The sequence below is a fragment of the Arthrobacter ruber genome, from assembly GCF_002954225.1.
GTDB lineage: Bacteria > Actinomycetota > Actinomycetes > Actinomycetales > Micrococcaceae > Arthrobacter_D > Arthrobacter_D ruber.
This window is the reverse complement of sequence record NZ_PPTH01000018.1, coordinates 57672-287490: the sequence shown is the minus strand read 5'-3', so window position 1 is coordinate 287490 and position 229819 is coordinate 57672. Positions and strand designations below refer to the sequence as shown.

223 protein-coding genes and 1 pseudogene (2 of these 224 only partly in view) are annotated in these 229819 nt (G+C 69.3%); 135 read left to right on the top strand and 89 right to left on the bottom strand.

Annotated elements, in window-relative coordinates; genetic code table 11:
- The 26 genes from rplB to CI785_RS15070 form a co-directional block, all read left to right on the top strand.
- Window positions 1–206 carry the end of a 50S ribosomal protein L2 gene (rplB, locus tag CI785_RS15195; protein WP_055768070.1) on the top strand. 634 nt of this gene lie to the left of the window's left edge, so only the last 206 of its 840 coding nucleotides appear in the window; its start codon lies beyond the left edge, outside the window; the stop codon is at window positions 204–206.
- A gap of 12 nt (window positions 207–218) precedes the next feature.
- A complete protein-coding gene (rpsS, locus tag CI785_RS15190) occupies window positions 219–500 on the top strand; it encodes a 30S ribosomal protein S19 (protein ID WP_026549122.1) in 282 nt (93 codons plus the stop codon).
- Window positions 501–537: 37 nt separating this feature from the next.
- A complete protein-coding gene (rplV, locus tag CI785_RS15185; protein ID WP_105032923.1) occupies window positions 538–903 on the top strand; it encodes a 50S ribosomal protein L22 in 366 nt (121 codons plus the stop codon).
- The gene (rpsC, locus tag CI785_RS15180; protein ID WP_104118808.1) at window positions 904–1749 is read left to right on the top strand and encodes a 30S ribosomal protein S3; all 846 of its coding nucleotides are present in this window, start codon (window positions 904–906) and stop codon (window positions 1747–1749) included.
- Complete coding sequence (gene rplP / locus CI785_RS15175) at window positions 1750–2166, top strand: 50S ribosomal protein L16 (RefSeq protein WP_049829176.1); 417 nt, start codon at window positions 1750–1752, stop codon at window positions 2164–2166.
- Window positions 2167–2168: 2 nt separating this feature from the next.
- Window positions 2169–2510, top strand: coding sequence for a 50S ribosomal protein L29 (gene rpmC, locus CI785_RS15170; RefSeq protein WP_104050955.1), 342 nt, complete (start codon window positions 2169–2171; stop codon window positions 2508–2510).
- Entirely contained in the window at window positions 2507–2818 is a 312-nt protein-coding gene (gene rpsQ, locus CI785_RS15165; RefSeq protein WP_105032922.1) for a 30S ribosomal protein S17, read from the top strand. The genes rpmC and rpsQ overlap by 4 nt, the downstream gene beginning before the upstream one ends.
- 345 nt (window positions 2819–3163) lie before the next feature.
- Window positions 3164–3532, top strand: coding sequence for a 50S ribosomal protein L14 (gene rplN / locus CI785_RS15160; protein WP_049829173.1), 369 nt, complete (start codon window positions 3164–3166; stop codon window positions 3530–3532).
- Between the two features lie 3 nt (window positions 3533–3535).
- Window positions 3536–3910: a 50S ribosomal protein L24 gene (rplX, locus tag CI785_RS15155; protein WP_105032921.1), complete on the top strand. Its 375-nt coding sequence runs from the start codon at window positions 3536–3538 to the stop codon at window positions 3908–3910.
- Window positions 3910–4485: a 50S ribosomal protein L5 gene (rplE, locus tag CI785_RS15150; RefSeq protein ID WP_104118812.1), complete on the top strand. Its 576-nt coding sequence runs from the start codon at window positions 3910–3912 to the stop codon at window positions 4483–4485. Before rplX ends, rplE begins: the two co-directional genes overlap by 1 nt.
- Before the next feature lie 87 nt (window positions 4486–4572).
- On the top strand, window positions 4573–4971 hold the full coding sequence (gene rpsH, locus CI785_RS15145; RefSeq protein ID WP_043440638.1) for a 30S ribosomal protein S8: 399 nt from the start codon (window positions 4573–4575) through the stop codon (window positions 4969–4971).
- Window positions 4972–4989: 18 nt separating this feature from the next.
- On the top strand, window positions 4990–5526 hold the full coding sequence (gene rplF / locus CI785_RS15140; protein ID WP_105032920.1) for a 50S ribosomal protein L6: 537 nt from the start codon (window positions 4990–4992) through the stop codon (window positions 5524–5526).
- 2 nt (window positions 5527–5528) lie between these two features.
- Entirely contained in the window at window positions 5529–5912 is a 384-nt protein-coding gene (rplR, locus tag CI785_RS15135) for a 50S ribosomal protein L18 (protein ID WP_105032919.1), read from the top strand.
- A complete protein-coding gene (rpsE, locus tag CI785_RS15130; protein WP_420808253.1) occupies window positions 5909–6655 on the top strand; it encodes a 30S ribosomal protein S5 in 747 nt (248 codons plus the stop codon). Before rplR ends, rpsE begins: the two co-directional genes overlap by 4 nt.
- The gene (gene rpmD, locus CI785_RS15125; protein ID WP_105032917.1) at window positions 6655–6873 is read left to right on the top strand and encodes a 50S ribosomal protein L30; all 219 of its coding nucleotides are present in this window, start codon (window positions 6655–6657) and stop codon (window positions 6871–6873) included. Before rpsE ends, rpmD begins: the two co-directional genes overlap by 1 nt.
- Window positions 6873–7370 carry a 50S ribosomal protein L15 gene (gene rplO / locus CI785_RS15120; RefSeq protein WP_105032916.1) on the top strand — a complete coding sequence of 166 codons (498 nt, stop codon included), beginning with the start codon at window positions 6873–6875 and terminating at the stop codon, window positions 7368–7370. The genes rpmD and rplO overlap by 1 nt, the downstream gene beginning before the upstream one ends.
- Before the next feature lie 223 nt (window positions 7371–7593).
- Window positions 7594–8904 (top strand): preprotein translocase subunit SecY, encoded by a 1311-nt coding sequence (secY, locus tag CI785_RS15115; RefSeq protein WP_105032915.1) that lies wholly within the window; start codon window positions 7594–7596, stop codon window positions 8902–8904.
- Between the two features lie 5 nt (window positions 8905–8909).
- Window positions 8910–9473, top strand: coding sequence for an adenylate kinase (locus CI785_RS15110; protein WP_105032914.1), 564 nt, complete (start codon window positions 8910–8912; stop codon window positions 9471–9473).
- A gap of 5 nt (window positions 9474–9478) precedes the next feature.
- A complete protein-coding gene (gene map, locus CI785_RS15105; protein ID WP_105032913.1) occupies window positions 9479–10309 on the top strand; it encodes a type I methionyl aminopeptidase in 831 nt (276 codons plus the stop codon).
- Window positions 10310–10598: 289 nt separating this feature from the next.
- Window positions 10599–10820 carry a translation initiation factor IF-1 gene (gene infA / locus CI785_RS15100; RefSeq protein WP_019481515.1) on the top strand — a complete coding sequence of 74 codons (222 nt, stop codon included), beginning with the start codon at window positions 10599–10601 and terminating at the stop codon, window positions 10818–10820.
- A 21-nt stretch (window positions 10821–10841) separates the two neighbouring features.
- A complete protein-coding gene (rpmJ, locus tag CI785_RS15095; RefSeq protein ID WP_043440658.1) occupies window positions 10842–10955 on the top strand; it encodes a 50S ribosomal protein L36 in 114 nt (37 codons plus the stop codon).
- 164 nt (window positions 10956–11119) lie between these two features.
- Window positions 11120–11497 (top strand): 30S ribosomal protein S13, encoded by a 378-nt coding sequence (gene rpsM, locus CI785_RS15090; RefSeq protein ID WP_104179298.1) that lies wholly within the window; start codon window positions 11120–11122, stop codon window positions 11495–11497.
- Between the two features lie 215 nt (window positions 11498–11712).
- Window positions 11713–12114 carry a 30S ribosomal protein S11 gene (gene rpsK, locus CI785_RS15085; protein WP_026531448.1) on the top strand — a complete coding sequence of 134 codons (402 nt, stop codon included), beginning with the start codon at window positions 11713–11715 and terminating at the stop codon, window positions 12112–12114.
- Window positions 12115–12264: 150 nt separating this feature from the next.
- Window positions 12265–13275, top strand: a complete 1011-nt coding sequence (locus tag CI785_RS15080) for a DNA-directed RNA polymerase subunit alpha (protein ID WP_105032912.1) — start codon at window positions 12265–12267, stop codon at window positions 13273–13275.
- A gap of 66 nt (window positions 13276–13341) precedes the next feature.
- Window positions 13342–13956, top strand: a complete 615-nt coding sequence (rplQ, locus tag CI785_RS15075; RefSeq protein WP_105032911.1) for a 50S ribosomal protein L17 — start codon at window positions 13342–13344, stop codon at window positions 13954–13956.
- A 22-nt stretch (window positions 13957–13978) separates the two neighbouring features.
- Window positions 13979–14974 (top strand): tRNA pseudouridine synthase A, encoded by a 996-nt coding sequence (locus CI785_RS15070; protein ID WP_105032910.1) that lies wholly within the window; start codon window positions 13979–13981, stop codon window positions 14972–14974.
- Window positions 14975–15033: 59 nt separating this feature from the next.
- On the opposite strand, the gene CI785_RS15065 is transcribed toward CI785_RS15070, so the two are convergent.
- Together CI785_RS15065 and CI785_RS15060 are read right to left on the bottom strand one after the other, a co-directional pair.
- Window positions 15034–15672 carry a prepilin peptidase gene (locus tag CI785_RS15065; protein ID WP_105032909.1) on the bottom strand — a complete coding sequence of 213 codons (639 nt, stop codon included), beginning with the start codon at window positions 15670–15672 and terminating at the stop codon, window positions 15034–15036.
- A complete protein-coding gene (locus CI785_RS15060; protein ID WP_157940292.1) occupies window positions 15673–17355 on the bottom strand; it encodes a sensor histidine kinase in 1683 nt (560 codons plus the stop codon). It abuts the gene before it with no gap.
- A 197-nt stretch (window positions 17356–17552) separates the two neighbouring features.
- Here CI785_RS15060 and CI785_RS15055 point away from each other — a divergent pair, with 197 nt between their 5' ends.
- Window positions 17553–18335: a response regulator transcription factor gene (locus tag CI785_RS15055; RefSeq protein ID WP_105032907.1), complete on the top strand. Its 783-nt coding sequence runs from the start codon at window positions 17553–17555 to the stop codon at window positions 18333–18335.
- A 14-nt stretch (window positions 18336–18349) separates the two neighbouring features.
- Here the strand turns inward: CI785_RS15055 and CI785_RS15050 are convergent, their stop codons facing one another.
- The 9 genes from CI785_RS15050 to CI785_RS15010 form a co-directional block, all read right to left on the bottom strand.
- Entirely contained in the window at window positions 18350–18727 is a 378-nt protein-coding gene (locus CI785_RS15050; RefSeq protein ID WP_157940291.1) for an Hpt domain-containing protein, read from the bottom strand.
- Between the two features lie 125 nt (window positions 18728–18852).
- Window positions 18853–19734 (bottom strand): type II secretion system F family protein, encoded by an 882-nt coding sequence (locus CI785_RS15045; RefSeq protein WP_105032905.1) that lies wholly within the window; start codon window positions 19732–19734, stop codon window positions 18853–18855.
- A gap of 13 nt (window positions 19735–19747) precedes the next feature.
- Window positions 19748–20683, bottom strand: coding sequence for a type II secretion system F family protein (locus CI785_RS15040; RefSeq protein WP_105032904.1), 936 nt, complete (start codon window positions 20681–20683; stop codon window positions 19748–19750).
- A 4-nt stretch (window positions 20684–20687) separates the two neighbouring features.
- Window positions 20688–22127 carry a TadA family conjugal transfer-associated ATPase gene (locus CI785_RS15035; protein WP_105032903.1) on the bottom strand — a complete coding sequence of 480 codons (1440 nt, stop codon included), beginning with the start codon at window positions 22125–22127 and terminating at the stop codon, window positions 20688–20690.
- Entirely contained in the window at window positions 22124–23320 is a 1197-nt protein-coding gene (locus tag CI785_RS15030) for a CpaE/TadZ family protein (protein WP_105032902.1), read from the bottom strand. The genes CI785_RS15035 and CI785_RS15030 overlap by 4 nt, the downstream gene beginning before the upstream one ends.
- Entirely contained in the window at window positions 23317–24081 is a 765-nt protein-coding gene (cpaB, locus tag CI785_RS15025; RefSeq protein ID WP_105032901.1) for a Flp pilus assembly protein CpaB, read from the bottom strand. The genes CI785_RS15030 and cpaB overlap by 4 nt, the downstream gene beginning before the upstream one ends.
- Window positions 24078–25109 (bottom strand): pilus assembly protein TadG-related protein, encoded by a 1032-nt coding sequence (locus tag CI785_RS15020; RefSeq protein ID WP_240615225.1) that lies wholly within the window; start codon window positions 25107–25109, stop codon window positions 24078–24080. Before CI785_RS15020 ends, cpaB begins: the two co-directional genes overlap by 4 nt.
- Complete coding sequence (locus tag CI785_RS15015) at window positions 25097–25486, bottom strand: TadE/TadG family type IV pilus assembly protein (protein ID WP_105033227.1); 390 nt, start codon at window positions 25484–25486, stop codon at window positions 25097–25099. The genes CI785_RS15020 and CI785_RS15015 overlap by 13 nt, the downstream gene beginning before the upstream one ends.
- Window positions 25487–25563: 77 nt before the next feature.
- Window positions 25564–25797 (bottom strand): Flp family type IVb pilin, encoded by a 234-nt coding sequence (locus CI785_RS15010; protein ID WP_338064921.1) that lies wholly within the window; start codon window positions 25795–25797, stop codon window positions 25564–25566.
- 257 nt (window positions 25798–26054) lie between these two features.
- Here CI785_RS15010 and CI785_RS15005 point away from each other — a divergent pair, with 257 nt between their 5' ends.
- The 4 genes from CI785_RS15005 to glmM all read left to right on the top strand — a co-directional run bounded on the left by CI785_RS15005 (window position 26055) and on the right by glmM (window position 31068).
- The gene (locus tag CI785_RS15005; protein ID WP_105032899.1) at window positions 26055–28187 is read left to right on the top strand and encodes a putative bifunctional diguanylate cyclase/phosphodiesterase; all 2133 of its coding nucleotides are present in this window, start codon (window positions 26055–26057) and stop codon (window positions 28185–28187) included.
- Between the two features lie 281 nt (window positions 28188–28468).
- Window positions 28469–28912: a 50S ribosomal protein L13 gene (gene rplM / locus CI785_RS15000; RefSeq protein ID WP_105032898.1), complete on the top strand. Its 444-nt coding sequence runs from the start codon at window positions 28469–28471 to the stop codon at window positions 28910–28912.
- Window positions 28913–28952: 40 nt separating this feature from the next.
- The gene (gene rpsI / locus CI785_RS14995) at window positions 28953–29450 is read left to right on the top strand and encodes a 30S ribosomal protein S9 (RefSeq protein WP_105032897.1); all 498 of its coding nucleotides are present in this window, start codon (window positions 28953–28955) and stop codon (window positions 29448–29450) included.
- Window positions 29451–29709: 259 nt separating this feature from the next.
- On the top strand, window positions 29710–31068 hold the full coding sequence (gene glmM / locus CI785_RS14990) for a phosphoglucosamine mutase (protein WP_105032896.1): 1359 nt from the start codon (window positions 29710–29712) through the stop codon (window positions 31066–31068).
- Window positions 31069–31115: 47 nt separating this feature from the next.
- On the opposite strand, the gene CI785_RS14985 is transcribed toward glmM, so the two are convergent.
- Together CI785_RS14985 and nirD are read right to left on the bottom strand one after the other, a co-directional pair.
- Window positions 31116–31928: a sirohydrochlorin chelatase gene (locus CI785_RS14985; RefSeq protein WP_420808252.1), complete on the bottom strand. Its 813-nt coding sequence runs from the start codon at window positions 31926–31928 to the stop codon at window positions 31116–31118.
- An 18-nt stretch (window positions 31929–31946) separates the two neighbouring features.
- Window positions 31947–32309, bottom strand: a complete 363-nt coding sequence (gene nirD, locus CI785_RS14980) for a nitrite reductase small subunit NirD (RefSeq protein WP_105032894.1) — start codon at window positions 32307–32309, stop codon at window positions 31947–31949.
- A 224-nt stretch (window positions 32310–32533) separates the two neighbouring features.
- On the opposite strand from nirD, the gene nirB reads away from it, so the two are divergent.
- From nirB to CI785_RS17210, 4 genes are read left to right on the top strand one after another with little or no spacing between them, the layout of a single operon-like run.
- Window positions 32534–35212 (top strand): nitrite reductase large subunit NirB, encoded by a 2679-nt coding sequence (gene nirB, locus CI785_RS14975; protein ID WP_105032893.1) that lies wholly within the window; start codon window positions 32534–32536, stop codon window positions 35210–35212.
- 3 nt (window positions 35213–35215) lie between these two features.
- Complete coding sequence (gene cobA / locus CI785_RS14970; protein ID WP_105032892.1) at window positions 35216–36256, top strand: uroporphyrinogen-III C-methyltransferase; 1041 nt, start codon at window positions 35216–35218, stop codon at window positions 36254–36256.
- Entirely contained in the window at window positions 36253–37374 is a 1122-nt protein-coding gene (locus CI785_RS14965; protein ID WP_105032891.1) for a uroporphyrinogen-III synthase, read from the top strand. The genes cobA and CI785_RS14965 overlap by 4 nt, the downstream gene beginning before the upstream one ends.
- 59 nt (window positions 37375–37433) lie before the next feature.
- The gene (locus CI785_RS17210; RefSeq protein ID WP_157940290.1) at window positions 37434–37622 is read left to right on the top strand and encodes a hypothetical protein; all 189 of its coding nucleotides are present in this window, start codon (window positions 37434–37436) and stop codon (window positions 37620–37622) included.
- Here the strand turns inward: CI785_RS17210 and CI785_RS14960 are convergent.
- The 3 genes from CI785_RS14960 to CI785_RS14950 are packed head-to-tail and all read right to left on the bottom strand — an operon-like array spanning window position 37600 to window position 42737.
- A complete protein-coding gene (locus CI785_RS14960; RefSeq protein WP_240615224.1) occupies window positions 37600–39168 on the bottom strand; it encodes an FAD-dependent oxidoreductase in 1569 nt (522 codons plus the stop codon). The two genes, CI785_RS17210 and CI785_RS14960, sit on opposite strands and share 23 nt — an antisense overlap.
- Complete coding sequence (locus CI785_RS14955; protein ID WP_105032890.1) at window positions 39165–41321, bottom strand: molybdopterin oxidoreductase family protein; 2157 nt, start codon at window positions 41319–41321, stop codon at window positions 39165–39167. Before CI785_RS14955 ends, CI785_RS14960 begins: the two co-directional genes overlap by 4 nt.
- Before the next feature lie 3 nt (window positions 41322–41324).
- Window positions 41325–42737 (bottom strand): MFS transporter, encoded by a 1413-nt coding sequence (locus CI785_RS14950; protein ID WP_105032889.1) that lies wholly within the window; start codon window positions 42735–42737, stop codon window positions 41325–41327.
- A 307-nt stretch (window positions 42738–43044) separates the two neighbouring features.
- On the opposite strand from CI785_RS14950, the gene CI785_RS14945 reads away from it, so the two are divergent.
- Window positions 43045–43764 carry an SDR family NAD(P)-dependent oxidoreductase gene (locus CI785_RS14945; RefSeq protein WP_240615223.1) on the top strand — a complete coding sequence of 240 codons (720 nt, stop codon included), beginning with the start codon at window positions 43045–43047 and terminating at the stop codon, window positions 43762–43764.
- An 11-nt stretch (window positions 43765–43775) separates the two neighbouring features.
- On the opposite strand, the gene CI785_RS14940 is transcribed toward CI785_RS14945, so the two are convergent.
- Both CI785_RS14940 and coaA read right to left on the bottom strand, forming a co-directional pair.
- The gene (locus CI785_RS14940) at window positions 43776–44702 is read right to left on the bottom strand and encodes a M15 family metallopeptidase (RefSeq protein WP_105032887.1); all 927 of its coding nucleotides are present in this window, start codon (window positions 44700–44702) and stop codon (window positions 43776–43778) included.
- Window positions 44703–44704: 2 nt separating this feature from the next.
- The gene (gene coaA, locus CI785_RS14935) at window positions 44705–45682 is read right to left on the bottom strand and encodes a type I pantothenate kinase (protein ID WP_105032886.1); all 978 of its coding nucleotides are present in this window, start codon (window positions 45680–45682) and stop codon (window positions 44705–44707) included.
- 60 nt (window positions 45683–45742) lie between these two features.
- On the opposite strand from coaA, the gene glmS reads away from it, so the two are divergent.
- The 7 genes from glmS to CI785_RS14900 all read left to right on the top strand — a co-directional run bounded on the left by glmS (window position 45743) and on the right by CI785_RS14900 (window position 57995).
- On the top strand, window positions 45743–47683 hold the full coding sequence (gene glmS, locus CI785_RS14930) for a glutamine--fructose-6-phosphate transaminase (isomerizing) (RefSeq protein ID WP_105032885.1): 1941 nt from the start codon (window positions 45743–45745) through the stop codon (window positions 47681–47683).
- Between the two features lie 54 nt (window positions 47684–47737).
- Window positions 47738–48109, top strand: coding sequence for a holo-ACP synthase (locus CI785_RS14925; RefSeq protein WP_105032884.1), 372 nt, complete (start codon window positions 47738–47740; stop codon window positions 48107–48109).
- Window positions 48110–48153: 44 nt separating this feature from the next.
- Window positions 48154–49713: an NAD(P)H-hydrate epimerase gene (locus CI785_RS14920; protein WP_105032883.1), complete on the top strand. Its 1560-nt coding sequence runs from the start codon at window positions 48154–48156 to the stop codon at window positions 49711–49713.
- 143 nt (window positions 49714–49856) lie between these two features.
- Entirely contained in the window at window positions 49857–52043 is a 2187-nt protein-coding gene (glgX, locus tag CI785_RS14915) for a glycogen debranching protein GlgX (RefSeq protein WP_105032882.1), read from the top strand.
- Between the two features lie 54 nt (window positions 52044–52097).
- The gene (gene treY / locus CI785_RS14910) at window positions 52098–54413 is read left to right on the top strand and encodes a malto-oligosyltrehalose synthase (RefSeq protein WP_105032881.1); all 2316 of its coding nucleotides are present in this window, start codon (window positions 52098–52100) and stop codon (window positions 54411–54413) included.
- Window positions 54410–56161: a malto-oligosyltrehalose trehalohydrolase gene (gene treZ / locus CI785_RS14905; protein ID WP_105032880.1), complete on the top strand. Its 1752-nt coding sequence runs from the start codon at window positions 54410–54412 to the stop codon at window positions 56159–56161. Before treY ends, treZ begins: the two co-directional genes overlap by 4 nt.
- A gap of 628 nt (window positions 56162–56789) precedes the next feature.
- The gene (locus CI785_RS14900; protein ID WP_105032879.1) at window positions 56790–57995 is read left to right on the top strand and encodes a GGDEF domain-containing protein; all 1206 of its coding nucleotides are present in this window, start codon (window positions 56790–56792) and stop codon (window positions 57993–57995) included.
- Window positions 57996–58119: 124 nt separating this feature from the next.
- Here CI785_RS14900 and CI785_RS17590 read toward each other — a convergent pair whose 3' ends face one another.
- Window positions 58120–59982 carry an HNH endonuclease signature motif containing protein gene (locus CI785_RS17590; RefSeq protein ID WP_105032878.1) on the bottom strand — a complete coding sequence of 621 codons (1863 nt, stop codon included), beginning with the start codon at window positions 59980–59982 and terminating at the stop codon, window positions 58120–58122.
- A gap of 306 nt (window positions 59983–60288) precedes the next feature.
- Between CI785_RS17590 and CI785_RS17205 the strand changes: the two genes are divergently transcribed.
- The 4 genes from CI785_RS17205 to CI785_RS14880 all read left to right on the top strand — a co-directional run bounded on the left by CI785_RS17205 (window position 60289) and on the right by CI785_RS14880 (window position 63058).
- Window positions 60289–60432 carry a hypothetical protein gene (locus tag CI785_RS17205; RefSeq protein ID WP_157940289.1) on the top strand — a complete coding sequence of 48 codons (144 nt, stop codon included), beginning with the start codon at window positions 60289–60291 and terminating at the stop codon, window positions 60430–60432.
- Window positions 60432–60941 (top strand): GNAT family N-acetyltransferase, encoded by a 510-nt coding sequence (locus CI785_RS14890; protein ID WP_105032877.1) that lies wholly within the window; start codon window positions 60432–60434, stop codon window positions 60939–60941. Before CI785_RS17205 ends, CI785_RS14890 begins: the two co-directional genes overlap by 1 nt.
- Window positions 60942–61303: 362 nt before the next feature.
- Window positions 61304–62029: a hemerythrin domain-containing protein gene (locus tag CI785_RS14885; protein WP_105032876.1), complete on the top strand. Its 726-nt coding sequence runs from the start codon at window positions 61304–61306 to the stop codon at window positions 62027–62029.
- Between the two features lie 228 nt (window positions 62030–62257).
- Window positions 62258–63058: an aldolase/citrate lyase family protein gene (locus CI785_RS14880; RefSeq protein ID WP_105032875.1), complete on the top strand. Its 801-nt coding sequence runs from the start codon at window positions 62258–62260 to the stop codon at window positions 63056–63058.
- Here CI785_RS14880 and CI785_RS14875 read toward each other — a convergent pair.
- Window positions 63016–64383: a family 4 glycosyl hydrolase gene (locus tag CI785_RS14875; RefSeq protein WP_105032874.1), complete on the bottom strand. Its 1368-nt coding sequence runs from the start codon at window positions 64381–64383 to the stop codon at window positions 63016–63018. The two genes, CI785_RS14880 and CI785_RS14875, sit on opposite strands and share 43 nt — an antisense overlap.
- A gap of 100 nt (window positions 64384–64483) precedes the next feature.
- Here CI785_RS14875 and CI785_RS14870 point away from each other — a divergent pair, with 100 nt between their 5' ends.
- Window positions 64484–65656 carry a carbohydrate kinase family protein gene (locus CI785_RS14870; RefSeq protein WP_105032873.1) on the top strand — a complete coding sequence of 391 codons (1173 nt, stop codon included), beginning with the start codon at window positions 64484–64486 and terminating at the stop codon, window positions 65654–65656.
- 44 nt (window positions 65657–65700) lie between these two features.
- On the opposite strand, the gene CI785_RS14865 is transcribed toward CI785_RS14870, so the two are convergent.
- Window positions 65701–66279: a GIY-YIG nuclease family protein gene (locus tag CI785_RS14865; protein ID WP_420808251.1), complete on the bottom strand. Its 579-nt coding sequence runs from the start codon at window positions 66277–66279 to the stop codon at window positions 65701–65703.
- A gap of 65 nt (window positions 66280–66344) precedes the next feature.
- On the opposite strand from CI785_RS14865, the gene alr reads away from it, so the two are divergent.
- From alr to tsaD, 5 genes are read left to right on the top strand one after another with little or no spacing between them, the layout of a single operon-like run.
- On the top strand, window positions 66345–67517 hold the full coding sequence (gene alr / locus CI785_RS14860) for an alanine racemase (RefSeq protein WP_105032872.1): 1173 nt from the start codon (window positions 66345–66347) through the stop codon (window positions 67515–67517).
- A complete protein-coding gene (gene tsaE / locus CI785_RS14855) occupies window positions 67501–68046 on the top strand; it encodes a tRNA (adenosine(37)-N6)-threonylcarbamoyltransferase complex ATPase subunit type 1 TsaE (RefSeq protein ID WP_105032871.1) in 546 nt (181 codons plus the stop codon). Before alr ends, tsaE begins: the two co-directional genes overlap by 17 nt.
- A gap of 9 nt (window positions 68047–68055) precedes the next feature.
- Window positions 68056–68730, top strand: coding sequence for a tRNA (adenosine(37)-N6)-threonylcarbamoyltransferase complex dimerization subunit type 1 TsaB (tsaB, locus tag CI785_RS14850; RefSeq protein WP_105032870.1), 675 nt, complete (start codon window positions 68056–68058; stop codon window positions 68728–68730).
- The gene (gene rimI / locus CI785_RS14845) at window positions 68727–69191 is read left to right on the top strand and encodes a ribosomal protein S18-alanine N-acetyltransferase (protein WP_105032869.1); all 465 of its coding nucleotides are present in this window, start codon (window positions 68727–68729) and stop codon (window positions 69189–69191) included. Before tsaB ends, rimI begins: the two co-directional genes overlap by 4 nt.
- A complete protein-coding gene (tsaD, locus tag CI785_RS14840; protein WP_105032868.1) occupies window positions 69188–70288 on the top strand; it encodes a tRNA (adenosine(37)-N6)-threonylcarbamoyltransferase complex transferase subunit TsaD in 1101 nt (366 codons plus the stop codon). The genes rimI and tsaD overlap by 4 nt, the downstream gene beginning before the upstream one ends.
- A gap of 205 nt (window positions 70289–70493) precedes the next feature.
- Here tsaD and CI785_RS14835 read toward each other — a convergent pair whose 3' ends face one another.
- From CI785_RS14835 to CI785_RS14795, 9 genes are all read right to left on the bottom strand, one after another.
- Window positions 70494–71387 (bottom strand): SRPBCC family protein, encoded by an 894-nt coding sequence (locus CI785_RS14835; RefSeq protein ID WP_105033223.1) that lies wholly within the window; start codon window positions 71385–71387, stop codon window positions 70494–70496.
- Between the two features lie 100 nt (window positions 71388–71487).
- A complete protein-coding gene (locus CI785_RS14830; RefSeq protein ID WP_105032867.1) occupies window positions 71488–71877 on the bottom strand; it encodes a nuclear transport factor 2 family protein in 390 nt (129 codons plus the stop codon).
- Window positions 71878–71886: 9 nt separating this feature from the next.
- Window positions 71887–72813, bottom strand: coding sequence for a sugar phosphate isomerase/epimerase family protein (locus CI785_RS14825; protein WP_105032866.1), 927 nt, complete (start codon window positions 72811–72813; stop codon window positions 71887–71889).
- On the bottom strand, window positions 72774–73928 hold the full coding sequence (locus tag CI785_RS14820) for a dihydrodipicolinate synthase family protein (RefSeq protein ID WP_105032865.1): 1155 nt from the start codon (window positions 73926–73928) through the stop codon (window positions 72774–72776). The genes CI785_RS14825 and CI785_RS14820 overlap by 40 nt, the downstream gene beginning before the upstream one ends.
- Window positions 73925–75112 carry a Gfo/Idh/MocA family protein gene (locus tag CI785_RS14815; protein WP_105032864.1) on the bottom strand — a complete coding sequence of 396 codons (1188 nt, stop codon included), beginning with the start codon at window positions 75110–75112 and terminating at the stop codon, window positions 73925–73927. The genes CI785_RS14820 and CI785_RS14815 overlap by 4 nt, the downstream gene beginning before the upstream one ends.
- A 107-nt stretch (window positions 75113–75219) precedes the next feature.
- Window positions 75220–75504, bottom strand: coding sequence for a hypothetical protein (locus CI785_RS14810; RefSeq protein ID WP_157940288.1), 285 nt, complete (start codon window positions 75502–75504; stop codon window positions 75220–75222).
- Window positions 75505–75658: 154 nt separating this feature from the next.
- Complete coding sequence (locus tag CI785_RS17200) at window positions 75659–75955, bottom strand: hypothetical protein (RefSeq protein WP_157940287.1); 297 nt, start codon at window positions 75953–75955, stop codon at window positions 75659–75661.
- 65 nt (window positions 75956–76020) lie between these two features.
- Window positions 76021–76311 carry a hypothetical protein gene (locus CI785_RS14800; RefSeq protein WP_105032861.1) on the bottom strand — a complete coding sequence of 97 codons (291 nt, stop codon included), beginning with the start codon at window positions 76309–76311 and terminating at the stop codon, window positions 76021–76023.
- Entirely contained in the window at window positions 76308–77036 is a 729-nt protein-coding gene (locus CI785_RS14795; protein ID WP_105032860.1) for a GAF and ANTAR domain-containing protein, read from the bottom strand. The genes CI785_RS14800 and CI785_RS14795 overlap by 4 nt, the downstream gene beginning before the upstream one ends.
- A 444-nt stretch (window positions 77037–77480) precedes the next feature.
- Between CI785_RS14795 and CI785_RS14790 the strand changes: the two genes are divergently transcribed.
- Window positions 77481–77705 (top strand): hypothetical protein, encoded by a 225-nt coding sequence (locus CI785_RS14790; protein WP_157940286.1) that lies wholly within the window; start codon window positions 77481–77483, stop codon window positions 77703–77705.
- Window position 77706: 1 nt separating this feature from the next.
- Here the strand turns inward: CI785_RS14790 and CI785_RS14785 are convergent, their stop codons facing one another.
- Window positions 77707–78765, bottom strand: a complete 1059-nt coding sequence (locus CI785_RS14785) for a LacI family DNA-binding transcriptional regulator (RefSeq protein WP_105032858.1) — start codon at window positions 78763–78765, stop codon at window positions 77707–77709.
- Window positions 78766–78939: 174 nt separating this feature from the next.
- On the opposite strand from CI785_RS14785, the gene CI785_RS14780 reads away from it, so the two are divergent.
- Window positions 78940–80073, top strand: a complete 1134-nt coding sequence (locus tag CI785_RS14780) for a Gfo/Idh/MocA family protein (protein WP_105032857.1) — start codon at window positions 78940–78942, stop codon at window positions 80071–80073.
- Entirely contained in the window at window positions 80070–81008 is a 939-nt protein-coding gene (locus tag CI785_RS14775; RefSeq protein WP_105032856.1) for a DUF6807 family protein, read from the top strand. Before CI785_RS14780 ends, CI785_RS14775 begins: the two co-directional genes overlap by 4 nt.
- A 40-nt stretch (window positions 81009–81048) precedes the next feature.
- On the opposite strand, the gene ptsP is transcribed toward CI785_RS14775, so the two are convergent.
- Entirely contained in the window at window positions 81049–82734 is a 1686-nt protein-coding gene (ptsP, locus tag CI785_RS14770; protein ID WP_105032855.1) for a phosphoenolpyruvate--protein phosphotransferase, read from the bottom strand.
- 116 nt (window positions 82735–82850) lie between these two features.
- On the opposite strand from ptsP, the gene CI785_RS14765 reads away from it, so the two are divergent.
- The 5 genes from CI785_RS14765 to CI785_RS14745 all read left to right on the top strand — a co-directional run bounded on the left by CI785_RS14765 (window position 82851) and on the right by CI785_RS14745 (window position 90067).
- Window positions 82851–83579 (top strand): TetR/AcrR family transcriptional regulator, encoded by a 729-nt coding sequence (locus CI785_RS14765; protein WP_105032854.1) that lies wholly within the window; start codon window positions 82851–82853, stop codon window positions 83577–83579.
- Between the two features lie 135 nt (window positions 83580–83714).
- The gene (locus CI785_RS14760; protein WP_420808264.1) at window positions 83715–85631 is read left to right on the top strand and encodes a PTS mannitol transporter subunit IICBA; all 1917 of its coding nucleotides are present in this window, start codon (window positions 83715–83717) and stop codon (window positions 85629–85631) included.
- The gene (locus tag CI785_RS14755; protein ID WP_105032852.1) at window positions 85631–86788 is read left to right on the top strand and encodes a mannitol-1-phosphate 5-dehydrogenase; all 1158 of its coding nucleotides are present in this window, start codon (window positions 85631–85633) and stop codon (window positions 86786–86788) included. Before CI785_RS14760 ends, CI785_RS14755 begins: the two co-directional genes overlap by 1 nt.
- Window positions 86789–86928: 140 nt before the next feature.
- Window positions 86929–89502, top strand: coding sequence for a rhamnogalacturonan lyase (locus CI785_RS14750; protein ID WP_105032851.1), 2574 nt, complete (start codon window positions 86929–86931; stop codon window positions 89500–89502).
- 103 nt (window positions 89503–89605) lie between these two features.
- Window positions 89606–90067 (top strand): BLUF domain-containing protein, encoded by a 462-nt coding sequence (locus CI785_RS14745; protein WP_240615222.1) that lies wholly within the window; start codon window positions 89606–89608, stop codon window positions 90065–90067.
- Window positions 90068–90152: 85 nt separating this feature from the next.
- Here the strand turns inward: CI785_RS14745 and CI785_RS14740 are convergent, their stop codons facing one another.
- On the bottom strand, window positions 90153–91136 hold the full coding sequence (locus CI785_RS14740; RefSeq protein ID WP_105032850.1) for an acetylxylan esterase: 984 nt from the start codon (window positions 91134–91136) through the stop codon (window positions 90153–90155).
- 161 nt (window positions 91137–91297) lie between these two features.
- Between CI785_RS14740 and CI785_RS14735 the strand changes: the two genes are divergently transcribed.
- The 6 genes from CI785_RS14735 (at window position 91298) to CI785_RS14715 (ending at window position 97569) form a co-directional block, all read left to right on the top strand.
- Entirely contained in the window at window positions 91298–92590 is a 1293-nt protein-coding gene (locus CI785_RS14735) for an ABC transporter substrate-binding protein (protein WP_105032849.1), read from the top strand.
- 20 nt (window positions 92591–92610) lie between these two features.
- Entirely contained in the window at window positions 92611–93597 is a 987-nt protein-coding gene (locus tag CI785_RS17375; protein ID WP_240615221.1) for a carbohydrate ABC transporter permease, read from the top strand.
- Between the two features lie 5 nt (window positions 93598–93602).
- Complete coding sequence (locus tag CI785_RS17370; RefSeq protein WP_420808263.1) at window positions 93603–94511, top strand: carbohydrate ABC transporter permease; 909 nt, start codon at window positions 93603–93605, stop codon at window positions 94509–94511.
- Window positions 94508–95149, top strand: coding sequence for a hypothetical protein (locus CI785_RS14725; RefSeq protein WP_105032848.1), 642 nt, complete (start codon window positions 94508–94510; stop codon window positions 95147–95149). Before CI785_RS17370 ends, CI785_RS14725 begins: the two co-directional genes overlap by 4 nt.
- A gap of 45 nt (window positions 95150–95194) precedes the next feature.
- Window positions 95195–97171 (top strand): beta-galactosidase, encoded by a 1977-nt coding sequence (locus tag CI785_RS14720; RefSeq protein ID WP_105032847.1) that lies wholly within the window; start codon window positions 95195–95197, stop codon window positions 97169–97171.
- A gap of 158 nt (window positions 97172–97329) precedes the next feature.
- Window positions 97330–97569, top strand: a complete 240-nt coding sequence (locus tag CI785_RS14715) for a hypothetical protein (protein ID WP_105032846.1) — start codon at window positions 97330–97332, stop codon at window positions 97567–97569.
- Window positions 97570–97687: 118 nt separating this feature from the next.
- Here the strand turns inward: CI785_RS14715 and CI785_RS14710 are convergent, their stop codons facing one another.
- Window positions 97688–98827 carry a glutamate--cysteine ligase gene (locus CI785_RS14710; protein ID WP_105032845.1) on the bottom strand — a complete coding sequence of 380 codons (1140 nt, stop codon included), beginning with the start codon at window positions 98825–98827 and terminating at the stop codon, window positions 97688–97690.
- Between the two features lie 162 nt (window positions 98828–98989).
- On the opposite strand from CI785_RS14710, the gene CI785_RS14705 reads away from it, so the two are divergent.
- Entirely contained in the window at window positions 98990–99808 is an 819-nt protein-coding gene (locus CI785_RS14705) for a shikimate 5-dehydrogenase (protein ID WP_105032844.1), read from the top strand.
- 79 nt (window positions 99809–99887) lie between these two features.
- Here CI785_RS14705 and CI785_RS14700 read toward each other — a convergent pair whose 3' ends face one another.
- The 6 genes from CI785_RS14700 to CI785_RS14675 form a co-directional block, all read right to left on the bottom strand.
- Window positions 99888–101876, bottom strand: a complete 1989-nt coding sequence (locus tag CI785_RS14700) for an alpha-amylase family protein (RefSeq protein ID WP_105032843.1) — start codon at window positions 101874–101876, stop codon at window positions 99888–99890.
- A 159-nt stretch (window positions 101877–102035) separates the two neighbouring features.
- Window positions 102036–103370 (bottom strand): ABC transporter substrate-binding protein, encoded by a 1335-nt coding sequence (locus tag CI785_RS14695; RefSeq protein ID WP_105032842.1) that lies wholly within the window; start codon window positions 103368–103370, stop codon window positions 102036–102038.
- 77 nt (window positions 103371–103447) lie between these two features.
- A complete protein-coding gene (locus tag CI785_RS14690; RefSeq protein WP_105033220.1) occupies window positions 103448–104281 on the bottom strand; it encodes an ABC transporter permease subunit in 834 nt (277 codons plus the stop codon).
- A 95-nt stretch (window positions 104282–104376) separates the two neighbouring features.
- Entirely contained in the window at window positions 104377–105315 is a 939-nt protein-coding gene (locus CI785_RS14685) for a carbohydrate ABC transporter permease (protein WP_105032841.1), read from the bottom strand.
- A complete protein-coding gene (locus CI785_RS14680) occupies window positions 105293–107359 on the bottom strand; it encodes a beta-galactosidase (protein ID WP_105032840.1) in 2067 nt (688 codons plus the stop codon). The genes CI785_RS14685 and CI785_RS14680 overlap by 23 nt, the downstream gene beginning before the upstream one ends.
- A 200-nt stretch (window positions 107360–107559) precedes the next feature.
- Entirely contained in the window at window positions 107560–109350 is a 1791-nt protein-coding gene (locus CI785_RS14675; RefSeq protein WP_170068245.1) for an ABC transporter ATP-binding protein, read from the bottom strand.
- A gap of 89 nt (window positions 109351–109439) precedes the next feature.
- Between CI785_RS14675 and CI785_RS14670 the strand changes: the two genes are divergently transcribed.
- Window positions 109440–109997, top strand: coding sequence for a TetR/AcrR family transcriptional regulator (locus CI785_RS14670; protein WP_205753644.1), 558 nt, complete (start codon window positions 109440–109442; stop codon window positions 109995–109997).
- Here CI785_RS14670 and CI785_RS14665 read toward each other — a convergent pair.
- Together CI785_RS14665 and CI785_RS14660 are read right to left on the bottom strand one after the other, a co-directional pair.
- Window positions 109994–110647, bottom strand: coding sequence for a maleylpyruvate isomerase family mycothiol-dependent enzyme (locus CI785_RS14665; protein ID WP_105032838.1), 654 nt, complete (start codon window positions 110645–110647; stop codon window positions 109994–109996). The genes CI785_RS14670 and CI785_RS14665 overlap by 4 nt on opposite strands.
- A 3-nt stretch (window positions 110648–110650) precedes the next feature.
- A complete protein-coding gene (locus tag CI785_RS14660; RefSeq protein ID WP_105032837.1) occupies window positions 110651–111097 on the bottom strand; it encodes a VOC family protein in 447 nt (148 codons plus the stop codon).
- A gap of 171 nt (window positions 111098–111268) precedes the next feature.
- Here CI785_RS14660 and CI785_RS14655 point away from each other — a divergent pair, with 171 nt between their 5' ends.
- Together CI785_RS14655 and CI785_RS14650 are read left to right on the top strand one after the other, a co-directional pair.
- Complete coding sequence (locus CI785_RS14655; protein WP_105032836.1) at window positions 111269–112723, top strand: APC family permease; 1455 nt, start codon at window positions 111269–111271, stop codon at window positions 112721–112723.
- Window positions 112724–112755: 32 nt separating this feature from the next.
- A complete protein-coding gene (locus tag CI785_RS14650; RefSeq protein WP_105032835.1) occupies window positions 112756–113592 on the top strand; it encodes a PhzF family phenazine biosynthesis protein in 837 nt (278 codons plus the stop codon).
- A gap of 33 nt (window positions 113593–113625) precedes the next feature.
- On the opposite strand, the gene ybaK is transcribed toward CI785_RS14650, so the two are convergent.
- Window positions 113626–114120: a Cys-tRNA(Pro) deacylase gene (ybaK, locus tag CI785_RS14645; RefSeq protein WP_105032834.1), complete on the bottom strand. Its 495-nt coding sequence runs from the start codon at window positions 114118–114120 to the stop codon at window positions 113626–113628.
- Between the two features lie 18 nt (window positions 114121–114138).
- Window positions 114139–114468 (bottom strand): hypothetical protein, encoded by a 330-nt coding sequence (locus CI785_RS14640; RefSeq protein WP_157940285.1) that lies wholly within the window; start codon window positions 114466–114468, stop codon window positions 114139–114141.
- A gap of 410 nt (window positions 114469–114878) precedes the next feature.
- Between CI785_RS14640 and CI785_RS14635 the strand changes: the two genes are divergently transcribed.
- A complete protein-coding gene (locus CI785_RS14635; protein WP_105032832.1) occupies window positions 114879–115895 on the top strand; it encodes a LacI family DNA-binding transcriptional regulator in 1017 nt (338 codons plus the stop codon).
- A 43-nt stretch (window positions 115896–115938) separates the two neighbouring features.
- Window positions 115939–116232: a DUF503 domain-containing protein gene (locus tag CI785_RS14630; RefSeq protein WP_105032831.1), complete on the top strand. Its 294-nt coding sequence runs from the start codon at window positions 115939–115941 to the stop codon at window positions 116230–116232.
- A 15-nt stretch (window positions 116233–116247) separates the two neighbouring features.
- Here CI785_RS14630 and CI785_RS14625 read toward each other — a convergent pair whose 3' ends face one another.
- The 6 genes from CI785_RS14625 to CI785_RS14600 all read right to left on the bottom strand — a co-directional run bounded on the left by CI785_RS14625 (window position 116248) and on the right by CI785_RS14600 (window position 122066).
- A complete protein-coding gene (locus CI785_RS14625; RefSeq protein ID WP_105032830.1) occupies window positions 116248–116970 on the bottom strand; it encodes an HAD family hydrolase in 723 nt (240 codons plus the stop codon).
- Window positions 116971–117093: 123 nt separating this feature from the next.
- Window positions 117094–118308, bottom strand: a complete 1215-nt coding sequence (locus tag CI785_RS14620; RefSeq protein ID WP_105032829.1) for a class I SAM-dependent methyltransferase — start codon at window positions 118306–118308, stop codon at window positions 117094–117096.
- Between the two features lie 9 nt (window positions 118309–118317).
- On the bottom strand, window positions 118318–119076 hold the full coding sequence (locus CI785_RS14615; protein WP_105032828.1) for an iron ABC transporter ATP-binding protein: 759 nt from the start codon (window positions 119074–119076) through the stop codon (window positions 118318–118320).
- A complete protein-coding gene (locus tag CI785_RS14610) occupies window positions 119073–120029 on the bottom strand; it encodes an iron chelate uptake ABC transporter family permease subunit (protein WP_105033219.1) in 957 nt (318 codons plus the stop codon). The genes CI785_RS14615 and CI785_RS14610 overlap by 4 nt, the downstream gene beginning before the upstream one ends.
- Window positions 120030–120075: 46 nt before the next feature.
- Entirely contained in the window at window positions 120076–121089 is a 1014-nt protein-coding gene (locus tag CI785_RS14605; RefSeq protein WP_105032827.1) for an ABC transporter permease, read from the bottom strand.
- A gap of 32 nt (window positions 121090–121121) precedes the next feature.
- The gene (locus CI785_RS14600; RefSeq protein ID WP_105032826.1) at window positions 121122–122066 is read right to left on the bottom strand and encodes a siderophore ABC transporter substrate-binding protein; all 945 of its coding nucleotides are present in this window, start codon (window positions 122064–122066) and stop codon (window positions 121122–121124) included.
- 323 nt (window positions 122067–122389) lie between these two features.
- Between CI785_RS14600 and groES the strand changes: the two genes are divergently transcribed.
- The 3 genes from groES to CI785_RS14585 all read left to right on the top strand — a co-directional run bounded on the left by groES (window position 122390) and on the right by CI785_RS14585 (window position 125518).
- Window positions 122390–122686 (top strand): co-chaperone GroES, encoded by a 297-nt coding sequence (gene groES, locus CI785_RS14595; RefSeq protein WP_105032825.1) that lies wholly within the window; start codon window positions 122390–122392, stop codon window positions 122684–122686.
- A 68-nt stretch (window positions 122687–122754) separates the two neighbouring features.
- The gene (gene groL / locus CI785_RS14590) at window positions 122755–124371 is read left to right on the top strand and encodes a chaperonin GroEL (protein WP_105032824.1); all 1617 of its coding nucleotides are present in this window, start codon (window positions 122755–122757) and stop codon (window positions 124369–124371) included.
- Window positions 124372–124657: 286 nt separating this feature from the next.
- The gene (locus tag CI785_RS14585; RefSeq protein ID WP_105033218.1) at window positions 124658–125518 is read left to right on the top strand and encodes a VanW family protein; all 861 of its coding nucleotides are present in this window, start codon (window positions 124658–124660) and stop codon (window positions 125516–125518) included.
- Between the two features lie 194 nt (window positions 125519–125712).
- Here the strand turns inward: CI785_RS14585 and CI785_RS14580 are convergent, their stop codons facing one another.
- Complete coding sequence (locus tag CI785_RS14580; protein WP_105032823.1) at window positions 125713–127347, bottom strand: ribonuclease J; 1635 nt, start codon at window positions 127345–127347, stop codon at window positions 125713–125715.
- Window positions 127348–127768: 421 nt separating this feature from the next.
- Here CI785_RS14580 and guaB point away from each other — a divergent pair, with 421 nt between their 5' ends.
- Both guaB and CI785_RS14570 read left to right on the top strand, forming a co-directional pair.
- On the top strand, window positions 127769–129295 hold the full coding sequence (gene guaB / locus CI785_RS14575; RefSeq protein WP_105032822.1) for an IMP dehydrogenase: 1527 nt from the start codon (window positions 127769–127771) through the stop codon (window positions 129293–129295).
- A 111-nt stretch (window positions 129296–129406) separates the two neighbouring features.
- Entirely contained in the window at window positions 129407–131236 is a 1830-nt protein-coding gene (locus tag CI785_RS14570) for an ABC transporter ATP-binding protein (RefSeq protein ID WP_105032821.1), read from the top strand.
- A gap of 150 nt (window positions 131237–131386) precedes the next feature.
- On the opposite strand, the gene CI785_RS14565 is transcribed toward CI785_RS14570, so the two are convergent.
- Together CI785_RS14565 and CI785_RS17670 are read right to left on the bottom strand one after the other, a co-directional pair.
- Complete coding sequence (locus CI785_RS14565; protein WP_157940284.1) at window positions 131387–132037, bottom strand: hypothetical protein; 651 nt, start codon at window positions 132035–132037, stop codon at window positions 131387–131389.
- A 192-nt stretch (window positions 132038–132229) separates the two neighbouring features.
- Window positions 132230–132364, bottom strand: coding sequence for a hypothetical protein (locus tag CI785_RS17670; RefSeq protein ID WP_276308034.1), 135 nt, complete (start codon window positions 132362–132364; stop codon window positions 132230–132232).
- A 113-nt stretch (window positions 132365–132477) separates the two neighbouring features.
- Between CI785_RS17670 and CI785_RS14560 the strand changes: the two genes are divergently transcribed.
- From CI785_RS14560 to CI785_RS14550, 3 genes are all read left to right on the top strand, one after another.
- The gene (locus CI785_RS14560; RefSeq protein ID WP_105032819.1) at window positions 132478–132972 is read left to right on the top strand and encodes an FBP domain-containing protein; all 495 of its coding nucleotides are present in this window, start codon (window positions 132478–132480) and stop codon (window positions 132970–132972) included.
- A 115-nt stretch (window positions 132973–133087) separates the two neighbouring features.
- Entirely contained in the window at window positions 133088–134227 is a 1140-nt protein-coding gene (locus tag CI785_RS14555) for a GuaB3 family IMP dehydrogenase-related protein (protein WP_105032818.1), read from the top strand.
- Window positions 134228–134251: 24 nt separating this feature from the next.
- Window positions 134252–134734, top strand: coding sequence for a PTS sugar transporter subunit IIA (locus tag CI785_RS14550; RefSeq protein WP_420808262.1), 483 nt, complete (start codon window positions 134252–134254; stop codon window positions 134732–134734).
- A 19-nt stretch (window positions 134735–134753) separates the two neighbouring features.
- Here CI785_RS14550 and CI785_RS14545 read toward each other — a convergent pair whose 3' ends face one another.
- A complete protein-coding gene (locus CI785_RS14545) occupies window positions 134754–136460 on the bottom strand; it encodes an ABC transporter ATP-binding protein (RefSeq protein WP_105032816.1) in 1707 nt (568 codons plus the stop codon).
- Window positions 136461–136491: 31 nt separating this feature from the next.
- The gene (locus CI785_RS14540) at window positions 136492–138213 is read right to left on the bottom strand and encodes an ABC transporter transmembrane domain-containing protein (RefSeq protein WP_105032815.1); all 1722 of its coding nucleotides are present in this window, start codon (window positions 138211–138213) and stop codon (window positions 136492–136494) included.
- Between the two features lie 131 nt (window positions 138214–138344).
- Here CI785_RS14540 and CI785_RS14535 point away from each other — a divergent pair, with 131 nt between their 5' ends.
- The 4 genes from CI785_RS14535 to CI785_RS14520 all read left to right on the top strand — a co-directional run bounded on the left by CI785_RS14535 (window position 138345) and on the right by CI785_RS14520 (window position 145616).
- Window positions 138345–139253 (top strand): SURF1 family protein, encoded by a 909-nt coding sequence (locus CI785_RS14535; RefSeq protein ID WP_240615219.1) that lies wholly within the window; start codon window positions 138345–138347, stop codon window positions 139251–139253.
- Complete coding sequence (locus CI785_RS14530) at window positions 139246–139749, top strand: DUF3817 domain-containing protein (protein WP_105033217.1); 504 nt, start codon at window positions 139246–139248, stop codon at window positions 139747–139749. Before CI785_RS14535 ends, CI785_RS14530 begins: the two co-directional genes overlap by 8 nt.
- Before the next feature lie 98 nt (window positions 139750–139847).
- Window positions 139848–141434, top strand: a complete 1587-nt coding sequence (gene guaA / locus CI785_RS14525) for a glutamine-hydrolyzing GMP synthase (RefSeq protein WP_105032813.1) — start codon at window positions 139848–139850, stop codon at window positions 141432–141434.
- 93 nt (window positions 141435–141527) lie between these two features.
- Window positions 141528–145616, top strand: a complete 4089-nt coding sequence (locus CI785_RS14520; RefSeq protein WP_108724254.1) for a DUF4011 domain-containing protein — start codon at window positions 141528–141530, stop codon at window positions 145614–145616.
- 38 nt (window positions 145617–145654) lie between these two features.
- On the opposite strand, the gene CI785_RS14515 is transcribed toward CI785_RS14520, so the two are convergent.
- From CI785_RS14515 to CI785_RS14505, 3 genes are all read right to left on the bottom strand, one after another.
- Window positions 145655–146326, bottom strand: coding sequence for an RcpC/CpaB family pilus assembly protein (locus CI785_RS14515; RefSeq protein ID WP_105032812.1), 672 nt, complete (start codon window positions 146324–146326; stop codon window positions 145655–145657).
- 178 nt (window positions 146327–146504) lie between these two features.
- Window positions 146505–146831, bottom strand: a complete 327-nt coding sequence (locus CI785_RS14510; protein WP_105032811.1) for an FmdB family zinc ribbon protein — start codon at window positions 146829–146831, stop codon at window positions 146505–146507.
- Between the two features lie 84 nt (window positions 146832–146915).
- Window positions 146916–147593: a 5-formyltetrahydrofolate cyclo-ligase gene (locus CI785_RS14505; protein ID WP_157940283.1), complete on the bottom strand. Its 678-nt coding sequence runs from the start codon at window positions 147591–147593 to the stop codon at window positions 146916–146918.
- Window positions 147594–147650: 57 nt separating this feature from the next.
- On the opposite strand from CI785_RS14505, the gene galU reads away from it, so the two are divergent.
- The 4 genes from galU (at window position 147651) to CI785_RS14485 (ending at window position 151602) form a co-directional block, all read left to right on the top strand.
- Entirely contained in the window at window positions 147651–148553 is a 903-nt protein-coding gene (galU, locus tag CI785_RS14500; RefSeq protein WP_105033215.1) for a UTP--glucose-1-phosphate uridylyltransferase GalU, read from the top strand.
- A gap of 16 nt (window positions 148554–148569) precedes the next feature.
- On the top strand, window positions 148570–149199 hold the full coding sequence (locus tag CI785_RS14495) for a GNAT family N-acetyltransferase (RefSeq protein WP_105032809.1): 630 nt from the start codon (window positions 148570–148572) through the stop codon (window positions 149197–149199).
- 255 nt (window positions 149200–149454) lie between these two features.
- The gene (locus tag CI785_RS14490; protein ID WP_170068244.1) at window positions 149455–150252 is read left to right on the top strand and encodes a hypothetical protein; all 798 of its coding nucleotides are present in this window, start codon (window positions 149455–149457) and stop codon (window positions 150250–150252) included.
- Window positions 150253–150315: 63 nt separating this feature from the next.
- Complete coding sequence (locus tag CI785_RS14485; RefSeq protein WP_105032807.1) at window positions 150316–151602, top strand: phosphotransferase; 1287 nt, start codon at window positions 150316–150318, stop codon at window positions 151600–151602.
- A gap of 63 nt (window positions 151603–151665) precedes the next feature.
- Here the strand turns inward: CI785_RS14485 and CI785_RS14480 are convergent, their stop codons facing one another.
- Entirely contained in the window at window positions 151666–152541 is an 876-nt protein-coding gene (locus CI785_RS14480) for an alanyl-tRNA editing protein (protein WP_105032806.1), read from the bottom strand.
- Window positions 152542–152596: 55 nt separating this feature from the next.
- Window positions 152597–153079: an Lrp/AsnC family transcriptional regulator gene (locus CI785_RS14475; RefSeq protein ID WP_205753643.1), complete on the bottom strand. Its 483-nt coding sequence runs from the start codon at window positions 153077–153079 to the stop codon at window positions 152597–152599.
- Between the two features lie 161 nt (window positions 153080–153240).
- Here CI785_RS14475 and CI785_RS14470 point away from each other — a divergent pair, with 161 nt between their 5' ends.
- The 9 genes from CI785_RS14470 (at window position 153241) to CI785_RS14430 (ending at window position 161960) form a co-directional block, all read left to right on the top strand.
- Window positions 153241–154482 carry an MFS transporter gene (locus tag CI785_RS14470; RefSeq protein ID WP_105032804.1) on the top strand — a complete coding sequence of 414 codons (1242 nt, stop codon included), beginning with the start codon at window positions 153241–153243 and terminating at the stop codon, window positions 154480–154482.
- Between the two features lie 70 nt (window positions 154483–154552).
- Complete coding sequence (locus tag CI785_RS14465) at window positions 154553–155521, top strand: N-acetylglucosamine kinase (protein WP_105032803.1); 969 nt, start codon at window positions 154553–154555, stop codon at window positions 155519–155521.
- Between the two features lie 256 nt (window positions 155522–155777).
- A complete protein-coding gene (locus CI785_RS14460; protein WP_105033214.1) occupies window positions 155778–156896 on the top strand; it encodes an ABC transporter ATP-binding protein in 1119 nt (372 codons plus the stop codon).
- Window positions 156897–156898: 2 nt separating this feature from the next.
- Window positions 156899–157588: an ABC transporter permease gene (locus tag CI785_RS14455; protein ID WP_105032802.1), complete on the top strand. Its 690-nt coding sequence runs from the start codon at window positions 156899–156901 to the stop codon at window positions 157586–157588.
- On the top strand, window positions 157588–158334 hold the full coding sequence (locus CI785_RS14450; RefSeq protein ID WP_105032801.1) for an ABC transporter permease: 747 nt from the start codon (window positions 157588–157590) through the stop codon (window positions 158332–158334). The genes CI785_RS14455 and CI785_RS14450 overlap by 1 nt, the downstream gene beginning before the upstream one ends.
- On the top strand, window positions 158331–159299 hold the full coding sequence (locus tag CI785_RS14445; RefSeq protein WP_105032800.1) for an ABC transporter substrate-binding protein: 969 nt from the start codon (window positions 158331–158333) through the stop codon (window positions 159297–159299). The genes CI785_RS14450 and CI785_RS14445 overlap by 4 nt, the downstream gene beginning before the upstream one ends.
- Before the next feature lie 100 nt (window positions 159300–159399).
- On the top strand, window positions 159400–160617 hold the full coding sequence (locus tag CI785_RS14440; RefSeq protein WP_105032799.1) for a pyridoxal phosphate-dependent aminotransferase: 1218 nt from the start codon (window positions 159400–159402) through the stop codon (window positions 160615–160617).
- 31 nt (window positions 160618–160648) lie between these two features.
- Entirely contained in the window at window positions 160649–161497 is an 849-nt protein-coding gene (locus tag CI785_RS14435) for a PPK2 family polyphosphate kinase (RefSeq protein ID WP_105032798.1), read from the top strand.
- Window positions 161498–161588: 91 nt separating this feature from the next.
- On the top strand, window positions 161589–161960 hold the full coding sequence (locus CI785_RS14430) for a VOC family protein (protein ID WP_105032797.1): 372 nt from the start codon (window positions 161589–161591) through the stop codon (window positions 161958–161960).
- Between the two features lie 17 nt (window positions 161961–161977).
- On the opposite strand, the gene CI785_RS14425 is transcribed toward CI785_RS14430, so the two are convergent.
- The 3 genes from CI785_RS14425 to xseA are packed head-to-tail and all read right to left on the bottom strand — an operon-like array spanning window position 161978 to window position 164198.
- Complete coding sequence (locus tag CI785_RS14425; RefSeq protein WP_240615217.1) at window positions 161978–162643, bottom strand: class I SAM-dependent DNA methyltransferase; 666 nt, start codon at window positions 162641–162643, stop codon at window positions 161978–161980.
- Between the two features lie 5 nt (window positions 162644–162648).
- Window positions 162649–162885, bottom strand: a complete 237-nt coding sequence (locus CI785_RS14420; protein ID WP_105032795.1) for an exodeoxyribonuclease VII small subunit — start codon at window positions 162883–162885, stop codon at window positions 162649–162651.
- Complete coding sequence (gene xseA, locus CI785_RS14415) at window positions 162882–164198, bottom strand: exodeoxyribonuclease VII large subunit (RefSeq protein WP_105032794.1); 1317 nt, start codon at window positions 164196–164198, stop codon at window positions 162882–162884. The genes CI785_RS14420 and xseA overlap by 4 nt, the downstream gene beginning before the upstream one ends.
- A 201-nt stretch (window positions 164199–164399) precedes the next feature.
- Here xseA and CI785_RS14410 point away from each other — a divergent pair, with 201 nt between their 5' ends.
- Window positions 164400–165242, top strand: a complete 843-nt coding sequence (locus CI785_RS14410) for a hypothetical protein (RefSeq protein ID WP_105032793.1) — start codon at window positions 164400–164402, stop codon at window positions 165240–165242.
- Between the two features lie 61 nt (window positions 165243–165303).
- Window positions 165304–166401 (top strand): 4-hydroxy-3-methylbut-2-enyl diphosphate reductase, encoded by a 1098-nt coding sequence (locus tag CI785_RS14405; RefSeq protein WP_105032792.1) that lies wholly within the window; start codon window positions 165304–165306, stop codon window positions 166399–166401.
- Window positions 166402–166526: 125 nt separating this feature from the next.
- Here the strand turns inward: CI785_RS14405 and CI785_RS14400 are convergent, their stop codons facing one another.
- Window positions 166527–167867, bottom strand: a complete 1341-nt coding sequence (locus CI785_RS14400; protein WP_205753642.1) for a DNA recombination protein RmuC — start codon at window positions 167865–167867, stop codon at window positions 166527–166529.
- A gap of 83 nt (window positions 167868–167950) precedes the next feature.
- Between CI785_RS14400 and ychF the strand changes: the two genes are divergently transcribed.
- From ychF to CI785_RS14370, 6 genes and pseudogenes are all read left to right on the top strand, one after another.
- Window positions 167951–169036 carry a redox-regulated ATPase YchF gene (gene ychF, locus CI785_RS14395; RefSeq protein WP_105032791.1) on the top strand — a complete coding sequence of 362 codons (1086 nt, stop codon included), beginning with the start codon at window positions 167951–167953 and terminating at the stop codon, window positions 169034–169036.
- 318 nt (window positions 169037–169354) lie between these two features.
- A complete protein-coding gene (locus tag CI785_RS14390; RefSeq protein WP_105032790.1) occupies window positions 169355–169636 on the top strand; it encodes a pyrophosphorylase in 282 nt (93 codons plus the stop codon).
- Window positions 169637–169917: 281 nt separating this feature from the next.
- Window positions 169918–170091, top strand: a pseudogene (locus CI785_RS14385) (transposase); the annotation flags it as partial.
- Between the two features lie 80 nt (window positions 170092–170171).
- Complete coding sequence (locus CI785_RS14380) at window positions 170172–171713, top strand: hypothetical protein (protein ID WP_157940282.1); 1542 nt, start codon at window positions 170172–170174, stop codon at window positions 171711–171713.
- 128 nt (window positions 171714–171841) lie between these two features.
- Complete coding sequence (locus tag CI785_RS14375) at window positions 171842–172273, top strand: hypothetical protein (RefSeq protein ID WP_105032788.1); 432 nt, start codon at window positions 171842–171844, stop codon at window positions 172271–172273.
- A gap of 1342 nt (window positions 172274–173615) precedes the next feature.
- Window positions 173616–175061, top strand: coding sequence for a hypothetical protein (locus tag CI785_RS14370; protein ID WP_240615216.1), 1446 nt, complete (start codon window positions 173616–173618; stop codon window positions 175059–175061).
- A gap of 42 nt (window positions 175062–175103) precedes the next feature.
- On the opposite strand, the gene CI785_RS14365 is transcribed toward CI785_RS14370, so the two are convergent.
- On the bottom strand, window positions 175104–175418 hold the full coding sequence (locus CI785_RS14365; protein WP_105032786.1) for a hypothetical protein: 315 nt from the start codon (window positions 175416–175418) through the stop codon (window positions 175104–175106).
- Between the two features lie 385 nt (window positions 175419–175803).
- Here CI785_RS14365 and CI785_RS14360 point away from each other — a divergent pair, with 385 nt between their 5' ends.
- The 3 genes from CI785_RS14360 (at window position 175804) to CI785_RS14350 (ending at window position 180272) form a co-directional block, all read left to right on the top strand.
- On the top strand, window positions 175804–177600 hold the full coding sequence (locus tag CI785_RS14360; protein ID WP_105032785.1) for an ABC transporter family substrate-binding protein: 1797 nt from the start codon (window positions 175804–175806) through the stop codon (window positions 177598–177600).
- Window positions 177601–177702: 102 nt separating this feature from the next.
- Window positions 177703–179244, top strand: coding sequence for an ABC transporter permease (locus CI785_RS14355; RefSeq protein ID WP_105032784.1), 1542 nt, complete (start codon window positions 177703–177705; stop codon window positions 179242–179244).
- Entirely contained in the window at window positions 179241–180272 is a 1032-nt protein-coding gene (locus tag CI785_RS14350; protein WP_105032783.1) for an ABC transporter permease, read from the top strand. Before CI785_RS14355 ends, CI785_RS14350 begins: the two co-directional genes overlap by 4 nt.
- A gap of 5 nt (window positions 180273–180277) precedes the next feature.
- On the opposite strand, the gene CI785_RS14345 is transcribed toward CI785_RS14350, so the two are convergent.
- Window positions 180278–180901, bottom strand: coding sequence for a PH domain-containing protein (locus CI785_RS14345; RefSeq protein WP_105032782.1), 624 nt, complete (start codon window positions 180899–180901; stop codon window positions 180278–180280).
- A gap of 89 nt (window positions 180902–180990) precedes the next feature.
- Between CI785_RS14345 and CI785_RS14340 the strand changes: the two genes are divergently transcribed.
- The 7 genes from CI785_RS14340 to CI785_RS17195 all read left to right on the top strand — a co-directional run bounded on the left by CI785_RS14340 (window position 180991) and on the right by CI785_RS17195 (window position 191401).
- A complete protein-coding gene (locus CI785_RS14340; protein WP_105032781.1) occupies window positions 180991–182820 on the top strand; it encodes an ABC transporter ATP-binding protein in 1830 nt (609 codons plus the stop codon).
- Window positions 182821–183182: 362 nt separating this feature from the next.
- A complete protein-coding gene (locus tag CI785_RS14335; RefSeq protein WP_105032780.1) occupies window positions 183183–184829 on the top strand; it encodes a peptide ABC transporter substrate-binding protein in 1647 nt (548 codons plus the stop codon).
- A 136-nt stretch (window positions 184830–184965) separates the two neighbouring features.
- Window positions 184966–185892, top strand: a complete 927-nt coding sequence (locus CI785_RS14330) for an ABC transporter permease (RefSeq protein WP_105032779.1) — start codon at window positions 184966–184968, stop codon at window positions 185890–185892.
- Window positions 185885–186904, top strand: a complete 1020-nt coding sequence (locus CI785_RS14325) for an ABC transporter permease (protein ID WP_105032778.1) — start codon at window positions 185885–185887, stop codon at window positions 186902–186904. Before CI785_RS14330 ends, CI785_RS14325 begins: the two co-directional genes overlap by 8 nt.
- Entirely contained in the window at window positions 186901–188646 is a 1746-nt protein-coding gene (locus CI785_RS14320) for an ABC transporter ATP-binding protein (protein ID WP_105032777.1), read from the top strand. Before CI785_RS14325 ends, CI785_RS14320 begins: the two co-directional genes overlap by 4 nt.
- A 226-nt stretch (window positions 188647–188872) precedes the next feature.
- Window positions 188873–190789: a translational GTPase TypA gene (gene typA, locus CI785_RS14315; protein WP_105032776.1), complete on the top strand. Its 1917-nt coding sequence runs from the start codon at window positions 188873–188875 to the stop codon at window positions 190787–190789.
- A gap of 12 nt (window positions 190790–190801) precedes the next feature.
- The gene (locus CI785_RS17195) at window positions 190802–191401 is read left to right on the top strand and encodes a hypothetical protein (protein WP_157940281.1); all 600 of its coding nucleotides are present in this window, start codon (window positions 190802–190804) and stop codon (window positions 191399–191401) included.
- A 31-nt stretch (window positions 191402–191432) separates the two neighbouring features.
- On the opposite strand, the gene CI785_RS14305 is transcribed toward CI785_RS17195, so the two are convergent.
- The 5 genes from CI785_RS14305 to aztB form a co-directional block, all read right to left on the bottom strand.
- A complete protein-coding gene (locus CI785_RS14305) occupies window positions 191433–191927 on the bottom strand; it encodes an ArsR/SmtB family transcription factor (RefSeq protein WP_105032774.1) in 495 nt (164 codons plus the stop codon).
- A gap of 155 nt (window positions 191928–192082) precedes the next feature.
- Entirely contained in the window at window positions 192083–193339 is a 1257-nt protein-coding gene (gene aztD / locus CI785_RS14300; RefSeq protein ID WP_240615215.1) for a zinc metallochaperone AztD, read from the bottom strand.
- Between the two features lie 23 nt (window positions 193340–193362).
- Complete coding sequence (gene aztC / locus CI785_RS14295; protein ID WP_105032773.1) at window positions 193363–194280, bottom strand: zinc ABC transporter substrate-binding protein AztC; 918 nt, start codon at window positions 194278–194280, stop codon at window positions 193363–193365.
- Window positions 194277–195542 carry an ABC transporter gene (locus CI785_RS14290; RefSeq protein ID WP_105032772.1) on the bottom strand — a complete coding sequence of 422 codons (1266 nt, stop codon included), beginning with the start codon at window positions 195540–195542 and terminating at the stop codon, window positions 194277–194279. Before CI785_RS14290 ends, aztC begins: the two co-directional genes overlap by 4 nt.
- The gene (gene aztB, locus CI785_RS14285) at window positions 195529–196428 is read right to left on the bottom strand and encodes a zinc ABC transporter permease AztB (protein ID WP_105032771.1); all 900 of its coding nucleotides are present in this window, start codon (window positions 196426–196428) and stop codon (window positions 195529–195531) included. Before aztB ends, CI785_RS14290 begins: the two co-directional genes overlap by 14 nt.
- 53 nt (window positions 196429–196481) lie before the next feature.
- On the opposite strand from aztB, the gene aztA reads away from it, so the two are divergent.
- Window positions 196482–197249, top strand: coding sequence for a zinc ABC transporter ATP-binding protein AztA (gene aztA / locus CI785_RS14280; protein ID WP_105032770.1), 768 nt, complete (start codon window positions 196482–196484; stop codon window positions 197247–197249).
- Between the two features lie 130 nt (window positions 197250–197379).
- Here aztA and CI785_RS14270 read toward each other — a convergent pair whose 3' ends face one another.
- Window positions 197380–197607 (bottom strand): putative acetyltransferase, encoded by a 228-nt coding sequence (locus CI785_RS14270; protein ID WP_105032769.1) that lies wholly within the window; start codon window positions 197605–197607, stop codon window positions 197380–197382.
- A 144-nt stretch (window positions 197608–197751) separates the two neighbouring features.
- On the opposite strand from CI785_RS14270, the gene fdxA reads away from it, so the two are divergent.
- The 3 genes from fdxA (at window position 197752) to CI785_RS14255 (ending at window position 200692) form a co-directional block, all read left to right on the top strand.
- The gene (gene fdxA / locus CI785_RS14265) at window positions 197752–198078 is read left to right on the top strand and encodes a ferredoxin (RefSeq protein WP_105032768.1); all 327 of its coding nucleotides are present in this window, start codon (window positions 197752–197754) and stop codon (window positions 198076–198078) included.
- The gene (dapC, locus tag CI785_RS14260; RefSeq protein WP_105032767.1) at window positions 198079–199233 is read left to right on the top strand and encodes a succinyldiaminopimelate transaminase; all 1155 of its coding nucleotides are present in this window, start codon (window positions 198079–198081) and stop codon (window positions 199231–199233) included.
- 175 nt (window positions 199234–199408) lie between these two features.
- The gene (locus tag CI785_RS14255) at window positions 199409–200692 is read left to right on the top strand and encodes a citrate synthase (RefSeq protein WP_105032766.1); all 1284 of its coding nucleotides are present in this window, start codon (window positions 199409–199411) and stop codon (window positions 200690–200692) included.
- A 71-nt stretch (window positions 200693–200763) separates the two neighbouring features.
- Here CI785_RS14255 and galE read toward each other — a convergent pair whose 3' ends face one another.
- A complete protein-coding gene (gene galE, locus CI785_RS14250; protein WP_105032765.1) occupies window positions 200764–201789 on the bottom strand; it encodes a UDP-glucose 4-epimerase GalE in 1026 nt (341 codons plus the stop codon).
- A gap of 126 nt (window positions 201790–201915) precedes the next feature.
- On the opposite strand from galE, the gene CI785_RS14245 reads away from it, so the two are divergent.
- Window positions 201916–202527 carry a hypothetical protein gene (locus tag CI785_RS14245; RefSeq protein ID WP_105032764.1) on the top strand — a complete coding sequence of 204 codons (612 nt, stop codon included), beginning with the start codon at window positions 201916–201918 and terminating at the stop codon, window positions 202525–202527.
- 38 nt (window positions 202528–202565) lie between these two features.
- Here the strand turns inward: CI785_RS14245 and CI785_RS14240 are convergent, their stop codons facing one another.
- Together CI785_RS14240 and dapD are read right to left on the bottom strand one after the other, a co-directional pair.
- Window positions 202566–203444, bottom strand: coding sequence for a hypothetical protein (locus tag CI785_RS14240; RefSeq protein WP_240615214.1), 879 nt, complete (start codon window positions 203442–203444; stop codon window positions 202566–202568).
- A gap of 3 nt (window positions 203445–203447) precedes the next feature.
- Window positions 203448–204419: a 2,3,4,5-tetrahydropyridine-2,6-dicarboxylate N-succinyltransferase gene (gene dapD, locus CI785_RS14235; protein ID WP_105032763.1), complete on the bottom strand. Its 972-nt coding sequence runs from the start codon at window positions 204417–204419 to the stop codon at window positions 203448–203450.
- A gap of 33 nt (window positions 204420–204452) precedes the next feature.
- Between dapD and dapE the strand changes: the two genes are divergently transcribed.
- Window positions 204453–205544, top strand: coding sequence for a succinyl-diaminopimelate desuccinylase (gene dapE, locus CI785_RS14230; protein ID WP_105032762.1), 1092 nt, complete (start codon window positions 204453–204455; stop codon window positions 205542–205544).
- Between the two features lie 143 nt (window positions 205545–205687).
- Here the strand turns inward: dapE and CI785_RS14225 are convergent, their stop codons facing one another.
- The 4 genes from CI785_RS14225 to CI785_RS14210 form a co-directional block, all read right to left on the bottom strand.
- Entirely contained in the window at window positions 205688–206557 is an 870-nt protein-coding gene (locus CI785_RS14225) for an amino acid ABC transporter permease (protein ID WP_105032761.1), read from the bottom strand.
- A complete protein-coding gene (locus CI785_RS14220; protein ID WP_105032760.1) occupies window positions 206554–207231 on the bottom strand; it encodes an amino acid ABC transporter permease in 678 nt (225 codons plus the stop codon). The genes CI785_RS14225 and CI785_RS14220 overlap by 4 nt, the downstream gene beginning before the upstream one ends.
- 79 nt (window positions 207232–207310) lie before the next feature.
- Window positions 207311–208156, bottom strand: coding sequence for a glutamate ABC transporter substrate-binding protein (locus CI785_RS14215; protein WP_105032759.1), 846 nt, complete (start codon window positions 208154–208156; stop codon window positions 207311–207313).
- A gap of 56 nt (window positions 208157–208212) precedes the next feature.
- A complete protein-coding gene (locus tag CI785_RS14210; protein WP_105032758.1) occupies window positions 208213–208989 on the bottom strand; it encodes an amino acid ABC transporter ATP-binding protein in 777 nt (258 codons plus the stop codon).
- A 116-nt stretch (window positions 208990–209105) separates the two neighbouring features.
- On the opposite strand from CI785_RS14210, the gene CI785_RS14205 reads away from it, so the two are divergent.
- From CI785_RS14205 to CI785_RS14185, 5 genes are all read left to right on the top strand, one after another.
- Complete coding sequence (locus CI785_RS14205) at window positions 209106–209996, top strand: LOG family protein (protein ID WP_105032757.1); 891 nt, start codon at window positions 209106–209108, stop codon at window positions 209994–209996.
- Window positions 209997–210036: 40 nt separating this feature from the next.
- Window positions 210037–210441 carry a DivIVA domain-containing protein gene (locus CI785_RS14200; RefSeq protein ID WP_105032756.1) on the top strand — a complete coding sequence of 135 codons (405 nt, stop codon included), beginning with the start codon at window positions 210037–210039 and terminating at the stop codon, window positions 210439–210441.
- Window positions 210438–211040: a DNA-3-methyladenine glycosylase I gene (locus CI785_RS14195; protein WP_105032755.1), complete on the top strand. Its 603-nt coding sequence runs from the start codon at window positions 210438–210440 to the stop codon at window positions 211038–211040. Before CI785_RS14200 ends, CI785_RS14195 begins: the two co-directional genes overlap by 4 nt.
- Window positions 211037–212254 (top strand): hypothetical protein, encoded by a 1218-nt coding sequence (locus tag CI785_RS14190; protein ID WP_157940280.1) that lies wholly within the window; start codon window positions 211037–211039, stop codon window positions 212252–212254. Before CI785_RS14195 ends, CI785_RS14190 begins: the two co-directional genes overlap by 4 nt.
- A 163-nt stretch (window positions 212255–212417) precedes the next feature.
- Window positions 212418–212585 carry a DUF3117 domain-containing protein gene (locus tag CI785_RS14185; protein WP_104117134.1) on the top strand — a complete coding sequence of 56 codons (168 nt, stop codon included), beginning with the start codon at window positions 212418–212420 and terminating at the stop codon, window positions 212583–212585.
- A 43-nt stretch (window positions 212586–212628) separates the two neighbouring features.
- On the opposite strand, the gene CI785_RS14180 is transcribed toward CI785_RS14185, so the two are convergent.
- Window positions 212629–213267, bottom strand: coding sequence for an O-methyltransferase (locus CI785_RS14180; protein WP_105032753.1), 639 nt, complete (start codon window positions 213265–213267; stop codon window positions 212629–212631).
- A 308-nt stretch (window positions 213268–213575) separates the two neighbouring features.
- Here CI785_RS14180 and sigE point away from each other — a divergent pair, with 308 nt between their 5' ends.
- From sigE to CI785_RS14165, 3 genes are all read left to right on the top strand, one after another.
- The gene (gene sigE / locus CI785_RS14175) at window positions 213576–214220 is read left to right on the top strand and encodes an RNA polymerase sigma factor SigE (protein ID WP_105033211.1); all 645 of its coding nucleotides are present in this window, start codon (window positions 213576–213578) and stop codon (window positions 214218–214220) included.
- Between the two features lie 5 nt (window positions 214221–214225).
- Window positions 214226–215218 (top strand): anti-sigma factor family protein, encoded by a 993-nt coding sequence (locus CI785_RS14170; protein ID WP_105032752.1) that lies wholly within the window; start codon window positions 214226–214228, stop codon window positions 215216–215218.
- A gap of 110 nt (window positions 215219–215328) precedes the next feature.
- Window positions 215329–215733 carry a sec-independent translocase gene (locus CI785_RS14165; RefSeq protein WP_105032751.1) on the top strand — a complete coding sequence of 135 codons (405 nt, stop codon included), beginning with the start codon at window positions 215329–215331 and terminating at the stop codon, window positions 215731–215733.
- A gap of 104 nt (window positions 215734–215837) precedes the next feature.
- Here the strand turns inward: CI785_RS14165 and CI785_RS14160 are convergent, their stop codons facing one another.
- The 3 genes from CI785_RS14160 to CI785_RS14150 are packed head-to-tail and all read right to left on the bottom strand — an operon-like array spanning window position 215838 to window position 218840.
- On the bottom strand, window positions 215838–216956 hold the full coding sequence (locus tag CI785_RS14160) for an Mrp/NBP35 family ATP-binding protein (RefSeq protein ID WP_105033209.1): 1119 nt from the start codon (window positions 216954–216956) through the stop codon (window positions 215838–215840).
- 8 nt (window positions 216957–216964) lie between these two features.
- Window positions 216965–217564 (bottom strand): DUF1003 domain-containing protein, encoded by a 600-nt coding sequence (locus CI785_RS14155; RefSeq protein WP_105033210.1) that lies wholly within the window; start codon window positions 217562–217564, stop codon window positions 216965–216967.
- A complete protein-coding gene (locus CI785_RS14150) occupies window positions 217557–218840 on the bottom strand; it encodes a magnesium transporter MgtE N-terminal domain-containing protein (RefSeq protein WP_105032750.1) in 1284 nt (427 codons plus the stop codon). The genes CI785_RS14155 and CI785_RS14150 overlap by 8 nt, the downstream gene beginning before the upstream one ends.
- A gap of 134 nt (window positions 218841–218974) precedes the next feature.
- On the opposite strand from CI785_RS14150, the gene CI785_RS14145 reads away from it, so the two are divergent.
- A complete protein-coding gene (locus CI785_RS14145) occupies window positions 218975–219892 on the top strand; it encodes a YflT domain-containing protein (RefSeq protein WP_240615213.1) in 918 nt (305 codons plus the stop codon).
- A 111-nt stretch (window positions 219893–220003) separates the two neighbouring features.
- Here CI785_RS14145 and CI785_RS14140 read toward each other — a convergent pair whose 3' ends face one another.
- Window positions 220004–221584, bottom strand: a complete 1581-nt coding sequence (locus CI785_RS14140) for an aminopeptidase P family protein (RefSeq protein ID WP_240615212.1) — start codon at window positions 221582–221584, stop codon at window positions 220004–220006.
- Between CI785_RS14140 and CI785_RS17190 the strand changes: the two genes are divergently transcribed.
- Both CI785_RS17190 and CI785_RS14135 read left to right on the top strand, forming a co-directional pair.
- The gene (locus CI785_RS17190) at window positions 221577–221771 is read left to right on the top strand and encodes a hypothetical protein (protein ID WP_157940279.1); all 195 of its coding nucleotides are present in this window, start codon (window positions 221577–221579) and stop codon (window positions 221769–221771) included. The two genes, CI785_RS14140 and CI785_RS17190, sit on opposite strands and share 8 nt — an antisense overlap.
- A gap of 82 nt (window positions 221772–221853) precedes the next feature.
- Entirely contained in the window at window positions 221854–222696 is an 843-nt protein-coding gene (locus tag CI785_RS14135) for a PHP domain-containing protein (RefSeq protein ID WP_105032748.1), read from the top strand.
- 17 nt (window positions 222697–222713) lie between these two features.
- Here CI785_RS14135 and CI785_RS14130 read toward each other — a convergent pair whose 3' ends face one another.
- The 3 genes from CI785_RS14130 to CI785_RS14120 form a co-directional block, all read right to left on the bottom strand.
- Window positions 222714–223583, bottom strand: coding sequence for a DNA-methyltransferase (locus CI785_RS14130; RefSeq protein ID WP_240615211.1), 870 nt, complete (start codon window positions 223581–223583; stop codon window positions 222714–222716).
- Between the two features lie 6 nt (window positions 223584–223589).
- Window positions 223590–225287, bottom strand: a complete 1698-nt coding sequence (locus CI785_RS14125; protein ID WP_105033206.1) for a DEAD/DEAH box helicase — start codon at window positions 225285–225287, stop codon at window positions 223590–223592.
- 265 nt (window positions 225288–225552) lie between these two features.
- A complete protein-coding gene (locus CI785_RS14120; RefSeq protein ID WP_420808249.1) occupies window positions 225553–227103 on the bottom strand; it encodes an RNB domain-containing ribonuclease in 1551 nt (516 codons plus the stop codon).
- 140 nt (window positions 227104–227243) lie between these two features.
- On the opposite strand from CI785_RS14120, the gene CI785_RS14115 reads away from it, so the two are divergent.
- On the top strand, window positions 227244–227966 hold the full coding sequence (locus tag CI785_RS14115) for a ferritin-like fold-containing protein (RefSeq protein ID WP_105032746.1): 723 nt from the start codon (window positions 227244–227246) through the stop codon (window positions 227964–227966).
- Window positions 227967–228055: 89 nt separating this feature from the next.
- On the opposite strand, the gene CI785_RS14110 is transcribed toward CI785_RS14115, so the two are convergent.
- The gene (locus CI785_RS14110) at window positions 228056–228280 is read right to left on the bottom strand and encodes a DUF3107 domain-containing protein (RefSeq protein ID WP_105032745.1); all 225 of its coding nucleotides are present in this window, start codon (window positions 228278–228280) and stop codon (window positions 228056–228058) included.
- A gap of 48 nt (window positions 228281–228328) precedes the next feature.
- Window positions 228329–228949 carry a TetR/AcrR family transcriptional regulator gene (locus tag CI785_RS14105; RefSeq protein WP_105032744.1) on the bottom strand — a complete coding sequence of 207 codons (621 nt, stop codon included), beginning with the start codon at window positions 228947–228949 and terminating at the stop codon, window positions 228329–228331.
- A 120-nt stretch (window positions 228950–229069) separates the two neighbouring features.
- Between CI785_RS14105 and moeB the strand changes: the two genes are divergently transcribed.
- A protein-coding gene (gene moeB / locus CI785_RS14100; protein ID WP_105032743.1) for a molybdopterin-synthase adenylyltransferase MoeB crosses the window boundary here: on the top strand, window positions 229070–229819 show its 5' portion. Its footprint extends 492 nt past the window's final position; only the first 750 of its 1242 coding nucleotides appear in the window; the start codon lies at window positions 229070–229072; the stop codon falls past the right edge of the window.

The window sequence follows — 229819 nt, the reverse complement described above, 5'->3', positions numbered from 1 at the left end:
ACCGCTGGAAGGGCATCCGCCCGACCGTCCGCGGTGTCGCCATGAACCCGGTCGACCACCCGCACGGTGGTGGCGAGGGCAAGACCTCCGGTGGACGCCACCCGGTCAACCCGAACGGTAAGGCCGAAGGCCGTACCCGTCGCCCCAACAAAGAGAGCGACTCACTCATCGTGCGTCGCCGTCGTTCCGGCAAGAACAAGCGATAGGAGCCTGGAGACATGCCACGCAGCCTGAAGAAAGGCCCCTTCGTCGATCAGCACCTTTACGTAAAGGTCGCTCGCGAGAACGAATCGGGCACGAAGAACGTCATCAAGACGTGGTCCCGCCGCTCCATGATCGTCCCCGACATGCTCGGGCACACGATCGCGGTGCATGACGGACGCAAGCACATCCCGGTGTTCGTCACCGAGTCGATGGTCGGGCACAAGCTCGGCGAATTCGCTCCCACGCGGACCTTCCGCGGCCATGTTAAGGACGACCGCAAGGGCAAGCGCCGCTAGGCGCTGCTCTTACGGCTAAGACGAGAGAAGGAAAGCAATGGAAGCCAAGGCTATTGCGCGTCATATCCGCGTAACGCCTATGAAGGCCCGGCGCGTCGTCAACCTTGTTCGTGGTAAGCAGGCGAATGAGGCTCTGGCTATTCTGAAGTTTGCCCCACAGGTTGCTTCGGAGCCGGTATTCAAGGTGGTCCAGTCGGCCATGGCCAACGCCCGGGTCCTCGCGGACCGCGACGGCGTGGCCTTCGACGAGGACAACCTCATCATCAGCGAAGCATTCGTCGATGAAGGCCCCACGATGAAGCGGTTCCGTCCGCGTGCCCAGGGCCGCGCGTTCCGCATCAACAAGCGGACCAGCCACATCACGGTTGTCGTCGCTACCCCTCAGAAAGTGGAGGTCCGCTAAGTGGGACAGAAAGTAAACCCGCACGGGTTCCGACTCGGCATCACCACCGACCACCGGTCACACTGGTTCGCCGACAGCAACAAGCCGGGCCAGCGCTACCGTGACTTCGTCCGCGAAGACATCAAGATCCGCCAGCTCATGTCGACCGGCATGGACCGCGCCGGCATCGCGAAGGTCGAGATCGAGCGCACCCGTGACCGTGTCCGCGTGGACATCCACACGGCACGTCCCGGCATCGTCATCGGCCGCCGTGGAGCAGAGGCGGACCGCATCCGCGGCGAGCTCGAGAAGCTCACCGGCAAGCAGGTCCAGCTGAACATCCTCGAGGTCAAGAACCCCGAGATCGAGGCACAGCTCGTGGCCCAGGGCATCGCCGAGCAGCTTTCCTCCCGCGTGGCGTTCCGCCGTGCGATGAAGAAGGCCATGCAGTCCGCACAGCGTGCCGGCGCCAAGGGCATTCGTGTCCAGTGCTCCGGTCGTCTGGGCGGCGCAGAAATGAGCCGTTCGGAGTTCTACCGCGAGGGACGCGTTCCCCTGCACACGCTCCGTGCCAACATCGACTACGGCTTCTTCGAGGCGAAGACCACCTTCGGCCGCATCGGCGTGAAGGTCTGGATCTACAAGGGTGACGTCACGGCGAAGGAACTCGCAGCCCAGGCTGCAGCAGCTCCTTCTCGTGGCCGCGGTGGAGACCGTCCGGGCCGTGGCCCTGCCGGCGCCGACCGCGGTGGCGACCGTGGTGGAGACCGCCGTCGTCGTGCTCCCGAGCGCTCCGAGGGCCAGGGTGCCTCGGCACCCGCCGAAACCGCCGCAGCACCCGCTGCGACTGAAGGAGGACAGGCTTAAATGCTTATCCCGCGTCGCGTCAAATTCCGCAAGCAGCACCACCCGGGTCGTTCCGGCGCTGCTACCGGCGGTACCGAGGTCAGCTTCGGCGAGTGGGGTATCCAGGCGCTGAGCCCGGCATACGTCACCAACCGCCAGATCGAGTCCGCTCGTATCGCCATGACCCGCCACATCAAGCGTGGCGGCAAGGTCTGGATCAACATCTATCCGGACCGCCCGTTGACCAAGAAGCCTGCCGAGACCCGCATGGGTTCCGGTAAGGGTTCGCCCGAGTGGTGGGTGGCCAACGTCAAGCCGGGACGTGTTCTGTTCGAACTGTCCGGTGTTTCCGAAGAGGTAGCCCGCGAAGCCCTGCGCCTCGCGATCCACAAGCTGCCGTTGAAGGCACGCATCGTGCGTCGTGAGGGTGGTGAATAGTTATGGCTCTGGGTTCAAAGGAACTGGCAACAGACCAGCTGGACGGCTTCGACAAGGACCGTCTGGTGGAAGAACTGCGCAAGGCCAAGGAGGAGCTGTTCAACCTCCGTTTCCAGTCGGCCACGGGCCAGCTCGAAAGCCACGGGCGCCTTCGTTCGGTCAAGCGCGACATCGCCCGCATCTACACGGTGCTGCGTGAGCGTGAACTGGGTATCCGCCCCGAGGTCGTCGCTCCCGTCGAGGAAGCGAAGCCCGCCAAGGAGGAGAAGCCCAAGAAAGCCAAGAAGGCCTCCAAGGACGCACCGTCCGTGGACACCGAGGCTTCTGAGGAGGACGCCAAATGAGTGAGCAGCAGAGCGAAGCGACAGTAGGAACCGAGAAGGCCGCCCACGGCGCCGACTCGCGCGGCTACCGCAAGGTACGTCGTGGCTACGTCGTCTCGGACAAGATGGAGAAGACGATCGTCGTCGAGGTCGAGGACCGCGTGAAGCACGCCCTGTACGGCAAGGTGCTCCGCCGCAGCTCCAAGGTCAAGGCGCACGACGAGCAGAACATCGCCGGCATCGGCGACATGGTCCTGATCAGCGAGACCCGGCCGCTGTCCGCCACCAAGCGGTGGCGCCTGGTCGAGGTCATCGAGAAGGCCAAGTAGCACCCGAGCAGTACCCGGTCCGGCAGTGCCGGCCCTCCCCGAGAATGCCCCGGACACGATTTCGTGTCCGGGGCATTCTCGCGATACTATAAGAATCTTGTCTGTCTGGTGGGCTGGCGCATGCCCTGACGAAGCCTCCTTCGCAGGGCCTTCCCAGGGTTTCCTGCACACCGGGCAAATAGGCAAAAGCCCGATAATCTTGTTCACCACGAATCCGCCGTGCAGAAGATCCACGCACAGCCGCGCGCCCAGGCGTGCACGTGCTGAGTACCAGTATTACGGGGCCCACCCATATCCGTTCCGCAAGGCTCGACGAGAGAACCGGCGCGACGACAGGAGTAACAAGTGATTCAGCAGGAGTCGCGGCTAAAGGTCGCCGACAACACGGGTGCCAAGGAAATCTTGACCATCCGCGTTCTCGGAGGATCCGGGCGCCGCTACGCAGGCATCGGCGACGTCATCGTCGCCACCGTGAAGGACGCGATCCCCGGCGGCAACGTCAAGAAGGGCGACGTCGTCAAGGCGGTCATCGTCCGCACCAAGAAGGAACGCCGCCGCGCGGACGGTTCCTACATCAAGTTCGACGAGAACGCAGCAGTGATCCTGAAGAACGACGGCGACCCCCGCGGTACCCGTATTTTCGGCCCTGTCGGTCGCGAGCTCCGCGACAAGCGTTTCATGAAGATCATCTCGCTGGCGCCGGAGGTGCTGTAGTCCATGGCACAGAAGACAAAGCTCAAGATCAAGAAGGGTGACCTCGTGCAGGTCATCACCGGAGCCAAGCAGGAGCGCGGCGGAGACCGCGGCAAGCAGGGCAAGGTACTGAAGGTCTACCCGGACACCAACCGTGTCCTCGTGGAAGGCATCAACCGGATCACCAAGCACACCAAGGTCGGGCAGTCGCAGCGCGGCACCACGACCGGTGGCATCGAGGTCGTCGAGGCCCCTGTGCACATCAGCAACGTCGCGGTCGTCGACCCCGAGACCAAGAAGCCGACCCGCGTCGGATTCCGCACCGAGACCGTCGAGCGTGACGGTCGCGAGCGCGTCGTCCGCATCCGCGTGGCCAAGTCATCAGGGAAGGATCTGTAATGACTGTCGAAACCACAGAAACCAAGGTTCTTCCCCGCCTCAAGGCGCGCTACGCGTCCGAGATCAAGGCCACCCTGCAGGAAGAGTTCAACTACGCCAATGTGAACCAGGTCCCGCGCCTGGTCAAGGTCGTCGTGAACATGGGTGTCGGTGACGCCGCCAAGGACTCCAAGCTGATCGACGGCGCCGTCAAGGACCTCACCGCGATCACGGGCCAGAAGCCCCAGGTCACGAAGGCCCGCAAGTCCATCGCGCAGTTCAAGCTCCGCGAAGGAATGCCCATCGGTGCGCACGCCACCCTCCGTGGCGACCGCATGTGGGAATTCACGGACCGCCTCATCTCCCTGGCCCTGCCCCGTATCCGTGACTTCCGCGGCCTCAACGGCAAGCAGTTCGACGGCAACGGCAACTACACCTTCGGCCTCACGGAGCAGTCCATGTTCCACGAGATCGACCAGGACCGTATCGACCGCGTCCGAGGCATGGACATCACCGTCGTCACCACCGCCAAGACCGACGCCGAGGGCCGCGCGCTCCTCAAGGCGCTTGGCTTCCCCTTCAAATCCGAAGATTAATCTAACTACGTCTCAGGTCCACTCCAGCCGGCACCCCGTGTGCCGATCGGAGCACGGAAACCGTTTCGAGGAAGGGCAAGAGCCCACATGACAATGACAGATCCTGTCGCAGACATGCTCACGCGTCTGCGCAATGCGAACTCGGCTTACCACGACTCCGTGTCCATGCCGTATAGCAAGCTCAAGGCCCGCGTCGCGGACATCCTCAAGGCCGAAGGCTACATCGCCGGCTGGAAGGAAGAGGAGGCGGAGGTCGGCAAGAAGCTGACCATCGACCTCAAGTTCGGTCCGGACCGCCAGCGTTCCATCGCCGGTATCCGCCGTATCTCCAAGCCGGGACTGCGCGTGTACGCGAAGTCCACGAACCTGCCGCACGTGCTCGGCGGACTCGGTATCGCCATCCTGTCCACGTCCTCCGGTCTGCTCACGGACCGCCAGGCATCCAAGAAGGGTGTGGGTGGGGAAGTCCTCGCCTACGTCTGGTAACGGGAAAGGGAAAGAATAATGTCACGTATTGGACGTCTCCCCATCGCCGTTCCCGCCGGTGTCGAGGTCAGCATCAACGGTAGCGAGGTCTCCGTCAAGGGCTCGAAGGGCGAGCTGAGCCACACGGTTCCCAGCCCCATCGAGGTCACCCTGGACGAGGGCACCCTGACCGTCTCACGCCCCAACGACGAGCGCGAGGCGCGTTCGCTCCACGGGCTCACCCGCACGCTGATCTCCAACATGATCGTCGGAGTCACCGAGGGCTACAAGAAGAACCTCGAGATCGTGGGCACGGGTTACCGTGTGCAGGCCAAGGGCAGCGACCTCGAATTCGCTCTGGGGTACAGCCACCCGGTCGCCGTCAAGGCTCCCGAGGGCATCACCCTGACCGTCGACAGCCCCACCAAGCTCTCGGTCGCAGGCATCAACAAGCAGCAGGTCGGCGAGGTCGCTGCAACCATCCGCAAGCTGCGCAGGCCCGACCCCTACAAGGGCAAGGGCATCCGCTACGCAGGCGAGATCATCCGCCGCAAGGTCGGAAAGGCTGGTAAGTAACCATGGGTCTGAGCATCAACAAGAAGCGCAGCTCGAAGAGCAAGTCCGCCTCGCGTGGACGCCGCCACCTCCGGGTACGCAAGCGCGTCTCCGGCACGGCCGTCCGTCCCCGCCTGGTCGTCAACCGTTCGGCCCGCCACGTCTTCGTGCAGGTCGTCGACGACACCAAGGGCGTGACCGTGGCATCAGCCTCCACCCTCGAAGCGGACCTCCGTGTGTTCGACGGTGACAAGACCGCCAAGGCCAAGCGCGTTGGCGAACTCGTTGCACAGCGTGCCATGGCCGCCGGCGTCGAAGCGGTCGTCTTCGACCGCGGCGGCAACAAGTACCACGGTCGCGTAGCAGCAATCGCAGACGGCGCACGTGAAGGTGGGCTGGCACTGTGACCGAGGAGATCAAGGCAAAGGAAGCCCCATTGAATACGGCTACAGAGCAGCCCGCGGCCGAGGCGACAACAGCCGCAGGCACGACGGACACCGCGTCGGCTGACGCGAACCGTGGCCGCGGCGGCAACGCCCGCGGCGGCGAGCGTGGCGGCAACTCCCGTGGCGGCGAGCGTGGCGGCCGTGGTGGCCGTGACGGGCGCGACGGCGGCCGCAACGACGACAAGGACAAGTTCATCGAACGCGTCGTCACCATCAACCGTGTCGCCAAGGTCGTCAAGGGCGGCCGCCGCTTCAGCTTCACCGCCCTCGTGGTGGTAGGCGACGGCAACGGCATGGTCGGCGTCGGCTACGGCAAGGCGAAGGAAGTTCCCTCCGCCATCCAGAAGGCCGTCGAGGAAGCCAAGAAGACGATGTTCCGCGTCCCGCGCATCGGTGGCACCGTCCCGCACCTGGTGCAGGGTGAGGCAGCTGCCGGCGTCGTCCTGCTCCGTCCCGCCTCCCCGGGTACCGGCGTCATCGCCGGTGGTCCGGTGCGTGCGGTCCTGGAGTGCGTCGGCATCCACGACGTCCTGTCGAAGTCGCTCGGTTCCGCGAACGCCATCAACATCGTTCACGCGACCGTTGACGCGCTGAAGCGCCTCGAGGAGCCCCAGGCAGTGGCTGCCCGCCGTGGCCTGCCCCTCGACGAGGTCGCATCCCACCAGATGCTGCGCGCGATCGCAGCTCAGAAGGCAGGTGCGTGATGACCGCGATCACCCCGAAGAACGTGCTCGTCAGCTCGGCACGGCTCGAGATCACCCAGATCAAGTCCGCCATCGGCGGCAAGCAGAACCAGCGTGACACGCTGCGGTCACTCGGCCTCAAGCGGATCGGCCACACCGTGGTCCGTGAAGCCGATGCCGTCACCGTCGGCATGATCAACACGGTTCCGCACCTCTTGAAGGTTGAGGAGGCCAACTAATGGCAGAGAACAACATCGCGGCTCCGGCCGCCACCGAGGCCAAGGTCGAGCGCGTCCACGCGCTCAAGGTCCACCACCTCCGCCCCGCACCGGGTGCCAAGACGGCGAAGACCCGTGTGGGTCGTGGTGAGGGTTCGAAGGGTAAGACCGCCGGCCGCGGTACCAAGGGAACTGCAGCCCGCTACCAGGTGAAGGCAGGATTTGCCGGCGGCCAGCTGCCGCTGCACATGCGCCTTCCCAAGCTGCGCGGCTTCAAGAACCCGTTCCGCGTCGAGTTCCAGGTTGTGAACCTGGACAAGCTCTCCGAGCTGTACCCCGCTGGCGGCGACGTCACCGTGGACAGCCTCGTGGCGAACGGCGCCGTCCGCAAGAACCAGCCCGTGAAAGTGCTGGGGACCGGCGACATCACCGTGGCCGTCAACGTGGCCGTCGACGCCTTCTCCGCCTCCGCTGCGGAAAAGATCATCGCGGCCGGCGGGACGATCACCGAGCTGTAGGTCGCCGGCCGCCCCGCTCCCGGTTCCCAGGGGAGGGGCGGCTGTGATCGACGGCACTTTGGAACTAGACTCTTGGTGGGCTGGACTCGATCAGCCCACCAGGGGTCTTTTTTCGGCTCCAGCCACCCCGCCATCCGCCGGTTCTCTCGCACCGGTGACCAACCGTTAGACTCGGTTGTTGTGTACGGTCCGCCTCAGGACCAAAAGACCTTCAGGAGGACGCTTGCTTAGCGCTATTGGCCGGGCATTCCGGACGCCAGACTTGCGGCGCAAGCTGTTGTTCACGCTGGGAATCATCACGATCTTCCGCCTCGGGGCCTTCATCCCCGCCCCGGGCGTCGACTACGGCAACGTCCAGCAGTGCCTCCAGCTCGGCAACACCGAGGGCGGCCTCTACCAGTTCGTCAACCTGTTCAGCGGCGGTGCCCTGCTTCAGGTGTCCATCTTCGCGCTGGGCATCATGCCGTACATCACCGCGAGCATCATCACCCAGCTCCTCCGGGTCGTCATTCCCCGCTTCCAGGAACTGCACCAGGAAGGCGCCCAGGGGCAGTCCACGCTGACCCAGTACACGCGCTACCTGACCATCGCCCTCGGCCTGCTGAATGCCACGACGCTGGTGTCGCTGGCCCGCTCCGGCGCGCTGCTGGGTGACTGCCCGGTGCCCCTGATCCCGGACGACTCGCTGATCACCGTCATCCTCCTGATCATCACCCTGACCGCGGGAACCGGCCTCATCATGTGGATGGGCGAGCTCATCACCGAGCGGGGTGTCGGTAACGGCATGTCCCTCCTCATCTTCACGGCTATCGCCGCCGGCTTCCCGACCTCGCTGGGCGAGATCCTCCGCACCCAGGGCGCCACCGTCTTCGCGTTCGTCCTCGCGATGGGTGTCGTCGTCGTCGCCCTCGTGATCTTCGTGGAGCAGTCGCAGCGCCGCATCCCCGTGCAGTACGCCAAGCGCATGGTGGGACGCCGCACCCTCGGCGGCAGCAGCACCTACATCCCGATCAAGGTCAACATGGCCGGCGTCATCCCCGTGATCTTCGCGTCCTCGATGCTGTACCTGCCGAGCCTCATCGCGCAGTTCAACACCCCGCAGGACGGCACCGCCCCTGCCGGGTGGGTCAACTGGATCACGACGTACCTGACCAGCGGGGACCACCCCCTCTACATGGCCATGTACTTCCTGCTGATCGTGTTCTTCACCTACTTCTACGTGGCCATCACGTTCAACCCGGACGAGGTGTCCGAGAACATGAAGAAGTACGGCGGCTTCATCCCGGGCATCCGCGCCGGCCGCCCCACGGCGGAGTACCTCCAGTACGTGCTCTCCCGCATCACGCTGCCCGGCGCCATCTACCTCGGGCTCGTTGCCCTGATCCCGCTGATCGCCCTCGTGGCGATCGGCGCCAACCAGAACTTCCCGTTCGGCGGCACCTCGATCCTCATCATGGTGGGCGTGGGCCTGGAGACCGTGAAGCAGATCGACGCCCAGCTCCAGCAGCGTCACTACGAAGGGTTGTTGCGTTGACCAGAATGCTGATCATCGGTCCTCCCGGTTCGGGCAAGGGAACCCAGGCCGCGCGTATCTCCGAGCGCCTCGGCGTCGTGGCGATCTCCACCGGCGACATCTTCCGCGACAACGTCAAGCGCGAGACGCCCCTCGGCGTCGAAGCCAAGGCGTACATGGACGCCGGTGACTTCGTGCCGGACAGCGTCACCAACAGCATGGTGCGCGACCGCCTGGCGGCCGACGACGTCCAGGAGGGCTTCTTGCTCGACGGCTACCCCCGCACCGCGGCGCAGGTCACCGAGCTCGATGACATCCTCCGGGAGAACGACCTCGAGCTCGACGTCGTCCTGCAGCTGACCGCGGACGACGAGGAGCTCGTGAAGCGGCTCCTCGGGCGGGCGACGCTGGACGGCCGTTCCGACGACACCGAGAAGGTCATCCGCCACAGGCTGGGCCTCTACCACGACCAGACCGAGCCCGTGGTCTCGCGCTACGACGAGCGCGGGATCGTGACGAAGGTGGACGGGATCGGCACGATCGACGGCGTGACCGAGCGCGTCATGGCAGCACTAACCGTCCCGAGCTAGGACCCATCATGTTCCGCCAGCCCAAGGTCGAGTACAAGACCACCCGCCAGATGCTCGTGATGCGCGAGGCCGGTCTCGTGCTGTCCCGGGCACTCGACGAGACCGTCGCCGCCGCGACGGTGGGTGTCACGACCGCAGAGCTGAACGAGGTGTTCGAGGGCGTCCTCCGGGAGGAGGGTGCGACGTCGAACTTCCTCGGCTACCACGGCTTCCCTGCCAGCATCTGCACCTCCGTCAACCACGAGGTGGTGCACGGCATCCCGGGGCGCTACGTCCTGCAGGACGGGGACATCATCTCGATCGACGGCGGCGCCGTGGTTCGGGGATGGCACTCCGATTCCGCGCGCACGGTGATCGTCGGCTCGCCGCGACCCGAGGACGTCCGGCTCTCCGACGTCACCGAGGAGGCGATGTGGCGCGGGATCGCCGCCCTCGCCCCGGCCCGCTTCGTGGGTGACATCGGCACGGCCATCGACGACTACGTCTCCTCGGTCCCCGGACCGCCCCTCGGCATCCTCGAGGACTACGTGGGTCACGGCATCGGTACGGAGATGCACCAGGCACCGGACGTCCTCAACTACCGCAGCACCCACCGCGGGCCGAAGGTCAGGCCGGGCCTGTGCCTCGCGATCGAGCCGATGCTCGTGCAGGGCGGACTCGAGACAGCAGTCCTCGCGGACGACTGGACGGTCATCACCACGGACGGCAAACGTGCGTCCCAATGGGAGCACAGCGTCGCGGTGCATGATGGTGGCATCTGGGTGCTGTCCGCGCCGGACGGGGGAGCGTCCCGCCTCGAACCGCTCGGCGTGACGCCGGCTCCCCTGGAGGGCTGATCCGGGACAGACCCTCGCAGGTCGGGTCCCACCGACGAAGGCCCCGCACTCCGATGCGGGGCCTCTCCCGTCCCCGGCCCCGGGGACGGACGGCGTAACGGAAGACACCGCCGATTTCATCTCTGGGAAGCCGTAGCGTAGAGTTGTCTGTTGGTTGTCTCTGCTTTCCGTGCCCAATCGGCCCCGGAGACTGTCCCGCAGGACGAGCTCCGGCTCCCCGCGGGCCGGGCGACCACAACCCTGAACCCGTCCGCCGTGCAACTGGTGGGCATAGACGTTAGCGGAGGATATGGCCAAGAAAGACGGTGTCATTGAGATTGAAGGCACTGTGAACGAGGCGCTGCCCAACGCGATGTTCCGCGTTGAGTTGGCCAACGGTCACATTGTTCTCGCCCACATCTCGGGAAAGATGCGCCAGCACTACATTCGGATCCTTCCTGAGGACCGGGTCGTAGTGGAACTCAGCCCGTACGACCTCACCCGGGGCCGTATCGTCTACCGCTACAAATAAGAATCAACTCGAAGGAAAACCATGAAGGTCAACCCGAGCGTGAAGCGGATCTGCGAGAAGTGCCAGGTGGTCCGCCGCAAAGGCAACGTTCTCGTCATCTGCGAGAACCCGCGCCACAAGCAGCGCCAGGGCTGAGAACCTCTTCCAGAGGCTCTTCCCACGCGTAGAAGTACATTCGACGGCAGAACAGCGTCCCCCCTGGGGACGTACACCCCCGGCTCGGAGGCCGGGGACCGGAACATCGGTTCCGGGGACGTTCTGCTCCACACCTCCGGCAACACCAAAGGAGCACCGCCACTATGGCACGTCTCGCTGGCGTAGACATCCCCCGCGAAAAGCGGGTAGTCATCGCGCTTACCTATATCTACGGCGTGGGCAAGACCCGTGCAGAGAAGACGATCGTGGACACGGGGATCTCCCCGAACACGCGCGTCAAGGACCTCAGCGACGCAGAGCTGGTCCAGCTCCGCGACTACATCGAGGGCAACTTCAAGGTCGAGGGTGACCTCCGCCGTGAGGTCGCAGCCGACATCCGCCGCAAGGTCGAGATCGGCAGCTACGAAGGCATCCGGCACCGCCGCGGCCTTCCCGTACGTGGACAGCGTACGAAGACGAACGCCCGTACCCGCAAGGGTCCGAAGCGCACGGTCGCAGGCAAGAAGAAGGTCGGGCGCTAGTCCCTAGCCGCTCCCTCAGCCAGCTCGCAGAGCTCGCTGACTCAGGGAACCCGGCGGCCAGGGGCCCAATCCGCTCGCTGATGTGACTCGCTAGCGCTCGTCACGTCGGGGACTCCGGCCAGGTGCCGCATCATCGGCTTCTGCCCGGCCCACTCCGCCGGTCCACCCGGCTCGTCCGATCACATGCTTTACCCAATACCTTCGTAGGAGAAGTAATGCCCCCCAAGACTCGTGGAGCGGTTCGTAAGCCGCGTCGCAAGGACAAGAAGAACATCGCGCTCGGTCAGGCGCACATCAAGAGCACCTTCAACAACACCATCGTGTCCATCACGGACCCCAGCGGAGCAGTCATCTCCTGGGCTTCCGCCGGTGAGGTCGGTTTCAAGGGTTCACGCAAGTCCACCCCGTTCGCTGCGCAGATGGCCGCCGAGGCCGCCGCGAAGCGTGCGCAGGAGCACGGCGTCAAGAAGGTCGACGTCTTCGTGAAGGGTCCGGGCTCCGGACGCGAGACCGCGATCCGCTCGCTGCAGGCCACGGGCCTCGAGGTCGGATCGATCTCCGACGTCACCCCGAGCGCGCACAACGGCTGCCGCCCGCCCAAGCGCCGCCGCGTCTAATCGGCTTCCCGGTCACCGTACCGCCCTGCAGGGACCTCGTGTCCCGGCAGGGCGGTTCGGTGCCGTTCCGGTAGTTTCCCAGCCGAATGACCCGCAGTCCCGCCCATATCGAAGCGTCATATAGCGGATGCTTCCCGAAAGGATATGTAAGTGCTCATTGCACAGCGCCCCACCCTGACTGAAGAAGTAGTCGCCGACAACCGCTCGCGGTTCGTCATCGAGCCCCTCGAGCCCGGCTTCGGCTACACCCTCGGCAACTCGCTCCGCCGTACGCTCCTGTCCTCCATCCCGGGTGCTGCTGTCACGAGCATCCGTATCGACGGAGTGCTGCACGAATTCACCACGGTCCCCGGGGTGAAGGAGGATGTCACCGAGATCATCCTGAACATCAAGAACCTCGCCGTCTCCTCGGAGCACGACGAGCCCGTCGTCGCCTACCTGCGCAAGCAGGGTCCCGGCGTCGTCACGGCCGCCGACATCGCGCCCCCCGCCGGCGTCGAGTTCCACAACCCCGACCTCCACATCGCGACCCTCAACTCGAAGGGCAAGTTCGAGCTCGAACTGACCATCGAGCGCGGCCGCGGCTACGTGTCGGCCTCGCAGAACAAGTCCGGCGATTCCGAGATCGGCCGCATCCCGGTCGACTCGATCTACTCGCCGGTCCTGAAGGTCACCTTCCGCGTGGAGGCCACCCGTGTGGAGCAGCGCACCGACTTCGACAAGCTCATCGTCGACGTCGAGACGAAGGACGCCATCGCCCCGCGCGACGCCGTCGCATCCGCCGGAACCACCCTCGTGGAGCTGTTCGGCCTCGCCCGCGAGCTGAACACCGCCGCCGAGGGCATCGAGATCGGTCCCTCGCCCACCGACGCGGCACTGGCTGCCGACATGGCCCTGCCGATCGAGGACCTCGAACTGACGGTCCGCTCGTACAACTGCCTCAAGCGTGAGGGCATCCACTCCGTGGGTGAACTCGTTGCACGCTCCGAGGCCGATCTCATGGACATCCGCAACTTCGGTGCGAAGTCCATCGACGAGGTCAAGGCGAAGCTCGTGGAGCTCGGTCTGTCCCTGAAGGATTCCCCTCCAGGCTTCGACCTCGCCGCGCGCGCTGCCGCCATCGAAGAGGACGACGTCGCCTACGGCGACGAAGAGCTCTAAAACGCTACCTGTCCACCCGCCGCGCCCCCGTTGCGGCGGGCGGACACCTAATGAGGAGAAAGAACCATGCCCACACCCACCAAGGGCCCACGTCTCGGAGGCGGTCCGGCGCACGAACGCCTGATGCTCGCCAACCTGGCCGCCTCACTGTTCGAGCACAAGCGCATCACCACCACGGTGACCAAGGCCAAGCGCCTTCGCCCCTACGCCGAGCGTCTGGTCACCTTCGCCAAGAAGGGTGACCTCGCCTCGCGTCGTCGCGTTCTCGGCGTCATCAGCAGCAAGAGCATCGTCCACGAACTCTTCACGGAGATCGCCCCCGCGGTCGCCAACCGTGAGGGTGGTTACACCCGCATCACGAAGATCGGCAACCGCAAGGGCGACAACGCTCCCATGGCCGTCATCGAACTGGTGCTGGAGCCCATGTCGGCCAAGCAGTCCGTCGTCGCCGAGGCCGAGCAGGCCAAGGCTCCCGCTGCTGCCGCGCCCGTCGCCGCAGCGCCCGTGGAGGAGTCGCCGGAGTCCGCAGAGTCGGTCGACTCCGCCGAGTCGGCCGAGTCCGCAGAATCCGCGGCGTCTGCCGAAGAGGTAGCAGCTGAGGAGACCACGGTCGACGCCGAAGCAGGTGCCGCTGACGAGGTCGTCGTCGTCGAGGGCGCCGTCGAGGACGAGAAGAAGTAATTCTTCCCCTCGCGATGCACCCATGATCACCCAGGAGCCCGCCGTCCCCCCGAGGGACGGCGGGCTTCTGCGTGTGCGGCTGGACATCGCCTACGACGGTGCCGTGTTCTCGGGCTGGGCCCTCCAGCCCGGGCTGACCACCGTCCAGGGCGTCCTCGAGGGCGCACTCTTCACTCTTCTGCGGCGGCCCGTGCGGCTGACGGTGGGCGGGCGGACCGATGCCGGTGTCCACGCACGCGGTCAGGTGGCCCACGTCGATCTCACGTCCGCGGAGTGGGAGGCGATGGCGCGCGGACGCGACGTCGACCCGGCCGATGCCTTCCGGCGGCGCCTCACCGGCACGATCAACCGTGAACTGACCGACGGCGTCACGGGACGGGGCCGCTCCGTCAGGAACTCCGTGCCGGCCGTCGTCGTCCGCTCCGCCGTACCGGCGCCCGCAGGCTTCGATGCGCGGTTCTCCGCGCTCTGGCGCCGCTACAGCTACGCCATCGCGGACACCACCGCCGGGCAGGATCCGCTCGGCAGGCACACGACGCTCTGGTACCCGGCAGCCCTCGACGTCACGTTGCTGAACGAGGGGGCTGCGCACCTGCTGGGCATGCAGGACTTCGCGGCTTTCTGCAAGCCCCGGGAGGGTGCCACCACCATCCGCGAACTGCAGCGCTACGAGTTCGCCCGCGGGCACGACGGCGTCATCATCGCCACTGTGCAGGCAGACGCGTTCTGCCACAACATGGTGCGCGCACTCATCGGATCGACGCTGCGGGTGGGGTCAGGGGAAGTGCCGCCGTCGTGGCTCGCCGCGCGGCTGGCCGCCCGGAAGAAGGACGCGCGGTCCATCCTCGCGGCCCCGCACCCTCTCGTGCTCGAGGAGATCGCGTATCCCGGGAACGAGGAGCTCGCCGGGCGGGCGGAGCTCACACGGGCCCGGCGCAACGCGGGGCACCTGGGCACTGCGCCTGCCGACTCCTCGGACAGCGCGGTCGACTCCTCCGATGATCCGGTCGGTTCCTGACCGGGCTTCCCGGGTGCTCGTCGACGTTCTCTCGTTCCGTACCGCACCCGCTGTCGGCGTCAGCCCAGCAGGACGAAGCTCGCGAACGCGGCGAGTAGCATGCCCGGGCCGAACGGGAAGGTCGACCCCCGCGATCCGGCTCGCAGCAGGAGGATCCCGATCCCGGCCAGGCCGCCGAGGAGGAATCCGCCCAGCAGCGTCCCCATCCACGCGGCGGACCCGGCCCAGCCGCCGAACAGACCGAGGACGGCGGCGAGCTTCACGTCACCCATGCCCATGCCCGCCGGGGAGATGAGCGCGAGCAGGAAGTACACGGCGAACAGGCTCGCTGCTCCCGCTGTCGCACCGAGCAGGCCGCCCCACGCGCCGCCGGCAGCCGCCGCGACGAGCAGTAGCCCGGCCGTCACTGCCGCGAACCGGACCAGGACCCTGTTGGGCAGCAGCTTGGACCGCAGGTCGATGGCGGCGAGCACGACCCCGAACGCGGCGAGCACCGCCACCAGTGGTCGGTCCCACCACTCACCGGTCACCGCGGCACCCGCGCCTGCCAGGACGCCAGCGAGCACCGCGAGTGGCAACCGCCAGGACGTCGGCAGGACGGTGCGCTGATCCCGGCCGGCCAGGGCGAACAGGGCATAGCCGATCCCGGCGGCAGCTGCACCGGTGACGAGGAAGCCGATCACGGGCTCGGGGACCACCTAGACGGACTCCCCGATGGAATCCTGTGCTGCCCGGCCCACTTCGCCGTTGGCGGGCAGCGTCACCGTGAAGCGGCTGCCCTTGCCGGGGGAACTCACGCAGGAGATGGTCCCTCCGTGGCTCTCGACGATGGACTTGGTGATCGCGAGTCCCAGTCCGGCGCCGTCGATGTCGGCGTGACGTGCCGCAGGCGTGCGGTAGAAGCGTGAGAACACCTGACGGGCCTCCTGCTCCGTCATGCCCATGCCCCGGTCCTCAACGTGCAGGCTGATCGCGGACTCGGACTCCTCCGCGTGGATGTTCACCACGCCGCCGTCGGGGGAGTACTTGATGGCGTTGGAGAGCAGGTTGTCGAGGACCTGGGAGATCCGCAGGGGATCGATGAGCGTCCAGAGGGGCGTCTGGGCGTCGGTCTTCAGCTTGACGCCGTTCTTCTGGGCGCGGAGCCGGTTGGACCGGACGCTCATCTCGATCAGGGCCGCGAGGTCCACGGGCCGTGGATGGACCCGCACGCGATCGCCCGCCGTCGACAGCAGGTCGGCGACCAGATGCAGCACGCGCTCGGCGTTGCGTCCTGCGACGTCCACATAGCCCCGGAGGTGAGCCGGCAGCGGGTGGTCGTCCTCCAGCACCAGCTCGAGGTATCCGAGCACGGACGTCAGCGGGGCGTGGAACTCGTGCGAGATGTTCGAGATGAAGGCGTCCTTGGCGGAGACGGCCTCGACCAGCTCCGTGACGTCGCTGCAGACGATCAGCGCACCGGCGATGCCGCCGTCGGCGTTCTTGATGGGCCGTGCCGCGGTGGAGAGGGCGCGCTGAGCGTCGCCGTCGCCCACCCAGATGAGCTGGTCGGCGAAGGTCTCGCCGGTGAGTGCGCGGTAGATCGGCTGCCTGTCCACGCCCAGCGGCGTCACCCGATCGGCATCGAAGAGCAGTGCGCCGCTGTCCTCGTGGCCGGCCGCGAGTCGATCGAACAGTTCCTGCTGGTGGTTGGTCATCGTGGTGTTGCCGTGGGCGTCGACGGCGGTCAGTCCGACGTCGACCGTGTTGAGGATCGCGGTGAGGACGCGTTCGCGGTCGATGGCGGCACGCAGCAGGTCGTTGAGTTCGCGATCCTTGCGCTCGATCTCGATGTCGCGGGCCCGCGCACTGGAGCCCATCACGCGGATGGTGACGGCGATGCACAGCATCACGATCGGCAGGAGCAAGGGAGCCAGGTAGGACTCGCGCCGGGCAGGATCGAAGGAGCCCAGCAGCGGCCAGGCCGTGACGAGCAGCGAGCCGGCAGCCGTGAAGCCCAGCGACACCCAGGTGGGCAGGGAGGAGCGCATCAGCCACAGGACGGGGAAGATGACGAGGACGCCGAGCGCCGGCTGTGTCTCGAGGGCACCGGCCCGGACGAGGGCGATGGCGACGAAGTCGAGGACGGGGACGATCAGCAGGCTGCCGCGCGGCAGCTCGCGCCACGGAACGACGACGCACAGTGCCAGCAGCACCAGGATCATCGAGAAGCCGAGTTCGAAGGTGGGGTTGGACATGAGACCCGGCCGGAGGAGTGGCGCCGTGAGAGCGATGACGACCACGATCAGGGTCAGGGGGATCTGACAGAGCACCACCGAGCGGCTGATGCTCACCTTCGCGGCGACCGCGCGCAACCGCGCGGCACCGGCATCCCTAGGCACGCACTATCCGGGGAAAGGGGAAATACGGCATTCTGAATGACTTTCCGACGCTGAGACCTACGTACTGACTCCCATTATGTCGTTCCTCCCGCGTTTTGGAATGCAGGGGGAGCCAAATAGCCGATACAGATGTGCACAATGGGGTTCATGAGAAGTGGAACAGAGTGCAGCACAGGTCAGACGGGAGCGGGGGCTCGATGAGCGATCCGGGAGTGGCAGTCGTCATCGAGGACGATTCCGATGTTCGGAATCTCGTGGCGGCCGTCCTGAAGCAGTCGGGATTCGACGTGCACATCGCGCCGAACGGGCGTGCGGGCGTCGAACTGGTCAGGACCCACGAGGCAGCGGTCGTCACCCTCGATGTCGGGCTGCCCGACATCGACGGGTACGAGGTGCTGCGCCGCATCCGGGATTTCAGCACCTGCTACGTGGTGATGCTGACCTCGCGCGGCGACGAACTGGACACCCTCACGGCCCTGCAGTCCGGCGCCGACGACTATCTCACCAAGCCGTTCCGCCCCCGGGAGCTCCGCGCCCGGGTCGCGGCGATGCTGCGCCGGCCGCGGGTCGCCGCGGAGCCGGTGCCCGCCGTGCAGCCGGCCGCTTCGACGCCCTTGCCGGAAGCTCCCGCTGTGGTGCCTTCGCCGTCGCCCGTGGTGGAGCACAACGGCCTGGCCCTCAATGCGGATGCCCGCACCGTGGTGCTCGACGGACGTGACCTGCCCCTGACGCGGAGCGAGTTCGACCTCCTCAACGAGATGCTCAAGAGCAACGGCTCCGTGAGGACCAAGGCCGATCTCGTGCGGGTGGTGCGCGGTGAGTACTACGGCGAGGACACCTACATCAGCGACTCCGACGAGCGGGCCATCGAGGTGCACATCGGCAACCTGCGCCGGAAGCTCGAGGAGGACCCGAAGAACCCGCGGTGGCTGCAGACCGTGCGCGGCGTGGGCTACCGGCTCACGCCCGGCCGTTCCTGAAGGGCGTCGGACGGCTAGACGGACGCCAGGTAGCGGGACTGGATTTCGAGGATGGTGTCCAGCCCGCAGCGCTCGATCGCGGGGAGGATGTCACGCGCCGTGTCCAGCTCGAAGGCCGTCACTGCCACCTCGAACTCGGCAGCCATGGCCGAGAGTCGGGCGGCACCGACCATCGCGGATGAATTGCGGAGGCTCAGGGCGGCATCGAGGGCGGCAGAGACGTCGCGGTCGCCGATCGCGGTGGTGAGGCGGAGGTAGCGCCCCTCGAACCCGGCGATGTAGTCACGGGCGAACGCCTTGGCGGGTGAGGGGTCGTTCAGCTGCCGCTCGAGGTGGGCGAGCACGGTGAGGTCCACCAGTGGCAGGTCCTGCTGGGAATCGATCGAAGGCACCATCTCAGGCTACGTGTGTGATCTGACGGTTTGCCGTGAAGCCGCTCACCCTGTGCGAGAAATGCGCTTATGCTTGGCGGTCCTGCTAGGTGGCAGATACTCAGAAAGTAGGCCGGGGTTACCACTCACTGGCTGGCGAACGTATCGATGGCGTTGAGCGCAGCAGGGCCGAGGATGACGATGAACAGGACGGGGAAGATGAACACCAGCAGCGGGAAGAGGACTGCGACGGGCAGCTTCATCGCCTTCTCCTCGGCGCGCTGTCTGCGCTTCACACGCATGACCTTCGCCTGTGTCCGGAGGACCCCGGAGAGTGCGATGCCGTAGGCGTCGGCCTGGACGATGGCCTTCACGAAGCTGCGCAGTTCCGGGATGGTGCTGCGGTCCGCTAGGGCCAGATACGCCTCACGCCTGCTGCGTCCCACCTGCATGTCCTGCAGGGTCCGCACGAGTTCTTCCGCCAGGGGGCCCTTCCCCGTTTCACCGGCCCGCTGCATGGCACTCTCGAAGCCCAGCCCGGCCTCGACGGAGATCAGCATCTGGTCGAGGGTGTTGGCCAGTTCCAGCGCCATCGCCTTCTGGCGCTCCTGGCCCTTGCTGTAGAGGAGCAGGTCGGGCACGAAGTAGCCGAGGACCGTGATGAAGACCGCGAGCAGGACGAAGACCTTGCTCGGGTCGGACTGCAGCAGGAGCAGGCCGGCCAGAGCGCCTGCGAGGCCGAGGAGGGGCTTGGCCGTGAGGACCTTCGCCAGCGGCATGGAGGCCGGGCGTCCCGCCAGTGAGAGCAGGTGATCGAGCTTCGCCACGTAGGCGTGAGCGGTAAGGCGCCGTCCGAGCTGGAGCAGGGGGTTCTGGCGGTCCGCGGCAACTGGGGTAAGTCCCCTGCCCTGGTTCAGGTTGCCCTGCACGGTGCGGCGTACCTTGACGTCGGAGGTGAGTAGTGCCCAGGTGAAGTAGCCGATTGGTACCGAGGTCAGCAGGAGTGAGGCGAGCAGGATCAGGTCCACGGGTCGGTCTCCTTCAGAATTTCAGGTCGATGATCTTGCGCAGCCAGAGTCCGCCGATCGTCATCATGACGGCAGCACTCCCGAGCATGACCCATCCCAGCGGCTTGGTGAACAGCGGATCCACGTACCCGGGACTGACGACCGTGAGGATCAGCGCGATGCCGAAGGGCAGGGCGGCGAGGATGTAGGCGGAGAACTTCCCCTCGGCCGCTAGCGCCTTGATCTGGCCCTTGATCTCGGTGCGCTCGCGGATCGTATGGCCCACCTGATCGAGGACATCGGCGAGATCTCCGCCCACCTCGCGGTTGATCTGGATGGCCTGGGCGATCCACGCGAAATCCTCGTTCTGCATGCGCTCCGAGGTGTCCATGAGGGAGGCGAGGAGGTCCTTGCCGAGGCTCGTCTCGGCGACGATCCTGCGCATCTCCTCCGACGTCGGGCTGTCGGCCTCGGTCGCAGCGGCGTCGATCGCACGGAGGATGCTGTGGCCCGCCCGCAAGCCGCCGGTGAGTAGCTGCAGGGTGTCGCCGAGCTGCGCGTCGAAGCGGCGACGTCGTCGTCCGGTCAGGAACGAGACCACGAGGTGCGCAGCCGCCGGAGACAGCAGGAGCAGGAGGATGCCGACGGCGGGCGCGAGCAGCACCCAGCCGAGCAGGAGACCGGTGACGCCCGCGAGGATGATGAGCAGGTACACCTCGGCCTGGCTCAACTTCACGCCCGCGGTCTCCAGGACCTGCTGGTTCAGGAACCGCATCGGCCGACGCTGCAGGTAGCGGTCCATCGCCCGTCCGACGACTCCCGCGAAGCGCGAGAGCTGCGAGTCCGGCTGGTCCACCGGCGGACGGCGGCGATCCAGCGGCACGGGCGACTGGAGGGGCCGAAGTGCGATGAGGGCGAGCACGATGGCGCCGATCACCAGGGCGAGCCCGGCAAGGAGCAGGACGGTCATGCGGCTATCGTCCGCGCGCGGGAACGGACCCGAAGACGGCGGGGGATACCGTGATCCCCATGTCCTCGAACCGTTCCATGAAGCGGGGTCGGATGCCCGTGGGTACGGGTCTGCCGAGGAAACGGCCCTTGCTGTCCACGCCCGCTGAGTAGTCGAAGACGAAGGCGTCCTGCAGTGTGACGACGTCGCCCTCCATACCCTGCACCTCCGTGACGTGCGTGATGCGCCGGCTTCCGTCCCGGAGCCGCGAGATCTGGACCACGAGATGGACTGCGGATGCCAGCTGCTCGCGGATGGCGCGCAGCGGCAGGTCCATCCCGGCCATGAGGACGAGCGTCTCGAGGCGGGCGACCGCGTCACGCGGTGAGTTGGCATGCACGGTGGAGAGGGAGCCGTCGTGGCCGGTGTTCATGGCCTGGAGCATGTCCAGGGACTCACCGCCACGCACCTCGCCGATCACGATGCGGTCGGGCCGCATCCGGAGGGAGTTGCGGACGAGGTCGCGGATGGTCACGGCCCCCTTGCCCTCGGTGTTCGGCGGACGGCTCTCGAGGCGCACCACGTGCTGCTGCTGGATCTGCAGCTCGACGGCGTCCTCGATGGTGACGATGCGGTCGCCCTCGGGCAGGAAGGAGGACAGCACGTTGAGCAGGGTGGTCTTCCCGGTGCCCGTGCCGCCCGAGACGATGATGTTGAGCTTGGCCTTGACGCAGGCATCGAGCAGTTCGGCCATCTCGGGCGTCAGCGTCCCGAAATCGATGAGGTTCTGCACCGTGAGCGGGACCTTGCTGAACTTGCGGATGGTCAGCGAGGAACCGTTGACCGCGAGCGGCGGGATGACGGCGTTGACGCGGGAGCCGTCCTCGAGGCGGGCATCCACGAAGGGGGAGGACTCGTCGATGCGGCGGCCGACCTTGGAGACGATGCGCTCGATCACGCGCCGGAGGTGCTCCTCCGAGCTGAACCGGGAGTCGCTGAGTCTCAGCTTGCCCTGCTGCTCGACGTAAATCTGGTCCATCCGGTTCACCATGATCTCGGTGACGGACGCGTCGTCGAGGAGCCGCTGGAGCGGGCCGAAGCCGAGGACGTCGTCGGCCACGTCCTGGATGAGGCGCCGTCGCTCGTCGGGGCTGAGGGGCACCTGCTCGGCGTCGATGATCTGGCTGAGCTCCTCGCGGGCGATCGCCTTGAGGTCCTCCTCGGTGATCGACGTGTCGCTGGCGCGGACGCCCATCCGCTCGAAGAGGGCGGAGGCGGCGCGCTGCTTGAGGCCGGCGAAGACGTCCACCTTCGCCGTCCCGGGCTTCTCGGGAGCCTCGCGGACGACGGCGGGGGCAAGTGTCGCAGGGCGTGGCTCCTCTGCGGGCGAGGCGGAGGGTTCCGCGTCGACGACGGCAGGCGCGGCCGCCAGGCCGGCGGCCTGGATGCGGGCGGAGAGCTTCATCGGACCACCACGCGGCGGTGCACCTTGCGCTGCGACTTGGCGCGCCATGCGTGGTCGAACCGCTGCACGAGGTCGGTGAGGCTCTTCGTCGCAGGGTCGCGGACCTTGTCCTGCAGCAGGGGGACGCCCCGGTTCGTCGCCAGCGTCAGTGCCCGGGAACGGGGGATGGAGACGTCGACGGGCGCGGCGAGGGTCGCCTCGATGTCCTGGACCGAGAGCCCGGTCTTGGTGTCCGCGAAGTTGAGGACCACGTGGCGGGTCTCCGGCATGAGGTTGAGCTTGTTGAGGACGTCGAGCCCGGTGCGGAGCCCTCGGACGCTGGGCACGTCCATGCCGGTGACCCATACGGCGTCCGTGCACTGCTCGAGGGCTGCGAGACTCGGCTCGATGAGTCCAGGGCCTGTGTCGACGACGACGTACCGGAACTCGAGGGCGAGCTGCTGGATCAGACGGGTCACCTGCTCGGAGCTGATGCGGTCGGCGTCGGCCGGGTTGCGCGGGCCGCACAGGGCGTAGATCCCCGACGAGTGAGCGGTCAGGAAGGCCTTGAGGACCATGGAGTCCTGTGTGGCGGCACCGGACACGGCGTCGAGCACCGAGTACTCGGGGTTCAGGTACAAGCCGGTGCCCACATCACCGAACTGGAGGTCCAGGTCCACGATGACGACGCTCAGCGGTGCGATCTTCCCCAGGCCGACGGCCAGGTTGGTGGCGATGGTGGTCTTGCCCACGCCGCCCTTGGGGGAGAAGACCCCGATGACCAATCCGCTCTGCTTCTCGTGCGGGAGCTGGGCATCGGTCCGCTGGCGCGTGGCGAACGCCTGGCAGGCCCGTTCGAGCTGGGCGCGGATGCTCGCGACGTCGGCCAGTGGCGTGAGGATGTCCCGGACGCCGGCCCGCATGGCCTGCAGGGCGATCTCGGGGTGGTCCTCGTGCACGAGGACCACGCTCACCTCGGGGAACTTCACGTCCACGATGATGGCGAGGCGCAGCGCGTCCTCGATGGCGATGCCCGGGCCGAAGATGAGCACCTCGGGGCGTTCCAGCGCCAGCTGGTCGAGGATGGCGTCCGAGTCGCCGGCCAGGACGGTCGAGGGCAGGCTCTTCACGTGACCCTGGAGACCGCCTGCGACGGCGTGGCGGACCTTCTGCTCGAAGTCTGAGCTGGGCGTGATCAGGACGAATCTGCTCATCGGTACAGTTCCTTGTTCTCGATGACGGGGGAGTCGCCCTCGATGGTGGCGTCCGTTTCCTTGCTGAGCCACAGCGTGGCGTTCTGGTTGGCATGCACGATCTTCGTGGCCTGGGCGGTGTCGACGGCGACCGTGAGCATGAGGGATCCGCTCGGGAGCGCCTCGGCCTCGGCTCGTGCCTGCTCCTCGGGGTCGGCGGCCGGGTCGGCGGCGACGGCGGTAGGGGCGCGCTGCACGGAGGTCACCAGGATCCTGTGGAGGGCGAGCTTCGTCGTCGGGACGTCCGCGGACTCCTCGAGGCCGCCGGACTCCAGCGAGATGAACATGCCGACGGTGTCACCCGGCGCGATCTTGCCTCCCACCGCGCGGTCGGGCTCGATGGTGAAGGACACCTCCTGCAGGCCCTCCGGTACCTCGACGCTGCCGGTCAGAGAGGCTTCGCTCGGGTCCACGAGCCGTTCCGAGAGCAGCTGTTCGCCGGGCATCAGTTCCACCGCGGTGACCTTGTCGGCCGAGGAGTCGAGGTCCTTCAGTGCGGACGCTCCCACGGCTGTGGCAGGCAGGCTCTGTGTGGTGAGGAAGGGCATGAGTTCCTCGGTGGTCGTTCCGGCGGGGACGGTGGTCGCGACGACGAGCACGTCGACCGGGTCGAGCCCCTCGACCGCCCGTGCTTCGGCGCCCTGCGCGTAGCCGTAGAGCATCATCGCCCCGACGAGGGCGAGCACGACGGCGGCGACGCCGGCCAGGAGACGGGATTTCATGGTGTTGCTTCCTCGAGGGTGAGACGGACGACAGCGCCCATATCCGGGTTGTAGGGGCCGAGCGTGTAGGCGGAGTCCAAACCGACCATCTTGACGAACTTGCCGATGATGCCGATGCATTGCGTGGAACTGCACTTGTAGCCGGCGTAGTAGTTGTCACGGAAGGAGTCGGGGAAGGTGGAATTGCCTTCCTGCTTGAACTTCCAGCCGTGGACTTCGAATGCAGCAAAACCGATGAGCTGATAGATCGCGTTGTTGCCGCTGTCGCTGACACTGCGGTAGATGGGGAACAGGCCGACGGGCGCTTCACCCGCTTCGATCTTCGTCCGCCATTCCTGCAGCAGGGGGACGCAGTCATGGGGCGCTCCGGTGTTGCCGGTGTTACTGCCCGAGGCACTGTGTGCGATGTCGACGAATGCCTCGCACTTACCGGGGACCTGGTTCAGGCTGCCGAAACCCCCTGGCGGGCCGCCAGCACACGCGGGAGTGGCGTCAGACTTCTTCCGGAACTCCACGACCTGCCAACCCGGTCCATCCTTCAGCTCACACTCGGAGAATGTGATGGGAAAGGGCGCGGGGCCGGAGGTAGGGCTTCCCCACGTAGCGGTCGAGGATGCCGTCACCTCGCTGGAACTGATGCCGAGTACGTTGGCGAAGAGCAGCGAGATGCGGTTGGGTGCCTGGCCGTCCTGAAGTGCTCCGGTGGTGACGGTGACCTTGCGGGCCGTCTTATCGACGATAACGTTCTTCACGTTGCTCTTCGTGTCGAGGGCGTTGCTGTTGGCAAGACTGCGGGCGATGGGGGCTGTCGGGAGACAATCGATATCATCCAAGTCCCGAGCGCATTCCTGCGCTATCGCGAGAGCGCCCGCGTCTGCACCGTTCTGCAGCTGCGCTTTCTCGGAGACGACCATGCCAATATCAACGGCAAGAGCAGCGAAACCTAGAAGGATTACCATGAGGAGGGCGACGAGGACGCTTACTGCTCCATGCTCAGCGCGTGCTTCGGGTTCCTTTAACCACCGCACAGCATGACTCCCTTGCCTGTCATATTAAAGGGACCAGCAATACCCGTGAGTGTGCTCAGCGAATAGCTGACCGTTACGGATGCAGTGCTACCCGCAGGGCAGGGATCAGCGGCGGTTGATCCAGGAACCGTGATTGCAATATTTGAAGCAGTAAGCTCGGGCCTCAAAACTCCTGCCGTAACGGCGGCCGTCTTCGCTCTCGATGTGTCTTCAGAAATCACCATGACGCGAACGCTCTCCCGGGCGGCGCCGGTTAGCACTGCCTGAGTGTTGAATGCGCGTCCGAACTCCATGATGCCTAGGAGGATAAGGATGAGGACGGGTAAAAGCAGAGCGAACTCTACCGCCGCGGCGCCTCGCTCTCGCGATGATCCCATAGTCATAGCTTTCGAATGAGGGTGCTTGAGCCGTCAAGACCTCTACGAGACGGCTCAAGCACCCTATGTAGAAACTCTTAGCTGCAGGTGCCCTGGCCTCCGGAAGCGGCTGCGGCGTACGTCTTGCCCTGAACTTGGCAAGCTACCTTATTGAACGTTGTGGAGAGTCCGCCGCTCAGAAAGGTGACGGCGACGATGATGGCGACCGCGAGGAAAGCGACCATGATGCCGTACTCGACAGCGGTGGCGCCGTCCTCCTTGCGGACCAGACGGGGGAGGAGGTGCATGCGGGTGTTGGACATGAGGAACATGGGGAACTCCTGGGTGACGGGGTGTCTCCGGCCCAGCGCCGGATGTGCTCAAAAACTAGCGCCTCGGCAAGCCGCTATACCGACAAATCCCTGATCCTGCGCCAAGCCTGCCCTGCCTGCAGTTTTCCTGCGCCAACGCTGCGTTCGACCGACGTACGAACGCAGGTCGAAGCGAGGACAACGCTGCAAGACACCGGTTCTGCCAAGGAACTCGACGCACCCGTTGAGACGAGTTGCACCCCACCTACACTGGCGGAATGGTCTCTCCTTCCACGCCGAACGATGCTGCCTCAGAGTTCGAGCACGTGCGCCTGCTCGCCGCGCTGGTGGAAGCGTCGGACGATGCGATCAACGGTGCCGACCTGGACGGGATCATCACCAGTTGGAACGCGGGCGCCGAGAAGATCTACGGGTATACGGCCGAGGAAGCCATCGGCCGCAGCGTCGGAATGCTGACGCCCACCGGAGCCATGGACGTCGAAGGCACCCTGCGCTCCGGGCTGGCCGGCGGAAAACCGATCATCGGGCAGGCAGTCGTCGCGCGGCACCGGGACGGCTCGCTCATCGAGCTGTCCCTCACCCTTTCTCCGGTCCTCGACGACGACGGCCGAGTGATCGGCTCCTCCGCAGTGGCACGTGACATCACCGAGGCCCAGCGGAAACGGACCGCCGCTGAACACGAACGGGATCGACTGGCCTTCGCGCAGGAGTTGGCGCACGTCGGGTCCGTGGAACTGAACATGCTGACCGGACACCGGTGGTGGTCGGACGAGTACTTCCGTATTCACGGCCTCCCGATCATCCCGGACCCGACCGAGGAGCTGTGGCTCTCGGTGCTGCACCCCGAGGACCGCGAGCGGGTGCGGCAGGTCTGGCACGACCTCGAGTCGGGCGGGCCACCCTTCAAGCTGGTTCACCGGATCCTGCGGCCGAGCGGAGAAGTGCGCTGGGTCCACACGAGCGCCGCCGCCGAACACCGGGACGGTGTCCTGGTCCGGCTCCTCGAGACCGTCGTCGACATCACCGAGCGGAAGCTCGCCGAGGAAGCCCTCGAACGTCAGGCGTTCCAGGACCCGTTGACTGGCCTGGCGAACCGGGCGCTCCTGACGAACCGCATCGAGCGCGTGCTGGAGGAGGCCCGACAGAACGGTACCCAGGTGGGCGTGCTGTTCCTCGACGTCAACCGGTTTAAGGTGGTCAACGACGGGCTGGGGCATGCTGCAGGTGACAGCCTCCTCATCCAGCTCGCCGCCCGTCTTCGCAGCGCCGTGCGTCCCACCGACACGCTCGCTCGCTTCGCCGGCGACGAGTTCGTCATCGTCTGCAGCGGCGTGGGCCCGGGGGAGGTCCACGACCTCGCCCGGCGGATCGCGGCCGAGGTCCAGGTTCCGTTCGACCTGCTCGGCCATGAGTTGTTCGTCAGCGTGAGCATCGGCATCGCGCTGTCCTCGAGTGCGGACACCGCGGAAGCACTGCTCCATCAGGCGGACACGGCGATGTACTCCGCGAAGGACACCGGTCGCATCGACGGCGTCGTCTTCGAGAGCTCGATGCATCGCCGCGCCGGAGCTCGGCTCGACATCGGATCGCAGCTACCGCGTGCGATCGAGCGCGACGAGCTCGAGGTGTACTACCAGCCGATCGTCGACGTCGTCAGGCAGGTGCCCCTGGCCTTCGAGGCTCTCCTTCGATGGAGGCACCCCAGACACGGGCTGGTATCCCCCTGCGACTTCATCCCGGTCGCCGAGGAGACCGGGCTCATCGTGTCCATCGGCAGGTGGGTGCTGGTCAACGCACTCGCCCAGACGCAGCACTGGCGGTCACAGGTGCCGGGAGCTTCCGGGCTGCGCATCGCCGTCAACCTCTCGGCACGTCAACTGCAGGATCCTTGTCTCTTCGACACGGTGGCTGACGCGATCACGGAGGCCGGTATCGATCCGTCGGCCGTGGAGCTCGAGATCACGGAGTCAGCGCTGCTGAAGAACGTGGAATGCTCGATGGTCACGCTCACACGGCTTCGCGCGCTGGGCGTAGGGCTGTCGATCGACGACTTCGGCACCGGATACTCGTCGCTGAGCTACCTCAGCCGGCTCCCCGTCACCAGCCTGAAGATCGATCGCTCCTTCGTGGACGGTCTGGGAGGCGGTGACCTCCACGCACGACCCATCGTCGCCGCGATCACCATGATGGCCTCGGCGCTCGGCCTCGATGTCATCGCCGAGGGAGTGGAGACGCAGGGTCAGCTCCGCGAGCTCGAGCGGCTCGAGATCGGTGCGGCGCAGGGCTTCCTCTGGGCTCGACCCATGCATGTGGGGGACGCCGGTACGTGGCTCACAGGGGGCAAGAGCCGTCCGGATGCAGGCCGGACGCAGCCGGCAGCCGCCGGCTGATCGCCGACTGATCGCCGCCGCCGCCCTGTTTTGACCCGGCCCGGTACGGCACGCTATTCTTGGTAGTCGTTGTGCGTATCCCAGCTCGATACGTCTGCGCCCCACGGAGCGGTTCAGTTGCAGAACCACCTGGCCCGGGGGCGGAGCCGAGATTTACGGGATGACTGGTCGTATTTCAGCCCTCACCTGAAGTTCCGGTAGCGCATGAATAAGCTGAGCCCGCGGGTACGGAGATCTCCGGAATCGTGGGCGACACCGAAATAGAAACGAAGGCCATAACCGTGCGTACGTACACCCCGAAGCCAGGCGACATCACCCGCCAGTGGCACGTAATCGATGCAACCGACGTCGTCCTCGGCCGTCTTGCCAGCCAGACCGCAATCCTGCTCCGCGGAAAGCACAAGCCGACCTTCGCTCCCCACATGGACATGGGCGATTTCGTCATCATCATCAACGCTGAAAAAGTAGCCCTCACCGGCTCCAAGCTCGAGCAGAAGCGGGCATACCGCCACTCGGGTTACCCGGGCGGCCTCAAGTCCACCAGCTACGTGGAACTCCTGGACAAGAACCCGGAGCGCGCAGTCGAGAAGGCCATCCGTGGCATGCTCCCCAAGAACTCGCTCGCCGCCCAGCAGATCGGCAAGCTGAAGGTCTACCGCGGCGCCGAGCACCCCCACGCTGCGCAGCAGCCCACCACGTACGAAATCACTCAGGTCGCCCAGTAGTCCTGGCCACCAGTACTAAGAAATCACTTCAAGGAGAACCGTGGCTGAGAACACTGAAGAGCTGAACGACCCTACTGAGGAGCTCACGAGCTACACCTCAGAGTCCACCGAAGGTGGCGAGACCGCCGTCAAGGAGCGTCCCGCGCTTACCGTCGGCGGCGGAGCCGTCGGACGCCGCAAGGAAGCTGTCGCCCGCGTGCGCCTCGTCCCCGGCACCGGCAAGTGGATCGTCAACGGGCGCGAGCTCGCCGACTACTTCCCGAACAAGCTGCACCAGCAGGAAGTCAACGACCCGTTCAAGCTCCTCGAGCTCGACGGCGCCTATGACGTCATCGCCCGCATCCACGGTGGTGGACCCTCCGGCCAGGCCGGTGCCCTCCGCCTCGGTGTTGCGCGCACGCTGAACGAGATCGACCGCGAGAACAACCGCCCCGCCCTCAAGAAGGCAGGCTTCCTGACCCGTGACGCCCGCGTCATCGAGCGCAAGAAGGCCGGTCTCAAGAAGGCACGCAAGGCGCCTCAGTACTCCAAGCGGTAACTGCCGCTTACCCCGGAGAAGATCGCCGGCGCGATCTTCTCCGGGTCCCCTCAGCGGCATCTGCCGCTCGGCTCCACGCGCTGTGGGGCCTCGCGGCAGGATTCGGCGCCTGGCTCCATGTTCCAAAGCATGGGCCGGGTCTCAGTCTTTCGTCACAGGGGACACGCGCAGAAGCCCGTCCGGGCTCCCGGACGGGCTTCTTGCTTTAACCTGTAGGAGGCCCACCCGGTCTCAGGCTTTCCACTTAGGATGATCAACGATGAGCAAGTTATTCGGCACCGACGGCGTGCGTGGCCTGGCCAACGGCCTGATCACGGCAGAACTGTCCCTCCAGCTGGCCCAGGCCGCAGCCGTCGTCCTCGGCCACAACGCCGTCGAGGGCGGGCGCCGCCCCACCGCCGTCATCGCCCGCGACCCCCGCATCAGCGGCGAGTTCATCGCGGCCGCTGTCGAAGCGGGCCTCGCCAGTTCCGGCATCGACGTCTACGACGCCGGCGTGCTGCCCACGCCGGCCGCGGCCTTCCTCGTCGCCGATCTCGACGCCGACTTCGGCGTCATGATCTCCGCCTCCCACAACCCGGCACCGGACAACGGCATCAAGTTCCTTGCCCGGGGCGGCAACAAGCTCAGCGACGCACTCGAGGACGCCATCGAGGACGAGATGGCCAGTGTGGTGCGCCGCCCGGTGGCCGGCGACGTGGGACGCATCAAGCGCTTCGCCGACGCCGAGGACCGCTACGTGGTCCACCTGCTCCAGACGCTGCCCAACCGGCTCGAAGGGCTGACGATCGTCCTCGACTGCGCACACGGCGCAGCCAGCGGCTGCTCGCCCGAGGTGTTCCGGAACGCCGGCGCGGAGATCGTGGTCATCGGTGCCGATCCCGACGGCGTGAACATCAACGACGGCTACGGCTCCACCCACCTGGAGAAGCTGCAGGCCGCGGTCCTCGAGTACGGGGCCGACCTCGGCGTCGCCCACGACGGCGACGCGGACCGCTGCCTCGCCGTGGACCACGAGGGCACCGTGGTGGACGGCGACCAGATCATGGCCGTCATGGCCCTGGCCATGAGGGATGCGGGAAAGCTCAAGGACGACACGCTCGTGGCCACCGTGATGAGCAACCTCGGACTGAAGATCGCCCTGCGTGAAGCGGGCATCAACCTCAAGGAGACCGCTGTCGGGGACCGCTACGTCCTCGAGGGCATGCGCGACGGTGACTTCAGCCTCGGCGGCGAGCAGTCCGGTCACGTCATCTTCGGTGAGTACGCGACCACGGGCGACGGCGTTCTCACCGGCCTCCAGCTCGCCGCCCGCATCGTCGCGACCGGCAAGAGCCTCAAGGAACTGGCCGCCGTCATGACGAAGCTCCCGCAGGTGCTCATCAACGTCCGGGGCGTGGATCGCAGCGCCGCCAGCACGGATGAGGGTGTCCAGCACGCCGTCCGTGAGGCCGAAGCCGTCCTGGGCGAGACCGGGAGGGTGCTGCTGCGTCCCTCCGGCACCGAACCCGTGGTGCGCGTGATGGTCGAGGCCGCCGATACCGCGACGGCCCAGCGCATCGCCGAAGAGCTCGCCGCGACGGTCCAGGAGCGGCTGTCGCTCGAGCCGGCGGTCTGACCCGAGGGTCACGCCGACCCCGGGGCCCACTGCTCCACCCGGAGCCGTCAGCCCACCAGGGAAACGCCACTGCGCACGCACGACGAGACCAGGGCCCGGCACGGCCGGTCGCAGTCGCCCGCACCGTGGGAAGACCCGGCGAGCAGGCGCCCGACGGCGTCGTCGTACCGTGACAGGGCGATCTCCGCGATCACCGGACTCGGGAGCAGCGGAGCAGTCACGACGTCGGCGCGGGCCTTCGCGAGCTGGTCGTGGAAGTAGCCGGGAGCCAGCAGGTAGGATGCCACCGCGACCGGCGCCTGCATCGAGCCTGCTCGCTCGGCCGTCACGGCGTCAGGGACGGACGGGACCGCCTTCGAGCCGAACCCTGCGCGTACCCGGCCGGTCCTGAGCCCGGTGAGCGCAGCCCGAACCTCGGCGACGTCCTCCGCGGCACAGGCGTCGGAGGACCCCGCGGCGGCCAGCACCACGGCGTCCGTGTCGGCCACCCCTGCCTCGGTCAGCCGCTGCTGCAGTACCCGGGCCAGGCGCGGATCCGGGCCCAACGGAAGAGCTGACACCGTGCCGGGCCTGCCCGCCGCCGCCCGGGCGATGTCCACCTTGACGTGGTAGCCGACGGAGAGCAGCAGCGGCACGATGACGGCCGGACGACCTGCCGGAAGGGAGGCGACCACGTCCACGAGGTCCGGCTCCTGCACGTCCACATAGGCCTCGAGGACCTCCACATCCGGACGGAGCCCACGGATCCGTGCGCGCACCGCGTCGATCTCACGCCGACCCTGTGCGTTGTCGGTGCCGTGGGAACAGGCGATGAGGACGGGGAGGGCGCCCGGCGCAGGGTTCGCGGTCATGGCAGCCATTGAAGCACCGTGCACGGCTCAGGCGGCAATACAGACCTCGACGACGCCGTCGACGCACCGCACCGGATAGGCACCGAGCCCCTCGCCTCCTGACAGGCACGCTCCGCTCGCAAGGTCGTAGACCTCCTTGTGGAGGGGCGAGGCGATCGTCGCCAGTGACCCCCGCGACCCGACGATCCCCCGAGCCATCACGGCAGCCCGCGTCCGCGGATCGATGTTGCCCACGGCGTGCACCTGATCCCCGGGCAGCCGGAACAGGGCGATCTGCTCCCGGCCCACCAGCGCGGCCTCGCCCCAGCACTCCTCGAGGTCGTCGAGGCGGCAGACGGCCGCCCACCTCGTGCTCGAGGGGGCAGGACGCTGCAGGATGAGCTCGGTCATGGCGTTCTCCTCGGTGGCGGATGAGTTCCTTCAACGCTAGGCCGTCGATATGTCGTCGACGTCCCGGCGCTGTTGCCCCCCGGTAACGACCACCTCACGGTGGACGCTCCGGCCGGTGAGCCCGAAGTTAACCTCGCGACACATCGGCGACACATGCGGGAAATTGGCCCTTCGTACCGTGGAGGGACGAGCGGGAGCTCCCCGGTCCGGACGGAAGGCACTCCATGAGCGAGACCCGATCAGCCCGGCACGCCGAGACGGGTGCCGCGTCGCAACCGCGGCGCGTCGTCGTCGTCGGCGGTGGGCCTGCTGCCCATCGGTTCGTCGAGGCACTGTGGCGGCGCGGCATGGACGGGCTGCACATCACCGTCCTGGCCGAGGAGACCCACGCCCCCTACGACCGCGTCGCGCTGAGCACCGCGCTGACCGGCGAGGTGGACCTCGGCCTCGGGGAGCCGCTGATGTGGCGGGAGCCGGCGATCCGGCTCGTGACAGGGGAGCGGGCTGTCCGCCTCGACCTCGCGGCACGGTGCGTCGAAGGGGCGTCCGGTGAGAAGTACGCCTACGACGACGTCGTGCTGGCCACGGGATCGGACGCCGTGCGCCTGCCCCTGCCGGGTGCTGAGCACGCCGCGGTCTACCGGACCCTCGACGACGTGCAGTGGCTGCGCTCCGAGACGTCCCGGCTCGCGGCAGGCCTCGGCAGGGAACCCCACGCAGTCGTCATCGGCGGCGGGCTCCTCGGCCTCGAAGCCGCCGGCGGGCTCCAGCAGCTCGGCGCCGCGTCCACCGTGGTCAACCGAGCCGGCTGGCTCATGAATGCACAACTGGACCAGGGCGGCGGCCAGGCTCTCGGCAGGCTGATCAGTGCCAAGGGGCTGGGGATCCACTGCGGAGGAGCGCCCGTCGCCATTCAGACGGACGACGACGGCGGCGTCACGGGCGTGGCCCTGGGTGACGGGACCGTCCTCCCGGCCGACCTCGTGGTGTTCGCCGTCGGCATCCGGCCGCGCGACGAGCTCGCCCGTGCCGCAGGGCTCGAGATTGCGCCCCGCGGCGGTGTGGTGATCAGCGCGGCCTGCGAGACATCGATGCCCGGCGTGTGGGCGATCGGGGAGGTGGCGAGCTACGACGGCGTCAGCATGGGCCTGGTGGCTCCGGCGAATGCCATGGCCGAGGTCTGCGCGGACGGCATCCTCGGAGGGGTCTCGACCTTCCCCGGCTTCGACACCGCCACCAAGCTCAAGCTCTCGGGCGTCGAGGTCGCGAGTTTCGGGGACGCGCTCGCGGAGACCGAGGGCAGCCTCGAGATCGTCTACGCCGACCCCGCCCGGGGGCTCTACCAGAAACTCGTGGTCACCGACGACGCGAGGACGCTCCTCGGCGGCATCTTCGTGGGCGACGCCGCGCCGTACTCCGCCCTGCGGCCACTGCTGGGCCGTGAACTGCCCGCGGAACCCGGCGCCTACCTATCGTCGGCCGGCGGAGGCGACGCCCCGCCGTCGGAACTGCCCGACGACGTCATCCTCTGCTCCTGCAACAACGTGACGGCCGGCGCCTGCCGGTCCGCGGTCCACGGATTGGGCACGGATGGCTCCGAGGGGGAGCCGGCGCTCGACATGCCCTCCCTGAAGGCCTGCTCGCGCGCCGGGACCCAGTGCGGCTCGTGCGTCCCGATGCTGAAGAAGCTGCTCGACAGCGAACTCACGAAGGCTGGACGCACCGTTCCCAAGGGGATCTGCGAGCACTTCGCGATGTCACGGCCCGAACTGTTCGAGGCCATCCAGGCCCTCGACCTCGCATCCTTCCAGGAGATCCTGCTGCGCTTCGGGGCCTCGGAGGAGGCGAAGGCCGGACACGGCTGCGACATCTGCAAACCGGCGATCGGCTCCATTCTCGCCACCCAGCGGGGGGAGTACGTGCTCGACGGCGGACGGGGGACCCTGCAGGACACGAACGACCGCGCGCTCGCGAACATGCAGCGCAATGGCACCTACTCCGTGGTGCCCCGCATCCCCGGCGGCGAGATCACCCCGCAGAAGCTGGCGGTCATCGCGCAGGTCGCCGAGCAGTTCGGCCTCTACGTGAAACTGACGGGCGCACTGCGGATCGACCTCTTCGGCGCCCGGCTGGAGCAGCTGCCCGAGATCTGGAAGATCCTCGTGGAGGCCGGGTTCGAGTCCGGGCAGGCCTACGGCAAGGCGCTGCGGAACGTGAAGTCCTGCGTGGGGTCGACCTGGTGCCGGTTCGGGGTGCAGGACTCCGTGGCGATGGCGATCGACCTCGAGCTGCGGTACCGCGGGCTGCGGGCGCCGCACAAGTTCAAGATGGGCGTGTCGGGGTGTGCCCGCGAGTGTGCCGAGGCCCGGAGCAAGGACGTCGGCGTGATCGCCACCGATCAGGGCTGGAACCTCTATGTCGGAGGGAACGGGGGCTTCCAGCCCGCGCACGCCCAACTCCTCGCACAGGACCTCGACGGGCCGACCCTCATCCGGTACATCGACCGCTACCTCATGTACTACATCCGCACCGCCGACCGGATGCAGCGGACCGCGCGGTGGATGGACGACCTCGAGGGGGGCCTCGACCACGTGCGCGACGTCGTCATCGATGATTCCCTCGGGATCGCCGCGGACCTCGAGGCCGCGATGGCCCGCCACGTCGAGCACTACGAGGACGAGTGGGCCGCCACCCTCAAGGACCCGGACAGGCTCCGCCGCTTCCGGTCCTTCGTCAACGCCCCGGACGCCGCCGACCAGTCGATCGTGCTCGTCGAGGAGCGCGGCCAGCGCCGCCCCGCCACGCAGGAGGAGATCGACGCGGGAGCCGCCCGCGTGGGCCTGGGAGCAGTGATCCCCGTGCGCGTCCCGACGGGACCGGCACCAGGAAGCCTGGAGGACTGAACCGTGCACCTCGACATCGACCTGACCGGACGCCGCGTGGTGGTCCTCGGACACCCCGGCGCGTCGCGGCGCGTCGTCGCCCGGTATCGCGCCTCGGGAGCCGACGTGGATCGCTTCGACACGCTCCCCTCGGCCAGCAGCGCGCTGGACGGCGCCACCCTCGTGGTCAGGGTGGCGGGCACGGGCACGCCGAGCCCCGGGGACGACGCCGATACGGTCCTGCGGCAGCGGTGCCGGGACGCCGGTGCACTCCTGATCCGGGAAGCGGCCGCATCCGACTCCGGTCACGTGAGCCTGGTCGGCGGCGGCCCCGGGGCCCGGGGACTCCTGACCCTGGATGCGGCCGCCGCGCTGAGGGACGCCGATGTGGTCCTCTACGACCGGCTCGGTCCCACGGACTCGCTGGCCGAGATCGCACCGTCGGCGGAGCTCGTCGACGTCGGGAAGCTGCCCGGCCACCACCGCGTGCCGCAGGCGGGCATCAACGCACTGCTGGTGCAGCACGCCCGCGCCGGACGGCACGTCGTCCGGCTGAAGGGCGGCGACCCCTTCGTGTTCGGACGCGGGAGCGAGGAGCTCGCCGCGTGCCTCGAGGCACGCGTGCCCTGCACGGTGCTGCCGGGCATCAGCTCGTCGATCGCCGTCCCGGCGGCCGCCGGCATCCCGGTCACGCACCGGGGGGTCAGCCACCTGTTCACGGTGGTGTCCGGGCATGCGCCCCTGACCGACGAGGAGCACCTCCACCTCGCGGGCCTCGGCGGGACCATCGTGGTCCTCATGGGCGTCTCCACACTGCCACAGCTCGTCGCAGGTCTCGGCCGGGCGGGGATGCGCCCCGACATGCCGGTCGCCGTCGTCGAGCGCGGGTACAGCGCATCGCAGCGGACGACGTCGGGGACCCTGGCGACGATCGTCACGGACGCCGGCACCGCACGCTGCCAGTCGCCCGCGGTCCTGGTCATCGGCGAGGTGGTACGCGTGGGGCTCGAGCTGCAGGGCAGCGCCGCACACCTCGCGCGACTCACCGAGTCGCTCGCATCATGAGTGAGACCATCCGTCCCGACGGAGCAGGCGGTCAGCTGGCGGGCTTCCGCATCGGCGTGACATCGGACCGCCGGTCGGGTGACCTGATCGACGCGCTCGAGCGGCGAGGGGCGTCGGTGTTCCACGCGCCGGCGCTGAAGATCGCCCCGATCGCCGAGGACGTGGCCCTCCTCGCGGACACGGCCGCCATGGTGTCCGCCCGACCGGATCTCTTCGTCATCACCACCGCGTACGGGATGCGCCGCTGGTTCGAGGCCGCCGATGCCGCGGGGCTGGGCGACGACCTCCTCGATGTGCTCGGGAGCGGCAGGATCCACGTCCGTGGTCCGAAGGCCAGGGGAGCGGTGCGGGCGGCCGGCCTGGACGACGTCGGCATCAGTTCCGACGAGACGACGGCGACCCTCGTGGACCAGCTCCTGCAGGAGGACCTCGCGGGCCTCACCGTCGGCGTCCAGTTGCACGCGTACGCGGACGAACACCAGCTCGAACGGCTCCGGGACGCGGGCGCCACGCTGCTCACCGTCACGCCCTACCGGTGGATCAAACCGGAGGGCTCGGAACGGCTGCCCCGCCTCATCGAGGCGGTGTGCGCGGGGCAGCTCGACTGTGTCACGTTCACCAGCGCGCCCGCGGTGGACGCCCTGTTCAGCACCGCCGCGGAGCAGGGCATGCAGGAGGATCTCGTCCAGCGGTTCCGGCAGGGCGTCCTCGCCGCCGCCGTGGGACCGGTGACGGCCCAGCCCCTGCTCGACGCCGGCATCACGCCGCTCGTCCCCGAACGCTTCCGCATGGGCGCCCTGATCCGGCTCGTCTGCGACCACCTTGCCGAGCACCACGTGGAGCAGCTCCGCACACGCTCGGGCCACGTCGAGGTGCGCGGCCGATCGGTCCGGGTGGACGACGTCCAGGTGGACCTCGCACCCGCCCAGCTGGTGCTCTTCAAGGCCCTGCTGTCGGCGCGCGGGGCGGTCCTCAGCCGCGAGGCACTGACCAGCCTCCTCGCCCCGGCCGGTGCAGGCCATGCACTGGACATGAGCGTGAACCGCCTGCGGAAGTCGCTGCCGGACCCGGCCCTGGTCGAGACGGTCGTCAAACGCGGGTACCGGCTGCACGTCTGACGCCCGCAGCGCCGGGTTCCTGCGACTCCGGCCCTGTGGGGATTCTGCAGGGGGTGCAGGTGTCGGACGCAGCGGGCGTGCCCGTCCGCGCGGTCCTCAGCATGGCGCACGGGGTTCCGAGCGGCAACCGGCGTCATGGCATGGTTGCCGCGTCCCACGGGCGGCCGGGCGGCAACCGGCGTCGCACCGGCGCTGCGGCGTCGTGGCCCTCGGACGATGTCCGCGTCATGACGCCACCGGCGCTGTGAAGTGCTCTTCGATGACGGTGCGGATGTCCTCGTGGCACCCGCCGCATCCGGTTCCCGCCCGGGTGGACGAGGAGACGTCCCGCACGGAGGCGCAGCCCGCGGCCACGGACTCCTGCACCGTGCCGCGGGTGATCCCCGCGCAGCGGCACAGGGTGGCGGCCGGTCCGGGAGGCGATGCGGCCAGCAGTCCTTCGGCGCTGTCGAGGCGCAGCAGGCTGGAGCGGTCCGCGGGGAGCTCGCTGCCGCGCTCGAACAGAAGCACCAGTTCGGCACCCGTGCGCGGCATGCCCACGCAGACGAGTCCGGTGAGCACGCCGTCGCGGGTGACCATCTTCGCGTAGCGTCCGTGTCCCGGGTCGGCCCACTCCGCCACGGTGAGTCCGGGCTCCACCGTCCAGGGGTCGGCGTCCGTCTCGCCCGCGACGACGGCGTCGACGCCCCGGGCCTTCAGCACGATGACGGGCTCGCGCCGTCCGACGGGCTCGATGTGCCTGTTCCGCGCGCTGCCGGCCCCGGTACCGTTCCCCGACAGCTCCGCGACCAGCGCGGCACCGAGCTCGTCCGCCTGCTGCCAGCCCGGGCCGATGAGGCCCTGCGGCGCGGTGGGGCCGGCGCACACCGTGCAGGAACTGCGGAGGCAGCACACCTCCGCGCAGTCGCCGATCGCCCAGATGTCGTCCGTGCCGACGGCGCGCAGCGTATGGTCCACGAGGACACCGTCCGCGACGGCGAGGCCGCAGCCCTCGGCGAGCTCCGTGCGCGGGCGCACGCCGCAGGCGAGCACGAGCGCACCGCCGTCGACCCGCGCGCCCCCCTCCAGCCTGACGCCCGCGAACCGTCCGTCCTCCAGATCGATCCCTGCCGAGACACCGGCCACGACCGTGATGCCGGCTTCCCGCAGTGCTGTCGCCAGGACCCGTGAGCCTACCCCGAGGAGCCGTTCCATGGGGGAACGGCCGGTGTGGACGAGGGTCACCCGCCCGCCCTCCTCCGCGGCTGCGAGGGCGGCCTCGATGCCGAGGATGCCGCCGCCCAGCACCACGATCCGCTGCCGCGCGGCGAGCGCGGAGGCGACCGCACGGGCGTCGGAGAGGTCGCGGAGGAAGCTGACACCGGGCGGGAGGAGCGCGTCGTCGGACTCCTCCCGCCCGGCGGGTGTCTCCAACCCGTCCAGGCGCGGGCGGACGGGCCGCGACCCGGTCGCGAGGACCAGGCGGTCGTAGTTTATGGCCGCGCCGTCGTCCAGCAGCACGCGCCGGAAGGGCCGATCCACCCGGACGACGCGGGCGCCCAGGCGCACGTCGATGCCCGCGGCCCGGAGCGCGGGGGCGTCCGCGAGCCGGATGGCGGCTTCCCGGGTGCGGCCGACGGCGAGATCGGCCACGAGCACCCGGTTGTAGGCGGCGTCGGGCTCCTGCCCGATGATCGTCAGCGCGACCAGTCCCGCGGCGACGAGCGGTTCGAGGTGCTCGACGAGCCGTGCCGCGACGGGTCCGAAGCCGACGACGACGACGCGGGACGGCAGGGAGGAAGCAGGGCCGTTCATGCGACGACCTCCAGTCCGACGGCGCGCACCGGGTCGGCGGGGACCAGTCGTGCCACGCTGACGGCCGTCGTCTTGAACTCCGGCATGCCCGACACCGGATCGGTGGTGCTCCCCGTCAGGCGGTTCGCGGAGCCGGCATCGGCGAAGTGGAAGGCCAGGAAGACCGTGTCCTGCCGGATGTCGGGGGTGAGATCCGCCAGTGCGCGCGCCTCGCCCTGGCGACTCGTCACGACGACGGGGTCGCCCTGGGTTATGCCGAGGTCCTGTGCGGTCGACGGATGGATCTGGAGTCGCGCGGACGGCTGTGCCGCGAGCAGCGCCGGAACGCGGCGGGTCTGCGTACCGGACTGGTAGTGCTCGAGGAGCCGGCCCGTGGCCAGGAGCAGCGGCGCCGGTCCGCGGGCCGCGGCGGCGTCGGCCGGCGGGACGACGGGGACCAGCACGGCCCGCCCGCCGGCGTGGGCGAAGGCGTCGAGGAACAGCCGCGGCGTGCCCGTGCTGCCCGCCGGGTACGGCCAGTACGCCGGGGCACCGCCGTCGAGCACGCGGTAGTCGAGTCCCGAATAGTCCGCGATGCCACCGGCGCTCGCCCGGGTGAGCTCGTCGAACATGGTCGACGGGTCCTCGCTGAACAGGGAGGGTGCGTCCAGCAGCCGCGCGAGTTCCTGCATGATCCAGAGCTCGCTGCGGGCGCCGGGGGGCGGTTCGACGGCCGGGCGCCGGCGCAGGACCCTGCCCTCCAGGTTCGTCACCGTGCCTTCCTCCTCCGCCCACTGCAGGACCGGCAGGACCACGTCCGCCAGCGCGGCGGTCTCCGACAGGAAGAAGTCCGACACGACGAGGAGGTCGAGGGAGCGCAGGCCGTCGATGACGGAGGCGGCGTCGGGCGCGGAGACGGCGACATTGGCCCCGTGCACGAACAGGCAGCGCGTGCCGCCCGGCTTCCCGAGCGTGCCGAGGAGCTCGACGGCGGGGAGGCCGGGCCCGGGGATCGACTCCTCCGGGACGCCCCAGACGGCGGCGACGTGGGCGCGGGCCACGGGGTCGGTGATCTTCCGGTATCCGGGCAGCTGATCGGACTTCTGTCCGTGCTCCCGGCCACCCTGTCCGTTGCCCTGGCCCGTCAGCGTCCCGTAGCCGCTGTGCGCTGTGCCCGGCAGCCCGAGGAGCAGCGAGAGGTTGATCGCGGCGGTCGTGGTGTCGGTGCCGTCGGCGTGCTGCTCGATCCCGCGCCCCGTCAGGATGTAGGCCCCGGGTCCGCCGTCCGCTCCGCGCCGGGCGCCCTCGGCGAGGAGCCTCGCCACCGCGCGCAGGGAGGCCGCGGGAACCCCCGTGATGCCCTGCACGCGTTCGGGCCACCACCGCGCGAGGCCGCGCGCGACGTCGTCGGACCCTGTGGTGCGCGCCTCCAGGAAGCGCCGGTCCTCTAGGCCCTCCGCCACCACGACGTGGGCGAGGCCCAGGAGGAGGGCGAGGTCCGTGCCCGGCGTGTGCTGGAGGTGGACGCCCCGGCCCTGGTCGGTGAGCCGGGCGGTGGCGGAGCGCCGGGGGTCGACGACCACCAGCCCGCCCGCGGCCTGTGCCCCCCGCAGGTGCTGGATGAAGGGCGGCATGGTGTCCGCCGCGTTGGAGCCGAGGAGCAGGACCACGGAGGCGGCGCCGAGGTCCTCGAGGGGGAAGGGGAGTCCCCGGTCGACGCCGAACGCCCGGTTGCCGGCGGCCGCGGCGGAGGACATGCAGAACCGGCCGTTGTAGTCGATCCGCGAGGTGCGCAGTGCGAGGCGGGCGAACTTGCCGAGCGTGTAGGCCTTCTCGTTGGTGAGCCCGCCGCCCCCGAACACGGCGACGGCGTCCCGGCCGTGCCGGGCCTGGATGCTCCGGACGCGGTCGCTGACGAGGCGCAGGACGGTGTCCCAGGAGGTCTCCCGCAGGACGCCGCCGGCATCGCGGACCAGCGGCGCGGTGAGACGGTCCGGGTGATCGAGCAGCTCGGCTGCGGACCAGCCCTTGCGGCACAGCCCGCCCTTGTTGGTGGGGAAGTCGCGGGCATCGACGCGGGCGCCGCCGTCGTGCGAGCCTGCGGTGACCGTCATGGCGCACTGGAGGGCGCAGTAGGGGCAGTGCGTGGGCTGTCCGGTCCCTGCCTGCTGCATCGGTCAGACCTTGCCGAGTGTCGAGGAGCGGCGGAGGTAGAAGAACCAGGTGACGGCGAGCATCAGGACGTACCCGCCGACGAAGCCGTAGAACGCTCCGTCGTAACTGCCGGAGGCGCCCTTCGAGGCGTTGAGGACCTGCGGGATGAGGAAGCCGCCGTAGGCGCCGACTGCCGAGATGAGTCCGAGGGCGGCGGCGGACTTGCGGGCGGTGCTCACCGATTCGCGGAGCTCGGAGCCCGCTGCGGCTCCCCGCCGGGCGAAGATGACCGGGATCATGCGGTAGGTCGCTCCGTTGCCCGCACCGGCCGCCGCGAAGAGGACGAGGAAGAGGCCGAGGAAGAGCCAGAAGTTCGCCAGGGGGAGCGTCCAGACGACGGAGAGGGCGATCGCGGCCATCACCGCGAAGGCGCAGACGGTGATCACCGCTCCGCCGAAGCGGTCGGCGAGGCGTCCGCCGAAGGGCCGGGCGAGGGATCCGACCAGGGGACCGAGGAATGCGAGGGACAACGTGGCAGGTCCCATGGCGATCGTCGAGAAGGCGGGGAAGGAGTCGACGATCAGTTTGGGGAAAACACCGGCGAATCCGATGAAGGACCCGAACGTGCCGATGTAGAGCAGCGCCATGATCCACAGGTGCGGTTCCCGGACGGCCGCGAGCGACCCCGCGAGATCACTCCTGGCGCTCGACAGGTTGTCCATGAACCTCCAGGCACCGAAGGCGGCGGCGAGGATCAGGGGCACCCAGATCCAGCCGGCGAGGGGAAGGTCCAGTGTCGCCGCAGCGCCGAGGGCGATGACGATGGGCACCACCAGCTGCGCGACGGCGGCGCCGAGGTTGCCGCCCGCCGCGTTCAGGCCGAGTGCCCATCCCTTCTCGCGGGCGGGGTAGAAGAAGGTGATGTTCGCCATCGAGCTCGCGAAGTTGCCGCCGCCGAATCCTGCGAGCGCCGCCACGGTGAGCATCACCCCGAAGGGGGTCTCCGGGTTCGAGACGCACAGCCCGAGACCGATGGTGGGGATCAGCAGGAGCAGGGCGGAGACGATGGTCCAGTTCCTGCCGCCCAGCCTCGGCACCATGAACGTGTAGGGGATGCGCAGTGTCGCCCCGACGAGGGACGGCATGGAGATCAGCCAGAAGATCTGCGAGGTGGAGAAGGTGAAGCCCGCCGCCGGCAGGTACACCACGACGATCGACCACAGCTGCCAGACCACGAATCCGAGGAACTCGCAGGCGATCGACCACTGCAGGTTGCGCCGGGCGATGGGCCTGCCGACGCTGTTCCACTGGTCGGTGTCCTCGGCGTCCCAGTTGTCGATCCAGCGGCCGGGGCGGTGGGCGAGGGGCGGTGCGCTCGGGGCAGGTGCGGGAGCCGCTGTCGCCAGAGCGGGGGATGCTGCTTCGTCGATGCTCACGGGAGTCCTCCAGGGGCCGGTGTGGCTGCTTTCCCCCGACGCTAGTGAGCGCGCGTTTCCGTCCGCGGCGTCCTGCGTAAACGTCCCGTGACGTTCACCTATCGGTGCCCGGACGGCGCGGTGAGGTCGGCTTCGCGTCGCGGGTGGCGGGAATCCGGCAGGAGTACTGTGTTGCGGACTCTCCGGTGGCGGACGATGCTGGGCGCAGGGTGCCCACGCGAGGGCCCGAGGCGGGCATCCGACGGCGGGGTGGGCGACGCTCGGAGGATGCCCGGTCCCAGGAGGAGGGAAGAGCATGAGGATACTGATGACGGGTTCGACCGACGGTCTCGGGCGAACGGCGGTGGAGACCCTCCTGGCGACAGGACACGACGTCGTGGCGCACGCCCGCACCGCGGATCGTGCGGCTGCCCTCGACGCGCTGACGGCACGGGGAGCAGGTCTCGTGGTGGGCGACTTCGAGGACCGGGAGGCCGTGGTGCGGATCGCGGCCGAACTGACCGAGCAGGATCCGCTGGACGCCATCATCCACAATGCCGGCGTCCATACCGGTCGCGCCGTGATGCCGGTCAACGTGATCGCGCCGTACCTCCTGACGGCGCTGATCGACGGCCCGCGCCGGCACATCTATCTCAGCAGCGGCTCGCACTACGGCGGACACCCGGTGCTCGACGGCGTGGACTGGCGCGGGACCACGGCCGGTTCCTACGGCGACAGCAAACTCTTCGTCACCACGCTCGTCGCAGCCCTCGCACGGCTGCGTCCGGATCTGCTGGTCCACGCCGTCGACCCCGGATGGGTGCCCACCCGGATGGGCGGGCCGAATGCGCCCGACGACCTCGACCTCGGCCACGAGACCCAGATCTGGCTGGCGACGAGCGATGATCCCGGGGTGCTCGCGAGCGGCGGGTACTGGTATCACCGGCAACGGCGCGAGCCCCACGGGGCCGTGCATGACGAGCACTTCCAGGACCGTCTGCTCCGGACCCTGGCAGGGGAGACCGGGGTGGCCCTGCCCGGCAGGTGAAGGGATGCCGGTCAGTACGAGGGTGCTGCGGAAAGCCCGAAGTGCTCCTCGAGCGTCTGCGTGCCGGCTGCCTTCATGGCGAGTGAGACGTCCTTGCCGACGTACCGGAAGTGCCAGGACTCCGCGGAGAAGCCCGTGATCTCGTGGTAGCCCAGCGGGTACCGGAGGATGAATCCGTAGTCGGCGGCCCTGGCGGCCGCCCACTGGGCCGCAGGGGTGTCGCGGAAGCACAGGACCAGCGTGCACGCGCCGTCGGCCTGCCCGACGTCGAACGCGAGGCCCGTCTGGTGCTCGGAGTAGCCGGGCCGCGCCGAGACGGTGTCGGCTCCTGCCGCGTCGCCGTACTGGGCCACCCACGAGGCGTACGTGGATTCCTGGTTCGCATAGGAACGGTAGCCGCTGACGAGAGTCAGGCCGACGCCGTCCGCTGCGGCCGCCGCGAACATCTCCTCGACGGCTGTGGAGACGTCGGGGCGCAGCAGCGCGTTGTCGGTGGCTGTCGCGACGCCGGGTCGGCGCAGCTCGGCGGGTGCGAAGTCCAGGGGCACGAGGGGGCGGCGCTTGTTGACCACGACGTCGACGGCACGGGGATCGGCGTGCGCACCGGTGGCCGGGGGAGTCGCCTCCGGGCTCGCTGCCGCCCCCGAGGTGCTGGGAGCGGATGCCGGTTCGCGCTGGAGTGGAGCGGGAAGCCCGCCGGGCGTCGGCCCAGCGGCGGGATCCGATGTAGCACCCGGCCCTGACTCCGGGGTCGCTTCCGGGGCGCCCGCCGACGCCGCGGCCGTGCCGGTCAGCCCCGCCGCGGTCGGGGCAGGGCCGGGAATGCCCGCCGACGACGCGGCCGTGCCGGTCGGGCCCGCCGCGGTCGGGGCAGGGCCGGAGCACGCCGACAATGCCACCACGAGGAGCGCGCTCGCCGCGAACGTCGTGACGCGCATGATCAGGTCTTCCGGAGCAGCATGCGACGCACGGAGTGGTCGGCGTCCTTGGTGAGGACCAGCTGGGCGCGGCCGCGGGTGGGGAGCACGTTGGTCACCAGGTTGGGCTCGTTGATGCGCTCCCAGATGCCACGGGCGGTGCGCCGCGCCTCCTCGTCGCTGAGGTTGGCGTACCGGTGGAAGTAGGACTCCGGATCGGCGAACGCACTCGAGCGGAGCGACTGGAAACGGTCGATGTACCACTGCTCGATGTGCGTGGTCTTCGCGTCCACGTAGATGGAGAAGTCGAAGAAGTCGCTGACGGCCAGTCCCGTGATGCCGTCCGTCCGCGGACGCGCGGGTGCAAGGACATTGAGGCCCTCGACGATCAGGACGTCCGGGCGTCGCACCACGACCTCCCGGCCGGGCACGATGTCGTACGTGAGGTGCGAGTACCACGGCGCCCGGACCTCGGCGGCGCCGCTCTTGACCTCGCTGACGAAACGCAGCAGGCGCCGGCGGTCGTAGGACTCGGGGAATCCCTTGCGCTGCATGAGGCCGCGCCGTTCGAGTTCCGCGTTGGGGTAGAGGAATCCGTCGGTGGTGACCAGTTCCACGTCCGGGGTGTCCGGCCAGCGCCGCAGGAGCTCGCGCAGCACCCTCGCCGTCGTCGACTTGCCCACCGCCACCGAACCGGCGACGCCGATCACGAAGGGCGTCCTGGCGGTGGTCTCCCCGAGGAAGGTGTTCGTCGCGGCGTGGAGCTGTCCCGCGGCGGCGGTGTAGAGGTTCAGCAGGCGGGAGAGGGGAAGGTACACCTCGCGCACCTCGTCCAGGTTCAGGGCGTCCCCGAGGCCTCGCAGGCGCTGCACGTCCTCGACGTTCAGCGGACTCGTGATCTCGTTCGCCAGGCGGGACCACATCTGCCGGTCCAGTTCGACGAAGGGTGTGGCGGATTCGGCACTGGTGGCCTGCTGCGTCCCCGTGCTCGTGTCACTCACCTCATGATTCTGCCCGGTGGCTTGCGCATTAACAAACGCGGCCACCGGTACTCTGGTGACATGTGTGGAATTGTGGGTTATGTAGGCCGGGACCACGGCCAGGGATCGTCGGCGCTTGACTCAGTCGCCCCGGCGTACGAACACGAATCGTCCGAGGCGCAGCACGGCGCCCTGGACGTCGTCATGGAGGGCCTCCGGCGCCTCGAGTACCGCGGGTACGACTCAGCGGGTGTCGCCGTCATCACCCCGGCCGGCATCCAGTCGCGGAAGAAGGCCGGCAAGCTGAGCAACCTCGTCGAGGAGCTCGCCGCCGATCCCCTGCCGCGCTCGCTGACGGGCATCGGCCATACCCGGTGGGCGACGCACGGCGGGCCGACCGACCGGAACGCCCATCCTCACCTCGCTGACGACGGCCGACTGGCCCTGATCCACAACGGCATCATCGAGAACTACGCCGAGCTGAAGGCCGAGCTGACGGGTGAGGGCCTCACCTTCATCTCCGACACCGACACGGAGGTCGCCGCAGGCCTCGTCGGCTACCTCTACCGGGGGCTCGTCGAGAGCGGCGCGGAGGGCGACCTCCTCACGCTCGCCCTGCAGCAGGCCTGCCAGCGCCTGGAAGGTGCCTTCACGCTCCTCGCCATGCACCAGGACCAGCCCGGCGTCGTCGCCGCGGGCCGCCGCAACTCCCCGCTGGTCGTCGGTCTCGGCGACGGCGAGAACTTCCTCGGCTCCGACGTCTCCGGCTTCATCGACTTCACCCGCCGCGCCGTGGAGCTCGGCCAGGACCAGATCGTCACGATCACACCCGACGACGTCGTCATCACCGACTTCTTCGGCGCACCCGCCGAGGGCACCGAGTTCCACGTCAGCTGGGACGCCGCCGCGGCCGAGAAGGGTGGCTTCGACTCCTTCATGGAGAAGGAGATCCACGACCAGCCGGACGCCGTGGCCCAGACCCTGCTCGGGCGCTCGGACGCCTCGGGCAACCTCGTGCTCGACGAGCTGCGCATCGACGAGTCCATCCTGCGCTCCGTCGACAAGATCGTGGTGCTCGCCTGCGGCACCTCCGCCTATGCCGGGCAGGTGGCCAAGTACGCGATCGAGCACTGGTGCCGCATCCCCACCGAGGTGGAGCTGTCCCACGAGTTCCGCTACCGGGACCCGATCGTGAACGAGAAGACCCTCGTGGTCGCCATCTCGCAGTCCGGGGAGACCATGGACACGCTCATGGCCGTTCGGTACGCCCGGGAGCAGGGCGCCAAGGTCGTGGCGATCTGCAACACCAACGGGTCCACGATCCCGCGCGAATCGGATGCCGTGCTCTACACGCACGCCGGCCCCGAGATCGCCGTCGCCTCGACGAAGGCGTTCCTCGCCCAGATCACCGCGGCGTACCTGCTGGGCCTGTATCTGGCGCAGCTGCGCGGCAACAAGTACCGCGACGAGATCTCGGACGTGCTGAACGACCTCTCGGCGATCCCCGCCAAGATCCAGGCCATCCTCGACGACGCCGACAAGGTCAAGCAGCTCGGCGCCGACATGTCCAACGCGAAGTCGGTGCTCTTCCTCGGCCGTCACGTCGGCTTCCCCGTCGCGATGGAGGGTGCGCTCAAGCTCAAGGAGCTCGCCTACATCCACGCCGAGGGCTTCGCCGCCGGTGAGCTGAAGCACGGCCCGATCGCCCTGATCGAGGAGGGCCAGCCCGTGGTGGTGGTCATGCCGTCCCCCCGGGGCCGGGACTCGCTCCACTCCAAGGTGGTCTCGAACGTCCAGGAGATCCGTGCGCGTGGCGCCATCACGATCGTGATCGCCGAGGAGGGCGACACCTCCGTCGAGGCGTACTCGGAGCACGTGTTCTACGTGCCCACGTCCCCGACGCTCCTCGCACCGCTGCTGACCACCGTGCCGCTGCAGATCTTCGCGCTCGCCCTCGCCAGCGCCAAGGGCTACGACGTCGACCAGCCGCGCAACCTGGCGAAGTCGGTCACGGTTGAGTAGTACCCGCCGGGTGCCGTCGCGCAGCTGCGCGGCGGCACCCCGCGGGGGCGCGGCGTGATCGTCGGTATCGGTGTCGACGTCGTCGACATCGAACGCTTCCGGCAGCAGCTGGAACGCACCCCCGCCCTGGTGGAGCGGCTCTTCGTCCCCTCCGAACGCCACCTGAACACGCGGTCGCTCGCCGCCCGTTTCGCGGCCAAGGAGGCGATCGCGAAGGCGATCGGTGCCCCCGTGGGCATGAACTGGCAGCATTGCACCATCGAGGTGGACGAGGCGGGCGCGCCCTCCATCGTCGTCGACGGGACGGTGGCCGATGCCGCGCGGGCGCGCGGCGTCGAGACCTGGCACCTGTCCATCAGTCACGACGGCGGGCTTGCCACGGCGATGGTCGTAGCGGAAGGCCGGGGACCGTCCGGCAACGGATAGTAACCATACTGATTATTCGCTGGCTTACCGCTAGGCTGGACCATATGCTCCCAGCCTTCTCCGGTGGTGACGTCCGCGCTGCGGAGGCACCCCTCATCGACGCCGGGCTGGGTGATGCCCTGATGCAGAAGGCTGCCCACGGCCTGTTCGGCGTCGTTCTCGGCCTGCTGCGCGACGCCGGGCGCGGCATCTACGGAGCCACCGCCGTCGTCCTCGCAGGCAGCGGCAACAACGGCGCGGACGCGTTGTACGCGGGCGAGCGGCTGCTGCGCCGGGGCGTCGGAGTCACCGCCGTCCTGACGTCCGAGCGGACCCACACCGCATCGCTCGACGCCTTCGTGGCCGCCGGCGGCACGAGCGTGAGGCTCGACGACGCAACCCTCCCCGGACTCGTGGCCCACGCGGCATCCTCGGACATCCTGATCGACGGCATCCTCGGAACCGGGGCCAGCGGGGGCCTGCGGGGCACCGTGGCATCCTTCGTCCAGCACTTCGACGAGACCGCCGGTCCCCGGAGCCGGCGCTCCACGCTCGTCGTGGCCTGCGACCTGCCGAGCGGCATCGGCGTGGACAGCGGGCTCGTCGAGGGCCCGGTGCTCCATGCGGACGCGACCGTGACCTTCGGGGCTGCGAAGCCCGGCCTGCTGATCGGTGATGGCGCCGTGGCGGCCGGTGAGCTCGACGTCGTCGACATCGGCCTGGACCTCTCGCCCTTCACGCCCGCGGCGCGCACCCTGCTCGACGCCGATGCCGCGGCGCTGCTGCGGCTCCCGGGCGCGCGGGATCACAAGTACTCGCGCGGGGTGCTGGGCGTGGCGGCCGGATCCGCGCGCTATCCCGGTGCCGCGGTGCTCGCCGTCGGCGCCGCACTGGCGACCGGCGTCGGCATGGTGCGTTACCTCGGTCCCACCGAGGTCGCCGCCCTCATCCATGCGCGCAACCCCGAGGTGGTCGCCTCCGACGGCTCCGTCCCCGATGCGCGCTCACAGGCATGGCTCGTGGGTCCGGGCGCCGTGGACGACGACGACCAGCGCCGGCGCGCCGTCGACGCCCTGACGTCCGGCCTGCCCGTCGTCGTCGATGCCGGTGCCCTCACCGAGGTGCCCGAGCGTGTGGGTCCCCAGGTCATCCTCACACCCCATGCGGGCGAGCTCCGCCAGGTGCTCGCCGCCCGCGGGGTGGACGTCGAGCGATCGGTGATCGAGGCAGAGCCCGCGCACTACGCGCTGCGCGCGGCGGAGCTGACCGGCGCCACGGTCCTGCTCAAGGGGTTCACCACCGTCGTCGCCGCGCCCTCCGGCATCCTCTTCGCCCAGACCGATGCCACACCGTGGCTCGCCACGGCCGGAGCGGGGGACACGCTCGCCGGGATCATCGGGGCCCTCGCCGCGACCCTGGCGGAGGACGACGGGGCCGCAAGGCGGGTGGGTGTCGCCCAGGAGGACCTCTGGGCCGCGGTGGCCGCGGCCGGGGCCCTGATCCACGGCAGGGCCGGCGTGCTGGCGGCCCGGCACGGGCCCGTCGTCGTCTCCGGTCTCCCCGCCCACATCGGCGCGGTGATGGCAGGCCTGGTCGAGGAGCGTCGCCTGGCCGTGGCGACGTGAGGAGCACGCGACGCAATTAACCTGACCGACAGCTGAATGCGCTATGTATGGAACAAGCGGCCGGGGCACCAGGACCCCGATGCCGGCGAGCACCACCCGAGGACGCCTCGACGGCGTCCACGGAAGAGAATCAAGGAGAACTGATGGAACTATGGCCCGGCGATGCGTATCCCCTGGGAGCCACCTACGACGGCACGGGGACGAACTTCGCGCTCTACAGCGAGATCGCGGACTCCGTTGTCCTGTGCCTCTTCGACGACGACGGCGTTGAGACCTGCATCGAACTGAAGGAGGTCGACGGCTACGTCTGGCACGGCTACCTTCCCCATGTGACCCCCGGACAGAAGTACGGCTACCGTGTCCACGGCCCGAACAACCCGGCTGAGGGACACCGCTGCAACCCGAACAAGCTCCTCCTCGACCCCTACGCGAAGGCCATCTCCGGTGACCTCGACTGGGACCAGGCGCTGTTCGGCTACAACTTCGGCGATCCGGACTCGGTCAACAACGAGGACTCCGCGGCGCACATGATGCTCGCCGTCGTCGTCAACCCCTTCTTCAACTGGGACGGCGACCGCATGCCGCGGACGCCGTACCACCAGTCCGTGATCTACGAGGCACACGTCAAGGGCCTTACCCAGCTGCACCCCGACGTCCCCGAGGAGCAGCGCGGCACCTACGCGGGCGTCGCGCACCCGTCGGTGATCGCGCACCTGCAGAAGCTCGGCGTCACGGCGATCGAGCTGATGCCCGTGCACCAGTTCGTCAACGACAGCACCCTGCAGGAGAAGGGCCTCTCGAACTACTGGGGCTACAACACCATCGGGTTCTTCGCCCCGCACAACAAGTACAACTCCACGGGTGACCAGGGCGAGCAGGTCCAGGAGTTCAAGGCCATGGTGCGCGAGCTGCACCTCGCAGGCATCGAGGTCATCCTCGACGTCGTGTACAACCACACGGCCGAGGGCAACCACATGGGCCCCACCATCTCGATGCGCGGTATCGACAACGCGTCCTACTACCGCCTGGTGGAGGACGACAAGCAGTACTACATGGACACCACGGGCACCGGCAACTCGCTGAACGTCGGTAACCCGCACTCCCTGCAGCTGCTCATGGACTCCCTGCGCTACTGGGTCACAGAGATGCACGTCGACGGGTTCCGCTTCGACCTCGCCTCCGCGCTCGCCCGCGAGTTCTACGAGGTGGACCGCCTCTCGGCGTTCTTCGAACTCGTGCAGCAGGACCCCATCGTCTCCCAGGTCAAGCTCATCGCCGAGCCATGGGACGTCGGACCCGGCGGTTACCAGGTGGGCAACTTCCCGCCGCAGTGGACGGAATGGAACGGCAAGTACCGCGACACCGTCCGCGACTTCTGGCGCGGCGAGCCCTCCAGCATCGGCGAGTTCGCCTCGCGCCTGACCGGCTCGGCCGACCTCTACGAGCACAGCATGCGGCGCCCTGTTGCATCGATCAACTTCGTCACCGCCCACGACGGCTTCACCCTGCGGGACCTCGTGTCCTACAACGAGAAGCACAACGAGGCCAACGGCGAGGACAACAACGACGGCGAATCGCACAACCGCTCCTGGAACGGCGGCATCGAGGGACCCACCGACGATCCGGACGTCCTCGCGATCCGCGTGCGCCAGCAGCGCAACTTCATCGCCACGCTGCTGCTCTCGCAGGGTGTCCCCATGCTGCTCCACGGCGACGAGCTCGGCCGCACGCAGGACGGCAACAACAACACCTACTGCCAGGATTCAGAGCTCAGCTGGGTGCACTGGGACAAGATGGACCAGCCGCTGCTCGAATTCACCGCAGCGGTGAACCGCCTGCGCTCGGAGCACCCCACGTTCCGCCGTCGCCGGTTCTTCGACGGGCGCCCCGTGCGCCGCGGCGAGGGCGAGGCGCTGCCGGACATCGTCTGGCTGGACACCTCCGGCGAGCTCATGGCTCCCGAGGACTGGGACAGCGGGTTCGGGCGCTCGATCGGGGTCTTCCTCAACGGGCAGGGCATCCAGGGCCGTGACGCCCGCGGGCAGCGCATCGTGGACGCCAACTTCCTGCTGTACTTCAACGCGCACGATGAGGCCGTGGACTTCACGGTGCCGTCGGACGAGTACGGCACGTCGTGGGACGAGGTGATCGATACTGCCGGAAGGTACGCCGACACCGCGGCGATCCCGGCCGGAGTGACCCTCTCGGTCGAGGGCAAGTCCATGGTCGTCCTGCGGGCACACTCCGAGGTCGAGGACCTGGACCACTCGGTCGCGGCGTCCCTGGCGATCCTCGCCAACGAGGTCACCGCCAAGACCGGCACCCCCTAAGCACCACCCGCACAGCCCCATCCGCTCCAGTCCATGTCCCAGGAGGACCCCCACGTGTTGACACCGAAATCCACCTACCGGCTGCAGATCCGGAGCGAGTTCGACCTGCAGCGGGCCGCGGCCCTGGTGCCCTACCTGCACGACCTCGGGGTGGACTGGGTGTACCTGTCGCCGATCCTGACGGCGGAGAAGGGGTCCGGTCACGGCTACGACGTGACCGACCCCGCCACCGTCGATCCCGACCGCGGTGGCCCGGACGGCCTCGCCGCTCTCAGCGAGGCCGCCCGGGCGGCGGGCATGGGGGTGCTCGTCGACATCGTGCCGAACCACATGGGCATCGAGACGCCCGCCGACAACGCCTGGTGGTGGCAGCTTCTGAAGGAGGGCCGCACCTCGCGCATGGCGGATGCGTTCGACGTCGACTGGGAAGCCGGGAACGGGCGCGTCCGCGTGCCCGTTCTCGGTGACGGCGACGACGAACTGGCCCAGCTCGAGGTGGTCGACGGCGAGCTGCGCTACTACGACAACCGGTACCCGATCGCCGAGGGGACGGCGCACCCCGGGGACACGGGTGCCGAGGTGCACGCCCGCCAGCACTACGAACTCGTCAACTGGCGTCGCGCCGACAGCGAGCTGAACTACCGGCGTTTCTTCGCCGTGAACACCCTCGCGGGCCTGCGCGTCGAGGTCCCCTGGGTGTTCGAGGAGAGTCACAGCGAGGTCAAGCGCTGGTTCGACGAGGGACTCGTGGACGGCCTGCGGATCGACCACCCGGACGGCCTCGCCGATCCCAAGGGCTACCTCGAGGATCTCCGCTCCCTCACCGGCGGCGCCTACGTGCTCGTGGAGAAGATCCTCGAGCCGGGTGAGAAGATGCCGGAGGACTGGGCCACCCAGGGGACCACGGGCTACGACGCGCTCGCGGACATCGACCGGCTCTTCACCGACCCTGCCGGGGAGCACGCCCTCACGGCGTCGGTCCCCGTGGACCCTTTCCACGAGATGATCCACGGCACCAAGCGCGGCATCGCGGACGGCATCCTGCGCTCGGAGGTGCTGCGGATCGCGCGGCTCGTCCCCGCCGACGCCGGGCTCGACGCCGGCGTCGCAGCGGATGCGATCGCCGAATTGCTGACCTGCTTCCCGGTGTACCGCAGCTACCTGCCCGGTGGCGCGGAGTACCTCGCCGAGGCGGTACGGGACGCCCAGGTGCGTCGGCCGGACCTGGCGGACACCATCACCGCGCTCCACCCGCTCCTCAACCCGTTCCTGGACGGGGGCCCGGGAGAGCTGACGGAGCTCGCGCAGCGGTTCCAGCAGACCTCCGGCATGGTCATGGCGAAGGGCGTCGAGGACACGGCGTTCTACCGGTACTCGCGGCTCGTCTCCCTCAACGAGGTGGGCGCAGACCCGGGCATCTTCGCGATCGATCCGCTGGAACTGCACCGGCGACTGCTCGAGCGTCAGACGGACAGCCCGCTGGCCATGACCACCCTCAGCACCCACGACACCAAGCGCAGCGAGGACACCCGGACGCGCATCTCGGTGCTGTCCGAGATCGCCGAGGAGTGGACGGGCATCCTTGGGCAGCTCGAGGAGTTGGCGCCCATCAAGGACCCCACCTTCGCGCCGCTGCTCTGGCAGTCCCTCATCGGTGCGTGGCCGTTGAGCAGGGAACGTGCCCACGCGTACGCCGAGAAGGCGTCGCGCGAGGCGGACCTCAGCACCCACTGGACCGCACCGGACGAGGAGTTCGAACGCGGCATGCATGCCGCCGTCGACGCCGCGTTCGACGACGACGCCGTCACCAGCATCATCTCCGACCTCGTGGAGCGCATCCAGGCAGCCGGCTGGTCGAACTCCATCGCACTGAAGCTGCTGCAGCTGACCATGCCGGGCGTACCCGACGTGTACCAGGGCACCGAATTCTGGGACACGTCCCTCGTGGACCCGGACAACCGGCGCGAGGTCGATTACGACGCACGCCGGCAGGTGCTGACCGACCTGAACTTCGGGGCGCTGCCCCAGCTCGGGGCGGATGCGCACGCCAAGCTGCTCGTGGTCTCACGTGCCCTCAAGCTGCGCCGCGACCGGCCCGAGCTGTTCTCCGGCTACACCGCCGTGGCTGCGACCGGTGAGGCCGCCGACCACGTCTTCGGCTTCGACCGCGGGGGCGCCATCACGCTCGTCACCCGCCTGCCGTACGGACTCGCAGAACGCGGGGGTTGGGGCGACACCACGTTCGAACTGCCGGCCGGTAGCTACACGTGTGCACTCACCGGCACCGCGGTGACCGGAGGCACGGTGCGTGCAGCCGACATCTTCTCCACCTACCCCGCAGCCCTACTCGTCCAGGAGGACGCCTCATGAGTTCCATCTTCGACGTCTGGGCACCCCGCGCCGAGTCCCTGATCCTCGTCGCGGACGGCACGCAGTACGCGATGACCGAGGGCGAAGGCGGATGGTGGCATCCCACCGATCCGCCGTCGTCGTCGGATGTCTCCTACGGCTACCTCGTCAACGGGTCGGACACCCCGGTGCCCGACCCGCGGTCGCGCCGGCAGCCCGAGGGCGTGCACAAGCTGTCCCGCACCTTCGATCCGGCAGCGCACGCCTGGCAGGACGAGTCCTGGCAGTCTCCCGGCCTGACCGGTGGGGTCGTCTACGAGATGCACCTCGGCACCTTCACCCCCGAGGGGACGCTGGACGCGGCGATCGGCAAGCTCGACTACCTCGTGGACCTCGGCGTGCAGTTCGTGGAGCTGCTGCCGGTCAACGCGTTCAACGGCACCCACAACTGGGGCTACGACGGGGTGCTCTGGTACGCCGTCCAGGAGACGTACGGTGGGCCGGCTGCGTACCAGCGCTTCGTCGACGCGGCACACCAGAAGGGTCTCGGGGTGATCCAGGACGTCGTCCACAACCACCTGGGTCCGAGCGGCAACTATCTCGGCCTCTTCGGCCCGTACCTCACCGAGGGCATGTCGAACACCTGGGGTGATTCCCTGAACCTCGACGGACCGCAGTCGGACGAGGTACGCGACTACGTGATCGAGAACCTGCTGATGTGGTTCCGCGACTACCACGTCGACGGACTCCGGCTCGACGCCGTGCACGCACTCCACGACGAGCGTGCAGTGCACATCCTCGAGGAGTTCGCGACGCGGACCGACGAGTGCGCCGCGGAACTCGGCAAACCGCTGTTCCTCATCGCCGAATCGGACCTCAACAACCCGCGCCTCATCCAGAGCCGTGACGCCGGTGGGTACGGCCTCGCCGGGCAGTGGAGCGACGACTTCCACCACGCGGTCCACGTGAACCTCACACGTGAGACCGAGGGGTACTACCTCGACTTCGACTCCGTCGGTGCGCTCGCGAAGGTCCTCGAGAAGGGGTTCTTCCACAACGGCACCTATTCGTCGTTCCGGGAACGGCACCACGGCCGGGAGATCGACCCGTCGCGGGTGTCGCCCCTGCAACTCGTCGTCGCGGCCCAGAACCACGACCAGATCGGCAACCGCGCAGCCGGTGACCGCATCAGCGCCACCCTGAACCCGGCGCAGCTCGCGCAGGCCGCGGTTCTGACCATCCTCGGTCCCTTCACCCCCATGCTCTTCATGGGGGAGGAGTACGGCGCTTCGACGCCGTGGCCTTTCTTCACGTCGCATCCCGAGCCGGAGCTCGGGAAGGCGACGGCGGAGGGGCGCCTGAAGGAGTTCGAGCGTATGGGGTGGCGTCCCGAGGACGTCCCCAACCCGCAGGACCCGGAGACGTTCGCGTCGGCGAAGCTGGACTGGTCCGAGGCGGAGCAGGGGCACCACGCCGAGCTGCTCTCCACCTACCGGGAACTCATCCGGCTGCGCCGGTCGCACCCTGAACTGCGGGATGCCGACTTCGGCAGTATCTCCGTGGACTTCGACGAGGAGAACCGCTGGATCGTGCTGCATCGCGGTAGCACCGACGTCATCCTGAACCTGAGTGATGCCATGGTGACCGTGCCGGTCCGCGGCGCCGACGCCGAAGTCCTGCTGGCCACGGTGGACGGTGTGGGCCTGCTCGCCGACACGGTCCAGCTCCCGCCCCATGCGTCGCTCGTCCTCAAGCCGGCGGTGGCGTAGGGCAGGAGCGGCTTCTGTCCTGCACCTCGCGCGTCGTCAGGCGGGCGGCGGTGAAGGCTGTGCGTCCGTGCTCCGTGTCGTTGGTCCTCAGGCGAGTAGGACTGGACCAGCTTTCCGTCCAGCATGGTGCTCGTCCTGAGCTGGGGTGCCGGGTAGTTGGGCCTTCCGTCCTGCATCGCGCCCGTCCTCATCCGGGTGGCGTAGGCCTGGATCGGCCTTCGTCGTGCACGGTGCTCGTCCTCAGGCACACGGTGTCGGACTGGACCGGCCATGGTCCTGCATGCTGCTCGGGCTCGGGCTCGGGCTGAGGCTGGGGTCGGGACCGGGACGCTGGAGCAGCCGAGTCTTCCGTCCGGCGCGAGGCTCGTCCACAGGCGGGCTGCGGCGTAGGGCAGCGGGGGTGGATCCCGTCCCGCAGGTCCCTTCTACCCTGCGCAGGACGGAGGCCTGGGGCAGGACTGTGCAAGGGTTCCGACAGGACTGGCGCCGGAGGAGCAACCCGCTCGTTCCCCTCGGCCATACTGGGCCGAATGCCCTTCCCTGAGGAGATGAGGTCCCGCCGCCGAAGGCGGCTGGACCCGAACGTATCAGGAGCGGGACCCGGCAAGAACGAGGTGGCGACAACGGCATGACCCTGGACATCACGACACTGCGAATAGCGTTCGGCGCCATCGCCATCACCCTCCTCGTCCTGTTCTATACGGTCTCGTTCCGCCAGACCCGCTCGGCCTACAGTGCCTGGTGGTGCGCGGCCATCGGGTTCTTCTTCACTGGGACTTCCGCGTTCCTGCTGGACGGCACGGTCCATCAGGTATGGGCCAACCCACTGGGAAATACCCTGCTGGTCATGGGTACGGTCAGCGTCTGGGCGGGAGCGCGAACGCTGCGCACGAGCAGGCCGGCGTGGCTCCAACTGGCGGCAGCGCCGCTGCTGACGCTGTTTGCGTCGTTCCTGGGCGATCCGGCCACCGACACATGGTCCGGCGGCGCCGTGTTGCTCGGGATGATGTCGCTGACCATAGGCCTCGCGTCCTGGGAACTATGGCGTCTACCAAGCAGCTACAGCAAGGTGCAGGCTCCTCTGGCGATGGCCTCCGGGTTCCTCGCGGTCCTCTATCTCGCACGGTGTATCGCATTCGTGGTGGGTGGTCAGAACGGGTACCTCTTCACCACTTTCTTCGGCTCCGGGATCACGACTCTGGTCACCATGCTCCTGCTCGTCGTCGTGTCGTTCAGTGCTGCGGCGCTGAGCGCGGAGCAGATCGCCACCGATCTGCGGGCACGCGCGGATCGGGATGCGCTGACAGGCCTGCTCAACCGATCGGGCTTCCTCGACGTCGCCGTTACCCAGGCGGACCGTCTGGAGCGCACGGGCCGTCCGGGGACGCTGATCCTCGCTGACCTCGACTACTTCAAGTCCGTCAACGACACCCACGGACATGCCGCCGGAGACGCGGTTCTGAAAGCCTTCGCCGAGGCATGCACGGAGACGGTGAGGTCCACCGACCTCGTGGGGCGCTACGGCGGTGAGGAGTTCATCTTCCTGTTGCCGGGCGCCTCGGTGGGCAGGAGCGAGGACATCACCCGGGATGTAAGCATGGCTCTCCGGGGTTACTCGACTCCCGGGGGTTTCGAGTTGCCGACCGTCAGCTACGGGATCGTTGCGATCGAGGCCGTCGACTACGACCTCGACGCCGCCATAGCTGCTGCCGATCGCGCGCTGTATGCAGCGAAGGCCAGCGGTCGGGACCGCTCGATGCGGGCGATCGGGCCCGCCCTTGAGAAGGAGCGGGGCTCCTCGACGGACACCCCTGACGATTCAGTGAGCGTCTGAGTACGCGTTCACCGTCGGTCGTCGCGTCGCGTCGCGTCGCGTCGCGTCGCGTCGCGTCGGTCGTCGGTCGTCGCGTCGCGTCGGTCGTCTCGACATTGCGCCGTCCGCCGTGGACCGTCGAGAGTCAGCACAGTAGCTCCCTGTGCTCGTTGCGACGTGGCACCCGCCGGGGATCGACATAGGCCGGGGGAGTGAACCACGGGATGCCGTTCCTCACGTCGATGGTCCAGTTTCCCTGCTCGACGAGCCGGTGGTGGAAAGAACAGAGCAGGCACCCGTTCGAGATGTCTGTTCGTCCACCGTCCATCCAGGGCGTGACGTGGTGCGCTTCGGTCCAGACCGCCGGGATGGTGCAGGAGGGGAAGGCACAACCCTTGTCCCGTGCAACCAAGGCCCGTCGCTGAGCCACCCCGAAAAGACGACGTGCGCGGCCGACATCGAGGATCTCGCCGTGACCACCCAGGACGATCGGGATGATGTCCGCATTGCAGGCCATCTTCCTGACCACCCGCGCACTGATGGGACCACCGAAGACGCTATGGCCCGCCCCAGGGCCGACGGCCGATCGGTGCCAGGTTTCGCCGGTCGAGGAGCGTGACTCTCCCACATGCTCGCGCCCGACATCAACGGTGCTGGGGTATCCGATGGTTTCGGGTGGGGCGCCCACATCGCGCGAGGGGCTGTGCCCTCCGGGCCATGTACCCGGGTTGTCGGGGTAGCCGATGGTTTCAGCCAGGGCACTGGCGTTGCGCGACCGGCTGTCCACTCCTGGCTCGCCGGGGGTCTCGTTCCTCCGACCGTGCTCGCCGTAGGTGCTTCCCGCCCAGTGGTGAACTCGTTGCTGCACCTGTCCGACGAGAGACCGGTAGTCGATGGTGACCATGACCTGAGGACGATGACCACCCGTCGCAGGCAGGGTATCGGTCGCGAGGGCGACCTGGCAGGCTCCCACGAGCCCGTCGAGCAGGAGTTGAGGACGCGTTCTCCTCTCGAACGAATCGGCGCCCGCGTCATGGGAGATTGTTCGCGCCTCCTGGACCGGCATGGGGACGGATCCCGGTCCAGCAGGGTCACCGGCCAGGATCTCGGTGGCGGGCGCGGGTGCAGAATCGGGTTCAGCACGGTCATGAGCCTCGGAACAACCCGAGTGAGGGCTTACGGCATCCTTGCCCTGCCCCTGGTGATCTGACCTCAATCGGGGATTGGCGGCGGTGTTCATCACCGTCACGAGGTACTCGAACTGCTCGTCATCAGCCGCTATCTCGAGCCGCTGCAACCCGCGTCGCCTCCCCCTGAGGAAGACGCCCTGCTGAGCTCGCAGCGTCTCCTCCGTGGGTTCGGCACCGTCCGGATCCAGTACAGACTCCCACCGACGCAGCACTGTTTGAAGTAGGTCGCCATCGGCTTCGATGGCCTGGGCTGTGAGATTGTCCTCCATGGCGCGCACTGCTGCCGGTGTGGCACTTGTGCGGACCCGATCCACACCATTGCTGATCTGCGTGGCTGCATATGCTCCGACCTCGCCGGCTCGGAATGCTGCTGCCAGCACCCCGTAGCGCGGCGGACACCGGTCGCCGGTCAGGGTCGGCTGTTCCGTGACGGCCAGTCCGAGTCGCACCCGCCGTCGGGCTTCGACCCTGGTGATACGAAGCCGAGCCCGGAGGAAGTCGGCGGTGTCCTTGAACTCGGCCTGCTCCCGTGGATCGGTGTCGCCGGCCGTCGAGACAGGGCTCGACCACGACAGCGGCGCTGAACTCTCCGCGACGTTCGTGATGTGCTGCCGTTCCGCGGCGGCCGCTCCCACAACCTGCAGGTACTCCACCGTGCGGGCGAGGGCCTCCACTGTTGCCAGCGACGCCACCAGTTCGGCCACCGGAAGGAGATCCGCCTCGGCGGCGAATCGCTGCCCCACCATGGTCAACCTCGGTGCGAGGGAGGTCAGGGAGTCCTGCATGCCGGCTGCGGGGTCCACGAGCGCGAGTGACATGACTCGACTTTATTAGGATCTATGTACTATTGATGCTCATCGAACGCTATGTGGACAACTCGTTGCCGGACGTTCCCTTCCCGGACAATCCGCTTCCTTGACCGGCTCAGCACCTCGGACCAAATCCCTGAGGGAATCGGGGAAGGCGACCATTGCACCGCACCACCGCACCTCCGGCGGCGCTCCAGGGCGTTGTTCTGCTTGAATCGTGCAGGAAGGACGAGGCGGCGGACGTTCCGACCCGACCGAGACTCTTCCACCTCTCGAAGACTCCGATTCCTTCAGGCCTCTGGCAGGGTGATGTGGATGGGTGCGGCATCGGATGGCCAGGTCTGTTCCTGGGACCTGGCCCGGCTGACGCACATCATCTCCCTGCCCGAGACGGTCAGGACGGAACACCTGGATCGGCTCCTCGACGGAGAGCCGGTCCGAGACCCGAAGGACACCTGATGCTGCGATTCCGAGAAGCCGCCCCGGACGATTGGCCGGGCATCTGGGCCATCATGAAGCCGGTTGCCCGAGCCGGCGAGACCTACTGCTGGGACACATCCATCGATGAGACCGCGGGACGGCAGGAATGGCTTCCCGGTACGTCCGGGTCCGATCCGACGCTCGTCGTCTTCGTGGCCGTGGAGGCGGGCACCGACCGTGTGGTGGGTACGGCACAATTGCACGCCAATCGGGGCGGCAACGGCGCACACGTCTCCAACGCATCCTTCCTCGTCGCCGCCGATGCCGGGGGCAGGGGTGTGGGCCGGGCACTCGCAGGACACGTGCTCGACGAAGCGCGAGCAGCGGGTTACACCGCGATGCAGTTCAACGCCGTCGTGGAGACGAACGAGCGGGCCGTCGCCCTGTGGATCTCACTCGGCTTCTCGATCATCGGGACCGTGCCCGGCGCATTCGTGCACCCGTCCGCGGGACCGACCGGCCTCCACATCATGCATCGGTTCCTCTGAGGCCGGCTCACCGCCGGAACATGGAAGGGGAAGGACGACGGCGGTCGTCCTCCTGCCCCGCCGATGACGACGCCGGTTCGGACGGGTGGGGCGACGGCGGACGCATCCGAATGCGGAAGGGGTGGGACGGCGGTGGCCGCCATCCTGCCCGGTGGACAACCCCGCCCGTTCAGGGTGGGTCCGAACAGCTGCGGGCGCGATCCGCCGGACCTGAGCCGGGGCGGGATCAGCGGTTGGTCCACGATCGTGCCGGAGGGCCACCCCGTCCGCCGACCCGAGCCGTTGTGCGACATGAACGCGAAAGTTAGCATGATGCCCGGGGAGGGTCCAGGTCTCACCCGATCTCCGTCAGGAGTAGTCCGATGACCGATTTCTTCACCATGCAGCCCGGCGAGACTGCTGCTCCGCTGCCGGACCGGCCGGTCCTGTGCACCGGGTCGGCGACGATGCGCCGCATCCACCGGTTCTTCCTGTGGGCGTACGACGAGGCGCCCGGCCTGGTGCGATCCGTGCAGCCGCACGATACCACCCGAGCAGAGTACGTCGGCGAGGTGCTCGGGAACTTCGACAAGCTGCTCCACCTCCACCACGAGGGCGAGGACGTGCTCATGTACCCGCAGTTGGCGGAGCGGGCACCGGCGTGCGCGTTGCACGTGGAGCAGATGCTCGAGCACCACCGGCAGGTCACACAGCGCCTCGAGGCCATCGAGCCCGTCCGCCTGCGCTGGATGACCACGGCGGACGCTGAGGCCGGGGACGACCTCGCCCAGCGCTATACGGACCTGTGCACCGTTCTTCAGGTGCACCTGCGCCGCGAAGTCACGGAGGTGATGCCGGTCGTGGACCGGGTGCTGACCGAGCGGGAGTTCAAGGGAGCCGGGCAGCACGGGATCAACCAGCTGGACAAGAACTTCCTGGTCGGCAACCTCGGGATGGTGCTGGCAACGAATCCGCCGGCGGACCAGAAGGATCTCCTCAGGGAGATCCCACCGCCGGTCCGCCTCGCCTACCGCCTCATCGGGCGCAGGATGTACCGGCGACAGTACTCCACGCTCTTCCCGGGACGCGCCATCCCTGAGACGCTCTAGCCCACTCGGTGAGCCGGGCGGTCGGGAACGGCCGAGCGCCCGACGGCGCGGCCAAGGAGGCCCCGGACATCAGGGCCTCGGTGGAGCCGATCATCCCTCCGCAGGTGACCACCCGCGGCCGCCACGCTCCGGTGCGGCCGCACCGCTGACGGGACAGGGCCGAAGCAGTCGGGCCGAAAGCGGACGGCGATCGCGCTCGAGGATGCACTTCCGGGACACAATGGGCGCATGAGTGCCACGACACCCGTCCCCGATCCACTCCTCGGCGTCTGGGCCACGCTCGGCGAACCGCGCCTGACCGCTGCGCTGGCAGGATCGGGCGTCGGCTGGGTAGGCCTCGACGCACAGCACGGGCACTTCGACGACCGCGCCCTCCGCGACACACTGGGTCACCGGACGGAGGGAGCGGCACCGATGCTCGTCCGCGTCGCCGTGAACGACGCCGCGCTGATCGGTCGGGCGCTCGACGCGGGAGCCGACGGCGTCGTCGTGCCCCTCGTGGACAGCGTTGCCGACGCCGAGGCAGCGGTGGCAGCAAGCCACTACCCACCCCATGGCGGACGCAGCTGGGGGCCGCTGCCGGGCAGCGATCCGGTCCACAGCCCCGGCTCCGACGGCGGCAGGCACGCGGTACCGCTGTGCGCCGTGATGATCGAGACCGCTGCCGCGCTCGCTGCGGTCGACGCGATCGCCGCCGTACCCGGCGTCGACATGATCTTCGTGGGCCCGTTCGACCTGTCGCTCGCACTGGGGACGGACGTCGACCACCTCCTCGCGTCGCACGGTAACGAGGACGCACCTCTCGCACGGATCACCCGCGCCTGCACGCATGCCGGGATCGCCGCCGGCGCCTACGCCGGCACCCCCGAGCGGGCGGTGCTGCTCGCTGCGGCCGGCTTCCGGTGGATCGCCGCCACCACCGACGCCGCACTGGTGACCCTCGGGGTCGAGGACGTGCGCCGGCGGGTGCGGTCCAGGCGATCGACTCACACCCAGGACGCCCGCAGCGCGGGGAACGCCTCCTCGTAGCCCGCGAGCGCCCTCGCGGCCGCGTGGAACGAGTCGACCAGCGGATGCCCCGCGAAGGCGCGCAGGGCGGCATCGCGGTCGTGGTGGACCGCCGCCTGGACCGTGTCCCGCTCCACGGCCTTGACCGCGGACATGAGTCCCAGCTGGTGCGACGTCAGGGGCGCCGCGGGCAGGGGACGGGCGCCGTTCACATCGACCGTGGACGGCACCTCCACGACGGCTTCTTCCGGCAGCCCGGGGAACGTCTGGCCATTGCGCACGTTGAGGATCAGCTCGGCACGCCGACCCGTGAGCAACGCCCGCATCACCTGCAGGGCCACCCGCTCGTAGCCGCCGCCGGCGAGGTCCGCCTCGTCGCGCTCCTCGTCCTCCGAGCGGGCCTCGGCGAGGTATCCCGATTCACGCTCGCGGCGCGCGGCCTCCCACGCGGCGAACGGGGCATCGGCGGCGAGGAGGCGCGGGTAGAGATCCCGCTGCTGGTCGCGGAGGATCTCCCCGCGCGTCCTGTCCGCACCGCCGATCGAGCGGAGGGCCTCCCGATGGAAGTAGTAGTAGAAGAGGTACTCGTTGGGCAGGGAGCCGAGCACCCGGAGAAGGTCGGGACCGAAGAGCCGTCCCTCCTCGAAGCCCGCGAGGCGCACCGGATCGTCGAGCAGTGCGGGGAGGCGGTCGGTCCCGCCGTCGTCGAGCCTGCGGAGCCACCCCAGGTGGTTGAGGCCCACGTAGTCGACGCCGGCGAGCGTACCGCGCAGGTCCACGCGTGCCGCCCGTGCCGCACGGGTGACGAGGCCCGACGCCGAATCGCAGATCCCGATGATCCGGTGTCCCAGGACGGCGGCGAGCGCCTCGGTGACCATCCCGGCAGGGTTCGTGAAGTTGACGAGCCAGGCGTCCGGCGCGACGGCGCGCATCGCCGTGGCGACACGCATCATGTCGGGGATGGAACGGAGGGCGTAGGAGATGCCGCCGGCACCGACGGTCTCCTGGCCGAGCAGCCCGGCGGACAGGGCGACGCGTTCGTCCAGGACCCGCCCCTCCGCCCCGCCGCTACGGACCGCCGCGAACACGATGTCGGCATCCTGCAGCGCATCCTCGAGCCTGTCCTCCACCCGCACCGACGGCGCGGGATGCTCCCCGTGCAGCGGCACGGCGTCGAGCACGCGGGCGATCGCGTGGGCCCGCTCGGGCCGGGCGTCCAGCAGGACGACGTCGGACACGAGCCCGGCGAAGGGACCGTCGGCGAGCGCACGGTAGACCAGCGGGACGCGGAAGCCCCCGCCGCCCACGATGACGAGGCGTGCGCCGGGTCCCACCGTCTCGGGCATGGTTCGTCCCACTTCCGTTTGCGCCGTGATCGGGCGTCCGACCGGTTCCTCGGCGACACAGCCGCTGCGCGACCGGCGCCTTGCACGTATTCTGCCGTACATGCTCCAACAGCACCGCTTCGATCCGCTGGCGGCCACCCGTAGCCCGGACGGGCCCGAATTCGACCTCCTCCTCGCCGGCCAGGTGTTCTTCGACATCATCTTCACGGGCCTCGAGCAGCTGCCGTCGCCGGGCACGGAGGTCTGGACCGAGGGGATGGGTTCCGGGCCGGGCGGGATCGCCAACCAGGCGATCGCCGCGAGCCGGCTGGGCCTGCGCACCACCCTCGCGGCTGCCTTCGGCGACGACGGGTACGGCCAGTTCAACTGGGACGTGCTGCAGGACCAGGAGCACGTGGACCTCTCGCGGTCGCGCGTGTTCGGGCGGTGGCACTCCCCGGTCACGGTCTCCCTCTCGGTGCATCAGGACCGCTCGATGATCACGCACGGGCACGCGTCTCCGCTACGGGCCTCCGAACTGATCGGTGCGCCGCCGTCGTGCCGCGCTGCCATCGTCAGCCTGGACCGCGAGGTGGAGCCCTGGGCCAAGGCTGCCGCGGCCAATGGCACCAAGCTGTTCGGCGACGTGGGCTGGGACCCTGCAGGGGAGTGGGCACCCGAGACTCTGGCCACGCTCGACCACTTCCACGCGTTCATGCCGAACGCCGCCGAGGCCATGGCCTACACCCGCACCGATGATCCGTGGGCCGCGCTGTACGCGCTCGCTGACCGCGTCCCCGTGGCCGTGGTGACGGTCGGGCAGCAGGGCGCCATGGCGATCGACTCGCAGACCGGTGAGGAGGAGTGGGTGCCGGCCCTGCCCGTGTCCGCCTACGACCCGACCGGGGCGGGCGACTGCTTCGGGGCGGCGTTCGTCATGGGCGACCTCGCGGGTTTCCCGCTCGCCGACCGCCTCCGCTTCGCGAATCTCTGCGCCTCACTCTCCGTCCAGCACGTGGGCGGTTCCCTGGCCGCACCCGGATGGGGCGACATCGCCGACTGGTGGCACTCGGTCAACGCGGGCCGTGACGGCATCCGGCGGCAGTGGGTGCGGCGGTACGCCTTTCTGGAGGACCTGGTGTCGGACGTCCCCACGGAGGCGGTGCGCCGGGCGACGGCCACGATCGCCCGCCACTCCGACGCGTCGCCCTCGTTCCGCCCGTCCGACGTCGGTGGGGACATGGACGGGACGGCCGAGGAGTCGGCGAGTGACCGGGAGAACTGCTCGCGCTGATGGGATGTCGCCGGGAACCGCCGGCGAGCCGGGGCTCCGGGCCGTCAACCGCGTAGCGCAGCAGCCTCTCCGAGCCAGCGGGCGTACAGCGCCCAGGGGTCTCCGACGCCCGCGGCGAGCCGCCCGACGTGCTGCTCGAGCTCCGGCGCCGCCTCGAACCACTCGGAGCGGTCGAGGCGCGAGTCCGCGAACTGCTCGTGCCGACGTCGCTCGACGAGCCGGTCACCGCGTTCGAACGCGAGGACCTCGTCGTGCCAGATCCTGGCCAGCCGCTGCCGCGGGTTCGCCGTCGTCCCGATCTTGATGCGGTCCCGGAACCGGAGGTAGTAGACGACGTCGACGCGCGGCGGCGGCAGGCCGTCGTCGAGGACGTCCCCGACCCGCCACTCGCATGCGGCGCACACCCAGCCGGAGGGATACCGCACACCCACCCGTGAGCCGCACGCCGCGCATGGCGCCGGCAGCAGGTCGGTGACGCCCCAGGAGCCCTCCGCCCACTCGGCGACCACCGCCACGTGCGCCGGACACAGCGGGAAGGGACTTTCGCCGGTCTCCCTGCCGCACGTCTGCCCGTCGTCGTCGGGCAGCACGCACCCCGGACCGGCGGGCAGGGAATCGAACACGGCTTCGATTGTTCCCCCTTCCCCGGGCACAGGCAAGCGATGATGACGGCGACCAAGCTGGCAGAATGGGACGGGTGACTTCCTCCGAACGCGCTGCAGAGATCGACCTCGACGCCCTGCGGCACAACATCCGGCACCTGCGCGACGTCGCGCACCCCGCCCGGGTCATGGCCGTGGTGAAGGCCGACGCCTACGGCCACGGCGCCGTCCCCGTGGCCCGGGCCGCGCTGGAGGCGGGAGCCGCCTGGCTCGGCGTCGCCCACATCGCCGAGGGCGTCGCCCTGCGGAAAGCGGGCATCGAGGCTCCCATCCTCGCGTGGCTGCACACCGCGGGCACCGACTTCACCGCCGGCGTCGAGCACGGACTGGACCTCGGGATCTCCGGGTGGGAACTCGACCACGTGGTCGCGGCGGCCCGCGAACTGGAGCGCCCCGCCATCGTGCACCTGAAGATCGACACCGGCCTCGGCCGGAACGGGTGTCCACCGGAGCAGTGGGACTCGCTGCTCAGCCGTGCCGTCGCCCACCAGGAGGAGGGGCTGATCCGCGTCGTCGGGATCTTCTCCCACCTCGCGGTCGCGGACGAGCCCGCACGGCCCGAGACCGACCTGCAGGTGCAGGCGTTCCGCGAGGCCGTCGCCGCCGCGGAGAACGCCGGGATCGACGTCGAGGTCCGGCACCTCGCCAACACCCCTGCCACGTTCTCGCGGCCCGACTGCCACTTCGACCTCGTACGCGTGGGCCTCGGCATCTACGGCCTCTCGCCCTTCTCCGACCAGGGCTCCGCCGACCTCGGCCTGCGGCCCGTCATGACCTTCAGCACCACCGTGTCGAACTGCAAGGAGGTGCCCGCCGGACAGGGCGTCTCCTACGGCTACGCCTACCGCACGCAGAAGCCCACCACGCTCGGACTCATCCCCGTCGGCTACGGCGACGGAGTGCCGCGCATCGCCACCGGAGCGCCTGTCCTCGTCGGGGGCCGCATCTACCCGGTGGTGGGGCGCATCGCGATGGACCAGCTCGTCATCGACTTCGGCACCACGGGCCTCGTCGGCTCACCGGAGAGCCCGCTCGGCAAGCGCGCGGTGCTCTTCGGCGGCACCGATGCACCCCCTGTGGAGGACTGGGCGGCAGCGGCCCAGACGATCAACTACGAGGTGGTCACCCGGATCAGCGGCCGCGTGGAACGCGTGTACGTGGATGCAGCGCAGGAGGCGCGTGATGACCGTCCTGCCTGAGTGGACGGTGGTGCACGAGGTCGGATCGGCCGCCGAGCTGCAGGCCCTCGCCGCCGCTCTGGCCCCCCACCTGCGCGCGGCGGACCTGCTGGTCCTGTCCGGTGAGCTGGGTGCCGGCAAGACGACGTTCACGCAGGGGCTCGGGCGTGGTCTCGGCGTCACGGACCGCATCATCTCGCCGACCTTCGTGCTCGTCCGCCAGCATGCCGCCGGCGGCAGCGGGCCCGGCCTCGTCCACGTCGACGCCTACCGCCTGGACGGTGCGGCCGCCGTGGACGACCTCGACCTCGAGGCCGGCATGGCAGCGAACGTCACGGTCGTCGAATGGGGAGCAGGCCGTGTGGAGCACCTCAGCGACAGCTGGCTGCGCGTGGACATCCTCCGGCCGGTCGGCGTCCTGCAGACCGCCGCGACCGGCGGACCGGTCACCGCGTTCGACGACGACGGCGAGGACGAGGTGCGTACCGTCACCCTCGCGGGCTTCGGTCCGCGCTGGCACGCCCGGCAACCCCCGCTCCTGCTCGACTAGGCTGGACAGGTGCTCCTTCTCGCCCTCGACACCTCCGCCGCGGCCACCGTCGCGCTCCTGCGTGACGACGTCGTCGTCGGCCGGTTCGGCAGCGCGGACACCCGCTCCCACGCCGAGGTCCTCGCTCCCGCGGTGCAGGGCATCCTCGCGGATGCGGGCGTTCCGGGGGCGGACCTGGACGGTATCGTCGCCGGCGTCGGCCCCGGTCCCTTCACGGGGCTGCGCGCGGGACTGGTCACGGCCCGGACCCTCGGCTTCGTCTGGGACGTCCCGCTGTTCGGCGTCCTGAGCCTGGACGCCCTGGCCTTCGATGCCGTCGCCGGCGAGGCCGTCGAGGCCGGCAGCGCGTTCCTCGTCGGCACCGATGCGCGCCGCGGGGAGGTCTACTGGGCCGCCTACCGGGCAGCCGGGGACGCACTGCCCGAACTCCTCGACGGACCGCACGTCGGCACCGCGGCGAGCCTGCCGAAGGATCAGCCCCTCGCGGGACGCGCCGCGAGCCTGTACCCGGATGACCTGGACGGGCTCCCGGCCTTCACGACGTCGGACCCCGACGCGGCATCCCTCGCCCGCGTCGCCCGGCTGCGCCTCCTCGCGGGCGAGCCGCTCCTCGACACCGCGCCGCTGTACCTGCGCGAATCCGATGCCAAGGTGCCAGGGCCACGGAAGCGGGCGACGGCGTGAGCTTCACCCTGCGCAGCCTCACCTTCGAGGACATCGAGACCATCGGGCGGCTGGAGGACGAACTGTTCCCCACCGACGCCTGGCCGCTCGACATGTTCTACACCGAGTTCTTCCAGCCCGAGACGCGGCGGTACATCGTGGCCGAGGTGGACGGCGTCCCCGTGGGCTACGCCGGTGTCATGGTCATCGACACGACGGCGGACATCCAGACCATCGGCGTGCTGCCGCGCTTCGAGGGACAGGGGATCGGACGCGCCCTGCTCACCGAACTGCTCGACGAGGCACGGCGTCGCGGCGCGGAGACCGTGATGCTGGAGGTGCGCGCGGACAACCCGCGAGCGCAAGAGCTCTACTCGCGGTTCGGCTTCGTCAAGATCCACACCCGGAAGAGGTACTACCGCGACGGCGTGGACGCCTGGGTGATGCGACTCGTCCTGGCCGCGGACGGAGGAACACGATGATGCGCGGGGAACCGCTGGTGCTCGGCATCGAGTCCTCCTGCGACGAGACCGGTGTCGGGATCGTGCGCGGCACGCAACTGCTGACCAACACCGTGTCCTCCTCGATGGACGAGCACGTGCGCTTCGGCGGCGTCATCCCCGAGATCGCCTCGCGCGCTCACCTGGAGGCCTTCGTGCCCACCCTGCGCACGGCCCTCGACGACGCCGGCGTAACACTCGAGGACATCGATGCGATCGCCGTGACGGCCGGTCCGGGGCTGTCGGGCGCGCTCATGGTGGGGGTATCGGCCGCCAAGGCCCTCGCCGTCGCCACGGGGAAGCCGCTGTACGCCATCAACCATCTCGTGGCGCACGTCGGGGTCGGCATGCTCGGGGGTACCTTCGCCGACGGGCTCCCCGCGAACCTCGGTGCGCTCCTGGTGTCCGGCGGGCACACCGAGATCCTGCGGATCGGGAACATCGCGAGCGACGTCGAACTGCTGGGATCCACGATCGACGACGCCGCCGGCGAGGCCTACGACAAGACGGCCCGCATCCTCGGCCTGGGTTATCCGGGCGGTCCCGTCATCGACCGGCTGGCGCGAGAGGGGAATCCGAAGGCCATCCGGTTCCCCCGCGGCCTGTCCCAGCCGAAGTACATGGGCACGGCGGAGGAACCGGGCCCGCACCGGTACGACTGGTCCTTCAGCGGTCTCAAGACCGCCGTCGCCCGCAGCGTGGAGCAGTACGAGGCAGCGGGGATGGAGGTGCCCGTGGCGGACATCGCGGCCTCCTTCCAGGAGGCGGTGGTGGACATCATCACCTCGAAGGCCGTGCTCGCCTGCCGGGAGCACGGCATCACCGAACTCCTGCTCGGGGGAGGCGTGGCCGCGAATCGCCGGCTCCGCGAACTGACCGGAGAACGGTGCACAGCCGCGGGCATCACCCTGACGGTCCCGGCGCCGTCGCTCTGCACCGACAACGGAGCCATGGTCGCTGCGCTCGGCGCGCAGATCATTATGGAGGGTCGCGCCCCGAGCGGAGTGTCCTTCGGCACGAACCCCTCGTTGCCCGTCACGGAGATCGTGCTCGCGTCCGGTGAGGACGGCAGGGCCTAGTTCCCGCCGAGCGCAGGTACCGGCGCCGGGCGCGCTGTCCGGTCCTGCTTGCGGGAGCATGGCGGTCGCCGGCTGCTCGACCGTCGCCAAGCCCTCCAGCTCTTCGAGCGCTCGGGGCGGGGGACGTGTCAGGGATCCTGGAGACGGAACGACAGCGGGCCGGACTCCCTAGGGAGTCCGGCCCGCTGCATCACCTATGTGATGCCTAGAGAGTGCCCCGGCGGTCCGTCGGGTCACCGTCGACCAACGGGTCGTTCTCGAAGCCCTGACTCTCGGACGGGACGCCCGTTCCCGGGACGCCGTCCACGGCAGGTACGGGATCGACGTCGATGGCGTCCACCTCGTCCACGATCGGGGTGTTCTCGGGGACGAGGGGCGCAGCGTTCGTCGTGGTCACCGTGTCCACCGTGTCCACGGTGTCCACGGTGTCCACGGTGTCCACGGTGTCCACGGTGTCCACGGTCTCTACGGCGTCTACGGTCTCGTCCGACTCGTTCTTCTTGCTGACAGCCGCTGCGGCCACTCCGGCCACGGCAGCCGCCGCTGCCACTCCGACTCCGGCGGCCAACTTGCCCGACACGCCGGCCTTGCCGCTGTCACCGCGCGATTCCGCAGCGTCCTCGGCGGTGGGGGTGCCCGTGGTGCCCGTGCCCGCTACGGAACCGCGCCATGCGCCCGTCGCGTAGCTCTCGGACTCGATGAACTCCTTGAACTTCTGGAGGTCGGCCTTCGCCTGGTTCTCGACGACGTTCAGCTTGTCGCCGACCTTCTCGACGAGGCCCTCCGGCTCGTACTCGAGGACGAGGTTGACGCGCGTGATGCCTCCCAGGTCCTCGAAGGACACCGAGCCGGCGTTGGTCGCCCCCTCCGTGGCGGCCCAGGACACCTTGCGGTCAGGGACCTGCTCTAGGACCTTGGCCTCCCACTGCCGGCGGATCCCGCCGATCTCGGCAACCCATTCGAGCCGGTCGTCGCTGAGCTGGGTGATCTGCTTGATCCCGCCCATGAAGTGCGGGAACTCCTCGAACTGCGTCCACTGGTTGTACACGGTCGTCACTGGAAGATTCACTACAACGGTTTCTTCGACCTTCGTGCTCATCATGCCTCCCTGAGGGTTGGGGATACGGTCACTGATCGCATCATCAGCATGCTTAGCTTATGGTGCGGACCGGGCTGTGACCAGCACCGTCCCCGTGAAGTCAGGAGGGCAGGTCCCCGACGCTCGCATACCGGCGTCGCCAGTCGCGCCCCTCTTCCCCGCCGTACAGGGTCCAGTACTCGCGGCCCGAGGTGATGACGTCGTCGTCCACCGTCCAGATCGAGACGACACGGAAGATCCCGACGTCCTCCTGCGGGACCTGGACCTCCGAGACGACGACGTCCCCGGCGTCGTACACGTTCAGGACGTCGATGCTCCACCCGTTCGGGTGCTCGGAATTAACCGCCACCATGTTGTCCCTGCCGCGGATGATCTCGCGCGTGACGGGCCAGAAGACCTCGACGTCCTCGGCGAGCGTATGTCCCACGGCGTTCCAATCCCTGCTCCATACCGACTGCCAGTACCGGCGGACCACCTCTGTAGACTCCATGCGCCGATGCTACCGGCCGACGACGGCGCCCGGACCTCGGAGGTGGGCTGCCACGTTCGCCTCGAACCCCTCGATGGTGCGCGCGATCGCGGTGGCGGGCGCGGTGTCCCAGATCTCCTGGTTGAAGATCTCCACCTCGATGTCACCGGCATACCCGGTGGCCTCCACGGCGGCCGTGATGGCGCGGAAGTCGATGACCCCGTCCCCGGGGTAGTGGCGCGAGAGCAGCACGTCCGCAGCAAGGGGCGTCGCCCAGTCGCACACCTGGTAGCTCGCGATGCGGCCCTCCCGGCCGGCCCGGCCGATCTGCTCCGACAGTTCCGGATCCCACCACACGTGGAACGTGTCGACGACGACGCCCACCACCGAGGAGGGGAAGGGGGAGGCGAGGTCGAGCGCCTGCTTCAGTGTCGAGATGACGGCGCGGTCCGAGGCGTACATGGGGTGCAGCGGCTCGAGGGCCAGGGTCACTCCGGCCGCCTGTGCCTCCGGCGCGAGTTCGGCGAGGGCGTCCTGCACCATGGAGCGGGCGCCCACGAGATCCTTCGAGCCCTGCGGGATGCCGCCTGCCACCATCACGAGGACCGACGCCGAGCCTGAGGCTCCCGCGGCCGCGAGGGTGGCGGTCTCCTCGATGGCCCTGCGGTTGTCGTCCATCGCGGCCCTGCGAGCCCGGCCTTCGGGGACGGTGAAGAATCCGCCACGACACAGGCTGGAGAAGCGGAGCCCTGAGTCGGCGAGGAGCCGTGCGGCCCCGACGAGGGAGGCGGCCTGCACGGAGTCGCGCCACAGGCCGATGCTGGTGATGCCGGCGTCCGCCGTCGTCCTCAGCGCCTCCTCGAGCGTCGCGTACTTGATCGTGGCCTGGTTGATGGACAACCGTGGATCCGGCGTCGTCACGGGGTGACCCCGCAGGTGCCCAGCAGCGCGTGCCATCGGTCACGGGCCAGCTCGGGCTGTTCGAGGGCTCCGCACGCATTGGCGAGGCGGACGATCGCGGACAGGTGCGGCAGGCTGCGCGCGGCGTGCAGCCCGCCCACCATGGAGAAGCCGGCCTGGTGGCCGTTGAGCCAGCTGAGGAACGCCACACCCGTCTTGTAGTAGAACGTGGGTGCCGCGAAGATCTGGCGTGAGAGCGCCTCGGTCGGACCGAGGATCCGTTCGTAGGCCTCGCCGTCACCGGCGTCGAGGGCCTGGACCGCGGCGGAGGCGTGCGGGCCGAGGGCTGCGAAGGCTCCGAGCAGGGCATCCGAATAGCCCGAGGAGTCCCCACCGATGAGGGACACGTAGTTGAAGTCGTCTCCCGTGAACATGCGGGCGGGCTCGTTGAGCCGTGCGCGCACGGACCGCTCGGAGTCGGCGTCGAGCAGGCTCATCTTGACGCCGGCCACCTTGTCGGGGGAGTTGGCGATGATCTTCAGGAGCGTGGAGGATGCGACCTCCGTGTCCGCGGCCCCGAAGTAGGTCCCCAGCTCGGGATCGAAGGCGCTGCCGAGCCAGTGCAGGATCACGGGTGCCCCGGCGGCGGCCAGGACCTCCGAGTAGACACGCTCGTAGTCCTCCGCCGTCCGTGCGGCGCGGGCGAGGTGGCGGCTCGCCATCAGGACCACGGACGCGCCCGCATCCTCGGTGAAGTGGAGCTGCTCCTTGTAGGCATCGATGACGGCGTCGAGGGAGATGACGGACTCCCCGACGTGGTCGGTGTTGACGCCGGCCACCAGGGCGCCTCCGACGGTCCGCGCTTCTGCAGCACTGCGGGAGATCAGCTCGCGCGTCGCGGAGGCGTCGAGTCCCATGTTCCGCTGCGCGGTGTCCATGGCATCAGCGACGCCCAGTCCCCAGGACCACAGGTGGTGGCGGAAGGCGAGGGTCGCGTCCCAGTCCAGGTCGGCCGGCGCCCCGGGGACGTTCTCGGCCGTGGTGCGGGGGACCACATGCGCTGCAGCGTAGACCGTCCGGCTGGCCAGCGGGACGGCCGGCTTCGAGAACGACGGTGCAGGGTTGAGTTCGACGGCGGAGGTGGCCCCCGCCGCATCGACGAGGGTGATCATGCCAGCGAGTCCGCCTCCTCGCGGGGGAGGACGGTGGTGCGCACGTCCTCCAGCTCGAGGCGTCGCCCCGAGCGGGAGCTCTCGAGGCCCTGCTCCGCGAGGTACATGCCCCGTGCACCTGCGAGGAAGTCGTACGGGTGCGGCGCGTCCTCGAGCACGTGGCGCAGGAAGTCCTCCCACTGTGTCTTGAAGCCGTTCTCGAACACCTCGTTGGTGGGAACGTCCATCCAGTCGCCGTCGTAGTCGTGGGTGTCCTCGAGGTCGGGGTTCCACACAGGCTTGGGCGTGGCGTTGCGGGGCTGGATCTTGCAGCCGAACAGCCCGACGACGGCGGAGCCGTGGGTGCCGTCGACCTGGAACTGCACGAGCTCGTCGCGGTTCACACGGACCGTCCAGCTCGAGTTGAGCTGTGCGACGATGCCGCCCTCGAGCTCGAAGACGGCGTAGGCGGCGTCGTCGGCGGTCGCGCGGTAAGGATGACCCTGCTCGTCGACGCGCTCGTCGATGTGCGTCACGGCCCGCGCGTAGACGGACTCGACCCTGCCGAAGAGGTTCTCCAGCACGTAGCTCCAGTGCGGGAACATGTCGACGACGATCCCGCCGCCGTCCTCCGCGCGGTAGTTCCAGCTGGGGCGCTGCGCGTCCTGCCAGTCACCCTCGAAGACCCAGTAGCCGAACTCGCCGCGCACGGAGAGGATGCGGCCGAAGAACCCGGAATCCACGAGGCGCTTGAGCTTCTGCATGCCGGGGAGGTACAGCTTGTCGTGCACCACGCCGTTCTTGATCCCGGCCGCCTCGGCGAGGTTCGCCAGCTCCAGGGCATCGGCCGCGGTCTCGGCGGTGGGCTTCTCGGTGTAGATGGCCTTGCCTGCGGCAATGGCCTTCCGGATGGCGGCGGAGCGTGCCTTCGTCACCAGGAAGTCGGCGTAGACCTCCCAGGTCGGATCCGCCAGGACGCTGTCGAGGTCGGTGGAGTAGTGCTCGATCCCATGCTTCGCGGCGAGCTCGGCGAGCTTCGCCTCGTTGCGGCCCACCAGGATCGGTTCGACCTGCACGCGGGTCCCGTCGGAGAGGAGCACGCCGCCCTGGTCGCGGATCGCGAGGATGGAACGGACCAGATGCTGCCGGTAGCCCATGCGCCCGGAGACGCCGTTCATGATGATCCCGATTGTCTTCGTCGACATTGATGCTCCTAGATTCCGGCGGTACCGCTCGATTGGAAAGCGTTTACCGAGAGTGTAGGGGAAGAAGCAGGGAGGGGCAATAAGGGGGAGGCGGCAGCCTCCGGTGGTCAATTGCGGGGGAGCTCGCGGCGAGTGCACTGGTCCGGACGCACCCAGGCTTCGCGGGCTATCGAGAACTCGATCCACTGCGCCAGCACCGCTGCATCGGTCCACGCCATCGCGAATCCGCGCACGGTCTGCCGGGCGCCGTCCGGGTACTCGAGCTCGACCCACAGTGCCGGTGCCGGCGATGCCGACTCGGTGATCCCGCGGGTGGGTGCCTCGAGCTGGAGCGGTGGGACGAATCCATGGGTCGTCGGAGGCGCCCCGTGCCATCCGGCCACCCTACGCATGCGGGCACGCCCAAGGGGTGGCGCAGGATGCGGGCCGGGTCATCCCACCACTGTACGAGGGCGGCATGGCCCGGCGTCGGCAGGTCGGGACCGTGGGGTGGGCCCACCTCGTGGGGGGCCGGGCCGAGGTCCCACTCGACGCGCAGGGAACTCGTCAGGCGGCGTGGGACGCGAGCGGCTTCAGAGCCCGACGCCGGCAGTGCCCGGCATCGACCCACGCCTCCCGCGCCCTTGAATACTCGATCCACTGCGCCAGGACCGCCGTGTCCGTCCAGGCCATCGCGAAACCCTTCATGGTGCGCCGGGAGCCGTCGGGATAGTCGAGGTCGACCCACAGCGCGGGGGAGCGTTGCGGTTCGACGACACCGCTCGCAGGCGCGTCGAGCTGAAGAGGTGGGACGTACCTGTCGGCGCTGGGTGGGATGCCGTGCCATCCCGGTCGTTCTGCCATGCACCGAGGGTATGCAGCAGGTCCGACAACCTGACGTGCCGCCAGCGCTCGCCCTGCAGCCGGCGCTACCCTGCGCCGTCGGACGCTGCGTGGGCCTGGAGCAGTTCGTCGCTGAACGGCGCACGTCTCCTCGGCGGGAGGTCGTCGATCAGTTCGTTCACCGCCAGGGCGAGCACATCGCACTCGAGCGCGGGCATGGGCATGAGCCCGGCGAGATACGCCTCGACCTCGTACTCGTCCACATCGCCGCTCAGGGAGAAGTAGCGCAGCCACACCTCGCCCACGGAGAAGCCGGACTCCGCGATGGCGGCATTGGTCATCGCCCGCTGTTCCTCCGCATAGGGGAACGAGATCATGACGGTTCCGTTCGCTCCGACGCATCGTGGTCGCTCACGAGGTCCGCGGTGAGCCTGCGGAAGGGGACACCCCGGGTGCGTGCGCGGACGGTCAGGGCCGTGAGCGCCTCGGCCTCGCTCAGGCCCTCCCGCTCCATCAGGATCCCCTTGGCGATACCGACGAGGTCGCGTGAGCGCAGCGACTCCCGCAGCTCACTGCTGATCCGGGTCGATGTCTCCGACGTCTGGACGTGGCCGAGCAGTGCCGCGGCGGCAACGGCGATCCCTGCGAGGCGGGCACGGTCCGCATCGCCGAACGTCGCCGGCATCGTCGAGTAGATCTTCATGGCACCGATCGAGTCGCGTCCGCGCAGGAGGGGGACGCTGAAGCACGAGAGCACCCCGGCATCCGCCGCGGCGGCGCTCCACCGCGGGAAACGCTGGTCGGTGCTCGTGTCGTCGACCATCACCGGTCCGCGGGCGGACCACGCCGTCAGGCATGGCCCCTCACCCAGGCGGTACTGGAGGTCGTCGGCGAGGCGCACGAGGTCGTCCGTCGCTCCCACGCTGACCCGCTGTGCCTGGTGGATGAGGGAGACGCCCGCGCCGAAGGCATTCGGCGTCGTCTCCTGCGTGATCCGCGCCAGGAGGTCGACCGCGTGCTGCGCTGTTTCCTGCGTGAGTGCCAGGCCCCGGATTCGGCCGAGCGTCGTACCCAACTCGCTGGATGGGGGATATGGGTCCATCAGTAGCCTCGAACATCAAGCCAGATCTGATCCTGGCGCCACGGGCCTTCTGCTAGACCTCGATCGCGTTACCGACGATCCGCTGGACTCATCCTAGCCGTGCGGAAGCGCATCCCGCATGGACGTGGCAGGGCTGTTGCACCGGGCGCGTCATCGTGCAGCAGGTCGGGCAAGGGCGGCGTCCCGATCCGGCGACGCTCCACCTCCCACAAGATCTCACGCCGCGTGGAGGCAGGTGTTGCCGGCCGGTGCAGGTGGCGGAGGGCGACGGGCCGTTCATCGCGGCGTCGCCGGGATGTCGCGCATATTTCCGCCCGCGCGGGCGCAGGTCTGGTTACGATGGTCCCGACGAGGCCGCAGCCGCTCTGCCCCCTGGCACCAGCGGACGGCGGATGCGCCTGCGTCACGCCGCCGATCCGCGAAGTGTGAGGTTCCCTCAGCGCCATGACGAATGATGATTTGCAGAAGATCCGTGTTGCAGCGGCCGATAAGGAGGACGTCGAGTTCGAGCTCGACCGCGCCGAGCTGGTCCTGCAGGAGGCAGTCTCCGAAGCCCTCAGCCACGGTGAGGACATCAACGTCGTCGCCGAGGTCGCCGAGCTGCCGTTGGACGATGTCGTGAAGCTCGCTACCCAGGACGCCAGCCCGGACCCTGTCCTGCCCTTCTGACTCAGGCCTGCCGGCGCGGGGTACTCTCCCGCAGGATCGTCTTCATGGGGATTGTCCCCGGCCCGTCGCCCGCCTCCGTGCCGGCACCGCTGGAGGCGGAGCCCGTGGCGAGCCGGAGGGCGCGACGCCCCACATCCTCGAGCGGGATGCGCACCGTGGTCAGTGCCGGCGTGATGTCCTGGACCGTCGGGATGTCGTCGTAGCCCGCCACGCCGATCTCCTCCCCGGGCACGACTCCCGCATTGCGCAGGGCAGAGACGACGCCCACGGCCATGACGTCGTTGACGGCGAAGATCAGGTCCACGGCGAGTCCCGACGCCAGGAGTTCCTGAGCGCCGCGGTAGCCGCCGTCGCGCGTGAAGTCCGCCTGGATGATGCGTTCGGGCGTCAACAGGATGCCGTGTTCAGCCAGCCCCGCAGTGAAGCCGTCGAGCCTTTCCTCCGCGGTCCTGATCTCGGACGGTCCGGCGATGACCGCCACATCCCGGTAGCCGAGTTCGGCCAGGGACACCGCGAGGTCATGAGCGCCCCTGCGGTTGTCGAGGAGGACGGTCGCGAAGGGCGGCGCATCCTGGCTGATGAAGGCGGCCTTGCCCCCGGTGTCCTCGAAGGCTGTCAGTTCCGCGCGCAGCTCCTCCTGGAACGCCGACGCCGTCGGCCGCGAACCGGCGAGGATCATGACGCGCGGACGCTGCCCGCGCAGCGCTCTGACGGTCTCCAGTTCCCGCTGCGCGTTGCGGCCCGTCACGGCGATGGTGACCACGAGGTTCTCCTCGCTCGCCGCATCGATCACACCGGCGGCGATGCTGGAGAAATACGGATCCGCGATGTCCGCCACGAGGAGGGCGACCGTGGTGGTGCTTCCCTTCGCCACCGCCTGCGCGAAGAGGTTCGTCGTGTAGCCGAGCCGCTGCGCCGCTTCGACGACACGCTCCCGGTACGCCTCGTTGACCTTCCGGGCGCTCCCGTTGAGGGACCTCGACGCTGTCGCGAGCGACACGCCCGCCTCCCTCGCCACGTCGTGCAGCGTCGCAGGGCTCTTGCTGGCCGGTGCAGACATCGCTTCCACTCCTGACGGTGCGGGCAGCGGCCACCGGCCTTGCCCTGGACTTTCTTCGGAAAGGGCCATTCTCGCACGGGTCCGTCAGCGTCGAAGGAGTGGAACAAGGCTTCGGTAAGCGCTTTCTCTGCTACCGTTTCCTCCACTGCCTTCCCGTCCAGAGTCGGAGGAACCGTGTCCCAGTCCGCGTCACCCGCCGGGTCCGCTGCCGAGCCGGGGGAGCCGCTCCGGGCGGCGATCCTCGGTACCGGGAGCGTCGCGCATCTCCATGCAGCCGCGCTGCGGGATCTCCCCGGCGTCGAGCTGGTCGCAGCCGCGGATCCTACCGCGCAGCAGCTGGTGGCCTTCGCCGAGACCTACGGCATCCAGGGCCGCTACGCCGCGCTGGAGGATCTGCTCGCGGCGGAGAAGGTGGACGTCCTCCATATCTGCACCCCACCGGCCGGCCACGCGGAGCAGACCGTCGCGGCCTTCGCCCGGGGGGCGCACGTGGTCGTCGAGAAGCCGGCGGCCCTGAGCCTGGCCGAACTCGACCTCATGACGGATGCCGGCCGCACGGCAGGACGTGGTCTGGCCGTCGTCTTCCAGCAGCGCTCCGGCTCCGCCGCGGCCCACGTGAAGGGGCTGCTGGACTCCGGCGCGCTGGGTCGACCCCTGGCCGCGCTCTGCCAGACACACTGGTACCGCACGGCCGACTACTTCGCCGTGCCGTGGCGCGGCACCTGGGCGTCGGAGGGCGGCGGCACCACGCTCAGCCACGGCAGCCACCAGATCGACCTGCTCGCCTACCTGCTGGGCGGGTGGAGCGCCGTCCATGCCACGATGTGGCGCCTGCAGCACGACGTCGAGACCGAGGACCTCTCCCACGCATCCCTCGTCTTCGAGTCCGGCGCCGTCGCCTCGGTGGTCTCGACGGTGCTGGCGCCCCGGCAGTCGAGCCTTCTCCGCATCGATACGGAGAACGCAACGATCGAGCTCGAGCACCTGTACGGACACGGGCACGCGCACTGGAGGATCACCCCGGCCGAGCACGTCGACGCAGTGACCGCGGAGTCCTGGAGACTGCCCGACCGCGAGGTCCCGAGCGGGCACGATGCGCTCTTCGCCGAGGTCTATGCCTCGCTCCTCGGAGGACACGGGATGCCGCAGATCGTCGGCCACCCGGCGCGCGCACTCGAGATCGTCTCGGCGATGTACGCCTCGGCACGGGACGCCCGCTGGATTTCCCGGTCCGACCTCGCAGGACCCGGGATGCGAGGTTCCCTGGCGGGACCGATCATCGATGCCCGCCCCCGCCGATCCGCATGAGCGACCGGCATCCTCTGCTGACGCCCGACGGGCGGACGGCGGGCATCCTCCACGACGGCGCCGACGAGCCCGAGGGGCACGCACCGCGGCCCTTCCTGCATCCGGTCCTGACGCCGCGGGGACTGGCCGTGAGCGACTACCGCCCCGCCGACCACCTGTGGCACTGGGGGCTCGGTATCGCCGTCTCGAACATCGACGTCGCGGGCCAGGACCTGCCGGTCAACCTGTGGGGCGGCCCGACGTACCGCGAGGGGCACGGCTACGTGCACCTGCCGAACAACGGCTCCCAGCAGGTCCGTGCCGGCGAGCGACGGGAGGGCGGAGTCCTCCAGCACCTCGACTGGCGCGCGGCCGACGGTGCCGTCGTCCTGACCGAGGAGAGGAGCTGGATCTCCGGCTCCGTCCGGACGGCCGATGTGGAATGGACGGCGATCAGCGTCCGCAGCAGGTGGGTCAACACCGGCGACGGTCCGCTCGCGTTCGGCAGCCCGACGACGGCGGGACGGCCGAACGCCGGCTACGGTGGGTTCTTCCTCCGCCTCGCCCCGTCCTTCGACGGCGCCGAAATCGTCGCGCCACGCGCCGGCGATCCGCAGGGCAGCGCCGGGGCGACCGTCACCGAGGCCGACGCCATGGGCAGCACGCGACCCTGGCTCGGCATGAGGTCGGATGATGCGTCGGTACTCATGGTCCCGGCGGCGGACAATCCGGGGGAGGGGTCCCCGTGGTTCGTCCGGAGCAGCGGCACGCCCATGCTGTGTGCCGCCCCCTTCTTCCACCGGAAGCTGTACCTCGAGGCCGGAGGCACCCTGGACTGGGCATGGTCGCTCCTGGTCGCGGATGAAGCAGTCGGTGAGGACGCCTTCGCGGCGGCAGCATCCCCTGCGACGCGTGTTCGGCCTCCATCGGAGGTTCAGGCCCCGCCCGTGACCTGACCCGGAGGATGTCCCTCCACCGGGTCAGGTCCCGGATGCCCTACAGGCCGAGCGACTCGAGTGCGGGCAGTTCGGCCCGGGCGCGTGCCCTGGCCTCCGCAGCGGTCGGCGCGGCGACGGCGATCTCCGCGATCCGCTGCGCCTCGGCGAGTGTCACGCTGTTGAGCACGGCGCCCACCCCGGCGAGCGCGCGGGGCGTCATCGACAGGGTCGAGACGCCGAGGCCCACGAGGACGACGGCGAGTGCGGGGTCCGCCGCAGCCTCGCCGCACACGCCCACGGGCTTGGCGTGGCCTTCCGCGAGGGATCCCTCGACCGTCAGCCTGACCATCCGCAGGACCGCCGGCTGCCACGAGTTGTTGAGCGCGGCCAGGGACCCCAGTTGCCGGTCCGCGGCCATGGTGTACTGCGTGAGGTCGTTGGTGCCGAGGCTCGCGAACGACACGGCGCCGAGGATCGCCTCGGCCATGAGCGCTGCCGACGGCACCTCCACCATGACACCCGGGGTCTGCAGGCCCGCGTTGCTGCAGAGCTTCGCGAAGTCCGCGGCCTCCTCGGCGGTCGAGATCATCGGGGCCATGACCCACACGTCAGCGGTGGCCTGCGAAGCGGCGTCGGCGATGGCCTCGAGCTGGCGTTCGAGGACGCCCGGGGACGAGAGGTCGGTGCGATAGCCGCGCACGCCGAGGGCGGGGTTGGGCTCGGTCGTGTCGGTGAGGAAGGGCAACGGCTTGTCGGCGCCGGCGTCGAGCGTGCGCACCACCACCTTCTTGCCGGGGAAGGCGTCGAAGACGCCCTTGTAGGCCTCGACCTGCTCCTCGGCGGTGGGCTCCGTGTCACGGCCCAGGAAGCAGAACTCCGTGCGGAGCAGGCCCACGCCCTGCGCTCCGGCGTCGGCGGCCTTCACGGCATCCTTCGCGCCGCCCACATTGGCCAGGAGGGGGACCTCGTGCCCGTCGGAGGTGGCACCGACGCCGTCGAACGTCGTGAGCGCCGCAGCGGCCGCGCGGTAGGACTCCGCCGCCGCCTCCTCCTCGGCCCCCGGATCGAGCGCCACTGTGCCCGCGGCGCCATCCACGAAGACGAGGGTGCCACTGTTGATGTCGTCGACACCGGAGGCGGCGACGACGGCAGGCAGGCCCAGGGAGCGGGCGATGATCGCGGTGTGCGACTGCGGACCGCCGCCGGACGTGACGAGGGCGAGCACCATCGCCGGGTCGAGGGTGGCGGTGTCGGCCGGGGCGAGATCCTCGGCGACCAGGATGAAGGGGGTGTCCGACGACGGGATGCCGGGCGCGGGGAGTCCCCGCAGTTCAGCGACGATGCGGGAGCGGACATCGAGCACGTCGGCCGTCCGCTCGGCCATGTATCCGCCGAGGTTGTGCAGCATCTCGGCGACGGAGGCGCCAGCCTCCCATACGGCACGGGCAGGGGAGGTGCCGTTGTTGATGAGCTTCGTGGCCGACTTCAGCAGCATCGGATCGGCGGCCATGAGGGAGGTCGCCTGCAGGACGGCCTGGGCGTCCCCCCTGGCGATCCCGGCCCTCCGCTTGAGCTCCTCCTGGACGACCTTGGAGGCGGCCTTGAGGGCGGCGACGGCCTGCTCGGGCGCGTCGGGGGAGTCGTGGCGCTCACCGGCCGGCGGTTCGCCGACCGAGGCAGGCATGTGGCGCACCGGGCCGATCACGCGCCCGGGACTTACTCCGACTCCTGCGAAATTCACCATTGAACGTCCTCGCTTCCTTGCCGGTAGTCGTCTCGGTCTTCCATTGTGCCGCCTCCGGCAGGAAAATCGTGTGACTCAGTTCATATAACACCGCTATAGGTGCTACGGTAGCAGCCATGAAGAAGGTAGGCGAACCCCCGCCTAAGACACGGCTTCTCCGGGCCGCTGCGGCACTGCTCGCGGAGTCCAACGGCGAGCCCGTCTCGACGCGGCAGATCACCCAGGCTGCGCGCGTCACCGCACCCACCCTCTATCACCACTTCGGTGACAAGGAAGGCCTCTTCGATGCCGTCGTCGCCGAAGGCTTCTCCGAGTACCTCGACGCCGAGAGGAACCTTCCGACGTCGGGACAACCGGTGGAGGACCTCCGGATGCACTGGGACAACCACGTGCAGTTCGGCCTCGACCATCCGCACCTCTACCTGGTCATGTTCGGCAACATCCGCCCTGAGCACCGGCCATCGATGGTGGCCAGTGCGGAGGCCTTCCTCGAGGAGGTCCTGGTGCGGGCAGCCGCGGCGGCCCGCCTCGTGGTGACGCCGCGGGAGGCCGCGCGCAGCATCCTCGCCGCCAACATCGGCGTCACGCTCATGCTGATCGCGGAACCGGCGGCGAAGCGCAACCTCGAGCTCTCCGCGATGACGCGGGAGGCCGTGATCTCTGCGGTCGCCACGGATTCCGAGGCCGATCCCACCACGGACACGGAGGGATCACCCTCGGTGGTCGTGGCCGCGATAGCACTCAACGCCGCTCTGCAGTCCTCGCACCCCGACCAGCTCTCCAGTTCCGAACTGAAGCTCTTCCTCGAATGGCTCCAGCGCATCTCCAGCCGGTCGGGAAGCTGACGCTTCCCGGCAAGTCCACCCCTCCGCAATGTTGCGGAACGACGCTAAGGAAAGAATGTGGCAACTCAAGTAGAAGCGCGATCCGGCACCAGCGCCCGGGTCCGCGTGCAGAAATTCGGGACGTTCCTGTCCGGAATGATCATGCCCAACATCGGCGCCTTCATCGCGTGGGGGCTCATCACGGCGCTCTTCATCGAGAAGGGATGGCTCCCCGTACCGCAGCTCGGCGGCTTCGGTGAGACCGACGGCGTGGCCAACACCGGCCTCGTAGGTCCCATGATCACGTACCTGCTGCCCCTGCTGATCGCCTACACGGGCGGACGGATGGTCTACGACGTCCGCGGTGGCGTGGTCGGCTCGATCGCGACGATGGGTGTCATCGTCGGAGCCGGCATCCCCATGTTCATCGGCGCCATGATCATGGGTCCGCTCGGTGGCTGGACCATGAAGAAGATCGACGCGATCTGGGACGGCAAGATCCGGCCCGGTTTCGAGATGCTCGTCAACAACTTCTCCGCCGGGATCTGGGGCGCGCTGCTGGCGTTGCTCGGCTTCTACGGTGTCGCGCCGCTCGTGCAGGCCTTCAGCACCGCCGCGGGCAACGTGGTGCAGTTCCTGGTCAACAACGGCCTGCTGCCGCTGACCAGCATCTTCATCGAGCCCGCGAAGGTGCTCTTCCTCAACAACGCCATCAACCACGGCGTCTTGACTCCGCTGGGCGTCCAGCAGTCGCTGGAGCAGGGCAAGTCGATGCTCTTCCTGCTCGAAGCCAACCCGGGCCCGGGCCTCGGCATCCTGCTCGCCTACATGTTCTTCGGTCGCGGCGCCGCCAAGGCCTCGGCGTCCGGCGCCGCCATCATCCACTTCGTCGGCGGTATCCACGAGATCTACTTCCCCTACGTGCTGATGCGCCCGCTGCTGATCCTGGCCGCGATCGCCGGCGGCATGACCGGTATCGCAACCCTGAGCATCACCAATGCCGGCCTCGTCGCACCGGCCGCGCCGGGCTCCATCCTCGCGGTGCTCGCCCAGACAGCCCGTGACAGCTACTTCGGTGTCGGTCTGTCGGTCGTGCTCGCCACGGCCGTGTCCTTCCTCGTCGCCGCGGTCATCCTCAAGACCGGCAAGAACCAGGACGACGGCGATCTCGCCGCCGCTGCCTCCAAGATGGAGGGGCTGAAGGGCAAGAAGAGCTCCGTTGCCGGCAATTTCCGCTCCACGTCCGCAACGGACGGCCCCATCCGCAACATCGTCTTCGCCTGCGACGCCGGTATGGGATCCTCCGCCATGGGCGCCTCGGTGCTCCGCAACAAGATCAAGGCAGCAGGCTTTCCTGAGGTCAAGGTCAGCAACCTCGCCATCGCCAGCCTGAAGGACGACTACGACGTCGTCGTCACGCACCAGGACCTCGCCGCCCGCGCCGAGCCCCTGACGCAGAGCGCCACGCACGTCTCGGTCGACAACTTCATGAACAGCCCCCGCTACGACGAGATCGTCGAGCTGGTGCGCGCCAGCGCTGCAGCGGAGGGTGGGGTCGATCCGAAGAACCCGATGCCGGCCGCCGTAGCGGCCGACGCGGGCGCTGGGAGTGCGGAGGACGAAGGCAGCGGCAACGCCGGTTCCGATGTCCTCGCCCACCAGAGCGTGGTCCTCGACGGCAGGGCCACCACGCAGCAGGACGCCATCGACGAGGCAGGACGCCTGCTGGTGGACCGGGGCGCCGTCGATGTGAGCTACGTCGCCGCCATGCACGAGCGCGAGAGGTCGGTGCCCACCTACATGGGCAACTTCCTCGCCATCCCGCACGGCACCAACGCGGCGAAGGACCTGATCAAGCGCTCCGCGGTGTCGATCGTCCGCTACCCCGAGGGCATCGACTGGAACGGGAAGCAGGTGAAGTTCGTGGTCGGCGTCGCAGGCGTCAACAACGAGCACCTGTCCATCCTGTCAGCGATCGCCCGCGTCTTCTCGGACAAGGACCAGGTGGCCAAGCTCGACCAGGCGACCTCCGTGGACGAGGTCCTCGCCCTCTTCGGAAAGGTCAATGCGTAGTGAAGGCAGTACATTTCGGTGCCGGCAACATCGGACGCGGCTTCGTGGGGCTCCTGCTCCACGAGGCCGGGTACGAGGTGGTCTTCGCGGACGTCGCGGACGCCCTGATCGACCAGCTGGCCTCCACACCCAGCTATGACGTCCACGAGGTCGGTGAGGAGCCGGCCGTGAGGACGGTCGGAAACTACCGTGCCCTCAACTCGGCGTCGCACGAGGACGACGTCATCGCCGAGATCGCGACGGCGGAGATCGTCACCACGGCTGTGGGGCCGAACGTGCTGAAGTTCGTCGCACCCGTCATCGCCCGGGCCATCGCCCGACGCGAGGACGGCCTTCCGCCGCTGCAGGTCATGGCGTGCGAGAACGCCATCAACGCGACCGACATCCTGCGCGCCGAGGTCGAGCGGACGTACGACGGACCCTCCCTGGACCTCGCGTCCAGGGCCGTCTTCGCCAACACAGCCGTCGACCGCATCGTGCCCGACCAGGCCGCGGGCCAGGGACTGGACGTCACCGTCGAGACCTTCTTCGAGTGGGTCATCGACCGCACGCCCTTCAAGGGCGACGCGCCGAAGATCCCCGGAGCGACCTACGTCGACGACCTCGCGCCCTACATCGAGCGCAAGCTCTTCACCGTGAACACCGGTCACGCCGCGGCGGCCTACTTCGGCTATGCGGCCGGCGTCGACAAGATCGCGGACGCGATGGCGGACGAGGGCATCGCGGCGAAGGTCGGCGCCGTGCTCGACGAGACGAAGCGGCTGCTGGTCGCCAAGCACGGGTTCGACGACGCGGAGCAGGAGGCCTACGTGCAGAAGATCCTGCGGCGCTTCTCGAACCAGCACCTGCCGGACACCGTGGTGCGTGTCGGCAGGGCACCGCTGCGGAAGCTGAGCCGGAAGGAGAGGTTCGTGGGACCGGCCGCCGAGCTGGCCGAAGCGGGCATCCATCCGGCCGCACTGCTCGAGGCGATGCAGGCAGCGCTGTCCTTCTCGGCTCCGGACGACGCCGAGGTCGGCGCGCTGGCCGAGATCATGGCGACCCGGGAACCCGGCGAGGCGACGACGTCGATCACGGGCCTGGAACCGGAGCACCCGCTGTACGGGCCGGTGCGGGACCTGGTCGCACAGCACGCACCGGGGCACGGCCGGGTGTAGCCGACGCACCGAGGACGCGTCGCGGACTCATCGCGAAGAAGGGAGCAGCTCCGGCTGCTCCCTTCTCCGTTTCCCTTGACGAACCGGGTACCCCCTCATAGTTTGTTAAGGAAAGCGTTTTCCAAACGAAGGATTCAATGATGAGTTCGACTCAGAGAACAGCGGTCTCGGCATGCGTGGCGCTCGCCACGAGCACTCTCCTCACCGTGGGCGGTCTGGCCGTCCCTGCCATGGCCCAGGGGCCGGACCAGGGCCCGGCGCAGCGGGGGACGATCGGGGGAGTGCAGCTCGAGTACCTGGACCGCGGACTCGTCGCCGCAGCGACCCCCCAGGGCGTCTTCCTCAGCTGGCGACTGAAGGCCACGGAGGCGACGGGCGCGACCACCGACGGCCTCACCGGGACCGACTTCACGGTCTACCGTGACGGCGTAGCGATCGCCACCGTCACCGACAGCACCAACTACCTCGACGCGGCCGCGACGGGTGCCGCCGGAACGGGTGCGCGGTACAGCGTGGGAGCCGTCGTCGACGGGGTGGAGGTGGAGCGGAGCATCGAGGTCACACCCTGGGCGCAGGCGTCCAGGGACCTGCCGCTGGTGAAGCCCGCGGGCGGCGTGACACCGACCGGAGAGGCCTACACCTATTCGGCGAGCGACATGAGTGTCGGTGACGTCGACGGCGACGGGTCGTACGAGTACTTCGTGAAATGGGATCCGTCCAACGCGAAGGACGTCTCGCAGGTGGGCTACACGGGCAACACCTATATCGACACCTACACCGCCGAGGGGCGCCTGCTGAGCAGGATCGATCTCGGTGTGAACATCCGCTCGGGCGCGCACTACACCCAGTTCATGGTGTCGGACTTCGACGGCGACGGCCGGTCCGAGATGATGCTCAAGACCGCTCCGGGAACGAAGACCACGACCTACGGCCCGAGCGGCGAGATCCTCGACGAGAGGTACGTGACGCTGCCCGCGGCCGACGTCGCCGCAGGCACCGACAACGGCGACGACTACCGGCTCAGCGCGGCCGGCTACTACGAGCACGTCGTCGAGCTCTTCAAGGGGTGGCAGGATCATCCCGAGGTCGCCGCCGGCAACTGGCCCGCAACCCTCGAGGAGGCCTTCGGCACAGAGCAGCGCTACAAATACCCGCTGTCCGACGCCGACGCCCGCGCGATGGCGGACTACTTCATGGACGTCTACGCGCCTTCGCGTAGCGCCCGCAACAATCTCCGCGCCTTCGAGGGCTTCATCCTGAGCGGACCCGAGTACCTGACCGTGTTCGAGGGAGCCACGGGAGCGGAACTCGGGACCGTCCCCTACGAGCCGGGCCGCGGAGACGACGGGCTGCTCTGGGGCGACTACGCCATGTCGCGTATCGAGCCGGGCAACAGGGTGGACCGCTTCCTCGCCGGCGTCGCTTATCTCGACGGGGAGCACCCGTCCGCCGTCTTCGCCCGGGGCTACTACACCCGGGCCAACATCGTCGCCTACACCTGGGACGGCGAGCGGCTGACGCAGGACTGGACGGTCGATTCCGGGCACGTCCCCATGTCCAACCCGTTCAACGACGGCCCGCACGGTGGCACCGGCAGCAGCGAGGAGTTCGGTGCCCTGGCGGGGCAGGGCTTCCACTCGCTCAGCGCCGCCGACGTGGACGGCGACGGCCGCCAGGAGATCGTGTACGGCAGTGCCACGATCGACGACGACGGGTCCCTCCTCTACAGCTCCTTCGACACGCTCCCCGTCGGAAGCTCGGCACCGGGTACGGAGGCCAAGCTCGGCCACGGCGACGCCATCCACGTGACGGACATCGACCCCGACCGTCCCGGCCTCGAGATCTTCTCGGTCCACGAGGGTGCCACCGGCGCACCCTACGGATGGGCCATGAGGAACGCCGCCGACGGTAAGGTGCTCTTCGGCGGCTACACGGGCAGGGACACCGGCCGCGGCATGATCGGTGACGTCGATCCGACCGTGCGCGGGATCGAGAACTGGGCCGTGGGCCTGCGTTCGGCCTCCGGCGCCGTGCTGCCGGGCAGTGGCTACGGGACCAACATGAGCATTCGCTGGGCGGCGGACGGCACCACGCAGCTCGTGAACGGCGCCGGCGAGCAGACTCCCACCATCGACGATGCGAGGCGAGGGCGACTGCTGACGGCGACCGGCACCCGCACGAACAACGGCACCAAGGGCAACCCGTCGCTAGTGGCCGACGTCCTCGGCGACTGGCGGGAGGAGCTGCTGGTCCGCACCGCGGACAGCTCGGCCATCCGCATCTTCACCAGCACCGAGGTGACGGACCGGAAGCTCTACACCCTGATGCACGATCCCCAGTACCGCGCGGAGATCGCCCGCCAGAACACGTCCTACAACCAGCCCGCGTACCCGGGGTTCTATCTGGCCTCGGACACCGACTTCACGGACGTCCCGGTACCCTCCGCCTTCCTCCCGGGCGCACTCCCTGCCCTCCAGCGGCACTTCGAGCAGCTGGTGGCCTCCGGTGGTGTGTCCGGGCCGGCCGTGCAGCAGCTGCGGGCCTCGCTCGACCAGGCGCAGCGTGCCGTGGAGCGGGACCGGGCCGATCAGGCGGCCAGGGCCATGGGCAAGTTCGTGGAACGGCTCGCGCAGAAGAAGCCGGGCACGGTGACGGACGGCGCCCGGGCCGCACTCGACTACCAGGCGAGGGAGATCCTTACGGCGCTGCAGTGATCCGGCAGCCGGCAGGATCGCACGCGGACGGGCGTGCGGTCCTGCCGGCTTAGTGCGCGAGGAGCCGCGGGTCCGGGCCCCGCATCTTGGGTAGATTGAAGGGGTGAGCAACCTCCCCAACGATCTGCTGTCCATCGTCTACTCGAGCACCGCGGACCACCCGTTCACGGACGAGGAGCTGAGCTCGCTGCTGGACACCAGCAGGGAGAACAACGCCCGCACGCACCTGACGGGGATGCTGCTGTACCGTAGCGGGCGGTTTCTCCAGGTCCTCGAGGGTCCCGCCCAGCTGCTGCGCGAACGCATGTCGGTCATCGCCGCAGACCCCCGCCACCTGGACGTCCGGATCCTCCTGCAGGAGACCGTGGACGAACGGCAGTTCCCCGAGTGGACCATGGCCTTCGAACCGGCCGCCGATTCGCACCCGGACGACATCCCCGGGTACCGCGCCACGTTCTCCGACGTCATGGACGACGGCGAGGGTGACGGCGACCCGCAGCGCTCGCTCGCCGCCCTGCGCGAGCTGATCCGCTGGTTCCAGGACCGGGCGGGCCAGGGGCGGTGAATCCCGCCGGGACAGGACGGCAGAGCCTCGCCAGCCTGGTCGGAGCCTGCAGACCCGGGCCTGCAGGCTCCGTCCACCGCGGGACTCAGGTGCCGACGAGCTCCCGGATGAAGGCCAGGTGTTCGGCGTCCTGGAAGGCCCCGCCCTGCTCGTGACCGTTGTAGGGATACACCTTCATCCGCGCCGGCCCCGCATAGTGGTTGTGGGCTGCGAAGACGCACGACGGGGGGCACACGTCGTCCATGAGACCCACGGAGAACAGTGCGGGCATGGTGGTGCGGGATGCGAAGTTCACGCCGTCGAAGTAGCTGAGCGTCCTGAAGACGGCATCGACGTCGTTCCGCCGCGTGCCGAGGAATCGCGCGATCTCCGAGTACGGTGCCGTGTCGACGATCTCGGTGGCACGGCGCATGTGGGCCAGGAACGGCACATCGACGATGGCGCCGACCGGCGGCGTGCCGTTGACCCGCTGGGTGAGGGCCGCCGCGGCGAGGGTGATGCCTCCGCCCTGACTGCCGCCGGAGATGACCACCCGGGAAGGATCGACGCCCGGATGCGCCTGCGCGGCCTCGACGGCGTGGACGGCATCGATGAAGAGCCGGCGGTAGTAGTAGGTCTCCGGGCTTCCGATGCCGAGGGTCATGAAGCCTCCGTGGTGCGGACCACTGAGGGCGCCGTCGGCTGTGTCGCCCACGCGGTGCCCCGAGCCCTGCCCGCGGAGGTCCATGACGAAGTGCGCGTAGCCGGCGCTGGGCAGGGCTGTCCACTCACCGAGCAGGCCGCGTCCGCCTCCGTAGCCGATGAACGTGACGACGGCCGGCAGGGGGCCTGTGAGGTGCCGGGGCCTGAGCATCCAGGCCTTGATCGGGTGTCCGTCGTATCCGGCGAAGGTGACGTCCTCCGTCACCAGCTGGGAGTAGCCCGCGTCGACCTCCTGGAAGGAGGGGGCGATGACGTGCGCCCGCTGTGCGGACAGCGTCCGGTCCCAGAACGCGTCGTAGTCGGCAGGTTCGTTCCGCTCGGGGCGGTACTCGCGCAGTTCGGGCAGTGGAAGGTCGAAGTGAGTCACGCGTGGATCCTCTCAGGGCGGCGGTAGGGGAAAATGGAGCGCGGACCCGCCGGTGGCGACCGGGCTGTTGACCATTGATACGATTCAACCTACCCTTTGGGATAACGCTTTCCCAAGGGCGTCCCACGACGGCGACAAAGATGTTTTCCAGGAGGACAAAGATGTTCCGCATACTCTCACGGCGCACCCTGACGGGCGTTGCAGCCCTGGCCGCTACAGGGCTCGCCCTGACCGGTTGTGGCGGTGGCGGGAACGAACCCGCAGCCCTCGACACCGAAGAGCAGATCACGCTCAACTACACGTTCTGGGGCAACGACGACCGCGCCGCCCGCTACGACAAGGCCATCGAGGCGTTCGAGGCGAAGTTCCCGAACATCACGATCAACGACACGTTCACGGACTACCCCTCCTACTGGGAGAAGCGGCAGACCGAGGCGGCCGGCGGCGGGCTCCCCGACGTCATGCAGTTCGACTACACCTACCTGCGCCAGTACGGCGACAACGGCCTGCTCCTGAACCTCGAGGAGTACTTCGGCAACGGCATCACCACCGACGCCATCGAGGAGAGCCTGCTGGCCACCGGCAAGCTCGAGGACGGCACCTTCGCCATTCCCACGGGCTACAGCGCATGGTCCGTCTTCCAGAACCCCGGCCTGCTCGCAGATACCGGCGTCGAGCCCTATGCGGGCGGGACGAGCTGGGAGGAGTACAACACCTACATGGCGTCCGTCACCGACGCCACGGGCGGCACCGTCTACGGCGGCACCGACACCACGCAGCGGATCCAGGACCTGGAACTGAAGCTGCGCCAGGACGGCCGCCAGCTGTTCACCGAGGAGGGCGAGCTGAACTTCACGCAGGAGGAGCTCGCCGACCACTGGAAGGAAGGCGAGGCGAACCGCGACAAGGTCACCGTGCCGCAGAGCAAGCTCGAGGAGATCAGCCCCGTCTCCGGCTTCGGCGCCAACCTGACCACCAGCGAGATGAGCTGGAGCAACTTCCTCGGCGGTTACCTGGGTGACTCCGGTGCCGAGGAGATCACCATCGTCGCTCCTCCGACGAGCAACCCTGACGAGAAGGACCTCTACCGCAAGGTGGGACTCATGCAGGCGGCCTCCGCCTCGACCGAGCACCCCGAGGCGGCGGCGGCGTTCGTCGACTTCCTGATCAACAGCCCCGAGGTCGGCGGGATCTTCGGTGCCACCCTCGGCATCCCTGCATCCGAGACCCAGCTCGAGGGCGCCGATCTCCAGGGACCAGACAAGGCCGTCCAGGACTACCTCGACTCCATCTCCGACCGCCTGGGTGAGGCCCCGGCGGCACCCGTGGCCGGCTTCGGCGCGATCGAGCAGACCTTCTGGGACCTCGGCAAGTCGATCGGTCTCGGTACCGTGACCCCCGAGGAGGCGGCCAAGCAGTTCTTCGACGAAGCCGCCGTGACGCTCGGCAGCTGACCAGACGAAGGAGTTTGACCGTGACCACGGACTCGGCGCACGCGCCGTCAACACAACGCAGCGCTGAATCCGGCGCCCACCCGGCGGGCAGCCGCCGGGCGGGCGCGTCACGGCCCCGCCGTCCCCGTAACCGGGACTCGCTCGCGGGCTACGTCTTCCTCTCGCCCTGGCTGCTGGGCTTCATCGGCCTCACGCTCGGGCCCATGCTCGCCTCGCTGTACCTGGCGTTCACGGACTACAACCTCTTCACCGCCCCGGAATGGACCGGACTGGAGAACCTGGGGCGCATGGCCGAGGACGAGAAGTTCTGGGGATCGGTCAGGATCACCCTGATCTACGTCCTGGTGGGCACGCCCATCAAGCTGGCTGCCGCCCTCGCGGTGGCCATGCTCCTGAACTACAAGGCGAAGGGCACCGGCTTCTTCCGCTCGGCGTTCTACGCACCGAGCCTCATCGGAGCCAGTGTCAGCATCGCGATCGTCTGGCGGGCCATGTTCTCCACCGACGGTCCCGTGGACGGCACCCTGAACCTCTTCGGGATCAACCTCGGCGGCTGGATCGGCAACCCCTCGCTGATCATGCCCATGATGATCCTGCTGGCCGTCTGGCAGTTCGGCGCCCCCATGGTGATCTTCCTCGCCGGCCTCAAGGGCGTCCCGGCCGAGCTGTACGAGGCCGCGTCCGTCGACGGCGCCAGGGCCTGGCGCAAGTTCCTCAGCGTCACGGTGCCCATGCTCTCGCCGGTCATCTTCTTCAACCTGCTGCTCGAGATGATCAACGCGTTCCAGGTCTTCGCCTCGGCGTACATCATCGGGTCGGGGACAGGCGGACCCGGCGGCGCCACGAACTTCTACACCGTGTACCTCTACACGCGGGCGTTCGCCAACAACCAGATGGGCTACGCCTCGGCGATGGCCTGGGTGTTGCTGCTCGCCGTGGGCGTCCTCGCCCTCATCCTCTTCCGTACCTCCAGGAGCTGGGTCCACTACGCAGGAGACTCCAAGTGACCACCATCGAATCGAACCCCGCCGTTCCCGTCCCGCGGAACCCGGACGACCTGCGGCCCGGGCCGCGGCGCCGCCCCCTGCGACGGCACGTGCCCACCGCCCTCTGGATCGTGGCGATCGTCGCCCTGACGGCGATCGTGCTCTACCCGCTCCTGTGGATGTTCTCGGCCTCGCTGAAGCCCAACTCCGAGTTCGGCAGCAACCAGGGCTTCCTCCCCGAGAACCCGACCTTCGACAACTTCGTCAAGGTCATGCAGGGGATCGCAGGCATCCCCACCTGGAAGTTCTTCCTGAACTCGCTCCTGCTGGGCATCGGCGCGGTGATCGGCACGGTCATCTCCTCGTCCATGGCCGCGTACGCGTTCTCGAGGATCAACTTCCGGGGCAGCAAGATCCTCTTCGCAGCCATGATCGGAACCCTGCTCCTGCCGTTCCACGTGCTGATCATCCCGCAGTACGTCATCTTCCGGAACCTCGGCCTGATCGACACCTTCTGGCCGCTGCTGGCGGGCAAGTTCCTGGCCACCGAGGCGTTCTTCGTCTTCCTCATGGTGCAGTTCATCCGCAACCTGCCGCGGGAGCTCGACGAGGCGGCGCGCATCGACGGCTGCGGGCACGCTCGGATCTTCTTCTCGATCACGCTGCCGCTGATCAAGCCCGCCCTCATCACGTCGTCGATCTTCGCGTTCATCTGGAGCTGGAACGACTTCCTCGGCCCGCTCCTGTACCTGAACTCGCCGGACAAGTACCCGCTGCCGCTGGCCCTCCGCATCTTCAACGACCAGACGAGTACCTCGGACTACGGGGCGACCATCGCCATCTCCGTCCTGGCCCTGCTGCCGGTGATGCTGTTCTTCATCATCTTCCAGCGCTTCCTCGTCGACGGCGTGGCGACGCAGGGCCTCAAGGGATGAGCCCGCGCCGGCGCGGCGGGGCCGATCGCGGGAGGCAGTCCGCCGCCCGCGACGGCAGTACGCTGCGCTGGCCGGGCGCGACGGCGAGGTTCGCCCTGTTCGGGGAGGTCCTCTGGGTCGGTCTGCTCTGCTGCGTCGCCGGTCTCGGGCTCGTCACGCTCCCCGCGGCCCTTGCGGCCGGCTCGGCGCACCTGCACCGCTTCCTGCGGGCAGAGGACTCCAGCCTCCGACGGTTCACCACGGACTTCACGTCGGCGCTCCGGACGGGCTGGCTCGTCGGGCTCGGTGTGGCGGTCGCCGCGGCACTGATCCTGCTGGACATCGTCGTCGCCGGCTCCGGACTCCTGCCGGGCGGGCAGTTCGTCCTGGCGGCCGGCGTCGTCCTGCTGATCGGGCTGCTGGCATGCCTGGCGGGGACGACGGCACGCTGGCAGCTGACGCGCTCCTGGCGGGAGGCGGCCCGCCTGTGGCTGCGGGACGCGCAGCAGGACCCGAGCGGCGTCCTCTGGCTCGTCGTCGCCGTCGTGCTCACCGCGATGGTCGCCTGGCAGCTTCCGCCGCTCATCGTCCCGGGGATCGGCTGCCTGGTGTTCGCCGCGCTCGCGACGTCGGTGCGCGAGCGCCGCTCCCGCTCCTGAACGCGTTCCCCACCGACCCACCGACCGACCGACCCAGGAGATCCCGTGCACTACGGCGCCGACTACAACCCCGAGCAGTGGCCCGAGGAGGTCTGGCCGGAGGACGTGGCCCGCATGCGCGAGGCCGGTGTCACGATGGTGAGCCTCGGCATCTTCTCCTGGGCGCGCATCCAGCCGTCCGAGCACGAGTTCGACTTCGAGTGGCTGGACCGCATCATCGGGCTGCTGCACGACGGCGGTATCGCGGTGGACCTCGCCACCGCGACGGCGTCGCCTCCTCCCTGGGCCACCGTCGCCTATCCGGAGATGCTCGCGGCCGACGAGAACGGCACGCCCTACTGGCACGGCAGCCGCCAGCACTACGCCCCGTCCTCGCCCGCCTACCGGAAGCTGGCCGCGGCCCTCGTCACGAGGATCGCCGAGCGCTACGCGCAGCATCCGGCCGTGGTCCTGTGGCACGTCAACAACGAGTACGGCTGCCACCTGAACATCGACTACTCGGATGCGGCGCGCGACGCCTTCCGCTCGTGGCTGCAGAACAGGTACGGATCGGTCGAGGCGCTGAATGACGCGTGGGGCACCATGTTCTGGTCCCAGCGCTACGGATCCTTCGCCGAGGTCTTCCCGCCGCGGCACGCGCCCTACAGCCACAATCCGGGACAGCTGCTCGACTACCGCCGGTTCACCTCCGACATGCTGTTCGAGTGCTACCGGATGGAGCGGGACATCATCCGTGCGGCCGGTGCCCTGCAGCCGATCACCACGAACTTCATGGGGGCGTTCAAGCCCGTCAACTATGCGCAGTGGGCGGCGGAACTGGATGTGATCAGCGACGACCTCTACCCTGACCCGAACGATCCGGAGGGCTTCCGTGAGGGCGCGTTCCACGGCGACCTCATGCGCTCCCTCAAGCCCGGGACCCCCTGGCTCCTGATGGAGCAGGCGTCCAACGCCGTCAACTGGCGGCCCAGCAACGCCCCTAAGGCTCCCGGGCAACTCGCCGCGCAGAGCCTGCAGGCCGTGGCCCGCGGTGCGGACGGGATCCTCTTCTTCCAGTGGCGCCAGTCGCGCGCCGGCTCGGAGAAGTTCCATTCCGGGATGCTGCCGCACGCAGGGACGGAGACGCGGACCTGGCGGGAGGTCGTGGCGCTCGGCCGGACGTTGGGTGACCTTCCCGCACTCCCCGCGGACGACGGCTCCGCCCGGGTCGCGATCCTGCTCGACTGGGAGAACTGGTGGGCGATCGAGAACCCCGACCATCCCACCTCGCTGGACTACCTGTCGCTGGTGCGGGGCTGGTACGACGCCGCCCACCGCCTCCACGTACAGGTGGACCTCGTCCCGCCCACCGCCGACCTCTCCCGATACCGCGCGGTCATCGCCCCGCACCTCTACCTGCTGACGGAGCAGGCCGCAGCGAACCTGTCAGGGTTCGTCGACGGCGGAGGACACCTGCTCGTCACGGCGTTCACCGACGTCGTCGATACCAACGACCGCTTCCGGACCGGCGGGTTCGGCACTCAACTGCGCCGGCTCCTGGGCGTCGTCGTCGAGGACTTCGGCGCGCTGGTGGCCCCCGCATCATCGGGCCCGGGTCAGCAGCAGGTCCAGGTCAGCGGTGGGGGATTCGCCTTCCCTGGGTCTTTGCTGGCCGAGGAGGTGCAGGCTGTCGACGCCGAGGTGCTGGCCGGCTTCGACGGTGGGCGTCAGGACGGCATGCCTGGGCTGACGGCGCGCCGCCGCGGTGCAGGCTCGGCCTACTATCTGGCTACGGTGCCGGACGACGACGGTGCACGCCAGGTATTGCAGCACCTGTTCGGGGCGGCACAGGTGCAGCCGGTGCTGCCGGGCCTACCACCGACGGTCGAGGCTATCCGGCGCGGGCGGTTGCTCACGGTGATCAACTACGGGGACGAGGCCGTCGACGTCGAGGTTCAGGGCCTGGACGCCGTCGACGGCCGGGCCGTCAGCAAGGTCTCGCTGCAGCCCTTCGGCTACGCCCTGGTCCTCACCGACGCCTGAGCCCCGGATCCGCCGTCCTCGTCCCGCCGCCTGGTCACGGTCCTGCAGACGGAACCCCCGGTAGGAGACCGTTACACCGCCCTGCGGACACCTGCAAGACCGCGGACGAGTCCGCGCCGCGACGGCAGGACGGTCCCGGCAGGCCTACGCTCGGGTGCATGGACCAGCCCACCGAAGAACATCACCTGAAGGACCTCGGCAGCGCGGAGGGGATCGACCCGACCGACGTGGGCCAGATCCAGGACGGCCCACTCACCGCCGCTGACGAAGTGGACCTCATCTCCAACCAGGCCGTGCCCGATGGCGATCCGTCCGTGGAGACACTCGCCGGGAATCTCGGCCTCGAAGGCTCCGCGGACAACCCGACGCGGGACGACCACTTCACGGGCGGCTCCTGACCCGGGAGCGCCTGCGCGGGCTCCTGCACCTGGTCGGGCACGACGGCGCGGAGGTCGCCGTCGTCCTCCTCCGCGGCCCCGGGCCGGCGCCGGCCCTCTCGCCCCGAGGTGGTCGCGCCTACGCTCGCAGCTGCTGCACCATGTCGAGCACGACGGCGCGGAGGTCGCCGTCGTGCTCCTCCGCGATCCTGCGCTGGCGCTGGTACCCGGCGCCGCGCTGCAGGATGCCCTCGACGTCCGCGAGCTCGCTGCTGCAGCCGAGCTTCGCGGCGATCGGTTCGAGCCGGTTCAGGACCTCCACGAGGTGTTCCGTGACGAGCTGCTCGTTGCCCTTCGCGTCGAGGATGATGATGGCCTCCATGCCGTAGCGGGCTGCCCTCCACTTGTTCTCCTGGATGTGCCACGGCGGCATGGTGGGGATGCTGCCGCCGCCGTCGAGCGTGTCCGAGAACTCGTGGACGAGGCACTGGGTGAGTGCCGCGACGGCGCCGACGTCCTGCAGGGTCGAGAGCCCGTCGCAGACACGCATCTCCACGGTGCCGAGGTTCGCCACCGGGCGGATGTCCCAGCGGATCTCGCTGACGGTGTCGATGACGCCGGTGGTCGACATGTCCTGGACGTAGGACTCGTAGCCGGCCCAGTCGTCGAAGTGGAACGGCAGCCCGGCGGTGGGCAGCTGCTGGAACATGAGGGCCCGCTGCGAGGCGTACCCCGTGTCCTCGCCGCCCCAGAACGGGGACGAGGCGGAGAGTGCCTGGAAATGCGGGAAGTAGTTGGTCAGACCGTCCACCACGGGCAGCGCCTTGTCCCGGTGGTCGAGTCCCACGTGAACGTGCACCCCGTAGATGACCATCTGCCGCCCCCACCACTGCGTGCGGTCGATGAGCTTCGCATACCGGTCCTTGTCCGTGACCTGCTGGGCGCGCGGGGCGCTGAAGGGGTGCGAGCCCGCGCAGAAGAGCTCCACGCCCATGGGGTCCGTGACCTCCCGCACGGCGGCGAGGGAACGGGACAGGTCGGCCTTCGCATCAGCGACCGTGGTGCAGACACCGGTGACGAGTTCCACCGTGTTCAGCAGGAGCTCCTGCTTGATGTGCGGGTGCTCGTCGTCGTCCTGCAGCTCGGGGTGGTTCGCGCTGACACCGCGCAGTACCTCGTTCGCCACGGAGACGAGTTCGCCGTTGTAGCGGTCCACGAGGGCCAATTCCCACTCGACGCCGAGGGTGGACTGGGCCGACTGCGCGAAATCGATCTTCAAGGGCGTGCTCCTGGGACGGTGTGGGCGGTGGAATCCGTTGTATCTCGGCAGCGCGCCGTCGCGGGACCGAGGTCAAGTCTAATGAGGATGCACCGCCGATTGCATGATCGGTCGTCCTGGGTCACGTTGGCTGTTCGTGCCTCTCACGGGCACAATTGCCGGATGCCCATCCTGAACAAAGACATGACGCTCTGCATCTCCCTGGCCGCGCGCCCCAGCAACATCGGCACGCGCTTCCACAACTACCTGTACGGGGAACTGGGGCTGAACTACATCTACAAGGCCTTCACCACCACCGACCTGCCCTCGGCCATCGCCGGCCTGCGCGGCCTGGGGATCCGGGGCTGCGCCGTCTCCATGCCGTTCAAGGAGGACGTGATCGCCCTCGTGGACCACCTCGACCCGTCGGCGAAGGCCATCGACTCGGTCAACACCATCGTGAACGACGACGGCGTCCTCACCGCCTACAACACCGACTACCTCGCGGTGGAGCGGCTGCTGCGCGAGCACGCCGTGCCCACGACGCACTCGGTCCTCGTGCAGGGCTCCGGAGGCATGGCCAAGGCCGTGGTCGCGGCCCTGCGGGACTCGGGCTTCGAACGGGTGACGGTCGTGGCCCGCAATGAGCGCACGGGTCGGGCGCTCGCCGACCTGTACGGCTTCGGGTGGCAGCAGGAGGTGGGGGACACGACGGCGGACCTGATCCTCAACGTCACGCCGCTGGGCATGGCCGGCGCGGACGCCGACGTCCTCGCCTTCCCGCAGGCGGCGATCCACGCCGCGCAGGTGGTGTTCGACGTCGTCGCCTCGCCGTCCGAGACGCCGCTGATCCTGGCTGCCCGGGAGGCGGGCAAAGCCGTCATCACGGGTGCCGAGGTGGTGGCGCTCCAGGCCGAGGAGCAGTTCGTGCTCTACACCGGGGTGCGGCCCACGCCGGAGCAGGTACGCGCCGCGGGGGAGTTCTCCCGCCAGCAGGCCTAGCGGCACGACGGGGGAGTTCTCCGGCCGGCAGGCCTGGCGGCACCGCGGCGGGGGGAGCCACCGGCATCCCTTCGAACGCTTACAGGCGGTACCACCGCACGCCGTGCGGCTCGAGCGTCAGTCCCGGGCGGAGCAACTCGCGCTCGCCGGTGATGAGTTCCAGTGCCGACTCCGGCAGCCCGGACAGCGTCTCGGCCGTGATCTCCTGCGCCGTGTCGGCGAAGTTCGCGAACACGACGACGATGGACTCCCGGCTGTCCGACCGGCTGTCCGACCGGCTGTCGGGCCGGCCGGGGCGCTGGTAGCCGAGGACGTGCGGGTTGCGGGTGTGGAAGGGTACGAGCCGTCCGCCGGCGAATTCCGGGGTGTGCTTGCGGACCTGGATCAGGCGGGTGAGTCCGGTGAAGACCGCACCGGCGTGCGTGGTCGGGTCGTTGCGCTGCGCGTAGGCCTCGGCGGGGTAGACCGGGCGCCCCACCCAGCGGCTGTCGCCGGCCTTGGCAGGGTCGTCGAGGTAGGAGTAGTCGTTGAGCTGGCCCACCTCGTCGCCGAGGTAGAGCAGCGGGATCCCGCCGGTACTGAGGATGATCGAGTGCGCCAGGAGGATCCGCGCCACCGCCGCATCGGCTGCGGTGTCTGCAGCGCCATCTGCCGCGGCCGAGGTGTCGTCTCCTTGGTCGAGTCCCGGGATGGCTGCTGCTTCGAGGCCGGCCAGTGAGGCCGTGGTGCCGGAGATCCGGCAGTCGCCGGTGCGGGGGTTGTCCTGGAAGGGGACGCCGCGCGCGAAGCTTCCGGGGAAGCGGTCGACGTAGAAGGCGTTGAGGAACCGGCGGTGGTCGTACCCGTCGATGCCGAACTCCGCGGCGTCCTCGTCGGAGAACGTCCACCCGATGTCGTCGTGGCTGCGCACGTAGTTCACCCACGCGGTGCCCTCGGGGATGTCATGCCTGCGTTCGAGGGCCTGGGCGAGCAGGGACACCTCCCGGGTGGCCAGGGAGTTCCAGATCAGCGCCATCTGCAGGGGGTTGTAGCTGAGCTGGCACTCTCCGGGGTCGATGTACTGCACGACCTCGTCGGGGTGCACGATCGCCTCGGACTTGAACAGCAGCGACGGGGCGGCGAGCCGGCAGACGGCATTGAACGCCCGCAGCAGCAGGTGGGCCTCGGGCAGACTCTCACACGTGGTGCCCAGCTGCTTCCAGATGAACGCGACGGCGTCCATCCGAACGATGTCCACGCCCTGGTTCGCCAGGTACAGCATCTCGCCGGCCATGGCGCGGAACACCCGCGGGTTGCCGTAGTTGAGGTCCCACTGGAAGGAGTGGAACGTGGCCCAGATCCACCGGCCGTCCTCGAGCTGCACGAAGGAGCCCGGGTGGTCGTCGGGGAAGATCTCCCGCACCGTCCGCTCGTAGGCATCGGGCATGTCGCGATCGGGGTAGATCCAGTAGAAGTCCCGGTAGTCGGGATCGCCCGCCACGGCCCTGCGGGCCCACTCGTGCTCGTCGGAGGTGTGGTTGAAGATGAAGTCGACCACCAGGGCGATACCGCTCTCGCGCAGCTCCCGGGCGAGGTCCGCGAGCTCGTCCATGGTGCCGAGTGCGGGGTCCACGTTGCGGTAGCTGGAGACCGCATATCCGCCGTCGGAGTTCTCCTCCGGCGCCAGGAACAACGGCATCAGATGCAGGTACGTCAGCCCCAGCTCCCGGAAGTAGGGGATGCGTTCGCGAAGCCGTGCGAGGCTTCCCGCGTACAGGCCCACATAGCAGACACCCCCGAGCATCCGGTGGGAGGAGAACCAGTCGGATGTCATCGCCCGGTCCGCGTCGAGGGCCTTCAGATCTGCGGGCCGGTCCTGCCACGAGGTGGCCGCGTCCAGGACCACCTGCAGCAGTTCGTCGTCCGAGCCGGGTCCGTAGATCCTGTGGAAGAGCGACCGCAGGCGCGGGAACTCCGCGCCGAAGCGTGCCTGGAACGACTCCCAATCGGCGTCCGTAGTACTCTCCCGGCGTGCGGACTCGAGCGCTGCCCGAAATCGACCCTCGGGCAGGGTGTGCGGAGAACTCATCCGGCAAGCCTATTCCAGCGTGTCGAGCGTCCAAGGTCGTCGACGGTCCGGAGTCTGCGCCGGATGACGGCGCGGGCGGCCCGGGCCGGGATGCGCGAAGCGCCACGCCCCTTCCGGGACGCGGCGCTTCGTGGATACTGCTGCGGGAGCCGCCGGGGACTACTCCGAGACGGGGATGGACTGCGACTTCAGGGAGTCGATCGTCTTCTGCTGCCCGTTCTCGAGGGCGTCCATGAGGGTGCCGGAGCCGCCGATGGCTGCACCGAACCCGTCCGAGACGTCCGTGTAGGTCTGCGTCATCGTGGGGCCCCAGGTGAAGTTCGGGTCCACGTTCGAGGACGCGTCGGCGAAGACCTCGTAGATCTTCTGTCCGCCGTAGTAGTCGACGCCGCCGGCGAAGGCTTCGAGCTCGGTCGCGGACTTCGCTGCCGGGTAGATGCCGCCGAGTTCGTTGGCGAGCGCGAGGGCTTCGGGATCGGTGTTGAGCCACAGCGCGAACTTCGCGGCCTCGGCCGGGTGCTCGGAGCCCTTCAGGACCGCCGTGGACGAACCGCCCCAGTTACCGGCGGTCTCCCCGCCGTCCTCCCACTGCGGCATCGGGGCGACGGCCCACTTGCCGGCGGTGTCGGGAGCCCCGTCGGAGAGGGTGGTCGCGCCCCACACGGCGGACACCCAGGTCCACTGCTGGCCCTGGTTGAAAGACGCGTTCCACTCGTCCGAGAAGGACGGCAGCGTGGAGACGAGGTCCTTGGAGAGCAGGTCCTGCCAGTAGGTGGCGACCTCCTCGGACTCGGGGCTCGTCAGGTTGACGTCCCAGCTCTCGCCGTCGTTCGCGAACCACTGGCCGCCGTTCTGCCAGACCATGCCGGCGAACCAGTTGACGTCCTGCTTCGGGAAGTTGGTGATGTAGGAGCCCTGCGCCTTGATCTGCTCGGCTGCCGCGGCGTACTCCTCCCAGGTGGTGGGGACCTCGATGCCGGCGGCCTCGAAGAGGTCGGCGCGGTAGTACATGGCCATGGGGCCGCTGTCTTGGGGGACGGCGTAGACGGAGCCCTCCTCGCCGAAGGTCACCTGGCCCCAGGTCCAGTCGACGAACTTGTCCTGCGCGTCGGCGACGCCCTCGCACGCTGCGATGTTCTCCAGTCCGTCCTGGACACGGAAGTTCGGCAGCGCGTCGTACTCGATCTGGCCGAGGTCGGGTGCGTTGCCGGCCTGGATCTGGTTGAAGAAGTTCTGGTAGGTCCCCGAGTTGCCGTTGGGGCCGGTCTGCACCTCGACCTGGATCTCGGGGTTCTCGGCGTTCCACAGCTTGACGACCTCGTCCATGCCGGGGACCCACGTGGTGAAGTTCAGGGTGACAGGGCCCTCGGAGGCCTCGCAGGGAGCCGCTTCGGCTCCTGCCTCGGTGCTGTCTCCGCCGGCTGAACAGCCGGAGAGAGCCAGCGCAGAGATCATGGCAAAGGCCGCGGTGACTTTTCCGTAATGCGCGCGCATTGTCTTTCCTATCGGTGGTAGTGCGGTGCAGGGGCGGTCGCCCGTGCACCTGTGGTGCTGGTCGGGAGACTGGGGTGCTACTTGACGCCGCCTGCGCCGAGGCCGCTGCTCCAGAAACGCTGGAGTGCGAGGAAGGCGATGATCAGCGGGAGGATCGAGACGAGCGCGCCGACGATCACGAGGGAGCGCAGCTCGGGGATCTGGCTGATCTGGCTGTTCCAGGCGTACAGGCCCAGCGTCACGGGGAAGAGCACCTGGTCGCGGAGCATGATCAGGGGCAGGAAGAAGTTGTTCCAGATCGCCACGAACTGGAAGAGGAAGATCGTGACGAGGGCCGGCGCCATGAGGCGCGTGGACACCGTGAAGAACGTGCGGATCTCACCCGAGCCGTCCAGGCGGGCCGCTTCGAGCAGTTCGTTGGGCACGCTGGCTGCGGCGTAGATACGGGCCAGGTACACGCCGAACGGGCTGACGAGGCTCGGCAGGAACACGGCCCACATGGTGTTGGTCAGATCCACGCGGCTGAAGATGAGGAACAGGGGGAGAGCCAGCGCCGTGGCGGGCACGAGGACCCCGCTGAGCACGATGTTGAAGATCGCCTCGCGCCCCCGGAACTCGTACTTGGCGAGGGCGTACCCGCACATCGCCGCGATGATCGTGCCGATCAGGGCGCCGACACCCGCGTAGAGGGCGGAGTTGAGCAGCCAGCGGCCGAACAGCCCGTCGCCGTAGCTGAACAGGCGCCCGAGGTTGGCGAAGAAGGTCCCGGCGGAGTTGCCCGTGAACCACAGGGGAGCGGTGGACGTGATCTCGCCGCCCGTCTTGGTGGACGTGGTGAGCAGCCACCAGATGGGGGTCAGGAAGTACAGGGTGAAGACACCCATGATGAGCATCGCCGCACTGCGGGACATGATGCTCTGACGGGGACCGCGGGCATGCCTGCCGGCGCTGTCCGCCGTCGAACTCCCGCCACGATGGCGCTTGGACGCGGTGGCTGGGGCTGCCGTCACTGGGTTACCTTCCGCTGGGTGGACTTCAGGAAGACGAAGGAGAGGATGAAGGTGGCGAGTGCGAGGACCACCGAGAACGCCGCGGCGAGGTTGTAGTTCGGCACCGACGCCGTCGTGTAGACCGCGAGGTTCGGGGTGAACGTGCTGTTGATCGCCGAGCTGAAGCTGCGGAGCGTCTGGGGCTCGGCCAGGAGCTGGAGCGTGCCGATGATCGAGAACACCGCCGTCAGGATGATGGCCGGGATCACCAGGGGGATCTTGATGCGCCAGGCGATCTGGATGTTGCTGGCGCCGTCGAGCCGTGCCGCTTCGTAGATCTCCGTGGGGATCGCGAGCAGCGACGAGTAGATGATGAGCATGTTGTAGCCCACGTAGACCCAGGTGACGATGTTTGCGATCGCCCAGAGCACGAGGTTGCCGCCCAGCAGGTCGACGTTCGAGGTGACTGCGCCGAACGGCGAGAGCGACGGCGAGTACAGGAAACCCCACATGATGGCCGCGATGACGCCGGGGACGGCGTAGGGGGCGAAGAACGCGAGCCGGAAGAACTTCTTGCCCTTCAGCAGCGGCGAGTCGAGCAGCAGCGCGAACAGGAGGGCGAGGCCGAGCATGATCGGCACCTGCACCACGCCGAAGAGCAGCACGCGCCCCACCGATTCCCAGAACGCGGTGTTCTGGAAGACCTGCTCGTACTGGACGAAGCCCCCGAAGACCTGGCGGGGCCTGCCGAAGGTGCCCTCGCGCTCCACGGTGAGCAGCGACTGCACGACGGCGTAGACGATCGGGATCGCGTAGAAGGCGAGGAAGAGGATCGCGAACGGCGCGATGAACAGCGCCACGGCGCGGCGCTGCGCTCCCGACGAGCGGGTCCTCCTCGAGACCGGGGCGGCCTTGGGGGCCTCGGCCGGAGTGCTAAGAACTGACATGGCCTGCATCCTTTCGGCCCTGGGTCGAGCCGTCGGTGTCGGTGGTTGCTGGGGTGGTGCGCACGACGCGGACGGCGCCTGCGGGAACCACGACGACGTCGGCCACGGCCTCGGCGGTCAGCAGTTCCAGACCGCTGACCCGGTGCTTGCGGTCCTCGGTGGTGTGGTTGATGAGGAAGACGTACTCGCGCCCGTCGCCGCGGCGCGCCACGACCTCGAGGCCGGACTGCGCTTCGGGCACCTCCACGCCTGCGGTGACCGCCGCCCGGAGCAGCAGGTCCCTGAGTACGCCGCCGTCGAGCACGGTCCCGGCGTACCACGCCTCGCCCGCTCCGACGCGGTTGCGGGTCACGGCCGGTGTCCCGGTGTGGTGGCCGGTCGCGTAGCTGAGGACGGCCTCGGCCGAGGTGAGGCGCAGGGACTCGGACCAGAGCGTGGCGGGTGAGCCGTTGTCGAGGGTCAGGGGGTGCGCGGGATCGAGGGGGAAGAACTCCTCGGAACGGATGCCGAGGAGGTCACGGAAGGCTCCCGGGTAACCGCCGGGCCGGACCCTCTCGTTCTCGTCGACGATGCCGCTGAAGAACGTGATGAACGCGGAGCCGCCGTTCGTCACGAAGTCGCTGATGACCGCGGCGTGCTCGTCGCGCACGAGGTAGAGGTTCGGCACCACCACGAGCTTGTAGGCGGAGAGATCCGCGCCGGGAGCCACGATGTCCACCGTGACGCCGGCGTCCCACAGGGCCTTGTACGCGGCGTGGACCTGCTCGATGTAGCGCACGTCGCCCGACGGGTGCGACTCCTGGTCGTGCGCCCACCATGCCTCCCAGCTGAAGACGAGCGCGATGTCGGCGTGCACCGTGGTGCCCGCGACCTCTCGGAGTCTTCCGAGCGCGGCGCCGAGTTCGACGACGTCGCGCCAGATCTGCGAATCGGTGCCGGCGTGGGGGAGCATCGCGGAGTGGAACTTCTCGCTCCCTTGCAGCGACGCGCGCCACTGGAAGAAGCACAGGCCGTCCGCACCCCGCGCGAGGTGGGTCAGGGAGTTGCGGAGCATCTCCCCGGGACCCTTGGCGATGTTGCGGGGCTGCCAGTTCACGGCACCCGTGGAGTGTTCCATGAGCAGCCAGGGCAGTCCCTGAGCGAGCCCGCGGGTGGTGTCGGCGGCGAACGCGAGTTCCGCGTCCGGCGCGCCGAGACGGTGGTCGAGGTAGTGGTCGTTCGCGATGACGTCCATCTCCGGCGCCCAGGACCAGTAGTCCTGGTCGCGGATGTGCGCGGCGACCATGAAGTTGGTGGTCACCGGGACGGCGCTGTTGTGACGCAGGACCGACTCCTCGGCCGAGTAGTGCGCGAGCAGCTCGTCGGAGCTGAAGCGGTGGAAGTCGAGCGTCTGTGTGGGGTTCAGGGCCGAGAGGGTGAGCCGCGGGGGCAGCACCTGCTCCCACGCGGAGTACCGCTGGCTCCAGAAGGCGGTGCCCCAGGCGGCATTGAGTGCGTCGAGGGTCTCGTAGCGGGTCCGGAGCCAGCCCCGGAAGGCCTCGGCCGAGACGTCGCAGTAGCACAGGGAGTTGTGGCAGCCGAGCTCGTTGGAGACGTGCCACAGGCGCAGGGCCGGGTGGCTGCCGTAGCGGGCGGAGACCTGCTCCACCAGGGCCAGGGCGTGCCGCCGGTAGACGGGGGAGCTGGGGCAGAACGCCTGGCGGCCGCCGGGCCAGCGGGTGGTGCCGTCGGCGGTGCGGGGGAGCATCTCGGGGTGGGCCGTGGTGAGCCAGGCGGGGGTGGACGAGGTGCCGGTGCCGAGGTTCACGCCGATGCCATGTTCGGCGAGGAGGTCCATGACGGCGTCGAGGTCCTCGAACCGGAACACTCCCTCCTCCGGCTCGAGTTCCGCCCACCCGAAGATGTTGACGGCCACGAGGTTGACGCCGGCTTCCTTCATGAGACGGACGTCCTCACGCCAGACGGCGGCGTCCCACTGCTCGGGGTTGTAGTCACACCCGTAGACGAGCTCTCCGTTGCCGGACAGTCCTGCGACGGTGGTTGTGGGTGCCAAACCTGCTCCTCATGCTGCGGTACCTGGTCTCGGGCGATGCCGGAGAAGGACCGCGGCGCAGTTCTGTGAACGTTCCCAGAACCGGGCGGCGTACTCTCCATCGAGAATGTGTGAACGCTCCCAGAGTAATGCCGGCCACATTCGGTGTCAACGGCGACCGGAAGCGGCCAGGCTGATTCGGCGCGCCGGAGGCGGTGGACTCAGGCGCCGGTCCCGCCGGCAGACCGTCGGACACCGTCGGCGGACTGTCCGGGATGGTCCGAGGCGTCGTCGTGTATCCGGAGCGCGACGACGAGTTCGCGGTACAGTGCGTCCCGACCGAGCAGCGCCTCGTGGGTCCCGATGTCCCGGATCCGCCCGCCGTCCATGACCACGATCCTGTCGGCGTCGAGGACCGTGGAGAGGCGGTGTGCCACGGTGACGACCGCGGCGCGGGAGGCGACGTCGGTGATGCACCGCTGCAGCGCCTGCTCGGTCACGCCGTCCACCTGTGCGGTCGCCTCGTCGAGTATCAGGACGTCGGGTGTGCGCAGGACCGCGCGTGCGACGGCGACCCGCTGACGCTGGCCGCCCGACAGCTCGCCTGCCTGGAGCGAGGTGTCGAGCCCATGGGGCAGGGCGGCGACGACGTCGGTGAGGCGGACGGCCGCCAGCGCAGCCGCGACCTCCTCGTCCGAGGCGTCCGGGTGTGTGAAGGTGATGTTCTCGCGCACCGTGCCGGGCACGAGGGGCGTCTCCTGCTCCACGTAGGCGAGCCGCGCCCGCACCTGCTGCGGCGTCCACTGTGCGTACGGCCTCCCGTCGAGGACCATCCCGCCCGCCGAGGGTTCGAGGAAACGCAGCAGCAGGGAGAGCAGGGTGGTCTTGCCGGCGCCGGACGGGCCGACGATGGCGAGGTGACCCCGCCTCGGGATCCCGAGGGTGATGCCTGCGACAGCCTCGCCGGCGTCCGGGCCGTACCGCGCGCTGACGTCGTCGAACTCGAGGATGCAGGGGGTGCCCGCATCCGCCGGTGCCATCGGTCCGTCGGGAACGGTGGTCGGCTCCGGCTCGAACCTGTCCATCTGACCGATCCGCTCGGCGGCCGCGATACCGGACTGCAGAGCCGTGAGGTTCTGGGTCAGCTCCGTGAGCGGTCCCATCAGCCCGAACGCGTACAGCAGGAATGCGATCAGTGTCGAGACGGGCATGTCGCCCTGCGCCACCCGCCATGCACCGACGCCGAGGATGACGATGATCGCGAGTTGCAGTCCCGTCCACGCGATCGTCCAGACCCACGCCTGTGTCACCGCTGACCGCACCCCGAAGCGGGCGGCGGTGTCGATGTGGGAGCCGATGCTGTCGAGGATCCTGGTCTCCGCCCGGCTCGCCTTGACCGTGCGGATGGCACGGACGGCGCCCTCCAGCGTGGACCCGATATTTCCCACGGCCTCCTGGGCTCTCGCCTCGGCGACGGCGATGCGCGGCAGCAGCAGGACCATGAGGGCCGTGATCACGCCGACGGCCACCACCGTGATGCCGAGGAGAGGCGGGTCCAGCACGAGCATGAGCACGAGCGTCCCGACGAGCATCACGACGGCGTTGACGAGTCCCACGAGGCTGGCCGAGGCCTGGTGCAGAAGGCCGGTGTCGCTGGTGACCCGCGTGACCACCTCGCCGGACGGCGTTCGCGCCACCGACCCCACCCGCGCCCGCAGCACCGTGCCGACCAGCATCCGGCGGGCGGCGAGCACCACCTGTTCGCCCAGCCTCCCGAACAGGATCCACTGGGCGAACGAGACCACCGCCCCGGCGATCACGAGTGCGAGCAGCCACACCACCGGGCCCACCAGGGTGTCGGCCGTGTCGGCCGTAGCCAGTGAATCGAGCACCCACTTCGTGACCAGGGGAGTAGCGAGACCCGCAGCGCTGGCGAGCAGGCCCAGCAGGAGGCCGACGAGCAACGTGACGCGGTGCGGATACAGCAGGGTGAGCAGTATTCGGAGCCTCATGCTCCACAATGGAACATCGGTGTACCAGGCTGGTCAATATTCTGCAAAGTCGGCGACTACTCGAATCAGGATGGAGTAGTGTCGCTCGCGTGACCGCACCAGCAACCGGAGTACGCTCCCGCACCCGTCAGGCGATTGTCGCCGCGGCGGTGACGACGCTCGCCTCGGACCCGTCGGCGAGCCTGGCGGACGTGGCGGACGCGGCGGGCGTGGGCCGCACCACCCTGCACCGGTACTTCGCCGAACGCTCGGACCTGGTGGCCGGGGTCACGGAGGAATGCGGTCGGGCCGTCGCCGCGGCCCATGCCTGCGCCCGGCTCCTCGACGGCACCGGGCGGGAGGCACTTCTGCGACTGTGCCGGGAGTACTTCGACCTCGGCGACGTCCTGGCGCTCGTGTTCAACGGCGTCGTGGAGCTCGACGGCGCACTGTCCGACGACGAGGCCGGGCTGTCCGTGCGGGTCTGCGAGCGGGGGCACGACGACGGCAGCCTCGACCCGGGCCAGCCCGCCCTGTGGCTGGTGAACGTCCTGTGGTGCTCGCTCTACTCGGGGTGGGCCTGGATGCAGGAACACGGAAGCTCACGCCACGACGCCCTGGAACTGCTGCTCCGCACGCTCGACGGCGCCGTCCGACCGCGCGGCTAGCCCTCCGTCGCGATCCGCGCGCGCAGCAGGGGCATGCCCGGGCCGTCGAGTTCGTCGAGGTAGGCGGCCCGGCCGGCAAGGCACATCACGAGTGCGAGCAGCGTGCCCTTCACCTCCGGACCCTCGCCCGCGGTGAAGGAAGCGTCCGTCGCGACGAGCCGGAGGCCCGCGGCGTTCCGGCGACTCGGGACGGTGAAGTTCCTGGCCACGAAGAACTCCGCCACGGGGAGCAGCGCCTCGATGCCGGGCCGGGTCGGGATACCGAGCGGCCACCGGATGTCCTGGGCATGCACCACCACCTCACCGAGGTAGGCGGGGATGTCCGACGACGGCGCGATCGACAGGTCCATCACCTCCCGGAACCGCTCGAGCGTGCCGGCGGGTGAGGCGCCCCGGTGTTCGGCCAGGCGTCGCCGGTTGTGTACCCCCGGGCGGAAGCCGGCCAGCAGCATGCTCCTGATCCACCGCCCCCGGCCCACCGATGCTGCGGCCGAGAGGTGTGCGGTGACGTCCTCGACGTCCCACTCGCCGCACAGCGTGGGTGCCCGCCACTGCTCGGGTCGGAGGGCGGCGAGGTCCCGGGCGAGGGAGGCCCGTTCGGCGTGGGCCAGCTCCCACAGGGCATCGGTGCCGGTGGTGGTCCCGGGCATGCGTCAGGCCGGCTGCTGGTCGCCGTACTTGGCGCCGACGGCTTCCCAGTCGCCGGTCTGGGCGATGGGGTCCATCCACATCACTTCCCAGGTGTGTCCGTCGGGGTCGGCGAAGGAGCGCGAGCGCATGAAGCCGAGTTCCTGCGACCTGCCTTCGACGGCACCGGCCGCGACGGCCCGGCCCACGAGAGCATCGACGTCCTCGGGCGCGTCCACGCTGATGGCATTGATGACGGCGGAGGTGGCGTGGGCGTCGGCGACGGGCTTGTCCGTGAACTGCGCCCAGTGCTGGTGGGTCAGGATCATCAGGAAGATGGTGTCGCTGATGGCGACCGCACCGGCGTCGTCATTGGAGAAGTCCGGGTTCAGCGTCCAGCCGAAGCTGGTGTAGAAGGCCTTGGACCGTGCGAGGTCGCTGACGGGGAGGTTGATGAAGACGTTCGTGGCCATGGCCGTTCTCCTGTTCCTGGGTGGTGTTCCGGCAGCTGCTGCCGAACCTTGTACCTGTTGGACGCAGGCCCGCCTGAAGAATCATCGGTGCCCGACCTCTTCCTGTCCACCCCTTGCTAAGCGGGCCCAACAGGGCAACAGTAAGGGGGAAAACCCCAGGGGAGGCCGACCATGAGTACTTCTGCCGAACATGCGTCCGATGCACCGACCACCACCGGAGAACCGGAACTCAAGCGGGTCCTCGGGCCGAAGCTGCTCCTGCTGTTCATCGTGGGGGACATCCTCGGCGCCGGCGTCTACGCCGTGACCGGGACGATGGCCGGGACCGTGGGCGGGCTGGTCTGGCTGCCGTTCCTCCTGGCCTTCATCGTGGCGACGATGACCGCGTTCTCCTACCTCGAACTCGTGACGCAGTATCCGCAGGCGGCCGGAGCCGCCCTGTACACGCACAAGGCGTTCGGCATCCACTTCGTCACGTTCCTGGTGGCCTTCGCCGTCGTCTGTTCGGGCATCACGAGCGCCGCGACGTCGGCGAACGTGCTGGCGCAGAATTTCTTCGGGGGGCTCGAGGTCAACGGCTGGATGGCCGTGCCCGGTCAGGGCGTCATCACGGCCGTGGCCCTCGGGTTCATGCTCCTGCTGGCCGTGATCAACCTGCGCGGTGTGGGCGAGAGCGTGAAGTTCAACGTGGTGCTGACGCTCGTCGAGGTGGTCGCGCTGTGCATCGTGATCGGTGTCGGGTTCTTCGTGATGGCGCAGGGCAACGGCAACGTGGGCGAGATCTTCGTGTTCAACGACTACCAGGACAAGGGTCTCTTCCTCGCGGTGACCGCGGCGACCTCCATCGCGTTCTTCGCCATGGTGGGCTTCGAGGACTCCGTGAACATGGTGGAGGAGACCCAGAACCCCGAGCGCATCTTCCCGCGTACCATGCTGACCGGCCTGGGGATCGCCGTCGTCGTCTACATGCTGGTGGCCGTCTCGGTGGTCACGGTGCTCAGCCCCACCGAGCTCGAGGGCATCCGCGAGGCCGAGGGCGCGGCCCTGCTCGAGGTGGTCCACAAGGGCTCGCCCGACTTCCCGATCGACAGGATCTTCCCGTTCCTCGCCGTCTTCGCCGTGGCGAACACGGCACTGATCAACATGCTGATGGCCAGCCGCCTGATCTACGGGATGGCCCGGCAGGACGTCCTGCCCCGCCCGCTCGCGAAGGTGCTCCCCGTCCGCTGCACCCCCTGGGCCGGTATCGCCTTCTCCACGCTCCTGGCACTCGGCCTCATCCTCTACGTGACCAGCGACCCCGAGAGCAACATCGTCGCCAACCTCTCGGGCACCACGGCGTTCCTGCTCCTGTGCGTGTTCACCGTGGTGAACGTCGCCTGCGTGGTGCTGCGGCGCAAGCGGGACGTCAATCGCAAGGTGTTCTTCACCTCTCCCGGCCCGCTGCCCATCGTGGCCGCGCTCCTGTGCGCGTTCCTCGCCGGTCCCTGGGTCGGCCGCCCGGCGGTGCAGTACCAGATCGCCGGTGGACTCATGGCGATCGGCGTCGTCCTCTGGGTCGTCACCTGGCTCATCAACCGGCGGACCAACACGCGGGCGGGCGACCCGACGGCGATCGACGCCTGATCCTGATCCCTGCGGGCCGATAGCATCGCACCATGGAGATCCTCCGCTACGCGGCGTTCACGGACCGGCCCGACGGCGGCAATCCCGCGGGCGTGGTGCTCGACGCCGATGCCCTCACCCCCGCGCAGATGCAGGCCGTCGCCGCCGACCTCGGCTACGCGGAGAGCGCCTTCGTGTCGCATCGGTCGCCGGGAGCGGCGACTGTGCGCTACTTCGCACCGGAGGCGGAGATCCCGTTCTGCGGTCATGCGACGATCGCCACCGGCGTCGCGCTCGCCGGACGCGAGGGGCCGGGAGCGCTGGTCCTGTCCACGCCCGTGGGTCCGGTCGACCTCAGCACCGAGACAGTGGGCGACCGCATCGTCGCGTCCCTCGTGACCGTCGAGCCGTGGGTCGGGGAGATCGGCGTCGAGGTCCGGATCGAGCTCCTGCGGCACCTCCGGCTCACCGAGGAGGACCTCGCGGCCGACCTGCCGGTGATGCTGTCCTTCGCCGGGAACATCCATCCGATCGTGCCCGTGCGGACCGCGGCGGTCCTCCGGGGGCTCGACTACGACTACGACGGGTTGAAGACGCTGATGGCCGCACAGGGGTGGGGGGCCACGATCGCCGTCGTGCACCGGCTGGGGCCGCTCGTCTTCGAGGCGCGGAATCCGTTCCCGCCGGGCGGGGTGCGGGAGGATCCGGCGACGGGGTCGGCAGCGGCGTCGCTCGGCGCGTACCTCCGGGCGCGGGGCGAGGTGGCGCCGCCCGCCATGCTCACCGTGCATCAGGGGGCCGATGTCGGACGTCCCTCGCTCATCACGGTGGGTATCGCGCCGACCGGTGGCCTGACGGTCTCCGGCGGCGCGGTGCCGATCAGCGCATAGGACACCCGCCGGGTCGAGCGACGACGCCCGGAGTCAGGGTCCCGCGATCGGTGCCGTCATCGCGTCCGTCACGCGGACGAGGTCGGCCGGCGCCACCTCGATGTCCAGCCCGCGCCGGCCTCCGGACACGAAGACGGTCGGGTGGTGGAGCGCGGTCGCGTCGATGACCACGGGTGACGGTCGGCGCTGCCCCAGCGGGGAGATCCCGCCGAGGACGTACCCCGTCCGGCGCTGTGCGAGAGCGGGGTCGGCCATCGCCGCCTTCCGCCCGCCGAGGGCGGAGGCGAGGGCCTTGAGGTCCAGGGAACCGGTGACGGGCACGACGGCGGCCACGAGGGTGCCGTCGACGCTCGCCATGAGCGTCTTGAAGACCTGCGCGGGCGGGACGTCAAGGGCTGCCGCGGCCTCCAGCCCGTAGGACGGGGCGCCCGGCCGGTGCTCGTAGGGGCGGGCGGTGTAGGCGATACCGGCAGCCGAGAGCGCGGCAAGGGCCGGGGTCCCGGCGGCATCCGCGGCTCTCCTCACCATGTCCTGCTCCTCCAGGTCCTACGACGCCGTGGCGACGTCCCGGAGGAGCTCCGAGATGCGGGGGTCGGGGTGGCCCCAGGCCCCGGCGAAATCGCAGGACGAGATGAAGTCTGCCACCACGGGACCCGCCAGGATCACTCCTTCGAGGTAGTCCACCCCGTCCTGCTGCACGGGCTCCACCCCGTGGGCGACGAGCGTCTCGAGGAGCGATCCGGTGTCCGTTCCGGCCCCGGTGCGCAGGGAGCACCAGTACAGGTAGAGACCCTCGACCTCGTCGACGGTGGCGAGAGAACCGTCGTCGGTGACGGTGATGCATTCGCGGAGGAAGTCTTCGGTGTGCTGCGTCATGGTGATGATCCTTTGCAGGTGCTCGTAAGCGGGGCCGGTGAGGGATGGGGCCGGCGGGATCGACTCGCTCGGGGCGGTCGGTGCGGTGAGGATGCGCTGGTGGGCATCCACCGCGTCAGCGCGCGAAGGCGCCGCGGGGGGACGGATCGTCAGACGAGCGGGCGTACGCCGGGGCTCGGACACATCGGGTGGGTCGCTGGACCGCCTGCGAGCGGCTGCGGGGGAGAGGCTTCCTGGCCGTTCATGGTGCACGCCCCTTCCGGGGATGGTGCTCTGCTGTCGCGTACCCGGCGCGAGGGGCGGGGCAGCGATGAGAAGAACCGAAGGCAGCCGCCTTCTTCTAGACAACTGCCCCCACTCTACTCCTCCCCGGCGCGGATGGTGCGGGGCGGCTCGGCTACAGTACACGTATGCCCCCGACGCGTACCCGGAACCGCCGGGCGACCATCAACGACGTCGCCACCGCGGCCGGGCTCTCGCGGGGTACTGTGTCGCGGGTCGTCAACGGCGAACGCTACGTCTCGGACGAGGCGCGCACCGCCGTCGAGGAGGCCATCGCCCGCGTCGGCTACGTACGCAACTCGGCCGCACGGAACCTCGTCACGCAGGAATCCAGGGCGATCGCCCTGATCATCCACGAGCCGCACTCGCTCCTGTTCGAGGACCCGAACATCGGGTCGATCCTCCTCGGTGCCAACGCCGTCCTGTCGAAGGCCGACTACCAGCTGGTCTCCCTCATCATCGACTCGGACCGGGACAGCCGCAGGGTGGCGGACTACCTCCGGGGCGGGCTCGTGGACGGAGCGGTGATCGTCTCGGCCCGCGCGTCGGACCCGATCGCCTCCGCCGTGCGCGACATCGGGGTGCCCGCGGCCTTCGTCGGGCATCCGCCCGGGACGCCGGACCTGCCCTACGTGGCGATCGACAACGTGGCCGCGGCCCGCGCGATCACCCGCCGCCTCGTGGACACGGGCCGCCGGCGGATCGGCATGATCGCCAGTGCCATGGACCGCGACTCCGGTCATGACCGCTTCTCGGGTTTCCGCGACGCCATGGGCCCGCGCTTCGACGCCTCGCTGGTGGTCGAGTACCCGCTCTACACCTATGCGGCCGGGCTCGAGGGCATGCAGGAACTGCTGCGGCGCTGCCCGGAGATCGACGGCGTGTTCGCCGCATCCGACGCCGTCGCCGCCGGTGCCATGACCGCGCTCCAGGAGTCGGGGAGGAAGGTGCCCGACGACGTCGGGATCGTCGGGTTCGACGACAGCAGCTGGGCCCTGCGAACCAGGCCCCAGCTGTCCACCGTCAGGCAGCCCGCGGACCTGCTCGGCAGCACCGCCGCCGAACTGGTCCTGGCCCAGATCAGGGGCCTGCCGAGCCCGGTGCAGGTGCTCGAGACCGCGGTCGTCTGGCGCGACTCGGCCTGACCCGCCCGCAGGCCGGGCGGGCGCCCGAGATGAGGAGAACGCCATGTGGATCGGGTTCATCGAGTTCGACGTCCTGCTCGGCGACGTGCATTCGCTGAAGGGCAAGCGGTCGGTGGTGCGTCCGCTGGTGTCGGACCTGCACCGCAAGTTCGAGCTGTCCGTCGCCGAGGTGGGCCACCAGGACCTCCACCGGCGCGCCGTCGTCGGCGCGGGCCTGGTAGGTGGTGACCGGCGGCATGTCGTGGACGTGCTCGACCGCGCGGAGCGGTACGTCGCCGCGCGGCCGGAGATCGAACTGCTCAGCGCCCGGCGGCGGCTCCTCAGCAGCGAGGACTAGCGGCCGTCCTCCCGCTCAGGGATGGTCGGCGGAGGACGACGACGAGGCGAGCGCATGCAGCGCGCCGTCGTCGAACGCGTCGAGCAGGGCCCGGATGTCCTTGTAGACCTCCACCGCCCCGGCGTCACGCAGCTCGGCCTCACTGGTGCCGCCCGAGGCGAGTCCGATCGTCGGGATCTTCAGCTCGGAGGCCGCGAGGACGTCCCACACCGAGTCGCCGATGAAGACGGCGTTCTCCGCCTCCAGCCCGCCGGCGTCGAGCGCGGCCTGGAGGATGTCGGGGGAGGGCTTGCTGTTCTCGGCGTCGGAGGAGCTGGTGGCGGCGCTGATGGACGCGTCCGCGTCGATGATCCCCCGCAGGACGCCGAGCTCCTGTTCCGAGGCGGAGGATGCGAGGACCACCGTCAGGCCGTCGTCGGCGCACCGGCGCACGAGGTCGGCAGCGCCGGCGAACGCGCGGAGGCCCGGCCAGTAGCTCGAGAAGATGGCGCCGTGCGTGGCGTCGAGCTCGTCGTCCTGGTCGGCGTCGCGGTCGTCCCCGAGCAGGTGCTCCACGAGCTTGTCCCCGCCCATGCCGATGGCGCGGTGGATCTCCGCCGCGGGCACGTCGTGGCCGAACCGGCGGAACGCCTGCCACCACGCGAGGGTGTGCTGGTAGTTGGAGTCGACGAGCGTGCCGTCCACATCGAACAGCACCCCGTGCCGTCCGTTCGCCGATTCCGTGGTGCCGTCTGCCATGGTGTCCGCCTTTCCGCGTGTCTGGACTCGGTTCCCCATCGAGTCTAGGAACGGGGAGCGACGTCCGTGGCGGCGTTCGCGCGGTTGCGGCCGGCGGGTAAGTGTGGCCGTGGGCAGGACGGGCTAGACACCGGCCACGGGCTCGACGACGATCGCCACGCGCTCGTCGCCGATGCGGGTCAGCACCAGGGTGGCCTTCCTGCGGCCCTTGCCGGACCCGGTCAGCAGCTGCTTGCGCACCTCCTCGGGCGTCACGGCGGTGCCGCGCTTCTTGATGTCGAGCACGCCGATCCCCTCGGAGCGCACCCACGACCTCAGGGCCTTCACGTTGTAGGGACGGACCTCGAGCACCCGGTAGGCGCGGGCGAACGGGGTGTCCGTGTACGAGGGCGCGCAGATGTACGCGATCATCGGGTCCAGCAGGTGCCCGCCGAGCTGCGCGGCGAGGTCGGCGACGAGCTCGGCCCGGATGACGGCGCCGTCGGGCTCGTAGAGGTAGCCGCCCGGCGCGCCGACCGCCGCCGTCGGGCCCTCCCCGAAATTCGCCGCGGACACCAGCTCCGCGGCGCCCTGCGGACCGATGACGAGCGCCGCCCGGCGGACGCCCTCACGCCGGAGGGTGTTGAACCAGAGAGCCACCTCGGTGACGTCGCCGCCCACGGAGACCCACTGCGCCTCGCAGGTGGACGGGATCGCCGCGTGGGGCATGCCCGGGCCCATCTTCACGCCCACGGGTTTCCCGCCGTCGGCAAGGTGCTGGACGAAGGACAGGGGAGGGGAGAACGCCTCGGGGTCGAAGAGGCGGGAGGTGCCCGACGTCGTGGTCGTCCTCCGCGCGGGATCGAGCCAGACGCCGTCGTACGCCGCGGTGTCCACGGAGGAGGCGTCGGCGTTGACGACGCGCGCATTGCGGAAGGGCAGCAGGTTCATCGTCGCGGCCGCGGCTGTCGTCTCGTCGAGTTCGACGGCGGTGACGTCGCGCTCCAGGGTGGCCAGCGCCATGCTGTCGGCGCCGAGACCGCACCCGAGGTCGGCGACCCTCACGAGGCCGGCGTCGACGAAGCGCTGCGCGTGGCGTGCGGCGACCGTCAGGCGCGTGGCCTGCTCGAGGCCGGCCGCGGTGAAGACCATGCGCTCGGCGAACGCCCCGAACTTCGCGGAGGCCTTCGCTCGGAGCCGCGACTGCGTGAGCGCTGCGGCGACCACCTGCGCGGAGTGTCCCGCCTTGCGCAGCTGCCCGGTCAGGCGGAGGCTGTCGGCCTCGGTGTACGGCCCGAGGGAGTTCAGCAGCTCCCAGCCCTCGGGGGTCAGGATGTCCGCGATGTTCTCCGAAGCCATGCAGTCAGCCTAGGCGAAGTAGACACCGATCCTGTTGCCGCGGATCTGCTCCACCTGGATCTCGACGTCGTACACCCGGTGCAGCACCTCCGGCGTCATGATCTCTTCGGGTGTGCCCTGGTGGATGAGCGCGCCCTCGCGCATCGCGAGGATGGTGTCCGAGTAGCAGGAGGCGAAATTGATGTCGTGGATCACGAGGACCACGGTCTTCCCGAGGTCGTCGGCGAGCCGGCGGAGCAGGCGCATCATGTCCACGGAGTGCTTCATGTCCAGGTTGTTGAGCGGCTCATCGAGGAGGATGGTGCCGGTGTCCTGTGCCAGCACCATGGCGATGAACGCGCGCTGGCGCTGGCCGCCCGAGAGCTCGTCGACGAAGCGGTCGGCGAGGTCCGTGAGGTCGAGGTACTCGAGGGCCCGCTCGATGTGCTCGCGGTCCGCCGTCGTGGGGCGGCCGTTGTTGTGGGGGAACCGGCCGAATCCCACGAGGTCCCGGACGGAGAGCCGGACGGTCAGCTGGTTCTCCTGCCGCAGGATGGACAGGGTCCGGGCGAGGTCCTTGCCCGGTGTGGTGGCGACGTCCAGACCGTCCACCTCGACCCGGCCGGCATCCAGCGGCAGGAGCCGGCTCATCAGGGACAGCAGCGTGGACTTGCCGGCACCGTTCGGGCCGATGATCGACGTGACGCCGCCGCCGGGGATCGTGCACGTGACGTCGTCCACCACCGTGGCGGCGCCGTAGCGCTTGGTGGCGTGGCTGATGGTGATCACCGGATGCGGCCTTTCAGGAGGAGGACGAGGAAGACGAGGCCGCCGGTGAACTCGATGACGATGCTGAGGGCGGTGTCGAACGCGAAGACCTGCTCGAGGACGAGCTGCCCTCCCACGAGGGCCACCACCCCGAGGAGGACGGCGACGGGCAGCACGACGGCGTGCCGGAAGTGGTTGCACAGCTGGTACGCGAGGGCCGAGACGAGCAGGCCGAAGAACGTCGCGGGCCCCACCAGTGCCGTGGAGACGGCCACGAGCACGGAGCAGATCACGAGGACCAGGGTCACGGTGCGCCGGTAGTCGACGCCGAGGCCGACGGCGGTGTCGCGCCCGAGGGCCAGGACGTCGAGGCGGTGGCGCAGGCGCCAGGCGGGGATGCACAGGACGGTGACGGTGACGGCGGAGATCAGCAGCAGCATCGGATCCACGCGGTTGAAGCTCGCGAAGAACAGGTCCTGCAGGATGATGAACTCGCTCGGGTCCATGAGGCGCTGCAGCAGCGACGACACCCCGCGGAAGAAGACGCCGAACACGATCCCGACCAGCAGCAGCAGGTGCAGGCTGCGGCCGTGGCCCGTGAACAGCCACCGGTACAGCAGCCACGAGAAGCCGACCATGAGCGTGACCTCGACGGCGAAGCGGATCGGCGCGCCGAGGGTGAGCAGGGTGGAGGCGCCGAGCGCGAACGCCAGGACGGTCTGGATCAGGATGTAGAGCGCGTCCAGGCCCATGATGGACGGCGTGAGGATCCGGTTGCCGGTCACGGTCTGGAACAGCACGGTGGACACCCCGACGGCGACGGCGACCAGCACCATGGCCCCGATACGGTTCAGTCGCCGCGGCAGGACGTACGCGAGGTTGCCGTCGAGGTCCACGAGCAGGAACGCCGCGATGAGGGCGACGGCGGCGAGGCCGAGCACCACGAGCCACGCGGCGGGCGGAAGCGCTGTCATCGGCTTCCGGACCGACTGTACGACGGCGTCGGGCAGGGGACTGGTCCTAGCGCGCACCGGTGGTCCTCCTCACGAGCAGGGCGATGAACAGGGCGCTGCCGAGCACCGAGACGATCACGCCGACCGGGATCTCGTAGGGGAAGCGGATGACTCTGCCGAGGATGTCGCACGCCAGGACGAAGCCGGCGCCGAACAGGGCGATCCACGGGACGGCGCGGCGCACGTTGTCGCCGATCAGCAGGGACACGAGGTTGGGGACGATCAGGCCGAGGAAGGGGATGGCTCCCACGACCACCACGACGACGGCGCTGATCAGGCTCACCAGGACGAGGCCGAGGTTCATGGTGCGCCGGTAGTCCAGGCCGAGGTTCGTGGTGAACTCCTCGCCCATCCCGGCCACGGTGAACCGGTCGGCACACACGTAGCCGACGACGGCGAGCACGGCGACGATCCACAGCAGCTCGTAGCGGCCGCGGATCAGGCCCGAAAAGTCACCGATCATCCACGTGTTGAGCGTCTGCAGCAGGTCGAAGCGGTAGGCGAAGAACGTGGTCACGGCGGCGATGACCCCGCCGAGCATGATGCCCACGAGCGGGACGATCAGCGTGTTCCGCAGCGGGATCCGGCGCAGGACGGTCAGGAAGAGCGCGGTCCCGGCCAGGGCGAAGACGGCGGCGATCCCCATCTTCGCCACGAGCGGGGCGGCCGGCAGGAGGAGCGTCGCGACGAGGATCCCCGCGGTGGCGGACTCCACCGTGCCCACGGTGGACGGTTCCACGAACCGGTTGCGCGCCATCAGCTGCAGGATGAACCCGGAGATGCTGAGGGCCACGCCGGCCAGGATGATCGCGAGTGTCCGGGGGACCCGGCTCACGACGAACGTCTGCATCACGGTGGTGTCACCGCGCAGGAGATCGGCGGGGGAGATCTCGGAGACGCCCACGAAGAGGCTGACGAGGGCGAGCAGCAGCACGGCCCCGGCGGCCGACCAGAGGGCCGGCGACCGCGTGGGGCCGTGCTGCTGTGCCGGCCGCTGCGGCCGGAGGGGAAGTGCTGCCATGGGGGCGCCCGCCGCGGGAGCGGCGGAACGGATCAGGCCGCGACGGCCTCGTGGACGGCCGAGACCATGGCGTCGAGGTTGTTCAGGCCGTATCCGATCAGGTACCAGCTCGCCGAGTCGAGGTAGGTGACGTCGTCGTTCCTCGCTGCGTCGGTGCCGTTGACGAGCTCGTTGTCGAGGACGGCGGCTCCGGCGGCGCCGGCCTCACCGACGGCGGCATCGCGGTCGATGACGAACAGGTGCGCCGGGTTGATCTCGGCGATGTACTCGAAGGAGACGGCCTCGCCGTGCGTGCCCTCGCTCTTGACCTCGGAGGCGGGCTCGACGCCGAGCACGTCATGGATCAGGCCGAACCGGGAGCCGGCACCGTAGGCGGTGACCTCGCCGGCACTGGTCATCAGGACCAGGCCGTTGCCGGCGGACGCGGCAGCGTCCTTCGTCTCGGTGATCCTGGCGTCGAGCGAGGCCAGGCGGTCGGCCACCTCGTCCTCCGCACCGAAGATCCGTCCGAGCGACTCGGTGTGCCCGATGAAGCTCGCCATGGGATCGGCGGCGTCGACGCTCAGGTCGATGGTCGGGGCGATCTCCGCGAGCTCGTCGTAGGAATCGGCCACCCGGCCCGAGATGATGATCAGGTCCGGGGCGGCGGCCGCGATGGCCTCGAAGTCGGGCTCCTTCATGGAACCGATGTTCGTGATGTCGCCGCCCTCGTAGGCCGCGAGCTGCTCGGGCAGCGTCCCCTGGGGGACACCGGCGACGTCGACGCCGAGGGCGTCGAGTGTGTCGAGGGCGCCGAGGTCGAAGGTGAAGACCGTCTCGGGGTCCACCGGTACCTCGGTGGTCCCCTGCGCGTGCTCGACCGACACGGTCGCGGCCGCTTCGGCCTCGCCGGCAGCTTCGGAGGAACCGCCGCAGGCCGTCAGGGCGAGGGTGGCCGCAGCGGCTGCGGAAAGGACGGCGAGGCGCACGTGTGCCATGGGTGAACTCCGGGGGGAAGGGGCCTGCACAGGCCGTGAATCGAAGTAAGGAGATCCTTACCTAGTTCGAATCTAGCCGTAGTCCGTCGAATTACGCAACCGAAGCATGTCCTAATGCGTCCTACCGGGGCCCGCCGGGGAGGAGGAGTGTCAACGCTGGCACTCGCCTTGACCGAGTGCCAGCCCTTGCATACAGTCGGACTTGGCACTCGCTAACAGCGGGTGCTAATCCCGAGGGAAGCGTGCATCGGCACCGCGACGACGGTCCACGCCCAGCCCGACGGCCCCCTTTCCATTGGTATCGAACGCAAAGGAGAGCCCGAGTGTCGGTCTCTATTAAGCCCCTTGAGGATCGCATCGTTGTCCGCCCCCTCGAAGCCGAGCAGACCACTGCTTCCGGCCTCGTCATCCCGGACACCGCCAAGGAGAAGCCCCAGGAGGGTGAAGTCGTAGCAGTCGGACCGGGTCGCGTCGACGACAACGGCAACCGCGTCCCCGTCGACGTCGCCGAGGGCGACGTCGTCATCTACTCGAAGTACGGCGGAACCGAGGTCAAGCACGGCGGCACCGAGTACCTCGTGCTCTCCGCGCGCGACGTCCTCGCCATCGTCGTCAAGTAGTACCCCTGGAGAAGCCCCGGCCCGTAGCGGCCGGGGCTTTTCCTCGCCAAGCCTGAAAGGAACCAACAGTGGCAAAGCAGTTGGAATTCAACGACGCCGCCCGCCGTGCCCTCGAGGCCGGCGTGGACAAGCTCGCGAACACCGTCAAGGTGACGCTGGGCCCCCGCGGACGCAATGTCGTGCTCGACAAGAAGTGGGGCGCCCCCACCATCACGAACGACGGCGTCACGATCGCCCGTGAGGTCGAGCTCGACGACCCGTACGAGAACCTCGGCGCGCAGCTGGCCAAGGAGGTCGCCACCAAGACCAACGACGTCGCCGGTGACGGAACCACGACCGCCACGGTCCTGGCCCAGGCACTCGTAAAGGAGGGCCTCCGCAACGTGGCGGCCGGTGCGGCCCCCGGGCAGCTCAAGCACGGCATCGAGGTGGCGGTCGAGGCCGTCGCCAAGCGCCTGCTCGAGAACGCCCGCGAGGTCGTCGGCCAGCAGACCGCCAACGTGGCCTCCATCTCCGCGCAGAGCACCGAGGTCGGTGACCTCCTCGCCGAGGCGTTCGACAAGGTCGGCAAGGATGGTGTGATCACCATCGAGGAGTCCTCCACCACGCAGACCGAGCTCGTCCTCACCGAGGGCATGCAGTTCGACAAGGGCTACCTCTCGCCGTACTTCGTGACCGACCCCGAGCGCCAGGAAGCCGTCCTCGAGGACGCGCTCATCCTCATCAACTCGGGCAAGATCTCCTCGCTGCAGGAATTCCTGCCGCTGCTTGAGAAGGCGCTGCAGGCCGGCAAGCCGCTGTTCATCATCGCCGAGGACATCGAGGGCGAGGCGCTCTCCACCCTCGTGGTCAACAAGATCCGCGGCACCCTGAACGTCGTCGCCGTCAAGGCTCCCGGCTTCGGTGACCGCCGCAAGGCCATGATGCAGGACATCGCTACTCTCACGGGTGCGCAGGTCGTCTCGCCGGACCTCGGCCTCAAGCTGGACCAGGTGGGCCTCGAGGTGCTCGGGTCCGCCCGCCGCATCACCGTCACCAAGGATGCCACCACGATCGTGGACGGCACCGGCAGCGAGTCCGACGTCGCCGACCGCGTGGCGCAGATCCGCGCCGAGGTCGAGCGCACCGATTCCGACTGGGACCGCGAGAAGCTCCAGGAGCGCCTCGCGAAGCTCGCCGGCGGCATCGGCGTCATCAAGGTCGGCGCCGCCACCGAGGTGGAGCTCAAGGAGAAGAAGCACCGCATCGAGGACGCCGTGTCCTCCACGCGTGCCGCTCTCGAGGAGGGCATCGTGGCCGGCGGCGGTTCCGCGCTGGTCCACGCCGGCAAGGCGCTGGACACCGACTCCGACGTGCTGGCACTCGAGGGCGACGCAGCCACCGCCGTCGGCCTCGTCCGCCGGGCCCTCGCCCAGCCGCTGCGCTGGATCGCCGAGAACGCCGGACACGAGGGTTACGTGGTCGTCGCGAAGGTCTCGGATCTCGAGGACGGTCACGGCTTCAATGCCGCGACCGGGGAGTACGAGAACCTCGTGGACGCGGGCATCATCGACCCCGTGAAGGTGACGCGCTCCGCCCTGCGGAACGCCGCCTCCATCGCGGCGCTCGTGCTCACCACGGAGACCCTCGTGGTGGAGAAGCCCGAGGAGTCCGACGACGAGGGCGGCCACGGCCACTCGCACTAGGACGCACGGGCTCCCGCCCATCGCCTGACACAGCACCCCGGTTCCTCGGAGCCGGGGTGCTGCCGTGTCCGAGGGTGTCGAGGTGGTCGGGCTTCCTCCCCTTGCATGACCCCGGGACGTGGGAGTGTCCGGGTGTTCCCATCCCACCGGCAGCCGGAGTGGGAGGAAGCGACGTGCTCACGGGGCGGGCAGGTCCCGGCGCCCGACGGGTATCGGGGCTTCCTCGTGTATCGAACGCCGGCTGCTCGCGGCTATCATGGGCACGTAACGATCCCGGGGGGTGAACGTGACTCGACGACTGTTCGGCGAGATCTCGCCGCTGACCTACCGCCTCGCCAGTGAGCGCATGATCCTGATGCGGCACCTGCGCAACCTCCGGAACCGCGGCACGCTCGCCTCGACCCGCTCGGAGGAGTCCCTGCCGGTCACGGTGTACCGGCACAACTCGCTGATCCGACGCCGTCTGGGCGATGTCGAGACGGAACTGCAGGACAACAAGGCCGTCAGCCTCGGCCTCACCGCTCCGAAGATCGACGGCATCCTGATCGCCCCGGGCGAGTGTTTCTCCTTCTGGCACCTCGCGGGTCGATGCTCCGCGAAGGAGGGGTACAGGGAGGGCCTGACGATCAGCAACGGCAGGCCGGCCAGGGGCATGGGAGGCGGGATGTGCCAGTTCACCAATCTGCTGCACTGGATGGTGCTGCACAGCCCCCTCACCGTCGTCGAGCACCACCACCACAACGGCCTCGATCTCTTCCCCGACTACGACCGCCAGATCCCCTGGGGCACCGGCACGTCCATCGCCTTCAACTACCTCGACTACCGGGTGGAGAACAGGACCGACGTCACGTTCCAGTTCCGGACCTCGACGACGGACGAATACCTGCGTGGGGAGTTGCGGGCCGATCACGACCTGCCGACGAAGTTCCATATCCGCGAACGTGACGCCTACTTCTACGAGGAGGGCGACGACGTCTTCCGGCACAACAGGGTCTACCGGATCGAGCGGGACAAGCGGACGGGCCGGGAGATCTCGGAGGAGCTGATCCTCGAGAACGAGGGAAGGATCGCCTATGACCGCTCCCTCGTCCGGGCGGAGATCCTTCCCACCCGGCCGGCGCCCGCCGGGCGCGCTGCTACGCCCTGACGGGCAGGCTCGGAAGGCGAGCACCCGGGGTGTCGACGCGGTCGGGCTCCCTCCCATTGCATGACCCCGGGACATGGGAGTGTCCGGGTGTGCCCATCCCACCGGCAGCCGGAGTGGGAGGAAGCGGCATGCTCAGGGACGAGGAAGCCCCGGCGCCCGAAGGGGCACCGGGGCTATCCGGTGGGAACCGGGGATCAGGCGTCGACGACGATCGCGGTCACGACGGGCTGACGGTTGTAGAACCGGCGCATCCAGTTGGCCGTGGCCCGCTCGATGATCTCCTCCGGATCCTGGCGGCGACCGCCCTGACGGTTGGAGGCCGCGTCGCGGAGCGCCTTCTCGACGGCGGCGCCCGCCTTGTCGAGGTCCTCGTCGGAGCAGGAGAAGCCCTTGGTGAAGAACTCCGGCGCCTCGACGATGTCCCCGTTGTCCGGGTCGATGATCGCGAGGACGGTGACGACGCCCTCCTCCGCCAGGCGGCGGCGCTCCACGAGGTCCTCCTCGGTGATGCCACCGACACTGTCGCCGTCGACGAACACGAGGCCGGCCTCGACCTTGCCCGAGAGGGTGGCGCGTCCGCGGACGAGGTCCACGGTCACGCCGTCCTGCGCGATCACGACGTTGCGGGGATCGACGCCGGTGGCGACGGCGATCTCCGAGTTGGCACGCAGGTGGCGCCATTCGCCGTGGACGGGCATGACGTTGCGCGGCTTGACGATGTTGTAGCAGTAGGCGAGCTCGCCGGCGCTGGCATGGCCGGAGACGTGCACCTTGGCGTTGCCCTTGTGGACCACGTTGGCGCCGATCTCGGTCAGGGCATTGATGATGCCGTAGATCGCGTTCTCGTTGCCCGGGATGAGCGAGCTGGCCAGCAGGACGGTGTCGCCCTCGCTGATGCGGATGGCGTGGTCCTTGTTGGCCATGCGCGAGAGGGCCGCCATGGGCTCGCCCTGCGAGCCGGTGCAGATGAGGACCACCTTGTGGTCGTCGCTGCGCTCGAGCTTCTTGAAGTCCACGAGCAGGCCCTGCGGAATGTTGAGGTAGCCCAGATCCGCCGCGATCGTCATGTTGCGCACCATCGAGCGGCCCACGAACGCCACCTTGCGGCGGTGGGTGTGCGCGGTGTCGATGATCTGCTGGATGCGGTGGATGTGGCTCGCGAAGCTGGACACGATGATGCGGCGCGGTGCGGTGCGGAACACGGCGTCGATGGCCGGCGCCAGGTCCTTCTCCGAGGTGGTGAAGCCGGGGACGTCCGCGTTCGTGGAGTCGGTGAGGAACAGGTCCACGCCCTCCTCGCCGAGCCGCGCGAAGGCGGTGAGGTCGGTGATGCGACGGTCGAGGGGGAACTGGTCCATCTTGAAGTCACCCGTGTGCAGCACCATGCCGGCCGCGGTGCGGATGGCGACGGCGAGGCTGTCGGGGATGGAGTGGTTCACGGCGACGAACTCGAGGTCGAAGCCACCCATGGTCCGGCGGTCGCCCTCCTTGACCTGCACGGTCTTGGGGGTGATGCGGTGTTCCTTGAGCTTGGCCTCGATGAAGGCGAGCGTGAGCCTGGAACCGACCAGGGGGATGTCCGCGCGCTCCTTGAGGAGATACGGGACACCGCCGATGTGGTCCTCGTGGCCGTGGGTGAGGACGACGGCCACGACGTCGTCGAGGCGGTCGCGGATGTAGGAGAAGTCGGGAAGGATGACGTTGATGCCCGGCTGGTGTTCCTCGGGGAACAGGACGCCGCAGTCCACGATCAGCAGCTTGCCGTCGAACTCGAAGACGGTCATGTTTCTGCCGATCTCACCGATACCTCCGAGCGCGACGATGCGCATGGCCCCCTTGGCCAGTTCCCGTGGTGCTTTCAGTGCGGCAGGTCTCTTATTCACAGATCAGGTTTCTCTCATTCATGCGGCAGGCGGGGCGGCGGCCGTCCGACGGACGTCGTCGGGGCCGGCAGATCCGGCAATTCCGGTCCGGTGGTCCCCGGTGTCCCCGGGAACATGCTCCTCCAAGAGTACGTGGTTCGCGCGCGCCCCGGCGGATCGATCGGTCCTCGGGCGTCCGCGGTCCGGTGCTGCCCGGGAGGCGACGGAACGGTCGAGCGGGAATTTGCTCCGGCCCTGCCGGGCAGGGCTGTGAGCGTCATCACCGGAATAGGGCCACTGCTGCCATGGTTCTAGACTGGCAAGGCCCGCGGGCGCGACCCGCCGAAGGCCCCTACCCCCACCCGGTTCCACCGAAAGAGGCGCAGCAGTGAGCCAGCAGTCCGGCCAGAACGAGACCCACGACCCCTTCGGATTCATTGGCCTGACGTACGACGACGTCCTCCTGCTCCCCGGCCACACCGACGTGATCCCCTCGGAGGCCGATACGTCGTCGCGCATCTCCAAGCGCATCACCGTCAAGACCCCCTTGCTCTCCTCCGCCATGGACACCGTCACGGAGTCCCGCATGGCCATCGCCATGGCCCGCCAGGGCGGGCTCGGCGTCATCCACCGCAACCTGTCCGTCCAGGACCAGGCCGACCAGGTGGACCGCGTGAAGCGCAGCGAGTCCGGCATGATCACCAATCCGCTGACCATCGGCCCCGATGCCACCCTGCAGGAACTCGACGAGCTCTGCGGCCATTACCGCGTCTCCGGCCTGCCCGTGGTGGACCCGACCGGGCACCTGCTCGGCATCGTGACCAACCGCGACACGCGCTTCGTCCTCGAGCGCGAGTTCCCGCGGACACTCGTGCGTGACGTCATGACCAAGATGCCGCTCGTCACCGGGCACGTGGGCATCAGCGGCGACGACGCCATCAACCTCCTCGCGACCAACAAGATCGAGAAGCTCCCGCTCGTCGACGACGAGGAGATCCTCCGCGGCCTCATCACCGTCAAGGACTTCACGAAGGCCGAGCAGTACCCGCTCGCCACCAAGGACGACGACGGACGCCTGCGCGTCGGTGCGGCCATCGGCTTCTTCGGTGACGGGTGGGAGCGCGCCATGACCCTCGTCGAGGCCGGCGTCGACGCCCTCTTCGTCGACACCGCCAACGGCCACAGCGCCGGCGTGCTCGAGATGATCGCGCGCCTGAAGGCCGAGAAGTCCGCCGCGCACGTGGACATCATCGGCGGCCAGGCCGCCACCCGCGAGGGCGCCCAGGCCCTGATCGACGCGGGCGCCGACGGCATCAAGGTGGGCGTGGGCCCGGGCTCCATCTGCACCACGCGCGTGGTCGCGGGCGTGGGCGTGCCGCAGGTCACCGCCATCTACGAGTCGGCGAAGGCCGCCATCCCGGCCGGGGTCCCCGTGATCGCCGACGGCGGGCTGCAGTACTCGGGCGACATCGGCAAGGCCATCGTGGCCGGCGCCGACACGGTGATGCTCGGATCCCTCCTGGCCGGATCGGCCGAGGCCCCGGGCGAGCTGATCTTCGTGAACGGCAAGCAGTTCAAGACCTACCGCGGCATGGGATCCCTGGGTGCCATGCAGACGCGCGGCAAGAACACCTCCTACTCCAAGGATCGCTACTTCCAGGCCGACGTCTCGGGGGACGACAAGCTGATCCCCGAGGGCATCGAGGGGCGCGTCGCCTACCGCGGCCCGCTGGCCTCCGTGGCGTACCAGCTCGTCGGCGGCCTGCGCCAGACCATGTTCTACACCGGGGCGCGCACCATCCCGGAACTGAAGGCCAAGGGCAAGTTCGTCCGCATCACCGCCGCCGGACTGAAGGAATCGCACCCGCACGACATCCAGATGACGGTCGAGGCACCCAACTACGGCTCCAAGTAGGCGCGGTCCGCTTCCCGGCGAGCCGCCCGATGAACGCCTGCAGCCCCCGGTGACCGGCCGGAGCCTCCTGGCCGCCGATCCTCCCAGCTCAGCTCCGACGGCGGCTCCGGCATGAGCGGACTCCCGCAGCCCGAAGCCGCCGCGCGCCGCAAGCTCCGGCTCGGCCCGTATGCACGTGCCGTCGGGCAGGTCCTCGTGCTCAGCGCGAAGGCCTCGCCGGGCGCCGTCGCCATGAAGGTGGCCGGCTCGCTCATCTCCGCGGTGCTGCCCCTGGTCACCACCTACTTCGCGTCCCTGACCACGACGGCGCTGGCCGCGGCCTACGCGGGTGACCCGGACGCCGGACGCTCCGCGCTCGTCTACGTGATCGTCACGGCCGTCCTCGGGCTGCTGTGGGGTGCGTTCACGAGCGTGGACCGCTACATCCAGCAGGTCCTGAGTTTCCGCGTGGGGGCAATCGTGGGGGATCGCATGTACGAGCGGTTCCTGGCGCTGGAGTTCTGGCGGTACGACGACAAGGAGACGGTGGACCTGTACGACAGGGCCCGCCGGTTCTCCGACTCCTACGCGCGGGTCCTGGACCGCATCGCCGCCATCTTCACGCAGCTGGTCTCGGTGGTGCTCGCGATCGGCGCGCTGCTGCTCGTCAGCTGGTGGATCGCGCTGATCGTGCTCGTGGCCATCATCCCCAGCGTCTACCTGCAGTTCCGGCTCTCCCGCGAGCAGATGGCGCACTGGAACACCCAGGTGGACTCGCGGCGGCAGCGGCGCATGATCGAGACGAACCTGATGAAGCCGCAGCACATCGCCGAGATGCGCCTCTACGGGATCGTCCGCCACCTGATGGACCTGCGCTCCACCCTGCGCGACGCCGACGAGAAGCGGCGCCTGGACTTCCAGAAGCGGTACATCCCGAAGCAGCTCCTCGCGGACGCCCTGCAGTACGGCGCCGAACTGCTGGCCCTCGTGTGGATCGTGGGCCAGATCATCGCCCGCGCCCAGCCGGTGGGCCAGTTCCTGTACGTGCAGCAGATCGTCAGCCGGGCGCTCAGCACCGCCAACAACCTCGTCTCCTCGCTGAGCTCCATCGACGAGGACCTCGCGAACCTCAAGGACTACGAGCAGTTCATGGACTTCCCGCTCTCCACCGGCGCTCCCGGCCGGCTGGAAGCCGCTCCCGCCGTCGTCGAGCTCCGCGACATCCACTTCACGTACTCCGGCGGCGAGGAGGAGGTGCTCAGGGGCATCTCCATGTCCTTCGAGCGCGGAACGCACGTGGCCATCGTGGGCGAGAACGGCGCGGGGAAGTCCACCCTGATCCGCGTCCTCGCCGGCCTCTACCAGCCGGGCAGGGGAGAGGTGCTGCTCGACGGACGGGACCTGCGCGGCATCCGCATCGACGACTGGCACCAGCACCTGGCCGTCATGTCGCAGGACTTCCTGCGGTACGAGTTCGCGACGGCGGAGAACAACATCTACTTCGGCGACGTCCACCATCCGCGTGACGACGCACGCGTGCGGCGGGCGGCGCGGGATGCCGAGGCCGCGGACTTCATCGAGAAGATGCCCAACGGCTTCGAGAACTACGTCAGCAACTGGATGGAGGACCCGCGCGGCCGGAAGGGCAGCGGCCTCTCCGGCGGGCAGTGGCAGCGGCTCGCGATGGCCCGCAACTTCTACCGGGACGCGCCCTTCATCGTCATGGACGAGCCGACGTCGGCCATCGACGCGCTCGCCGAGCACCGCATCTTCACCCGGCTCTTCGCCGACCGCTCACGGACCATCATCGCGATCAGCCACCGGCTCGCCACCATCGAGAAGGCGGACGTCATCCACATGCTCGAGGACGGGCGCGTGGTGGAGTCGGGGACGCACCGGGAGCTGGTGGCGCTCCGCGGCCGCTACTACCGGATGTTCGAGAGCCAGCTGCCGGACACCTGAGCCCTGCCGGATCGTCGGCGCAGCCCGGATGCGGCGAGGGGGCCGAGGGCGGCCAGGCCAGGACGCGATCACGACGGCGGACCGCGGCGCACGGTTCACGGTGATGCGCGGCAGGGCACGTCCTGTGGCCAGGGCCCCCGGTGGATGCGATCAGCCGTCGGCCCCGGCGGGGAGGCCGAGCGCGGCGCGCAGCGCCCTGAACGCGTGCGCCTCGTCCGCGTACGGCATCACCTCGAGATCGTCCCCACCGGCGGGGGTGCGTGCGACCTCCCAGCCACGCTCGGCGGTGCGGCGCACGTTCGCCGTCCTGGACGGCACGTCGCTCGTGCGCCGCCGCAGCGACACCAGGGTGTCCTGACCGCCGGAGGAGAAGCCGGCGGAGGCGAGCTCGAGCGCCATCTGCGAGCAGTCCACCGACGCTTCGAGCGGGACACACAGCACGATGCTTCCCGGACGCGCGAAGAGGGCCGCCTTCCCGGCAGGAGACTCGACGAGGAACGTCACGGAAGTCTGCCGTGCGACGGCGACCGTGGCATCGATCCACAGGGTGGCACTGGTCAGGATCCGGGCCAGCGCCCTGGCAGGGCCACGAGGGGTGACCTCGTCCCCCTTCCGATCGAGGAGTTCCCGCACCGAGAGCGTCGAGAACCCCGCGCGCACCAGTTCCGAGGTGTCGGGAAGGTCGGCGAGCTTGAGCATCGACCGCGATGCCTCCTCGGACGGGCCACGGTTCAGAGCCAGCAGCGCGAGCAGCTCATGGGTCGTGAACTGCACTGCCGAAGCTGGTGGTGCTGCCGTCATCATGTTCCCTCGAGTCGTGGTCGGTCGTGGTCCGTCATGGTCCGGGTCAAGACTAACCAGACCCGGGGGCTCCGTTCGCAGAACCCCTGCCTCTCCGGAGGAGTGCCGGCAACGCCCGGCGGCCGGTACGGCTTTGCGGTGAGGCAGGTGTTCCTGCGAGGATGGCCCGGCACGAAGCACGAGGATCACGGATCAGGGACGGATGAGCATGCTGCGGACCTTCAGGGCCCGGACGGCCGCGGAGAGCGGGGCGGCCGTCATGGCCTGCTGTGTGCCCGCGCCCCGGCCGGCCTCCTCCATGAAGGGCAGTTCCTCCGCCTGACGCACGCCTGCACCCCGTGGTGCATGGCCCGCGGCACCCGCGCGGTCGGTCGCGCCCTAGGACGTGAGCCGGCAGAGCTCCCTTCCCTCCGATCCTCCGTCTGCCGAAAGCCCTTCCCATGCAACCGATCTCCATCAAGGACATCCGCTCCTCGTTCATCAACGCCACGCGGTCCGAGACCGTCAAGCTCACCCCACCGAAGAACCTCGACACCCTGGACTGGGAGAACCTCGACTTCCTCGGGTGGCGCGACGAGAAGATGCCGCTGCGCGGCTACCTGGTGGTGCCCGGTCGTCAGGGGCCGTCCGGCATCCTGCTCAGGGCTCCCGAGGGCGGTGCCCGCAAGAACCGCTCCGTCCTGTGCGAACTCTGCCGCGATGTGTACTCGAAGGAGGACGTCCTCCTGTGGGTGGCCCGCCGGTCCGGCCAGTCCGGACGCGACGGCAACACCGTCGGGACGCTGATCTGTGCCGACTTCATCTGCTCGTCGAACGTCCGCAGGGAACCGCCGGCCAGCGAGATCCACCCGGATCCGGCCGTCGTCGTCCGGCGCCAGGCGGGTGAACTCCGCGAGCGCACCGACAAGTTCATCGCCCGCGTCCAGCTGAGGTAGCGGCAACGGCCCGGGTACCAGGGGCGCTGCCGCCCCGGGTGCCCGGGGCCACACACCTGCACGCGGGGGCGCCCCGATGAGAGGCCGCGCGACGGCGCTGGGCTAACCTAGAGCAGTGACTTACGAGATCGAGATCGGCCGAGGCAAGCGCGGACGCAGGGCATATTCGCTGGACGACGTGGCGGTGGTGCCGTCCCGGCGGACCCGTGATCCGCTGGACGTCTCCGTCACCTGGCAGATCGACGCCTACCAGTTCGAGATGCCCGTCGTCGCAGCCCCCATGGATTCGGCCATGTCGCCCGCCACCGTCATCGCCATGGGCCGCCTCGGGGGCCTCGGCGTCCTCAACCTCGAGGGACTGTGGACCCGCTATGAGGACCCGCAGCCGGTCCTCGACGAGATCGCAGGCCTCAGCACCGAGAGTTTCAGCCCGGCAGCCACCCGCCGCATGCAGGAGCTCTACAGTGCGCCCATCCGGGCCGAACTCATCACGAGCCGCCTGGCCGAGATCCGCGAGGCCGGCGTGACGGTGGCAGGGTCCCTCACCCCGCAGCGCACCCAGCAGTTCTACAAGACCGTGCTCGCGGCCGGCGTCGACATCTTCGTCATCCGTGGCACCACGGTCTCCGCCGAGCACGTGTCCAAGAACGAGCAGCCCCTGGACCTGAAGACGTTCATCTACGAGCTCGACGTCCCCGTGATCGTCGGCGGCGCGGCCGGGTACACGCCCGCCCTCCACCTCATGCGCACCGGCGCGGCCGGTGTGCTCGTCGGCTTCGGCGGCGGCGCCACGACGACCACGCGCCGCGCGCTCGGCATCCACTCCCCGCTCGCCTCCGCCATCGCCGACGTGGCCGGCGCCCGCCGCGACTACATGGACGAGTCCGGCGGACGCTACGTGCATGTCATCGCCGACGGCGGCATGGGTGCCAGCGGCGACATCGTCAAGGCCATCGCGATGGGGGCCGACGCCGTCATGCTCGGCTCCGCGCTCGCCCGGGCCGAGGAGGCGCCCGGCAAGGGCTGGCACTGGGGCCAGGAGGCGCACCACCACGAACTGCCGCGCGGCGACAGGGTCGATATCGGCACCGTGGGTCCCCTCCAGGAAGTACTCTGGGGGCCCTCGCACCACACCGACGGCACATCCAACCTGATCGGCGCCCTGCGCCGGGCCATGGCGACCACCGGCTACTCGGATCTCAAGGAGTTCCAGCGCGTGGAAGTGGTCCTCTCGCCCTACGCCTCCACCGACTGATCCGAAAGGCATACCGTGAGCGACCTGTCCCGCGAGCTGCACGACGCCGAACTGACCACGCCCGACCTCGTGATCCTCGAGATGGAAGCGGCGTCGAAGGAGGACGCGGCGGCGCAGCTGGCAGGGCGCCTGCACGCAGCCGGGCGCATCTCCGACCTCCAGGCGTTCCTCGACCAGGTGAACTCCCGCGAGCACCAGATGGCCACGGGGCTGCCCGGCGGGGTGGGGCTGCCGCACGCGCGCAGCGAGTACGTGAACCAGACCTCGATCGCCGTCGGGGTCACGCGTTTCGGCCACAGCCTGGACTTCGGCGCCGTCGACGGCCCCGCCACGCTCGTGCTGCTCATGGCCACCCCGGCGCAGTCCTTCTCCGAGCACCTCGAGGTGCTCGCCACGATCGCCCGCAGTCTCTTCAAGGAGAACTTCCGTGAATCGCTGCGCCGCGCGCACGACGCCGAGGTGATCGCCGAGCTGATCAACTCCTCGCTGGTGTTCTTCGACCACTGACGCGGCGTGCCGTGCGCGGCTACTCGCTCCGCCAGGAGTGCCAGAGCGACGCGTAGGCGCCGTCCAGGGCGAGCAGCTCGTCGTGCGAGCCGAGCTCCGCGATCCGCCCCTCCTCCACCACGGCCACGCGGTCGGCGTCGTGCGCCGTGTGCAGCCGGTGTGCGATCGCGATGACGGTGCGCCCCTCGAGGACGGCATTGAGCGACCGCTCGAGGTCGCGCGCCGCTTGCGGGTCGATCAGGGACGTGGCCTCGTCCAGTACCAGGGTGTGCGGATCGGCGAGGATCAGGCGCGCCAGGGCCAGCTCCTGCGCCTGCGCGGGCGTGAGCTCGTGTGCGCCCGATCCCACCTCCGTGTCCATGCCCTCCGGGAGCTGCTTCACCCAGTCCAGGGCACCGACGCTGCGCAGGGCGTCCTCGAGCTCGCCGTCACCGGCGTCCGCGCGTCCGAGCCGCACGTTGTCCGACACGGATCCCACGAAGACGTGGTGCTCCTGCGTCACGAGGGCCACCTCGCGGCGCAGGTCGTCCAGCGGCCGGTCCACCAGGGGCACGCCGCCAACGGTGACGGAGCCCGACGTCGGCGGGTGGATGCCCGCGATCAGCCGCCCGAGGGTGGATTTGCCGGCACCGGAGGGACCGACGACGGCGAGGCGCTCGCCACGCACCAGGGTGAGGTCGACGCCGTGCAGAACATTGTGCCCGGGGCGGTACGCATAGGTCGCCGCGGACACCACGATGTCCTCGTTGGCCGGTTCCGCCGTGGTCGCCTCGCGGTCGGGCTCGACGTCCTTGATACCCACGATGCGGGCGAGCGACGCGGCCCCCACCTGGATCTCGTCGGTCCACATGATGAGCAGGTCCACGGGGTCGATCAGGCGCACGGCGAACAGGGCGACGGCGGCCACGGCTCCGGCCGTGACCACGCCCTGTCCCGCGAGCCAGCCGCCCCACAGCAGCACGGCGGCGGCCGGCAGCCAGAACGCGACGTCCGCCGCCGGGAACAGGACCGAGCGCAGCCACAGCGTGTACCGCTCGGCGGAGAAGCTCCTGCCGAGGGCGGCGTCGAGGTCGGCGCGACGCAGGGAGCCGAGGTCCAGGGCGTCCACGGTGCGTGCGCCCTCGATCGTCTCGGTGATCGTCCCGTTCACGACGGCGTAGGTCTCCCGCTCGCGCATGTAGCCGGCCGCGCTGCGCCGCAGGTACCAGCGCGTCACGGGCCACAGCAGCGGCAGGCCCACGAGGAGTGCGAGGGACAGGACCGGGGAGGTGACGACGGCGGCGCCGAGGGTCAGGACGATGGTCACCACCGACACGACGACCTGCGGCACGCCGAAGCGGACGGTGTGGGACACCGCGTCGATGTCGTTCGTGGTCCTGGCCACGAGGTCGCCCGTGCCCGCCTTCTCCACCGTGGACAGCGGGAGCGCCGTCACGTCCTTCATGAAGTCCTCGCGCAGCTCGGCGAACACGCGCTCGCCGAACACCATCCCCGACCGCACCGCGTAGCGGCGCAGCACGGACTGCACGGCGAGGAAACCGAGCATCCCGAGGGACACGGCGGCCACGAAGGACGGCGTGGTCCCCGCGGACACGGCGTCGATGAGGATGCCGAGCAGCAGCGGCCCGGCGAGGCCCGCGACGGCCGAGCCGACGTACAGCGCGATCACCGCGCCGAGGCCCCGCCGGTGGCGGCGGATCAGGCGCGTGGCTTCGTCGCGGACCATCCCGGGCCCGGCGACGGGGAGCTTTGCCGTGCTACTCACTGCGGATCACCACGTTCCGGTAGGCGGGATTGCTGGTCATGAGGTCTGTGTGGCTGCCCTGGGCGGCCACACGGCCCTCCTCGAGGAAGATCACGCGGTCCATGATGCGCAGCAGGAGCGGGCTCGCGGTGACGACGACGGTCGTCCTGCCGTCCTGGCGCCGTGCATCGCCGAGCCGGGCGGCGATGCGTTGCTCGGTGTGGGCGTCCACGGCACTGGTCGGCTCCACGAGGACGAGGTTCTCGGCGTCGGTGAGGAGGGCCCGGGCCAGGACGAGGCGCTGGCGCTGCCCGCCCGAGAAGCCCCTCCCGCGCTCGGTGACCTCGTGATCCAGCCCGCCGTCGAGCCCGGCGAGGATGTCCAGGGCGCTCGCGGCCTCGAGCGCCGCGAGCACGGCGTCGTCGTCGTGCCGGCCGTGCGGGTCGAGCTGCCCGCGGAGGGAGCCGCTGAACAGCTGTGGGCCGGCCTCGCTGACCACGATGCGCGCGCGGATGTCCGCCAGCGGCACGTGCCGCAGGTCCGCGGCGCCCCACCGGACCGTCGCCTCCTCGAGGACGGCGTCCTCGAACCGGCCGAGGCGCGTGACGGCGTCCGTGGACTCCGCGGGCTCCCGCGAGACCACGGCGGTGAGGAGCCCGGGCTCGATGACGACACCGGAGCGCTCGTCGACGAGGACAGCACCCGGCGGCGGTGCGGGCACCGGCGAAGCGCTCTCCGTGACGTTCGCATCGACCGAGAGCACCGCGATGATTTTCCGGGCGCCTACATGGGCACGGATGAAGCGGGCCACCGAATCGGCTGCCGCCCGGATGGGGGTCATGAGGAAGATCGAGAAGCCGTACAGGGCCACGAGCTCGCCCGGCGTGATGTCGCCCGAGAGGACCAGCGAGGCGCCCACCCAGGTGAAGACCACGCTGAACGACCCGGCGATGAACACCTGCGACGCCTCGAGGTCCGCGAGGGAACGGGCCACGCGGATGCCGGAGTCGCGCGTGACCGTCGACTTGTCGCGGTAGCGGTCCACGAAGATGTGCTCGCCGCCGATGCCGCGCAGCACGCGCAGGCCGGCCACGGTGTCCGCCCCGACGGCCGTCATCCTGCCGGACGCCTCGCGCTGCTCGCGCTGCCGCGCCTGCATGGGCCGCACGACGAACAGCAGGAGCCCGCAGCACACGGGGACCCCGACGAGCACGACGACCCCGAGCACGGGGGAGGTCTGCCAGATGAAGACGGTGACCACGAGCCAGGCCGCGGCCGCGCCGGCGAGCCGCGTGAGGACCTCGTACACCTCACCGAGGCGGAAGGCGTCGGACGCCGCGGTGGACACCACCTCGCCGGTCGAGAGCGCGGTGGGCAGGGCGTCGCCGGTCCTGCTGATCTTGTGCCCCACGAGGCGAACGGACCGGAACGCCGCCTGCATCCAGTTGCTGACGCCCGCGCGGTGCGTCGCGGTGTCCGAGACGGCCTGGACCACCATGAGTCCCAGCAGCGCACCCGCCCAGCCGAGCAGCGCCCGCGCATCGCCCCCGATGACGCCGTCGTCGATCGCCCTGCCGAGCACGAAGGGCATCACGGCCTGCGAGGCCATCCAGACGGTGCCGAGAAGGATCCCGGCGGTCAGGGTGGCCTTCTGGTGGCCGCCGAGCCACAGCAGGTACCGCGCGGGGGAGCGCAGGTCCGGCGGGCCGGTCAGGGAGTAGGGAAAGGAACGCACGAGGATTCATCCTAGACCGCATCCCGACGAAGTGATAGGGATTCACCAATCACTCTTCGGGTCGCTACAGCGCCCCCGTCCAGTCCGGGAGCCATTCGTTGTTCTACACGCGTACGAAGTACCGTTGAGGGGTGTTGAAGACCGCGCTCAAGCCTCGATGGATCCTCCTGCTGATCCTCGCGATGGCGCTCGCCGCGGTCTTCGTCCTCCTGAGCCAGTGGCAGCTGAACTCCTCCAGGGAGACTCCGCCGCCCGCACCGAGCACCACCGAGACCGTCCGTCCGCTGACCGGGGTGCTCGCCCCCCTCACGCCGCTCTACGCCTCGGGCGCCGACCAGATGGTCTCGCTCGACGGTGCCTTCCTGCCGGACACGCGGATGCTGGTGCAGAACCGCCTGCGCGACGACGTGGAGGGCTTCTGGGTGGTCCAGGGATTCGCGGTCGACGGTTCGGGCGGTGACGGCCCCGAGGCCGCTCCCGGCGGGGACGCCGTCATCCCGGTCGTGCTCGGCTGGGTGCCCGAGGCGGAGGACGCCGCGTCCGTCGCCGTGCAGCAGGGGGCCGCCGGCGTCGTCGGGCGCCTCCTGCCGCCCGAGGCCCCCGAGGTGCAGCAGCCCGTGGAGGGCGAGGTCCCCACACTCTCCACCGCCGAGCTCTCCAACCTGTGGGACGCGAGCATCTACGCGGCATTCGTCGTCGCCACCGAGGTGACGGCCGACGGCGCAGCCGTGCCGTTCGCGGCGGGCATGGAGCCGGTGGTCGTGGGCCCGCAGCCGCAGGACACACCGATCAACTGGCTCAACATCTTCTACGCCATCGAATGGGTGGTGTTCGCCGGGTTCGCGTTCTTCCTGTGGTGGCGCCTGGTCGCCGACGACCACCGCCGCATCCTCGAGGACGCCGAGGACGCCGAGGACGCCGCGGAGGAGGCCCGCGCCCACCCGTCCCCCGTCGCGCCCGGCGCCGAACCCACTCCCCATCCTGCGCCCGGGTCGACCCCCGGCACGTCCTCCAACGAAAGCGGTGCCCACCGTGACTGAGCCAGTACTCGACCCCACCGCCGGAACTGCCGGACGAGCCGGCGACGGACGCGCGCCGGCCGGGAAGCCGAAGCGGCGGTTCGGCGGGACGCACGCGCAGATCCGTTCGTCGCTGAGGTTCTACAAGGTCCTCGCCTACGCGACAGGAATCATGCTCCTGCTCGTCGTCGTCGAGATGGTGGCGAAGTACGGCTTCGGCTCCGAGATCGTCGCGGGCGGGGGAGCGGTCCTCCAGTTCCTGCCCGAGGTCGTCGCCGAGACGGCCGGCGGCGTCAACCTCTCCACGGCCGTGCTGATCGTGCACGGCTGGCTCTACGTGGTCTACCTCATCGCCGACTTCCGACTGTGGCAGCTCATGCGCTGGCCCTTCGGCCGCTTCGTCCTGATCGCGCTCGGCGGCGTGGTGCCGCTGCTGTCGTTCTTCGTGGAGAAGCGGGTCCACCGCCAGGCCGAGGAGGACCTCGCGGCGCATCCCGAGGCCGCACCGCGGTACTGAGCCGGACCCCGCGCAGAACAGCGCCCCGCCGCGGGTACGGGCGTTCCTGCCCGTCCCCTGATGTGCGGTGGCCGGGACGCGCGGACTATTGTTGATGGGTGACTACCCCCGAGAACGGCTCCGAACACCGTCCTGTCCTCGTCGTGGACTACGGCGCGCAGTACGCACAGCTGATCGCACGCCGCGTCCGCGAGGCCGACGTCTACTCCGAGATCGTCCCTCACACCCTCAGCACGCAGGAGATCCTCGCGAAGAACCCCGCGGCGATCATCCTCTCGGGAGGCCCGTCCAGCGTCTACGCCGAAGGCGCCCCCCGGGTCGACGCGGACCTGTTCGACGCCGGGGTGCCGGTGCTCGGCATCTGCTACGGCTTCCAGGCGATGGCGAACGCGCTCGGCGGGACGGTCGCGAAGACCGGGCTGCGTGAGTACGGCTCCACGGACGTGCAGTCCGACGGCGCATCGCGTTCCATCCTCGCCGGGACCCCCGAGCAGCAGAACGCCTGGATGAGCCACGGCGACAGCGTGCAGGCCGCCCCCGAGGGCTTCGACGTCCTGGCCAGCACGGCAGGCGCACCCGTCGCGGCTTTCGCGCACGAGGAGAAGGGCCTCTACGGCGTGCAGTGGCACCCGGAGGTCAAGCACTCCCGGCACGGGCAGGCCGTGATCGAGAACTTCCTCTTCCGGGGCGCTCGGCTCGACCCGAACTGGACCACGCGCAACATCCTCGAGGAGCAGGTGGAGCGCATCCGCGAGCAGATCGGCGACGCGCGCGTGATCTGCGGCCTCTCCGGCGGTGTTGACTCCGCCGTCGCCGCCGCGCTCGTGCAGCGTGCCGTCGGCGACCAGCTCACGTGTGTCTTCGTGGACCACGGTCTGCTGCGCGAGGGCGAGGCCGAGCAGGTGGAGCGCGACTTCGTCGCCGCCACGGGTGTGAAGCTCCATGTCGCGAACGAGCAGGAACGCTTCCTCGCCGCGCTCGCCGGCGTCTCCGACCCCGAGACCAAACGCAAGATCATCGGGCGCGAGTTCATCCGGGCCTTCGAGGAGGCCGAACGCGCCATCATGCGCGAGGCGGAGGCCGAGGGTGAGCCCATCCGGTTCCTCGTCCAGGGCACCCTCTACCCCGACGTCGTCGAATCCGGCGGCGGAGAGGGCGCCGCGAACATCAAGAGCCACCACAACGTGGGCGGCCTGCCGGAGGACCTGCAGTTCGAGCTCGTGGAGCCGCTCCGCACCCTCTTCAAGGACGAGGTGCGTGCCGTCGGCGCCCAGCTCGGCCTGCCCGCGGAGATCGTGGGACGCCAGCCGTTCCCCGGTCCGGGACTGGGCATCCGCATTGTCGGCGAGGTCACGGAGGAGCGCCTGGCGCTGCTGCGCCGGGCCGACGCCATCGCGCGCGCCGAACTCACCGCGGCCGGGCTCGACAACGAGGTCTGGCAGATGCCCGTGGTCCTCCTCGCCGACGTCCGCAGCGTGGGCGTCCAGGGGGACGGACGGACCTACGGGCACCCGATCGTCCTGCGGCCGGTGTCCAGCGAGGACGCCATGACCGCCGACTGGTCGCGCCTGCCCTACGACCTCCTGGCACGCATCTCCAACCGCATCACCAACGAGGTGGACGGCGTCAACCGCGTGGTGCTGGACGTGACGAGCAAGCCGCCGGGAACCATCGAATGGGAGTAGGCGGAGTGGGCGGTGGCGTCAGAACCACTTCCCCCCGCCCGGGCCGCGTTGCTATCCGCGGGGTCCGAACGCTTATCGGATAGCTTGGAAGACATGCCAATCTGGTCGAGATCAGCTCGTGACGAAGCAGGGAAGAAGGCGGCTGTGCCGGAGCAGGACCAGCGGGACACGGCGGGGTCGCCGGCGGATCGGCCGCAGGGCCGGCAGGGCGTCGGACCGGGCCGTCAGCGTCCGGCTCCGCCCGCCGATGCTCCCGACGAAGCCTCGGCCCAGGACTTCCTCGTGCCGTGGCTCGAAGGGCTCGGCCCCCAGGCCAGCGGCGACACGCTCCTGCACTTCCGGCCCTCGGCCGGCACGAGCATCGACCTGACCCACGCCCACCCCTCCGGGCTCGCGCAGCTCCTGGCTGGACGGCGCACGCGCTTGTCGACGCTCCTGCGCGACCCCGTCCAGTACAGCGCCGCCAAGGCCGCGGCGCGGGCACTGCGTGCGAAGATCTTCGAACTCGGCACCGAACGCGGGATCGACGTCGGCTACCTCACCGCCGGGACGGCGTCCTGGCGGTCGGTGGACGACTCCGGACGCTCCGAGACGCTGAACGCCCCGGTGCTGCTCACCGCCATCTCCCTGACGGTGCACGCCTCGCAGGACGACTACGAGCTGCAGATCACCGAGCAGGCGCGCATGAACCCCGCGCTGGTCCGCCACCTGAGGCAGCAGCAGGGCCTGGAGGTGGATCCCGTCCGTATCGCACGGCTGGCCTACGGCACCGCCCGCTTCGATCCGCACCCCGTCCTCGAGCGCATGCGGGTGCTGAGCGAGGGTGTCCGGGGCATGTCCGTCGAGCACCGCATCCTGGTGTCCACCTTCGCCGACCTCGCCGGGGTCAAGGGCGATCCCGCCCTGCGCCCCGACCACCCCGTCCTGGCCGCCCTTCTCGGGTCGGCCAGGGGGGACGCCGAAGCCGCGTCGGGACTCAAGGGTGCTGCGGACGGTCTGCTGTTCCCGGCGGCCGACGAGCGGGACCCGGCCGAGGAACTCCTCATCCTCGACGCCGACAGGGCCCAGCAGGACGTCCTCGACCTCGCGTCCGCGGGCGTCAGCGTCGTGGTCGCCACGCCGCCGGGGACCGGACAGACCCAGACCGCCCTGAACCTCGCGGCGCGGGCCGCCGCCGAGGGCAGGCGCGTGGTGGTCGCGGCGGAGCGCCGTGGCACGCTCAACGAGTTCGTACAGGACCTCGACGGGCTCAATCTGGGCTCGCTCGTCCTCCAGCTGGGCAGCCAGACCGGGCCCGCGCAGCTGCGCGAAGCGGTCATCCGGGCCCTCGTCCGCAACGAGAAGGCGGTCGAGCCCTCGCTCGAGACGCTCCATTCCACACTGGCCGGACACCGGCACCAGCTCGTGGAGCACGTGCGCAGCCTCCACAACGTCCGCAGCCGGTGGGACTGCTCGCCCTACCAGGCCATGCAGTCCCTTGCCGGCCTCACGGCCCTGGACCCGGCGCCGTCCACCACGGTGCGCCTGAAGCGCAGCGTCCTGGACTCCATCACCGACCGCAGGGAACTGACGGAGCGGCTCCAGCGAGCCGCCGACCTGGGGAGCTTCAGCAAGGCCTCGACCGAGAGCCCGTGGTACGGTGCGCAGCTGCTGAACCGCAAGGAGACGGAGCGCGCGCACGGTCTCGCCGAGCAGCTCGCAACCGAGATCCCCGAGCTGCGGGGCAAGGTGCAGCGCGTCGCCGAGCACTCGCACATCACGCTCGGCGGGACGTTCGGTGAGTGGGGCGAGCAGCTCGAACTCCTCGTCGCGGTGCGCGAGAGCCTGGACAAGTTCACGCCGGACATCTTCGACCGGCCCGTCACCGACCTCATCTCCGCCACAGCGCCGTCCTCGTGGCGGAAGGAGCGGGACATCGAGATGAGCTCGATGACGCGGTCCCGCCTGCGGCGTGTGGCCAAGGAGTACATCCGGCCGGGTGTGCACATCTCCGACCTGCACACCTCCCTCCGCGAGGTCCAGCAGCAGCGCACCCTGTGGACTCGTTATGCCCTGACCGAGCGCCACCCCTCCGTCCCGACGGGTCTGGCGGAGATCCACGCGTCCTACCGCGACGTGGACGCGCGGCTCACGGACCTGACGGCGATCCTCCGCCCCACCTCCGACCACCCGGACCTCGCGGCGCTGGAACTCGACGCTCTCGAGACCCTGCTCCGCGACCTCGCCGTGGACAAGGAGACCCTCGCGACACTGCCCGAGCGCACCCTGCTGCTCGACGAGATGCGCGAGCAGGGCCTGGGTGAACTGCTCGCGGACCTCGCTGAGCGCGAGGTCCCCGCCGAACGCGTGGGTTCGGAGCTCGAGCTCGCATGGTGGCAGTCCGCGCTCGAGGCCATGATCAGCGGCGACGACTACCTCGCCATGTCCGACGGCGACAGTCTGCGCACGCTCGAGGCGGAGTACCGCCTGGCCGACAACGCGCACATCGCCTCCGGGCCCGCCAGGATCCGGTGGACGCTGGGGGAGCGCTGGCGCGCCGCCGTGGAGAACCACCCCGGGGACGCCGCCCGCCTGCGTCAGGAGCTCAAGGACGGAACTCTGACCCTCGAGGTGTTCGCGGGACTCGACCATGAGCTCGTGGCTGCGCTCCTGCCGATCTGGGCCGTGAGCCCGCTGACCATCCGCGGCGCCGTACCCGAGGGCCACACCTTCGACACCGCGGTGATCCTGGACGGCGAGTCCATGTCGCTGCAGAGCGCCGTCCCGTGCATCGCCCGGTCCTCGCAGGTGGCGGTCTTCGGTGACGACCGCCTCGCCGGGCCGACCCGCTTCAGCATCGAGGTGCAGTCCGCGGACCGCGCATCCACCCTGGAGCCCCTGCCCAGCGCCTTCGACGCGCTGCGCAGTGTGCTGCCCGTACGCGGACTCACGGAGATCTACCGCGGCGTGGACCGGAGCCTCGACACCTACCTGAGCGAGTCCTTCTACGACGGCAAGCTCTCCCGCCTGCCGCAGGCCTCCGAGGTCACGGGCGCCGGGCGCGGCCTCGTGGTCGAGTACCTGCCCAATGGCACCGGCATGCCGAGCTCGGAGCACGACGGCGTCGAGAGTGTCGCGGTCGAGGTGAGCCGCGTCGTCGAGCTGGTCTTCGACCACATCCGACGCCGTCCGAGCTTCTCGCTCGCGGTCGTCACCGCCAGTGCCCGACACGCGGCGCGGGTAGGGGAGGCGATCCGCCTGCAGATGGCGGAGTTCCCCTGGGCAGCAGACTTCTTCACCCCGGGCAGGGAGGCGTTCCGCGTGGTCCCCGTCGAACGGGCAGGAGGACTGGTCCGCGACGACATCATCTTCTCGCTCGGCTACGGCCGCACGCCCCACGGGCGGACGCTCCACTCCTTCGGTCCGCTCTCGGGTCCCGACGGCCGCCGCAACTTCGTCATGGCGATGACGCGCGCACGGCGCTTCCAGCACGTGCTCACGTGCTTCCAGCCGTCGGACCTCGATCCCGACCGCCTGACCACGGGGGCGCTGGACTTCTTCGAGCTGCTGCAGCGCGAACTGGGCGGAACCCCCGGACACACGCCCGCCGCGGCCGGCGGAAACGAGGATCCCCTCGTCGCCGACCTCGTGGACCGCCTGCGCTTCCGCGGCGCCGAGGTCTGGGACCACTACGCAGGGGTCCTCGACATCGTCGCGGTACGGCCGGCGGACCTGCGCGCCGACGGCAGCGCCGCGGCAGCGCACGACGAGCGTCCCGCTCCACTGGCGATCGAGTCCGACGGGACCGGCCGCTACGGGGGCATGTCGGTGCGGGAGCGCAGCAGGCTCCGACCTCAGGTCCTCGAGCGCATGGGCTGGCGCTACATGCCGCTCTGGACCATCGAGGTCTTCACGGACCCCGACGGGTGCGCGGAGCGCGCCTCCGGCATCCTGGGCCTGCCGCCCCGGGATGCCGCCGACCAGCAACGCACACGGAAGGACGCCCCGAGGATGCGCGAGGACGAACAGCACCCCGGCAGCGGAACCGGTCCGGGTCGGGATTCCGTGGAGTCGGTGGAGTCGGCGGACTCCACGCCGATCGTCCCCACGACGGCGGGAGAGGACGACCCCCGTTCCTGGGGCGACGCCGAGGACGACCACGACGAGTGGCTCCAGGAGCAGCGGCCCCCCCACTGGGGGTGATGGCGGCCCGGTGCCGGGCGGCGCGATGCGCTGACCGTTCACTGCTTCGTCGTCAGCACGAGGTGGACGTCCCCCGAGCTGGAGGACCCGGCCAGGGCGGCGGCGTCATCGGCGCCCGCCGCCACGACGACGAGCCCGTCGTCGCCCGCCTCGCCGGGCCACGCGCTGCCGGTCCCGCCGGGTGCCGTCCAGAGGACGGCCACCGACCGGGCGAGGACCGTCGACTCGGCCGGGGCGTCGTAGCCGTTGCCCGTGCTGAGGACCACGTCGACGAGCTGGCCCGGTGCCAGGAGCTGGACGACCGCAGGATCGGCCGGCCGGAGCGGGACCGCGACGGTACCGGGACGGGTGCCGGTCAGCAGGCCGTCGCCCACCAGCGCCGTCGGTGGGATGGGGGAGCCCTGCGCCAGCGGAGCGGCGAGCTGCTGGCCAACCACCTGGCCGGGCTGCTCGAACGCGGGACCCGCCACGGCCTGGGCCGGGATGCTGGCGAGTGTGACGTCCGTGTCCGTGAGGACCGTCCCGACCGCGAGGTCCCGGGCCGCGCTGACCACCGTCGTCGTCGGGTAGTCCTCACTCACGGCCGCCTCGACGGCGACGCCCGCGGCGATACTGAAGAGCAGGCAGGCCAGGAGCCTCTTGCGGCGATGGACGAACCTGCGCAGGCGGTACCGCAGTGGGGCTTCCCGGAGGACCGGAGTCGGGGTCATGCACCGACCCTAGGCGGGCCTTGCCGCCTGCCGGCCTGCCGCAGGAGCTATGTGGACGGAGCCGGACGGACTCCTGCAGACCCTCCGGCCTGCAGGATCCCCGCGTTCGGAGCCGAGTGCCCCCGACTGCCACCCGCCGACGGACGGCGGACCCCCGTCGCCGTGCAGGGCGCCGGCGTCAGGACGCGGCGGCGGTCCCGCTCGCCGGGGAGGGTGCGCTCGTGCCCGCGGACGAGCCGGAGGCCGCACCCACGGTGCCCGGGGACCCGGTGCCGGCAGCGGTGGTCGAGGAGGTGGACGGCGATCCCGCGTCCGTGCTCGTCGTCGTGGACCGCGAGTCGTTGCGGTAGAACCCCGAGCCCTTGAACACCACGCCCACGCTGTTGAACTTCTTGCGCAGTGATCCGCCGCAGGCGGGGCATTCGGTCAGGGAGTCGTCGGAGAACGACTGCTGGATGTCGAAGGCGTGGCCGCAGTCCTTGCAGGCATAGGCGTACATGGGCATGGAAATCCTCCTGGACGGGCTTCGTGGTCCCCGGGTGGCCGATCCGGCCACTGCTCTTGGCACTCTCCGGGGTCGAGTGCCAGTCTACACGCCCGCGTCCACCGCTCCGAAGCGCTCCAGCCCATCGGCAGTGAACACGCCGGCCAGCGGCTGGTCGTAGGGTTCGGCCGGGATGGTGCCGATGGGCAGGAGCTCGGAGCGGTAGACGACGCCGAGCCGGTCCACCGCTCCCGGCCGGTCCAGGGGATGGGCCGCGAGGAAGCGGTCGTAGTAGCCGCCGCCCTGTCCGAGGCGGTGCCCGGCGCGGTCCACACCCAGCGCGGGTACGAGGATGAGTGCGACGTCCGTCATCTCCCCGAAGGAGCGCCGTGGACCCGTCGGTTCGTCCACGGGTGCGCGGACCGAGCGCTGCAGGGGAACGCCCGGTGTCCAGGACACCCAGGACAGCCGGTACCCCGGCTCGCACACGGGGACGACGACGCCGAAGCCGAGGCGATGCAGGTCCTCGAGCAGGGGTGCGGTTCCGGGCTCGGGGTCGCGGCCGAGGTAGGCGGCGATCGTCGGGCGGGCGGTCGGGGAGCCCCAGTCCGAGGGGGGATCGGAGGGAGGGGACACTGCAGCAGGGCGGGTCAGATGCGCGACGACGGCCCGGGCGACGGCGCGGGACTGGTCCATGCGGTCGGCGGGATCCAGGCCTGCGCGTGCAGCGCGCAGGGAGGCCCGCAGGTGGTGCTTGCCCGTATCACGGCTCGTGAGCGTCATTCCACCATTGTGGAGGGCAGCCCGGGCTCGACGCATCGGTTAGGTAGTGTGGTGCCCATGACTTTGCGATCACGTGTGACGAAGGCCGTTATCCCCGCGGCCGGACTGGGAACCCGCTTCCTCCCCGCCACGAAGGCGATGCCCAAGGAGATGCTCCCCGTCGTGGACAAGCCCGCCATCCAGTACGTCGTGCAGGAGGCGGTCGACGCCGGCCTCTCCGACGTGCTCATGATCACGGGGCGTAACAAGAGGGCCCTCGAGGACCACTTCGATCGCGTGCCCTTCATCGAGCAGACCCTCGAGGCCAAGGGTGACCACGACAAGCTGGCCGCCGTGCGTCGCCCCTCCGAGCTCGGCGACATCCACTACCTCCGCCAGGGCGATCCGAAGGGGCTCGGGCACGCCGTGCTCCGCGCCAAGCTCCACGTCAACAACGAGCCGTTCGCCGTCCTGCTCGGCGACGACCTGATCGACGACCGCGACCCGCTGCTCGAGACCATGATCGAGGTCCAGGCGAAGACGGGCGGCTCCGTGATTGCCCTGATCGAGGTCGACCCACAGCAGATCAGCGCCTACGGCTGTGCCGACATCACCGAAATCGACGGCGAGAACCACGTCCGTGTGAACCAGCTCGTCGAGAAGCCGGCCGTCGAGGACGCACCCTCCAACCTCGCCGTGATCGGCCGCTACGTGCTGCACCCCCGCGTGTTCGACGTCCTCGAGACCACCGAGCCCGGCCGTGGCGGCGAGATCCAGCTGACCGACGCCCTGCAGACCCTCGCGGCTGCCGACGGCGAGGGCTCCGGCGTCTACGGCGTGGTGTTCCGTGGCCGCCGCTACGACACCGGCGACAAGCTGAGCTACCTCAAGGCCGTGGTGACGCTGGCCTCGGAGCGTGACGACCTCGGCCCCGACCTGCGCGACTGGATCAGGGACTTCAGCAAGAACCTCCCGGACTAGTACGGAGCGGCACGCCATGTGGTCGGCGACCAGCTGGCCCGTGAGCCTCAGGACGGGTTCCCTCGTCCTGAGGCCCATACGCCACAGGGACAAGGCGGCGTGGACGGCGCTGCGACACCGCAACGCCCGCTGGCTCGCGCCGTGGGAGGCGTCCAACCCGGACCCGGAGGGCTTCCTGCCCACCTACCACCAGATGGTGCGGTCCCTCACGGCGCAGGCGCGTGCGGGATCGGCGCTCCCCTTCCTGATCACCGAGCAGGACCCGGGTTCGCGCGAGGCCCGGCTGGTCGGGCAGCTGACCGTCTCGGGGATCACCTGGGGGTCGGCGATGACCGCGACCCTCGGGTACTGGGTCGACGCCGAGCGGGCCGGCAGGGGAATCGCCCCGACGGCCGTGGCGCTCGCCACCGACTACTGCTTCGGGGACCTCGGACTGCACCGGATGGAGATCAACATCCGGCCGGAGAACAGCGCGAGCCTCCGCGTCGTGGAGAAGCTGCACTTCCGCGACGAGGGGCTGCGGCCACGGTACCTGCACATCGCCGGGCAGTGGGCTGATCACAGGAGCTTCGCCCTCACGGCCGAGGAGGTTCCCCGAGGCCTCCTGGCTCCATGGCTGGAGCGGTCGGGGCCGCCCGGTGGCTGACGCGAGGGTCGAATGCCGTCGCGGGCATACCCGCATCCGACACACCGCGGCCAATGCGTCGGCGCGGCCGTTCCTGCTCCTACGGTTCTAGGTGTGGTCTTCTCCATGAACAGCTCCGTGGTGCTCGCCGCGATCGTGGGACTATGGCTGGTGTGGGTAGCTCCCGCAGTCGCCAGGAGGACCGTGCCGGCACCTGCCGGAAGCACTCTTCGATGTCGGACAACCGGGGCCCGCCCCGGAGGGAGCAGAATGATGATGACCGCGCCGCAGGACGATGCGCCCACCGGAACCCGAGGGGTTTCCCACCCGATCCCGGGGACCGCGGTCGATCCCTCCAGCGGGTCCTCCTCGTGGACAGCGGCCTTCGCCCCGCGGTGGGGACGCGTCGGCATCGCGCTCGTTGGCCTTCTGGCCCTTGCGGCCACCCTGGTGACGCTCGTGCTCGGGGCGTTCGGCGTCGTGTCGCTCCTCGTCCCGCTGATGACCCTCGCAGTAGCCGCAGCCGCCGTCGCGGCGCTGAGGATGCTCGCCACGCGCTCCCGTCGGGCCCGGGTGGACCGGGCGTTCCTCGATGCCATGGCGCCCGTCCGGACGGCCGAGCCTCTGGCGCCGCCCGCTCCTACGGCCCCCGCTGCCCCCCGCCGTCCCACCGCCCTGTTCGACGCCGAGGAGACCCCGGCGCGCCGCCTCACGGCGATGGAGATGCGGACCGCGGCACTCGCCGTCGCGCACGGATCCACGGTTCTGGATGTCCGCAGCGCGCCCGCGCCGGACGCCGCGGTCATCGCACCGCACGGGTCCCCGGAGTGGGCACCCGTGCAGCTCCCGCGTCCCACCTATGTCGATGCCGCGAAGGCCGAACGCCAGGCTCCCGCGCCGCTGGACCTGCCCGAGGCACCGAAGCCCGTCTCGAGGACGCCGATCAAGACGTCCGAGGCCGCTGCCCGCATCGCAGCCTCCGAGGAGACGGTGCGCGACACCCTGCACGAGACGGCGGCCCCTGCGACGGGCCGGATCAACCTCGACGACGTGCTGCAGCGTCGGCGAGCCTGACCGGGCCCACCCGGTAGGGGAGCCCTCCGCGGGCACCCCGTCCTAGGCCTTCGGGGAGGCAGCATGAGGGCGAGGGAGGCGCGCATCCTCCGCGAGCAGGACGCCATGGCGCTCCTCGGCTCGGACGCGCCCTCCGGCATCCTGCGGCAGGTTCTGGCCTCCCGGGGATGGGAGCTCGAGGACTGGCGGCTCGAATCGCTGCACCACCGGCCGGGCGCCGGCGTGACGGGCGTGTACTCGGTCGCCGTCCGGCCCGCCCGCCGCCCGCGGGGCCGTCCCGACCGCCTCGAACGCGCGCCGGCGTACGCGTGCATCACCTCGGGCTCCGTCGTGCTCCCGTCCGACAGCGTCGCCGTGGTCCGCCGCGGCGCCGGTGATCTCGCGGTGTGGCTGCATCCCGCCGATCCGCTGCTGCCAGGACTGCCCCTGGCCGTCGACGCGGAGCGCGCCACGGCCTTCGCCTTCGGCCCGGGACATGATCCAGCGACGACACGCCTGGAGCTGCGGAGCTATCGACCGCTCCGCCGGGCCGTGGTGCTCGCGGTCAACGGGGAGGACCGTCGTTACCTGAAGGTGGTGCGGCGCCACGGCGCCGCACCACTGGCCGCGAAGCACCGCATGCTGCGCGCGGCAGGCGTCCCCGCGCCCCTCCTCGCCGGGGAGCCGGTGCAGGACGTCGTGGTCACGCATCCCGCACCGGGCACCCCGCTCGCCGAACTCCTCATGCGGGACGGTGCGGCCGACGTCGATCCGCGCCGCCTCGTGCAGGTGCTCGCCTCGCTGCCCCCCGCCGTGCTCTCGCTTCCCGTGCGTCCGCCCTGGGCTGCCCGGGTGCGTGACTACGGCGAAGGTGCGGCGGTCGCCCTTCCGGCGCGAGCGGCCCGCATCCGTCGTCTCGCGGCAGGCATCGACGATGTCGTCCGCTCGAGCGACAGCGGTCCGCTCGTACCCACCCACGGCGATTTCTACGAGGGCAACCTCCTGATCACCGATGGTGCTGTGACGGGGCTGCTGGACGTCGATGCGCTCGGACCGGGGCGGCTCGTGGACGACCTCGCCTGCTTCCTCGGGCATGTCGCCGTGCTGCCCGGACTGCACGCAGGTTATGCGCGCGTCCCGCAGGCGCTGCTGCGCTTCCTGCGGGTCTTCGACGAGCACGTGGATCCGGCGGCGCTCAGGAGCAGAGCTGCCGCCGTGAGCCTCACGCTCGTGGCGGGGGCCCGGAGGAGGGGGACCGACGACGGCGGGGCCGCCGAAGCGCTGTCCCGCCTCGAGGTCGCCGAGCAGTTCCTCGCAGACGCCATCGCCCTCGGTCCCTCGGGGACGGCGGGACGATCCGGGCGGAGGTAGGCGGTCCAGGCGCCCGATCCGGGCGTCAGCAGGACCGGCCGGACCGATGGGAGGTCTGCGGGGTCAGGCCGTCGCGGGCACCCCGACCCGCGTGTGCATCAGCAGGACCGGCGTGCCGTCGGCGTCCGTCATATCGAGCCGCACCAGGACCTCGAGTCCGGCCAGGGACGTCAGGTGCGTGCCGCCGCAGGGGATCTCCGCGTGTTCACCCGGCAGGTCGCAGACCCACCGGCGCCGGTCCGTCAGACCCGGCCCGTCCGCCGTGATGCCGATGGAGGCTCCGGTCGCCGTCCACGCCGCGAGCGTCGCATTCACCGCCGCCGCCGTCTCCTCGGGGTCCAGGTCCTCGACCGTGAAACCCTTCCGGCGCAGGGACTTGCCCAGGCGGTAGGTGTCCAGGGATCCGAACTCGCCGATCACCGTGGTGTCGATCGCCAGCGCGTCGAAGTTCGGCGCGCCGAGGGCGTCCGGGGCCACGTCCTTCCTCCAGCGGTCCGCCAGGGCGCGGTTGAGGGCCAGCGAGGCGAGGTGGCAGCCGGTGTGTCCTGCCGAGACGGCCGCGCGGTGGGCGGCGTCGACGGAGACCGTGACGTCGTCGCCCTCCGCCGGTCCGTCGCCGTCGGTGAGGTGCACGACGACGAACGCCCAGCCCTCGGTGCCCTTGCGGACGGGTGATTCCGCCCCCAGGTGCAGCGTGGTCCCGTCCGTGGCACCGACCACGCAGTCGGTGACGGGCCAGCTGCGCCCGTCGGAGCCGCGGAGCTCGCCGCGGTCGGCGCCCTGGTCGGGCCACGCGGAGTCGACCGGGTGGAAGGCCGTGGTGTCCAGCAGGACGGCACGGCGGCCGTCCTCGCGGATCTCCACGTGCAGCACCCGGGACGCCGATTCGACGGCGCCGGAGGGGTAGGTGACGCGCGTGTCGGTGGTGGGCAGGGTCATGATGCTCTCCTTGGTGGTATGGGGGCGGGGTGGGGTGGCCTCGACCGGGTGCCGCTCAGTCGTCCGCGGGGCGCTGTGCCAACCGTTCCAGCAGGGGTTCCGTGCGGTACGGGATGTGCTCGTGCAGTGCGAGGACCGTCTCGGTGCGGATGACGCCCTTGATCCTCAGGACCGAGCGCAGGGCGGCCTGCAGGTTGTGGGTGTCGGTCGCGGCCACCCGGCACCAGACATCACCCCGCCCGGAGATCTCGTGCACCTCGAGGACCTGGTCGAGGGTGCGCAGTCCGGCGATCACGCCGTCGAGCTCGCGGTGGGCCACCTCGATGGTGACGAAGGCGATGACGTCGTACCCGAGTGCCTCGAGGTCGAGCTCGCGCCCGCTCGGGCGGAGGATCCCGGCACGGAGCAGCCGGCGGATCCTGCTCTGGGCGGTGTTCCGTGCGACACCGAGCAGCTCGCCGAGCTCGCTCACCTGCGCGCGGGGGTCGCGTACGAGCTCCAGCAGCAGGCGCAGGTCGAGCCGATCCAGCTTGCTCACGAAGCTCACTTCCTGTCAGTCGGCATCATCGGTGTTGCGCACGCCGCTCAAAAGGCAGCATCGGATCGCTACAGGACGTGCAGTCGACCCCATCCTATAGAGGGCGGCACACGGGCGCGCCCGGAAGGCGCCTGGTCCTGGCGCCGCGAAGGAGGAGTGGGATGAGCGTTCTCAACGAGCTGCGCATGAGGCCGGCGTCCGTCGGGCACCGCAGCTGGGACGCCTCCCTCGCCGTCCGCCTGGCGCTCGCGGTCACCGTGATCTCCACCCTCCTGGTCGGAGCCAACCTCGCCACCCCCATCTACCCGCTCATCCAGGCCGAACTCGGGCTGACACCCTTTGCCGTCACCGTCGCCTTCGCTTCCTACGTCATGGCGCTGATCGGCGGGCTGGTCCTGGCGGGCCACTGGTCGGACCACATCGGCCGGCGCGCGGCACTGGTGCTCGCCGTCGTGCTCGGGCTGCTCGGCGCCGCGCTGTTCGCCGCCGCCACGTCGCTGCCGATGCTGGCGGCCGGACGCGCCCTGCAGGGCGGGGCCGTGGCCCTCGCCACGGGCGCGAGTGCCGCCGCTCTCCGTGACCTGCTGCCCACGCGGCCCGACTGGGCGTCCCGCTTCACCCTGATGGCCTCCGCGGGGGGCGTCGCGGCCGGGCCCGTGATCGGTGGACTCCTGTCGCTCCTGCCCGCCCCCACCAGGACGCCTTTCCTCGTCTACCTCGTGGTGCTCGCGAGCCTCCTCGTGCCACTCGTGCTGCTGCGCGCGCGTCCCGCCATCAAGCCCGCGGTGGAGCAGAACCCCCTCGCGGTGCTGCGTCCCCGCCGACCGGCGGTGTCCCGGGATGCGCGCCGGTCCTTCTGGACCGCATCGGCCGTCGGGTTCCTCAGTTTCGCCGTCTTCGGCTTCACGCTGAGTCTGGCGCCCACCTGGTTCGCAGGGATCGCGGATACCACCTCGCGGCCGCTCATCGGAGTCCTCGCAGCGCTCGTGCTCGGATCCTCCGCGGTCAGCCAGGTCCTGTCGCCCCGCGGGCGTCTCGTGGTGCCGCTGGGCCTCGCGGGCATGGCGCTGGGTGTCGGGCTCCTGCCCGTCGCCGGTGCCACGGGCAGCCTGCCCCTGCTCGTCGGTGCATGCATCACGGCCGGGTTCGGGCAGGGGATGGCCTTCCGGGTGGTCTTCAACGAGGTGTCCGTGACGGTGGATCCGGCACTGCACGCGCAGACGGTGAGCGCCGTGTACGTGCTCACCTACCTCGGCAGCGCCGTCCCGGTGCTCGGCCTCGGTGCGGCGGCGGGCATCTGGGGCCTGGACGCGTCGGTGACCGTCTTCGCGCTCGCGATCGCCGGGGTGTGTGCGGTCCTCGCCACGGGCTCGCTGGTGGTCCGCCGCCGCAGCGCCCGCTAGGGCGAACGTCACCCTGCCGGTCGACGGCGTCGCGCTGCCGGGGAGCGCAGCCTGTTTGTACCCTGTACGCATGTCGAAAAGCTCCCCGCCTCCGTCCGCCACCCCGATCGGCTCCGGCCCGGCCCAGGAGGCGACGGGGGTCGCGGAGGGGGCCGACAGGCTCGTCGTGGGCCTCGACATCGGCGGCTCGAAGACGCACGGAGCCCTCTGGCGCAACGGGGATCTGGTCGCCGAGGCCCGCGCCGGAAGTGCCAACGTGCAGAACGTGACCGCCGACGAGGCCGCACGCAGCCTCCGCGAGCTCTTCGGCGAGCTCCTGCCGGACGACGCGGCGCGCAGCATCGGGCGTGTCGTCGCCGGCTCCGGCGGCGTGGACACCGGCGCCGATGCCGACCGCCTCCGTGCCCTGATCGCGCCGCACGCCCCGGGGGCGCTGATCGAGGTCATCCACGACACGCGGCTCATCCTCGCCGCCGGGGGAGCGCGGACCGGGATCGCCGTCATCGCCGGCACCGGCTCGGTGGCCTGGGGTGTCACGGCGGACGGGCGCGAGGCACGCTCCGGCGGCTGGGGCTACCTGCTGGGCGACGAGGGCAGCGGCTACTGGGTGGCCCGCGAAGCGGTGCGACGGGCACTGCACCGGCACGACGTCGGGCTCCTGCCCGACACCCTCGACGCCGCGGTCCTGGCGCTCAATGCCGTCACCACGCCCACCGAACTGATCGGGCTCTTCCACTCCGGGACGGGGCGCACCTACTGGGCGGCGCAGTCGCGGGCCGTCTTCGACGCCGCCCGGGACGGTCACGGCGACGCGGCGGCCATCCTCGACCGTGCGGCCGACGACATCACGCGCCTCGTCCTCGACGTCGCATCCGTGATCGGCGTCCCCGGTCCCGTGGTCCTGGGTGGGGGGCTCGCCACGCACCAGCCGGACCTGCAGTCGCGCCTCCGGGACCGCCTCGCCGCCGCGGGCACGGACGACGTCGTGTTCCTCGCCGGTGATCCCGTGATGGGCGTCCGCTTCCTCGCCGACGGGTAGCAACCCGCCAAGCGGCCCCGGGCAGCGCTGATGCAGCACACATCCGCTACCCATATGGGGTCGTGTCCGCTCCGAACTCATGGTTAGACTCAGAACCTCCGACAGCTTGAACCGACCGCTGCGCCCCCGCCCAGCGGCCCGGACGGCAAGCCGGAGCCGCATCCCCTGCGGTCCGCGGGCGTAGCCCGGCCGAGAAGCTCCTGCCAGGAAAGGCGCAGCTGCCATGACACACGCCGAGCAGGCCTCCGGCCGCCCCATGATCGAGTTCCGCGACGTCACCAAGACCTACGACGGCGGACGTCCCGCCGTCGACGGCCTCAGCATGGAGATCGACCGCGGCAGGATCACCGTGTTCGTCGGCCCGTCGGGCTGCGGAAAGACCACCTCCCTGCGCATGATCAACCGGATGGTGGAACCGACCTCCGGGCAGATCCTCCTCGACGGGCAGGACGTGAGCCGGCAGAAGGCCGCGGAGCTGCGGCGCTCCATGGGCTACGTCATGCAGTCCTCGGGATTGCTGCCGCACCGGTCGGTCCTCGACAACATCGCCACCGTCCCCCGCCTCAACGGCGTCCCGAAGACCGAGGCACGCAGGCGTGCGCAGGAGCTGCTCGACGTCGTCGGCCTCGCCTCCGAGCTGGGCCGCCGCTATCCCGGGCAGCTCTCGGGCGGGCAGCAGCAACGCGTCGGCGTGGCCCGCGCCCTCGCCGCCGATCCGCCCGTGCTCCTCATGGACGAGCCCTTCAGCGCGGTGGACCCCGTGGTCCGCGCCGAACTGCAGGAGGAGCTGCTGCGCCTGCAGCGCGACCTCGCCAAGACGATCGTCTTCGTCACCCACGACATCGACGAGGCCACCATCCTCGGGGACAGGGTGGCGGTGTTCGCCGTCGGCGGGCGCCTCGCGCAGTACGCCGCCCCCGAGGAGATCCTGCGGGCCCCGGTGGACGACTTCGTGGCCGGCTTCGTGGGCCGCGACCGCGGGTTCCGCCACCTCTCCTTCCAGGAGGGCGACGGCGTCGCCATCCACCCCGTCGAGACCATCGACGCGGAGAGCCTCGCGGACCCGACGGTGTCCGTACGCTCCCCGTGGACCCTGCTGGTCGACGCGGAGGGGCGCCCGCACGGCTGGATCCCGCAGGCCACCCGCGGCAACATCACCCGGCAGGCCCAGGCCGTGCCGGGTGGATCGCTCTACACCCGCGGCGACTCCCTGCGCCGCGCGCTCGACGCCGCCCTGTCCTCGCCGTCGGGCCTCGGTGTGGCGGTCGACGACGACGGGCGCGCCGTCGGTGTGGTCCGGGCGGCCGAGGTCTTCGAACTCATCGAGGCCGCTCGCCTGGACCGGGGCCGCGCCCAGCACGACACGGCGGTCTGATCATGGACTGGTTCCTCTCCAACCTCGACTTCATCTGGCTGCACACGCGCCTGCACCTCGTCCAGGCGATCGTCCCGCTGGTCCTCGGCGTCCTCGCCGCCGTGCCGCTCGCCCAGCTCGCCCGGCTCAACCCGGTGGTCGGATCGGTGCTGCTGACCGGTTCGTCGATCCTCTACACCATCCCGTCGCTGGCGATGTTCGTGTTCCTCCCCGTGGTCCTCGGGACCCGGGTGATCGATCCCGTCAACGTGATCGTGGCGCTGTCCGTCTACGCCTTCTCCCTGCTCGTCCGGTCCACGCTCGATGCCCTCGACTCGATCGATGACGGCGTCCGGCAGGCCGCCGTCGCCATGGGGTACACGCCCGTGCGCCGGTTCCTCACCGTGGACCTCCCGCTGTCCCTGCCCGTGCTGTTCGCCGGGCTGCGCGTGGTCTCGGTCACCAACATCTCCCTGGTCAGCGTGGGCGCGCTCATCGGGGTGCCCAGCCTCGGGACGCTGTTCACCGATGGCCTGTTCCGCTCCTTCCCCACGGAGATCGCCGTCGGGATCGCCATCATCCTCCTGCTGGCCCTCGTCCTGGACCTCCTCCTCGTGCTCGTCGAACGCCTGCTGACACCCTGGACGCGCAGCGCCGGTGGCGGCAGGCCGGGCAGCGTCGTCGCACTCGAGGCGAAGGTGGCGGGCGCCTGATGGAGTACTCGAGCACCAACCTCTTCGTGCAGATGTGGGAGTGGCTGAGCGCCCCCGCGAACTGGGAGGGCTCGCGCGGCATACCCACGCGCGTCCTCGAGCACCTGGGCTACACGGGGCTGACCCTGCTGATAGCCCTCGCGATCGCCGTGCCGATCGGACTCTACGTCGGCCACACCGGACGCGGGCGCGTCGTCATCGTCTCCGGCGTCGGCATCCTCCGGGCCCTGCCGACGCTCGGCATGGTGTTCCTGTTCGTGCTGCTCGCGGGTCTGGGACTCATGCCGCCCATCTGGGCGCTCGTCCTGCTCGCCGTCCCGCCCCTGCTGAGCGGCATCTACGCCGGCATCTCGTCCGTGAACCGGACCGTGGTGGACGCCGCGCGGAGCATGGGCATGACGGAGCGGCAGGTCCTGTTCCGGGTCGAGGTGCCCAACGGGCTGCAGGTGATCCTCGGGGGAGTGCGCGCAGCGGTCCTGCAGGTCATCGCGACCGCGGCCGTCGTCGCGTTCATCAACCTCGGCGGGCTCGGGGTGTTCCTCGTGGAGGGCACCCAGCTCGCCGACTACGGGCGCCTGTTCGGCGGCGCCGTCGTCATCACCGTCCTCGCGATCGCCGTCGATCTGCTGCTGGGACTGGTCCAGAGATTCGCCATCCCGCCCGGACTCCGTACGTCCGGCGCGGGGAGGGCCCAGGGATCTGGCCGGCAGAAAGCCGTCGCCAGCGCACAAGGAGGAACACCATGAAGAACCTGTCACCGCACCGCGCCACACGGCGCGCTCTGATGGGACTGGCGGGCGGCCTGACGGCCGCGCTGGCGTTGACCGCCTGCGGCGCCAACAGCGACCCCCAGGGTGAACCGGAGAGCACCGCGAGCGCCGCCGGCGGCTCCGTCGTCGTCGGTTCGGCGGACTTCCCCGAGAGCCAGATCATCGCGGAGATCTACGCCGGGGCACTCGAGGCCGCCGGGTTCGAGGCGACCACGAAGCTCAACATCGGCTCGCGCGAGATCTACTACACGGCCCTCGAGGACGGATCGATCGACATCATGCCGGAATACGGCGGCAACCTGCTGCTGTTCGCCGATCCCGAGGCGACGGCCGCCTCCGCCGAGGACATCCTCGCGGCCCTGCCGGACGCGCTCGCCGCGAAGTCGCCCGACGTGGAGCTGGGCGTGCTCGAACCCTCGGAGGCCGAGGACAAGGATGCGCTCGTCGTCACGGCGGCCACGGCCGAGAAGTACAACCTCGAGTCCCTCGAGGACCTCGCGAAGGTCTGCGGCGAGATCACCATCGGCGCCCCGAGCACGTTCCAGGAGCGCGCCTACGGCCTGCCGGGCCTCAAGGAGAAGTACAACTGCGAACCCGGCGGCTTCGAGGCGATCAATGACGGCGGCGGCGACATCACGCTGCAGGCCCTGCTGAACGACGACGTGCAGGCGGCGGACATCTACACCACGACGCCGTCCATCCAGGACAACGACCTCGTGGTCCTCGAGGACCCCGAGAACAACTTCATCGCCCAGCAGGTGCTGCCGCTCGTCAACACCGGGACCGTCAGCAGCCAGGCGCAGGAGACCCTCAACAAGGTGTCGGCCGAGCTGACCACCGAGGACCTCCTCTCGCTCAATCGCGAGGTCAGCGGATCCGAGAAGCGGAACCCAGCGGATGCGGCGGCCGACTGGCTCAAGGAGAAGGGGCTCGCCGGCTAGTCCAGCGGTTCCCGGTTATTCCTCAGGGGCCCGGTGCCCGGCATCGACATGCCGCGTCCCGGGCCCCTGCTCCGGGCCCCGGCTGTGGCATCCTGATCCAATGGCCACCTACAAGCAGTCGGAAAAGCTCCGTAACGTCCTCTACGACATCCGGGGGCCGCTGCTCGAACACGCCATGACCATGGAGGCCCAGGGCCACCGGATCCTCAAGCTCAACATCGGCAACCCGGCGCCCTTCGGCTTCGAGGCCCCCGACGCGATCCTCGTGGACATGATCCGCAACCTGCCCAAGTCGCAGGGCTACAGCGACTCCCGGGGCATCTTCTCGGCGCGCACCGCCGTCGTGCAGTACTACCAGGGCCGCGGCATCCACTCGATCGACGTCGACGACGTGTACCTCGGCAACGGCGTCAGCGAACTCATCACCCTCTCCATGCAGGCCCTGCTCAACGCCGGTGACGAGATCCTCATCCCCACGCCGGACTACCCGCTCTGGACGGCCTCCGTGGCGCTCGCCAGCGGCACGCCCGTGCACTACCTCTGCGACGAGGACAACCACTGGTGGCCGGACCTCGAGGACATGGCCTCCAAGATCACCCCGAACACCCGGGGCATCGTGCTGATCAACCCGAACAACCCCACGGGATCGGTCTACCCCCGGCCCGTCCTCGAGGCGATCGTGCGCCTCGCCCGCGAGCACGGGCTCATCATCTTCGCCGACGAGATCTACGAGAAGATCCTCTACGACGACGCCGTGCACATCAATGCGGCCTCCGTCACGGGCGACGACGTGCTCTGCCTCACGTTCAGCGGGCTGTCCAAGGCCTACCGCATCGCCGGCTTCCGCAGCGGCTGGATGGCGATCTCGGGTCCGAAGCGGGACGCCGCGAACTACGTCGAGGGCATCAACCTCCTCGCCAACATGCGCCTGTGCGCCAACGTGCCGGCGCAGCACGCCATCCAGACGGCACTCGGCGGCTACCAGAGCATCAACGACCTCATCCTGCCCGGGGGGCGCCTGAAGCAGCAGCGCGACAAGGCCGCGCAGATGCTCAACGCGATCGACGGCGTGAGCTGCGAGGTGGCGCAGGGCGCGCTGTATCTCTTCCCGAAGCTGGACCCCGAGGTCTACCCCATCAAGGACGACGAGAAGTTCGCCCTGGACCTCCTGAAGCAGCAGAAGATCCTGATCTCGCACGGCAGCGCCTTCAACTGGGTGCACACCGACCACTTCCGGATGGTGACGCTGCCGAGCGTGGAGGTCATCGAGGACGCCATCGGACGGCTCGCCGACTTCCTCTCGACCTACAAGCCCTGACACCCGCCGCAGACCGATAGCAGGAGGAAGCATGCGCGCCACCGCCACCACCGATTTCCGGCACCTCCTCCTGGCGGGGCCGGACTTCTCGCTCGCGTCCGTGGACCCGCACTCCACGCCGGGGTTCGACGGCGGCAAGGAGCAGGGCAAGGCGGCGCTCGCCGCCGGTGCGGATGCGCTGTCGTCCCTGCAGGAGAAGCTGTTCGCGGAGAGCCGGTCCGGCAGCGAGATCGCCGTGCTGCTCGTGCTGCAGGGGATGGACACCTCGGGCAAGGGCGGGATCGTGCGGCACGTGCTCGGCCTCGTGGACCCGCAGGGCGTCCACCACCACGCCTTCAAGGCGCCCACGGAGGAGGAACGGCAGCACGACTTCCTCTGGCGCATCCGCCGCCAGCTGCCCGGTGCCGGGCTGATCGGGGTCTTCGACCGGTCGCACTACGAGGACGTCCTGGTCCACCGGGTGCGCGGGCTGTCCTCGCCCGCGAAGATCGAGGAACGGTACGCGGCGGTCCAGCAGTTCGAGGCCGACGTCGTCGCCTCCGGTACGCGCCTGCTCAAGGTGATGCTCCACATCGGCAAGGACGAGCAGAAGGCGCGCCTCACCCAGCGGCTCGAGCGCCCGGACAAGTACTGGAAGTACAACCCGGGCGACATCGACGACCGCGTCCACTGGCAGCAGTACCAGGAGGCGTACCAGGTGGCCATCGAGCGGACGAGCACGCCGGATGCGCCCTGGTACGTGGTGCCCGCGGACCGCAAATGGTACGCACGGCTCGCCGTCCAGCACCTGCTGACCGCCGCCCTGGAGGACATGCAGCTGAGCTGGCCGCGCGCGTCGTTCGACGTCGACGTCGAGAAGCGGCGCCTCGCCGCCACGTGAGGCCGGTCGGTCCGCCGATCGCCCTCCGCGGACCGTTCCTGTCCGCGACCGCTCCTAGTCTTGAGGCTCCATCACCAGCACGGAGGTCATCATGGACTACAGGATCGAACTCATCGGCGTGCCCGTCAGCGACGTGGACCGTTCCATCGCGTTCTACCGGGACCAGGCGGGCTTCGTGCTCGACCATGACCACCGGGTGAGCGAGGGCGTGCGGTTCGTGCAGTTCACGCCGCCGGGCTCCGCCTGTTCCATCGCCTTCGGCGAGGGCATCAGCGACATGGTCCCGGGATCGCTGCGCGGCATCCAGGTGGTCGTGGCGGATGCGGTGAAAGCGCGGACAGAGCTGATGGAGCGCGGAGTGGCGGCGTCGGACGTCGACGAGCAGCCCTGGGGGAAGTTCGTGTACTTCGCCGACCCGGACGGGAACGCGTGGGCCCTGCAGGAGCTGCCCGACCGGAGGTGACGTAGGCGCCTCCGTGACTACCGCCGACCGGATCCTTCTGCCGGCAGGGCGGCGAGGATGATCGCCTGATCGTCCTTCTCCGAGGGCCGCGGCCGGCGGACGAGTGTCGCCTCCGTGGTGAATCCCGCGTCGGCAAGCTGCCGTTGCACCGCACACGGTTCATGGAGGAACGCGGTGAGAGCGACGTCGTGCCCGTATGCCCGGTGGATCTCGCGTCGTCCGCGGCCGGCCTGGAAGCCCAGAAGCAGGAGGCCGTCGGGTCGCAGCACCCGCGCGAACTCCGCGAGCACCACGGGCAATTCGTCGGGATCGGTGTGGATGACCGAGTACCAGGACAGGACGCCGTCCGCCGAGCCATCAGGCGCGGGTAGCGCCGTGACGGAGCCCTGGAGGAAGTCCTGGTCGGGATGATCGACGCGGGCTGTGTCCACCATTCCCTGGGACAGATCCACTCCGGTGTACTGCAGCCCGTGCCTGACCAGGACCGGCGCCATGCGGCCGGCACCACTGCCCGCGTCGATCACGCGGCATCTCGTGGTCCGCGCGACGCGGCCGGCGAAATCGGCGATCATCGCCCGATCGAGGGGCGCCTCGAACCCGTCGTCCGGCAGGGCGGCGGCATAGGTGGCTGCGACGAGGTCGTACGCCGTCGCCGTCCTGCCGGCGGATCCACTCGACCGCACGCGGATTACTGGTCCTCGGCCTTGTCCCGTGCCGCCGCGAGTCTCACCTTCGCGCCCTCGAGCCATGCCTCGCAGCGGTCCGCCAGGGCCTCGCCGCGCTCCCACAGTGCGAGGGACTCCTCGAGGCTCACGCCTCCGGCCTCGAGTCGGGACACGACGGCGACGAGTTCCTCCCGGGCCTGCTCGTAGGACAGCGTGTCGACATCGGGGCGCTGTGGTGCCTGGGTGTTGTTCTCGGTCATGCCGGCTTCCTCTCTCGACGGCCCGCTTCCGGGCCCTGTTCTGTCCGGGCGACGGCCCCGAACTGTCCACCCGCGACGCGGATACGCAGGACGTCCCCGGTCCCGACGTCGTCGGGCTCCCGGACCACGTGTCCGTCGGCGGTCTGCACGACGGCGTACCCGCGGTCGAGGGTCTTCTGGGGGGAGAGGGACCGCACGCGTTCGCGCAGGTGGTGGATCGCGTCGGCATCCCGCTCGACGGCGGCGGAGGTGCTCCGCAGCGCCCGGGATCGGAGGCGCTCGACGTCGGCCTCGCGCACGTCGATCATCCCTTCCGGCTTCGCCAGGGACGGCCGGGACCGCAGGTTCGCCAGGCTCTCGCTCTCGCGATGCACGAGCAGCCGGATGGAGCGTTCGAGTGCCACCCGGGCCTGCCGGATCCTGCCGAGCTCCTCGGTGACATCGGGGACCACGCGCTTGGCCGCGTCGGTGGGCGTCGAGGCACGCAGATCGGCTACCTCGTCGAGCAGGGGCCGGTCCGCCTCGTGGCCGATGGCGCTGACCACGGGGGTCCTGGCCATCGAGACGGCCCGGACGAGCGATTCGTCGCTGAACGGCAGGAGATCCTCGAGGGCGCCTCCGCCGCGGGCGATGATGATGACGTCGACCTGCGGATGGGCGTCCAGCTCGGCGAGCGCCGCGGACACCTGGGCCACGCTGCTCACGCCCTGGACCGCGACCTCGCGCACCTCGAACTCGACGGCGGGCCACCGCAGCGCGGCGTTGCGCATGACGTCCTTCATCGCGTCCGAGTCGCGACCCGTGATGAGCCCGATCCGGTGGGGCAGGAGGGGCAGCGGCTTCTTGCGCGCCACCGCGAAGAGCCCTTCGGCGGCCAGCGCCTGCCGCAGGCGTTCGATGCGCGCGAGGAGGTCGCCGATACCCACGGGCCGGATGTCGATGGTCTGCATCGAGAGCCGCCCGGTCTTGACCCAGAAGTCGGGTTTGAGGCGGGCGACAACCCGCGAGCCCCGCTCCAGGGGAGAGGACACCCGGTCCATCACCGAGCCGAACACGGACAGCGAGAGGGACACCTCCGAGTCGACGTCGCGCAGGGTGATGTAGCACATGCTCGCGCGGCGGTTCAGTTCGATGACCTGTCCCTCGACCCACGCCGCCGGGGCGCGTTCGATGTGCGCCTTGAGCTTCTCGGAGAGCAGGTGCAGCGGCCACGGCGCATCGGGCGAGGTCTCCGCCGCCGTCGCGGGGGTCGTGGACGAGCGCGGGGCCCCATCGGCGCCCGCGGACGGCGCGCGCATTCCCTCGCTCGTCATGACTGTCCTGTCCGCGGGGAGGTTCATGATCCCGCTTCCGCTGCTCGAAAGTGCACTGTTCATCTCTACCATCCCCGACCCACAGCCCATCGCCCAGGGCGGCTATGTGTAGTGCCGGGAGGGGGCCGGGGCCGGGGCCGGCCGTGCCCCCGGATCAGGGAACCGGCATAATCGTGCCTTCGACCTCCATCTAAGGATTCCATGCGGACCCTCGTCTCTGCCCTCCTGGGCCTTCTCGCGCTCGTTGCCGCTGCCGGAGGTCTGGCGTCGGCCTGGCTCGACGAGAACCTCGTGGAGGAGTCCGGGTTCATCGCGCTCGCGGCTCCCCTCGCGGAGGACGCCGACTTCCAGACGGCGCTCTCGGAGTCGCTCGTGCAGGAGGTCACGGCGAACACCGGGCTGCCGGAGCAGGTGCAGTCCTTCGTGGAACCGCTCATCCGGGACGCCGCCGGAGCCGTCACCGGTTCCTCCCGCTACCCGGGAGCGTGGACGGAGACACTACGGCTGTCCCACGCCGTCACGTTCGCCCAGGCGCCCGAACCATCGGAAGCGGCGCCGGCGATCCTGACCCTCGACCTCGGACCGGTGCTGGGTCTCGTCGCGGAGAGCGTGGGCGGCAGCGTGGGCGTGGACGTGCCCGTGCCGCAGGACACCACGATCGAGGTGGGATCCCTCGAGCGCGGCGGCCTGCTGAGCGGCATCGCCCAGGGTGTGGAGCCCTGGCGGCTGTACCTCGCGGGCGCCGCAGTGCTCGGGGTGCTCGCCCTGCTGGTTGCGCGGCGGCGCGGTACCACCCTCGCGCTGCTGGGGCTCGGGGTCATCGGAATCGGCACGCTCGGGCTGCTCGCGGCGGCGTGGGTTCCTGCAGCTGCCGCCGCCGTCCCCGGGACGAGCGCCATCGCGGACGTGTTCATCGGGGGCCTCGCGGAACGGGCCGGGGCGGACATCGCGGTCTCGAGCACGCCCGTGATCGTCGCGGGAATCATCGGGCTCGTTCTCGGCGTCGTCGGGCGGCTCGCATCCGGTCGCCGCCGTAGGGCTTAGCTCACAGCGGAGTACGGACGGATCAGCGGGCCGCGGACAGCCGACCCGGTAGAATCGGGGAATGACCAGTACCACCGTTCAGGTCCCCATGCCCACCATCCCGCGCAGGCGTCGCTCCCCGGAGGACGTGCTCGCCGCCGCGCCGGTAGCGGGGGAGAAGAAGGTACTGCTCGCCGCCCCCCGCGGGTACTGTGCCGGCGTGGACCGTGCCGTCATCGCCGTCGAGAAGGCGCTGGAGCACTACGGACCGCCGGTGTACGTCCGGAAGCAGATCGTGCACAACCTGCACGTCGTCTCCACGCTCGAGGCGAAGGGCGCCGTCTTCGTCGACGAGACCGACGAGGTCCCCGAGGGTGCACTTGTGGTGTTCTCCGCCCACGGTGTGTCACCCGCCGTCGTCCAGTCCGCCGAGGACCGCGGCCTGCGCACGATCGACGCCACCTGCCCGCTGGTGACCAAGGTGCACCGTGAGGCCCAGCGCTTCGCCCGCGACGACTTCGACATCCTGCTGATCGGCCACGAGGGCCACGAGGAAGTGGAGGGCACCGCCGGCGAGGCCCCCGACCACATCCAGATCGTCAACGGGCCGGAGGACGTCGACAAGGTCCAGGTACGCGACCCGGAGCGGCTCATCTGGCTCTCCCAGACCACGCTCAGCGTCGACGAGACCATGCTGACCGTGAACCTGCTCAAGGAGCGGTTCCCGACGCTCCAGGATCCGCCCAGCGACGACATCTGCTACGCCACCTCGAACCGCCAGGCCGCGATCAAGAAGATCGCACCGCAGACCGATCTCGTCATCGTGGTCGGCTCGGCCAATTCCTCGAACTCGGTCCGCCTGGTCGAGGTCGCGCTGGAGTACGGGGCGAAGGCGTCGTACCGGGTGGACTTCGCGAACGAGGTGGACGAGTCCTGGTTCGAGGGCGTCGCCACCGTCGGCATCTCCTCGGGTGCATCGGTGCCCGAGAACCTCGTCCAGGACGTCCTGCGGCTCCTCGCCGAGTACGGCTACGGCGAGGTCGAGGAGGTCGTGACGGCCCAGGAGGACATCATCTTCTCCCTGCCCAAGGAGATCCGTGCGGCGCTGAAGGCCATGGGCGATCCCTCCCAGGGGCGCGGCGGCCGGGGCCAGCTGCAGGACCGCTCAAACCTCAACTGACGGCGGGAGTGCGGCGACGCACCGAGAACGGAACGACGACGGCGGCCCCTCCTACCGAGGGCCGCCGTCGTCGTACAGGAAGGCAGGCTGCTGTCGCCGCCCGGGACGGGCGGTCGTGCGTCGCGTCAGCCGGCCGTCTCCTCGAGGAGCTCGTGGGCCGTCAGGGAGCGTGGTGTGGCGTCGATCGCCGCCGCGGCCTGGGCAGGTCCCGTCATCGCTCCGGCACGCTGGGCGCGGGCGGCGCCGAGCAGGCTGACGTCGGCGCCCGATCCACCGTCCGCAGCGGTGTCACCGCCGGCCCCTTCCACGGCCGCCTCGACGGCATCGAGGGACGCGGAGTCGAAAGCGCCGATGCGGCGGGCCGTCGGCAGCACCCTCGATTCGAGGGCACCGACGAAGGAGTTGTAGCGCTCCACCGACGTCTTCAGGGACGTCCCAAGACGCGTGACGTGGCCACCCATGGTGCCGAGGCGTTCGTACAGCTGCTTGGACAGGTCGAACAGCTCTCGGGCGTTGTCGGTGAGGACGGCCTGCCGCCAGCTGAATGCGGCGCCCTTGAGGATGCCCAGGAGCGAGACCGGGGACGCGAGGGCCACGTTGCGCGAGAACGCGTAGTCGAGCAGTTCGGGGTCCGCCCGCAGCGCCTCGGAGAGCACGGACTCGACCGGGATGAAGCAGATGACGAGTTCGGGGGAGTTCGCGACGCCTTCCCAGTACTTCTTCCGTGCCAGGGCGTCGACGTGTGCCCGCAGCGCCTTCGAATGCTGTTTCAGCAGGTCGCTGCGACGGGCGTCGGCGTCGACATCGCCCCGCTCGTCCGATGCCCCCGACAGCTCCTGGGCCGCGAGGAAGGCGCTGAGGGGGACCTTGGCGTCGATCACGAGCTGCTTGTCGCCGGGCAGCTGGACGACCATGTCCGGCCGCGAGCGCTCGCCGTCGTCCCCTGCGGCGAAGGACACCTGCTCGAGGAAGTCGACGCGCGAGAGCATGCCGGCCGCCTCCACGACGCGCCGCAGCTGCACCTCGCCCCACTGGCCGCGCGCGCTGTTGCTGCGCAGCGCGCCGGCGAGGGAGGAGGTGGTCGAGAGCAGCAGGGCATCCGCCTCTCGCGACTCCTCGAGCTGCCGTGCGAGCTGCCCGTACTGCTCCACGCGGTCCCGCTCGAGCAGCCCCACCTGCCGCTGCACCTGTGTCAGCTTCTCCGCCACCGGGGCGAGGGCCCGCAGGACGTCGTTGTCGGTGGACGTCCTGCCGGTCAGCTCGCGGTTGTGCTGCTGCAGGAGGTCCCGCTGGGCCGCGGCGGCCGCGAGGTCCGTCGTCGTCCTCCCGAGACGCGCGGTCGCGTCGTCGAGCTCCGTGCGCAGCTCCTCCGCTCGTAACCGCAGGGTGCGGTACACCAGGAAAGCGCCGACGGCGCAGCCCAGGACGAAGGCGAGCAGGACGAGGAGGACGGCTGTGGTGCTCATGCCCACACTGTCGCAGGAACCTCCGACATTCACGCCGTCCCCGCCGCCGGACGGCGCGTCGGCGCCCGGTAGACTTGTCTCCCGTGGCTCTTACTATCGGCATCGTCGGACTGCCCAACGTCGGCAAATCAACACTCTTCAATGCGCTGACGCGCAACAACGTCCTGGCGGCGAACTACCCGTTCGCGACCATCGAGCCGAACGTCGGCGTCGTCAACCTCCCCGACCCGCGCCTGGCGCAGCTCGCCGAGGTCTTCGGGTCGAAGCAGATCCTGCCGGCGACCGTCTCCTTCGTGGACATCGCGGGCATCGTGAAGGGTGCCTCGGAGGGTGAGGGCCTCGGTAACCAGTTCCTCGCCAACATTCGTGAGGCCGAGGCGATCGCCCAGGTCATCCGCGTATTCGACGACCCCGACGTCATCCACGTGGACGGCAAGGTGGACCCGCGCTCGGACATGGAGACCATCAACACGGAACTGATCCTCGCCGACCTGCAGACGCTCGAGAAGGCCATCCCGCGCGTCGAGAAGGAAGTGAAGATCAAGAAGCGTGAGGCCGCGCAGCTCAGCGCCATGCAGGCCGCGCAGTCGGTCCTCGAGCGCGGCAACACCATCTTCTCGTCCGTCGCGAGCGACAAGCTCGAGATGGAACACCTCCGCGAGCTCAGCCTGCTCACGGCCAAGCCGTTCATCTACGTGTTCAACGTCGACGACGCCGTCCTCGGCAGCCCCGAGCGCCAGGAGGAGCTCCGACAGCTCGTTGCCCCCGCCGATGCGATCTTCCTCGACGCGAAGCTCGAGGCGGACCTCGTGGAACTCGACGAGGCAGAGGCCCGCGAGATGCTCGAGATGAACGGGCAGGAGGAGTCGGGCCTCGACCAGCTCGCGCGCGTGGGTTTCCACACCCTCGGCCTGCAGACCTACCTCACGGCGGGTCCCAAGGAGAGCCGTGCCTGGACGATCAAGAAGGGCGCGACGGCGCCCGAGGCCGCCGGCGTCATCCACTCCGATTTCCAGCGCGGCTTCATCAAGGCCGAGGTGGTTCATTTCGAGGACCTGATCGGTGCCGGCTCCATGAGTGAGGCGAAGTCCCGCGGCAAGGTCCGCATCGAGGGCAAGGAGTACGTCATGGCGGACGGCGACGTCGTTGAGTTCCGATTCAATGTGTAATCGTGTGGCTGATTTGTAGGCTCGCTTTACCGGGTCGGAGGGCCTGTTGATCCTCATTCGTAGAATCGGGTGAGGCTTTTTCGTCCCGATGTGCGTCGTTTCGCTGCACTGCGTCCGGGGTGTTCCTGCTGAGTCGACAGCGTTCGGTTCTAGCGATGGCAATCTGTCGGCGGGACGAGGATTCGTGGACCTGAACGTGTGGTCGTTCTTGCCGGTCTAGATTCACCGGGTTGGTGTCGGTAGGGTCATCAGCGTCCGCTCGCTGGTGTTTCTCTCATCCGGCATCGAAGCGGTGGTCTCTTGGGGAGGATATTTCCCATGTCGCGTGTGTTGTCGACCGAGCAGGCGAAGGCCGCTATCGGTCAGGTGCAGTCGATCATCAATGGTGGTTTCACGGATCAGATCTCAGCGCTCGATGCGCAGGGCGAGATCCTGTCGGACCCGAATGTCTGGGACGGGCCGCTGGTTTCGCAGTTCCGCGGTTCCACGAGACCGGAGACGAAGGCCGCCCTGGACAAGGCGAAGCAGGAGCTCGAGGAGCTGCGCACGCAGCTGCAGAAGATCGCCCAGGACATCTTCTCCGCCGGCGGCGGCGCCTGAGCACGAGCCTTTCGCGGTGACGTACCGCTGACCGCGCCAGATGTTGGAGTGGTGCGGTCAGCGGATCGTCATCGGAACAGTAGCCTTCCCGGTACTGGCATCTCCTGACCGGGTTTTCACAAAGCGGGTCTTTTTGGGTTGTTCTGCCGTATGCGGGGGCGTCCTCCGCCGGTCGTGGTTGTTGCAGGTCTCTTTTCTTGTAGGTCTCTTCTTGTTGTAGGAATCGGATGCCTCCCATGGTGGGCGGTTCGACTACGCGGTGGCGGGAACGGTGCGGCGGGCGGCGCTGGCGTCAGGCCTTCTTTGCCTACTTCACGACCCACCGCGCGAACAACGGCGGCACAGCGGCCGTCAACGGCATCATCGAACGCCACCGTCGCCTCGCCCGAGGCTACCGCAATCGCCGCAACTACCGGCTCCGCATGCTCCTCGCCGCCGGCGGCCTCGAACAATGAACCCCACCCGATGTCCGAAGAGCCGTATCGGGTTGGGTTCGTCGTGGCGCGTGCCTGTTCGTTTGTCTGGGGGAGTTTGAATGAATTCCGATACGGGGGTCGCCGATCGTCTGATCGGCGCATGTCGAGATGCGGCACGTGCGTTGCAGGATCAACGCGGCGGACGGGAGTCGGTATCAACGGCGGCTTGTGCGGAATTCCGGGGCGTGTTCGCGGACTGTTTCCGGGGAAACGTTGCCGCTGAACGGGCGGCCTGTTCAGAGTTGGTCCATATGCTGGACGATGTCGCACGTCAGGTCCAGAAGGCGAAGAGCGCCGCGGAGGTCGAGCAGCGTCGCCTGAGTGAGCTGACGGCGTGGGTTCTTGCCGCCGGGTGGGCGAGTGCTGGCAGTGGTGTCGCAGTGGATGTGGAGCCGCGCCCGTCCACGGAGGAGACCGACCGTCCGTCGGTGAACGCGGACACTGCACGGCAGGGGTTGCGTGCCTGGGCGAGCGGAAGCACTGCCGGGGCGAGTTCCGCTGACCCTGCCACCCTGGACTCCGCGGTGTCGACCTTCAGGATCCAAGACGACACGGCCCGGGGTGTGGCTGACGGAGTCGGTGCAGCAGCGTCAGAGTTCGAGCGGGAATGCTCTTGGGCGCACTCTGATCTCGATGCTGTCGGTAGTGGGCTGCGGCGATTCCTGGAGGACAACCAGCAGGACGCGACCCGGCTTTCCGACATCGCTTCGATGTTCCGTGCTGCCGGTGGCAGCGGACATGTCGGTCAGGTGACGGTATCGAACGACGTCCTTGTGCTTGCCACCGTACCCGCGTCCTTATCGAATGCGGCCCTGCTGAGCCATCTGTCCACTGCGACGCCGGCGGATACCAAAGCGCTGGCAACATTGACCGGATGGCAGCAGACCCTTCAGCGCATGGATCCGTCGACGATCGGGGCCTGGTGGTCGGGCATGAACACGGGGGCCGGCACCGCCGCGGACGTGGCCGGCGCATCGCAGCTGCAGGAGTTGCTGCTCGCTGCGGCTCCGGCGATGTTCGGCGCCTTGGACGGGATGCCCGCACTGGCCAGGATACGGGCCAACCAGTTGAACGCGCCAAGCCTGCTCCGTGCGGCGGAGAAGGATCTGGAAACAGCCCTGAAGTTGTCGGGGACCGGGCAAGCCCGCCACGACCCGAACCGAACGGAGATGCTGCAGAATGCGGTGGCATACCTGAAGCAGGTGCACAGCTGGGGCCTGACAAACGTCACCAGCTCCGAAGTCGCCGGAGCCCGGTATGACAAAGTGATTTCCCTCGCCGGGGCCGGGATGCTCCCGGACTGGGAACCCCAGCCGACTACGGAATACTCGAACCTGTACTACTACGATGTGCTCATCCACGGTCAGGGAGTCACCAACCCCTTCACGAATAGAGGGGTTGTGTGGGATGGGAACAACCCGATTCATCGCGACGAGTTCGACCAGAACTACTACCGCGGCCCCGACGACGACGAACTCGACGGTGCGATCAACAGCATCGAAGAAGGGAACATCCTCATGGATAACCACAGCCTCATCGCCTCCAACAGTGAGGACGATACGAGAGCGCTCGAGGACATGCTTGGAATTGAGACTCGATGAGGGCGCGAAGCGGTGCCATGGCGTTGTTGCTGGTGGGTCTGATCGGGCTAGCCGGCTGTGCAGGAGACCCAAACGCGAGTTCACCCGAATCACTTGCGCCAGTTGCTGCTCAACCGTCCGAGGAACAGATGGAGGCTGATCTCACCTGGCAGGAAGCCAAAGCCCACACCCAGGCCATGCAACGGGAGATCGCCGCACTGATCCCGGAAGACGCTGTTCTCTCGATCGATCAACAGCAGACGGGCACGCTTCTGTCCTGCAACGAGACCCAGCACCACTGGGCTGCTTCAACCACGGTCACGGTCGCCGAAGGAACCGAGATAGAGCCCATCGTGAAAACCATCGAAGCCCACTACCGGGCGAACGGAACCGAAATATCCGTCGATAGGGACGAAGTCGATAGGAACGAAGATGAAATCTATCGGATCCAGATCGACCCGCCTGCTCCAGGGGAGAGCCACCTCGTCTCCGAAGGATTGTCCCCGAACGAGATCCGTATCGCATCGGGATCTGCGTGTTTCACTTTGCCCGAGGGCATCTACCCGGGCGGCGATTTCTAAAGGCGGGGGATGGAAAGGACCCCATCAATTGCGATGAGTTCGAACAGCACTACTAGTGGGGCCCCGGAGACGGCAAACTCAACCGTGCGATCGACACCATTCGAAGAAGGGAGAATGCGCATGAACAACCACACGTTCATCGCCTCCAACCGCGTGGACAACGAGTAAGCACCCAGGGAGATCCTTTGCACTTGCTCTTAATAATTGGAGAAGGAGGCTAGCTGCCAGCGTGGCCAGCGTCCTTTGTGTACCGTTACGCAGGCGTGATCTACCCGCGTTCGGGCCCAGTGTTTTCCGTGGGCCGTGCATCGAACGTGGACATACCGTCGCGGACATTTTGGAACTGAGTTCCCCGCATGTATCGCGCCTGTCCATGCGTCTGCCGTATGTGTTCGGATCGAGGTTCCAGGCTGATGCCCTGAGGATGTATGCGGGCTTGTAGGGCGACTTTCACCTTGTATCGACACCGGCAGTTCGAGGCGGCCTCAAGGGCCGGTCCTCAGCGGCACGAACCCTTTTTTGAGCGTCAGTGCCGGTCCGTGAGCGGCCTCACTTCTCCAGCGGTTCGGACCCTACAGGTCTCTCAGATTCCCGAGGGTGTAACGCAGGTTCGAACGTGCCTGGCTGAAGCAGGCGGCGCGCGATGTAGTGGGCGAGCTAGCGGAAGCTGTGGGCTCAGCCTTGGAGCCGGCTCTCGGCAGAGGATCTTCAGCAGCGGTGCTCCACTCTGAACCCGGCCACGGCGAAAGGAGCGATCTTTCAGGGCCGCAACAACTTGTGGTGCACGCCGTTCGAGGGCGCTGGTCGGGAAGCGGGGGAGTCGACCAGCAGGGGCTGACTGGAGAGGGCATCGACCACGAAGCCGACGAACAACGGTGAGCTCAGACGTTGTTCGGCTACGGAACGTGGGGGAGTTCCGCTTCAACGTCCAGGCGTCCGGGGTATTGACGACCCTGATGACGAGGTATCCTCGCGCGGCAAGGATGTACTCGTCGGGGGCGACATCCCTCATACGGATACCACGTAGCCAAAATGCCGACCCGCCGGTCGCGCCGGTGCTCGCCGCGGCCAGCCGTCCACTAGCGTCGGCAGCGGCGTACGGGGGGTGGTTCCCGCTGGCGGCGAAGGCGGTCGAGTGGGATAATTTGGTCATCCTTCGGATAGGGGGGCCATCATGGCCGGCCTTGGAGCTCCTCGACCTGGCCGCCGCTCCCGGGCATCGATGCCCCGGCTCCTGGCGGTTCTGCTCGTGATCGCGCTCGGTGCGCTGTTCGCTGCACCCGCCCGAGCAGTCGACTACGGACATGACGTCTCGTGGCCACAGTGTCCGGGCGGTCTTCCGATGCCACCGGGAACTACGGAGTTCGTGGTCGTGGGGCTGACGAACGGGCTCGCGTTCACCGAGAACCCCTGCCTGGACTGGCAGTTCCAGTGGGTGCTCGACCGCCGTGTCCGGGCTCAGGCCTACGCCATGGCCACGTTCCCCACCACCGCGCAGTACGACACGTACGGCGACGACGGTCCCTGGCCTGCGGGCAGCAGACCTGACCGGCTGCGCAACGTCGGGTACGCCGAGGGTCGCGCGGCTCTCGCGTCTCTCGATGAGGTGGGATGGCGACCGGAACGGATCTGGGTCGACGTCGAGCCCCGCCCGCAACAGCCCTGGCCCAGCTCCACGGCTGCCCAAAGGCAGGAGAACCGGTACGTCATCTCCGGTCTCCTGGCCGCACTGGCGGACGCCGGATACCCGCACGGGATCTACTCCTATTCGAGCGGTTGGGACGCGATCACCGGATCGTGGCAGCTTTCCGACGTGCCCGTCTGGTCTCCGGCCGGGCGCCTCGACTTCGCCGGCGAAGCATCGGACCTCTGTGTGAATCGCAGCTTCTCCGGCGGCACCGTCCACATCGCGCAATGGACCGACGGCACCTACGACTACGACATGACGTGCGTCGGGGTCTATCAGGCCCACGTCGGGACCGTCGGCTGGCAGTCCAGCGTCTCGGACGGCACCATCGCAGGAACGACCGGCCAGTCACTGCCGATGGAGGCGTTGCGCCTGTCGGTGGCGGGAGACCGCCTGTCGGGCGACATCCTGTGGAGGGGGCATGTGCAGAACACCGGCTGGCAGCCATGGACGACGTCGGCGTCCCCGATCGGGACGACCGGGCGCGGTCTGCGTCTGGAGGCGTTCGAGTTGCGGCTGACGGGGGAGCTGGCCTCCCGGTACAGCATCAGGTATCGAGCCCATGCGCAGGACGTCGGCTGGCAGCCGTACGGGATCGACGGAGCGACGGCCGGCACCGTCGGGCAGGGTCGGCGGGTGGAGGCCGTCACGATCGAACTGGTTCCGAAGGTCGCACCGGCATTCACCGCCGTGTACGCGACCCACGTCCAGAACCTCGGCTGGACGGCGAACGCCTCGGACGGGACCGTTGCCGGGACCACGGGTCGGGCCATTCGGGTCGAGGCGTTGCGCCTCGACGTGTCCAGCACGGCTCATGCCGGTGACATCGAGTGGCGCGGGCACGTGCAGTCGATCGGCTGGCAGTCGTGGAGATCCTCGGCCAGCCCCATCGGCACGGAGGGGCAAGGGCTACGTCTGGAAGCGTTCGAAGTCAGGCTGACCGGTGGGATGGCGAACCATTACAGGATCCATTACCGCGCCCATGTGCAGGATCTGGGCTGGCAGTCATGGGTCGCCGAGGGCTTGACGGCGGGCACGTCGGGGGTGGGCAAACGGATCGAGGCCGTGCAGATCCTCCTCGCACCCAGGACCGGCGGCTAGCGCCGATCCCCGCCGCAGGGCGTAACCGCCGTAAGTGCGCCGTCACCACATGCGGCTGTTGGTCTCCGACACGAAGCCGCGCCCGTCGGAGAACCAGTGGATGGTCGGGCTCCTCCGCGCCGTCGGCGTCGTGAGCTCCGAGAACAGGTCCGCGTTGAAACGGTTGCTCAGCTCGGGGGAGCTGAGCACGGTGTCCCTCGTGATGACGAACACCGGACCCTTGAGCCCCTTGCTCTGGATCGACAGATGGACCTCCGCGTGCTGGTCGAGGCGTACCTTGAGGGCACCGATGGCGGCCTGGACGTCGGCGTCGTCGTCCCATACCGCAGCGTGCTTGTCGACGAAGAGCCAGGCCATGCGCACCACCCGTCCGGGTCGGATTCCCGCATGCCCGTGCGGCATGCGGTACCCGCGCCGGGCATGCTGCCCTTCGGGGTCGTTCTAGCAAATCACCGCGCCACGCGCCGGATCAAGCAGCCTCCACCACCGCCGTCGTGCCCGGAGCCGCAGCATCGGTTGCGCACCGGAGGAACGCGGCCGGCCGGGGTGGGATGCATACGACCACGACTGTTTCGGTTGCAGCTCGGTAACAACCGTCCCTGGCCCCCTCGATCGATACCTGACGATAACGAACTTCCCCTACGCTTCTGCTCACGTGAGTTGCGTCACCTTTTCGGGGCGCTTGTCGGCTATCCCGTAATACCGCGTGAGGCCGCGACCACGCTAGGGAAAAGGAGGCGGAATGCGTTTCGTACGTACTTCCAGAGCGGTGGGGGTCGCTGCCGTAGCTGCACTTGCATTGAGTGCCTGCGCCGCGAATACGGGAACCGAGACCCCTCAGGAGAGCGTTGAGGGCGAGGCGACCGGCGGGAACGTCCGGGTCGTCGAAGTGAACGCCTTCAGTTCGTTCAACGCGAGCAGCTCCGAGGGCAATGTGGACATCAACGGCGTGATCGCCTATGCGACCCACTCCGGCTTCAACTACATCAACAACGACCTCGAGGTCGTCGACAACGAGGACTTCGGAAGCATCGAAGTTCTCTCCGAGGACCCGCTCAGCGTCAAGTACACGATCAATGAAGGTGTGAGCTGGTCCGACGGCGAACCCGTCGACGGCGGCGATCTGCTGCTCCAGTGGGCCATCGAATCGGGCTACTTCAACGACGCCACCACCGACGATGCAGGTGAGGTCGTGTCGGGTGCGACGTACTTCGACTACTCGGGTGACACGGCCGGACTCGCCCTGACCGAACTCCCGGAGATCGGCGACGACGGGCGCTCGATCACACTCAATTACTCCAAGCCCTTTGCGGACTACCAGATCGCCTTCGGCGTCATGAACGAGGGGGGCCTCGACACGCCGGCCCACGTCCTGGCGGAGAAGGGCGGCCTCGCCGACGAGGACGCACTCATCGAGCTCATCCGCACGGAACCGGCGGGTGACCCCGCCAGCCCCGTCGAACGGCCCGAGGTGCAGGCCATTGCCGACTTCTGGAACACGGGCTTCGACACCAAGTCCCTGCCGACCGATCCGTCGCTGTTCCTCTCGAACGGTCCGTTCATCGCCTCGGCCATGACGCCGGATCAGTCGATGACCCTGACACGGAATGAGGACTACGACTGGGGGCCGATGCCGAAGGTGGACGAGATCACCGTCCGCTACATCGGCGAGGCGCCGGCGCAGGTCCAGGCCCTGCAGAACGGCGAGGTGGACATCATCGCGCCGCAGGCATCGGCGGACACGGCGGAGCAGCTGGAGGCACTCGAGGGCGTCACCGTCGTGCGCGGGAACGAACTGTCCTACGACCACCTCGATCTCAACTTCAGCGGTGTCTTCGAGGACGAAGCCGTCCGTGAGGCCTTCATGAAGACGGTCCCCCGGCAGCAGCTGGTCGACTCCATCATCAAGAAGCTCAATCCGGACGCCGAGCCGCTCGATTCGCAGATCTTCCTCGCCGACCAGGCGCCGTACGAGGAATCCGCTGCCAACAACGGCTCGGAAGCGTTCGGCGAGGTGGATATCGAGGGCGCCAAGGGGCTTCTCGCCGGCGCGACGCCCGAGGTCCGCATCATGTACAACCGCGACAACCCGAACCGCCTGAACTCCTACACACTGATCGCCGAGTCCGCCTCGCAGGCCGGTTTCAAGATCGTGGACGGCGGCCTCGGTGCCTCCGACTGGGGCGCTGCGCTCGGCAACGGGACCTATGACGCCGCGATCTTCGGCTGGATCAACACAGGTGTCGGCGTGTCCGGCGTGCCGCAGATCTTCAGAACCGGCACCGGCTCCAATTTCAACGGGTTCTCCAGTCCGGAGGCCGACGAGCTCATGGATCAACTGATCGTCGAGACCGACCCGGACAAGCAGGACGAACTGCAGATCCAGATCGACAAGCTGATCTGGGACTCCAAGTACGGGCTGCCCCTGTACCAGGTGCCTGGCATGAACGCACACAGCGACGCCATCACCGGCGTCGAATACATGCCCAACCTGACCGGTGTCTGGTGGAACTTCTGGGATTGGCAGATCACGCAGTAGTTCCAGCATCCGGCACGCTCGTCGGTGAACGGAAGACGCCGGGACCGGGAAGCCCGTCCCGGCGTCTTCGCTCACCCCGAACAGCATCGAGGCCCGATTTACATGGTGACCTACATCGTCCGGCGACTGGTGACGGCCGTTCTCATCCTGCTCGGCGCGTCCTTCGTCGTCTATCAGCTCACCGCTCTGTCCGGGGATCCGCTCGAGGAACTGCGGGCCAGCAATGCCCCCAACCGGGACCAGCTCATCCAGGCGCGCACCGAGCTCCTGGATCTCAATACGCCGGCTCCGCTGCGCTACTTCGGGTGGTTGGCCGGTGCCGCGAAATGCCTGATTCCGTTCGCCGCCACCTGTGACCTCGGGTCGAGCATCCAGGGTGAAGCCGTCACCACCGCGCTTCTGCGCGCCATGGGCAACACCATCACACTCGTCACCACCGCCACCGTGCTCGCCATCATCATCGGGATCTCGCTCGGCATCATCACCGCCCTCCGCCAGTACAGCGGCCTGGACTACGGCGTGACCTTCATGTCGTTCCTGTTCTTCTCCCTGCCGATCTTCTGGCTCGCCGTCCTGCTCAAGGAATTCGGTGCCATCGGCTTCAACAACTTCCTGGCCGACCCGGAGATCCCGGCCTCGACCATCCTCGTCGTCGCCCTCGCCAGCGGATTCATCTGGGCGCTGTTCGCCAGCAGGTCCTGGAAGCGCAAGGCCGTCGCATTCGTCCTCGGAGCCGTCGTCGCTGCCGCACTGCTGTTCATCCTCGAGCTCGCCGACTGGTTCACCAACCCCGGACTCGGGCCGATCGTCATCCTCGTCACCGGCGTCGGCATCGCCTTCGGCATCGTCCTGCTCACCGCAGGACTCCGGAACCGCAAGGCGCTCTCTTCGTCTCTGATCATGGTGGCCCTCGGCCTCGTGGCCTACTACGTGGTCAACCCCATCCTGAACGCCGCGACCATCTGGATGGTCCTCGCCTTCGCGGCCCTGACGGTGGTGGTGGGCCTCGCCGTCGGCTACGTGCTGGGCGGCTACGACCGCGGGCAGAGCATGCGGGCTGCTGCGCTCACCGGTCTGCTGATGGGTTTTCTCATCGTGGTGGACCGTTTCATGGTCACCTGGCCGTCCTACTTCAACAATCCGCGCGTGCGCGGGAGGCCGATCGCCACGGTGGGCGCCGAGACCCCCGGGCTCGACGGGACGTTCTGGGTCAACGGCCTGGACACGTTCACGCACCTTCTCCTGCCGACACTCGCGCTGCTGCTGGCCTCCCTCGCGAGCTACAGCCGCTACTCCCGCGCGTCCATGCTGGAGATCATGAACATGGACTACATCCGCACCGCGCGTGCCAAGGGCCTCAGCGAACGGACCGTCGTCGTGCGGCATGCCTTCCGCAACGCACTCATCCCGCTCGCCACCCTCGTCGCCTTCGACATCGGTGCGCTCATCGGCGGCGCCATCATCACCGAGCAGGTGTTCGCCTTCGCCGGAATGGGCCAGCTCTTCGTCCAGGCACTGCAGCGCACCGATCCCGACCCGATCATGGGGTTCTTCCTCGTGGCCGGAATGCTCGCACTGGTGTTCAACCTGGTGGCGGACATCGTCTACTCCTTCCTCGATCCCCGCGTAAGGGTGAAAGCATGAGCGCCCAGACCCCCGCCGACCTCCCCGGCACCGGGACGGCGACCGCCGGCCCCGCGCATCCCGTCCGGGAGCACGAGCCGAGGGGCCTGTCGCAGGGGCAGATCGTCCGACGGAAGTTCTTCGACAACACCGCGGCCGTCGTCAGCCTCGTCATGTTCGCCCTCGTCTTCCTCCTGGCATTCACCTCCGTCGGGTTCGCCGGGATACCCGGGTGGTGGAAGTACAACCACACCGAGTTCCTGCCGCTGATCGACGGCGGAGCACCTACCATCACGGGTCCCTTCAGCTGGGGGGACCATCCCTTCGGGCAGGACTCGATCGGACGCGACTACTTCGCCATGACCATGCGCGGGACGCAGAACTCGATCATCATCATGTTCATCATCGGGGCCCTCGCCGGGCTGGTGGGTGTCGTGGTCGGCGCCTGCTCCGGGTACTTCCGCGGCTGGCCGGAAGCGGTGCTGATGCGCTTCACGGACATCATCATCATCATCCCCGTCGTCCTCGCGGCAGCCACCCTCGGCGAGGCGGTCAACCGCTTCGTGGGGCCCGGCGCGCAGATCTGGCTCCTGGGACTGTTCCTCGGGCTCGTACTCTGGACCGGTCTCGCACGTCTCGTCCGCGGTGAGTTCCTCACCCTGCGCGAGCGGGAGTTCGTGGACGCGGCGAAGATCGCCGGTGCGTCGAATGCGCGCATCATCTTCAAGCACATCCTGCCGAACGCGGTGGGCGTCATCATCGTGAACACCACGCTGCTCATGTCCTCAGCCATCCTGCTCGAGACGGCGCTGAGCTACATCGGCTTCGGGGTCAAGGCCCCCGACGTGTCCCTGGGCCTGATCATCAGCCAGAACCAGGAGGCGTTCCAGACGCGTCCGTGGCTGTTCTGGTTCCCCGGCCTGTTCATCGTGCTGATCTGCCTGTGCATCAACTTCATCGGCGACGGTCTGCGCGACGCCTTCGACCCCCGGCAGAAGAAATTCAACGCCGCCCGGGTCAAGGATGTCGGGGAGCCTGCCGCCGCATGAGAACCCTAGGAGAAGGGTCCGAGCGACACGGCGGCCGCGGCGATCAGCACGACGGCGACCGCAAGGGGCGCGCGGTTCCACATGCGGTGCACGCGGTCAGGGGCATCGACGTCGACCGCTCCCGCCTCCACCAGCTCCTGCCAGCGCGAGCGCACCAGATAGGCCGCGTACCCGGAGTCGGTGTTCTTCAGGTCGCCCGGGCGGATGGAACCCCCGGCACCGTAGCTCGTGGACGGCAGGTCGGTCACGTGCTCGGGCTTCCCGGCATGGGTGCCCCAGACGCCGGGAGCGGGAGCCGCCCACGCCGTATGGCCGCCTGTGGGCGTCACGAGCCGGAGGGCGTACTTCGTGTCGACGTCGATCAGCGCGTTCCACGGGACCCGGACGGTCGCCAGGGGGTTGCGCAGGGTGACGGCGTCCTCGGAGATCTCGACCGCGGGGTACCAGAAGAGCCACCAGCCCGCATAGGCGATGCCGATGAGCGGCCAGCCCCGGAGCAGGCCGGGAACTCCGTCCGTGACGACCACGGACACGAGCCCGCCTGCCGCGACGAATGCCGCGGCCGCCGTGAACCAGGGGCTCGTACGCGGCCTGAAGACGGTGGTCCCGGCCACCTCCGATCGTTCCATGCCTCAATGGTCCCAGCACAGCAGCCGCCTGTTGAACGCCCGGGACGTCCGCGACCGCGTGCGGCGTCCGTCACGAAGGAGAAGGACTCATGAGTACCCAGGTCATCGGCGGCGCAGGGGAGACCGGCGCGGGAGGTCCCGCCTTCCAGGGACCCGTCCTCGAGGTCCGCAACCTCAGCGTCGACTTCGGCGTGGACAAGAAGTGGGTGCCCGCCGCCGTCGACCTCAACTACCAGGTGGCCGCCGGCGAGGTTCTGGCGATCGTCGGTGAATCGGGCTCCGGCAAGAGCGCCAGCTCCATGTCGCTGCTCGGACTGCTGCCCTCCAACAGCCGTGTCACGGGCGAGGTGCTGCTCAACGGGCAGTCCGTCCTGTCGATGCCCGCCGGGCGGCTGCGGCAGGTCCGCGGCAACGACGTCGCGGTCATCTTCCAGGAGCCCATGACGGCCCTGAACCCGGTGTACACCGTGGGGTTCCAGATCGTCGAGACGCTGCGCCTGCACAACGAGATCTCGCCGGACGAGGCCCGACACCGCGCCCTGCGGCTGCTGCAGATGGTGGAACTGCCGGACCCTGAGAAGGCGTTCCGGTCCTACCCGCACCAGCTGTCGGGGGGGCAGCGGCAGCGCGCCATGATCGCCCAGTCCCTGTCGTGCGACCCCAAGCTCCTGATCGCCGACGAGCCGACCACCGCGCTCGACGTCACCGTGCAGGCCGAGATCCTCGACCTGATGCGCAACCTGCGCAACCAGCTGAACAGCGCGATCGTGCTCATCACGCACGACATGGGCGTGGTGGCGGACCTCGCCGACCGGATCGCCGTGATGCGCAAGGGCCGGATCGTCGAGACCGGCACGGCCGAGCAGATCTTCAACAACCCGCAGCACGAGTACACGCGGTCGCTCCTGGCAGCCGTGCCGCACCTCGGGCAGGGGGACGGGCACGACGACGTCGACATCACCGCGGCACTGGCGGCGGCCACCCACACCGAGCTGCAGACGGTGGACCACGACGAACTGGAACGGCGGGAGCGGATGGTCCTCGCCCGGCTCGACGGGGACGGGGCCGTCGCATCCCGGACCGACGAGCCCGTCCTCGAGCTCGTCGACGTCGCCATCGAGTACCCGAAGCAGGGCCGTGTGCCCGCCTTCCGCGCCGTCGAGGGAGTGAACCTCACGGTCCATCCGGGTCAGGTCATCGGCCTCGTGGGGGAGTCCGGTTCCGGCAAGACGACCATCGGGCGGGCCGCCGTCGGGCTCCTGCCGGTGGCGCAGGGTTCGCTGAAGGTGGTGGGCACCGACGTCTCGGGGTTCCGGCCCTCGTCCAGGGAACTCGTGAAGGTGCGGCGCCATGTCGGGATGGTGTTCCAGGACCCGTCGTCGTCGCTCAACCCGCGGCTGCCGATCGGTGAGAGCATCGGGGAACCCATGTACCTCGCGGGCGAGGCCAAGGGCGGAGAGCTGCAGAAGCGCATCGAGACACTCCTGGACCAGGTCGAACTGCCGCGGTCCTACCGCAACAGGTACCCGCACGAACTCTCCGGCGGGCAGAAGCAGCGCGTGGGGATCGCGCGGGCCCTGTCGCTGAAGCCGAAGCTCATGGTCGCGGACGAGCCGACCTCCGCCCTGGACGTATCGGTGCAGGCCAAGGTCCTCGAACTCTTCCAGAACCTGCAGCGCGAGCTCGGCTTCGCCTGCCTGTTCGTCACGCACGACCTCGCGGTGGTGGATGTCCTGGCGGATTACATCTGCGTGATGCAGCGCGGGCGCATCGTGGAACAGGGGACGCGCGACCAGATCCTGCGGAGCCCCCGGGATCCGTACACGCAACGCCTGCTGGCCGCCGTCCCGCTGCCGGACCCGGCCCTGCAGCGCGAGCGCCGTGAGCTGCGCGCCAAGCTCATGGCCTCGACCGACTGACGGTCCGGCTTCCAGGAAGGGCCGGCCGTTCAGCGGCAGGAAGGGCGCGCTTCCTGCATGCTTCGCCCTGCTCCCGTTGCCGGGTGATTTCGAACGGTCCGACCACCGCCTATACAGTGCTCTGGTGTCTTCTCCCCGCCCTGTGGCCAAACTGTGATGTAACACCAGGTGGCGCGCTGGCCTGCGGAAATGACGGAGGAATGCTCGGTGCCGCCGAGCAGAGGACTGTTTTTGTATACAGCATGTTCGGGAAAGCAACGGAACGGGCATATGATCTTCCGGTGTGAGTTGGCTCTCGCTATCTGCGGAGCAACTTTCCCGGCCACATCAGCGCCGGATCGACCCAATACCTAGGAGGCGGAATGCGTTTCACGCGCACTTCCAAGATGCTCAGCGTCGCGGCCCTCGCCGCACTGTCACTCAGCGCATGCGGTGGCGGAAGCTCTGAGTCCGGCACCACCAGCGGTACCACCGGCGCCACAGACGCGGTCATCGTCGTCGACGGCTCCGAGCCCCAGAACCCGCTGATCCCCACCAGCACCAACGAGGTGGGCGGCGGAGCGATCCTCGACCTCATCTTCGCGGGCCTCGTCAGCTACGACGCCGACGGCAAGCCCCAGAACGAGATGGCCGAGTCCATCGAGACCGAGGACGCGCAGACCTACACGATCAAGCTCAAGGAAGGCAAGACCTTCACCAACGGTGACCCCGTCACCGCGAGCTCCTTCGTGGACGCGTGGAACTACGGTGCCGCAGCCAAGAACGCCCAGCTCTCCAGCTACTTCTTCGAGAGCATCGAAGGCTACGACGAGGCCAGCGCCGAGGGCTCCACCGTGGAGACCATGAGCGGTCTCACCGTCGTCGACGACACGACCTTCACCGTCACGCTGGCCCAGCCGGAATCCGACTGGCCGCTGCGCCTCGGCTACAGCGCGTTCTTCCCGCTGCCCGCCGCAGCCCTCGAGGATCCCGCCGCGTTCGGCGAGAACCCGATCGGCAACGGCCCCTACAAGTTCGCCTCCGAGGGTGCCTGGCAGCACAACCAGCAGATCGAACTCGTTCCGAACGACGAGTACGAGGGCCCTCAGGCCGCGCAGAACGCCGGCGTGACGTTCAAGATCTACCAGAACGACACCACGGCCTACCAGGACCTGATCTCGGACAACCTGGACGTCCTCAAGACGATCCCGACGAGCGACATCAAGAACTTCAAGAACGACCTCGGCGAGCGCTCCATCGAGTCTCCCTACGCGGGCAACCAGACCATCGCCATCCCCTACTACCTCCCGAACTGGGACGGCGAGGCCGGCAAGCTCCGCCGTCAGGCGCTGTCGATGGCGATCAACCGTGACGAGATCACCGAGGTCATCTTCAACAACGGCCGTACGCCCGCCAAGGACTTCACCGCGCCCGTCCTCGACGGCTACAGCGAGGACCTGCCCGGCAGCGAGAACCTCGAGTACAACCCGGACGAGGCCAAGAAGCTCTGGGCCGAGGCCGAGAAGATCGAGCCCTACGACGCGTCGCAGCCCCTGACGATCGGCTACAACGCCGACAAGGGCGACCACAAGACGTGGGTCGAGGCCGTGGTGAACAACATCAAGAACAACCTCGGCATCGAGATCTCGGGCAAGCCGTACGCGACGTTCAAGGAAGCCCGCACGGAAGCCACGGAGGAGACCCTCTCGGGTGCCCTGCGTGCCGGCTGGCAGGCCGACTACCCGTCGCTGTACAACTTCCTCGGACCCATCTACGCCACCGGCGCCGGGTCCAACGACGCCCGCTACAGCAACCCCGAGTTCGACCAGCAGCTGACCGACGGACTCGCCGCCAGCTCCGTCGAGGAGGGCAACGAGGCCATGAACAAGGCCCAGGAGGACCTCCTGGAGGACCTCCCGGCCATCCCGCTGTGGTACCAGGTCGCCCAGGGCGGCTGGAGCAACAACGTGGACAACGTCGAGTTCGGCTGGAACGGTGTTCCGCTCTACTACGCCATCACCGGCAAGTAACCCCTAGCGGTCTCGGGGCCCGCCCGGCACGCCGGCGGGCCCCTTTTCCGTGCTCCAACGAAAAGGTTCAACACCTCATGAGCAACCCCTCACTGCGTCCCGTCCGGACGCACGCCGCACCGGGAGGTGCGCACTGATGGTCTGGTACATAGCCCGACGCTTCCTGCAGCTGATCCCCGTCTTCCTCGGCGCGACGCTGCTGGTGTACTTCCTCGTCTTCAGCCTCCCGGGTGACGCCACCGCGGCCATCTGCGGCGAGCGCGGCTGCACCCCGGCCGTCGTCGCGGGCCTGCGCGAGCAGTACAACCTGGACCAGCCCTTCTGGATCCAGTACCTGCTGTACCTCAAGGGCGTCCTGACGTTCGACCTCGGCACCAACTTCTCGGGCCGCCCGATCGCCACCATCATCGCCGAGGTCTTCCCGACCACGGCGAAGCTCGCCATCATGGCCCTCGTCATCGAAGCCGTCTTCGGCATCGTGTTCGGCCTCATCGCGGGGCTGCGCAAGGGCAGGATCTTCGACTCCTCCGTCCTCGTGCTCTCCCTAATCGTCATCGCCGTGCCCATCTTCGTGCTCGGCTTCCTGATGCAGTTCCTCATCGGCGTCAAGCTGCAGTGGACCAACCCGACCGTGAGCGGTGATGCGACCTTCACCGAGCTCCTGCTCCCGGCCATCGTCCTCGGGCTCGTGTCCTTCGCCTACGTGCTGCGCCTGACCCGCACGAGCATCATCGAGAACGTGAACGCGGACTACGTCCGTACGGCGACGGCCAAGGGCCTCAGCCGCCGGCGCGTCGTCGTCGTGCACGTCCTCCGCAACTCGCTGATCCCCGTCGTGACCTTCCTCGGTGCCGACCTCGGCGCCCTCATGGGCGGTGCGATCGTCACCGAAGGCATCTTCAACGTCAACGGGGTCGGCAACACCCTCTACCGCGCCGTACTGAACGGTGACGGACCGATGGTCGTCTCGATCGTCACGTTCCTGATCCTCATCTTCTGCCTGGCGAACCTGCTGGTGGATCTCCTGTACGCCTGGCTGGACCCAAGGATTCGATATGCCTGAACCGATTTCACCCACCGAGGCCGCCGTGCCCACCCAGGCTCCCACGCCCGTGGCGCGCACGAAGCGGTCCGCCTACCCGATCGAGCACTTCGTCGCCGACCTGGACGAGACACCGGTCCGGGCCACGGACAGCGCGGTGTCCGACGCCGCGCCCCGCAGCCTCTGGGGCGAGGCGTGGCGCAGCCTGCGGAAGCAGCCGCTGTTCATCATCAGCGCGATCCTGATCCTCGCGGTCATCTTCGTGGCGCTGTTCCCCGGGCTGTTCACGAACGAGCCGCCGAACGAGAACTGCCTGCTCGAGAACTCCGACGGCGGTCCCGCTCCCGGCCACCCCCTGGGCTTCACCGTCCAGGGCTGCGACATCCTCTCCCGCGTGGTACACGGCACGCAGTCCTCGCTCACCGTCGGCCTGTTCGCCACGCTCGGCGTGGTGCTGATCGGCGGCCTCATCGGCGCGCTGGCCGGCTTCTTCGGGGGCTGGGTCGATGCGGTGCTCGCCCGCGTGGGTGACATCTTCTTCGCCCTCCCGCTGATCCTCGGCGCGATCGTGGTCGTGCAGCTTCCCGTGTTCCAGCAAAACCGGAACGTATGGACGCTCGTCGTCATCCTGGTGGCCTTCGGCTGGCCGCAGATAGCCCGGATCACGCGCGCCGCGGTGATCGAGGTCCGCAACGCGGACTTCGTGACGGCGGCCCGCTCGCTCGGCGTCTCGCCGCTGGGTGCGCTCGTCAAGCACGTCATCCCGAACGCGCTCGCCCCGGTCATCGTCATCGCGACGATCTCACTCGGCACGTTCATCGTGGCCGAGTCCACGTTGTCCTTCCTCGGCATCGGCCTCCCTCCCGAGGTCATGTCGTGGGGCAATGACATCTTCTCGGCGAAGCCGTCGCTGCGCAGCAACCCGATGGCGATCTTCTGGCCGGGCCTCGCCCTGTCGATCACCGTTCTGAGCTTCATCATGCTGGGCGACGCCCTGCGTGACGCTCTCGATCCGAAGGCACGCAAACGATGAGCCACAGCATCAGCAACGAGGGCGGCCGCCGCGCCGCCCGCACCGCCACGGCGGCGGCCCCCGCACCCGCGGGGACCCCCCAGCCGCTGCTCGAGCTCCGCGACCTCGCGATCACCTTCACGACGTCCAACGGTGACGTCCCGGCGGTGCGCAACGCGCACCTCACCGTGATGCCCGGTGAGACGGTCGCGATCGTGGGGGAGTCGGGGTCCGGCAAGTCGACGACGGCGCTGGCCGCCATCGGCCTGCTGCCCGGCAACGGGCGCGTCTCCCACGGCAGCATCATCTTCGACGGCGAGGACATCACCCATGCCTCGGAGAAGCGCATCGTCGAGCTCCGCGGCTCGTCGATCGGCATGGTGCCGCAGGATCCGATGTCCAACCTGAATCCCGTCTGGAAGATCGGCTTCCAGGTCAGGGAGACGCTGAAGGCCAACGGATTGCCGAGCGGCCCCCAGGACGTGGCGAAGGTGCTCGCGGAAGCGGGCCTGCCCGACGCCGCGTCGCGCGCCAACCAGTACCCGCACGAGTTCTCCGGTGGCATGCGCCAGCGGGCCCTCATCGCCATCGGCCTGTCCTGCCGGCCGCGCCTGCTCATCGCCGACGAGCCGACCTCGGCGCTCGACGTCACGGTGCAGCGGCAGATCCTGGACCACCTCGACACCATGACCGAGGAGCTCGGCACCGCCGTGCTCCTCATCACCCACGATCTCGGCCTCGCCGCCGAGCGCGCGCACAAGGTGATCGTGATGTACAAGGGGCAGGTCGTCGAGGCCGGTCCGGCCCTCGAACTGCTGACGAACCCGCGCCACCCGTACACCCAGAAGCTCGTGGCCTCCGCCCCGTCCATCGCCTCGCGGCGCATCGAGTCGGCCAAGAGGGCCGGCGTCGAGACGGAGGACCTCCTCGCGCCCGCCGCGGCGCAGGGTGCGGCGCTGGACAAGGTGATCGAGGTCGAGGACCTGACGAAGGTCTTCAAGATCCGGGGGAGCTGGGGCAAGTCCACCGACTTCACGGCCGTGGACAAGGTCTCCTTCTCGATCGCCCGAGGCACCACCACCGCCGTCGTGGGCGAATCCGGCTCGGGCAAGTCCACCGTCGCGAAGATGGTGCTCGGACTCGAGGGCGCTTCATCAGGCAGCATCCGGTTCGACGGCGTGGACATCACCACCCTCGGGCGCAAGCAGATGTTCGACTTCCGTCGCCGCGTCCAGCCCATCTTCCAGGACCCGTACGGCTCGCTCGACCCGATGTACAACATCTACCGCACCATCGAGGAGCCGCTGCGCGTCCACGGGGTCGGCGACGCGAAGAGCCGGGAGAAGAAGGTCCGCGCACTCCTGGACCAGGTGGCCCTGCCGTCCTCGATGATGCAGCGCTTCCCGAACGAGCTCTCCGGCGGTCAGCGTCAGCGCGTGGCCATCGCCCGGGCGCTCGCCCTGGACCCCGAGGTGGTCATCTGCGACGAGGCCGTCTCGGCTCTCGACGTGCTGGTGCAGGCCCAGATCCTGAACCTGCTCGCCGACCTGCAGGCGGAGCTGGGCCTGAGCTACCTCTTCATCACGCACGACCTCGCGGTGGTCCGCCAGATCGCCGATCACGTGGCCGTCATGGAGAAGGGGAAGCTCGTGGAGCAGGGCACCACCGACGAGGTGTTCGACAACCCGAGGACCGCCTACACACAGGCGCTGCTCGCGGCGATCCCGGGAGCGGGCCTCGTCCTGCCCCCCGAGGTCGCGTAGGCGTCTCCCAGGCAATCGGCGCCCCGAGCACGACGGCGGTCCTCCACCGGAGGGCCGCCGTCGTCGTCCCGGAACGCTCCGCCCCGGGTGCGCCCACAGCTGATCCGGACCCGCAGCGCCCATGCGCATTAGGTCTGTTTTTCCCCAGCGCCTAGACTGGTAAGAGGGCGTGCAGTGCAGCCGCCGTCAATTTCCCCGCAGTAGATACCGAATTGAGTAATCACGCATGTCTGAAACCACAGGCAACACCGCTGTCCGCAGCGATCTCCGCAACGTAGCCATCGTGGCTCACGTTGACCACGGAAAAACCACCCTGGTCGATGCCATGCTGAAGCAGACCAATTCGTTCGCTGCACACGGCGACGTGGCCGACCGCGTCATGGACTCCGGTGACCTCGAGCGCGAGAAGGGCATCACCATCCTCGCGAAGAACACCACGGTGTTCTACGACGGCCCCTCCGCCAAGGGCGAGACGATCACCATCAACGTCATCGACACCCCGGGCCACGCCGACTTCGGTGGCGAGGTGGAGCGCGGCCTGTCCATGGTTGACGGCGTCGTCCTCCTCGTCGACGCGTCCGAGGGCCCGCTGCCCCAGACCCGCTTCGTGCTCCGCAAGGCCCTGGCGGCGAAGCTCCCCGTCATCCTGCTGGTCAACAAGACCGACCGCCCCGACTCCCGCATCGAGGACGTCGTCAGCGAGTCGATGGACCTCCTCCTCGGACTGGCGTCCGACCTCGCCGACGAGGTCCCCGACCTCGACCTCGACTCGATCCTGAATGTGCCCGTCGTGTACGCCGCGGCCCGTGCAGGAGCGGCGTCGCTCGAGCAGCCGGCGGACGGCACCGTGCCGACCAACGACAACCTGGAGCCCCTGTTCCAGACGATCATCGAGCACATCCCCGCGCCCCGCTACAACCCCGAGGGTGTGCTGCAGGCCCACGTCACCAACCTCGACGCCTCGCCGTTCCTCGGCCGCCTCGCGCTGCTGCGCATCTTCAACGGCACCCTGCGCAAGGGCCAGCAGGTCGCCTGGGCCCGCCAGAACGGCGAGCTGAAGACCGTCAAGATCACCGAGCTCCTGGCCACCAAGGCCCTGGACCGCGTGCCCACCGAGTCCGCCGGCCCCGGCGAGATCGTGGCCGTGGCCGGAATCGAGGGCATCACCATCGGTGAGACCCTCACCGACGTCGACAACCCGCAGCCGCTGCCGCTCATCACGGTCGACGATCCCGCGATCTCCGTGACCATCGGTATCAACACCTCGCCGCTGGCGGGCAAGGTCAAGGGCGCCAAGGTCACCGCGCGCCAGGTCAAGGACCGCCTCGACAAGGAGCTCATCGGCAACGTGTCGCTCCGCGTCCTGCCGACCGCGCGCCCCGACGCCTGGGAGGTCCAGGGTCGCGGCGAGCTCGCGCTGGCCATCCTCGTGGAGCAGATGCGCCGCGAGGGCTTCGAGCTCACGGTCGGCAAGCCGCAGGTCGTCACCAAGACCATCGACGGCAAGATCCACGAGCCGATGGAGCACATGACCATCGACGTCCCCGAGGAGTACCTCGGCGGCGTCACCCAGCTCATGGCCGCCCGCAAGGGCCGCATGACGAACATGGCCAACCACGGCACCGGCTGGGTACGCATGGAGTTCATCGTCCCCGCCCGTGGCCTCATCGGCTTCCGCACGCGCTTCCTGACGGACACGCGCGGTGCCGGTATCGCCGCGTCGATCTCCGAGGGCTACGAGCCGTGGGCCGGTGACATCGAGTACCGCACCAACGGCTCGATGATCGCGGACCGCGCCGGCGTCGTCACCCCGTTCGCGATGATCAACCTCCAGGAGCGCGGCTCGTTCTTCGTGCAGCCCACCTCCGAGGTGTACGAGGGCATGATCGTCGGCGAGAACTCCCGCGCCGACGACATGGAGGTCAACATCACGAAGGAGAAGAAGCTCACCAACATGCGGGCGGCGTCCTCGGACACCTTCGAGAACCTGACCCCGCCGCGCAACCTCACCCTCGAGGAGTCCCTCGAGTTCGCCCGCGAGGACGAGTGCGTCGAGGTCACACCGGAGTCCATCCGCATCCGCAAGGTCATCCTCGACGCCAACGAGCGCATGCGCGCGTCGCGTTCACGCGCCCGCGCCTAGCACCGCACCACCATGGCACACGACGACGCCGGTTCCTCCCCAGCAGGGGAGGGCCGGCGTTCGGCGTTCCCGGAGCTTCCCGACGGTGCACCTGCCGTCCCGGCGGACGCCCCTCCGGCGCGGGGTACACGTCCGGCGGTCCCAGCAGGCATCGATGCGTCCGCCACTCCTACGGGGGCGGCCGCCGAGGCGCCGGCCCCTCCTGCCGCCGGCGGCACAGCACCCCACCGGGTGACGGCGGTCCTCGGCTCGATGATGGCAGGCGGAATCGCCGCGGTGTTCGGTACAGTGCTGCACGGCCAGCTGGTCCACCTGGGCCCGACGGCTCTTCCCGTCGGGGCGCTGGCCGCCCTCGTCCTCGCCGGCAGCCTGTTCCTGCTCTGCGGGCTCTGGGCCCGGAACGTCATCCTGACGGCCGTGGCCGGAGCCGTGGCCTACGGGATCGTGGCGCTGCTCTCGACGTCGTCGAAGACCCTGATCCTCACCGGCTCGTCGGAGGCCGCACCGGGCACGGCCCTCGCCGGGAATCTCTGGCTCTTCGGCGTGCTCGCGGTGACGCTTGCCGCCGTCGTGACCGGCAGTGTCCTGCTGCGTCCTGTGCGTCGCCGCTGAGGCGTTCCCGCGGAGCCCGCGCGGTTCCGGATCAGTCGGAGGCGCGGTCCAGGTGGTGCGCCAGCATGATCGACGTCGCCGTGCCGTCGGGATCGGGCGCCCGTTGCGCGTAGTCCTCGAAGACCTCGCGGATGCGCCCCATCATCTCCGCGCGGTGCTCGTCACTGAGCCGCACACCGAGCCGCCATACGTCGATCTCGGACGGCTGCAGGCCCTCGATCTCCTGCAGGAACGTCTCGATCAGGACCGGCGCGGAGTGGGGGATGCGGGTGTGCCAGGACAGACCCGTGGCACGGTACGGGATCTCCTTCGCCCCCCGATTACCGGTGCGGGCCTCGTCCGCGGCGAGGAAACCCGTCGAGAGCAGTGTCCGGACATGGTGCAGGGCCGTCGCCGGGTTGAGGTCCAGCGTCTCCGCGATCTCCTTGTTGGTCCTCGGTCTATGGAGGCACAGCCGCAGGATGCGGAGCCTGACGGGGGAGCTGAGCGCCCGGCCGCGGGCCTGGAGGTCCTCGTCTGATTCCATCCGCCGATCATACGGGAGATCGCGCCGATGATTGACGAGTCCCAATCACTAAAGGACCACCGGATCCGTGGCGGTCTCGTCGGCTGCTCCTCCATGGGGGGGCCGTCCGGTGGGACCGGCGCCCGGAAGGCACCGGCTCCACCGGACGGGAGGGGCTATCCCTCGACGGCGGCGATCTCGTTCGGGATGCCGGGGAGTTCGTCGGACGAGGTGATCCTCCCGGTCGCGATGTCCACTGCATGCAGCTTCTTCGCTGTGGGGTCGGTGATGTAGGCGGTGCCTCCGAGGACCTTGATGGCGGGGTGCGGGTCCTGCCACTCGACGGGTCCCTCCCACGCGTCGATGACCGGCGTGGAGCCGGTGATCTCGCCCGTCACGGGGTCCATGCTGTGCAGGGCGCCGTCGGAGGCGAGGATCAGGACCTCGCCGTCCGGGCCGCGGGCGACGTCGCGGAAGGTGTACTCGACGCCCTCGGGGAGGTCGATGACCTTCATCGTCTTCGACTCGGTGTCGATCAGGGTGAGCTGGTGCAGGAGGTAGCCCTCGAGGTCGGGATCGTCCTTGTAGTCCCCGGCGATGATGGGGCTGGTCTCGCTGACGTAGGCGTTGCCCATGCGTCCGAACTCGTCGGGGGCGTCGATCTTGGTGATCGTCCCACTGTCGAAGACGAGCGCCCCGTCGCTGCAGCCGAAGACGACGACCTCGTTCATGGCGGTGCCTTCACCGTGGACGGACGGGCACTGGTCACTGGTGGCGATCTCCTTGCCGTCGGCGTCGAGGACCCTGATGCCGGAGCGGCTCTCGGAGGTGCCGACGGTCGTGAGGAAGGTGCCGTCCTCGAGGACGATGGACACGCCGTGGTGTGCCTCGTCACCGGGGATGACCTCGGTCGCCGGGAGGCTGTCGGGATCGCCGAGGAGGTCATCGGTGGTGAAGACGGTGGTGTCGCTGGTGCCGTCGGCGTAGAGGATGGTCTTGTCCCCGTGCTGGACGACGTGGCCGGCGGTGTCGGCCTCGAAGACGAGGTCGGTGAGCTTCGGCTGCGCCTGCCGGGATCCCGAGGAGTCCGTCCAGGTTCCGAGGTCGAGGACCCGGAAGCCCTCGGGGACCGTGACCAGGGCGTGGCGTCCGTCGCCGGCGGGGTTCAGGCGCGTGAAGCCCTCGATGGGCATGTCGCCCTCGACCTCCAGTGTGGTGCCGTCGACGACGACGATGCCGCCGTCGTACGTCAGGGCGACGCGGGAGGCAGGGGCGAGGGCCTCGGCCGATGCGGTGGTCTCCGGAGCAGCCGACGTGCCGGTCGCCGGTTCGGAGGAGGAGCCGCACGCTGTCAGGAGCAGGGCGGAAGTGGCCACGGTGGCAGCAAGGGCCAGGTGCCGTGGGCGTTTCGTGAGCGGAATGGCTGTCATCATCATTCTTCCTGTGTCGACGGATCTCAGGGTGAGAGTCCGGTGGAGATGCGCTCGGTATTGGTGCGCATCATGGTGAGATACGTGTCAGCGCCCTCACCGGGGTTCGTGAGGGATTCGGTGAAGAGCTCGACGACGTCGACGTCGATGTTCGCGCCGTCGGCGAGGACCTGGACGAGACGGTCGGGCTGGGAGGATTCCGCGAAGACGGTGTCCACCTTCGCTTCCTCGATGGCCGCGACGAGGTCGCGCAGGTCGGAGGCGCTGGGGGAGGCGAGGGTGGTACCGCCCGGGATGACGGCGCCGATGATCCGGAAGTCGTAGCGTTGCGCGAGGTAGCCGAAGACGTGGTGGTTGGTGACCAGGTTCCGCCGGTCGGCAGGGATCGCCGCGAAGGCTTCCGTCATGGCGGCATCGAGGTCCGTGAGTTCTGCCCGGTACTCGGCGGCGGAGGTCTCGACGGCGTCGGTGTCGATCCCGTCGATAGCCGCTACGCGTTCCAGGAGTCGGTCGACGACATCGGCCATGAGCGCGGGATCGGTCCAGAAGTGGGGATCGGGTGCGCCTTCGGATTCACCGTCCGCGTACGCGAGGGATTCGATGACCTCGCCGGCGACGAGAAGGGGTACGGCTTCGGACTGCGCGCTGTCGATGTGCTGCTGCAGGCCCTCCTCGAGGCCGAGTCCGTTCGTCACGATGAGATCGGCCTGCCGCATCATGGCGCCGTCCTGCGCGGAGATCTCGAAGGAGTGCGGGTCGGCGTTCGGCTGCATGAGGACGCGGATGTCGGCCTCGTCGCCGACGACGTTCCGGACGACGTCCCCGAGGATGTTGGTGGTCACCACGATGACCGGTTCGTCACCGGCCGCTGCAGCACATCCGGAGGCCCCGATGATCGTCGTCGCGGCCAGGACCAGGGCGATGTGCCGTCGTGCCCGGTTCATCGACCGACCTCCGCCAGGTGCGCTGGGACGGTGCCGGTGTCGAAACTGCGGGCGATACGGCCGCTGTCGGCGAAGTCGATCTCGAACAGGGTCTGCTCGGCGGGGGCGTTGAGGTAGGCGCGCTGCTGGTCGACGGTCAGCTCGGCACCGGCCAGGAGGGCCGGGTCCGTCAGGGTCTGTGGCAGGAGTGGTTCGGTCGAGGCGATCGTCCCGCCGGTCCCGGCAGTGAGGACGAGGACGCGGCCGTCCTCGGCGAGGGCGACGACATGGCCTTCCCTGTCGTCGACCGCGGATACCTGGAGCAGCGGCACATCGGTGGGGACGAGTTGCCAGGACCGCTCCCGGGTGTCGAGCAGCCAGGCGCCATGGTCGCCCGCGACCGCGGCGACGGTCGGCCGTCCTTCGCGGGCCCGGAACTCCGTGGCCTTCGGCGCGCTCGTCCCGGCCGGGTAGGGGATCCGCTCGTACGTGATGTCGCCGTCGTCGAGCGTCACCAGGAGAGCGCCGTCGTCGCACCCGATGACGACGCCGACCGATGTGGTGATCGTCCCCCGGGCATCGACGCAGTCAGCGATCGCACCGTCGATCGGTTCGCCTTCCCTGTCATGGGCCTGGACGGAGGCGGCGATCCCGTCGGTGCCAGGTCGGGTCAGGAGGGTGACGTCCGCCAGGGGGACGAGCATCCCGGGGTGGGGATCGATGGAGAGCTCGGCGCGGACGCTCAGTTCTCCCCTGGCGAGGGCGTCGTTGTCGAGCACGCTGCCCTTGCCGCTGTCGGGGAAGTAGACACCCGTCGTCGAGGACCCGGAGGTGACGACGGCTTCGCCTTCACCCTCGACGGTGCCGATGGTTCTCGATTCGCCGTTGTAGTAGTGGAAGTGGTCCTCGTGGTCCCAGGTCCACATGCCGCTGTCGATGACCGTCATCGCACCGGTGGTCGCGGACGACGCGAAGAGGTACCGCCCATCGGTGACGGTGTCGCTGACCTCGGGGACCTGCCCGAGGGCGGTAGTGGTCCCGTCGGCCAGGTCGAGCAGGTCGACCCGGCCTTCGACGTCCAGCGTCATGAGGTGGAGCTGGGGCTCGGCGACCTCCGTGGAGCCCTCGAGGGTTCCGTGGCCGTCGCCCAGCGGGGCCGGGGCAGAGCTGGAGGCAGTCGGGGTGTCGGCCGCGGAGTCCGCGGCGGGCTCGGCCGTGGAGCAGGACGCGAGGGTCAGGGCGAGCAGGGGGAGGCAGGGCAGCAGGGTCTTAGGCGTTCGCACGAAGGGCTTTCTGTGAAGGAGCTGCTACCGGTTCCGAACCGGTGGAGCTGTCGCTGGGGCTGGTGGCGGGGCGTCGGCGCGTGATGTCGCGGAGGATGCTCGACACGGCCGCGCACGCGATCGCGGCGAGGGCGATGGAGGCTCCGGCGGCGGTGCCGAGGTGCCACGAGGCGAGGAGCCCGAGGACGACGGACAGGACGCCCACCAGGGCCGCGAGGGCCATGGTGTTCGGGATCCGGGTGGTCCAGGGTGCGGCGGCGACGGCCGGGGCGAGGAGCAGGCCGATGACGAGCAGCGCGCCCACGGCCTGGTAGGACACGACGACGGCAAGGGTCACGAGTCCGACGAGGAGCACCTGTGCCAGGCGCGGACGCAGCCCCATGACCTGGGCGATCCGGCGGTCGAAGGCGAGGGCCACGAACGCGCGGTGGAAGGCGGCGGCGACGAGCACGGTGAGGAGCAGGGCGCCGGCGAGGAGGCGGAGATCACCGGAGCCGATCGCCAGCACGTCGCCGAAGAGGATGGCCGTCGCGTCCGTGGCGAAGCTGCGGGAGTGGGAGATGATGATGACGCCGGTGGCGAGCATGCCCACGAAGAACAGGCCGATGCTCGTGTCGTGGGACAGTCGTCCGCGGCGGGCCAGGAGGCTCACGCCGAGGCTCATCACGACCGCGCTGCCTGCGGCTCCGAGGATGACGGGTACGCCGGCCAGCGTAGCGAGTGCGACGCCGGGGAGCATGCCGTGTGCCATCGCCTCACCCAGGAACGCCATCCCGCGGATGACCACCCAAGTGCCGACGACGGCGCAGATGGCAGCGCAGAGCGAGCCGCCGATGAGTGCACGCAGCATGAAGTCGGTGGCGAAGGGTCCGATGAACGAGGTCACGGGCCCACCCTAGGCTTAAATGAGTTTCATTCTCAACATGGTAGTTTGGCGGGATGCCTCAGTCCCGGAGCCCCCACGATGTCGCCGCCGCACCGTCGGCCCCACGCGAGCTCGAGCCCCTCACGCTCTCCGACGTCCGGTTCGACCACGACGGCGTCGAGGCGTTGCGCGGTGTCTCCCTGTCGATCCGACCCGGAGCGGTGACGGTCATCATCGGTCCGAACGGCTCCGGGAAGTCGACGGTGCTCGCGCTGCTCGCCGGTCTGCTCGCTCCCCGGAGCGGCACGGTGTCATCCGCCGGGCCTGCCCGCACCGCCCTCGTCGTGCAGCGCAGCGAGGTGTCCGATCGCATGCCGCTCACGGTGCGGGACGTCGTGACCATGGGCCGCTGGTCCGATACCGGTCTCCTGGGACGCCTGCGGGCCGCTGATCGTCGCATCATCGACGACTGCATCGGCCTCGTGGGCCTGGACGGCTACCAGGACCGACCCCTGGGAGCCTTGTCGGGCGGCCAGCGCCAGCGGGCCTTCCTGGCCCAGGGCCTGGCCCAGCAGGCGGACGTCCTCCTGCTCGACGAACCGACCACCGGCCTCGACGCCGCCACCCGCGCGGTGGTCGCCGACGTCCTGCTCACCGAACGGGCGCGCGGAGCAACCGTCGTCTGCGTCTCGCACGACGACGTCACCCTGGCAGCGGCCGATCATGTCATCCGCCTCGAAGCGGGCCGTGTGGCACCTGCAGGGCCGGACATCCGCGGACGTCGGCAGGGGAGGCCGGAGGATGCGGCAGAACCCGCTCCGACGTGTCCGCCCCGCGCGTAGGGCCCCCGCCGGCCCTGCCGGCCCTGCTAGCCCTGCCGGCCCTACTGACCCTGCCGGCCCTGCCGGCCCTGCTGACCCTGCCGGCCCTACTGACTCTGCCGGCCCTACTGACCCTGCCGGACCGGACGGCCTATCGTCGCGGAGCGCGGCGCGGGGGAGCGGGCGGCACGGGTTTCGCAGCCGTGACGTCGGCGAGCGGCACGACGTCGTCGCCCCTGCGGGTGCGTACGGTGCAGGTGGTCGCATCGAGTGCCACCAGGTCACCCAGCGAATCGGTGAAGCCGTCGGCCAGGCGGCGCCGCACCACCACACGCGTGTGCAGGGGGAGCGACGCGAGGAGGCCGGCGGGAGTCTGCACCCGTCAAGGGTAGGCCCTCGGGCGCCCCGAGGGAGGACCGGTGGCCCGACGTCGATGGTCGGGCCGCGCGGGTGGTTGCGTTAAGCTGGGAAACGCACCGACCGTGTGGCAGCCGCCCCCGGATTCCAAGGAAAGGCGTGGGAAGTGACCTACGTAATCGCGCAGCCCTGCGTTGATGTCAAGGACAAGGCCTGTATCGAGGAGTGCCCTGTCGACTGCATCTACGAGGGGGAGCGGTCCCTCTACATCCAGCCCGACGAGTGCGTCGACTGCGGTGCGTGCGAACCCGTCTGCCCCGTCGAGGCGATCTACTACGAGGACGACACGCCCGAGCAGTGGGCCGAGTACTACAAGGCGAACGTCGAGTTCTTCGACGACCTCGGCTCGCCCGGTGGCGCAGCGAAGGTCGGCAACACGGGCTTCGACCACCCGATCATCGCGGCCCTGCCGCCCCAGAACCAGCCCGCCTAGGTGACGGTCGGGGAGCCGAAGCCCTTCGGCCTGCACCTGCCCGACTATCCGTGGGACGCCATGGCGCCCTACCGGGACATCGCGTCGCAGCACGCCGACGGCATCGTGGACCTGTCCATCGGCACGCCCGTGGACCCGACACCGCAGCTCATCCGCTCCGCGCTCGCCGCGGCATCCGACGCGCACGGTTATCCCACCACGCACGGCACCATCGCCCTGCGTGAGGCGGTCAGTGCCTGGTTCGCCCGTCGCAGGGCGGTGCCCGGCATCGACCCCCAGGACATCCTCCCGACCGTGGGATCGAAGGAGCTCGTCGCCTGGCTGCCCCTGCTGCTCGGCCTGGGTGCCGGCGACGTCGTCGTGCGTCCTACCGTGGCGTACCCCACCTACGACGTCGGCGCGCACCTCGCGGGCGCGAGCCCGGTGGCCGCCGACTCCCTCGCCGATCTCCCCGACGACGTCCGGTCGCGCGTGCGCCTCGTGTGGATCAACTCGCCGGGGAACCCCACCGGCGACGTCCTCGACGTCGCGGGCCTGCGGACCATCGTCGACGAGGCGCGGTCGCTGGGCGCCGTCGTCGCGTCCGACGAGTGCTACGGCGAACTGGGCTGGGGCCGCTGGGACCCCGCCGAGGGCGGCGAAGCGGTGCCGAGCGTCCTCGACCCGCGGGTCTGCGGCGACTCCTCCGAGCTCCTGCTGGCCGTCTACTCGCTGAGCAAGCAGTCCAACCTCGCCGGCTACCGGGCCGCCTTCACCGCGGGCGACCCTGCGATCATCGCCAACCTCGTGAACTCGCGGAAGCATGCCGGCATGATCGTGCCCTACCCGGTGCAGGAGGCCATGCGGGTGGCCCTCGGGGACGATGCCCACGTCGCGGAGCAGAAGGACCTGTATCGCCGTCGTCGGGCACGGCTCATCCCCGCCCTGGAGGCGGCCGGCTTCACCATCAGCGGCTCCGAGGCGGGCCTGTACCTGTGGGCGTCCGACGGCCGGCCCACCTGGGACAGCATCGCCCGGCTCGCCGGACTCGGGATCCTCGCGGGCCCGGGCACCTTCTACGGGGAGGCCGGCCACGGCTTCGTGCGGATCGCCCTGACGGGCAGTGACGAGAGGGTCGGGGCCGCGGTGACGCGTCTGGCCGCCGCCGGGTACTGACGAGGAGCCGGCCGACGGCCCGTGCCCCGGTGCGCGAAGGGCAGCAGGATTAGCGATCAGGGGCTCGCTGACGGTAGCGTTTCGCTTGAATGTGCTGTCCCCGGAATGATGTGTGTCCTCCTGCGTAGTGACGAATAATGGCGAGGACCTCGCTCCAGCTCCTGAAGGAGAACCTATGACCGAGCAGAATGCTGCTTCCCTGCACTACGGCGGCGGGGAGCTCAGCCTGCCGCTGGTGCCCGCCGTCGAAGGCAACAACGGCTACGACGTGTCCAAACTGCTGAAGCAGACGGGCCAGGTCACCTTCGACCCCGGCTTCATGAACACCGCGGCCACGACGTCCGCGATCACCTACATCGACGGCGACGCCGGCATCCTGCGCTACCGCGGGTACCCGATCGAGGAGCTGGCGAAGAACTCCAGCTTCCTCGAGGTCTCCTATCTCCTGATCTACGGCAACCTGCCGACGCCGCAGGAACTGAGCGCGTTCGACGGACGCATCCGCCGCCACACGCTGCTGCACGAGGAGCTCAAGGGCTTCTTCGGCGGGTTCCCCCGCGACGCGCACCCCATGCCGGTGCTGTCCTCGGCCGTCTCGGCGCTGTCCACCTTCTACCAGGACTCGCTGGATCCGTTCGACGACGAGCAGGTGGAGCTCTCGACGTTCCGCCTCATGGCGAAGCTGCCCGTGATCGCGGCCTACGCGCACAAGAAGTCCATCGGCCAGCCCATGCTGTACCCCGACAACTCCATGAACCTGGTGGAGAACTTCCTGCGGCTCTCCTTCGGCCTGCCCGCCGAGCCCTACGACCTCGACCCGATGATGGTCAAGGCCCTGGACCTGCTGCTCATCCTGCACGCGGACCACGAGCAGAACTGCTCGACGTCGACCGTGCGGCTCGTCGGCAGCTCGAACGCCAACATGTTCGCCTCCGTCTCGGCCGGCATCAATGCGCTCTTCGGCCCGCTCCACGGCGGCGCCAACGAGGCCGTGCTCAACATGCTGCGCGACATCAAGGCCAAGGGCATGCAGCCCGAGGACTTCATGGAGAAGGTCAAGAACAAGGAAGACGGCGTGAAGCTCATGGGCTTCGGGCACCGCGTCTACAAGAACTACGACCCGCGCGCGAAGATCGTCAAGGCCACGGCCCACGACATCCTCAGCAAGCTCGGCGGCAACGACGAGCTGCTCGACATCGCCATGCGGCTCGAGGAGAAGGCCCTCGCCGACGACTACTTCATCGAGCGGAAGCTCTACCCGAACGTGGACTTCTACACGGGCCTCATCTACAAGGCCATGGGGTTCCCGGAGAAGATGTTCACCGTGCTCTTCGCGATCGGACGCCTCCCGGGCTGGATCGCCCAGTGGCGCGAGATGATGCAGGATCCGCAGACGAAGATCGGCCGCCCCCGCCAGCTGTACACGGGTGAGGGAGAGCGCCACTACCCCGCGAACTGATCGCACGCAGGACGACGGCGGCCGCCCACCCTCCCGGGTGGGCGGCCGCCGTCGTCCTGTGCAGGGGCGGGTCAGTCGCCGGAGACGGTGGCGTAGCCCTGCGGGTTGTTCTTCTGCCAGCGCCAGTGGTCCTCGCACATGTCGGTGAGGGTGCGGCGGGCGGACCAGCCGAGGTCGGCGAGGGCCGACGACGGATCCGCATAGCTGACGGCGGCGTCCCCGGGCCGGCGGGGGGCGAACTCGTAGGGGACGTCGCGGCCCACGGCGGCCGAGAAGGCCGCGAGGACCTCCAGCACCGAGGACCCGTTGCCCGTCCCCAGGTTCCACGTGTGCACGCCGCCGCGGGCCACGAGGTAGTCCAGGGCCGCGAGGTGTCCCTCGGCGAGGTCGACGACGTGGATGTAGTCGCGCACACCCGTCCCGTCCTTGGTGGGGTAGTCGTTGCCGAACACCAGGACCTTCTCGCGCCGGCCCACGGCCACCTGCGCCACGAACGGCAGGAGGTTGTTGGGGATACCGGTGGGGTCCTCGCCGATGGTCCCCGAGGCGTGGGCTCCCACCGGGTTGAAGTAGCGCAGCAGGGCGATGTTCCAGCGCGGATCGGCGGCACCGAGGTCGCTCAGGATGTCCTCGATCTGCTCCTTCGTGCGCCCGTACGGGTTCACTGCGTCGAGGGGCAGCTTCTCCGTCAGGGGCACTTCCTCCGAGGCGCCGTAGACCGTCGCCGAGGAGCTGAACACGAGCGTGCGCACATCGGCGTCGTCCATCACCCGCAGCAGGTTCAGGGTGCCGCCCACGTTGTTGGAGTAGTAGTACAGCGGCTTCTCGACCGACTCGCCCACCGCCTTCAGCCCGGCGAAGTGGATGACGGCGTCCACCTGCTCCTCGGCGAAGATGGCACGCAGCCGCGGCTCGTCGAGGAGATCGGCCTGGTGGAAGGTCGCCGCGCGTCCGGCCAGGGCCGCGACGCGGTCGAGCGAGGTGACGGTGGAGTTCGCGAGGTTGTCGACCACGACGACGTCGTGGCCGTGGTCGAGCAGGGTCAGGACGGTGTGCGAGCCGATGTAGCCGCTGCCACCGGTAACGAGGATCTTCATGCTTCCATCCTAGGTCGGTGCCGCGGCCCCGCCCCGACGGCATACGTCGAGAGGTCTTCGGTCTTTGAAGCGGTATCCGGCCGGGGGCTACTCTAGGGAGCAGCCTGGCAGGGACGAAGGAGGCCCATGTCGAACCCCGAACACGGCCACACTGCCTACTTCAGCGTGGACACGTCGGAAGTGCTGCTCGTGGCGCTCTACCTGCGCGACTGCGCAGGGCTGCGCGGGGTGGGCCGGCCCGCGCTTCCACCGGTGATCCCTCCCGTGCGGACCGTCGACACGCGGCGCCTGAGCGGGCCCGGGGGAGCGACGGCGCTGAGGGTCGAGTGGGAGGCGTGGTGGCACGGCCTCCTCGCCCGTCCGATCGGCGACGCCGTGCTGCCCGTCCCGCCCCGCTTCGAGGCCCTGGACGGCATGGAGGCGCTCAAGTCACTGCTGAGGGCCCATTTCGGGGCGGCGATGGACTGGGCCGAGGAGCGGTGCGCCGAGTACGCCCTGCACACGGGCGCCCGCGGGGCCGAGAGCATGGAGTACCTGCTGGGACGCCTGCTGCAGGAACGCGAGCTCGAGCTGGGCCGCGACGCCCGCCGCTTCACCCTGGAGATCGTGGAACTGCCGCTCGGGGTCCGCAGGGCGTGGTGGGTGGAGCCGGACAAACTCATCATGTGCCAGGAACTGGTCGACGACGAGCGCTCCTTCCGCAGCTACGTGGAACCCGTCGTGAGGATGCTGGCCTGAGTCCTCACCCCTGTACCTGACGGGTTCCCGGCACCGGCTCAGGGCGTCACGCCCGCGACGGTGATGACGAGCGTGCCGGGGGCCGACGTCGCCGACGTCCACCCGCCGTCGGACCGCACCCACCGGAGACCGGCGTGCTCCACCGAGGTGATCGAGTGGGTGGAGGCGTTCGCCACGGCCCACTGCGCCGCTGCCCACCCGGTGGCGCCGGTGAGTTCCAGCGTCAGCCGGTTCCCGTCCACCACCCCGCCGAGCGGCCCGAAGACCTCCTCCGCGGCTGCGGACAGGGCCAGCGCGTCGCCTGTCCCGGTCGGTCCGCGCAGCGTGCAGTCGAGGGCGGCGGGGGAGTTGCCGGTGAGAGCCGAGGCGAAGGCCCGGCCCTCGGGCTCGTGGTCCGCGTACGCGTCCGGGAAGGCGGAGCGCTGGACGGTCTGCGCGGCCTGGGTGATCGGCAGCGTCTCGTATCCCGGCACCTGCACGAGGGCGTCGTAGAAGGCCCCGGTGGCGTAGAGGGGCATCATGATCTGCTCCTCCGTGCCCCAGCCCTGCGAGGGGCGCTGCTGGAACAGGCCACGGGAGTCGGGTCCGGCGTCGTCGCCGTAGCCGATGTTCTCCAGCCGCGACTCCTGGATCGCGGTGGCGATCGCGATCGACGCGGCACGCGCCGGCAGGCCCCGCCGGACGGCGACGCCCGCGATCAGGGCCGCGTTGCCCGCCTGGGTGGGCGTGAGTTCGAACGTGTCCGCGCCCACCGTGGCACTGCAGCGCTCCCGCACCAGCACCTCGCTGTCGTCGAGGTGGTGCACGGCGACGGCGGTCCCGCCGACGACGACGGCCACCAGGGCGGTGAGCAGGACGCCGGTCCGCAGCCGGCGCCTCCGGCGCCGGACCGCGGCGGAAGGACCACGCGGAGCCACGTGCTAGTTGGCGTGCAGGGCCGGGTTGAGGGCGATGCCGTCCCCGGTACGGGGGCGCGCCTCGACGGCTCCGGTCGTGGAGTTGCGCAGGAACAGGATGCCGGACTCGCCCGAGAGCGCACTCGCCTTCACGACCGTCCCGTCCTGCAGCGTCACCTTGGTGCCCGCCGTGAGGTAGAGCCCGGCCTCGACCACGCAGTCGTCCCCGAGGGAGATGCCCACACCCGATTCCGCACCGAGCAGGCACCGCTCGCCGATGGTGATGCGTTCCTTGCCGCCGCCCGAGAGCGTCCCCATGATGGAGGCCCCCCCGCCCACGTCCGAGCCGTCGCCGACGACGACGCCCGCCGAGATGCGGCCCTCCACCATGGAGTGCCCGAGCGTCCCGGCGTTGAAGTTCACGAAGCCCTCGTGCATCACCGTGGTGCCGTCGGCGAGGTGCGCACCCAGGCGCACGCGGTCCGCATCGGCGATGCGTACCCCGGCGGGCACCACGTAGTCCACCATGCGGGGGAACTTGTCCACGCCGTGCACCGCCACCGGGCCGCGGGCCCGCAGGGCCGCGCGCACGGTCTCGAAGTCCTGCACCGGCGCGGGCCCGTGGTTCGTCCACACCACGTTGGGAAGCAGGCCGAAGATGCCGTCGAGATTGATCGAGTTGGGCTGCACCAGCCGATGGGAGAGGAGGTGGAGCCGCAGATAGGCGTCCTCGGTGCCTGCCGGGGCGGCGTCGAGGTCGATGGTCAGGTCGACGACGCGCTGGGTGACCTTCCGGGCATTGTCCACGCCGGCCTCGGCGAGGGCCTCCAGCGTGTCGCGCAGATGGGTGGAGGTGTCCCCGTCCCCGCCGAGCCGCGGCGCGGGGAACCAGGTGTCCAGGACGGTGCCGTCGGCGGCGACCGTGGCGAGGCCGAGGCCCCCGGCCACGCGGTCGGTGGTGCCGGGCATGGACGGGCTGGGCAGGGGAGGAGTCATGGGTCCGAGTCTACCGAGCGATAGTGTTGCAGCATGATTCCTCTCTCCTCCGCGGAGCTCGATCCCGCTTCCGACGTGGCCCACCTGACGGCCCGGCTCATCGACATCGAGAGCGTCTCCGGCAACGAGGGGGCCGTCGCCGACGCCGTCGAACACGCACTGCGGCGCCTGGGCCACCTCGAGGTGGTGCGCGACGGCGACTGCGTGATGGCGCGGACGCGGCTGGGCCGTTCCGAGCGCGTCATCCTGGCGGGACACCTCGACACCGTGCCGCTGCCCACCACCCCCGGAGCACGGGGGACGGTGCCGTCCGCATGGGCCGGTGAGGTGCTCTACGGCAGGGGTGCCACGGACATGAAGGGTGGCGTCGCGGTCCAGCTGGCACTCGCCGCAGCGCTCCCGGACCCGACGCGCGACATCACGTTCATCTTCTACGACCACGAGGAGGTCGAGGCGTCGCTGAGCGGACTCGGGCGCGTGGCCGCGTCCTATCCGGAGTGGCTCCAGGCCGACTTCGCCGTCCTGCTGGAGCCCACGGACGGCACGGTGGAGGGCGGATGCAACGGGACGGCGCGTTTCGAGGTCCGCGTGACCGGCAGGGCGTCCCACTCCGCGAGGGCCTGGATGGGCGTCAACGCCATCCACGGCGCCGCCGAGATCCTCGTCCGGCTGCGGGACCACGAGCCCGCGACGGTCCACGTGGACGGGCTGGACTACCGGGAGAGCCTCAATGCCGTGAAGATCATCGGAGGCACCGCAGGCAACGTGATCCCGGACAGCGCGGTGATCGAGGTGAACTACCGCTTCGCCCCCGACAAGACCCCCGACCAGGCGGAGGAACACGTGCGGGCGCTGCTCGAGGGCTTCACGGTGGAGCGGACCGACGCCGCCGCCGGCGCGCGTCCCGGGCTGCAGCATCCGGCGGCGGCCGCGTTCGTCGCGGCGGTGGGCGCGGAGCCCAAGCCCAAGTACGGCTGGACCGATGTCGCGCGGTTCAGTGCCCTCGGGGTACCCGCGGTCAACTTCGGCCCCGGCGACGCGCTCCTGGCGCACACGGACGACGAGCACGTCCACGCTGACGCGGTGCGTGCCTGCCTGAAGGCCATGGTGGACTGGCTGTCCTGACCGGGCCGTCCTGAAGGTTCGTTCCGATCGTGTCCTCCCGGCACCGGGCCCGGTTCCCCGGACCGGGGGAGGACGACGAAGGGCCCGGCGGTTGCCGGGCCCTTCGTCGTCGGTGCGTGTCCGCGTCCGCTACCATGCAGGACTCATGTGGACGCGGCGTCCAGCGCGACGGCCTCCCGTGCCACCGGCTTCCGCCCCTTGGTGCGGAAGCTCAGGAGCACGGACAGGCGCGTGGCCAGGGTCGAGAGCGCGAAGTTGATGACGATGAAGATCGCAGCTGCGACGAACAGCGAGGGGATCACGTTGCCCTCACCGACACCGAGCCGCCGCGTGTACTGCAGCAGTTCCGGGTAGGTGATGATGAAGCCCAGTGCGGAGTCCTTGAGGATCACCACGAACTGGCTGATCAGCGCGGGCAGCATGGCGATGAGCGCCTGCGGTACCTCGATGTTCCGCAACGACTGGTTGCGCGTCAGGCCGATCGCCATGCCCGCCTCGCGCTGGCCCCGGGGCAGTCCGTGCACGCCGGAGCGCACGAGTTCGGCGATCACGGAGCCGTTGTAGAGCGTGAGGGCGAGGATCACGGCGATGAGCGGGGCGTCCTGCGGTTTCACGGCCCCGGAGCTGCCGAGCGCCAGCCAGAAGAAGATCATCATGAGCAGTACCGGCACGGCCCGCAGGAACTCGACCACCACGCCGGCGATCCAGCGGACCGGCGCCACGTGCGAGAGCCTGCCGACGCCGAAGACCAGCCCGAAGACCACCGAGGTGACGATCGCGATGGCGGCGGCCTTCAGGGTGTTGCCGAGGCCCGGCAGGATGAAGAACTCCCAGGTGCGGGACTCCAGGAACGGCGCCCACATGCTCCCGGCGAACTGGCCCTTCTCCGCGAGGGCGGAGATCACCCAGGCGAGGACCCCGAGGACGATCAGGACGCCCACGATGTTGCCGATCAGGATGTTCCTGCGCGCACGGGGTCCCGGTGCGTCGAAGAGGACCTGCTGCGCGCTCATCGTGCCACCGCCAGTTTCCGTGAGGCCCAGGTGGTGAGGAGTCCGACGGGGATCACGAGGATCACGAAGCCCAGCGCGAAGGTGAGGAAGATCGGGAAGACGAGGTCCGAGCGGAACTCGATCATGGTCTTCATCAGTCCCGAGGCCTCGGCAGCGACGGAGCCCGCGGCCGCGACCGTCGAGTTCTTGATGAGGGCGATCAGCACGTTGCCGAGCGGGGCGATCGCGCCGCGGAAGGCTTGCGGCAGGATGATCAGGCGCGCTGCCGGCAGGAAGCTCAGCCCGATGGCACGGGCCGCTTCGGCCTGACCCAGCGGGACGGTGTTGACGCCGCTGCGGATCGCCTCGCAGACGAAGGCTGCGTGGTACAGCGCGAGCCCCACGATGGCGATCCGGAACAGGCTGACGTTGAGCTCGGACGCCAGGCTGATCTGCATGACGGAGAACAGCCCGAGGAAGCCGAAGGCCAGGATGATCGTCAGCGGGGTGTTACGGAAGATGTTGACGTAGGCCGCACCGAACCACTGCAGGCTCGGGATGGGGGAGATGCGGAACAGGGCCAGGACGGTACCGAGGGCCAGGGCCCAGAGGGCGGCCCAGAAGGACAACTGGATGTTGACCCAGAACGCGGCAGGGACGTCGTAGGTCTCGAACAGCGACAGGTAGTTCTCCACGGTTCACCTCTTTCCTGGTGGGGAACATGGCATCGGTGGGGTGGTCCGGGCGGACCACCCCACCGATGCGAACGGTCGACTAGGCGCAGGGCGCCGGCGTCGGCGGGTTCAGCTCGGCGTTGAAGGTGTAGTCGGCACCCTCGGTGTTGCTGGTGATCGCTTCCTCCCACGCGCCGTCCTCGATCATCTTCGTGATGGCCGCGTTGATGTCCTCGCACCTGTCGCTGCCCTTGGGCAGGCCGACACCGTAGTTCTCCTCGGAGAACGTGTTGCCGACGACCTTGAACTTGCCGGCGTTGGCCTCCTGGGCGGCGAGGCCGGCGAGGATGATGTCATCGGTGGTGACGGCGTCGATCTGGCCGCCGCCCATCGCGGTGACGCACTCGGCGTAGCCCGGCTGCTCGACGAGCTGCACGCCCGGGTACTGGTCCTTGATCTTCTGTGCCGAGGTGGAGCCGGTGACCGAGCAGAGGTTCTTGCCCTCGAGGTCCTCGGGTCCGGTGATGTCGCTGTCCGTCGGGACGAGCAGGTCCTGGCCCGCGACGAAGTACGGACCGGCGAAGTCGACGGTCTGCTTGCGGGTGTCGGTGATGGAGTAGGTCGCGAAGATCATGTCCACCTGGTTGTTGGACAGCAGGTTCTCGCGGTTGGCGGACGGGGCCTCCACGAACTCGATGTTCTCCTCGGTCACGCCGAGCTCGTTCGCCACGTACTTCGCGACGTCGACGTCGAAGCCGGAGTAGGAGCCGCCCTCGTCGTAGCCGAGACCGGGCTGGTCGAACTTGATGCCGATGCGGAGGCTCTCGCCACCGCCGGCCTCGCCGCTGCTCCCGCTGTCGGCGCTCTCGCCGCCGCCGCCACAGGCGGACAGCGTCAGTGCGGCCACCGCGGCCACCGCGGCTGCTGCGTATCGGGTCTTCTGCATTGGTTCTCCTTGCGTTCCGGCCTCGAGGGCCTGGTGGATGCGGGTGATGTGAGGGGTCAGTGCGAGAGGATCTTGCCGAGGAAGTCCCTGGCGCGCTCGCTCTGCGGATTGGTGAAGAACTCCTCGGGCGTGGCCTGTTCCACGATCTGTCCGTCGGCCATGAAGATCACACGGTCGGCGGCGCGGCGGGCGAAGCCCATCTCGTGGGTCACCACGATCATGGTCATGCCGTCCTTCGCGAGGGACACCATCGCGTCGAGCACCTCGTTGATCATCTCCGGGTCCAGTGCGGACGTGGGCTCGTCGAAGAGCATGACCTTCGGCTTCATGGCGAGGGCCCGGGCGATCGCCACGCGCTGCTGCTGGCCGCCGGAGAGCTGGGCCGGGAGTTTCTGCGCCTGGTTGTCCACGCCGACCCGCTTGAGGAGCGACATCGCCAGCTCCTTGGCCTCGCCGGCCTTCATGCCCTTGACCTTCACGGGACCCAGGGTCACGTTCTCGAGGATCGACTTGTGGGCGAAGAGATTGAAGGACTGGAAGACCATCCCCACGTCGGCGCGGAGTTTCGCGAGGGCCTTGCCTTCGGCGGGCAGCACCTTGCCGTCGATGGCGATCTCGCCGTCGTCGATGGTCTCGAGGCGGTTGATCGCGCGGCAGAGCGTCGACTTCCCGGACCCCGACGGTCCGATGACCACCAGGACCTCACCGCGGGCCACCTCGAGATTGATGTCCCGGAGCACGTGCAGGTCCCCGAAGTGCTTGTTCACGTTCTTGAGGGAGACGAGGGGTCCTCCCGAGGACGCGGGCGTAGCCGGCAGCGGTTCACTTGTCATGGGAGAAATCTAGCGAACTATTCCTCGCCGGCAATACACAGCGTCGGATTGGGCGCGATCGTGATTCAAGAGCAACCAAAGCCCCGGGAGCGCGGGGCGTTGGTTAGCCTAGGAAAATGTCTCCTTCCCAGCACCCGTCCGCCGATGACGACGCCCGGCTCCCCGCACCGCACGACGACGGGCAGGCGCGATCCGCCCTGTCCGGTCCGGGTGCATCGAGCGGGGCGTCCAACGGGACGTCGGTCCAGCCGTTCGAGGCAGCCGCCGCAGGCAGGGCGACCAGGCGCAAGGGATCGGTGGAGCTGAGGCGGGGCCAGGCCACGGTGCCGCAAGCGGACAACATGCTCCTCGACGCCGACGACAACGGCGGCTTCACGCGCACCGACCCGTGGCGGGTGCTGCGGATCCAGAGCGAGTTCGTGGAGGGTTTCGGGACGCTGGCCGACCTCGGGCCTGCCATCAGCGTCTTCGGGTCGGCGCGGACCGCGCGCGACTCCGCCTTCTACGCCATCGGCGAGGAGGTGGGCCGCCGGCTGGTGGAGGCGGGCTACGCCGTCATCACCGGGGGAGGCCCCGGTGCCATGGAGGCCGCGAACAAGGGCGCCTGTGAGGCGGGTGGGACCTCCGTGGGGCTGGGGATCGAGCTGCCGTTCGAGCAGGGCATGAACGAGTGGGTGGACCTCGGGATCAACTTCCGGTACTTCTTCGCCCGCAAGACCATGTTCGTCAAGTACGCGAGCGGGTTCGTCGTACTGCCCGGAGGCTTCGGCACGCTCGACGAACTGTTCGAGGCCATGACCCTCGTGCAGACCCGCAAGGTCACCTCGTTCCCGATCGTGCTCGTCGGCGTCGCCTACTGGCAGCCGCTCCTCGACTGGATCGAGGGCACGCTGCTGGCCGAGGGAACCATCTCCGAGAAGGACCTCTCGCTGCTGCAGCTCGTCGAGACCGCGGAGGAGGCCGTGACGATCGTCGCGGCGTCGGCCGGCCACGAGCACGGCGTCTGAGCAGCCCCGTCCCCGCTGACGACTCTGGCACCATTGCCGTGTGACTATTCTCCTGGTGATCCTCGCCATCCTGCTGGTGGGAGGGACCGCGGTCCTCGCCTCGGGGCGGCCGCTTCCCGTGCCCTCGCAGCGGCTGTCCGCCGCCGTGCAGCCCGACTCCGGGCGCTCCGGAGCCGGCTCGACGGACGACGACGCCGGGGACACCGCGCCACGGTGGAACGGTCTCGGCCTCGTGGAACCGGTCGCCTCGCTGCCGCCGGTCCTGCTGCCGGACGCGCCGTCCGCGCGGGACGTCGACGCCCTCCGCTTCGGCCTCGGACTCCGTGGTTACCGCATGGACCAGGTGGACGAGGTCCTCGACCGGCTGGCCGCAGCGCTCGAGGAACGCGACGCCGTGATCTCGGAGCTGCGTGCCCGGCTCGCCGGACGGGACGCCGGACGGTGAGCGGAGCCGTTCCCGGCTCCGACGGCAGGCCGCGGTGCGGCTGGGCGGTCTCGAGCCCGGACTACGAGCGCTACCACGACGAGGAATGGGGGCGTCCGGTCCGGGGGGAGGCCGCCCTGTTCGAACGGTTGAGCCTCGAGGCCTTCCAGTCGGGACTGAGCTGGATCACGATCCTGCGGAAGCGCGAGGCCTTCCGTCGGGCGTTCGCGGAGTTCGATCCCGCGGTGGTCGCGGGCTTCGGTGCCGGTGACGTCGACCGGCTCCTCGCCGACGCGGGGATCGTCCGGAACCGGCAGAAGATCGACGCCACGATCGTCAATGCCCGGGCGCTGCTCGCGCTCCCGGACGGGACCACCCTCGCCTCGGTCCTCGAGAGTCACCGCCCCGTCCCCGGCCCGGCGCCCACGGTGCCGGCGGACGTCCCGGCGATCACGTCCGAGAGCACGGCGCTGGCACGCGAGCTGAAGCATCTCGGGTTCCGCTTCGTGGGGCCCACGACCGCCTACGCCATGATGCAGGCCACCGGGTACGTCAACGACCACCTGCGGAAGTGCTGGGTGCGGTCCGTGATCCCCGGTGCCGGCGTGCCCGTTCCATGAGCCGTACGGGCACGACCCCGACCCGCCGGCCCACGGTGTCCGTGCCGCACTGGTCTCTGCAGGTGCTGGCCGTCTTCCTCGCCGGGCGCATCGTGTCCACCGCCATCCTCCTGCTCGCCGCAGCACGCCAGGAGGCCAGTCCGTGGTCGGGAGCGGCCCCCGGGTACGGCACGTTCATCAACTACTGGGACAGCGGCTGGTACGAGAGGATCTTCACCGAGGGCTACCCGTCCGAGCTGCCCAGGGACGAGCAGGGGGTGGTCGGTCACAACCAGTGGGCGTTCTATCCCGTCTTCCCGGGACTCGTGCGGCTCCTCGATCTGGTCACGGGCCTCGGCTGGGGGATCCTCGCGCCCGTCGTCGCCCTCGCCGCCGCCGCCGGCGCCTCCCTGGTCGTCTACCGCCTCTTCCGTCTGCGGGCCGACCACCGGACCGCCCTGGCCGGCGTCGCCGTGGTGTCCTTCGCCCCCGTCGCGGCGATCCTGCAGGTGCCGTACGCGGAGTCCCTTCACCTGCTGCTCCTCGCTTCCTCGCTCCACCTCGTGGCGACGCAGCGGTACTACAGGGCGATGCCCGTCGTCGTCGTCATGTGCCTCACGCGCCCTGCAGGGGTGCCGTTCGCGCTGATGGTCGGCATCCTCTTCCTCCATGCCCTCTGGACGGCGCGCCGCTCGGGCACCGATCCGTCCGGCCGCCAGCACGCGGCCCGCCAGGTGCTGCCCCTGTTCCTGCTCGGCGTGGTGAGCTCGTGCGCGGCGCTCGCCTGGCCGGCCCTGGCCTGGCTGGTGACGGGGCGCCGCGACGCGTACGTCGCGACGGAGACGGCCTGGCGCGGGGAGCCGCTCGCCCCCTTTCGTCCCTGGTTCGAGGCACCTGCCGCGCTGCTGGGACCCGGTGCGGCGGCGCTGCTGGTGGCGGGTCTGCTGATCGGTGTCACCGCGCTCTTCCTCACGCCGGCCGTGCGCTCGACGGGGCTCGTCCTGGGAGCCTGGTGCGCCGGGTACATCCTGTACCTGGCGGCCTTCTGGGACCCGCAGTCGAGCACGTGGCGCATCCTGACGCCGCTCTTCCCGCTGGCGCTCGCCGTGGTGACCGCCCGGAGGGGGCGGCTCCTGTGGGTGGTGCTGCCGGTGTCGGTCGCACTCCAGTTCCTCTGGGTGGACTGGCTGTGGGGCTGGACGCAGTCCGGACCGGACGGGGATTATCCACCCTGACTGTGACCCACGCCGCACCTGAATTAGCAGGTGCAGGCCTTGTGCTGAATAATGACAGTGATGACGTGCACCGCCGGACCCTCCGCAGGGCGCCGGGTCGGGGCACTGTTTACTGTCGCGCTACCGCTGATCGCGGTGGCGCCCTGTTGAAAGGGACACCCCCATGGCTGCCATGAAACCGCGTACCGGCGATGGACCGATGGAAGTCACCAAGGAGGGGCGCAGCCTCATCATGCGGGTGCCGATCGACGGCGGCGGACGTCTCGTCGTCGAACTCAACGCCGAAGAGGCGGGCAAGCTCAAGGACTGCCTGCTCACCGTCACGAACTAGCCGACGCGAGAGCACCGGGCCCCGCTCGAAGGGCGGGGCCCGGTCAGGCCCGCTGCTTGACCGCCAGGAGGAGTCCGGTGCCGGTCGGCAGGAGAGCGGACACGAGTGCCTCGTTCTCCCGGATGATCCTGCCCACCTGACGCATCGTGTTGGTCGACTGCTCGCGCACGGCCGGTTCCGCGACGCGGTCCTGGTCCAGGGCGTCGTTGATCACCATGATGCCGCCGTCCTTGAGCAGCCGCGTCGCCTGCTCCACGTAGACGGGGAGCCCGGGCTTGTCCGCGTCGATGAAGACGAGGTCGTAGGCCCTGTCGGTGAGTCTCGGCAGCACGTCGGCCGCCCGTCCGGAGATGGTTCGCGTGCGGTTCGACGGGATGCCGGCCTCCGCATACGCCTCCCGGGCCGCCCGCAGGTGGTCGACGTCCGAATCGATGGTCGTGAGCACGGCGTTCCGGCCCAGGCCCCTCAGCAGGCACACGCCCGAGACCCCCGCTCCCGCACCCACCTCGACGGCGGTCGTGGCCTTCGAGGCCGCCGCGAGCACGGTGAGGGCCGCTCCGACCGCCGGTGTCACGGGGGCTACGCCCAGTTCATGGGAGCGGTCGCGCGCCCTGAGCAGGACGTCGTCCTCATCGGGGAGCCCTTCCGTGTAGGACCAGCTGCTGTGTTTGTCGGCGGCCATGGACGTCCGTTCTGTGGTTCGTGGGAGATGGTACGGGTCGGGAGGCTGAAGCCCCGCCCCAACACTACTGTGCCGCACGTGTCCCATCCCACGTGGGACGCGGAGGAGCGGCGGCAGGGTAGCCCACGCACGTACCTGCGGCCGGCACAACACGCCCGGTGCTGCCAGCCAGTTCCCAGCTTCGTGGGAAAGACTTCCATCTCGGGACATCCGGCGCGAGTGCGGTCCCGAATCCCCGGTACATCGTTCACGGCCCCCGCGGCCGGAAGCGGTGCCCGATCGGGAGTCTCGGCGAGAAGGGGTACATGATGTCCAGCGTGAAGGCGGCACAGTCCGCCGAGGTCGTGTCCGGGGCGGACGCGCCGATCCTCGACGAGCACGGCAACCCATGGGTCGCGCCGTCCTGGGAGGAGGTCGTCACCACCTACTCGCCCAAGGTCTACCGCCTCGCCTACCGGCTGACGGGCAACAGATTCGACGCCGAGGACCTCACCCAGGAGGTCTTCGTACGCGTGTTCCGGTCCCTCGCCAACTTCAAGCCGGGCACGCTCGACGGCTGGCTGCACCGCATCACCACGAACCTGTTCCTCGACCAGGCGCGGCGCAAGACCCGTATCCGGTTCGACGGGCTCACGGAAGAGGCGGAGAGCCGCCTGCCGAGCAAGCACCCGGGCCCCGAGCGCAGCTTCGAGTTCAACAACCTCGACATAGACGTCCAGGCCGCCCTCGAGGAACTGCCGCCGGACTTCCGCGCCGCCGTCGTGCTCTGCGACCTCGAGGGCCTCGCCTACGACGAGGTGGCGCACGTGCTCGGCGTGAAGCTCGGCACCGTGCGCTCGCGCATCCATCGCGGACGCACCATGCTGCGCGAGAAGCTCGCCCACCGCGACCCCCGGACCTCCGGCGGGAGCGGGACCGCCCTCGGCGTCCCACGGATCGCCGGCCTGGGCTGAGGACGATGCTTCACCCCCGTCGCTCGCTGCAGGACCTCGTGGACGGCGAGCTGTCCGACCGACGCCGCATCGCCGTGGAGCGGCACGTCTCCCGCTGCTCGGCATGCGCGGAGACCGTCACCCGCCTCCGCGGCCTCAAGAGCGCCCTGCTGGGCCTCTCCAACCCGTCGCCCGATCCGGCACTGCAGCGCCGCCTTCTCTCACCGGGCTTCGAGTCCTCCCTGAAGTCCTCCGGCGCGTCCTCCCCGCACGGGCATGACGTGCGCTCGGGGTCCAGCTCAGCCTTCGTCCGCGCGCATCACGAGCGGACCTCCCCACGGCGTCGGCACCGCACGCTCCTCGTGGCGGGCGGCTCGGCGGTCGCCGCGACCACCGTCCTCGCCGGGGCGTACGTGGTCGGGGCGGAGGTCCCCCCGGAAGCAGTCGGGAGCGGTTCCGGGACAGCGGCGCTGCGCTCCGGCTGGGAGTCGGTGGCACCGCGGACGCCCACCTACCTGGACGCCGGCCAGCTCGAGACGCTGCGCGCCGGAGGCTGGTACTGCCCCGAGCTCGAGTCCCTCGGCTTCACACTGAGCAGCGCCGAGGGCATCACCGTGGGCGGGCGGCCCACCCTGGAACTCGTCCTCGAGAACGACGGCGCCACGGTCACCGTGTACGAGCAACGCAAGGTCGGCGGCGTCCGACAGGCCGGCACGCCGCCCGTGAACGCCGTCACCGGCAACATCGTGACCTCGGACGGCTTCGAGCACATCGGAGGCGCCGACCAGGACCTGTGGGTGCGCTCGGGGGAGCCGTGGCAGGTTGTCCTCGACAACCCGACGGTCACCTACACCGTCGTGTCGGACCTGCCGGCCGCCGCGATGCCGCGTACCCTCAGCCAACTGGTCACCACCGAGCACGCGCAGCTCGCGCTGACGCCGCAGGTACAGGACGACCCGATGATGGAGCGGATCCTCCGGGGCCTCTCGAGGATCACGCATCCCCTGGCCGGCGGCTAGATGACCGTCCGGTGGCTGGGGCGTTAAGCCCCGGTGGCCGTTGTGCTGCCGGTCTCCGGGGGGCGCTTGTCGAATGTGATCGGCGCATGCCGGGAAGGTAGTCTTTTCACGTGTTGGGAATCAACGGCCTCGAACTCGTGGTCCTGGCGATCATCGCCGTCGTGGTGCTCGGCCCGGAGCGTCTTCCGGAGTACGCGGCCCAACTGGCACGGCTCGTGAAGGGTCTGCGGCGTATGGCGACCGGCGCCCGCGAACAGCTCCGCGAAGAGGTGGGCCCCGAACTGGACGAGGTGGACTGGCGCAAGCTCGACCCGCGCCAGTACGATCCCCGCCGCATCATCAAGGAGGCACTCCTCGACGACATCGAGGACGTGTTCAAGCCCGTCAGCGCCGGGGCGCCGAAGCCCGCGGTCACCGCCGCGGTGTCCAGCGCCACCCGTCCTGCCGTGTCCGTGCCGGTCGGTCCCCGGCTCGCAGCCGGCCAACCCGCGCCCTACGACCGCGAAGCCACCTAGGCCCTCCCCGCGGGGCAGGCGACGGCGGTGGTCCCGCTCGCCGGACCGGTGGTCGGTCAGCCATGGACTGTCCCACGCGGACAGGGCGGAGCCGTCGCCTCGCTTCAGCGCACGCTCACGGGAAGCTTGAGCCCCTCCAGGCCGCGGGGTCGGCGTGCCAGGGTGGACGCGATCGCGGTGAGCTCCTCGCGTGCCCTCGATTCCATCCGCGAGAGCACCAGGGGTGTGCCGGCGTCGCCGCCCTCGCGGAGCGACACATCCAGCGGGATGCTGCCCAGAAGCGGGATCCCGGTATCGAGCGTCGCCGACAGCCGTGCCGCCACCGTGCTCCCTCCGCCGGCGCCGAACAGCTCGAGCCGCCCGCCGTCGGGCAGTTCCAGCCATGACATGTTCTCGATGACCCCGGCCACCCGCTGGCCGGTCTGCGCCGCCATGGAGCCCGCCCGCTCGGCGACGTCGGCGGCCGCGCTCTGCGGCGTCGTCACCACCAGCAGTTCGGACGACGGCAGCAGCTGGGCCACGGAGATGGCGATGTCGCCGGTGCCCGGCGGGAGGTCGAGGAAGAGCGCGTCCAGGTCGCCGAAGTACACGTCGGTGAGGAACTGCTCGAGCGCGCGGTGCAGCATGGGCCCGCGCCAGGAGACGGGCTGGTTGCCCTCCACGAACATGCCGATCGAGATGACCTTCACGCCGTGGGCGACGGGCGGGAGGATGAGTTCGTCGACGCGCGTGGGCTGCTGCGTGATGCCCATCAGGGCGGGGACGGAGAAGCCGTGCACGTCCGCGTCCACGATGCCCACCCGCAGCCCCTGCGCGGCCATGGCGGTCGCGAGGTTCACGGTCACGCTGGACTTGCCGACACCGCCCTTGCCGCTGGCCACGGCGTACACGCGCGTGAGCGACGACGGCTCGTTGAAGGGGATGCCGCGCCGCCCGCCGGCGCCCTTCAGCCGCTCCTTCAGGGCGTCACGCTGGGCCTGGTCCATGACGCCCAGTTCCACCTCGACGGCGTCCACGCCCTCGACCGCGGCCAGCGCGGCCTCGGTGTCCTGCACGATCGTGTCCCGCAGCGGACAGCCGGAGATGGTCAGCAGGACGCGGACGCGGACCGTCCGGCCCTCGACGGACACGGCGTCGAGCATCCCGAGTTCGGCGATGGGCCGGCGAAGCTCGGGATCGATCACCGTGCCGAGGGCAGCACGGACGGCCGCCTCGTCGGGCATGGCGCGGCTCACCGGGAGGGTTTCCTCCCGGCGGGCTGCACCTTCGGCAGCGTCACCGTGTTGTCCGACGGCTTGCGAGGCTTCCGTTTCTGCAGGGTCAGCTCCTGGCCATCGGTCGTTTCGAGCAGCTCCTCGAGGATGGAGCGCAGCTCGGACCGCACGTAGTCGCGTGTCGCCACCTCACGCAGGGCGATGCGCAGGTCCGCGATCTCCCGCGTCAGGTACTCGGTGTCGGAGAGGTTCCGTTCGGCGCGCTGGCGGTCCTCACGCATGGAGACGCGGTCGCGGTCGTCCTGGCGGTTCTGCGCGAGCAGCAGCAGGGGTGCGGCGTAGGAGGCCTGCAGGGAGAGCATCAGGGTCAGTGCCGTGAACCCGAGTGCCGCGCTGTCGAAGCGCGCGTTCTCCGGAGCGATGGTGTTCCACGTCAGCCAGACCACGACGAAGACCGTCATGTAGAAGAGGAACTGCGGTGTGCCCATGAAACGGGCGATGTTCTCCGTGCCGCTGCCGAAGCGGTCCGGGTTCGGTCGCAGGCGCGGAAGGATGCGCTTGCGCGCCTCGCGGGGGGTGTCCAGCCCACGCGAAGTGGATCTCGTCCTCTCAGCCACGGCGATCACCTCGTTTCGGTACGGTCGTGTCGTCCTGTGCCCGCCAGTCGTCGGGCAGCAGATGGTCCAGCACGTCGTCGACGGTCACGGCGCCCACGAGGCGTCCTTCGGTGTTGACGACGGGTACGGAGTTCAGGTTGTAGGTCGCGAGGATCCTCGAGACCTCGCTCACGGCCGCCTGGTCGCCGATCGCCTCGAGGTCCGCGTCGATGATGTTGCCGAGCGGCTCCGGTGGCGGATACCGCAGGAGCTGCTGGATGTGCACCACGCCGAGGTAGCGCCCTGTGGGCGTCTCGAGGGGTGGCCGGCACACGAAGATCGACGACGCGAGCGCGGGCGTCAGCTCCTCGCGCCGCACATGGGCGAGCGCCTCCGCGACGGTCGCCTCCGGCGGGAGGATCACCGGCACGGTGGTCATGAGGGAACCGGCCGTGCCCTCCTCGTACTCGAGCAGGCGGCGTACGTCCTCGGCGTCGTCGGGCTCCATGAGCTGGAGGAGCTCCTCCTTCTGCGCCTCGGGCAGTTCGTTGAGGAGGTCGGCAGCGTCGTCGGGGTCCATCTCCTCGAGCACGTCGGCCGCGCGCTCGAGCGAGAGGGACGTGAGGATCTGCACCTGGTCGTCGTCGGGCAGTTCCTGGAGGATGTCCGCGAGGCGGTCGTCCTGGAGCTCGCCCGCCACCTCGAGGCGCCGCTTGTCGTTCATCTCGTGCATCGCGTCCGCGAAGTCCGCCGCCTTCAGGTCGTCGTGCTGGGCGACGAACTGCGTGGCGCCCTGCGGCTCGTCCGTGCCACCGTGCAAGGCGTCGAGCCAGTCGATGATGAGCCGCTCGCCTCCCCGGCGCAGTCCGCGCAGGGGCGATACCGCGCCACCGCGGCGCACGAACAGCTGGGAGACGTGCCAGTCGCCGGCGCGGTTGCGTTCCATGGCGATGTCCTCGACGACGGCGCTCCCGCTGCCGTCACGCAGCGTGAGCCGGCGGTCGAAGAGTTCGGCCACGACGAGCATCTCGGCACCGCGCTGCTCGAAGCGGCGGAGGTTGACCAGGCCCGTGCAGATGATCTGCGACGGGTCCATCGACGTGATGCGCGTCATCGGGACGAAGACGCGCTTCTTGCCGGGCACCTCGACCACCAGACCCACGACCTGCGGCGCCTTCGCGGGGCCGCGGTCGAGCACGACGGCGTCCCGCAGGCGGCCCAGGCGATCGCCGAGCGGGTCGAAGACGTCCAGGCCCAGCAGTCGGGCGACGAAGACGCGGGTGGGGTTGGTAGTCACAGTCCTAGGCTATCGGGCGCGGAGGGCTCGGGCGGCATCGGCCGTCCGGAGGAGGGGAGGCGTGCGGCCGGCGGATCGACGGCTCCCCGCACCCGATCTCCCGCGCTCGCGGGGGTTAGGCAAGAATGGACACCATGTCGACACCACCTCTTGGAACAACAGCCTCCCGCGATTCGGGCCGGGTCCTGCCCACGGGCGAGACCATCGGCCGCTACACCAGCTACCTGGACGCCCAGAAAGCCGTCGACTACCTCGCGGACAACAAGTTCGCCGTCCAGCGGGTCGCCATCATCGGCAACGACCTGAAGACCGTGGAGCGCGTCACGGGACGGTTGAGCTACCCGCGGGTGGCGCTGGGCAGCGCCGCCACCGGAGCCTGGTTCGGGCTCTTCGTCGGCCTGATCCTGAGCCTGTTCGGCGACAGCGAATCCACGATCACCATCGTCTCCTCGATCGCCCTGGGTGCCATCTTCTGGCTGCTCTTCGGAGTCCTGACCTACACGTTCCAGCGGGGCCGGCGCGATTTCACGTCCACGAGCCAGGTCATCGCGACCAGCTACGACGTCATCGTGGAGCCGAGCCTGGCCGGTGAAGCCCGACGCCTCCTGCAGCAGCTGCCCATGAACGGGCAGGCGCAGCATCCGGGCGGCGCGCCCACGGGCTGGGGCCAGACGCCGGGGCAGGCACCGGGGCAGGGGCAGGCGCCGCAGCAGCCGGCACCCGAGCGTCCTGCCGGATGGAACGACCCCTACGCGGGCCAGCCGATCCAGCCCCAGCCCGAGGGCGGGGAGGGCGGGACCGCGGGTCCCGGCACCACCGGACCCCGCCGGGGACAGTTCCCCGACCTCCCCGACGGCAGGCCCCAGTACGGCGTGCGCGTCGACGACCAGCCCGCCGTGACCGCGGCGCCTGATGGGACCGGGGCCACGCCGGCGGGAGCGACCGGGGCTCCTGGAGGGCCCGGCCAGGACGCGACGCCGGGCGCCGAGCGCCCCGGGGACGACGAGCGCCCCGGCAGCCACGGATCGTCCGCTGCCGGCGGGACGCGGTAGCGGCTCCTGCCGCCGGGCCACGGCGGAGCACGCCCGCGGCATGACGGAGGCCGGGACCCGCGGGTCCCGGCCTCCGTCATGTCCCGACCCGTCGCGGGCCGTCCGGGAGGGCTACTCCCCGGTGCTGCCCCAGATGCCCGCCATCCAGTCCTCGACGTCGTCGGGGTTGCGGGGGAGGGCGGCGCTGAGGTTGACCGGACCGTCGGCCGTCATGAGGATGTCGTCCTCGATACGCACGCCGATGCCCCGGTACTCCTCGGGGACCGCGAGGTCCTCGGCCTTGAAGTAGAGGCCCGGCTCGATGGTGAACACCATCCCCTCGGTGAGGACCCCGTCCAGGTACAGCTCGCGCTTGGCCTGCGCGCAGTCGTGGACGTCCATCCCCAGGTGGTGGCTCGTGCCGTGCGGCATCCAACGGCGGTGGTGCTGGCCCTCGGGGGAGAGCGCCTCCTCGAGCGGGACGGGCAGCAGCCCCCAGGCGTCGAGGTTCTCGGCGAGGACAGTGACGGCGGCCTGGTGCACCTCGCGGAACTTCCGGCCGGGCTGTGCGGCGGCGAAGCCGGCGTCGGCGGCGTCGAGCACCGCCTGGTACACCTTGCGCTGGATGTCCGTGTACTGCCCGGTGACGGGGAGGGTCCTGGTGATGTCCGCGGTGTAGAGGCTCTCGGCCTCGACGCCGGCGTCGAGCAGGAGCAGGTCCCCGGCCCTCACCTGGCCGGTATTGCGGATCCAGTGCAGCGTGGTGGCGTTGTTGCCCGACGCGGCGATGGTGTCGTACCCGAGATCGTTGCCCTCCTCGCGCGCCCGGGCGAAGAATGCACCCTCGACCACACGTTCGCCGCGAGGATGGGTGAGGGCGCGGGGGAGCGCGCGGACCACGTCGTGGAAGCCCTCGACGGTCGCGGCCACGGCCGCCTCCATCTGCTCGACCTCCCAGGAGTCCTTGAGGAGCCTGAGCTCGGAGAGCGCCTCGGCGAGGATCGCGTCGAGGGCGTCGGCCTTCTCGAGGTCCACGCCGGTGTTGATGCGTGAGGTGTCCACGAGGGCGTCGGCGTTCAGGTCCACCTCGCGGAGCAGTCGGATGCTCATCCCGCCGATCTCGGGCACGCCCGCGTCCTTCGTGATGGCGAGCTCGAGCTCGGCGAGGTCGGCCGTCTCGAGGTCCAGCTGGGCGTTGATCTGCGCCATGGACAGGCGCTGCCCGATCCAGAACTCACCGTAGCGGGCGTTGGCGTAGAACTCGGCGCTGTCGCGGCCCGCGAGTTCACGGAAGTACAGCGTGGCGGTGTGGTTCCCGCCGTCGTCGCCCTCTCCCGGCTCGGCGGGTTCGAGGACCAGCACGGCGTCCGGCTCGTGGTCCAGTCCGAGTCCGGTCAGGTGCGCGAACCCGGAGTGCGGGCGGTACCGGTAGTCGGTGTCGTTGGAGCGGACCTTGAACGGGCCGGCGGGGATCACGAGGCGCTCGCCGGGGAACCGGTCGGAGACGGCACGACGGCGGCGGGCTGCGTGCTCGGCGACGGGGGCCACGGGCGGGAGGTCCTCCGATGCCGGCGCCCAGCTGCCGGCCATGAACGCCTTGAAGGCGTCGGAGTCGGGCCGCTGGGAGCGGTTCTCGTTGCGGTCGGACAGCGGTTGGCCCTCCGGTGCGTCGGTGGGGATGGCGGATGCGGGGAATGTGTCGTCGGTGCTCACACCGCCATCGTCCCACTCCCGCCGCGGGTCCGGGAAGTCCGGCCCCGTGCGCCTCGTCCACGCCGGCAGGCTGCGCGTCGTGGAGCACGCCGACCCGCCGGCCGGGGCGGCGGACACGCACCGCCGCAGCGCCGACGGGCACGCGCGCGGCCTGCTCCTCCCGGTGGCGGGACGACGCCGCCCCTAGCAGGCTCGGCGCACGCGGTCCCGGATCGTCCGGCGTGCCTACCGTGGCCGGGCCCCACGCCGGCGGCGCGTAGATTGGTTCGGTGAGAATCGACCTGCACACGCACTCGAACGTCTCGGACGGCACCGAGGACCCCGACGTCCTCATCGCCTCCGCGGCCGCCGCCGGCCTCGACGCCGTCGCGCTGACCGATCACGACTCCACGGCCGGCTGGGACAGGGCCAGGGCCGCCGCGGAGGGGCTCGGCATCAGCTTCGTCCCGGGCATGGAGGTCTCCTGCCGCACGGACACCGGCATCAGCGTGCACGTGCTGTCCTACCTGCACGACCCGCTGCACGCCGGGCTGCGTGAGGAGATCGAGAAGTCGCGGGAGGCGCGGCTGACGCGGGCACGGCGCATGGTCGAGCTGATGGCCGGCGACTTCCCCATCACGTGGGACCTGGTGCTCCGGCACGTGACCGAGGGCGCCACCGTGGGACGCCCGCACATCGCCGACGCGCTGATCGCCCTCGGGATCGTGAAGACGCGCTCGGAGGCCTTCGACCGCATCCTGACGGCGCGATCGCCCTACTGGGTCAGCCACTACGCACCGCACCCCGCCGCAGCCGTCGCCCTCATCCGGGACGCCGGCGGCGTCCCGGTGTTCGCCCACCCGTCGGCGTTCAACCGCGGAGCGGTGGTCGGAGGCGCCGTGATCCACGAGATGATCGATGCGGGCCTGCTGGGTCTGGAGGTGGAGCACCGGGACAACCCCGAGGAGGCGCGTGTGGAACTGCGGAGGATCGCGCGGGACCGGGGGCTGCTCGTCACCGGATCGAGCGACTACCACGGCAGCGGGAAGCCGAACCTGCTCGGCGAGAACGTCACCGCGAGGGAGACCCTCGAGGCCATCACGGGCCTCGGGACGGGTACGGCGGTCAGCTAGGCGGGCGCCGTCGGGCGTCAGGTCCAGGGCGACAGGCGCGTGCGCATGACCTCGACGGCCTGCGGGTTGCTGTCCACGCAGACGAAGCGGCGGCCGAGCTTCCCCGCCACGGCGCCCAGGGTCCCCGAGCCGGCGAAGAAATCCAGCACCCAGTCGCCCTCGCGGCTGCTCGCCGCGACGGCGCGCCGCAGCAGGCCCTCGGGTTTCTGGGTGGGGTAGCCGGTCTTCTCCCGGCCGGTCGGGGACACGATGGTATGCCACCACACGTCGGTGGGGAGCTTGCCGAGGGCCGCCTTCTCCGCCGTGACCAGGCCCGGCGCCATGTACGGTTCCCGGTCCACCTCGTCGCTGCTGAAGAAGTAGCCGGACGGGTTCTTGACGTACACGAGGATGTTGTCGTGCTTGGCAGGCCATTTGCGCTTGGCCCGCGCACCGTAGTCGTACGCCCAGATGATCTCGTTCAGGAAGCAGTCGCGCCCGAACAGGGCATCCAGCATGACTTTCGCGTAGTGCACCTCGCGGTAGTCGAGGTGCAGGTAGAGCGTGCCGTCGTCGGCCAGGAGCCGCCACGCCTCGGCGAGTCTCGGCGCGAGGAAGTCCCAGTAGTCCTCGAAGGCGTCGTCGTAGCTCGCGAGCATGCCTTTGACGGTCGAGTAGGACAGACCCTTGAAGCCCACGCGGTCCCCGGCGCCCTCCACCGCCCGCACCATCGTGGTCTGCTGGCGGCGCTGCACCCTGCCCGTGTTGAAGGGCGGGTCCACGTAGATCATCGTGAAGGCCGCGTCCGGCAGCGTGGCGAGGTACTCCGCGTTGTCCGCGTGCACCACGAGGTTGGCGCCGTCCGCGCTCCACGAGGGAGGCACGGACGGCGCAGGGAGCTCCGTCACCGGGGGTCAGTCCTCCGCGCCGCCGGCAGGCTTCGCGACGACCTCGCCGTTGCGGCGGCGGGTCCGGCTGCGGCGCTGGCGGTCGCCCGCGGGTGCCTCGCCCTCACCGGCGGGACGACGACGGCGTCCGCCCTCGGGCGCGTCACCGGCGGCGACGGCCGGGGCCTGGGCGTCGGCGGACGCGTCGGCCGGACGGTTGCCCCCGCGGCCACGGCCACGAGCACCCCGCGAGCCCTCGCCGGAGGAGTCGCCCTCCCGGCGCTGGACGCCGCGTCCGCGACCGCGACCGCCGTCGTTCCCGGCGCCCTCCTGGCGTGGGCTGCCGCCGCGCTTGCCGGTCTCGCCGAGGTCCTCGAGCACCTCGGCCTGGATGCCGGCGAGCTTGCGGTCCTTGCGGGGCAGGCGTCCCTTGGTGCCCTCGGGGATGTCGAGGTCCGTGTAGAGGTGCGGCGACGAGGAGTAGGTCTCCACGGGCTCGGGCGTGTCGAGTCCGAGCGCCTTGTTGATCAGGCCCCAGCGGGGGACGTCGTCCCAGTCCACGAACGTGACCGCGGTGCCCTTCTTGCCGGCACGGCCCGTGCGGCCCACGCGGTGCAGGTAGGCCTTCTCGTCCTCGGGGCACTGGTAGTTGATGACGTGGGTGATGTCCTCGACGTCGATGCCGCGCGCGGCGACCTCCGTGGCGACGAGGACGTCGATCTTGTCGCCGCGGAAGGCCCGCAGCGCCTGCTCGCGGGCGCCCTGGCCGAGGTCGCCGTGGATGGCGCCGGCCGCGAAGCCGCGGTCGATCAGTTCCTCGGACAGCTTCGCGGCGGTGCGCTTGGTCTTGCAGAAGATGATGGCGCGGCCGCGGTTGCGGGACTGCAGGATGCGGGCCACCACCTCGGCCTTGTCCAGGTTGTGCGCGCGGTAGATGACCTGGCGGATGTCCTTCTTGGTGATGCCCTCGTCCTCGGGATCCGCGGCACGGATGTGCGTGGGCTGCGTCATGTAGCGGCGTGCCATCGCGATGACGGGGCCGGGCATGGTCGCGGAGAACAGGAGCGTCTGGCGCACCGGCGGCGTCGCGGCGATCAGCGTCTCGACGTCGGGCAGGAAGCCGAGGTCCAGCATCTCGTCGGCCTCGTCCAGCACCACGATCTTGACGTTCTTGAGTACCAGCAGCTTCTGCCGGTACAGGTCGATCAGGCGCCCGGGCGTGCCGACCACGATCTCGACGCCCTTCTTGATGGCCTCGATCTGGGGCTCGTAGGCGCGACCGCCGTAGATGGTGACGATCCGCGCGTTGCGCTTCTTCGCCGCCGTCGTGAGGTCGTTGGCCACCTGGACGGCGAGCTCGCGCGTCGGGACGACGACGAGGGCCTGCGGGGCGCCGGGGACCGGGAGCTGCTCGTAGCCGGCGTCGTCGGGACCGACGACACGCTGGATGGCCGGGATGCCGAAGCCGAGGGTCTTCCCCGTACCGGTCTTCGCCTGGCCGATGATGTCGTGCCCGCCGAGCGCGATCGAGAGTGTCATCGCCTGGATGGGGAAGGGGTGGAGGATGCCGGCGTCGGCGAGGGACTCGACGATGTCGGGGCGGACGTTGAAGTCCGCGAAGGTCTCGGCGACGGCCGCGTGCGGCTCGTCGGTGGTGACCAGCGTCTCCTCGACGTCGATGGCGTCGACCGAATCGTCGGCGACGAGGTGGTGGGCATCCGTCACCGGGGTGTTGCCTGAGTTGATGTCGTGCACGTTCTACCGTTCATTCAGGCCCCGCGGCCGCTGAGGCTCGACGCCCCCGGTGGAATCCATCGAAGGGCGGAGCGAATCGGCGGACGCTGAGGCGTCCAGTGGAAGCCGATCGCGGGCTTGCAACTGCATGCGGGCTGCGGAGGGAGACCTGCGCCTGCGGGAAAACTCGGGATCGAGTAGGTACTGCGGGTTATCGCGTGATAACGACCGGGCATCCATTACTACGCCTCTCAGACTACCCTGCCCGCTCCCGCTGGGCGTCATTGCGCGCCTGGAGGTGCGCATCGGTCGGTTTGACCTCGAAGCGCAGGCGGCGACGCGCGATGTCGGCCTCGAGCAGCACCACGGTCACGCGCTCGCCGGCGACGAGCTCCCCGTAGCACTTGGCCTCGAGCGGCGGCTCGGTGACCTGCACGGTCCCGGACAGCCGGGGCGCCTGCTTGCCGGGGGCGTCCTCGACGGCGGGAGGGGAGCCCTGCAGGACCACGGCGGAGAACGCCTCGCCGATGCGGTTGCTCAGGAGGGCGGCCTGCACCGCGTCCATCGCGCCCGAGTCGAGCCGGGAAGCCGTCTGGTTGGAGGACGCCATGAGGGCGTTCAGGTCCGGCAGGGCGGCGCGGACCCAGTCGGGGACCTCCTCGCCCGCGCACAGCGACGCGCAGGTCACGAGGACGAACCGGTCCACGAGGCGCCGCAGGGGAGCCGTGGTGTGGGCGTACGGTGCGGCGATGGCGGACTGGACGACGGCGTCGGGCACCCGGCCGTCGAAGGCGGTGTAGCCGGCGCCGCGGAACAGCGAGGCCGCGGCGTGCATCAGCGCGAGCTGGCGGGGGTCGGCGACGTCGAGGGTCCGCAGGAACGCCCCGTAGGGCATGTCCTCCGGCCAGGGATGCTCGAGGGCCTCGGACTGGCGCCGGAACTTGGCCAGCGCGCCGTCGTCGGGCTCGGGCATGGTGCGCAGGATGCCGATACCGCCGTCGATCATCATGCGGGCTGCAGCCATGCCGGTCATCAGCGAGATCTGGGCGTTCCAGTCCTCGCACGGCAGGGCGGGTTCCGTCACGATCGCGTAGCTCTCGCCGTCGTGCGTGATCTCCTGGCGGGGCAGGTTGAGGCTCGCGCCGCCGCGGTCGAGCTCCTGCTGGATGCGGAGCGTGCCGATCTCGCGCAGGAGGAGGAGCTGCTCATCGGCGGTGCCGGCGTCGATGTCCGTCTGGACCTGCGCGTAGGTGAGCTGGCGGCGGCTGCGCACGGTGGCGCGGCGGACCGTGACCGACTGCACCTGCGCCCCGGCGTCGAGCCGGAAGTGCCAGACGAACGCCGGGCGGTCCCGGTCGGGCAGGAGGCTCGCGGCGTTCTCGGAGACCACCTCGGGGTGCAGGGAGATCCGCCCGTCGGGGGCGTACAGGGTCTGCCCGCGGAGCCGCGCCTCGCGGTCGATCGCGCCCCCCGGCCGGACGAAGAGCGGGACGTCCGCGATGGCGTACCGGACCTCGTAGCCGTCCGGGGTGTCCTGCGTCCCGTCGTTCGCCGGCGTACCCGGCAGCCGCGCGAGATGCACGGCCTGATCGAGGTCGGTGGAGCCGGGCGGGTCGATCGTGAGGAACGGCAGGGCACGGAGATCCTCCGGCGGGAGGCCGGAGGCCGCCACCGCCTCCTCCGCCTCGCCGAGGACCTCCGGCGGGAAGTCCTCGCGGATCTCGAGTTCTTCACGCAGGGCACGCAGCGACTCGGTGAGGCGCTGCTGGGACTCCCGGTCCCTGAGATCCATATGCTGTGCGGGCACAGGCATTACGGTAACGCACGTCACAGACACGCGGCACGTCCGCCACTGGGCGGAACCCGAGGTTGCTACGCGTGCCCGGGCCGGCGTCCGGCGCCGTCCTGCAGCTTGCCGCGCCCCGGGGAGTGCGTACTCTTAGCAGAATGAACAACGGCTCCTCCGACAGCACGGCCCTGACCGCGACCCAGCGGGACGCCACCGCCGAGGACGCGTTCGCGAACCCCCTCTACGCGCGTTTCGTCACCGACCTGCTCGGCATCGTGGCCTACGGCGAGCTCTCCGGGTTCGAGCGGCTGTCCTCGGACGCGCGCTTCTCGCCGAGCCTCGCCGACCGTGCGAGCCTGGGCCGGCTGGCCGTGCAGGAGTTCGAGCACTTCGAGATGGTGGGGGCCTTCCTCGCGGACCTGCAGATCACGGTCGAGGACGCCATGACACCGTTCCAGGCATCCATCGATGCGTTCCACGAGCGCACCCGCCCCGGGGACTGGTACGAGTCCCTCATGAAGGCCTACGTCATCGATGCCTTCTCCGGCGACTTCTACCGTGCCCTGGCCGACAGCTTCGATCCGCGGACGCGGGAACTGATCAGCGCGATCGATTCGGGGGACGGCGCGGCCCACCTGCAGCGACGGCTGAAACAGGCCCTCTCGGACGATCCCCGGCTCGCCTCCCGCCTGGCCCTGTGGGGTCGCCGGCTCGTGGGGGAGGCCCTGACCCAGGCGCAGCGCGTAGGCATCGAGCGCCAGTACCTGGCCGGGCTGCTGTTCGCCGACGAGGCGGACCACACCCAGCACACCACGGCGCTGTTCGCGCAGCTGACCCGCAATCACTCCCGGCGTATGAGCGCCCTGGGACTCACGGCATAGGTCGGTGCTTCCCGCCGCTGGTCCGCCGCCGTGCAAAAAGACCCGCGGTCGACGGCGCGAGCGGCCGACCGCGGGTCCTCAGGACAGCGTCAGAGGGCGCCGAAGCCCACGCGACGTGTCTCCTCGGCACCGATCTCCACATAGCCGAGTACCGACACGGGGACGATCACCTGGCGTCCCTTGGAATCCTTGAGGCGCAGGTCGGTGCCGCCGCTCATCGCCTGGGACACGAGCTCGGCGATCGCGTCAGCGCTCTCGGAGGATTCGAGGATGATCTCCCGGTTGACGTTCTGGATACCGATCTTGACTTCCACGGCGTATGCCTCCTGTTGTATGGGCGTGCTACAGCTTCGAAAACTACCCTAGATCTCCTTGGGGAACCGGCTGATTCCGCGCCAAGCTAAACGGTAGATCAGCTCCGCCGCCGCATCGATGTCGAGGCTGCCGTCCGTCTCGAGCCAGTACCGCGCACTGATCTGGGCCATGCCGGCCAGTCCCCGGCCCAGCAGGGTGGCCTCGACCATCGACAGCTGCGTGTCGCCGGCGATCACTCCGGCGATGGCGTTCGCGAACTGGGCGTTGAACGCCTCGAGCCGCCTGCTGACATCGGGCTCGTTGCCGATGTCGGACTCGAACACGAGCCGGTGGGCCTGGCTGTCCTGCGCGATGAACTGGAAATATGCGCGCATGGTCGCGTGCACGCGCAGCTTGTTGTCATCGGTGGAGCGCAGGGCGTCCACGAGCAGTTCCGTGAGCTCGGCGAGGTGTCCGTCGAGCAGTGCGAGGTAGAGGTCGCGCTTGCCGGGGAAGTGCTGGTAGAGTACGGGCTTGCTCACGGAGGCCGCCTCGGCGATGTCGTCCATCGCGGCGCCGTGGTATCCGTTGCTCACGAAGACCTCCTGCGCCGCGGCGAGGAGCTGGCGCCGGCGTTCGTCCCGCGGCAGCCGGACGGCCTTTCCTGCGGTGGTCGGTTCAGCACTCACGGGAGGTGTTCCTCGGGCTCAGCGGGCGGGGGCGTCCGCCCAGTTTACCCACCCTCCCGTGTGCCGGTTTCCCGCGGGCCGCAGGTGGCCCGGGGGCCTCGCCGCACCATACCCTTGGGCATGACCGCTTCCCCGTCGTCGCCGCAGGCCCCCGCGAGTATCCAGGCTCCTCCGCCTTCCGGCGTACCGGAGCAGCTGCCGCCCCTGGTCGAGGCGACGGGCAGCCTGTCGCAGGAGGAGACGCTGCGGTACTCGCGGCACCTCATCATCCCCGGCTTCGGCACCGAGGCGCAGCTGCGCCTGAAGAACGCGCGCGTGCTCGTGATCGGCGCGGGCGGTCTGGGCTCTCCGGCGCTGCTGTACCTGGCGGCGGCGGGCGTGGGGACGCTCGGCATCGTCGACGACGACGACGTAGAACTCTCCAACCTGCAGCGCCAGGTCATCCACGGCATGCCGGACCTCGGCCGGTCCAAGGCGGCATCGGCCCGTGACAGCATCCACGCTCTGAACCCGCTGGTCGACGTGGTCCTGCACGAGGAGCGGCTGGACCGCTGGAACGCGCTGGAGATCTTCGCCGGGTACGACCTGATCGTCGACGGCACGGACAACTTCGCCACGCGCTACCTCGTCAACGACGCCGCAGCGATCCTCGGCAAGCCGTACGTGTGGGGCTCGATCCTGCGCTTCGACGGGCAGGTCAGCGTGTTCTGGCAGGACCACGGCCCCACCTACCGCGACCTGTACCCGGAGGCGCCCCCGCCGGGCTCCGTGCCCTCGTGCGCCGAGGGCGGCGTGCTGGGTGTGCTGTGCGGGCAGATCGGCTCCGTGATGGTCAACGAGGCCGTCAAGCTCATCACGGGCGTGGGCAGG

Coding starts and splice junctions, on each gene's coding strand:
- rpsS (WP_026549122.1), top strand. CDS start 219: ATGCCACGCAGCCTGAAGAAAGGCCCCTTCGTCGATCAGCACCTTTAC.
- rplV (WP_105032923.1), top strand. CDS start 538: ATGGAAGCCAAGGCTATTGCGCGTCATATCCGCGTAACGCCTATGAAG.
- rplP (WP_049829176.1), top strand. CDS start 1,750: ATGCTTATCCCGCGTCGCGTCAAATTCCGCAAGCAGCACCACCCGGGT.
- rpmC (WP_104050955.1), top strand. CDS start 2,169: ATGGCTCTGGGTTCAAAGGAACTGGCAACAGACCAGCTGGACGGCTTC.
- rpsQ (WP_105032922.1), top strand. CDS start 2,507: ATGAGTGAGCAGCAGAGCGAAGCGACAGTAGGAACCGAGAAGGCCGCC.
- rplX (WP_105032921.1), top strand. CDS start 3,536: ATGGCACAGAAGACAAAGCTCAAGATCAAGAAGGGTGACCTCGTGCAG.
- rplE (WP_104118812.1), top strand. CDS start 3,910: ATGACTGTCGAAACCACAGAAACCAAGGTTCTTCCCCGCCTCAAGGCG.
- rpsH (WP_043440638.1), top strand. CDS start 4,573: ATGACAATGACAGATCCTGTCGCAGACATGCTCACGCGTCTGCGCAAT.
- rplF (WP_105032920.1), top strand. CDS start 4,990: ATGTCACGTATTGGACGTCTCCCCATCGCCGTTCCCGCCGGTGTCGAG.
- rplR (WP_105032919.1), top strand. CDS start 5,529: ATGGGTCTGAGCATCAACAAGAAGCGCAGCTCGAAGAGCAAGTCCGCC.
- rpmD (WP_105032917.1), top strand. CDS start 6,655: ATGACCGCGATCACCCCGAAGAACGTGCTCGTCAGCTCGGCACGGCTC.
- rplO (WP_105032916.1), top strand. CDS start 6,873: ATGGCAGAGAACAACATCGCGGCTCCGGCCGCCACCGAGGCCAAGGTC.
- CI785_RS15110 (WP_105032914.1), top strand. CDS start 8,910: ATGCTGATCATCGGTCCTCCCGGTTCGGGCAAGGGAACCCAGGCCGCG.
- infA (WP_019481515.1), top strand. CDS start 10,599: ATGGCCAAGAAAGACGGTGTCATTGAGATTGAAGGCACTGTGAACGAG.
- rpmJ (WP_043440658.1), top strand. CDS start 10,842: ATGAAGGTCAACCCGAGCGTGAAGCGGATCTGCGAGAAGTGCCAGGTG.
- rpsM (WP_104179298.1), top strand. CDS start 11,120: ATGGCACGTCTCGCTGGCGTAGACATCCCCCGCGAAAAGCGGGTAGTC.
- rpsK (WP_026531448.1), top strand. CDS start 11,713: ATGCCCCCCAAGACTCGTGGAGCGGTTCGTAAGCCGCGTCGCAAGGAC.
- rplQ (WP_105032911.1), top strand. CDS start 13,342: ATGCCCACACCCACCAAGGGCCCACGTCTCGGAGGCGGTCCGGCGCAC.
- CI785_RS15070 (WP_105032910.1), top strand. CDS start 13,979: ATGATCACCCAGGAGCCCGCCGTCCCCCCGAGGGACGGCGGGCTTCTG.
- CI785_RS15055 (WP_105032907.1), top strand. CDS start 17,553: ATGAGCGATCCGGGAGTGGCAGTCGTCATCGAGGACGATTCCGATGTT.
- CI785_RS15040 (WP_105032904.1), bottom strand. CDS start 20,683: ATGACCGTCCTGCTCCTTGCCGGGCTCGCCCTGGTGATCGGCGCCATC.
- CI785_RS15035 (WP_105032903.1), bottom strand. CDS start 22,127: ATGAAGCTCTCCGCCCGCATCCAGGCCGCCGGCCTGGCGGCCGCGCCT.
- CI785_RS15030 (WP_105032902.1), bottom strand. CDS start 23,320: ATGAGCAGATTCGTCCTGATCACGCCCAGCTCAGACTTCGAGCAGAAG.
- cpaB (WP_105032901.1), bottom strand. CDS start 24,081: ATGAAATCCCGTCTCCTGGCCGGCGTCGCCGCCGTCGTGCTCGCCCTC.
- CI785_RS15015 (WP_105033227.1), bottom strand. CDS start 25,486: ATGGGATCATCGCGAGAGCGAGGCGCCGCGGCGGTAGAGTTCGCTCTG.
- CI785_RS15010 (WP_338064921.1), bottom strand. CDS start 25,797: ATGTTCCTCATGTCCAACACCCGCATGCACCTCCTCCCCCGTCTGGTC.
- CI785_RS15005 (WP_105032899.1), top strand. CDS start 26,055: ATGGTCTCTCCTTCCACGCCGAACGATGCTGCCTCAGAGTTCGAGCAC.
- glmM (WP_105032896.1), top strand. CDS start 29,710: ATGAGCAAGTTATTCGGCACCGACGGCGTGCGTGGCCTGGCCAACGGC.
- CI785_RS14985 (WP_420808252.1), bottom strand. CDS start 31,928: ATGGCTGCCATGACCGCGAACCCTGCGCCGGGCGCCCTCCCCGTCCTC.
- nirD (WP_105032894.1), bottom strand. CDS start 32,309: ATGACCGAGCTCATCCTGCAGCGTCCTGCCCCCTCGAGCACGAGGTGG.
- nirB (WP_105032893.1), top strand. CDS start 32,534: ATGAGCGAGACCCGATCAGCCCGGCACGCCGAGACGGGTGCCGCGTCG.
- CI785_RS14965 (WP_105032891.1), top strand. CDS start 36,253: ATGAGTGAGACCATCCGTCCCGACGGAGCAGGCGGTCAGCTGGCGGGC.
- CI785_RS14960 (WP_240615224.1), bottom strand. CDS start 39,168: ATGAACGGCCCTGCTTCCTCCCTGCCGTCCCGCGTCGTCGTCGTCGGC.
- CI785_RS14955 (WP_105032890.1), bottom strand. CDS start 41,321: ATGCAGCAGGCAGGGACCGGACAGCCCACGCACTGCCCCTACTGCGCC.
- CI785_RS14945 (WP_240615223.1), top strand. CDS start 43,045: ATGACGGGTTCGACCGACGGTCTCGGGCGAACGGCGGTGGAGACCCTC.
- CI785_RS14940 (WP_105032887.1), bottom strand. CDS start 44,702: ATGCGCGTCACGACGTTCGCGGCGAGCGCGCTCCTCGTGGTGGCATTG.
- glmS (WP_105032885.1), top strand. CDS start 45,743: ATGTGTGGAATTGTGGGTTATGTAGGCCGGGACCACGGCCAGGGATCG.
- CI785_RS14920 (WP_105032883.1), top strand. CDS start 48,154: ATGCTCCCAGCCTTCTCCGGTGGTGACGTCCGCGCTGCGGAGGCACCC.
- glgX (WP_105032882.1), top strand. CDS start 49,857: ATGGAACTATGGCCCGGCGATGCGTATCCCCTGGGAGCCACCTACGAC.
- treZ (WP_105032880.1), top strand. CDS start 54,410: ATGAGTTCCATCTTCGACGTCTGGGCACCCCGCGCCGAGTCCCTGATC.
- CI785_RS14900 (WP_105032879.1), top strand. CDS start 56,790: ATGACCCTGGACATCACGACACTGCGAATAGCGTTCGGCGCCATCGCC.
- CI785_RS17590 (WP_105032878.1), bottom strand. CDS start 59,982: ATGTCACTCGCGCTCGTGGACCCCGCAGCCGGCATGCAGGACTCCCTG.
- CI785_RS17205 (WP_157940289.1), top strand. CDS start 60,289: ATGGGTGCGGCATCGGATGGCCAGGTCTGTTCCTGGGACCTGGCCCGG.
- CI785_RS14890 (WP_105032877.1), top strand. CDS start 60,432: ATGCTGCGATTCCGAGAAGCCGCCCCGGACGATTGGCCGGGCATCTGG.
- CI785_RS14885 (WP_105032876.1), top strand. CDS start 61,304: ATGACCGATTTCTTCACCATGCAGCCCGGCGAGACTGCTGCTCCGCTG.
- CI785_RS14880 (WP_105032875.1), top strand. CDS start 62,258: ATGAGTGCCACGACACCCGTCCCCGATCCACTCCTCGGCGTCTGGGCC.
- CI785_RS14875 (WP_105032874.1), bottom strand. CDS start 64,383: ATGCCCGAGACGGTGGGACCCGGCGCACGCCTCGTCATCGTGGGCGGC.
- CI785_RS14870 (WP_105032873.1), top strand. CDS start 64,484: ATGCTCCAACAGCACCGCTTCGATCCGCTGGCGGCCACCCGTAGCCCG.
- alr (WP_105032872.1), top strand. CDS start 66,345: ATGGGACGGGTGACTTCCTCCGAACGCGCTGCAGAGATCGACCTCGAC.
- tsaE (WP_105032871.1), top strand. CDS start 67,501: ATGACCGTCCTGCCTGAGTGGACGGTGGTGCACGAGGTCGGATCGGCC.
- tsaD (WP_105032868.1), top strand. CDS start 69,188: ATGATGCGCGGGGAACCGCTGGTGCTCGGCATCGAGTCCTCCTGCGAC.
- CI785_RS14835 (WP_105033223.1), bottom strand. CDS start 71,387: ATGAGCACGAAGGTCGAAGAAACCGTTGTAGTGAATCTTCCAGTGACG.
- CI785_RS14830 (WP_105032867.1), bottom strand. CDS start 71,877: ATGGAGTCTACAGAGGTGGTCCGCCGGTACTGGCAGTCGGTATGGAGC.
- CI785_RS14825 (WP_105032866.1), bottom strand. CDS start 72,813: ATGGCACGCGCTGCTGGGCACCTGCGGGGTCACCCCGTGACGACGCCG.
- CI785_RS14820 (WP_105032865.1), bottom strand. CDS start 73,928: ATGATCACCCTCGTCGATGCGGCGGGGGCCACCTCCGCCGTCGAACTC.
- CI785_RS14815 (WP_105032864.1), bottom strand. CDS start 75,112: ATGTCGACGAAGACAATCGGGATCATCATGAACGGCGTCTCCGGGCGC.
- CI785_RS14810 (WP_157940288.1), bottom strand. CDS start 75,504: ATGCGTAGGGTGGCCGGATGGCACGGGGCGCCTCCGACGACCCATGGA.
- CI785_RS17200 (WP_157940287.1), bottom strand. CDS start 75,955: ATGGCAGAACGACCGGGATGGCACGGCATCCCACCCAGCGCCGACAGG.
- CI785_RS14800 (WP_105032861.1), bottom strand. CDS start 76,311: ATGATCTCGTTCCCCTATGCGGAGGAACAGCGGGCGATGACCAATGCC.
- CI785_RS14795 (WP_105032860.1), bottom strand. CDS start 77,036: ATGGACCCATATCCCCCATCCAGCGAGTTGGGTACGACGCTCGGCCGA.
- CI785_RS14790 (WP_157940286.1), top strand. CDS start 77,481: ATGACGAATGATGATTTGCAGAAGATCCGTGTTGCAGCGGCCGATAAG.
- CI785_RS14785 (WP_105032858.1), bottom strand. CDS start 78,765: ATGTCTGCACCGGCCAGCAAGAGCCCTGCGACGCTGCACGACGTGGCG.
- CI785_RS14775 (WP_105032856.1), top strand. CDS start 80,070: ATGAGCGACCGGCATCCTCTGCTGACGCCCGACGGGCGGACGGCGGGC.
- ptsP (WP_105032855.1), bottom strand. CDS start 82,734: ATGGTGAATTTCGCAGGAGTCGGAGTAAGTCCCGGGCGCGTGATCGGC.
- CI785_RS14765 (WP_105032854.1), top strand. CDS start 82,851: ATGAAGAAGGTAGGCGAACCCCCGCCTAAGACACGGCTTCTCCGGGCC.
- CI785_RS14760 (WP_420808264.1), top strand. CDS start 83,715: ATGATCATGCCCAACATCGGCGCCTTCATCGCGTGGGGGCTCATCACG.
- CI785_RS14750 (WP_105032851.1), top strand. CDS start 86,929: ATGAGTTCGACTCAGAGAACAGCGGTCTCGGCATGCGTGGCGCTCGCC.
- CI785_RS14735 (WP_105032849.1), top strand. CDS start 91,298: ATGTTCCGCATACTCTCACGGCGCACCCTGACGGGCGTTGCAGCCCTG.
- CI785_RS14725 (WP_105032848.1), top strand. CDS start 94,508: ATGAGCCCGCGCCGGCGCGGCGGGGCCGATCGCGGGAGGCAGTCCGCC.
- CI785_RS14715 (WP_105032846.1), top strand. CDS start 97,330: ATGGACCAGCCCACCGAAGAACATCACCTGAAGGACCTCGGCAGCGCG.
- CI785_RS14705 (WP_105032844.1), top strand. CDS start 98,990: ATGCCCATCCTGAACAAAGACATGACGCTCTGCATCTCCCTGGCCGCG.
- CI785_RS14700 (WP_105032843.1), bottom strand. CDS start 101,876: ATGAGTTCTCCGCACACCCTGCCCGAGGGTCGATTTCGGGCAGCGCTC.
- CI785_RS14695 (WP_105032842.1), bottom strand. CDS start 103,370: ATGCGCGCGCATTACGGAAAAGTCACCGCGGCCTTTGCCATGATCTCT.
- CI785_RS14690 (WP_105033220.1), bottom strand. CDS start 104,281: ATGTCCCGCAGTGCGGCGATGCTCATCATGGGTGTCTTCACCCTGTAC.
- CI785_RS14685 (WP_105032841.1), bottom strand. CDS start 105,315: ATGCAGGCCATGTCAGTTCTTAGCACTCCGGCCGAGGCCCCCAAGGCC.
- CI785_RS14675 (WP_170068245.1), bottom strand. CDS start 109,350: ATGAGGCTCCGAATACTGCTCACCCTGCTGTATCCGCACCGCGTCACG.
- CI785_RS14665 (WP_105032838.1), bottom strand. CDS start 110,647: ATGCCCGGGACCACCACCGGCACCGATGCCCTGTGGGAGCTGGCCCAC.
- CI785_RS14660 (WP_105032837.1), bottom strand. CDS start 111,097: ATGGCCACGAACGTCTTCATCAACCTCCCCGTCAGCGACCTCGCACGG.
- CI785_RS14655 (WP_105032836.1), top strand. CDS start 111,269: ATGAGTACTTCTGCCGAACATGCGTCCGATGCACCGACCACCACCGGA.
- CI785_RS14650 (WP_105032835.1), top strand. CDS start 112,756: ATGGAGATCCTCCGCTACGCGGCGTTCACGGACCGGCCCGACGGCGGC.
- ybaK (WP_105032834.1), bottom strand. CDS start 114,120: ATGGTGAGGAGAGCCGCGGATGCCGCCGGGACCCCGGCCCTTGCCGCG.
- CI785_RS14640 (WP_157940285.1), bottom strand. CDS start 114,468: ATGACGCAGCACACCGAAGACTTCCTCCGCGAATGCATCACCGTCACC.
- CI785_RS14635 (WP_105032832.1), top strand. CDS start 114,879: ATGCCCCCGACGCGTACCCGGAACCGCCGGGCGACCATCAACGACGTC.
- CI785_RS14630 (WP_105032831.1), top strand. CDS start 115,939: ATGTGGATCGGGTTCATCGAGTTCGACGTCCTGCTCGGCGACGTGCAT.
- CI785_RS14625 (WP_105032830.1), bottom strand. CDS start 116,970: ATGGCAGACGGCACCACGGAATCGGCGAACGGACGGCACGGGGTGCTG.
- CI785_RS14620 (WP_105032829.1), bottom strand. CDS start 118,308: ATGGCTTCGGAGAACATCGCGGACATCCTGACCCCCGAGGGCTGGGAG.
- CI785_RS14610 (WP_105033219.1), bottom strand. CDS start 120,029: ATGACAGCGCTTCCGCCCGCCGCGTGGCTCGTGGTGCTCGGCCTCGCC.
- CI785_RS14605 (WP_105032827.1), bottom strand. CDS start 121,089: ATGGCAGCACTTCCCCTCCGGCCGCAGCGGCCGGCACAGCAGCACGGC.
- CI785_RS14600 (WP_105032826.1), bottom strand. CDS start 122,066: ATGGCACACGTGCGCCTCGCCGTCCTTTCCGCAGCCGCTGCGGCCACC.
- CI785_RS14580 (WP_105032823.1), bottom strand. CDS start 127,347: ATGCGCATCGTCGCGCTCGGAGGTATCGGTGAGATCGGCAGAAACATG.
- CI785_RS14570 (WP_105032821.1), top strand. CDS start 129,407: ATGAGCGGACTCCCGCAGCCCGAAGCCGCCGCGCGCCGCAAGCTCCGG.
- CI785_RS14565 (WP_157940284.1), bottom strand. CDS start 132,037: ATGACGGCAGCACCACCAGCTTCGGCAGTGCAGTTCACGACCCATGAG.
- CI785_RS14560 (WP_105032819.1), top strand. CDS start 132,478: ATGCAACCGATCTCCATCAAGGACATCCGCTCCTCGTTCATCAACGCC.
- CI785_RS14545 (WP_105032816.1), bottom strand. CDS start 136,460: ATGGTCCGCGACGAAGCCACGCGCCTGATCCGCCGCCACCGGCGGGGC.
- CI785_RS14520 (WP_108724254.1), top strand. CDS start 141,528: ATGCCAATCTGGTCGAGATCAGCTCGTGACGAAGCAGGGAAGAAGGCG.
- CI785_RS14515 (WP_105032812.1), bottom strand. CDS start 146,326: ATGACCCCGACTCCGGTCCTCCGGGAAGCCCCACTGCGGTACCGCCTG.
- CI785_RS14510 (WP_105032811.1), bottom strand. CDS start 146,831: ATGCCCATGTACGCCTATGCCTGCAAGGACTGCGGCCACGCCTTCGAC.
- CI785_RS14505 (WP_157940283.1), bottom strand. CDS start 147,593: ATGACGCTCACGAGCCGTGATACGGGCAAGCACCACCTGCGGGCCTCC.
- galU (WP_105033215.1), top strand. CDS start 147,651: ATGACTTTGCGATCACGTGTGACGAAGGCCGTTATCCCCGCGGCCGGA.
- CI785_RS14495 (WP_105032809.1), top strand. CDS start 148,570: ATGTGGTCGGCGACCAGCTGGCCCGTGAGCCTCAGGACGGGTTCCCTC.
- CI785_RS14490 (WP_170068244.1), top strand. CDS start 149,455: ATGACCGCGCCGCAGGACGATGCGCCCACCGGAACCCGAGGGGTTTCC.
- CI785_RS14485 (WP_105032807.1), top strand. CDS start 150,316: ATGAGGGCGAGGGAGGCGCGCATCCTCCGCGAGCAGGACGCCATGGCG.
- CI785_RS14480 (WP_105032806.1), bottom strand. CDS start 152,541: ATGACCCTGCCCACCACCGACACGCGCGTCACCTACCCCTCCGGCGCC.
- CI785_RS14470 (WP_105032804.1), top strand. CDS start 153,241: ATGAGCGTTCTCAACGAGCTGCGCATGAGGCCGGCGTCCGTCGGGCAC.
- CI785_RS14465 (WP_105032803.1), top strand. CDS start 154,553: ATGTCGAAAAGCTCCCCGCCTCCGTCCGCCACCCCGATCGGCTCCGGC.
- CI785_RS14460 (WP_105033214.1), top strand. CDS start 155,778: ATGATCGAGTTCCGCGACGTCACCAAGACCTACGACGGCGGACGTCCC.
- CI785_RS14455 (WP_105032802.1), top strand. CDS start 156,899: ATGGACTGGTTCCTCTCCAACCTCGACTTCATCTGGCTGCACACGCGC.
- CI785_RS14450 (WP_105032801.1), top strand. CDS start 157,588: ATGGAGTACTCGAGCACCAACCTCTTCGTGCAGATGTGGGAGTGGCTG.
- CI785_RS14445 (WP_105032800.1), top strand. CDS start 158,331: ATGAAGAACCTGTCACCGCACCGCGCCACACGGCGCGCTCTGATGGGA.
- CI785_RS14440 (WP_105032799.1), top strand. CDS start 159,400: ATGGCCACCTACAAGCAGTCGGAAAAGCTCCGTAACGTCCTCTACGAC.
- CI785_RS14435 (WP_105032798.1), top strand. CDS start 160,649: ATGCGCGCCACCGCCACCACCGATTTCCGGCACCTCCTCCTGGCGGGG.
- CI785_RS14430 (WP_105032797.1), top strand. CDS start 161,589: ATGGACTACAGGATCGAACTCATCGGCGTGCCCGTCAGCGACGTGGAC.
- CI785_RS14420 (WP_105032795.1), bottom strand. CDS start 162,885: ATGACCGAGAACAACACCCAGGCACCACAGCGCCCCGATGTCGACACG.
- xseA (WP_105032794.1), bottom strand. CDS start 164,198: ATGACGAGCGAGGGAATGCGCGCGCCGTCCGCGGGCGCCGATGGGGCC.
- CI785_RS14410 (WP_105032793.1), top strand. CDS start 164,400: ATGCGGACCCTCGTCTCTGCCCTCCTGGGCCTTCTCGCGCTCGTTGCC.
- CI785_RS14405 (WP_105032792.1), top strand. CDS start 165,304: ATGACCAGTACCACCGTTCAGGTCCCCATGCCCACCATCCCGCGCAGG.
- CI785_RS14400 (WP_205753642.1), bottom strand. CDS start 167,867: ATGAGCACCACAGCCGTCCTCCTCGTCCTGCTCGCCTTCGTCCTGGGC.
- CI785_RS14390 (WP_105032790.1), top strand. CDS start 169,355: ATGTCGCGTGTGTTGTCGACCGAGCAGGCGAAGGCCGCTATCGGTCAG.
- CI785_RS14380 (WP_157940282.1), top strand. CDS start 170,172: ATGAATTCCGATACGGGGGTCGCCGATCGTCTGATCGGCGCATGTCGA.
- CI785_RS14375 (WP_105032788.1), top strand. CDS start 171,842: ATGGAGGCTGATCTCACCTGGCAGGAAGCCAAAGCCCACACCCAGGCC.
- CI785_RS14370 (WP_240615216.1), top strand. CDS start 173,616: ATGCCACCGGGAACTACGGAGTTCGTGGTCGTGGGGCTGACGAACGGG.
- CI785_RS14365 (WP_105032786.1), bottom strand. CDS start 175,418: ATGGCCTGGCTCTTCGTCGACAAGCACGCTGCGGTATGGGACGACGAC.
- CI785_RS14360 (WP_105032785.1), top strand. CDS start 175,804: ATGCGTTTCGTACGTACTTCCAGAGCGGTGGGGGTCGCTGCCGTAGCT.
- CI785_RS14355 (WP_105032784.1), top strand. CDS start 177,703: ATGGTGACCTACATCGTCCGGCGACTGGTGACGGCCGTTCTCATCCTG.
- CI785_RS14350 (WP_105032783.1), top strand. CDS start 179,241: ATGAGCGCCCAGACCCCCGCCGACCTCCCCGGCACCGGGACGGCGACC.
- CI785_RS14345 (WP_105032782.1), bottom strand. CDS start 180,901: ATGGAACGATCGGAGGTGGCCGGGACCACCGTCTTCAGGCCGCGTACG.
- CI785_RS14340 (WP_105032781.1), top strand. CDS start 180,991: ATGAGTACCCAGGTCATCGGCGGCGCAGGGGAGACCGGCGCGGGAGGT.
- CI785_RS14335 (WP_105032780.1), top strand. CDS start 183,183: ATGCGTTTCACGCGCACTTCCAAGATGCTCAGCGTCGCGGCCCTCGCC.
- CI785_RS14330 (WP_105032779.1), top strand. CDS start 184,966: ATGGTCTGGTACATAGCCCGACGCTTCCTGCAGCTGATCCCCGTCTTC.
- CI785_RS14325 (WP_105032778.1), top strand. CDS start 185,885: ATGCCTGAACCGATTTCACCCACCGAGGCCGCCGTGCCCACCCAGGCT.
- CI785_RS14320 (WP_105032777.1), top strand. CDS start 186,901: ATGAGCCACAGCATCAGCAACGAGGGCGGCCGCCGCGCCGCCCGCACC.
- typA (WP_105032776.1), top strand. CDS start 188,873: ATGTCTGAAACCACAGGCAACACCGCTGTCCGCAGCGATCTCCGCAAC.
- CI785_RS17195 (WP_157940281.1), top strand. CDS start 190,802: ATGGCACACGACGACGCCGGTTCCTCCCCAGCAGGGGAGGGCCGGCGT.
- CI785_RS14305 (WP_105032774.1), bottom strand. CDS start 191,927: ATGGAATCAGACGAGGACCTCCAGGCCCGCGGCCGGGCGCTCAGCTCC.
- aztD (WP_240615215.1), bottom strand. CDS start 193,339: ATGATGACAGCCATTCCGCTCACGAAACGCCCACGGCACCTGGCCCTT.
- aztC (WP_105032773.1), bottom strand. CDS start 194,280: ATGAACCGGGCACGACGGCACATCGCCCTGGTCCTGGCCGCGACGACG.
- aztA (WP_105032770.1), top strand. CDS start 196,482: ATGCCTCAGTCCCGGAGCCCCCACGATGTCGCCGCCGCACCGTCGGCC.
- CI785_RS14255 (WP_105032766.1), top strand. CDS start 199,409: ATGACCGAGCAGAATGCTGCTTCCCTGCACTACGGCGGCGGGGAGCTC.
- galE (WP_105032765.1), bottom strand. CDS start 201,789: ATGAAGATCCTCGTTACCGGTGGCAGCGGCTACATCGGCTCGCACACC.
- CI785_RS14245 (WP_105032764.1), top strand. CDS start 201,916: ATGTCGAACCCCGAACACGGCCACACTGCCTACTTCAGCGTGGACACG.
- dapD (WP_105032763.1), bottom strand. CDS start 204,419: ATGACTCCTCCCCTGCCCAGCCCGTCCATGCCCGGCACCACCGACCGC.
- dapE (WP_105032762.1), top strand. CDS start 204,453: ATGATTCCTCTCTCCTCCGCGGAGCTCGATCCCGCTTCCGACGTGGCC.
- CI785_RS14225 (WP_105032761.1), bottom strand. CDS start 206,557: ATGAGCGCGCAGCAGGTCCTCTTCGACGCACCGGGACCCCGTGCGCGC.
- CI785_RS14215 (WP_105032759.1), bottom strand. CDS start 208,156: ATGCAGAAGACCCGATACGCAGCAGCCGCGGTGGCCGCGGTGGCCGCA.
- CI785_RS14210 (WP_105032758.1), bottom strand. CDS start 208,989: ATGACAAGTGAACCGCTGCCGGCTACGCCCGCGTCCTCGGGAGGACCC.
- CI785_RS14205 (WP_105032757.1), top strand. CDS start 209,106: ATGTCTCCTTCCCAGCACCCGTCCGCCGATGACGACGCCCGGCTCCCC.
- CI785_RS14190 (WP_157940280.1), top strand. CDS start 211,037: ATGAGCCGTACGGGCACGACCCCGACCCGCCGGCCCACGGTGTCCGTG.
- CI785_RS14185 (WP_104117134.1), top strand. CDS start 212,418: ATGGCTGCCATGAAACCGCGTACCGGCGATGGACCGATGGAAGTCACC.
- CI785_RS14180 (WP_105032753.1), bottom strand. CDS start 213,267: ATGGCCGCCGACAAACACAGCAGCTGGTCCTACACGGAAGGGCTCCCC.
- sigE (WP_105033211.1), top strand. CDS start 213,576: ATGTCCAGCGTGAAGGCGGCACAGTCCGCCGAGGTCGTGTCCGGGGCG.
- CI785_RS14170 (WP_105032752.1), top strand. CDS start 214,226: ATGCTTCACCCCCGTCGCTCGCTGCAGGACCTCGTGGACGGCGAGCTG.
- CI785_RS14160 (WP_105033209.1), bottom strand. CDS start 216,956: ATGCCCGACGAGGCGGCCGTCCGTGCTGCCCTCGGCACGGTGATCGAT.
- CI785_RS14145 (WP_240615213.1), top strand. CDS start 218,975: ATGTCGACACCACCTCTTGGAACAACAGCCTCCCGCGATTCGGGCCGG.
- CI785_RS14115 (WP_105032746.1), top strand. CDS start 227,244: ATGAACAACGGCTCCTCCGACAGCACGGCCCTGACCGCGACCCAGCGG.